This window comes from Halomonas litopenaei (assembly GCF_003045775.1).
GTDB lineage: Bacteria > Pseudomonadota > Gammaproteobacteria > Pseudomonadales > Halomonadaceae > Halomonas > Halomonas litopenaei.
The window spans coordinates 284596-515281 of sequence record NZ_PXNS01000004.1; the positions used below are offsets into that span (position 1 = coordinate 284596).

A 230686-nucleotide genomic window follows, 5' to 3' on the forward strand; every position below is an offset into this window, starting at 1 on the left:
TGAGCGGCCTGAATGCCGCCCAGAACGCCCTGACCACCACCAGCAACAACATCAGCAACGTCTATACACCGGGCTACAACCGCGAGATCACGGTGCTGGGCGAGGGCAGCGGCGGGACCCAGGGCGTCCAGGTCAACGACATCGAGCGTCAGTTCAACCAGTACGTGGCCGACCAGCTCAATGGTGCGGTGAGCTCAAGCTCGGCGCTGGACGCCTACCAGACCCAGATCAACCAGATCGACAGCCTGCTGGCCGATCAGGACGCCGGTCTGGCACCGCTGATGCAGAACTTCTTCTCGTCGTTGGAAGACCTGGCCTCGGCCCCCTCGGACCCTGCCGCCCGTCAGGGCGTGCTGGGCGCGGCGGACACCCTGAGCGCCCAGTTCCGCGCCTTCGACAGCTACCTGCAGGACATGCAGGACGGTATCAACAGCCAGATCCGCGACGAGATCACCCAGATCAACAACCAGAGCGAGCAGCTGGCCTCGCTCAACCGCGAGATTTCCCTGGCCAAGGCCAAGACCGGCGAGGCCCCCAACGCGCTGCTCAACCAGCGTGACCAGCTGGTCACCGAGATGAGCGAGCGTATCGGGGTGGAATTGACGGTGCAGGACGGTTCCTCCTATCGGGTCAGCCTGCCCGGCGGACAGCCGCTGGTGGCCGGCACCGAGTCCTACCAGTTGAAGGCGGTGGCCTCGGCCAGCGATCCCCAGCGGGTGGTGGTGGGCTACCAGGACCCCGGCGGCGGCCTGCAGCGACTCGATGAGGACAGCTTGCAGGGCGGCTCGCTCGGCGGGCTGATCCAGTTCCGCTCCGAGACCCTGGATCGCACCCAGAACCAGATCGGCCAGCTGGCGGTGTCCATGGCGGTGGCCTTCAATAAACAGCACGCCGATGGCTACGATCTGGATGGCAATAGCGGTGGCGACATGTTCGACATCGGCGAACCGCGGGTCTTTGCCAACGACGCCAACAGCGGCGGCGCCACGGTCACCGCGAGCTTCAACATCGACAAGATCGAAGACCTCGAGGCGGCCGACTACGAGGTCAAGGTCAGCGACGCTTCGGCCTCGCCGCCGACCTTCGAGGTCACCCGCAAGGACACCGGCGAGGCGGTGGACGCGAGCTTCGACGCCACCGAGAACACCCTGACCTTTGGCGGCGTGACGCTCGGCATCGATGACCCCAGCGCCTTGGCCGACGGCGATCGCTTCGAGGTGCAGCCGGTGCGCCGCGCCGCGGGTGGCTTCGATACCGCCATCAGCGATCCCGACAAGATCGCCGCCGCCGGGGAAACCGGCGCTAGCGGCGACAACGAGAACGCCCTGGCCCTGCAGGGGCTGCAGGACGAGATGAGCGTGGGCGGCAGTGCCACCCTGAGCCAGGCCTACGCCTCGCTGGTCGGAGACGTGGGTAACCGTACCAACGTGGTGCAGGTCAATCTGGCGGCCCAGCAGGGGCTGACCGAGCAGTTGAGCGCGGTGAAGCTGTCCGAGTCCGGGGTCAACCTGGATGAAGAGGCGGCCAATCTGATCCGCTACCAGCAGTACTACCAGGCCAACGCCAAGGTCATCGACACCGCCACCTCGGTGGTCGACACCATCCTCGGACTGCGCGGCTAAGGAGAGCAGAGCATGCGTATCAGCACCGTCACCATGTACGACCAGAGCGTCAGCTCGCTTAACCGTCAGCAGTCCGAGTTCCTTCACCTGAGCCAGCAGCTCGCCAGCGGCAAGCGGGTGGTCAATCCCTCCGATGACCCCCAGGCGGCGTCCCGGGCGGTGGCGGTCAGCCAGGCCCAGGCGGTGACCCAGCAGTACACCGACGCCCGGGTCAGCGCGCGCAACGCCCTGTCCCAGGAAGAAAGCGTGCTCAACAGCGCAAGCGACGCACTGGCCAGCGCCAAGGCGCTGGTGATCCAGGCCTCCAACGACACCCTGAGCGATGCCGACCGGCAGTCCATCGCCAGTGAACTGCGCGGCGTCTACGAGACGCTGATCGGTCAGGCCAACGCCACCGACGGCAACGGTCGCTACCTGTTCGGTGGCTACGCCGATGGCGCCGAGCCCTTCACCGACAGCGGCAACGGCATCGAGTACGTGGGCGCCGACAAGGTCCGCGAGCAGCAGGTGGACGCCTCGCGACTGATGTCGGTGGGGGATACCGGCGCCGACATCTTCACCAGCGTGCCCAGCGGCGCGGGCTACGTGGCCGAGCAGGGTGACAACAGCGGCAGGCTGACCTTTGCCGGCCCCGATGTGGTCGACAACAGCGACGCCGGCTACGGCAAGCGCTACCAGGTGGAGTTCGGTGGTACCGACGACGCTCCCACCTACAGCGTCATGGTCGAGGACGACAGCGGCAATTGGGTCAGCGCCGGTGCGGCCCTGGAAGATCAGCCCTACGACCCCGAAGGCACCAGCGTCGAGGTGGGTGGCCTGCGCCTGGAGCTTGAAGGCGCGCCTGCGACCGATGACAGCGTGACCTTCGGCCCCGCCGACACCATGAACACCAACGTCTTCACCACCTTCGAGAAGGTGCTGGCGGTGCTGGAAGCCCCCGCCGACACCCCCGCAAAGCAGGCGACGCTGCATAACACCCTGAACGGCGCCATGCGCGAGCTGGACGCCAGCCTCGACAACGTGTTGACCAAGCGGGCCTCGGTCGGCGCGCGGCTCAACGAGCTGGACGTCATCGACTCGGTCAGCGGCAACCGCGAACTCAACTACGCCCAGACCATGTCGGACCTGGTCGACCTGGACTACAACCAGGCGATCTCCGAGTACAGCATGCGTCAGGTGGGCATGCAGGCCGCCCAGCAGGCCTTTATCGGCATTCGCGACCTGTCGCTGTTCAACTATATGTAGGGTCGATGTAGCGCTGGTATAGCGTGCAGGTAGCACGACTCGATCGTCGTCGTGTGACAGCCCCCTCAACCAAAAAGCGGCGCGTCCTTGCTGGACGTCGCCGCTTTGTCGTTCTTGGCCAGGGTGACGGCAAGTGAGATGCCCTGGATCAAGAAGTACTTGACCCGCACATCAATATGTCCATAATTCCGGACATATGGACAAAGACGATCTGCAACCGACCCTCGACACCTTCGCTGCACTGTCTCAGCCTACCCGGCTCGCTGCCTTTCGCCTGCTGGTGCGCCACGAGCCCGAAGGCCTGCCTGCCGGCGAGCTGGCCCGCCGCCTGGAGGTGCCCCACAACACCCTGTCGGCCCACCTTGGCGTGCTCAGCCGGGCGGGGCTGGTCAGCCAGCGCCGGGAAAGCCGCTCCATCGTCTATCGGGCGGACCTGGCGCACATGGTGGCCACCCTCGACTTTCTGGTGCGCGACTGCTGCGCCAGCCGGCCGGAGGTGTGCAACCCCCTGGCCGACCTGCTGGGCCCCGGCACCGGTGACGACACCAGGACCTGCTGAGCCACGACAGCCACGACAGCCAAGAGCGCCTCCCGGAGCCCCCATGACGCTGATCTACCACAACCCGGCCTGCGGCACCTCGCGCAACGTGCTGGCCATGCTCGAGGCCTCTGGCGAATCGCCCGAGGTCATCGAATACCTGAAGACACCGCCCAGCCGCGAGCGGCTGGTCGAGCTGATCGAGGCCATGGGCATCACGCCCAGGGCACTGCTGCGCCAGAAGGGCACGCCCTACGATGAGCTGGGCCTCGACGATGACCGCCTCGACGACGAGGCATTGATCGACGCCATGATGGCTCACCCCATCCTGATCAACCGACCCATCGTGGTGACCGCCAGGGGAGCGGCGCTGTGTCGTCCCTCCGAGCGGGTACTGGCGCTGGTCGAGGCGCCGCTGTCGGCCATCGAGGGCGACAGCTTCACCAAGGAAGACGGCGAAACCGTCACGCTGGAGGCAAACCGCACATGACCCCCGATACCCTGCTCAAGGACCTGCCCAACATCGACCCGGAGCTGTGGCGGCCCATCGCCGTGGACGAGCTGGCCCCGCCCAGCGCGCCACGCCATGCACCTCGCATCCTGGTGCTGTACGGCTCGCTGCGCGAGCGCTCTTACTCGCGGCTGCTGGCCGAGGAGGCCGGGTGCTTGCTCGCGGCCTTCGGCGCCGAGGTGCGTACCTTCTCGCCCCAGGGGCTGCCGCTGCCCGATGGCGCCGAGGCCGACCACCCCAAGGTCGCCGAGCTGCGCGATCTGGCGAGCTGGGCCGAGGGCATGCTGTGGGTCAGCCCCGAGCGCCACGGTGCGATGACGGCGGTGATGAAGGCCCAGATCGACTGGATTCCGCTGTCACTCGGCGGGGTTCGCCCGACCCAGGGCAAGACCCTGGCGCTGATGCAGGTGTGTGGTGGCAGCCAGAGCTTCAATACGGTGAACCAGATGCGCCAGCTGGGACGCTGGATGCGCATGTTGACCATCCCCAATCAATCGTCGGTGCCCAAGGCCTTCAACGAGTTCAACGAGGCGGGCCGGATGCGCTTGTCCCCGCTGTATCTGCGCGTGGTCGACGTGTGCGAGGAGCTGATGAAGTTCACCTGGCTCAACCGTGGCCGTGACGGTTACCTGACCCAGCGTTACTCCGAGCGGGTCGAAAGCGCCGAGCAGGTGTCTTCGCGGGTCAATCAGGACAGTCTCTGACAGGGAGTTTTCCATGCTGGCATTCGCCATCTTCGTCGTGACCCTGGTGCTGGTGATCTGGCAGCCAAAGGGCCTCGGTATCGGTACCAGCGCCCTGGGGGGCGCCGCGGTGGCCCTGGCCGTCGGGGTGGTGCAATTGCCCGATGTGCTGGTGGTGTGGGACATCGTTTGGGACGCGACCTTCACCTTCGTCGCCCTGATCCTGATCTCCTTGATCCTCGACGAGGCCGGGTTCTTCTCCTGGGCGGCGCTGCACGTGGCGCGCTGGGGCGGTGGCAACGGACGTCGCCTGTTTCCGCTGATCGTGCTGCTGGGGGCGGTGATCGCGGCCTTCTTCGCCAATGACGGGGCCGCGCTGCTGCTGACTCCCATCGTCATGGCGATCCTGCTGCGCCTGAAGTTCTCGCCTCAGTCGTCGCTGGCCTTCATCATCGCCACCGGCTTCGTTGCCGACTCCACCAGTCTGCCGCTGATCATCTCCAACCTGGTCAATATCGTCAGCGCCAACTTCTTCGATATCTCGTTCAACCACTACGCCATGGTGATGGTGCCGGTGGATCTGGTCTCGCTGGCGGCGACCCTCTTGGTGCTGACCTGGATGTTTCGCAGCGATATACCGGAGCAGTACGACGTCGAACGCCTCGAGGCGCCGAGCCATGCCATCCGCGACCCGTTGGTGTTCCGCGCCGCCTTCCCGGTGCTGGCGACGCTGCTGGTAGCGTTCTTCGTCACCGCGCCGCTGGGCGTGCCGGTGGCGCTGGTGACCGGCAGCGCGGCGCTGGTGCTGGTCGCCCTGGCCGGTCGCTGGCACCAGGCCGGGGGCAGCACGGTGATCTCGCTGTCGCGGGTGTTCAAGGGCGCGCCCTGGCAGATCGTGCTGTTCTCGGTAGGCATGTATCTGGTGGTCTACGGGCTCGGCAACGCCTGGCTGACCGAGGATGCCAGCGCCCTGCTGACCTGGCTCGGCCAGCAGGGCACCCTGGTGGCGACGCTGGGTACCGGGGTGGCCTCGGCGCTGCTGGCCTCGATCATGAACAATATGCCCTCCACCCTGGTGGGGGCACTCGCCATCGACCAGGCCCAGGTCGGCGACCTGACCCGGGAGCTGATGATCTACGCCAACGTCATCGGCAACGACCTCGGGCCCAAGTTCACCCCCATCGGTAGCCTGGCCACCCTGCTGTGGTTGCACGTGCTGGCGGAAAAGGGCACCCACATCAGCTGGGGCCAGTACATGAAGGTCGGGCTCAAGTTGACCCCGCCGGTACTGCTGGCCGCGCTGCTGGCGCTATGGTTGTGGCTGCCGCTGGTATCGTCCTGAGGGTGCGGCGTCGGACCCGTGCCGATCCGCTTGCAGCCCTGCGCTCGATACGCCACTCACGCTAAGCTTGGCACCATCGATTTCCGGGAAGACCTGGCCTTCCCGGTACTGTGTATCGGCCCGTCGTGTCGACTCCGATCGGGCCTTATATCAAGGAGTCTTGCGTGCCCGTTTCTCTGAGCAGTGAACACAAGGATGCCCTGGTCGCCGGCGTGGAAGAGGCCGGTCGACTGGTGCTCGAGATCTATCAGCGCGACTTCGAGGTCGAGCACAAGGACGACAATAGCCCATTGACCGAGGCCGATCTGGCCGCCCACCACGCCCTGGTGGCGCTGCTGGGACGACTGACGCCGGAGTTGCCGGTGCTGTCCGAGGAATCCGGCGAGATCGCGACCGAGACACGTCTTGGCTGGTCGTGCTATTGGCTGGTGGACCCGCTGGATGGCACCAAGGAGTTCGTCAATCGCAACGGTGAATTCACCCTCAATGTGGCGCTGATCGAGCATGGCGTCCCGGTGCTCGGGGTGGTCCACGCGCCGGTGCTGGGGGTGACCTGGTTCGGTGAACAGGACAATGGCGCCTGGCGATCCGAGGGCGAGTCGCGCCAGCCGATCCATGCGCGTGAACTGCCGGACCCTGCCGAGGCCCCCTGGGTGGTGGTGGGTAGCCGCCGCCACGGTGCCGAGGCCTTCGAGGCTTTCTGTGCACGCTTGCCGGCCACCGAGTGCACCTCGATGGGTAGCTCGCTGAAGCTGTGCCTGGTGGCGGAGGGCAAGGCCGATCTCTACCCGCGCCTGGCACCGACCTGTGAATGGGACACCGCCGCTGCCCAGGCGGTGGTCACCGCCGCCGGTGGACAGGTGCTGGACGCAGAGACCCTTGAGCCGCTGCGCTGCAATCGTGGTGAGTCGTTGCTCAATCCGTTCTTTGTCGTGTGTGGCCAGCGCGACGCGCGCTGGGAGCAGGCATTGGTTGCTGCCCTGGCACAGTAGTGTTTGTGATCTAGAATTTTATGCCGATCCGGGCCGTGGCTCGGATCGGCCTTTTTTGCCACATAGGGCGTTTTCTTTCTGTGGCTTCAGGTGTCCCGAGGGCTGTGGCCCTTGGCGGTACGCTATCCCTGGCTGTCCTGGCCCCATAGGTTTCTCACTCATTTTTCTGAGTTTTTGCTTGCTGGAGGCGCGGCCGTTGGCCCGCCTGAAGGTAGGCTCTGGCGTGGCTATGCTTGAGAAGTGACGAGGAATCAGGCAATTGTCGCAAGGCGCGTTGAGAGATCGCTTGCTGCGGTAGCGGCACAAAAGTGGTAGTAATATGCCTCTTTGGTCGACATGTGCTTCTTTGGTTGAAGCGTCTTTCCCGCATTCTCTCTTGCCGGTGCCGTGACGGACCAGGCATGGGAGATGCGTGCCTTGGCTCGTTGGAGACGGAAGATGAGTGCCTCGGACGATATCCAGGATTTCCTGCGCAAGACCGGTTCCGATACCGCAGGCTACCAGGCGTTTGGTCGCACCAATGAGGAGGCGGGGCAGCCACGCTGGGGGCTGCTTGGCCAGCTCTCGGGCCACGACGTCGATCCTGGTGACAGGCCGTCACGCGCCGAGCCAGGTGCTCGCCTAGAGCCCTTGCAAACGGCAGCCGAGGTGGCCCCTGCGCGCAAGGGGAAGGCCTGGGCGACGCTGGAAAAGCTTCCCGCAGCCCCGGCACCTGAGCCTGCCTCTGGTCCTGCCGCCCGGCCCGCCCCCTCGGCCGTCGCTGAGCGCAGCGAACCACCCGCTGGGCGGCGGGTCGAGCACCAGGCGCCTGCCACCAACGCCTTGAGCGTGGGTGAGGCCTCGCCTCCGGGGGAGGCACGTGTGCCGCCTGCCGGGCGCTTTGGCCATCTGTTTCGCAGTGCCCCGGACAAGGCGTCGTCCGAGGCCGCTATCGGCAAGGAAACGCCGCTGAAACCTCTGCTCAAACGAATCTCTCAATGAATCTGGTTTCCCTGTCGTCGCCCAAGGGCGGCGTCGGCAAGACAACGCTGACCGCCAATCTGGCTCACGCCCTCAAGCGCCTCGGGCACCGGGTGGTGGTCATCGACTTCGACGTGCAGAACGCTCTGCGATTGCACTTCGGGCTGGGATTCGGCGAGGGGCGAGGTTTTGTCGCCCAGGCCGTGGAGATCGATGACTGGCGACGCCTGCTGGTGCCCAGTGCCAGCGGTATCGAGCTGTTGCCCTATGGCGAGGTCAGCGACGCCCAGCGCCTGGCGTTCGAGTCCTGGCTCAGCGCGCACCCCGAAGCGGTGGCCCAGCGTCTGGGGCCTCTGCTGAACGAGCCACGCTGTGTGGTGCTGGCGGATCTACCGCCTGGGCCGTCGCCGAGCCTAACCGCCATGGGCGCTGCCGATGCCATCCAGGTGGCGGTGCTGCTGGCCGACAGTGCCTCGCTGTCGGTGTTGCCGCGTATCGAAGGCGGCGACTTCATGGGGCCTGGTGTCAGACCCTATTACATCATCAATCAGGTGGATCGACGCCGCAGGCTTTCCAGCGACGTGGCCGACTTCCTGCAGGATCGTCTGGGCAGTCCGTTGCTCGGCAACGTGCATCGTGACGAGGCGATTCCCGAGGCGCTGGCCTGTGAGCAGTCGATCTTCGACTACGCGCCAGCCTCGGCGGCGGCCCACGATATCGACACCCTGGCCCGCAGCGTCAGTCGTCTGCTCCCCTCACTCCAGTCCCATGGGGTGGTCGCCCCGGCGCTATAGGATGCCCATGAACGTCTCTTCCTCTGCGTCACTGGGCGCGCGTCTGCTGGCGCTGATCCTGGGGGCGCCCCTGGCTGCTCTGCTTGTCACCACGCCGTTGACCCTGGAGCGCCAGCTGGTGTTCGCCGGTGTCGGCATGCTGGCGTTGCTGGTGCTGGCTCGCCTTCGTGGTGGCTGGGTACGCCAGGCGATGATGCTGCTGTCGGTGCTGGTCTCTACCCGCTACCTGTATTGGCGTCTGAGCGAGACGCTGGTGTTCGATACCCAGGTCGAGGCGGTGTTCGGCTACGGTCTGCTGGCCGCCGAGTGCTACGCCTGGGTGATCCTGGTGCTGGGGTACTTCCAGATCGCCTGGCCGCTGGAGCGGGCGATCCGGCCGATGCCGCCGGATGCGACGCGCTGGCCGACGGTGGACATCTACATCCCCACCTATAACGAGAGTCTCGAGGTGGTGCGGGACACGGTGCTGGCCGCCCAGAACATCGATTACCCGGCGGATCGCATGCGTATCTATGTGCTGGACGATGGCAAGCGACCCGAGTTCGGCGCCTTCGCCGCGGCGGTGGGGGTCGGCTACATCACCCGGGAAGACAACAGTCACGCCAAGGCGGGTAACCTCAATCACGCCATGGGGCTGACTGACGGCGAGCTGATCTGCGTATTCGACTGCGACCATGTGGCGACCCGGGCCTTTCTGCAGGCCACGGTGGGGGAGTTTGTCGCCGACGAGCGGTTGGCACTGCTACAGACGCCTCACCACTTCTATTCCCCGGATCCGTTCGAGCGCAATCTCGTCGCCGGGGCGGACATCCCCAACGAAGGGGAGCTGTTCTATGGGCCGGTGCAGAAGGGCAATGACTACTGGAATGCGGCCTTCTTCTGCGGTTCCTGTGCACTGATGCGGCGTAGCGCGCTGGAAGAGATCGGCGGCTTCGCGGTGGAAACCGTGACCGAGGATGCCCATACCGCCCTCAAGCTGCAGCGGCGTGGCTGGAACACGGCCTTCCTGGGGGTGCGCCTGGCCGCTGGCCTGGCCACCGAGCGGCTGTCTCTGCACATCGGCCAGCGGGCCCGCTGGGCCAGGGGCATGACCCAGATCTTCCGGCTGGACAATCCGCTGTGGGGGCGTGGTCTGCGCCTGCCGCAGCGGCTTTGCTACCTCAACGCCATGCTGCATTTCCAGTTCGCCATGCCTCGCCTGGTGTTCCTGACCGCACCCCTGGCCTACCTGTTGTTTGATCTGCACGTCATTGCCTCGTCGCCGCAGATGATCGCCGTCTACGCTTTGCCGCATCTGTTTCACGCGATCTACACCAACTCGCGGCTGGTGGGGCGCTTCCGCTACTCCTTCTGGGGCGAGATCTACGAAAGCGTGCTGGCCTTTCACTTGCTCAAGCCGACCCTGGTGACTCTGCTCAGCCCGCGTCGGGGCAAGTTCAATGTCACCGAAAAGGGCGGACTGCTGGAGGAGGGCTACTTCGACGGTGAGGCGGTGCGTCCCCATCTGTTCGTGCTTGGCCTGTTGGTGGCGGCGGTGGTGTGGGGGCTGGTGCGGGTCTTCTGGAATGATCTGTTCGATGTCCAGACCAGCGTCATGCTGTTCAACGTGATGTGGGCCTCCGTCAGCATTCTGGTGCTGCTGGCGGCCATCGCGGTGGCGCGGGAAACGCGCCAGCTGCGGCGCTCGGTGCGGGTCGAGGCGCGTCTTCCGGTGGTGTTGCACCTGGCCAGTGGCCATGCGGTGCAGAGCTGGACCGCCAACCTGTCCATGGGGGGCGCCCTGGTGGAGGGCAGGCGCTCGGCCCTGGGCAGCGAGGTGGAGTGCCTGGAGATCACCTTCAATCGACGGGGGCTGATGTTCCCCGTGTGTTCGGTCAATGCTTCCGGTGCCGATGACTCACTGCGCTTTCGTTTTGATGAGTTGCCACTGCGCCAGCGCAGAGAACTGGTGCGGGTGGTCATGGGGCGTGCCGACGCCTGGATTCCCGAGGCACCGCATCCCCAGGACCGGCCATTGGCGTCACTGTGGCATGTGGTGCGCTCGGTGGTGGGACTGTTCTTCCACCAGTGGCAGCAGAAGGGGCTGCACTTCCGTAGCCCGGTGCGGGGGCTGACCCAGGGGCGCTTTAGCCGAGGTTGGCTGGCGCCGGTGATGCTGGTGGCCACCATCGTGCTCGGGGTATTGATGGTCTCGCACCGGGTCTGGGCCCAGGTCCCGGCGCCGACGATCGGCGTGACGGACGAGGCCGGCGGTTTTGGTGACGTGCCGGGTGACACCCCGGTACCGGGCGAGACGTTGCCTCCGCTGCGTTTTGGCGAGGATGGCCGGCTGGATCTGGACAGCGTCAGCCAGCCGCTGCAGCCGACCCGGCGCGAGCTGTCGATCCCGCTGCTGGCCTCCGATCAGACCTTGCGACTGACCCCGAACACCCGGCTTTCGGGCACTGCATTCTCGCTGCGCGACGATGAGGTGGCGGTGGCTGCGTCGCTGTCGCTGTCGTTGTCACACAGTGACCTGCCGGCCGACAGCCAACTCGGGGTGCTGCTCAACGGCGAGACGCTTCAGACCATCGACCTTGACCAGTTCAACGCCGGCGGCATGACCCAGCGCCTGGATATCCCTTCGGCCCTGATCCTGCCCTTCAATCGTCTGGAGTTTCGCCTGCTGGGGCAGGCGACCCAGCAGTGCCACGGTGATGACCAGGCCGTCGGCAGGGTGGAGATCGCCCCCGAATCCAGGCTGGCCTTGACCCTGCAGCGGCTGCCGACCCTCGACGAGCTGGCCCGCCTGCCGAGGCCCTTCATCGATGTCGCGACGGCGGATGTCAGTCGGGTGGCGATGGTGATGGCCCGCGATGCGTCTGAGGCCCAGTTGCGCGGGGCGGCCATCATTGCCTCGCACTTCGGACGCTACGCCGAGGCCGGGCAGCTACAGGTCGAGGCGCTTTACGATCGCCTGCCGCTGGACAACGCCGTGGTGATCGGGCGCTCGGGACAGCGCCTGGCGGGATTGACCCTGCCGCAGGTCGAGGGGCCGACCCTGATGATGCGTCCCAATCCGCGCAACCCGCTGTTCAAGCTGCTGCTGGTGGTGGGCAACAGTGACGTCGAGGTGGCCCGGGCCGCACGCGGCCTGGCGCTGTCGGGACTCGGGGAGAGTCTCGATAGCGCAGCGCCGGTGACGTTGAGCGGCGAACGGCTGCGCCTGGATGACGAACGACTGAGCCCGCCAGCCCCTCGCGAGCCCTATGACGCGCCGCGCTGGGTCGATGTCGAAACCCCGGCCAGCCTGGCCACATTGGGCGAACCCGAGGGCTTCGTGGCACGCGGGCTGTCCGCCCGGGAGCACGCCCTGAGCCTGAGGGTGCCGCCGGATCTGTTTCTGTGGCCCGGTCAGAACTATCGGCTGAGGGTCGACTACCGTTTTCCCGACGAGCCCTGGCTCGATCCCATCGCCTCGAGCCTCGATGTCAGCCTCAACGGCGAATATCTCGCGGCCTTGCCGGTGGAGTCGGGCAAGGCGCTGGAGCGGCTGTGGCAACGTCTGGTCGGCGCCGGCCGGGAGCAGAGCGCCGAGGTCCTGCTGCCCAGGGACCTGCTCTACGGCAACAATCGCCTGCAGTTCTACTTTCACCTGGCGGTGGCAGACGGGGTCGACTGCGCGCCGGGGCTGGGTGATGACGCCATCAGTCGAATCCTGCCCACCACCACGCTGGATCTGCGTCGGGCAGAGCACTTCAGCGTCATGCCGTCGCTGTCGTCCTTCGTCAGCGCGGGGTTTCCGTTCTCGCGTCAGGCGGATCTTGGCGCCAGCGTGGCGCTGGTGCCCGAGGCCGCCGACGAGAGCGAGCTGTCGGCGCTGTTGACCAGCGTGGGCCGTATCGCCGGCGCTACTGGCTATCCCGCCCTTGGCATCGAGGTGCGTCGAGGGCTTTCCCTCACCGGCGATCTGGTCGACAAGGATCTGCTGGTGGTCGCCGACCTCGCCAGTCTGGCGCAGACGTCGCTGTTCGACGCCGGCGTGTACCGGGCCGACGAGGGGCGTCTGGCGGTGGCCGAGGTGCCCTGGATGGAGCGCTGGCGCTATTGGCTCCTGGGTGACTGGCGGCCGCTGTGGCGCGAGGTCGCCCAGGCGCTGCAGGACAGCGAGGTGTCCCAGGGGCTGGTCAGCCTGCCGTCACCCTTGAACCGTTCGCGCTTCGTGGTCGCGGCGGTCGCTGACGACGCCGAGGCGCTGCCGTCGCTGGTGGCGCGACTGGGCGACGATGAGGTAAGCCGCTCGGTGTATGGCGATATGGCGCTGATTCCTGTCGAGGGCAGTGCCGAGAGCTTTCGCGCAGGGCCGCGTCAGGGCGTCGGTGAGATGCCCTGGCACATGAGGTTGCGATGGATGCTGGGCCAGAACCTGGTGGCCATGGCGGTTCTGCTGCTGGTAGTGGTGACACTGCTGGGGCTGGTCTGCCACCGAGGACTGGCTCGCCGTGCTGCACGGCGCCTGCAGGGGGGCCAGGCCGACGCTCCTGAAGCCCAGGCCGACGCTCCTGGAGGCCGCGTCGACAACTCGGTGGCCGACGGCAAGGGACAGAGTGACAACACCAGGGGAGCGTCACGCCGATGAAACGCTTGCGTTTGTTAAAGGCTCGCCGCGCCGGTGCGGCAGGACTGCTGTCGTGCTCCCTGCTGTCATTGACGCTGTCTTCCCTTCCGGTGCTGGCGCAGGACCAGAGTCCGGCCCAGGCCCAGGGGACCGATCAGGCCCTGGCGCCGCTGTTCGAGCAGGCTCGCTTCTGGCGGGATCGGCAGCGCGCCGATCTGGCCGAGCAGTCCCTCGAGCGGGTGCTCGATGCCGACCCGGGCAACCGGCGTGCCCTCTACCTGCTGGCGGAATATGCGCTGACCGATGGCGATATGGAAAAGGCCAGCCGCTGGCAGGCACGGTTGGCCGAGGTGGCTCCGGAGGATGACCGGGTCGAGGCGCTGGCGCAGGAACAGAAACTGCGGCGTGCCGACGGCCAGCGGCTGGCCGAGGCCCGCTCCCAGGCGGCGGCGGGCGACTACGCCGAGGCCATGGCCAGCTATCGGGCGGTGCTCGAGGGCGACGCGGTTCCGCCGAGGCTGGCGCCGGAGGTCTACCTGACCCTGGCCGGCACCGATAATGGCTGGAGCGAGGCTCGCGAGCGCCTGGCGGCGATGGCGCGTGAACATCCCGACGAGCCGGCGTTGGCCACCGCGCTGGGCCAGGTGCTGAGCTATCGTGAAGCCACGCGTCGCCAGGGTATCGAGCGCCTGGCCGAGCGCGCTGCGACCGGCGATGCGGCCGCCGATCGCGCCTGGCGTCAGGCGCTGGAGTGGCTCGAGGCGACCCCCGCAGACGAGCACCTGTATGCCGCCTATCAGCAGGCGCATCCTGAGGATAGCCAGATCGCCGAGCTGTTCGCCGACAAGATGACCCTGCCGCCGGAACGTGAGGCGGCCCAGGCCAGGGCTCAGGGGTACGACAGCCTGGAGCAGCAGCGGCTGGACCAGGCCGAGGCGCAGTTCCAGCAGGTGCTCGAGCAGACCCCGGACGACGCCGATGCCCAGGGCGGGCTGGGGCTGACCCTGCTGCGTCAGCAACGTTTCGCCGAGGCGCGAGACGCGCTGGAGCAGGCGATCCGGCTGGCACCCGAGCGACGCGACCAATGGCAGGCCGCCTACGAAAGCGCGGCCTTCTATGCTCGACTGGGGGAGGCGCGGGCCCAGGCTAGGGCGGGACGACTGGATCGTGCGCTCGAACTGGTGACGCCGCTGACCCGTGGTGGCGGCGACGGGGCGCGGGCGGCGACCTTGCTGCAGGCCGATCTGCTCAAGCGCCAGGGACGTCTCGATCAGGCCGAACAACGTTATCTCAGCCTGGGCAATGACACCTCGGCACGGCTCGGTCTGGTCGACGTCTATCGACGCCAGCAGCGCTGGTCCGAGGCCGAGGCGCTGGCCGCCAGTCTGCCGGCCAGCGCTCGTGCCCAGCTTGGCGACCTGGGCGCCGCCCGGGCCCAGGCGCTGCGGCAGCAGGCCGCCGGTCAGAGCGCCAGCGAGGCGGAAGCGACCCTTCGCGAAGCGTTGGCGCTGGCACCCGCGGATCCCTGGGTACGTCTGGATCTGGCCCGGCTGCTGGACCGCCAGGGGCGCGTCGAAGAGGCTGGCCACCTGGTTCGCCCGCTCAACCTGAGCGAGGCCAGCGCGCCCCAGCTTCAGGCCGCGGCGCTGTATGCCAGTGAACAGGGCGACTGGGACCAGACCCGACGGTATCTGGCGGCGATCCCGCTGGCACTGCGCGACGAGGACATCCAGCGACTGGCCGATCAGGCCGAGGCTCAGTCGGCATTGGCGGCCGCCGAAGCGGCCTGGAACCGGGGGGATCGCGCCTCGGCGCTGGAGCGTCTCGATGAGGTACTGACCAGCACCAGCGATCCGGGAGTCCGCGCCCAGGTGGCCCAGCGCTATCAGCAGATGGGCCTGACCAGCCGGGCCCTCGAGCTGGTCGAGGCAGATACCGCCGGCGAGCTGGACGCGCCGGTGGAAGCCTACACAGGCTACGTGGCGGTGCTGGCGAGCGCCGGCCGTGACCACCAGGCCAAGGCGCTGGTGCAGCGACTCGAGGCGCGCGACGACTTTGGCCTGGCGGCGCGTGCGGCGCTGGACGAAGCGATGATCGGCGCCCGGGTCGCCCAGGCGGACCGGCTGCGCCAGCAGGGCCAGCTGGCCAGCGCCTATGATGTGCTGGCCAGCGCCCTGCGCGAACGCCCCGAGGATCAGGCGCTGCTGTTGGCGATGGCGCGGCTGTATCAGGATGGGGGGCGCCAGCGTCAGGCGGGGCAGCTCTACGACTACACGCTGAGCCGTTTTCCCGAGAGCGATGACGCCCGCCTGGGGGCCGCCGACGCGGCCCTGGCCCAGGGCGATAGCGTGCGAGCGTCGCGGCTTTTGGTGGCACCGCCGGCCAACGCTCAGGATCGACCTCGCTGGCTGCTGTCGCGGGCGGGGCTGGCCCGGGCCCAGGGACAGGACCGCCAGGCCCTGGCGCTATTGCGTGAGGCGCGCAGCGAGCTGCGCGCCGATCCGCAGCAGTCGCTGGCGCTGGCCACGACCACCGGCGACAACCCCTTCGAGAACGCCAGTGGTGGCGCTGGTGGCGGACGACCCGCCTGGCTGCCTGGCGGCTCGTTGTCCGCGGGCGCTGGCTCAGTGACGGGATCAGGGGCTGGTGCCTCGGCCGATGAGGCAGCTCCCCAGGCCTCGCCGCTGATCGACGAGGTCGAGCGGATGATGGCCGAGGTGCGCCGCGCGGTGTCGCCCAAGGCACAGGGCGGGCTTGCCCTGGTGGTGCGCAGTGGCGAGGAAGGCCTGAGCCAGTTCGATCGGGTGGAAACGCCCACCACCTTCACCTCCGGCGATTTTTCATCGGTCTTTGGTCGCTCCCGCGCTGAGCTGACGCTGACCCCGGCCTACGGTTCCGCCGGTACGCCCTCCGGCGACGCCGAGCGCCGCTTCGGCCGCATGGCGATCGTCGAGGCCATCGGTGAGCTGGCAAGCGATGACGATGTCAGCGCCGCGGTCACCGGCGACTACCTGTCCCGGCTGGGGCAGGTGGGGGGCGACGGCCTGGACGTGTCGGCGGATTCCCAGAGCGACGCCGGGGTGGGGCTGTCGCTGGGCTTTCGCAGCGATCTGCTGGACGTGGACGTCGGTACCACGCCACTGGGCTTCGACCAGTCCCAGCTGGTCGGGGGCCTGCGCCTGCATCCGAAGGCAGGCGATTACGGGGAGTTCACCCTGACCGCGGAACGCCGCGCGGTGAAGGATAGCCTGTTGTCCTACGCCGGCACCCGTGATCCGGTCAGCGGCGAGCACTGGGGCGGCGTGGTCAAGACCGGTGGGGCGCTGGGCTACAGCTTCGACAATGGCGACAGTGGTGCCTACGCCAGTCTGGGCGGCTATCGCTACACCGGTGACAACGTGGCCGATAACGACTCGCTGGAGGCGGGCATGGGTGCCTATCTTCGGCCGATCAACGAGCGGGACCGCGAGCTCAAGGCCGGGGTGCACGTCAACTACCTCAACTTCGATCGCAACCTGAGCCGCTACTCGTTCGGGCACGGGGGCTACTTCAGCCCGCAGGACCATATCAGCGTGGCCTTCCCGGTCAGCTTCAGCGAACAGCGTGGGCGTTGGTCCTACTCCGCCAGGGTGTCGCCGGGCTTCCAGAGCTACTCCGAGGCGGCGGAGGACTTCTTCCCCACCGACGGCGAATCCCAGGCGCTGCTCGATGACCTGGCCGATGCCGACGCGGCGGTGGAGTCGCGCTACAGCGCCTCCAGCGAAAGCGGCTTTGGCCTGACCCTGGGAGGCGACGCCTCCTACCAGCTGACCAATGACATGAAGGTGGGCGGACGCCTGGGCTACGACACCTTCGGCGTCTACGACGAGACCTCGGCATGGCTGTACCTGGACTACACCCTTGGGGGAGCAGATGAGTGACCTTGACGCGGCCCGGCGCCGTTCGCTTGCGTACTTCGACAGCACCCACTGTGCGTCACAGTGGAACGATGTGCTGCGCTTCCTGCTGGAAGAGCTGTATGTCTCCGGCGGCGAGCAGGATGCAGGCGCTTTTCTGCGCCATATCGGGGCCAGAATGGCCAGTGAACTGACGCTGCCCGACCAGCAGACCCTGGAGGGGCTCGAGCGCACCCTCAACGAGCTTTGGCGTGCGCGCGATTGGGGCTGGGTGTCATTGACCGCCGGGGAAACTCGGCTGACCATCGAGCATGGTGCCTACCCCGTTGCCGGTCATAGCGAGGCCGAGCGAGCCCGCGGCGCCCGTGCCGCCAGTGCTCTGCTGGCCGGGGCCTATGGTGTATGGCTGGAACGCCAGGGGGGCGATAGCTCGGTGCCCCTTCGGGTGGTGACGGCAGAGGCGGGAAAACCTCTGGAGTTCGTCTATGCAAGGGAAGAAGTTGCCGGCCACTGAAGCCGGCCTGTGCTGGCGCCGATTGACGGCGATGTTGCTGGTCGCCGTGGCCTCCTTGACCTTTGCCCTCGCGGCGCCGGCCGACGAGAGCTGGGAGCGTTACAAGAGCCGCTTCATGAGCGCCGACGGTCGCATTCTCGACAGCGGCAACGGCGACGTTAGCCACTCGGAGGGGCAGGGCTTCGGCATGCTGCTGGCGGAGGCCCAGGGCGATCGCGAGGCCTTCGATCGGCTGTGGCAGTGGACCCGACTGCATCTGGCGCGGACCGATGTGGCGCTGTTTTCCTGGCGCTACGACCCCACCAACGTGCCGCCGGTGGCGGACCCCAACAATGCCAGTGATGGCGACATCCTGATCGCCTGGGCGCTGCAGCGCGCCGCCAGTCGTTGGCAGGAACCCCGCTACGCCCAGGCGGCCGCGATGATCCGCGAGGCCATCGCCGAGTATCTGGTGGTGCAGCGCGGCGGCTACCGGGTGCTGCTGCCGGGGGTGCAGGGGTTTCGTGGCGAGGATTACGTCGACCTCAACCTGTCCTACTGGGTGATGCCGGCGTTGCTCGAGTTTGCGCAGGCGGAGCCGGACGGCGGCTGGGAAACGCTGGTGGAAGACGGTCTGAGGTTGCTCGAGCAAGGCCGCTTCGGTCGCTATCGATTGCCCACCGACTGGCTGCGGCTTGACGCCGACGGCAGCCTGGCTCCGGCGCCGGGCTGGCCGCCCCGCTTCGGCTTTGATGCGGTGCGTATCCCGCTCTACCTGGCCTGGGCAGACCAGCTCGATCGTCCGGGTGTCTCGCCGATCCTGGCCTTGTGGAACGATCCCGCTCGCCAGCCACCGCCAGCCTGGATCGACGTCTACAGCGAGGCCCGGGCGGAGTACGCCGCCTCCCGCGGGGTGCTGGCGATTCGCGCGCTGGCCGGTCGCGACCGCCGGGCGATGCCTGCGGGCCTGGCACCCGGCGACGACTACTATTCGGCCTCGCTGCTGCTGCTGGCGCGACTGGCCCAGCGCGAGTCCGCCCCTGGACCGGACTAGTCTGAATACTCGGGCCTACGCCTCGTGCGCCAGGCTGTCCTGGAAGGCCTAGAAGTCGTAGGACAGCGAGGCGCTGATCACGTCGTATTCGGTAGCGCTGCTGCCCAGTGTCGTCTGGCCTGCGAGGGTAAAACCCACGCCGGGGCCGAGTCGCTGGGTGGCACCGAGCTCCAGCACGGTACGATCGTCATCGCTCCCTTCGAGAAAGTCGGCGTCGTCATCCACGTCGCTGGACACGTCGTAGTGGTAGAGCAGGCCGGCGAACAGGCGGCCGGTGAAGACGTCGGCACCCAGTCGAACTCCGGCAAAGACTTCGCCGGTTTCTTCGCCGTAGTCGGTTTCCGCCTGCAGGTAGTCGCCATCCACATCGTCATCCAGATAGGTCCCACCCAGGGTCAGGCTTGAGTCGATCCGGTGCTGGCTCGTCAGCTGATAGCTCGGCAGGTGGTAGGTGGCGGCGCCGCGCGCGCCCCAGCGATCGCCGTCGAGATCGATGCCCTCGACCAGATAGTCGCGTCGTGCGCTGCCGTCCAGGTCCTGAAACAGCAAGGTAGCGTCCAGCACCAGGCGGTCGTTCAGCAGGGCGATGGCGGCGTAGGGCGCGACCATCTCGCCGCCCAGGTCGGTGTGGCCACCACTTTTTCCATCCAGGTACATCTCGCTCTTGCCGGCGGCCACGCCGACCAGCAGGTTGCGGTAGCGGTAGTCGATGCCCAGCAGGGCGACCTTGCCATCGCCGGAGTAGTCCGAACTTCGGGTGTCGCCGTCGAGATCGCCGATCTCGGCGGTGCTCCAGACACTTATCCCCGGCGGACGCTGATAGGGGCCGTCGCCGAGTGGCGCCATGGTGGCGTCGATGCGCTGGGTGACCGGCCGGAAGTTCTGGGCCATAGCCTGTTTCTGTGCGCCGTACAGGGTCTGGTCGAGTTCCAGCAGGCCCAGTGCATCGGCCAGGGCGAGGGTGCGATCACGGCCGAGCGCATCGAGGCGCCCGGCGAGCAGCACCTTGCCTTCGCCGTCGCTGAGCACCACCGGGGTCTGACCATCGACCTCTGCCAGGGTGATGCCCGCAGGTAGCCTCAGGGTGACGGGTCTGTCATTGATGCTCACGAACACGCGGCTTCCTCCTGTCACCGCCTGCTGACCGAGCAACTCCAGGGTCAGGGGGCGATCTTCCAGGGTGCCAACGAAGGTGGTGGGGTTCTGGTCGAGTGGCGCGAGGTCGACGTCAAGTGCAAGGGCACTCGACGAGGCGCTGCCAAGGATCAGGGCGAGGGGAAGGGATCGCCAGGCACACAGCCTCGAGGCGGCATGGCAGGGAGTCCTGCGGGGCGGGGAGAACTGTGGCTTGTGCATGGGATCATCCTTGATGGGCGAAGCCGGCTTCCTGCCAGGATGTCTGGCGTAGCGTCTGATGCTGGCGGGGCGATCGTGCAGATCAGCGGTCGATGACGTCGACTTCAGGAGTTGGCATGAGTGACGGCCATTGTTAAGCATCAAGGGGCGTGGCGTGCGAAATCCTGTGCAGATAATGCCTGTGCGAGGGAAAGTTGGCGTTTTATCGGCAAGTTTTGGTGGCAAGACCGACGTGATTGATGAAATTCGGGCATCAGCAGCAGGGGCTTATGTGGCCACTGCTTCCCTGGTGCCTAGTGCCGACGACATCAGGGCACGCCGTAGCCGAACCATCGCATCAAGGCCTGTGCCAGCCTCGGCGGCAACAGGGTCAGTCCCTGGGTGGCGAGGCACAGTGGCAGCGGGAAGCTGACCCTGGGACGATTGGCGTCGATGGCCCTGGCGATGCGCCGAGCCGCCCTTTCGGGGGAACACATGAATGGCTTGGGGCCGGGCATCGCCCGGGCCATGGCCGAATCCACGTAGCCTGGCATCACCAGGGTGACGCCGACGCCATCGCTGGCGAGCCCTCCGCGCAGAGCCTCGGCGTAGGCCTTGATGCCAGCCTTGCTGGCGCTGTAGCTGGGGGTGACCGGCAGCCCGTGCCAGGCGGCCAGCGAGCTGATGAAGACCAGCTGGCCACGGCCTCGACGCTGCATGGCAGGGGCAAGCTGGCGCGCCATTTCCATCGGCACGCGTAGATTGATCTCCATCAGCTGACGTCCCGCCTGAAGCGATTCGCCGTCGCGACGATCGACCACGCCGGTGTTGATGCCGGCGCACATGATCACGATATCCGGTGTCCGTGACAGCCCCCCAAGCCAGGCCTGTCGGGCGTCGTTGTCTTCCAGGGGGCCGCTCGCCAGGCTGACCTCGGCGCCTTGGTCGCGACAGCGCTGCCCTATCTCTGCCAGCGTGTCCTGGCGACGCCCATGAAGCACCAGATGATGCCCTGGCCTGGCGTAGTGGCGCGCCAGGGCGCCGCCGATGGCGCCGGTGGCACCGGTAATCAGGATCAGGCGCTGGGGGGCCGTCATCTGTCGTGTTCTCCTGTGGTGGAAAAGGGGCAAGGGGCAAGGGGCAAGGGGCAAGGGGCAAGGGGCAAGGACTGGCGCGCCGTCTCAATAGCGCCCGTACAGATAGCGCCGGACGTGTCGGTAGAGGCGTTGCCACAGCCTCAGCCTTGGCCCTTGCTGGCGTTGGCGTTCGAGCAAGGTGATCGCGGTCTCGACGTTGATCGGCTGGCGGGTAGCGGGGTCCACGTACCCGGGGTAGTGGATCAGTGCCGCTGCGACCAGTACTTCCAGGGTGGCGCGCCGACATCGCCGAGGGGGCGTCGCTGCCTTATCCCGGGTCAGTCCCCAGCCGGCGTAGAAAGGCAGGCCATAGGTAATCACCGGGCGATTGCGGAGTAGCGCCTCGAAGCCCGCCAGGGAGGTCAGGGTGTGAACCTCGTCGACCTGATCGATCAGGGCAGTGATGTTGCCCTCTGCTGCCAGCACATCGTAGGCCTCGGCGGGAACCTGCTCGCCCTGGCGTACGCCGGCGACCACGTCCGGATGGGGACGATAGAGCAGGAAGGCGTTGGGGTGGCGGCGGCGCACCTCTGCAAGCAGGGCGCGATTGGTGCGGATCTCGCAGGCACCGTGACGTACCGAAGCGTCACTTTCCACCTGGCCGATCACCAGCAGCCGGGGACGATCGCTGGGCAGCGCCGGCAAACCGGGCTTGGGCGAGGCGTCGTGGCCGTCGTTGTACTTGGACAGACCCCGTTGTACCAGCCGCGAGATCAGCCTGCGTGCGCGCAGGTGGTCCCGCGGGTTGAACTCGCCATTCTCGATCAGTTCCTCGAGCTCGCTGGGACGGGTGGGGTCGTAGTGGATGCCGGCCCCGTCGATGACCAGCGACAGCGGCCGAGTGAGATCGATGCCGAGGCCCACCGAGCGCAGGAAACCGTCTTCCATGCGATGGACATCGTCTCTTCGGGGATATTGGCTGCCCCACACCAGATGATTCACTGGCGTGGGTGCTGGGTCGGATGCCGTTTCAGACGATGAATCGGTCGATTTCAGCGAGCTCAGTGGCAGCTGTTCGACCTGCGACAGGGGGCCGAGGAAGTCCGTCACGAAGCCGCGCTTCCATCGCGACAGACCGTAGCATCGCCAGTGCCCGGCACCGCGCTGTATCTGACGGCGCTGATCCTCCAGCAGGTCCAGGGTGTCGTCCAGCGTCGCTGGCTCGCCGGTATAGGGGTTGGCGTAGCGTGTGTAGCGCAGGTAGGCGGCGGCGAATACCCGGGCCAGGGATGCCGGTCGCTGACGCCGCGCACAGCGTTGTCGGTCCTGGGTGAGGCCCCAGCCGGCATAGAACGGCAGGCCGTGACAGGTGACCGGCAGGCCCGCCAGCAGCGCCTCGAAGCCGAGTTGACTGGTGACCACATGGACCGCCTCGACCACGTCGAACAGGGCCCAGGGATTGATGTCGTCGGTGATCAGGCGGCAGCGGGGACGGCCGGCGGCCCCCAGCAGGTGGCCCTGGCGTCGCCCGGCGATCACCTCGGGATGGACCTTTACCAGGATTTCGGCCTCGGGATGGCTTTCCAGGGCCTGTTCAAGCATATCAACAAAGGTGGCCTCCGAGGCCCCGCCGCCAACAATGGAAGCGTCGTCCCGGGTCTGGTCCACCAGCAGCACCCTGGGCCGGGATGATTCGGACAGGCGGATGTCAGGGGCGTGGTTGTACTTGGATAGTCGGGCGAGCCGCAGGCGCGCCATCAAGGCGTTGGCCCGTACCTCTTCGGTGGCGTCGATGTCGGCGTGGTTGATCAGGGTCTCGAGATCGGAGGGCCGGGAGGCGTCGTAGTGGATGCCGCTATGATCCACCACCAGGGAGAGGCTGGCGAAGCCTTCATCGGCGGGCCCCCAGGAGCGCAGGAAACCGTCTTCCAGGGCGACGAAGGGCAGACCCTTGTCCGTCGCCAGGCGCCTGGCGCGACGGGTGGTCCCCCGGTTGCCCCAGCCGAGCACCGCCGCGGGGCGGCAACGGTGGCGCTGACGCCAGGGCCGTATGCGGGAAAATTCCGGCAGGCAGGGGGCGAGTATCGGCAGCCGGGCCAGCGCATCGGTCGCCGTCAGGGCCTGGTTGTCTGTGGGGGCCTGGTTGTCTGTCAGGGCCTGGTTGTCTGTCGAGGCATAGTTCGTCGTCAGGGCGGTGGGCTGCCTGTCCTGCTCGTCCGTGTGTGGTGAAGCGCCCATGCGTGCCTGCATTCGCCGATGATCGGGGGTCCATCGTATCAGCGTGGCGCTAGCCGCCCTGGTCTCGGGTGTGCCGCTGCCAGCAGCCCGGTGAGTCTCGGCTTGATCGGGGTCGTTCGCGAGTCTTATATCGCGCCTGGCTGCAGGTCGCTTCCCGTCGCTTCCAATCGCTTCCGGCAGCGTCAGCTTGCCAGGGGCGCCAGGGTGTCGAGCAGCGACTGCAGGAAATCCAGACCCTGGTGGAAGTGGCGCTGCAGAAAGCGACCGAGGTCGGTCATCAGGACCATCAGCAGTGCCAGGCCGACGCTGAGAGAAGTGGGGAAGCCGATATTGAATACGGTCAGCTGGGGCGCGGCGCGATTGAGGATGCCGAGTGCCAGGTTGATGGTCAGCAGCGGGGCGACCAGCGGCAGCGCCAGCAGCAGGCCGGTGGCAAAGATGGTGCCGCCGTAGCGGGCCAGCAGGATGAAGGCTTCAGGGTTGAAGCGCTGGATGCCGATGGGCAGGGTCTCGAAGCTGGTGATCAACAGTTCCAGCACGATCAGGTGGCCATTCACCGCCAGGAACATCAGTAGCGTGATCATGTACAGAAAGCGCGAGATCACGACCATGTTGGTACCGCTGGAAGGATCGAAGAAGGTGGCGAAGGCCAGGCCCATCTGCAGTCCGATAAATTCACCGGTGGCCTGTACCACCACCAGGATGACCCGCACGCACAGGCCCATGGCCACGCCTATGATCAGCTGTTCGACCACCAGGCCGAAGCCCGCCCAGGAGGCCACCGGGACATCGGGCAGCGGTGGCAGCATCGGCGAGATGACCACACTGATGGCACCGGCCAGCCCGATCTTGGCCTGGGTAGGCACCGCGCTGTGGCCCCACAGGGGGGCGCTCAGCATCAGCGCGGTGATGCGCATGAACGGCCACAGGAACAGGCTGAGCCAGGCATGCAGCTGGGTGAAGGTGATCTCGACCATCAGGACGCGGGCGCCTCGGGGATAGGGCCGGTGGCTTCAGCGCAGGTGGCCCGGCTCAGGACACCAGCGCCGGGATACTGGTAAACAGCTCCCGGGTGAAGGTGATGATCAGCTGCAGCAGCCAGGGACCGGCCAGCACCAGCACGGCAAACACGGCCAGGATCTTGGGAATGAACGACAGCGTCATCTCGTTGATCTGGGTAGCGGCCTGGAACAGGCTGACCAGCAGGCCGGTGAACAGCGCGGTAAGCAGCAGCGGCGCACCCAGCAGCAGGGTCACGCGCATGCCCTGGTAGGCCAAACTCATGACGGTTTCGGGATGCATGACGAGTCTCCTTGCTGGCGCCGCCTTGTCTGGGCCCGTAGGCCTGTGCCGGGGCCCTGTCGTCGGGGGCCTATAAATAGAAGCTTTCCGCCATCGAGCCGATGATCAGCTGCCAGCCGTCCACCAGCACGAACAGCATCAGCTTGAACGGCATCGAAATGGTCACCGGCGGGACCATCATCATGCCCAGTGACATCAGCACGCTGGCGACCACCAGGTCGATGATCAAAAAGGGGATGAAGATGGTGAAGCCGATCTGGAAGGCGGTCTTCAGTTCGCTGGTGACGAAGGCCGGTACCAGCACCTGCAACGGCACGTCCTCGGGACCGGCCAGGGGGCCGACCTCGGACAGGCGGGCAAACATGGCGAGGTCCGGCTCTCGGGTCTGGCCCAGCATGAACTCGCGAAAGGGCTGCTGGGCGAGCTCGATGAACTGGCCAAAATCGATGGCGTCGGTGGACAGTGGCAGCCAGGCGTCCTGGTATACGTCGCTGAGCACCGGCGACATGATGAAGGCGGTCAGAAACAGCGCGAGGCCCAGCAGCACCTGGTTGGGCGGCGTCGAGGCGGTGCCCATGGCGGTACGCAGCAGGCTCAGCACGATGATGATGCGGGTAAAGCTGGTCATCATCAGCAGCGCCGTGGGCAGAAAGGCCATGGCGCTGAGCAGCAGCAGGGTCTGCAGCGACAGCGACCATTTCTGCCCGCCGTCGGCCATGGGTTCACTGATCAGGCCCGGGATCTGCTGGGCCTGGGCCGGGCCGGCAGCCAGCAGACAGACAACCAGGGCCAGTCCGAGGCTGGCCACAAGTGGCGTCCAGGGACGGGAGGAGAGGTTGCGCTGAAGAAGTATCAACTGTCGCATCACCGCTCTCGCCGACCAAGGTTGGCCTTGAGAGCCTGGCCCAGGCGCTCGCCAAAGCTGTCACCCTGCGGCGCGTCCGGCTGGGCGGGCGTCGCCTCGTCGGTCGGAGCGGGCAGGCTGTCCAGCCGATTGACCTGACCGCCGCCGACGCCGAGCACCAGCCAGCGATCCTGGACCTGGACCACCACCACGCGCTCGCGCTGACCGACGGCGGTGGAGCCGACCACCTTGAGTCGGGACTGCTGGCCGTGAAAGCCGCCGCCCCGCCGCTTCAGCCAGGCGGAAAGCCCCAGCAGGATGGCGATGATCAGTGCCAGGGCGGCGGCGGTCTTGCCCAGCATGGCCAGCCCCAGCAGGCTGTCGCCTCCCTGGGCCAGTCCGTCGACGGCGGCGCTGGAGGTGGTCTCGTTCATCGGTTGAGCTTCTGCACCCGCTCTGAGGGGGTGATGATCTCGGTGATACGGATGCCGTAGCGGTCTTCGACCACCACGACTTCGCCCTGGGCGATCAGGTAGCCGTTGATCAGGATGTCCATCGGCTCACCGGCCAGCCCCTCCAGTTCCACCACCGAGCCTTGGGCCAGTTCCAGCAACTGCTTGATGGTCAGGCGGGTGCGACCAAGCTCCACGGTCAGCTTGACCGGGATATCCATGATCATGTCGAGCTCGCGGGCAGCGCTGGAGGAGGTGCTTTCACCGAGCGGGCGGAACACGCTGTCTCCTGCGGCGCGCGCTGCGGCAGGGGTATCGCTTGAGGCCTGCTCGCCCGGGTTCTCCTCGGCGGCCTGCTGTTCGGCCATGGCATCGGCCCAGGGGTCGTCCTCGCCAGCACCATCGCTGGTGGCATCGTCCTGTTGTTCGGACATGGCGGCGGCCCAGTCGTCGTCGCCGACAGGGGAGTCGGGTTTATTGGGGTCAGTCATGGTGCGATTCCTTGGAAGGAGGCCGAGAGCCTTTGACGAAGGCGTTGCTGGGCTGGTGACCGGCGGCGTGGTCGAACATCCGCAGGACTCGGAGGGCGCGCTGGTCGCGCTGGCTGCCGTATTCGCATTCCATCACCGGCACCTCGTCGACCTGGGCGGTGACGGTATCGGGCAGTTCGAGCGGCAGGATGTCACCGACCTTCAGCGCCATCACCTCGGCGATGCGCGAGTCGATGGTGGCGAAGTTGGCCACCAGCTCTACCTCTGGATGACGCAGCTCGCCGGCCATGCGCCGGTGGAAGGCGCCGTCCTTGTCGCGACTGTTCTCGCTCAACGGGTTGGTCAGCAGGTCCTTGAGCGGTTCGATCATGCTGTAGGGCATGCAGATCTGGAAGCTGGACGAGAGGTTGCCGACCTCCAGATGAAAGCTGGTGCTGACCACGATCTCGTTGGGCGAGTTGGTGATGTTGGCGAACTTGGACTGCATCTCCGAGCGCAGGTAGCTGATGTCCAGCGGGTAGACGGACTTCCAGGCCTCGCTGTAGCCATCGATGGCCATGTTCAGCACGCGCTGGATGATGCGCTGTTCGGTATTGGTGAACTCGCGCCCTTCGGACTTGGTGACGAAGCGGCCGTCACCGCCGAACAGGTTGTCCACCACCATGAACACCAGGCTCGGGGGAAACACGATCAGGGCCGAGCCCTTGAGCGGTTTCATGGCGATGATGTTGATGTTGGTGGGCACCGGCACGTTGCGCGAGAACTCGCTGTAGCTGAGGTAGCGCACGGCGTCGACGCTGATGTCGGCGCTGCGCCGCAGCAGGTTGAACATGCCGGTGCGGAAGTGACGGGCGAAGCGCTCGTTGATGATGTCCAGGGCCTGCAGACGCTCGCGGATGATGCGCTGCTGATTGGCCGGATCGAAGGGGCGCAAGCGCCCTCGAGCTGCGTTGTCTTCGCCCTCGGCATCGTCGTCGCCGCTGACGCCCTTGAGCAGTGCGTCGATTTCTTCCTGGGACAGGAGATCGTCTTGAGACATGGGGGCGACCTATTGGACGATGAACTCGGTGAACAGCACATCATCGATATGGATGCGCGGACGCTCGGGGCCGAGCACGTCTTCCAGGGTGGCGACGATATCCTCGGCCAGGGCCTTCTTGCCCGATGCGCTGACCAGTGTCTCGGCCTCGCGGTCCGACAGCAGCAACAACAGCTGGTTACGCACCTGGGGACGGTGCTGTTCCAGCGTCTCGAGGCTAGCGTCATCGCTGAGCTTGAGGGTCAGGCCGGCGTACAACAGGCGCGGTCCGGCGTTGTCTTCGGCCAGGTTGACGGTGAAGGGCTCCAGCTTCAGGTAGATGGGCGCCGTATCTTCGACCGCGCCGGTGCTGGCCTGGGCCATGTGCTCGCCGAAGGTGTCTGCTGATTCTGCGTGCGCCTTTTCCTGGTACAGCAGGTAGAACCCGGCCGCGGCACCGAAGGATGCGAGGATGACCAGGATCACCAGACACCAGATGAGCCGTCGAGATTTCGCCATGTCCTGAAGTCCTGAGCCTGTGGCCCCTCGAGGGGCGGTAATGTACTAGCGTGCGGGCGTGTCACATCTTTAGTATGCCGTCAGGCATCGGCGATCGATGGCGAGAACAGGCACCGAGTTCGTGCCTATCTTGGGTATTTGTGAGGGAGAGCCCCGCCGCTCACGCTGTGTAGCGGCAGGGGGTGCCTGGAAGGGCGTGGGTCAGGCGCAGGCCAGGCGCGTACCCAGCCCTATGCGTCAGGCGTAGATGTCCACGCGGCCATCGTCTGAGTCGTGGCGCTGGTCAGGGGCAGAGCTTGCCGTGGTGGCCGGCTCCATCGACTCGCCCTTGCCCTGGCCGGAGGCTGCCAGCGATGGCTGGCCGCGAGAGTCCGAGGGTTGCTGGCCGCCAAACTGTGCGCCCTGGTCGCTCACCGAGGCGTCACCGAGCTGGATGCCCTGTTCGGCCAGGGCTTCGCGAAGCTGGGGAATGGCCTGCTCAAGGGCCTGGCGCACCTGGGCGTGGGCCGAGAAGAACTGGGCCTGGGCACCGTGCTCGCCCAGCTTGAGGGTCACCCCCAGCGAGCCGAGTTCGGCAGGGTGCAGGCGTAACTCGACCTGCTGTTCGCCCGCACCGCCCTGACTGGTCAGTCTTGCCAGGGTCTGGCCGAGCTGCTGCGGCCAGGCGGCCTGGTTGAATGACAGTGAGGCATTGGTACCCGGGGGCATGGCGGCGGCCAGGGAGGAGCCAAAGGGCGACGCGCCCCGTGCCTGTGAGGCGGTGGGCGAGAGCACGGCATCCAGCGAAGCGTCGGCCTCGCCCCGGGCAGCGCCAGCAAGGATCTCGCCGGGACGCAGTTCCGCAGCGCCTGACCCTGTGCCCTGGGCCATCCAGCCGGCCGTGTCTGGAGCCAGGGCGCCGGGTGCGAGGCCCGCCGGGGCAACGGGTGCCTGTCCTTGTAAATTACCCTGCGCATTGCTGCCGGCGGCCATGGCTGCCTGCTGCGCCGCCGAGGGAGCGCGATCCACCGGATGCTCGGCCCTGGGGAGTCGATGCAGCGCCGGGAGCGCGTCCTGTGCCAGGCGAGCCTGGGCGGGCGCCTTTTCCGTGGCGGCGGTGGCGTCGAGGGCGGCGCTCTGCAGTGCTGGGGCCTGATTCTGGACCTGAACCTGGGACTGGGCCCGAACCTGGGGCGAAAGCTGAGACTGCGCCGACGGCCCTGATAGCGGAGACGTCGAGAGCGCCGGTGTGGCCTGGGCTGCGACGTCCAGCGGCAGTGCCTGCTGACTTGCGGCGCCGCCTTGTGTCAGCAGTGCATGCGCCCCGCCGGGCAGCTGCCCGGCAAGCGCTGCGCCTGTAGCGTCCCGCGGTGCGCCGTTCAAGCCTGGTGCGCCGAGTCCTGATGACGCCAGCTGGTCTGCGCCAGCAGCGGGCTGCCCGTGGGGGCCCGGGGCCGATGAGGCAACGGCCAGCAGTGCCAGTGTCCAGTCCTGGGGCTCGCTATGGTCCTGATCACTGAACGCCTTGTCGCTGGCCTGGCCATTGGCGGGACGCCCGGTATTGTCGAGGGGGGCCGCCTGGCCGCCGAGTGCGGCCAGGCGCTGGGCGAAGTCGCCACCGACCGGTGCGGCGGCGCCCTTGCTGCCACTGGCCTGGGAAGAAACGGGGCCTGCCAGGCCCAACAGGGTGAGGTCCATGGTGAGTTCCTTTAAGGTCAGTAGCCGCCGGGCATGGCGCTGCCGCGCTGCAGTCGGCTGTTGATCAGGTCGTCGCTGGAGCGCTGTTCCTGGCGGGCCTGCAGGCGCAGGCCTTCCTGGGCACGGCGTTCGGCCAGGGTGTCGTAGGCGCTGAGGCGCTGCTGTTCGTGTTGCCACTCGCGCTGGCTGTCGCTGACCTTCTGGCGCTGTTGCTGGAGCGCTCGTCGTGCGGTGGCCAGGGCATCGTCAAGCGACAGCAGGAAGCGCTGAGTATTGTGCAGGGTGGCCGGATCGATGCCACTGCGCATGTTCTGGTGCAGACGCTCGGCGTATTCCTGTCGGTAGTGTTCCAGCGACGACAGCTGATCGGCGACCTGACGCTCGTCTCGGCGGGCGCTGGCAAGGTGCTGCATCGCCTGGTCGCGGGCGTCCCGGGCCAGCTCTGTCAAGGTGTCCAGAGGGGTTCTCATGGGGTTCCTCCCAGGGTGGACGAGAGCGCCTGACGCGAGGCCTCGAGGGTGGCGCATTCGTCGATTCGCTGTTGCAGAAAGGCTTCCAGATCCGGATAGCGGCGCACGGCTTCGTCCAGGCGAGGGTCGTGGCCGGGCTGGTAGGCGCCCACGCTGATCAGGTCACGGTTGCGCTGGTAGCGCGAGAACATGGCCTTGAATCCCTGGGCCTGGCGGCGCTGGCCGTCGTCGACGATGGCGTTCATGGCTCGGCTGATCGAGGCTTCGATGTCGATGGCGGGGTAGTGGCCGGATTCCGCCAGGCTGCGCGACAGCACCACGTGGCCATCGAGGATGGCGCGGGCGGAGTCGGCGATGGGGTCCTGCTGGTCGTCGCCTTCGGTCAGCACGGTATAGAAGGCGGTAATCGATCCCCCACCGGGCTCGGCGTTGCCGGCGCGCTCCACCAGCCCCGGCAGTTTGGCGAACACCGAGGGCGGATAGCCCTTGGTCGCCGGAGGTTCGCCGATGGCCAGGGCGATCTCGCGCTGGGCCATGGCGTAGCGGGTCAGGGAGTCCATGATCAGCAGCACGTTCTTGCCGTCGTCGCGAAAGCCTTCGGCCAGGCGGGTGGCATAGGCGGCGCCCTTGAGTCGTTGCAGTGGCGAGGTGTCGGCGGGGGCCGCCACTACCACAGCACGGCGCCGGCCCTCGGGCCCGAGGATGTTGTCGATGAAGTCCTGGACCTCGCGGCCACGTTCGCCGATCAGTCCGACCACGATGACGTCGGCTCGGGTGTAGCGCGCCATCATGCCGAGCAGCACCGACTTGCCGACGCCGGAGCCGGCGAACAGGCCCATGCGCTGGCCGCGGCCGACGCTGAGCAGGGCGTTGATGGCGCGGATGCCGACGTCGATTTGTTCCTCGATGGGAGCACGAGACAGGGGGTTGAGCGGTGGTGTGGCCAGTGGCGCCCGGGGGGCGTCATCCAGTTCACCGAGACCGTCCAGCGGAGCCCCGGTGCCGTCAACGACCCTGCCCAGCAGGCTCTCGCCCAGCGGAAAGCGCCGCGAGGCATTGACGCTACCGTCGCCCAGGGGCAGCACCCGAGCGCCGGGCATCAGTCCACTGATCTCGCCAAGCGGCATCAGGAACAGGCGATCGCCGGCGAAGCCGACGACCTCGGCCTCGGCGTAGTCGTGCGCTGAGCCGGCAGCGGTATGATCTGCCGTGCCGGGGAGCTCGATGCGACAGCTGTCACCCAGCGCCACCTGCAGGCCGACGGCTTCGATGACCATGCCGGTGGCGCGCACCACGCGGCCTGTGGCCCTGGTCATGGGCAGCGGCTCGACGCGATGGGCGACGGCCTTGAGGGCGTGCTGCCAGCGCTGCTGGTGGATCTGGGGGCCGTTCATGGCGCATCGTCCTCGTGGGCGGCGCCATGATCTTCTGGTTCGGGGGTGTGGCGCGGGGCCCTTCTGCGCACCTGGCGATTCACCGCCTGCCAGCGACGCTCCCAGGTGGCGTCGATATCGCCCTGTTCGCCGCTGACCCGGCAGCCGCCACGGTGCAGACGCTCGTCGGCGCGCAGGGTCCAGCCGGCGGCCTCGAGCTGCTCGCCCAGGTGGCGCTCCACCAGGCGCAGATCGAGCGGGTGCAGCCACAGGCGCTGGCGTCCCACCAGTGGCGGATCGGTGTGCAAAAGCCGTTGGACCAGCTCCACCACCTGGCGTGGCCGGGCCTTGAGGGCGTCATCCGCCAGCTGCCGGCCGGTGGCCAGGGCCAGATCGGTCAGATCCTCGGCCACCGCATCGTCCAGCTCGGACAGTGCCGTGCGGAACTCGTCGACGAGTCGGCCAAGCGGTGCCAGGGCCTCTTCACAGCGTCTGTCCAGGGCGTCGGCGATTTCCTGCTCGGCGCGGGCGCGGCCCTCGGCCAGGCCCTGCTCGAGGCCCTGGGCCAGTCCTTTCTGGTAGCCCTCGTCGTAGCCCTTCTGGTGGCCCTGGGCATGGCCCTCGCGGTGGCCCGTCTCGCGGGCCCGGCGGCGTTCGTCATCGAGTTCCTGGCGAGTGGGCGGGCGCGGGGTCGCTGCGGCCTCGGTGGTGCCGTCGTCGCCTTCCTCGGGCAGCTCGCCCATGTTCCAGCGGCGCCATTGGCTCATGCCGAGACCCTCCTCGCCGGCGTGCCAGGTTCACTGAATCGAGGTGTCCTAGACATAGGCTTCGTCGCCTCCGCTGAGCACGATTTCGCCGTTGTCGGCCAGGCGACGCACCACCTGCAGGATGGCCTTCTGCTCGGTCTCCACCTGGGAGATACGAATGGGCCCTCTGGCGTCCATGTCTTCCTGCAGCAGGTCGGCGGCGCGCTGGGACATGTTGACCAGGAACTTGGCCTTGAGCGTTTCCGGGGCTCCCTTGAGCGCAATGACCAGGCTGTTGGTCTCGATCTCCTTGAGCAACAGCTGGATGCTGCGGTCGTCCAGGTCGCCGATGTTCTCGAACAGGAACATCTCGTCGATGATCTTCTGAGCCAGGTCCTCGCTGTGGGCGCGCACGGTGTCGATGGCGGCCTCTTCCTGGGTGGTGTTCATCAGGTTGAGGATCTCCGCCGCGGTACGTACACCGCCCATCTTGCTGCGCTTGAGGTTTTGGCCGTCGAGCATGCTGGTGAGCACTTCGGTGAGTTCCTGCAGTGCCGCCGGCTGGACGCCGCTGAAGGTGGCGATGCGCAGTACCACGTCGTTGCGCTGCTTGTCGTCGAACAGCTCGAGCACGTCGGCTGCCTGGTGGCGCTCGAGGTGCACAAGCACGGTGGCGATGATCTGTGGATGCTCGTCACGGATCAGCTCCGCCACCATGGACGGCTCCATCAGGTTGAGGGCATCGATGCCGCTGCTGGTGCCGGCGGTTTCGAGGACGTCCTCGATCAGGCTGGAGGCACGTTCGGTGCCGAGCGCCTTGGTCAACACCGAGCGGATGTGCTCGCTGGAGTTCATGTTGAGACCGATGAATTCCTCGGTCTCGGTGTGGAAGTCTTGCAGCACGCGGCGCATCTCTTCGTGGGAGATCTGCCCGAGCTGGGTCATCTCCCTCGATAGCTGCTGGATTTCCTTGGCGTTGAGAAACTTGAACACTTCCGCCGCGCTGTCCTCGTCCAGGGCCAGCAGCAGTACGGCGCTGCGGCGGATGCCGCTCGAGGCTTCGATGTTAGTCATTGGCGTTCATCCAGCTGCGTACGATCATGGCGACCATGCGGGGATCTTCCTGGGCCAGCTCGCGCAGGTCGTTGAGGTTCTGTTCGTAGGCGCTGGCCTTGCGCCGGCGGCGGTTGTCGCGGCCGTAGGTGGCGTCCTCACCGTCGGTCGTCTCGCTGTCACCCTCGGACGCCTCTTCGTCGTCGCTCTCGTCGTCGCCGACCCGTGCCGAGAAGGCGCTGGGCATGGGGGCCGGGGCCACCGGAGCCTCGGTATAACGACGGATCAGCGGACGCAGCACGAGCAGGTAGAGCAGAGCGACGGCCAGGATGATCAGCAGATAGCGACCGAGTTCCTTGGCCAGTTGATGGACCATCGGGTCCTGCCACCAGGTGGGGGCTGCGACCTCGGGTGCCTGGGCGAATGCACTGTTGACCACCGACAGGGCGTCGCCGCGGCTTTCCGAGAAGCCCATGGCCTGACGCACCAGTGCCTCGATCTCGGCGAGTTGTTCCGCTGACAGGGGGGTGAGAGTGGCTTCGCCTTCCTCATCGACGCCGTCCTGGTAGTTCACCACCACCGCGGCGGACAGGCGTTCGATGCCTCCCTTCTGGTACTGTACATGCGATACCTGTCGATCCAGCTCGTAGTTGGTGACGTCATCGCGCCGCAGGCGTTGCGGTGACGCCTCTTCCTGTTCGGCGGTATCGGCGGCGGCCTCGTCGTTGTCCTGCTGCGCGGCATCACCGTTGTCGATGGGTGACGCGGCGGTACCTGGCGCGGTGTTGCTCAGGGCGCCGGGAATGCCGCTGGCCAGGTCACCCTGGCCATTGATGTCCAGGCTGGTCTGGCGACTGCGGACCGCCGCCTGTGCGGGCGGCTGGTTCGGGGTGTAGCGCTCCTGGGTCTCTTCACGCTGGGAGAAGTCGATCTGGGCGGTGACCTGGGCACGCACGTTGGCATGGCCTACCAGCGGCGCCAGGATGTCCTCGATGCGCCGCTGGTAGGAACGCTCGATCTCGGCGACGTAGTCCAGCTGCGAGCCGTCCAGCCCCAGCCCACCCGCGTCGGCCGATGACAGCAGGCGCCCGTTCTGGTCGATCACGGTGACGTCTTCACCGGCCAGGTCGGGCACGCTGGAAGAGACCAGGTGGACCATGGCAGCCACCTGGCCCTCGCCGACACGTCGGCCAGGCTCGAGTGTCAGCACCACCGAGGCCTTGGCCGGCTGACGCTCGCGTACGAACACCGAGTCCTTGGCCAGGGCCAGATGGACACGGGCGTTGGCCACCGGGCCCAACGAGGCGATGGATCTGGCCAGCTCGCCTTCCAGGCCGCGCTGGTAGTTGATCTGCTCGGCGAACTGACTGATACCGAAGGCCTGATCCTGCATCAGTTCGAGGCCGACGTTGCCGCCGTGGGGCAGGCCCTGTTCGGCAAGCTGCAGGCGCAGGGTGTGCAGCTGGTCGTCCGGCACCATCAAGGCGTGGCCGCCGGCGGAAAAGCGATAAGGCACCCCGCGGCTATCGAGTTCAGTGATGATGGCGCCGCCGTCGGCTTCGCTGAGATTGCTGAACAGGACTCGGTACTGTGGGCGCGAAGCCCACATCACCAGGGCGATGATCAGAGCAATCGCGGCGGCGCCCCCGATCATCAAGGGAATCAGGGGTTTGCCGCGTAAGCGGGACGTCAGCCCGGACAGGGGGCCGGAGCTTGAGGCGGAGGCCGCTGAGCTCATGGACGACTCCCGTCGGGGGACGGCAAATGGGGGCTGTTCATTGGCATGACCGGTGGTCCGTGGGTCGGGTGGCCGCGGGCGGTGCCCGGTTCTGTGTTGATGCCCATTATCCCGGGGCTGTGGCCAGCCAATGATCGAAATAGCCCATGTTTTGACGGCCATTTGCTTCGATGACGGTGCGCTCGCTCTTGTTAGGCTTGCTGTCGTGGAGGCGATGCGCCTCCGTCACCGGCCAACGAGACACAGGACCCGTCATGTCGACTCCCGCGATGCAATCGGCCCTTGCCCAGATGACCACCATGGCCCGCGAGGCCAGCCAGGTGTCGTCCCCGACACTGGGGGGCAACACCGAGGCGGCCCAGGCCGACGCCGGCTTCGCCGACGCCTTGAAGTCGTCGATCCAGCGCATCAATGAGCTCAAGGCCACCGCCGATTCGCAGGCCAAGGCCTTCCAGGCTGGGGTGCCGGGGGTCGAGCTCAACGACGTCATGGTCGACATGCAGAAGGCCAGCGTGGCCTTTCAGATGGGCCAGCAGGTTCGCAATCGCCTGGTATCGGCCTACAGGGATGTGATGAACATGCAGGTGTAGGTGCCGCGCTCGGCGACCCCCTCGGCGACCCCCCATCGTCTGCCGACATCTTTATGTAATGTTTTGCTGATATTCCTTCGGCACCCGCTCGCCCGAGAAGCGGGGCAACCAGGGATATTCGCTCCATGACGTCTTTTCGAACGCTCTCCATACGTGCCAGCGGGCTGCTGGCGTTGTCACTCTTCCTGCTATTGATGGTCGGACTGGGTGGGCTGGGCCTTTACGCCAATCAGCAGGGACGAGAGGCTTTCGATGTGATGCGCGACGAGCACGTCGGTCAGTTCCGTCTGCTCAATCTTGCCCAGACCAGGGTCTTTCGTTCACGCGTCGAGATGGATCGGGCGGCCAGGCTGACGCGGGTGCCGTCCTTCGATCGACCGGGTCCGGTGATCGCTTCTGCCGAGACGCTGCTGAGCGAGGCCAGGGAGGCCTTCGAGGCCTTCATGGCGATCGATGTCGGCGAGGCCCAGGCAGACAACAAGGCGACGCTCGAGCGCCACTTCCGCTCGCTGGTATCCACCGGCCTGGAGCTGCAGCTGATGTTGCTCAAGGAGGGAGATCTTGGCGCCTATGATTCGGGCCAGGCTCGACTGACCAGCATGAGCCAGGCCTTTGTCGATAGCGTGGAGGCCTTTTCCACCCTGGCGCTGGAGCAGGAAGAGGGACTGGCTGCCGGCTTCAGGCACCTGGCAGACAGCATGAACCTCGCCCTGGCGGCGGCGCTCACCCTGGCTCTGGTGCTGGCCATGGCAATGGCTCTGACGGTTCGACGCTACCTGCTGGTCCCGTTGAAGCAGCTGCTGGAACACTTCGAGGCGATGGCCCAGGGCCGACTCGAGCGTCGCCTGCCCGATATGGGCAGCAGCGAAGTGGGCCAGCTGTATCGGGGCGTGGAGTCACTGCGACGGGCGTTGGTGAAGAATATTCGCGGGATTCGCGAGACCAGCGATGACCTGCGTCACAATGCCGAACGCATGCTCGATGATGGTCGCGAACTGGCCACCCGTACCCAGCGCCAGGCATCGGCCCTGGAGCAGACGGTCGCCAGCCTCGAGCAATTGACGGCGACGGTGGCCCAGACGGTGCAGCATCTGGGGGACGCCAACCGCCTGGCGGGCGATGTGGGCAAGCGTGCCAGCAAGGGCAGCGAGGGCGTCGCAGCGGTGGCGGCGGCCATGGACGAGATCCAGCGCCATGCCGACCAGGTGCAGGCGATGGTCAAGCTGATCGACGATATTGCCTTTCAGACCAACCTGCTGGCCCTCAATGCCTCGGTGGAGGCTGCCCGTGCCGGCGAGCACGGCAGAGGCTTCGCGGTGGTAGCGGCGGAGGTGCGCGGCCTGGCGGCGCGCAGCGCCGAAGCGGCCGGCGAGATTCGCAGCCTGACCGGTGCTTCCAGCAAGAGCGTGGCCGATGGCGCGAGGCAGTCCCGCGCCGCCGATCTGTCGATCCAGGGGATAGCGGCGGCAGTCGGGCAGTTGGGGGGCCGAATCGCAGAACTGGAACAGGCCGCCGGAGAGCAGCATCAGGGCCTCGATCAGATTCATCGGGCGATGGCCGAGATCGATGCTGTTACCCAGCGCAACGCCCAGATGGTCGAGCGCTCACGGGAGGAAGCCGAACGTCTGACTGGCACCGCCCTGGCGCTGGGGCAATCCAGTGCGCACATGCAGCTGTCCGACGAAGACGACGACACCTGCATCGGCGAGATGACGCTAAAAACGCGGCGCTCGTGGTGGCGGGGGCTGCAGGCCTGGCGCGAGCGCCGGCAGGCCAGACGATTCGCGCAGGGTGTCAGCGCCTGACGGGCGCGGCCCGTTTCCTTTTTCGTCGAGGAGTCGCTCGGGAGCCATTCGGGAGGCGAAAGGGGGTAATCGTCAAACTTGGGCTAAAGAGGCATTCTCGATGGCCGATAGTCGCTTGTGTCGACCTTGCAGCCGCAAGGCGTAACCCTTGACAGAGAGCGACATGATTCATTCCTTGAGATTTCGGCTCCTGCTGACCACCGTGGCCGTCATAGTGGTGGCCCTGGCCATCAATGGAGCGGTCAACCTCAGCATTCTGCATCACCATCAGGAGCGCCAGGATGCGCAGCAGCTGGCCTCGGTCGCCGAAGGCAATCGGGTGGCCATCGATGAGTGGGTGTCGAGCCACGCACGCCAGCTCGAGGCACTGGCGCCGGCAGTGTCCGATGCCGATCCCCTGGCGGCGCTGCTGCAGTTGCAGGCCGGTGGCGGCTTTCTCACCACGTATCTGGCCGAGGCCGCGAGCGGAGATGTGATCTTCTCCGACGGCTGGGACGCCCCCGCAGAATATGATCCGCGTCAGCGCCCCTGGTATCAGCAGGCCGTTGAGGCTGAAGCGACCGTGGTGACCCCTCCCTACAAGGATGCCAACACAGGGGGGCTGGTGGTGACCTTCGCCACACCCTTCTTTAATGAGGGCAGGCTCGAGGCGGTGGCGGGTGGCGATATCACCATCGACGGTGTGATCGATGTGGTGGCCGACATCGCGCCGACGCCGAGCAGTTTTGCCTTCCTTGTCGATGGTGAGGGAGCCCTGGTGGCGCATCCTGATGCCACGCTGAGCCTGGCGCCGGCGACCGAGCTGTCTGCGCGTCTGACGCCGGATTTCCTGACGCAGCTGGGTGACCAGGCACGCCCTGTCACCGTAGACATCGGCGGACGGCAGCGCGAGCTTCTCGCCACGCCCATCAGCGGTACCGACTGGCGACTGGTGATTGCCCTGGACAGCCGGGAGGCCGGTGCCAGCCTTCAGCAGGTGACACAGGCAGCGCTCTGGACCCTGGTGATCGTCGGCCTGGTGGCACTGCTGCTGCTGAGCGTGCTGCTGACCCTCGCGCTCAAGCGACTGTCGATTGCGCGGGATGCCATGGCCGACGTCGCCAGCGGCAACGGAGACCTGACCCGCCGCCTGCCGGAGGACGGCAAGGATGAGGTGGCCCAGATCGCGAGTGCGTTCAATCGCTTCGTGTCGCGCATGGAGGCGGTGATGATCACCATCCGGGACAGCAGCGAGTCGGTGCGGGTCGCCGCCGGCGAGATCGCACTGGGAGGGCAGGACCTGTCGCGACGCAGCGAAACGACCGCATCGAGCCTGCAGCAGACCTCGGCATCGATCGAGGAGATCACCAGCACCGTGGCGCATACGGCGGCGGCCTCGCGCGATGCCAGGCGGCAGTCGGGGGAGGCCACCGACGTCGCCGAGCGAGGCGGTGAGGTGGTGGACCAGGTGGTGGACACCATGGAGTCGATCACCGAGTCCTCTGTGCAGATCGGCGCCATCGTCAAGGTGATGGATGGTATCGCCTTCCAGACCAACCTGTTGGCGCTCAATGCTTCGGTGGAGGCGGCCCGGGCCGGGGAGCATGGCCGTGGCTTCGCCGTGGTGGCCAGTGAGGTACGCCAACTGGCCACCCGGTCCGCCGAGGCTTCCCGAGAAATTCGTAGCTTGATCGAGACCTCCGGCGAGCGCGTGGCCAGCGGTACCGAGCTGGTGCGCCGGGCGGGCGAGACCATGGGCGAGATCGTTCAACAGGTCGGGCGCGTCACGTTGAGCCTGGACGAGATCAGCGTGGCGGCGGAAGAGCAGAGCGAAGGTATCGCACAGGTTAATATCGCGGTGGCGGAGCTGGACCGCATGTCGCAGCAGAACGCGAGTCTGGTCGAAGAGTCCTCTGCTGCCACCGAGCACCTGCTGGAACAGGCCGACCGACTGGGGCGGATGGTGGCAGGATTTACCCTGAGTGAGGCTGCCAGCTCTGCCTCAGTGCAGGCCAATCACCCCGAGCGGGTTGCCGCGCCAACCCCCGCCTGATGCCCTGTTCGTGGGTCGGGGGCCGGGTCTTTCCGGCCCCCGCTTCAACCCTCCACTTCAACCCTCCAGTTCCAGCCCAGGTTCTGCCCCCTGGCGGCGCAGAGCCTGAGTGGTTGCCCCGCCATGCTTGTTACCCCAGGCCAGCACGCCTCTCCATCTTGGGGCTTCTCGACGTGGGATGCCGGGGAGCGCGGTTTCCCTTGGTGGTCTCTCCCATGACCGGCCCCCCGCTATCTACTTTCTACCTTTCTCTGCCTCTACCTTTCTCTGTCCCTCTGTCCCTCTGTCCCTCTGTCCCTCTGTCCCTCTGTCCCTCTGTCCCTTTGGCCCTCCTGCCACTTTGGCCCTCTCTGCCTCTCTGTCCCTCTGTCCCTCCCTCTGTCCCTCTCTGCCTCCTGATTCTTGTGTTCCTCCGCGCCCTGCAGGGCGCCCGTCACCACGTGCCCGGTGACGGCGGAACGTCGATTGGGGGCCAGGAGGGCCTCCTTGAGAAGGATCAGACTGGAGGAAGCGCGCGCCTGGAGCGGCCTGGGAGCTAAAGTTCGGCACAGTTAGTTGCCCTGCTCAATGGCGACTCCCTCATAAAAGCGGCCCTCCGGGCGCCCCCTCATGGCCTTGGCGCCGAGGCGGGGCGTTAGAAGATTACATTTGTTGGATGCTGGCACTTCTGACGATCAAGAAATGTTCTTCGCCAAGATGGTGAAGTTTTAATGAAAAACAATACCGTCGCAGTTAATTATTAAAGTTCTATGCCGGTCGTGACTCACGCCTAACCTAAATTATCCAATACTTGCTTTAATTATTGTACCGAAGAACTAGGCACGAAGCTTTTAAATGTGCCGTAACGACATTATTGCAATGAGCATGCTTTTTCTGGTCTTTGTTTTTTTGTTATGCCTTTGATTTTTTTGATCTTTTGCTGATTTTTTTGGCGTGTGTGGATTATGGCCTTTTAGATATTTTTTTGTATTGCAGCATAGTTAAAGGGAGGCGGATTACTCTCTATGCAGTAACCGTTTATTGCCCGCCAATAACCTCGCCCGTGTCTGGATGGAGAAGTACAAAAACATTAGTATCGATGATTGTGATCAAGTGTTAATGAACCGTTATCAATGTTACTCGTCTGTTTGCTACCACGGTCGAGGGCAAAATTCGTTGAAGCAGGGCATGGGAAGGCGTCCGTGACATCCCGGGGCGGTAGCGTGCTTCATCGCCATCAGGTCCAGTGCCCCTCTCCTGCACCAACTCGCGGATCACATGCCGCGCCCACTCTCCGGTGCCTGGAGCCTTGGTGCTGCTGTGGGCTATTCGGGCCAACGGCTGCGGCTACGTCACGCGGGTCGAGTCGGCCGAGTCCACGCATTCCGCCGGCGAGTGTTTCCCTTTCCGAGGACTTCGATCCGTCATGGAACTACTACCCGATCGCCAGACACACCTCCGACAGCTGGAGGCCGAATCGATCCATATCATCAGAGAAGTCGCAGCCGAGTTCCGTTCTCCGGTCATGATGTACTCGATCGGCAAAGATTCATCGGTGATGCTGCATCTGGCGCGCAAGGCTTTCTTTCCCGGCACGCCCCCCTTTCCGTTGATGCACGTGAACACCACCTGGAAGTTCCGCGAGATGATCGCCTTTCGCGATCTCATGGCGAAGCAGTCCGGCATGGAGCTGATCGAGCATATCAATCAGGAGGGGGTCGCGGCCGATATCAATCCCTTTGATCACGGTAGCGCCAAGTATACCGACGTGATGAAGACCGCCGCTCTCAAGCAGGCACTTGATCACCATGGATTCGACGCAGCCTTTGGGGGTGCCCGCAGGGATGAGGAGGCGAGTCGTGCCAAGGAGCGCATCTTCTCCTTCCGTGACAGGCATCATCGGTGGGAGCCGAAGAGCCAGCGTCCCGAGTTGTGGAGCCTGTATAACGCCAAGGTGAACAAGGGGGAGTCGATTCGCGTCTTTCCTCTCTCCAACTGGACGGAACTGGATATCTGGCAATACATCTATCTCGAGGGAATCCCCATTGTGCCGTTGTACTACGCCGCACCGCGGCCAGTGGTGGAGCGGGATGGCATGACGATCATGGTCGACGACGACCGACTACCGCTGCGGAAGGGCGAGACGCCCCAGGAACGCTGGGTAAGATTCCGTACCCTCGGCTGTTATCCCCTGACCGGTGCGGTGGAATCTCGAGCCGCGACTCTCCCCGAAATCATCCAGGAAATGCTGCTGACGCGGACCAGCGAGCGCAGCGGTCGAGCCATCGATCATGATCAGGCGGGGTCGATGGAAAAGAAGAAGCGCGAGGGGTATTTCTAAATTAGTTGGAATGAATGTTCGCCTGCCGTCTTGTACTGAATTCGCGGATTGCCGATGGGGGTGTTCCCGGGAAGGCGGCTACACCCATCGCTTCACCAGACGGCAAAGGCCGCGACCGCGTGGCTCGCCGCATTCCTCCACGCTCCGCTCTTCCAGTCTCCAGATTGCACTCCGGTTCAGCCCTAGTCTCCTCGGCATCCTTGTCCGGGTGCTGTGGCTTGCGCCTCTACCAGGAATTCGTCATGTCCCATCAATCCGAGCTGATCGCCAGCGACATCGAACGCTACCTGAAGGAACACGAGAACAAGGACCTGCTGCGCTTTATTACCTGCGGCAGTGTCGATGATGGCAAGTCCACTCTGATCGGGCGCCTGCTGCATGACTCCAAGATGATCTACGAGGATCAGCTGGCCGCCATCACCCAGGCATCTCGCACCAGCGGCACCACCGGTGACGAGGTGGATCTCGCGCTACTGGTGGATGGCCTGCAATCAGAGCGTGAGCAGGGGATCACCATCGATGTGGCCTATCGGTTCTTCTCCACCGAGAGACGCAAGTTCATCATTGCCGACACGCCGGGGCATGAGCAGTACACCCGCAACATGGCGACCGGCGCTTCCACGGCCAGTCTTGCGATCATACTGATTGATGCTCGACACGGTGTGCAGACCCAGACGCGTCGCCATAGCTTCATCTGCGACCTGCTGGGCATAGAGCACCTTGTGGTAGCGGTCAACAAGATGGATCTCGTGGCGTATGACGAAGATCGTTATCTGCAGATCGTCGACGAGTATCGGCTCGTCATGGATCGACTCGAAGCCCGGGATATACATTTTGTCCCGCTGTCTGCGCTGAAAGGCGACAACGTGGTCGAGCCCAGCAGCGAGATGCCCTGGTATGACGGCCCCAGCCTGCTCACGCTGCTGGAAGAGGTCGAGATCAGGCACGACCAGAATCTGCGAGATGTGCGCTTGCCGGTTCAGTTCGTCAACCGCCCCAATCTGGATTTCCGGGGATACGCGGGCACCCTCAGCTCCGGTGTCTTGACTCCCGGACTGGCGGTCAAGGTGCTGCCGAGCGGTACCACCAGTCAGGTGAAGCGCATCGTTACCATGGATGGTGATCTCGATGCGGCATTTCCCGGACAAGCGGTGACCATCACCTTGTGCGACGAGATCGATGCATCGCGCGGAGACTGGATCGTAGGGGTCGATGATCAGGTGCCGCTTCGGTCGGAATTCGTGGCCGATATTGTGTGGATGCACGAGTCCCCGTTGGAACCCGGGAAATTGTATGACATCAAGCTGGCCACTCGGGACCTTGCGGGAAAGGTTGTCGCCATCGACTACCTGGTGGACGTCAACACCCTGGAGCAACGGCATGGGGAGCAGCTGGATCTTAATGCTATCGCGCGTTGCCGTGTCGAGCTCACCACCGCGATACCTGTCGACGACTATCGTACCCACCCTGGCACGGGCTGCTTCATTCTGATCGACCGACTTAGCAACCTTACCGTCGGTGCCGGGATGATCCACAGTCCGTCGGATGCGGAGCTGCCCTACGAATTCCGCAAACACGACAGCAAGGCCAGCGTGGTGTGGAACCGCACCACGGTAACCCAGACCATGCGAGAGAGGATCAATGGCCACCGTGGCTGCTGCGTCTGGTTTACCGGGTTATCGGGCTCCGGCAAGTCGACCCTCGCCAATGCTCTGGAGGTGGAGCTCAATCGACGCGGGCATCACACCATGCTGCTGGATGGCGACAATGTCCGGCATGGGCTATGCAAGGACCTTGGCATGGGGGAGCAGGACAGGGCGGAGAATATTCGGCGAGTCGGTGAGGTTGCTCGGCTGTTCGCAGAGGCTGGGGTGATCGTTATTACCGCATTTATTTCGCCGTTTCGAGCAGATAGGGAGGCGGCCAGGGCGCTCTTTCTTAGCGATGATTTTGTCGAGGTGTTTGTCGATACGCCTCTGGATGTCTGTGAAGAGAGAGACCCTAAGGGACTGTATCAGAAGGCGAGGGAAGGAAAAATTCTGGATTTTACTGGCATCAATAGTCCTTATGAGGCGCCTGTAAAGCCAGAGGTTTCCGTCAATACAGAGATAATGAGCGAGCAAGATATTATTGCGAAATTGCTAAAACATCTGTAACAGTTATTCGTCGTTTATCGCATGACGACGTCGGGAATTTCGCTATGATTATGCTTCGATATTGCACGTTTTTAAGGTCGATTTCAGCCGATGGAAGGGCGCCTGAAAGGGCCTCGGGTCTTTCGAGGAAAAGCGTCTTTCGCCGGGGTGCCACGGTCACGCTTCTTCTTGCTACGGTGCTGATCACCGGCTGTGTTCAGCGTCCGCTTACCCAGCCGAACAGTGCCCAGGGGATCATGAGCGAGCCTTCCGGGATCCCTGCCTCCAGCGACTTGTCGCGGTTTCTTGCCCAAACCCCCGCCGGGAGCGCCACCACACTATCGAGTAGCCCCTGGGGAGCGAATGTGGAGGTGGTGGCTGACTCCCCCTACTTCTCTGCCAGCAGGCGCATATGTCGTCACTTGACAGTGACTCGCCGGAGCAACGGGGATCGACTGGCGGCCGTTGCCTGCAAGTCGGGAGAAGGCGCCTGGTTTACCAGTCGCCTGGTAACGGCGCTGTACAACGGAGCGGAGACCTGGTGATGACGATCATGGATAAACGGCTCGGCAGGGCGGTGCTGTATCTGGCAAGACGGCTGGCGTTGCCTGTGTTGTTGCTGATGGTGAGCTGGTCGATGGCGAACTCGGTCGCTGCGCAGGGTATTGCTCTGCCGGACGATATCTTGCCTCAGGCTCGGGAGCAGACGGATGAAGGGACGATCAATGACTCGCCTCGCGCCAACTGGAGCAACGATCGCTACGGGCCGCCCTCGATACCGTCACCGATCGATGTGGAACTGCTTCCTCCCTTTGGCGCCAACCTCTTTACCGGTGGGTTTCGAGGCACCATGGCAGATGGGCTCAACCGTGACTATCGCATCAAACCTGGTGATCAGGTCACCCTGAGAGCATGGGGGGCGGTGGAATTCGATCGAGTGGTGCCCGTGGATGCCCAAGGCAATATCTTTCTCCCGTCGATCGGCCCCCTCGCCGTGCAGGGAATGAGTCATGGCCAGTTGGATGCTCGGGTTCGAGAAGCGATCCAGAGCATCTATCCCGAGAACGTGCAGGTGTACACCAACCTGCAAGGCGTTCAGCCCGTCGGTGTCTATGTCACCGGCTATGTGCACAGCCCTGGACGTTACGCGGGCACCCCCTCGGATTCGATTCTGTACTTTCTCGATCAGGCCGGGGGGATCGACAACGCCCTTGGCAGCTATCGCAGCATCAGCCTGATGCGTCAGGGGCAACGCCTGGCCAGCTTCGATCTCTACGACTTTTTGCTGGATGGCAGGATCGCTCGGCCTCAGTTGCGCGACGGCGATACTATCGTGGTGGGTGAACGAGGCCCCTCCATCGCGGTGACCGGTGATGTGGAACGCGCCTACCGATACGAACTACAGTCTGGCCAGTTGAGTGGCAGCGATCTGGTAAGCCTGGCCCGCCTGAAGAGTGGTGTGTCTCACGTATTGCTGCGCGGAGAGCGTGCAACAGGCCCGGTTGCCACCTACCTGACGCTCGACGAATTTCTCGCGCGCCAGGTCCAGCCTGGTGATGAGGTGATCTTCAATGCAGATCATCAGGAAGGCACCATCGTGGTTGCCCTCGAGGGGAGTTTTCTGGGCCCGTCGAGGTTTGCCCTGCCGCGGGATGCCCGGCTCGGAGAGTTGCTGGACGCCGTCGCCATCCTGTCCGACATGTCGGCCAGCCACAATGTGTCGATTCGCCGAGAAAGCGTAGCACGGCAGCAGAAAGAGGCGCTCGAGGATAGTCTCCGTCGTCTGGAAACGACCTATCTGGGAACATCGTCATCCACCGATGAGGAGGCCAGAATCAGGATTCGCGAGGCCGAGCTGATTCAGATGTTTGTGGCGCGGGCGCGACAGCTCGAACCCAGCGGTCGACTGGTGGTCGCCAGTGATCAAGGGGTTGCCGACATTCGGTTGCAGGACGGTGACGTCATCACGTTGCCGGAGGCCATGGATTCGGTGCTCATCAGCGGAGAGGTGGTCGTGCCACAGGCGGTGGTCTATCAGCCGGGTTCTGGTCTCGACCACTATCTTGATGCCGCAGGTGGTCTTACCCAGCGTGGCGATGAGGACAACATATTGGTGGTTCGCCAGAACGGCGCGGTGCGGAATGCCGACGATATCACCCTGCGTGCAGGAGACGAGATTCTGGTGATGCCGGCTGTCCCCACCAAGAATCTTCAGTTGGCAACCAGCCTGACCCAGATCCTTTATCAGATTGCCGTGGCCACCAAGGTGGCGATCGATCTCTAGAGGGGGGCAGCATGTCGATGATTGGCAACTCCGTGCAACGCCACCCTTGGGTGGTGACGCGTAGCGTCTGGTACGCCATGTTCCTGCGAGAGGCCATTGCGCGCACCATGTCGGATCGCCTGGGCTGGTTCTGGATGATCGCGGAACCTGTGTTCTTCACACTGATCATGGTGGCCATCCGCAGTCTCATCCGCGGAGACGCCCTTATCGTGGGAGCCCCTTTCATCCCATGGATGGTGGTCGGACTGATGGGATTTTTTCTGGTTCGCGAAGGGATGATTAGAGGGCTGGGAGCCATCAAGGCCAACCAGGCGCTGTTCGCCTATCGGCAGGTCAGGCCCGTGGACCCGGTGTTGGTGCGCAACGCCCTGGAGGGGCTTCTGCGATCACTGATATTTCTCTTGTTCATCTTCGGCGGCATGTTGCTCAAGGTCGAGGCGCTGGCACCTGACGACGCCCTGTTGGCACTGGCGTGGTGGCTCTCGCTCTGGCTGCTGGGCCTGGCGCTTGGGCTAATTGTCTCCGTGCTTGCCACCCTCATCGCCGAGGTGGCGATCGTGCTACGGATGATGATCATGCCATTGTTGATCCTATCCGGTGTCATTTTCCCGATCCATCACATGCCCCACTGGATGCGTGAGTACCTGTTGCTCAACCCGATTGTTCATGGTCTGGAGCGACTACGTGGCGGTTTTTTTGAAGGGTATTGGCAGGTCCCTGGTACCAGTGCCCCCTATTACTGGATGGTGACGCTGGCACTGCTGTCACTAGGATTGATGCTACACCTTCGGTTTCGACATCGGCTGATGGCGCAATGATCCAGATAGAACACCTCTACAAGCGCTATCACCATCACAAGGTCAGGGACTGGGTGTTGAAGGATATCAACCTGACCATCCCCCACGGCGTAAGCGTTGGAGTGTTGGGGAGAAATGGCGCGGGAAAGTCGACCCTGCTGCGATTGATTGCCGGCATGGATACGGCTGAAAGGGGCTCTATCCGGCGCGATGCTCGGGTCTCCTGGCCGATGGGACTGGCCGGAGGTTTTCAGGGGGCCTTGAGTGGCCGTCAGAACGTCAAGTTTGTTGCCCGTGTCCATGGTGGTGGTCGTGACGTCGGAGCCATCATCGACAAGGTGCAGGAATTTGCAGAGCTCGGGCCGGCCTTCGATGACCCGATTCGTACTTACTCCTCCGGGATGCGTGCGCGACTCAATTTTGGTCTGTCGCTGGCGTTTGATTTCGATGTCTATCTGTCTGACGAGGCGACCTCGGTGGGCGATCGGGTATTCAAGGCCAAGGCGACCCGTGCCTTCAAGGACAGGGTCAATCGCGCAAGCCTGGTCATGGTCTCCCACAGCGAAGGCATACTGCGCGAACTGTGCCAGGCAGGCATCTATCTGAAGCATGGCGAGGCGTTCTGGTTTGACGATATCAGAGACGCCATTCGCAGCTATCACCAGGACAGTGACAGCAAGGCCAAGGCCAAGGCCACCGGCGGCCCCGGCAATGGGCCACGCCACGATGGCGAGCCGCAAGCACCCCGGTATCCGTCACCTGCGCCGACACCGGGTATCGACACAATGTCCCTGGATACGCTCAAGGCATTGCTGGGCAAGCGCAGACAGCAGCTGGAGCGTATCCAGAAGCGCCTCGATGCTCTGGAGATGGGGCGTGAGAACGCAGACGAACTGGTCGACCCGAGGGTCCGTCAGGAGCTCATTGCTCGCCTTCACCTGGCGAAGCAGCGCTTGCATGAGGTTCGTCGCGCGGTACAGACGAAAAAGCGAGCCACACCCGCCAGTGGCAAGGACGATTCGGGGAAGGATTCGCGGAAGGAGTCGGAGAAGGGTTTCGAGAAGAAAGAACGGTAGCCACCAGGCGATGGCAAGGCGTCGCTCACTGAGGACTAGATCCCGACGGTGGTGCTCGCATTCAGAGGCGTCCGGATGCCCCGCGACGTCGCTCCAGCAAGGAAGCCAAGATAATGTTGCGATGGATTGCTCGGCAGCCCCATTGGGCATTTGCCTGCCTGTCGATATTGGCCATGTCCTTCTACTGGCTAGTCTGGGCCGAGGATCGGTACGTATCCGAGGCCGTCGTGGTACTGGAAAGCCCACAGATCGCTGCCCCAACCTTCGACTTCTCGAGCCTGCTTTCCGGTGCCAGCGTCGATAGCGATATGTTGCTTTTGCGGGAGTATCTGCTTTCTGTGGATATGCTCAAGAAGGCTGATGAACGGCTCGACCTGAGGTCTCATTACAGTGAGAACGGTGACTTTCCTGCTCGTCTGTGGGACGCCGAGGCTCCCATCGAAGACCTTCATGAGTATTACCTGAGTCGCGTAGAGGTAACGCTCGATGACTACGCAGGGGTCCTGAAGCTGGAGGTCCAGGGCTTCTCTCCCGAGTTTGCCCAGCAACTGACCTCGCTTTTACTGGCGGAAGGTGAAGCGCACATGAATGCCATGGGGCAGCGCCTGGCTCAGGATCAGGTACGGTTCCTCGAGCTTCAGGTAGAGCGCCTGTCCGATCGGTTGGATCAGACGCGCACGGATCTCCTGGACTATCAGAACGAGCATGGTCTGGTGTCTCCTACCTCGACGGTGGACAGCCTCAACCAGGTGGTGGCCAGTCTGGAAGGTGAGCTGGCAAGACTGGAAGCCCGGCGTAGCGCCTTGGCCAGCTTTTCCAGCCAGCGTTCATCGGACATGGTGAGAGTCGAGAGCGAAATCACTGCGTTGCGTCGTCAGATCGATCAGGAGCGTGAGCGACTGGCAAAGGCCACAGGAGACTCCCTCAACCGCCTGTCCTCCGAGTATCAGCGGCTCGAGCTGCGGGCTCGCTTTGCCCAGGAGACCTATGCCAGCGCTCTCGGTGCATTGGAGGGCACGCGCATCGAGGCTGCTCGCAAGCTTAAGCAGATCAGTATCTTGCAGAGCCCTCTATTGCCCGAGTACGCCACGCGTCCAGAGCGCCTCTACAACCTGACCATCTTTGTGATCGTCACTCTGTTCCTTGCCTTCATTGCCAGCATGCTGTGGCTGATCGTCCAGGACCACAGAGACTGACGCTCTTCCTGATGCAACTACCGATAGCTGTCGTCGGACGGCTGCCGCAATGAAGCCCTTCATGTTGAAGAGCTCAGGGCTCACGCTTCCTGTCATCCTCTCTTCCTTCCCGCCCGTATGCCATTTCTAGCGTCCTCCCTGGCGGGGCGGGCAGAATTTCCAGTCCTCTCGGGGTTCTTTCATGATCAAGACGTTTCTCGTGACCGGTGGTGCCGGTTTTATCGGCTCGGCCGTGGTGAGGGAGTTGATTACCCACACCCCTCATCGTGTCGTCAATGTGGACAAGCTGACCTATGCCGGCAATCTGGCATCCGTAGCGTCTGTCGCCTCCGATCCTCGCTATATCTTCGAGAGAGCGGACATCTGTGATGGCGCGGCAATGAGCAGAATTCTGGACAGGTACCGCCCCGATGTGGTGATGCATCTGGCCGCTGAAAGCCACGTTGATCGCTCCATCGACGGGCCTCGCGCCTTTATTCAGACCAATGTGGTGGGCACTCTGGTATTGCTCGAGGCGGTACGCGGGTACTGGGAAGGAATCAGGCAACAGGACAGCGACAAGGCCGATGGTTTTCGGTTTCACCACATCTCCACCGACGAAGTCTACGGAGACCTCGAGAATGATGGCAGCCTGTTCACCGAACAGACCCCCTACGCGCCTAGTTCGCCCTACTCGGCCAGCAAGGCGGGATCGGATCACCTGGTGCGGGCGTGGACGCGCACCTATGGCTTGCCTTGCCTGGTGACCAATTGTTCAAACAACTATGGTCCGTTTCACTTTCCTGAAAAACTGATTCCTCTGATGATCCTCAATGCGCTGCATGGAGAGGCTCTTCCTGTCTACGGTGATGGTGGACAGGTACGAGACTGGCTCTACGTCGAGGACCATGCGCGCGCCCTGGTGCTGGTTGCCAGTGAGGGAAAGGGTGGAGATACCTACAACATTGGTGGCCATAACGAGAAAACCAACCTCGAAGTGGTACACACAATCTGTGACCTGTTGACGGAAATGGCTCCGGACAAGGGCGAATATCGTGATCTGATCACCTACGTCACCGACAGGCCTGGACACGACCGGCGCTATGCCATCGATGCATCCTACATTCAGCACACGTTGGCCTGGGAGCCACGAGAGACTTTCGAGTCTGGCCTTCGCAAGACAGTGTCCTGGTATCTGGCCAACGAGTCGTGGTGGAAGGCGGTGCAGGATGGTAGCTACCGGGCCGAGCGCCTGGGGGTGTTGTCATGAGTGGGCTCTTGCTTGGTGCCTCGGGCCAGGTGGGCCATGAGCTTCACAAGGCGCTAGCCATCCATCTGGATCTTCATGCGCCTGACCGCAGGACCCTGGATCTGACCGACCTTGATGCGGTGAAACGCTGTCTGGACCACTATCGCCCCCAGTGGGTGATCAATGCTGCTGCCTACACCGCGGTGGACCAGGCAGAGACCGATACGGCGACTGCCTTTCGACTCAATGCAGAGCTGCCTGGCTGTCTCGCACGCTATTGTGCCGATCACGGGGCACTGTTGACGCACTATTCCAGCGACTACGTCTATCCAGGCGATGGCATTCGGCCCTGGACGGAAGATAGTCCAACCGACCCTTTATCTTGCTACGGCCAGTCCAAGCTTGCCGGCGACGAGGCGGTGCTCGCCAGTAGATGCGACGCACAAATCTTCCGGACAAGTTGGGTTTACAGTGCCAGGGGCAACAACTTCATGAAGACCATGCTGCGTCTGGGGCGGGAGCGGGCGTCCCTGGCAATTGTCGACGACCAGGTGGGGGCCCCTACGCCCGCACGCCTGATTGCTGACGTGACCTTGCATGCGTGGCAAGTCTACCGCTCTCGTCCCGAACTGACCGGGCTCTACCATCTGGCACCACGGGGTTTCGTGTCCTGGTATGACTTTGCCCGAGAGATTTTTCGTCTCGCCCGTCTGCACGGCCTTCCTCTCATGCTCTGCGACGACCAGCTGTCTCGTCTGGCGACGAAGGACTATCCCACACCAGCAAAGCGTCCACCCAACTCCCGGCTGTCGGTCTCTCGTCTTGAGAACGCCTTCGACATCTCGCTCCCTGACTGGAGGAGACAGTTGTCTCTCACCATGAAGGACTACCTAAGGTAGGCCTGCCGCCGCAAGGCGTTGTCCGAAAACTAGAGGTTACCGCCATGAATCGGAAGGGAATCATCCTTGCCGGAGGCTCCGGTACGAGACTTCACCCCATTACCCATGGGGTCTCAAAACAGCTTCTCCCTGTCTACGACAAGCCGATGATCTACTATCCGCTCTCGGTGCTAATGTTGGCAGGAATAAGAGAAATACTGGTGATATCTACACCGGATGATCTACCGGTCTACCGTCAGTTGCTCGGTACCGGTGACCAATTTGGTGTTTCCTTGTCCTACGCAGAGCAGCCAAAGCCAGAGGGACTGGCCCAGGCTTTTATTATCGGCGAGAAGTTTATTGGTGATTCTCCTGTCTGTCTCGTCCTTGGCGATAATATCTTCCACGGACAACACTTTTCCGAGCAACTTCTGAGAGCCTCCGACCAGGCTCGAGGTGCCACAGTGTTCGGCTATTTCGTCAAAGACCCGGAACGCTTTGGTGTTGTCGAGTTTGATGAGAAAGGGCGTGCGGTCTCTATTGAGGAAAAGCCCAAAAAACCAAAGTCATCCTATGCGGTGACGGGCTTGTATTTTTATGACAACTCCGTGGTGGACATCGCGCGGAGCGTCAAGCCATCGGCTCGGGGAGAGTTGGAGATAACCTCGATCAACAATGAATATCTACACCGTGGTGAACTTCACGTAGAGCGTTTGGGGAGAGGATTTGCCTGGTTGGATACAGGTACTCATGACAGTTTACTTGAGGCAGCGCAGTACGTGCAGACAGTCGAACATCGACAGGGGCTGAAGATAGCCTGTCTGGAAGAGATTGCCTGGACTCAAGGCTGGATCAGTGACGAGTTCCTGCTTTCACAGGCAAACAGCCTTTCCAAGACAGGATACGGGGAATACCTGCTACAGCTTCTGGCCGCGAAGGCTGTTGGTCAGTGACAAGGCTACCTGATGGTGGAGGTGACGTGCATGAAAGTTGAAAGGCTGGCTATTCCTGATGTCGTGCTATTTACGCCAAAAGTGTTCGGTGACGAAAGAGGTTTCTTTATGGAAACCTTTCGCCAGGAAACATTTGATGAAGTCTGTGGTGAACACAAGTTTGTTCAGGACAACCATAGTAGGTCGAGTCGCTCGATACTCAGGGGACTGCATTATCAGCTGAAGCATCCCCAGGGAAAGCTGGTGAGAGTAGTCAGGGGAGAGGTGTTCGACGTAGCCGTTGATATGCGAACGTCCAGTGCCACCTATGGTAAGTGGGTAGGCGTTTTCTTGAACGAAGACAACCGGCAGATGCTCTGGGTACCACCTGGATTTGCACATGGTTTCTACGTTACCAGTGACGATGCCGAGTTTGTATACAAGTGTACTGACTATTACGCGCCTTCAGACGAAATGTCGGTGCACTGGGCAGATACTATCCTGTCAATCGACTGGCCATTGGACAACATTGAGCCACGAGTTTCCGATAAGGATGCTCGAGGGATGTCGTTTGTCGAGGCTCCTGGCTACTAGTAATTGCCTGAGGAAGTAGACGTGGTAGAACATGAACCAAGAAGTGGCCCTCCCTCTTCGCAATCACCACACTTGGCTACACTGGCGTTGTCGGCACGCCTGAGGCGAATGCAGACTTCCTTCAGTTGGCGAGCGACCAAACCGCTGAGAGATCTCGGTGGGTTGTATCACAAGTACATCAAAAAATGCTCCCGCATGGACTTGCTGCCGATCCATGAACTGGAGCTGATGACCCGCAATAACAAGGTGGTCTGGGTATCTCGCGGAGGAGATCCACAGTTCCTGCTCACCCCGATCAATCCCGCTGTGCTTCGCCAAGGTGGATGGTTCAGTCTCGAATACGACTTTTCGGCGACTCAGGCAGTGGATCAGTGTCTCTATATTGATTATGGCGATGGTTTCCAGGCAGATATCGTGTGGGCCCGTCATGTGGAAAAGAGCGGCCACCAGAGCCTGGTCATTTACTTGCCGATGGGAACACAGGCATTGCGGCTGGACCCGATGACTCGACCTGGAGAGTTCCGGTTGGAGGATCCGGTGCTGAAAAAGATCGAGACGCCACAGATCCCGCACCCCTGGTCGGGGCTGGATGGATATCTGAAGTGCTGCGAAGGCTGTGAATTTACGCTTGCCGCTGCCCAGCAGCTCGAGCGCCGCCTGGAAGGGGAGTTCCATTGGCGTTCCCACGGTACCGATCCGGCCTTCGTCGTTCGTCATCGCCGAGGTCGAGTCATCGAGCCTGGGTGGTGTCGTATCGAATTCGTTCTCAGTGGCGAATATCAGCAGCAGGTCGCCAAGCTATATATCGATCATGGAGAGGGCTTCAGTGAAACCCACGCCTATCCCATACCCTTCCAGTCAGGGAAACTGGCGACAAGGGTGATTCAGCTTGAGCGAAGTATTGTCAACATACGCTTTGACCCATGGGAGCGGGAAGGAAGCTTCCGTCTGGAGCGACTATGCATCGACAATGTCGATGCTGAAGAGGCTTGGGATGCGATTGCCGGGCGTCTTGTCGAGACTGCTCCTGAGTACACGAACTTGAAAAAGGCCGAGGTCCTTGCGGGAGTGGGTAGGTCTGCTCCGGAAACGGATGAAGGCGACGGGACGGCAAAGAAAGCCGAGTTGGCGGATGCCGAGGACGAGGCCGCACGCGAGACCCGTCTTCTCGAAGAGTACGCGGAAACCTTTATCGTCAACGAGGCCGAACTGTCCTACCAGAAATGGATAGATGAGGTAGAAGTCAATGGCCTGCCGAGCTCTGAAACCATCCGCGGCTATCTTGAGGGCCTTGAGAGTCCTGCAATAATTTCGGTGTTGGTGCCGGTTTACAATACCGATGAAACGCTTCTGAAAGCTTGCATCGACTCGGTCATCGCACAGTCTTATCCCCACTGGGAGCTTTGCCTTGTGGATGATGCCTCTCCATCACCACATGTCGAAAAAGTCCTTAGGCACTATGCCAGCAAGGATAAACGCGTAAAAATACATTTTCGGCCGGATAATGGGCATATTTCCAAGACAACTAATGACGCCCTGTCGATGGCCACTGGTGACTATCTGGCATTGCTCGATCACGATGATGAATTGACCAAAGATGCGTTGTACTTTATTGCAAAAGAGCTGGAAAAGAATCCCGATGCCCAGTTGATCTACAGTGATGAAGACAAGATCGATGTTCAGGGCATGCGCTGCGAGCCTCACTTCAAGCCAGACTGGAACATCGACCTTCTCTATTCGCAAAACTATGTTTCTCATCTTGGCGTATACCGACGTTCGTTGATCGAGAAAATTGGGGGTTTTCGAGTCGGGGTAGAGGGATCGCAAGACTATGATCTGGTGCTGCGTTGCATACCACACCTGACCGCTGGCTCAATTTCCCACGTTCCCAGAGTTCTCTATCACTGGCGCGCTATCGAGGGTTCGACAGCACTGGCTGAAGAGGGCAAGGATTATACGACCTCAGCTGGTGTAAAGGCGCTGAAAGACCATATTGAAGGAATAGCAGATGGGCGTGCGATCGTAGAGCAGGGTATTGTGGGAAATACCTATCGTGTGCGTTGGCCTATTCCTGAGCCGGCACCGTTGGTGAGCATGTTGATTCCTACGAGAGACAAGAAGGACGTCACAGAGCTGGCAGTGCGCAGCATCCTGGAGAAGTCACGTTATACAGATTACGAAATTATTCTCCTTGATAATGGCAGTGTCGAGCCTGAGACGCATGAATTTTTTGAAAAAATTCAGGCTGAAGACTCCAGGGTAAGCGTTCTCAGGTACGACCACCCCTTCAACTACTCAGCTATCAATAATTTTGGTGCAGAGCATGCCAAGGGAAGCATCATTGGTTTGGTAAATAATGATGTTGAAGTGATCAATGGAGACTGGCTCGGGGAGATGGTTTCTCATGCCTGTCGCGAGGATGTCGGCTGTGTCGGCGCAAAACTATACTATGGGAATGACACCATTCAGCACGCAGGCGTCATCGTGGGGCTTGGCGGAGTTGCAGGGCACTCTCACAAGCACTTTCCTCGAGCGTCCGGCGGTTATTTCAACCGTTTGAAGGTGGTCCAGTCTGTATCTGCCGTGACAGCGGCGTGTCTGCTCGTGAGAAAGTCGGTGTATGAGGAAGTCGGAGGCCTGAACGAACAGGACCTCAAGGTCGCTTTCAACGACGTGGATTTCTGCCTGAAGGTTCTCGATGCCGGGTACCGTAATATCTGGACCCCATACGCTGAGTTGTATCACCACGAATCCATCAGTCGTGGAGCAGAAGATAATCCAGAAAAAGTTGCCAGATTCAACACCGAGATAGACTACATGCAGAAGGCCTGGGGAAAAATAATCGAACACGACCCCAGCTACAGCCCTTGCCTCACAAGAAGCCGAGAAGACTTCTCCATCGGAGGTCGTTGATGGCTTTCTTGATGGGTCGTCGTATTCGGAGAAATTACGTATCCCAGGAGGGGACATGCCCAAGAATGATGCCTTGATCAACAAGGGAGTCGTGGTCATAGGGGACCAGGATGACAAGATACCATCTCCTATCATCGTCATTGGAACCGCGCGAGGCGGGACCTCGATGGTCGCTGGCGTGTTGGCCAAGCTTGGCGTCTTCATGGGCGACCGTGCCTCACACCCTGTGTACGAAGACGTCAGACTTTCCGAGGCTTTCGAAAAGCAGGACATGGCTCAGACAGCTTTGATTGTGAAGGAGTACCAGACCAGGTACGCCCGCTGGGGCTGGAAGCGACCTTCCATCATCGATCATCTGGATGAAGTAGACGCTCTATTGCCGAATGCCAGGTATGTGTTTATCTACAAGGATATTCTTTCAATAGCGCAGCGGAATTCTATTTCCATGTTGGCCGAAATTACCGAGGGCATGGACAGAGCGCTGTCACAATATAGAAAGACGCTTCGCTTTGTCAGGCAGAAGTCTCCGCGTGCCATGCTCGTCTCCTACGAAAAGGCCAGTGCTTATCCCGAAGCCTTTCTTTCCACTCTCGAGTCCTTTTGCGGAATTTCTCCCTCGCAGGAGGAACACCAGACGGCACTGGCCTTTATCGATCCTGAACCAGAAGACTATATAGAGGCAACCCGGATCACCAAGTCACAGGGAAAGCTTCTTTCATGTGATTCACGACGTGTCAGCGGTTGGGCGCGCTATGTACACAAGAAACAGCATGCTGAGGTAGAAGTTTTTGTTGATGACCGGTCCGTGGGTGTGGTGGTGGCGAACGAACCGAGCCCCGGTGGCGGTGCTCCCGCGAACGAGCCATGTGGCTTCACCTTCACCCTTCCTGCCGGTGAAAGCTTGAGCGAGGACGCCAGTGTCAGAGCCAGAGTGGTGAACGACGTTGTCGATCTTGGCAACTCTCCGGTCAGGGTGGGCTAGAGATGGCGAAGTTCTGTGTTGCCGGTATCGTCCGCAACGAGGTGGATTACCTTGTTGAGTGGGTAGCTTGGCATCGGCTTGCCGGGTTTGGGCATGTCATTCTGGCCGACAACGGTTCCGACGACGGCACCCGCTCTTTGCTCGAAGCGCTGGCAGATCTGGGAGAGGTCAGCCTGCTGTACCAGCCGGTGCTTGAGCGCAGGTCGCAGCAGTTGGCCTATCGTCGCATCCTTGGGCTGGCTCTGGGAAAGCATGACTACGTCATGTTTCTCGATGCCGATGAGTTTCTTGTGCACGAAAGCCAGCGTCACGGTGAGGAATGTCGCGAGTTGGAAAGGCTGGTGGCGTCGGGTGATGTGGGAAGCGTCAGTGTGAACTGGAAATGCTTCGGCTCCTCGGGGCTTGAAGAGGCGGGATCTGAACCGGTACTGCAACGTTTCACCCGTTGTGGCACTGCACCAGGCGCGAGCGCAGATTGTCACACCAAGAGCCTGGTACGCGTCGACCATGTCAAGGCGCCCTATTGTCATTCCTCTACCCTGGTATCGGCCTGGAAATATGTCGATGCCACTGGGGACGTGATCGAGGACTTCGTTGGCTCGCCGGACGGCAGTGGTGAGTCGGACCCACGTGGTGGGCGTACGCGGTCGATCCATCAGGGACCGCTTCGGGTTCACCATTACGCGGTGAAGTCGCGTGAGGAGTTCTCGCGCAAGCGATTGAGGGGGAGTGCTACGCGAGGCGCCAACTTCGACAAGGGCGAGGCATATTTCGGACGTTACGACATCAACGACGTTGCTCATGAGTTCCAGGCCGGCAAGCTTGCCCGCCTGGCTCGGGAGATGTCGGCGCTGAAACAGCGTCTGGCAGAGCACACCGTGCTAGATCGCCCTTTGGTGGGAGCCATCGATCATTTTGACGCCAACGCAGTCTGTGGTTGGGTGACGGACCGCAACGGCAAGGCCAGTGGTCTGGCAGTGAACATCTTCGTCAATGGTGTTCACGCGGGGCGTGCAAGGGTGGGGTTCTATCGACCCGATCTACGACGTTCCGGCAAATCCGTGGATGGTTATTGCGGGTTTCGCTGGCTGCATCCGGCGCCTTTGAAAGAAGGCGATCATGTGACCGTTTCTCTCCATGCCAATGCTTCAGTGCTGGTGGGGGGGAGTGATCTTGTTGTCGGCACATCGTGACGCGTCTGGAGTGTGGAGGTGGCTCCGCCACCGGATCCCGTGTCGTCTTCCCCTATCCCTTTTGCCACGCCGCGCCGCAGGACTGATTCCTGCGGCGCTTTTGTCAGGAGACTCCACCATGAAACCCTTGTTTTTCGTACATATACCCAAGACGGCGGGAACCAGTTTTCGTCACGGTGCTGAGCGCGCCTTTGGCTTCGACAAGATCGTCTATGACTACGGCCAGGATGCATCTCAGACCAGCGTCCTGACACGCGAGTGCATGTATGGCGAGTCCCCCGATCCTTGGCGCCTGTATCGCAGGAGCCTGGACAATCAGGCGATGATGCTGGCAGGACACGTCACCGCGGCCAAGTATGTCCCGCTGTGTGGCGTCGATCGCGCGGTGACCTTTGTTCGCGAACCGTTGCAGCGGGCGGCTTCCGAGTATTCGCACTTTCAGCGGATTCATCAGTACAAGGGCAGCTTCCGCGACTTCATGAAGATTCCTCTGATGCTTGATCGCCAGTCGAGCATCTTCAAGGGGGTCGATGTCGAGGCGATCGGGATGGTCGGCTTGACCGAACGTTACTCGGAGAGCCTGGAGTTGATCAATGCTCGCTTTGGCATCGATATCGCCCAGCGTGAGGACAACCGGGGGAAGCCGCAGGTGGGCGAATTGCATGACATCGCGCCGGAGGATGAACAGGAGTTCCGCAAACTCAACCCGCTGGATCTGGCGCTCTACGAGCGTTGTCGCAAGCTATTCGAATCGCGCATCCAGCTCTATCGCGACAATCTCCCCTTTGCTCACGCTCGACTGACGCAGTTCGATGCCGAGCGGGTGGGTGGGTGGGCCTGGTGGGAAGGTGGTGCTGATACCCCGGTGGACGTCGAAGTCTGGGTCAATGACGAACATCGCGACACTGTGTCGGCCACCCAGCTCCGTCCGTCCATGGCTCGCTTGAAGCTTCCCCGTGGTGGCTATGTCGGCTTCCAGCTGAAGGTGAATCTGTCTGCGGGTGACAGGGTCCAGTGTCGTGTTGCCGAGACCGGACAATGGTTCCCGCCGGGGCCGCGTCGAGTCGCTGTGGCCAGCAACTGAGCGGCGGGTATGGAAGGTGCCAATCGAGCTGGCGGAACACGGTCGTGGCTGAAAGGTCTTCTCGATCTGTGCCACCTGGTCGTTCAGCCGCAGCGACACTGGCAGCCTCATCATGGCCTGAGACAGCAGGCGAGTGGAGGGGACTGGGAGTGGGAGTCGCTGGATGAAGACCCCCAGTTCCTGCTGTGTCGGCACCTACCGTTGCCTGGCTGGCATATGGTGGAGCTGGACCTGGACCACGACCAGCATAGCGTTGCTGTCAGGCTTTACTTCGATACGGGGGAAGGCTTCAGTGAAGACGAGTCGTTGACCCTTCCGCTCAAGGGTGGACGTATTACCAAGCGGTTGATCTACGTGAAGCGGCGACTGCGCCGGTTGAGATTCGACCCGATGGAGTCGCCGGGATACTTTGCGATCCGCCACTTTCGCGTCGTCTGGCTCTCCCCCTGGTTCGCGCATGATCGCCTGAGCCAGCGTCTGGTCAATATGCACCATCGCTGGCGTGATGTGTCGAAGCAGGAAGTGTTGGGAGTGCTTCGCCACCGCGCCCTCCAGGACGGCACCTGTTGGCGCGACCTTGCCCTGTCGGATTACGAGGAAACGTTCGAACGATTCTGCTCGGGTCGAAGCTATGTGCAATGGCTGCGTGAGCGCGGATGGGATAAGAATTCGGATAGCAGTTCAGATAGTAGTTCGGATAGTAGTTCGGATAGTAGTTCGGATGATTGCGACAAGACCTCTATGGTCTCGGCGCTCGAAGGTGGGTGGCGTTCCAGGAATAGAAGAGCTGAGCTGGACGAGATTCGTGGTGGGCTTGACGGGTGGCGGGGCAAGGATGAACGCCGCCGTAGCCTGGCGCTCGAGCGTCGTTGTGCTGCTGCCGAGCGAGCTGCGCAGTCATGTGTGGACACCGCAGTTGAAGCCAGGACGAATACGTTCAGGCCGATTGTGTCGATCTTGCTGCCGGTACATGATCCTGCGCCGGAACATCTGAAAGACTGTCTCGAGTCTGTGCTTCGCCAGGACTATGATCATTGGCAACTCTGTATCGTTGATGACGCCTCCAGAAACCGCGAAGTCATAGCGTTGCTGGAGCAATTTGAGGGTCGCGATTCTCGAATAGTTCTGCGTCGCCAGAAAACTAATGGCCATGTCTGTGAGGCCTCCAACGCGGCCTTGAGCATGGCCGCTGGACCCTACGTGGCGCTACTGGACCATGATGACCTGCTGACTCCGTGTGCCTTGAGCTATGTCGCCGAGGCGCTGAGTCGCTCACCACGACCGGTGCTGGTGTACAGCGACGAAGACAAGGTGGATCAGCGTGGTGTGCGCTGCGAACCTCACTTCAAGCCCTGCTTCAATCCTGATCTGCTGCTGGCCCAGAACTACATGGCGCACTTGAGTGTCTTCGACACCGCGCTGGTACGGCAACTGGGAGGTTTCCGCAAGGGGCTGGAGGGCAGCCAGGACCATGATCTGGCCCTGAGAGTCTGTGCCCACACAGAGCCTGATCGCATCGTCCATATTCCCAGGATTCTCTATCATTGGCGTGCCAGTCCCGGCTCCACGGCGATGACCAGCAACGCCAAGGATTATACGTCCCGTACAGGGCTGCGAGCGGTCGCCGACCATCTGGCACGAAGCAGCCCCGGCGCCACCGTCGAGCTTGGGCGCCTGCCCAATACCTATCGTGTCCGCTGGCCTCTGCCGGATCCGCTCCCGCTGGTCAGCCTGATGATCCCTACGCGTGATCGTGTCGATCTGTTGGCACCATGCGTCGATGCGATCCTGTCTCGTACCCGCTATTCCAGGCTTGAGGTGCTGATCCTCGACAACGGGACGCGATGCGAAGAGACACTGGCTTATCTGGCCGAGATCGGCAAGGGAGACCCCCGGGTCAGGATTCTGGCCTGGAACCATCGCTTCAACTATTCCGGCATCAACAATTTCGGAGCGTATCACGCACGTGGTGATGTGCTCGGACTTATCAATAACGATATTGAACCCATCAACGAAGAGTGGCTCGAGGAAATGGTGCGGCACGTCGTGCGGCCGGACATCGGTTGTGTCGGCGCCAAGCTCTATTATCCCAACGATACCATCCAGCACGCCGGTGTCGTGTTGGGTATCGGAGGCGTTGCGGGCCACGCTCACAAGTACTTCAGCCGCCATGCCAACGGGTATTTTTCTCGCCTGGCGCTAGCGCAGAATTACTCTGCGGTGACCGGTGCCTGCTTGTTGATCCGCAAGGCGCTCTATCGGCAGGTGGGCGGCCTCAACGCGCGAGATTTGCCGATCGCTTTCAATGATGTGGACCTGTGTCTAAAGGTTCGGGAGGCGGGTTATCGAAATGTATGGACGCCCGACGCCGAACTCTATCACCACGAATCCGAGTCGCGTGGTGCCGATGACAATGCCAGCAAGCGTGCCAGGGCCATCGGAGAGGTACTCTACATGCGCCACACCTGGGGTGAGCAGCTTGATCGGGATCCGGCCTACAACCCCAATCTGACGCTGGTTCACGAGGATTTTTCTCTGCGTTGAGAGGCGTTCACCATGGCCCGGGGTTCTGGCATTTGTGGTTCTCGCTGGCTGTTGCTGAGTGATGGGGCTCTGCCCACCGAGGACATCTACTTCATGGCGACGGCTGCGCCCTGGCTTCGCTATGCAGGTGCGACAGTGACTCGCCTTGATACCCGTCGGTGGGCGTCTCCTCTGCTGTGCTGGCCCTGGCTGGATCGCACCTTGGCAGGGGCACAGATCATCGTTTGTCGAAGCTTGTCCGAAGCCTGGATCGATCTGCTGGAGACGCGCCGAGCTCAGGTCGCCAGCGTGCATTACCTGCTGGATGATGATCTTGATGCTGCCGCCAGGGACCCTGGCTTACCGACGGGCTATCGTGAGCGTATGGGGTGGGTGTCGCGCCGGATTATGCCCAGGCTGCTGGCGCTGGCCGACGAAGTCGTCGTACCAAACGAGGAGCTGGCGGCACGAATCAGGCCGCGCCACTCCCGGGTGGTGACGCTGGCCCCTGCGCTGCTTTTTTCCCCGGAGATGGCCACCCCCGAGGCAACATCGAAGGGATGGCGATTGGGTTACCACGGTACGCGGGCCCACCGGCGGGATCTGGAGCAAATCAGCTCGGCACTGGTCAGCGTTCTCGAGGCCCACTCTGGTTTGATGCTGGAAGTGGCAATGGGGCGCTACACTCCGCAATCCTTGCGTGAGCATGATCGTGTGGGCGCGCTCGCCCCCATGGCCTGGCATACCTATCTGAGGCACTTGAAAGGATCGCGGTTACACCTGGGGCTGGCTCCCTTGTGGCCGACAACGTTCAACACTGCCAAGTCCCATATCAAGTTTCTGGAGATTGCCGCCATGGGTGGTGTGGGCCTCTTCAGCAGGCGTGCCCCCTACAGCAATATCGTGAGCGACGGGGAAGATGGACTGCTGGTCGATGATGATCCCGCGGATTGGCAGCGCTGCCTCGTCCGGTTGCTGGAGTCTCCACGGGAAACCCATCGCATGGCCCAACGGGCGTTGGAAAAGGCCCGGGATATCGGCAGTGCGGCCCACCACCATGCCTTCTGGGGTGAGCGTCAGTGCTGAAACAGACAACAGTGATTGGTACTTTCTTCTCTCCTTCCTCCCCCTTCCTTTCTAACCTCCTTCCTTCCTAACTTCCTTCCTTTCTTACTCTCTCTTCCTTATCTTGCCCTGCTTCCTGTTATTTCATTGAAGCTTGGTACCTATCCCTATCCCTATCCCTATCCCTATTCCCTCTCCCCATCCTTGGCCGCCGCTCGCTATCTGTCTTGGTGGCTGGGCTGCCTGCAAGGGGCTCTGCATCAGTCGGTATTGGTCAGTCTTTCAAGGGCCGACAGGGTCTGATCGATCTGGTCCGGCTGGTGCTCGCAGCTGACAAAGAAGCGCAGCCGAGCGCTACGTTCTGGCACTGCAGGGTGCAGGATGGGTTGCACATTGATACCCGCCGCCAGCAACGCATGGGACAGCTTGGCTGCCCTGGCGGAGCTGCCGAGAATAAGTGGCACGATGGCATGTCCCTCGCTGCTGCCGGTATTCAGCCCCAGGGACTGGATACCGTCCAGCAGACGTCGAGCGTTCTGCGTCAGTCTGGCGGTTCGCCAGGGCTCTTCCTGCAGCACTTGCAGAGCGCGGCGTGCTGGTGCGGCCAGTTGCGGTGCCAGCCCGACGCTGTAGAGAAACCCTGGCGCAAGGTAGCGCAGCGTATCCACCAGTGCTTGGCACCCGGCGATATAGCCTCCGCAGGAGGCAAGGGATTTGCTCAGGGTGCCCATCCAGATGTCCACATCTCCCGGAGCCACTCGGCAATGCTGGTGAAGACCTAACCCGGTTGCCCCCAACACGCCAAGCGAGTGGGCTTCATCCACCATCAGCCAGCAGTGGTGCCTGCGCTTCACCTCAACGAAACGTGCCAGGTCCGGGGTGTCACCGTCCATGCTGTAGTGGCCTTCGATTACCACCAGTACGCGCTCGAAGCGATCGCGATGGTCGAACAGCAGACGATCCAGGGCTTGGGCATCGTTGTGGGGGAAACTCATGCGAGTGGCGCCGGATACGCTGGCGCCCACCACCACACTGTTGTGGATCAGGCTGTCGTGGATGATCAGGTCTCTGGTGCCCACCAGCATGGCGATGGTGGAGACATTGGTAGCGTGGCCGCTGACGAAGGCGAGCGCATCGTCACTTTGGTAGCAGTGCGCCAGCTCACGCTCCAGGGCCCCGTGGAAGGGGCGTTCGCCGGCGACAATGCGACTGGCCGATACCGAGGTGCCGTAGTACTCGATCGCCTGATGGGTGGCGTCCAGGACACGTCGATCGCCGGCCAGGCCGAGATAGTCGTAGTTTGCAAAGTTGATGACGTCCTGATCGCCGAGTCGGCTGCTAGCCCCCGCCCTACGCTGATGACAGCGAAAGAAGGGGCTGGTGATACCGAGGGAGTCCCCTAGCGTCCTCATCATGGCGATGCGGCGATAGCCTTCGAGGCTGCGGAAGTCGGTGGTTGTGACGAGTGTTTCGGTCAGCGGGTAGTGCTCTGACGTTGAAACAGCGCGGTCGATGGGCGTTGCCTGGGCATGACGAGCGCTGTCGATCGCCCTGGCCTGGTTGAGCAGGCGGTCTTTCAATGCCTTCCGGTCGTCGGGATTCATGTCACCTCCCGTGCAGGAGCAGGAGGGGAGACTGCGTGGCGGTAGGCCAGCGCAGCGTGTTCGTCGGTTGCATCGAGCTCGGGGCTTTCCAGCAGGTCGCAGATCAACTGGGTGGTGCGATGCAGGGTCGCGGCGTCGGCGAGGGCCAATGCGGACACCTTCACGCCAAGCCGGGTCTCGATGGCCGATACCAGCTCGACGGCCATCAGCGAATCGAAGCCGAACTCGGAGAGCCGGCGCCCGCTGTCGATGCGTTCAGGGTCCAGCATCAGGATGCTCGCCAACTGTCGACGCAGGATGGCTTCGACGGCCTTGCGGCGGGACGATTCATCGAGCGCCGATAGATCGAGGTCGTCGTTGCTACTTGCCTGTCGGTCCGCTTCACCGGAGTTCTGGCGCAACTCGATAAAGCGCCGCTGGATGAAGCCATGGTCGATGGCACCGATGACGGCGGCGTCGCTGACGCCTGTCTCGAGTGCCTGCTCCAGCGCGTCCAGCGCCTGCTCTGCGCTCAGCTGCCCACCCCCCATACGCTGGGACAGGGCCTGACGCCTGGTCTGATGACGAGCCAGAAAGCCGGTGTCCTCGATGATGCCAAGGCTCAGGCAGGTGGCGGGTTTCCCCGCCTGACGGCGCCGCACGGCCAGCGCTTCCAGGCCCAGGTTGGCCGCCACATAGGCGGACTGCCCGGGGCTTCCGAACAGGGTGGTGGCCGAGGAGTAGAGCACAAAGTGCTGCAGGTCGTGATGGCGGGTCAGGCGGTCCAGCAGGATGGCGCCTAACAGCTTGGGGCCCAGTACCGCGTCCAGCTGCTCGCGAGTCAGCTGTCGTGCGAGGCCGTCTTCGATGACGGCGGCGGCGTGAATGACGCCACGCAGCGGTGGGCGCCGGGAACCGCACTCCTCGATCAGTCCAGCCAGCGCCTGCTCATCGGTGACGTCCAGCGCTGGGGCTTCTACCGTGACGCCCTGTCTTTCCATGGCGGCGATAGCGGCACTGGCCTCCGGGCTGCTGACGCCCGAGCGACTCAGCAGCAGCAGATGGCGAGCGCCGCGCCTCACCAGTCGCTCTGCACTGGCCAGGCCCAGGCCGGACAACCCACCGCTCACCAGGTAACAGCCTTCGGTATCCAGCGCCATGCAAGCCGGATTGGTAGAGCTATTGGTGGTGTTTCTCGGACCGCCATGCGGGTGCATGGTGGTCTTGGAGGCTGAGCCTGTGCGGGGTGTGTCAGGAGACGGACTGGCAGCGGCTGAAGGGTGCGTCACGATGATCTTGCCGATATGCCGCGCCTGCTGCATATGGCGGAAGGCCTCGACCACTCTGGTGGTCGTGAAGGTGGTATAGGGCAGGGCGCTGAAGGCGCCCTCGGCAAAACGGTCCATGACCTGTCGGAACAGTTGGCGGGCGAGCGCGGGACGATGTGACAGCAGTTGATCGGAGTCGATGCCGAAGTAGCTCAGGTTGTGACGGAAGGGGCGCAGCCCCATCGGGGTATCCTGGTAGAAGTCTCGTTTGCCAAGCTCGAGAAAGCGCCCGAAAGGCGCCAGCACACGCAGGTTCTGGTGGATGGCGTCGCCGGACAGGGAGTTGAGCACCACATCGACACCCTGGCCATCGGTGTCTGCGAGGATCTGTTCGGCGAAGGCCAGGCTGCGTGAGTCGTAGCAGCGCTCGGCACCCAGCAGGGTCAGCAGATCACGCTTGTGCGGGCTGCCGGCGGTGGCCAGCACTTCAGCGCCTCGCCACCGGGCCAACTGTACGGCAGCCAGACCGACACCGCCGGCAGCGCCGTGTATCAGCACCCGTTCCCCGGGCGATAGCCGAGCCAGATGCTCGAGGCTGTACCAGGCGGTGAGAAACGCCGTGGGCAACCCGGCAGCGGCCACCGGGTCGAGACCTGTCGGCACCCTGGCCAGCGAGTCGGCGTCGACCTCCAGGTGGTTCGAGAAACAGGCCGACCCCAGCCCGACCACCGGGTCACCAATATCGAACTGGGTGACCCCTTCGCCCAGCGCCTCGACGATACCGGAGAACTCGAGCCCCAGGGTGGCGCCGGAAAAGCCCTGCTCGAGCGCCTCATCGGTGAGCACGCCGAGAGCATACATGACGTCACGGAAGTTCAGACCCGTGGCCAGGACCTTTACTCGGACCTGGTCCTTGGCGAGCGACGACCGTGCCGGGTGGGCTCGCCACTGCAGGCGCGAGAGCTGACCGGGATGAGCGATTTCCAGGGTCACCCTGGACGCTACTCGGTCTGGCGTGGGGGGTGGTGTGAGCGCTGGCGGTGTGTCGGCGACAGGACGCACGCGCAGTGCCCGGCGATGTCCGTGGTGGTCGATGACCACCTCATCCTCGCCATCGTCGTGATGCAGATCCTGCGCCAAGGCCACCAACGCCGCTTCTCCCGAGGCCAGGTCGACCAGCCGTACGCGGGTGTTCGGCAGTTCGTTGTCGAGGGAGCGACAGCCCCCCCACAAGCCAGCCTGGTACAGGTCGATCTCGGGGGTATCAGCGCCGAACAGCGCGGCGACATCGCGAGTCACCACGACCAGCGTCCCGTGGCGATCCGCCAATGTCCTTGCCCAGTCACCCAGTCGCTCAAGGGCGTCCAGGCCCGCCTGGTGGGTCTCGAGGTCACCGCCTGTCTGCCGAGACGGTACGGCGGCTCGCAGGTCGACAACTTGCGGGGCGACGACTTTCCGGGCGCTCGGCGCTTGCTGAGCGTTCGAGGCGCGCGCTGAGGTGACCTCCGCAAACGAGGACGGGGCGGCAAGCGTCAACTCGAGATCATCGTATGTTACGCAGCGGGCAGCACCCGATGGCATGTGTTGCACAAGCCGCTCACCCAGAGCACGACTGGCAGCATCCACCACCAGCAAGGTGGCTGCGTCGCGCTGTGCAAGAGGCTCGGCCGAACCTGTCTCGGTGGTGGGGCGAGCGCTTGCCGAGGGCACGGCACTCAGCAGAGTCGGAAGATGGGAGACCTCTGTCGGGGGGCGCGCCTCGACGCTGAACCCGGCCTGGCTCAGGTGGCGGCAGATCGCCTCGACAGTGGCTGGTCTGGCGTCGGGACGCAGGGAGCCCAGCGCTTGCCACCACCCTGTAGGGGGCAGGGCGAGTATCAGCAGTTGCCCGTGCGGTGCCAGGCGCGCCGTGGCCTTGTCGATTGCCTCGATGCTGACCTCGAGATCCGTCGGTGTGCTCACCACCCAGGCCAGCTGGGCGCCGGGGGCGGTATGGAAGGGGGGTAGCGATGCGGCACCGTTGGACGCTTCGATCAGCGGTTGGGCGCGTTGGTGGGAGCCATCATCTGGGGGCAGGATGTCCACCATGAGGCGATCGGGGTCCAGTGTCTGGCTCAACGCCTCGCCCAACCGAGGCGCCGCGCATCCCGCCTCGACCAGGTGCAGCCGTTGTGCCGAGGGTAGCGTCGACAGGATCCGGGAAACGCTGGCGAGAACCTCGTCGTGCAGGGCCTGCCACAACGCTTCCGGGATCAGCGAAGCGGCGTCGAGGGTCAGCCCTTCGATGTGCTCGACCGAGCCCTCCAGCAGGCCGGGAAGATGCAGGCCAAAACGCCCGAGTGAGCCAAGCAGAGGGAACTGCCGAGGGTACTCCGCCAGCAGCAGGCGCCAGATATCGACCGCCGCAGGAGACGCTTGCACCTCCGAGGAGGTCTCTGTCGCGCCTGTCGGGTACTGAGCCAGAAGTCGACGGTAGAGTTCATTGTTGCCCCGGCCGTCGCCTTCGATATCGGGCCGAGCGGCGACGAAGGCCTCCTCGAGCCAGGCAACGTTGAGACGCTCGAACAGCAGGCTGAGCTCCTCGAGGTCGCGCCCCACTGGGCCTGACACGATGCCGGCAAGGGCATTGGCCAGTCGCCTGCCTTCTTCGGCCAAGGGGGTAGGTAGCAGTGGCGCCGGGGTCAGGCGGGTGGTCAGCCACTCGGTGGACGAGGAGGTTGGCAGGGCCAGTGGCGTTGTCGCGAAGCGGACTTCCTCGAGGGCAGCAACGCAACGATGTTTGCGGTACAGCCAAAGGTCCGCGGTGAAGGAGTGTGGCGAGCGTCGCGTAATGACGGCGCGGGCGTGGGTCGGTCGACCGGCGTCCTTGTCGAACTGCATGCGCGACAGGCGCACGGGCAGGTAGCCCTGCGTCGGCGGCGTCTGAGCGTTGTTCATCAGTGGCAGGCACAGTTGCAGGGCGCCATCCAGCAGACCGGGTGGCAACCACCAGCAAGGAGTGTCTTCACTGACGGTGAACTCGCCGATGGCTTCATCGTCCTGGCACCAGATCCGGCCCAGGCTACGGTACTCGCCGCGGTAGTCGAGCCCCATCGACCTGGCGAGCGCCAGGTGGGCGTCGCTGTTTATGCAGGCCTTGTTGTCCAGCCAGGTCTCGCCATCCAGGTGCTCCTCACTGGCCGGCACAAGCGGAGGGGCCGAACGCAGCAGACTGCCCTGGCAGGCAGGGGCCAGGCGGGCGCTGAGGTGTAACTGCCAGGCGGCTGCGGGGTCGAGGTCGCGTACCGTCAACTGGACGCGCCCTTGGTCGGCCAGGGTGAGCCGCGCCAGCTTGCCCACAGAGGCGTCCAGTACCAACGGCGCCAGGATCTCAAGGTCGTTGATTTCGAAAATGGTGTCTGGCGACGAAGCAATAGCGGCGGCCAGTACCATCTCGACCTGCGCCGCTGCGGCCAGCACCGGGGTCTCCCCGACCCGGTGATCCGCGAGAGTGGGCTGCGTTGCAACACTCAGGCGCTGGATCCACGTCGACTCGTCCGGGGCCTGGCGAGCCCCCAGCAGGGGATGTTCGTCACGCTGCTCCAGCGGGTTGTGACCCAGGCCACTCGGGCGGGTCCAGTGGTGGCGACGTTGCCAGGGGTAGGCGGGGAGTTCGATGGGGGCAAGGGGCCGCTCGAACCAGGGGGAAAAGCCATCCAGCGCTCCACTGAGCCACAGGCGTGCCCGTGCTTCGGAGAGTTCGTCCAGGGCCCGGCCCTGGCGTGTCAGGGTAGCGATATGCAGGACCTGATGCCCCCGCAGGCGACACTGCTCCTCGATGTATCGCTTCAACAATGGATGGGCGCCGATTTCCACCAGCACCGAGTCACCGCGATCGATCAGCGACTCGATGGCCTGGCGAAAGCGCACAGGCGCCCGCAGGTTTTGCCACCAGTAGTCAGCGCCGAGGGGGCGGTGGGTCTCGCTACCCTCGACGGTGGAGATCATCGGCAAGCGTGGAATTGATCCGTCCAGATCGGCAAGCGCCTCGAGCAGCGGGGTCTTCAAGCCATCCAGCAGTGGGCTGTGGAATGGGTAGTCCAACGCCAGGCGAAGGTATCGATGGCCCGCGGCCCGCAAGGCGTCTTCCAGTTCGGCCAGCGCCGGCAACGGTCCCGCCAGCGTGACATTCCCTTCGCTGTTGTCCCCGGCCAGGGAAATCTCGGCGAAGCGTGGCTGTGCGAGCCAGGTGGCGATGGTGTCAGCGGAGCAGGACACCGCGGTCATGCCTCCCTGATGACGGATCTTGCCCTGCAGGCGGCTGCGGTGGGCAATCACGGTCACCGCCTCAGCCAGTGACAGTGCGCCGCAGGCCCAGCCCGCCGCGACCTCACCGACGCTGTGACCGACCACCGCAGTGGGGGTGACCCCTGCCTCGTCAAGCCAGGCAGTGATCCCGACCTGAATCGCAAATAGCGCCGGTTGGGCCACCACGGTGTCTTCGAGCAGGGCCGGATCATCGCTGCGGGCCAGTACGTCGAGCAACGAGAAGCCGGCGATGGGCAGGAAGTGCTCATCCACCCGCGCGACGGTATTGGCGAAGGTGGGACTGGTCGAGAGCAGGTCACGCCCCATGCCAAACCATTGGCATCCATTGCCGGTGTAGACGAATACCGGTCCCTGGGGCGCATCCAGGCGTTGCTGGCGCCACACCCTGGGGGCGCTGCTGTGGGGAGCGGTCGTCGTGTCCTTCAGCGAGTCCAGGGCCGCCTTGGCCTCGTCATGGTCCCGCACCAGGGTCAGCGCCTGTTCGTTTAGGCGCTCGCGGTGGTGAACCAGGGTCCAGGTCAGGGCATCGAGGGCTGGCTGGTGAGTCTCGAGGTAGTCGCTTAGCCGACTTGCCAGTGCTGCCAGCGCTTCCTCGTCGTGGGCCGAGACAAGCAGCGGTAGCGGCTGCTCGAAAGAGACTCGTGGCGTCGGTCGCGATCGCACCAGTGACGGTGGTGGCGGCGTGGTCAGCACTACGTGGGCGTTGGCCCCCCCGAAACCGAAGCTGTTGATACCGACGGTCAAGGGGCCGCTTTCGGGAAGCGTCCGCGGTGTCAGCACCACGTCCACATTGGCCTCGTCGAGGTGCAGCTCAGGGTTGAGGCGGTCGAAACCGATGGTGGCGGGGACGAAGCGCTGGGTCAGGCAACCCAGCGCCTTGTAGAGTCCGGCGATGCCGGCCGCTGTCTCCAGGTGGCCGATGTTGCTCTTGACCGAGCCGATCGGCAATGGGTGGTGACGATGTCGCCCAAGGGCCTGGCCGATGGCGGTGACTTCGATGGGATCTCCGACGGCGGTGCCGGTCCCATGGGCTTCCAGGTAGTCCAGTCCGTCGGGATCGATCCCCGCCCGGGCGTAGACCTCGGTCAACAGTTGGGCCTGAGCCTGAGCGCTGGGTACCGTGAGTCCTGACTTGTGTCCGTCGGTATTGGTGCCGCTGGCGGCGACTTCGGCGAGGATGGGGTCGCCGTCCGCGAGCGCCTGATCGAGCGCCTTGAGCACGAAGATGCCGGCCCCTTCCGAGCGCACGTAGCCGTCCGCGTCTTCGCTGAACACGCGACAACGGCCTCGCGGCGACAGCATGCCGGCCTTGGAGAAGGCGACGAAGCCGAAGGGATGCAGGTGCAGGCTGACGCCGCCGGTCAGGGCGGTGTCGCATTCACCGGCGCGAATGGCCTGACAGGCCTGATGAAAGGCTACCAGGGAAGACGAGCAGGCCGTGTCGATGGCCATGCTGGGTCCCTTGAGATCGAACACGTAAGACAACCGATTGGCGGCGATGCTGAAGGTGTTGCCGGTGGCGAACAGATTGCCCAGAGAGGCCAGGTCGGCGGTATGCCGATAGGCGAAGTCAGGACTGGAGATGCCGATATAGACCCCGCAGCGGCTGCCGCGCAGGCGCGAGGGGGGGACGCCCGCGTGCTCGAGCGCTTCCCAGGTCAGCTCCAGCAGCAGGCGCTGCTGGGGATCCATGGTCGCCGCTTCCCTGGGAGAAATTCCGAAGAAGTCGGCGTCGAAGCCGCCGATGTCGCCGAGTGATCCGGCGGCGAAGGTCACGCTGGTACCGGGCGAACGACGGTCGGGATGATAGAACCGGCGCCAGTCCCAGCGCGATGCATGCACCTCTGTGACCAGATCCCGCCCCGCCAGCAGGCTCTGCCACAGGGTTTCTCCGGGGACTCCAGGAAAGCGGGTAGCGTTTCCGATGATGGCGACGCGCCTGGTCATAGCGGTTCCTTGCAATGGCGGTGGAGGGAGCGTCCGAGGAAGCCTGTGGCGACGGTCGTGGTCTGGCACCCGATGGAGTGGAGCAGTGCTTCGGCCAGTTGCGACAGGTCGGACGGTGGCTCCGGCCGTCGTGTGGTCTGGGGTCGGTTGCTCCAGATCATGAAAGGCGTTGTTCCATCGGGCTCTCCGTGCCAGCGATAGCTGGGAGACAGGATAGGGACGTGGTCGCCATAGGCGCACAACAGGCCCGGGCGCGATTGCCTGGTGAGGGTCGCCGCCAGGGCGCCGAGCATGGCGTCGGTATTGGCCAGGTGATGGAGATAGATATCGAGTTCGTGGGTCACGGCCATGGGGCGCGAGGCGTCGGCAGCGAGCCAGCGCAGTGGATCGGGCGCTGGCTCCAGCAGAAAGGGGCCATGGCTTTCCATGGTGATCACGAACACCATCAGTGGGCGCGGGTCTGGATCATCCAGGGCTTGTGTGACCCGCCTGGCGAGCTCGACGTCGGCGATGAAGGGGCCATCTCGACGGCAATGCCTGAAGCTTTCGATGTCCTCGAATGCCTGAAATCCCAGCCGAGGCATGACCTGGTCGCGCTGGTAGAAGTCACCGGGGTAGGGATGCAGCACCAGTGTGCGGTAACCCATGTGGGCGCAGGCGCTGGCCAGGCTGGGAACCGGCTGGCGGGACAGTTGGCGATAGGGGTTGAAGCGATGCATGCCCAGGGCATCCTCGTCCAGCCCGCACAGAAAGGCCGTTTCGCTGCGTATGGTGTTGGCGCCCCAGGCTGGCACCTTGAGGTAGCCGTGGGTGATGGACTGCTCGTTCAGGCGATCCCAGTGGGCGAGCACATCCCGGGGTATCTGGTCGTACCAGGGGCGTGGATCGAAGAACGACTCGCCCTGGACAATCACCAGGTGTGGCAGTGACTCCTGGGCGACTGGTGATGGCGGTTGGCGCAGGAGCGCTGGAGCCTGGGTGGTGTCGATGGGGGTATCGGGGAAGCGAGCGTAGGCCCAGAAGCAGCTCCACAGTCCCAGGTGGTGGTGGTCTCGGCACGGAACCAGGGAGGCCGCCGGGAGTCGCCGCAGGCCAAGCCCCAGAGCAATGGCTGGCCCCAGTGCCAGGCCGCCCAGCAGCAGCGCCATGGAGGATAGGGAGAGCTGATCCAGCAGCCAGGGTTCGAGGAAGACGAAGGCCGACACCGCCATCAGGGCGGCGAGGCTGGCACTTAGGGCCAGGCCGATACCGAAGAACGGCAGGTAGAGCCTTGGATGTCGGATGGCATCGAGGAAGTACTCGAAGTCCTGCACCAGGAAGGGCTCCTTCAGGCTCTGCCACTTCGCCTGATGGCTGCGCTGTACCACCCATTGCAGGGTAAGCACCGTGGCCAGGGCCAGCGCACCTCGTTGCAGCACCGCTACGGCTAGTACGTAGCACAGCCCCCAGGTGCCTGCATGGACCAGCCAGGGGGCCAGAGGGCGGTCGCGCCAGTTGCCCAAGCCTCGACAGCCTATGGCGTCCATGGCGAGGCTTAGTCCCGTGCCGAGGGGGAGTCCCAGTACGCACAGGATGAACGCCAGGTCTCGGGACGCGATCCACGTCAGCATCGGCGGTCAGAAAGAAGCGGGCCAGCGAGCCGAGCAGCTACGACGTGCCGCGAGTCGGCCCCTGAAACCGCCAAAGCCGTATCTGGCACAGGGAACATAAGGGTCAGGCGGCGGCGGGCAGGCATGACAATAACTCCTCCAGGGGAGAGCGTTCGGCGACGAGTCGCCTGGCGCTGTGGTGCACACCGAGACGAATACCGAGGCGGCAGTAGAAGCTGCCGTTGAGCTGAACGGTTCGCAGCAGGGTGGTCCTGAGCGCCTGATACAGGGCGGCGTTCGGTGCCGGTGGAGCGTGCCAGAAGCCCGCGGGGACCCGTTGCCGGCCTGTCGCCAGTCCGGGCATGGTGTAAATGGCTTCGCCCAGGGTCAGCAACGGACAGCCGTGCTCCAGGGCCACGAAACCGGAAGTACTGTTGACGGTGATGGCGCCAGTGGCGCTCGGCAGGAGGTGATTGAGGTCACCGCCCTCGATGAACAGTACCCGCCGGTCGATACCCAATTCCCGAGCCAGTCGGCGAGCGCGACGATGGTGTGCGCTGAGGCCGGGGTCGAGAGGGTGGTTCTTGATCAACAGACGTGTCCGGGCCGGCGCGTCGCGAGCAAAGGACGTCATGGTTTCTTCGAGTACCCGGGCCATGTCGGGAAAGGGCGAGTGGCAGCGGATCTGGGCGTCGCTGTCCAGTTGCAGCAACAACACGAAGTAGGGCGCTGGCGCCGAAAGAAATTCCTTGATGAGGTTAGCTTCAAGGCCAGCCAGCAGGCGTTTGCGCGTCAGTTGCTGCGCATAGGCGGCGTACTCCCGGGGAGCGCTGACCGGGGCGTGGCCGCGATAGCCCGGGAACAGCAGAGGGTTAAGGACGCCTGCCAGATGGTAGATCACGTCGTGGGTGGCACGGGTCAAGAAGGGACTGATGCAAGGAACGGGAGGCTCTGCCGGCCCAAGACAATGGGCGGCCTCGAAGACCCTGGCCGGGTCCCTGGGAAAACGGGAACATCCGTTGACACCCTGGGGCTCCAGGGTGATCCAGTGGGGACGCAGGTAGCCTTCCTCGAATACATGGACCCGCAGCCGTTGACGCTCTGCGGCCTGAACAGCGAGCCGATGCAGAGGGCGCTGGTCGCCGAAGACCACCAGGTCGGAGATACCCCGTTGACCGAGAAAGTCATCGATCAGTTCGCCAAAGCTGGCGGCGTCGCCACGGTAGCGTTGGCCCCCGAGGCGCCAACGATAGAGCAGGTCTCCACCACACAGGTCGAGCACATGAACACCGTGTCCCTGGTCAGCAAGGGTGCGAGCCAGTTGCGTGAAGAAGGGAGAGCATGGCCCCTGAAGCAGCAGAAACTGACGCGCCTTGAACGGGCCCATGTTCAGACCTCGCGCTCATGCACAAGAGACGCCGGGCGTCGACTCAGGAAAAGAAATGAAGATGCCATCATGCGGACGGGTGGGCTCCTGTGGCAATGAGGAGCATGGGGAATGATCGTTCTCAAGCACCGCTCAAGATCATTTGCCAAGCATTAGTTGAATGGGTCTTTCAGAGGTTACGAGGAACATAGCACGTGCCCCGCCGAGTCCGGCTGACGAACTTCGCAGCGTCGAGCCGGGGAAATGGAAAACTTGCCCACAGTCATTACAGGTGGCATGTAGCGGCACAGCGCCACGGTTCATGGGGGGAGCGGCGGCTTGTCAAGAGCCTATCCACAGCGGGTGGAGAACTTTTCCACCGAGTTGTTCACAGCCCTGACAGGGGCGGCTGCAAGAGAGGGGCTGCGAGCGGTGATCAGCGAGCGAAGATCAGCGGCCGGACATCTGCCGGTGCCAGCGGTGGTTGGCTTCGATGCTCACTCAATGGACTTCCGCTGGCTGCGGTCAGCAGGATCTGCAGGGGGTCACCATGGCCGACCAGCAGGATGGTGGCATCGTCGAAGCGCTGTTCCAGCGAGATGATCAGGTCGATGAGTCGGCGGGAGACGTCGCCGACGCTTTCGACGCCGTGGGTGCGGTGTTCGGCATTCTCGCTATCCATTGCCCAGACGTCCGCGTAGGCCGGGTCCGGCCCCTGGTCGTAGTCACCGAAGAAGCGCTCTCGCAGGCGCGGTTCAGGGTGTGGGGTGACGTTGAAGTGTTGCCCGACCAGTGCTGCGGTTTCGGTGGTGCGCAGAAAGTCCGAATGGAAGACCTGGTCAGGCGCGGCCAGGTGCCAGCCGGTCAGCCGTTCGTGCAGCTGTTCCTGCCCCTTGGGCGAAAGACCGTAGCCCTCGAGTCCCTGCTCGGGGGAGGAAACGATCAGGCCCATGGCATTGGCCTGGCTATGGCCGTGGCGCATCAGCAGGTAGTGATTGCGGCAGCGTGGAAAGTCGTTGGCCTCAACGTTTGACATAAAAGTGTCACCTCCTAGATTGAACTCAACGATGTTTGTTTTCGAACATCGCTGCGTCGCTGGCGCTCGTCTTCGCACTTGGCAGAGCCTTCAGCCCATGTGGTAGAGCCTTCAGCGTAACGAGTGAAGCCTTCAGCCCATCTGACAGAGCCTTCCCCAAGTCGCCAGTCGTCGACCGCCAGGCTGTCCGCTGCCGCCGGGACCCGCGATGTCGGCGCGAGAGGCCGGGGTCGATTCCCACCCTATAACAAGACTCAGCATAGGTGAGCCACGCCATGACACAACGCTCAAGCCGGGGACGTCAGGTCCTCAACGCAGGTCTCCTGCTCACTTTCGGCGCTGTTGCATCCGTCGCTGTCGCCGAGGATTGCCCCCGAGGTGATCTGGATGCGCTCTACTGCGACCGCAATGGCGATCTGGTGGCCGACCCGCCCGCCAATCAGGACGAACTGGTCGACCCCGACACCCTCATCTTCGCCTACACCCCGGTGGAAGACCCCGCCATCTATGCCGATATCTGGGAGCCCTTCATCGATCACCTCCGGGAGGTGACCGGCAAGGACGTTCGTTTCTTCGCGGTCCAGTCGAACTCGGCCCAGGTCGAGGCCATGCGCAGCGGGCGTTTGCATATTGCAGGTTTTTCCACCGGACCCACGCCCTTCGCCGTCAACCTGGCCGGCGCCGTTCCCTTTGCCTTGATGGGCTCCGACGACGGACGCTTCGGCTATACCCTGCAGGTCTACACCCAGGCCGATTCGGATATCCAGTCGCTGTCCGACCTGGCCGGCAAGCGGGTCGCCCACACCTCACCCACCTCGAACTCGGGCAATCAGGCGCCGCGTGCGCTGTTCCCCGAGGAAGGCGTGGTGCCGGACGAGGACTACGAGGTGGTGTATTCCGGCAGTCACGACCAGTCGATGCTGGGCGTGGTAGCGGGTGACTACGACGCTGCACCGGTGGCGTCCGAGGTGGTGGAGCGCATGGCCGCACGGGGGCTGTATGACGAAGACAGCGTGCGCATGATCTTCGAGTCCCAGCCCTTCCCCACCACCTCCTATACCTACGCCCATGACCTGGCGCCGGATCTGGTCGAGCGCATCGAGGAAGCCTTCTTCAGCTTCGATTTCGCCGGTACCGCGCTGGGTGAGGAATTCGAAGGCGTCGAGAAGTTCATCCCGATCACCTACCAGGACCAGTGGGAGGTCATTCGCACCATCCAGGCCTCGAACGGCGTCAGCTACACCGCCGACAATCTGGAGTGACGACAGGGTATCCCAGGGACAGGAGGGCCGGCGCACGGCGCTCGGCCTTCCCGGGGAACGAGGATGTGCAATGCTCGAGATTAGCCAGCTGGTCAAGCGCTATGGCCACGATGACCCCGTGCTCAAGGGGCTGGATCTGCGCGTGGAAGGCAACTCCGTGGTGTCCATCGTGGGGGCGTCCGGGGCGGGCAAGAGCACCTTGCTCCGCTGCATCAATCGGCTGATCGAACCCACCTCGGGGTCGATCAGGCTCAACGGCCAGGAGCTGTCCAGCCTCAAGGGCGCACCACTGCGCCAGGCCAGGCGGCGCATCGGCATGGTCTTCCAGGGCTTCAACCTGATCGACCGCTTGACGGTGATGGAGAACGTGCTGGCCGGTCGGCTTGGCTACGTCGGCTTCTTTCAGGCATGGCGGCGGCGCTTCCCGCCGGAGGATATCGAACGCGCCTTCCACCTGATGGAGCGAGTGGGCATCGCCCAGTACGCCAACAAGCGCGCGGACGAACTGTCCGGCGGCGAACGCCAGCGCGTCGGGGTCGTCCGAGCCTTGATGCAGGAGCCGGACATTCTGCTGGCCGACGAGCCGACCGCCTCGCTGGACCCCGTCACCAGCGAGCAGATCATGAAGCTGATGAGAGCCCTGGCCAGCGAGCTGTCATTGCCGGTGCTGATCAACATTCACAATGTGGCCCAGGCCAGGGCCTACACCGAGCGTATCGTCGGCTTGCGCCACGGTCGCATGATCTTCGATGGCACGCCGGAGCGCTTTGATGCCGCAGCGCTGGAGGAGATCTACGGTGGCATCGAGGCCCCGGACGAGACCTCCGCATCGACCGTCGCGGAAGGGGAACGCTGATGGTCAACGACAAGGCTCGGACCTGGCGCAAGCCGCCCTTTATCGCCAGTCCTGTGGTGCGCCTGCTGCTGGCGCTGGGCGTGTTGGGTTACCTGGGCTGGGCGCTGGCCACCCTGCCGTTCGACTGGGAGCGGATCAGCGATGGGCTGCCGCGGGCCGCGCGCATCTTCGGCGGCGGCTTTCCGCCCAGTTTCGAGCGCTTCGAACTGCTGCTGACCGGCTTCAAGGAAAGCTTCCAGATTGCCCTGCTGGCGACCCTGCTGGGGGTGGCACTGTCGATCCCCTTTGCGGTGATGGCGGCGCGCAATATCGCCCCGCGTCCGGTCTATCTGGTGGGGCGAGCGGTGATCATCGTGTCGCGCAGTTTTCACCCGGTCATCGTGGCGATCCTGTTCGTCAAGGCGGTGGGGTTCGGACCCCTGGCCGGGATCCTGACCCTGACGCTTTATTCCATCGGCTTTGTCGGAAAACTGCTGGCCGAAGAGATCGAGGAGATCGACTGGGGACAGGTGGAGGCCATGCGGTCGGTCGGTGCAGGGTTCATGTCCACGTTGCTGTACGCCGTCTTCCCCCAGATCCTGCCACGCCAGCTGGGGCTTTCCATGTACCAGCTGGACAGCAATCTGCGCGCCTCGGCGGTGGTCGGTATCGTCGGCGCCGGTGGTATCGGTGGCACCCTGATGAACGCCTTCGGGCGCTACGACTATGACTTTGCCTTCGCGATCCTGCTGGTGATCATCGCGGTGATTCTGGTCAGTGAGGGCATCAGTGGCTGGGTCAGGAGACGACTATGGTAGCGACGCCGACAGAACAACGGGTATGGCAGCGCTACAGCCGACGGGAGCGCTGGACGCGCTTCGTGCTGCTGTTGCTGGTCGTGGCGGTGTTGAGCTGGGCGGCCAGGGATGTCGATATCTTCTGGCCCTGGGTGTGGGATGCGCCTGCCCAGATCTACAGCCTGGCCGACCGCATGTGGCCACCTGACCCGCGGCGCCTCGGCGAGATTGTCGAGGCATTGGTCGAGACCGTCCATATCGCCACCCTGGCCACGTTCTCGACAATCTTTGTGGCCCTGCCCATCGCCTACCTGGCGGCCCAGAACACCACGCCCAATCGTGCCTGCCTGTGGTTTGCCCGTTTCGTGCTGGTGGCCAGTCGTTCGGTCAATACCATCATCTGGGCGCTGCTGTTCGTGGCGATCTTCGGCCCCGGCGTGCTGGCGGGCATCCTCGCTATCATGTGTCGCTCCATCGGTTTCGTCGGCAAGCTGATGGGCGAGGCCATCGAGGAAATCGACCGACGGCCGGTCGAAGCGATGGAAGCGGTGGGCGCCAGTCGGCCCAAGGTCATCCTCTACGCGGTGGTGCCTCAGGTCGTTCCGGCTTTCTTTGCCGTGATCATCCTGCGCTGGGACATCAATATTCGCGAGTCCACCGTGCTGGGGCTGGTCGGGGCCGGCGGTATCGGCGTCATCCTCCAGGGGGCCATCGATACCTTTGCCTGGCCGACGGTGGCCACCATTCTCTGTGGCATCGTCATTCTGGTGTTGCTGGGAGAGGTGTTGACCGGATGGTTGAGAAGCCGAGTGCTTTAGGCTCGTACGACGGAAGGATGTACGAATCTGTGCGATTACCGGCATGAACCGTTGATGCTTGCGACTTAGTACTAACGTTCTGTTTTCTGGGACAGTTGTCTCGGAGATGTCGCCGTTTGCTGGTGCAAGATGATGTCTGGCTCTGGGAGAAACGGCACAGAATGCCAGGACGAGGCGGCGGGGTGCCCCGAAGTTAAGCTATCCTCGATACCATTGATTACCTTATTCAGTGGATCGTCGCCCGGCCTATGAAGATGGATGCCCGCAGAGCCTTTCAAAGCCTAGCCGACAGCCTGTCGCGGGATATCGGTGATGACTTCTTCATGCACCTGGTCGATCGGCTGGCGGTAATCCTCAATGCTGACGCCATGATGATAGCGACCCCTGTCGCGGACGGCTCACGCCTGCGGTCCATGGTGCTGATGGCAGATGGCAAGCATCAGCCAGACGTCGAGTACGAGACTGCCGGCACCCCCTGTCGCGATGCCCTGGACGGCGGAGCCTGCATCTATCCGGAGAACGTCTGCAGTGCCTTTCCGGACGACGTCCTGCTGCGAGATTTTGGTGCAGAAGCCTATGCCGGAGTGGCGATGCGAGGGCCCGAAGGTGAGTTGCATGGTGTTCTGGTTGCCTTGCACCGCCATCGACTGCACCAGCGTCGCCTGGTCGAGGAGGTGCTGAGAATTGCCGCGGCGCGCTGCGGGGCCGAACTGTCCAATCGGCGCACCGAGCAGGCGCTGGAGAAGACCGCCACTCAGCTGGACACGACCAACCGACAGCTCAAGCGCGCCCACCGCGCCTTGACTCTGCTACGACTGGTCAACCGTGCGGTGATTCGGCTCTCCGACGAGATGGCAATCTTCCAGGAGGCCTGTCGGCTCGCGGTGGAGCAGGGCGGCTACCGCTACGCCTGGGCGGGGCTGGCCCAGGACGACCCCGAGCGCAGCATCCTGCCGCTGGTCAGCGCCGGTGGCGCCGATGAATTGTTGCGTCACGCGCGTTTCAGTTGGGATGTGACCACGCCTGAGGGCCAGGGCCCCAGCGGGCAAGCGGTGCATGAAGGCAAGGAGCAACGGGTAGCCGACTACACGACAGGTACGGTAGCGCCTCCGCCCTGGGCCGAGCGATTCGGGGTCGTGGCGGAGGTGGCCTTGCCGCTGAGTCTAGGAAGCGAGCGACGGGGCGTGCTGGTGCTGTTGATGGATCAGCCCTACCACGCTGGCGCCGACGAACTGGCGCTGCTGAGGGAGCTTGCGGATAACCTGTCGTTTGGCTTGCAGGCCATGCGCGCCCACCAGCATCAGCAGAACACCCAGCAGGCGGTGCTGGACATGGCCGAACTGGTGACGGCGCGCAGCGACGACGCCTTCTTTACCCTGCTGGTGCGACGTCTGACCGACGCCCTAGGCGCGGACGCCGTGTTCGTGTCACGCGTCGAGGAAAGCGTCCCGTTGCAGGCGACGCTGATCGCCGGCCTGGTATCGGGCCAGCCGGTGGAGCCCTTTCACTACAGTTTCGAAGGGCTACCCTGCGAGAGCTCCTTTCGCGACAGCGAGCATGTGATTGCTCGAGGCATGAGCCAACGCTATCCCCGCGCCGAGGAGATGGTCGGCTTCGCCGTGGAAGCCTACGTCGGCCGACGCCTGGAAGACGCCAACGGCGACGCCGTCGGTATCCTGTTTGCGCTGTATCGCCAGCCGCTGCATGATCCTGAACCCATCTGTCATCTGTTGCGGATCTTTGCCGCAGGCGCCTCGGCGGAGCTCGAACGGCGCCGCAGCGACGCCCATATACGGCATCTGGCCTTCTTCGATCCCGGGACCGGTCTACCCAACCGGGTCCACTTCATGGAGCGTCTGCAGGCGGCCATTGTCCGGGCTCGCACCGAGCAATATCGGGTGGCACTGATGTTCCTCGACCTCAACCGCTTCAAGGAGATTAACGACGGTCAGGGCCACGACGTCGGTGATCAAGTGCTCAAGGAGGTGGCCGCTCGCTTCAGCGGTTGCCTTGGCAGGCTCGAAAGCCTGGCGCGGATGGGGGGCGATGAGTTCGTCGTCATGGTGGAGCAGACCGACGAGATCGGAGCCGCCCAGGTCGTGGGGCGTCTGCTCAGCGCCTTGAATGATCCAGTGGTGCATGAGGGGCATCGATTCAACGTCGACGTCAGCATCGGCGTCGCCTTCTTCCCCGACGATGGCGATAGTTCCCGGGAACTGCTCAAGCACACCGACATCGCCATGTACCATGCCAAGGAAAGCCGCAGCGGCTATCGCTTCTACGCACCTGAGATGGGACGTGATCTGCGGCGCCGACTGGTGCTTGCCTCTCGTCTGGGTGAGGCGCTGGACACGAAACGTCTCGAGCTCCGCTTTCAACCTTGCGTCGACCTCAAGAGCGGGGACCTGATTGGCGCCGAGGTTCTGTGTCGTTGGCACGACACAGAACTGGGATGGATAAGCCCGATGGAATTTGTCGCCGTGGCCGAGGAACAGGGGATGATCGAGGCCCTCGGCAGTTGGGTCATGGAGCAGACCTGTCGCCAGCTTAAACAGTGGCAGCAGGCATCGCTGGACCGGCTCCCCGAGCGACTCTACGTCAATCTGGCGGCGGCCCAGTTCGAGGATCCCGAGCTGGCAATCAAGCTTTGCGAGATCGCCGCCCGGGCTGGCGTTTCCCCCTCGCTGCTGGGGCTGGAAATCACCGAAAGCGGCTTCATGAAAGACCCAGAGCAGGCGATACGCATCACCGACACCCTGCGCCAGCAGGGATTCGCCCTGGCCATCGACGATTTCGGGACCGGCTATTCCTCGCTGGCCTACCTCAAGCGCTTTTCCGTACAGGCGGTCAAGATCGATATGTCCTTCGTCAGCGACATGCTGACCGACAGCAACGATCACGCCATCGTCGCCACCATCATCGCCATGGCCGATCGTCTGGGACTGACGGTGGTGGCGGAGGGCATCGAGACACCGGCGCAGTTCGAGGCACTACGTGCCCTGGGTTGCGATCTTGGCCAGGGGTATCTGCTGTCACGGCCCTTGAGCGGTGATGACTTCGCGCGGCGCTGGTTGAGTCGCGATGGGCAGCGGCAAGATGGTCTGGGAGATACCTTGCAGGCGATGGAGCGGCCCGCCTGAGCGGCTTCAGGGGACCTATTCGGGGAAGGTCCCCGAAGAAGGTCCCCGAAGCAGGCGCGCCGCTAGCCCTCGCAGGGATCATGACGCCCGCACCTCTATATGGCCTCTGGAATTGCTGCCGGATCAGGAAGCCCTGCACAGGGTCTGCATCCGCTGCCATGCCGTAAAGGCGCCATTCAGTGAAAAGCTCATGAACCAGTAGTCGCTGGTATCGGGCGTCATGCGCAGGCGCAGATGCAGCTGCTCACCGGTGGCGAGACGCGAGGCCAGCAGGTCCATATCGATGCCATTCACGCGCACGTAGAGGCCGTCGTCACCGCGTTGGGTGGACAGCACCGCCGTGCCGGTCTGGGCACGTTGCTCGTCTACCAGCAGGTCGATGGGAACGCGATTGACCACTTCGCTCACGGCCTGGCGCTGGCCAAGGTCACTTCTGACCTCGATCCAGGGCGTGCGGCAATGCCCTGGCGTGGCGTTGACGCTGAGCATGGCGTCGCTGTAGCTGGTCCTTTGGACCGCTCGCACATGGGACTCGTCGCCGAGGGTCGCGATCAAGGTCTGCCAGTCCTGGTGGGTCTGGTGGGCCGAGGTGTCGAAATCCACCGCCATGGCTTGGCTGCTGACGCCTGTCAGGCCGAGTACGGAGACCAGTGCGGCGGCGACACTCAGGCGAAGAAGGCGGGCGCGGCGAGGTGAAAACAATGGCGCAATCGGCATGCTGGCTCCTGACGACCGAGAGAACTCAGAGGTCAGGAGGCTAGCATTCTCGGAGTACGCTGTCGTGGCGTTATCCTGTCTTGCCTCGTCGCGTCAGGCGGGCTCGGCTTCAGGCTCCGGCTCGAGCTCGATCAGCTTGAGGGTGTGCAGGCGCTGGCGGCACTGAGGGGTCATCAGGTCATCCAGGGTGTAGCGATCCAGGACCTCCAGAAATGCGGTCAACCCTTCGTTGGCGATCTGCTTGAAGCGGCAGATGGGCGCGATGTAGCAGGCGCTGTCGTCCCCTTCGCACTCCACCAGGGCGAGGCTATGTTCGGTATCCCTGACCAGGGCGCCGAGGTGGATGCTGCCCGGCGCCTGCTTGAGCGACAGTCCCCCGTGCTTGCCACGGACGGCGGAGACATAGCCAAGGCGACTGAGCTCCTGAACCACCTTCATCAGATGGTTGCGTGAGACCTCGAAGCGTGAGGCGATCTCGGCGATCGTGGTGCGTTCGTTGCCGGATTCGGCAAGGTACATCAGAACGCGCAATGAGTAGTCGGTAAATCGTGTCAGATGCATTGGTCGTGCCCCGGCGCCCCTTGGGCGACTTGGTAAAGAGAAGGGAGGCTTTCGCTCATGCTTTCGACTCTAGCAAGGGACGAGAAATCTCACGCAGGCTTGGCGCATTAAAGCGTAGCGATGTGCGATTATTCCTACGCCAGATGACCTATATCAATGAGATAACATGCGCGGTTTAACTCCTTGTCATGGATGTTCCATCCATCTTATTGTCTCTTGAATGTAGCATGGGAAATCCATAAATTTAGCAATTTTTTTGGTCGGCTTTTGTCGCTGCATATTTGCGGGATTTTCTATACCTATTCAAGGGTGGTTTGCTCGGCTCATATGGGTTAACTGGTCGATGTCTAGCTCATCAAAGCCCTCGATGATGCCGCCATGTTCGCGCTGAAAAGCCTCCGCATCGCTTCTTGTGGCAAAGGTCGCCAGCGGATGTCCCATGCCGCCGGGCCGCGAATGACCAGATACGTACCAGGCCTCCTGTGCACTGATAAAGGCATCGTTTCCGGGGTGGTCCCAGTCGGTGCGAGCCATGTCATGAACCCACGCATGAGAAAGGCGTTCGACGTTTTCCGGTTGAAGAAGAAAGACCAGCATTTCCGCCGCCGAGCAGAACTTGGTGACCTCGCTGTCACCATCGAGCACCAGCTCTCCCTTGGGACCTGGCATGGCCTCGATCAACATCCCGCATACATGGCAGATGTCGTCATCACCGATGGGGGCGGGGCCGATAGTCGTGTCAGAGGTGCCGTCGTTGCAGCCGATCAACAACAGCATCAGGCCACCGATGGCAAAGCGTTGCAGCATAGAAGGAAGGGACATGGGAGTTCTCCAGGCGAGCGTCCTGGCGGACGGAGTGGGGGGACCGCTGGCAGCAAAAGCCAGCAGCAATAACCCGCAGTAATGGCTGGCAGGCAGCGCCGGCTTTCCGATGAGCTAGGCGCGCGGGTTACAGCGCTCGATGCTCGAATCGCCTGATCGCCAGACCCAGGGGTAGCAGCACCCAGACGACCTGCAGCAGCGCCAGCAGCAAGGACGACCTGGGGGTGGCGCTGGCCAGGGCGGTGATCGCGGAGGCCTGATGAGGCTCGACCGCCGAGAGCACCAGCAGTCGGAAGCACTCGGCCGGGTTGGCCAGCATCAGCCAGGGCAGCCAGGCCCCTCCCTGGCGCACGCCTACCAGCAGGGCGAGCAGCGCTAGGTCCAGTACCAGCACGAAAACGAACCAGGTGATCAGGGCCTGGCTGGCAGCAGCCTGCTTGCTGCCGGCACGGGCGCTGATCCAGTACGCCAGGGCCAGAAACGACCAGCCCAGCAGCACGCTGGAGACGATAAGGGTAGTGAGCCCCGCGGCGACCTCGGCCAGCGCGGCTTCAGGTGTGGCGAAAGCGATGACCACGCCAGCGACCGCAAAGCCGCACAGGGTGGCCAGGCCCAGCACCCAGGCGTGGCCCATGAACTTGCCGAGCAGCCAGGTACGTCGCGACATCGGGTAGGTGGCGAGCAGCAGCAGGGTGCCGCCCTCGTCTTCGCCGACGATGGCGTCGTAGGCCAGCATCAGGGCGATCAGCGGGATCAGCAGCATGGACAGCGTCGACAGGCTGATCAGGGTGGTGGACAGGCCGGTAAAGCCGGTACCACCACTGGCGGCGGCACCGAAGGCGGCGATACCCAGCGCCAGTACCCCCAGCAGCACGGCGATCCCGAGCACCCAGCGGTGGCGCAGGCCGTCACGGAATTCCTTGTGGGCGATGGTCAGTAGAAGGCGCATCAGGGCGTGTCCTCGGCGGATGGTGAGACGGTGGTGTGGTCGGACTCGTCGATCACCTGGTAGCGGTCGCTAGCGTCGCTCTCGCTGCTCCCTTCATTGCCATTGCCTGGATCGCGGCCGCTGGGGGCCTGGACACGTCGGTACAGTGCCTCGAGGCTGGGGGGGCGAATTTCCAGGTCCTTGAGCCCCTGAAAGGCAGTGCACAGCCTCAAGGCGTTCATGCGGTGCTCCGGGGCCACTTCCAGTCGCAGCCGACCACCGTCCGCCAACGAAGAGCGGGCGGGGATGCCCTCGCGAATCAGCCTTAGTGCCAGATCCTGGGGAGCACCCCGCATCTCGATCACGTAGGGCAGCGCAAAGCGTTCACGCAGGCTCGCCAGGTCGCCCAGCGCCAGGCACTTGCCCTCGCCGAGGATCAGTGCACGATCGATCACCGGCTCGACCCCCGGCAACAGGTGGGAAGACAGCACCACCGTCACGCCACGCGCCTTCAGCATTCCGATGGTGGCGTAGACCGCCTCGGTGGCGGCGGGGTCGAGCCCGCTGGTGGGCTCGTCGAGCAGCAGCAGCCGAGGCTCGCCAAGCAACGCCTGGGCCAGCCCCAGGCGCTGGCGCATGCCCTTGGACCAGGTCGCCAGACGACGGTCGGCGGCCCCACCAAGCCCCACCTGCACCAGCAGCTCGTCCACCTCTGCCGTGGGCCGACCCTTGAGTCGGGCCAGGTAGGTGAGGGTCTCTCGCCCGCTCAGGTTGGGGTAGAAGCGAACATTTTCGGGCAGGTAGCCCAGGTGCTGGCGGAAGGCACGGTCGCCGGCTCGGTCCGGCCGTTGCCCAAGCACGCTGAGACTTCCCTGGGTGGGCGACAGCAGTCCCAACATCAGCTTCATGCTGGTGGTCTTGCCGGCGCCGTTGTGGCCGAGCAGGCCGAGCACCTCGCCCCTGTTCACCTCGAGGCTGAGATGCGACAGGCGGGTCACGCCGCCGTGTTTCAGGCTGACGTCGTCAAAGACGATGGCGCTGGTCGTGGCGCAGGTCGTGGCGCGGGTCATGGATAGGATGTCCGTGTGGCGGAACGAGGTCTCGAAGGCGTCATCAGGGGGGCGCTGTCGCTGACGCCGGCGGGACGAAATACCGGAAAGGCGCGCTGTACCCAACGCAGCGCCAGCACCGCCGGGCTCGACATCAGTACCTTGGCCTCCGGGTGTCGCCACAGCAGCTGGTCCATGGCGTCATTGGGCTGGTAGCGGGTGTCGCCGATGCCGTCCTCGTCCAGGTCCCAGCCCAGGTAGTCGCTCCAGTAGTTGCCGCGACCGTGCTCGGACCACTCCTGCTGTCGAGTGGCCACGTACTTCACCTGGCGGCGATTGTGGATCAGGGCGTTGCCGCTGATGCGGTTGTCCTCGGAGCCGGCGGTGAGGTGAAGCCCGATGTCGCTGTCCTCGAGGCGGTTGCCGCGAATCTCGTTGAACTGGGCGTTGTAGACGAAGATGGCCTTGCCATCGCCACCGCTGACCAGGCCCCGGTCATGGGCGTCGCGTGCCTGACGCACGCCGATGATGTCGTTGTCGATGATCCGGCTATCGGTGATGTTGTTCATCAGGATGCCGTAGTTGCGATCCTCGATGGAGCGATTGGCCCTCACCGTCAGTCCACGGGACTGCATCAGGGCGTAGCCGGTGCGGGTGTGACGGGTCAGGTTGTTGGTCACGCTGTTGTCGTGGGCGTACATGTAGTGGACGCCGTAGCGAAGGTCTTCGAGCAGATTGCCGTCGATCACGCTGTCGCTGCTGGTGTCGATATAGACGCCGTCGCGCACCTGGCGGATATCGTTGCCGGAGACCAGCGCCCGACGCGCATTGAACAGCTGCACGCCGTTGCCGCGGTCCTGGGAGCGTACCCGGGTATCGCCGCGAATCTGATTGTCGAGGACCCGGGCGTCATCGACGCCATCGAGCCAGATACCGAAGCCAGGGCCGGACAGCCGGCAGCGCTCGATGCTGGCGCCATGGGCGGTCCTTTCCACGTGAACGCCCGCATCCATGGCGGTCAGGTCCGCACCCCAGTGCTGAAGGGTCAGCCCGGACAGGGAAATGCCAGGTGAGCGCAAGGTCAGCAGGGTCCCGCTGCCGCCGCCATCGATCACCACACCGGCACCGTCGGCGACCAGGCTGAGCGGTTTGTCGATGATCACCGGGCCTGTCGCGTAGTGGCCCGGTGCGAGCCGCAAGGTATCGTTGGGCTCGGCCTGCTCGACCCAGCGCTTGAGCGGTGTGCCCGCGGTCACCTTCAGCTCAGCGGCCAGCACCTCGCTGGAACTCAGTATCGCCAGTAGCGCCAGCCCTGCGGTCAGGGCCAGCGCCATCGGTGTCACTCGGCCAGGTGCCGAACGGCCTGCGAGAAAGGAGGGAACTTGGAACATGGTGATGTCGCCTGGGGCCGTGCCGAGCGCCACCGGCGCTCGGCACGGCCGCTCCTCAGGCCTTCTCCACCAGCATGCGACCGAACATTTCCATGTGCATCGCGTGGCAGAACCAGTTGCAGTAGTACCAGTGCACACCGGCGCGTTCGGCGGTGAAGGTGACGCTGGACGTCTGCTGCGGACCGATCTCCATGGACACGCCATGGTTGACCATGCAGAAGCCGTGGGTCAGGTCTTCGACGGTATCCAGGTTGGTGATCACCACCGTGACCTCGTCACCCTGCTTCACCTTGAATTCGGTGATGCCGTACTGGGGCGCGACAGAGGTCATGTAGACGCGCACCTTGTTGCCGTCGCGGATGACCTTGTTGTCGCTCTCCAGGGTGATGCCGTCGGCCTCGGCCATGGCGCGGGTGGGTGCGAAGAACGGGTCCTGGCGGTCCCACACCTGGATCGGGTTGAGCTGGTCGGCGCGCATCATGATGGCGTCATGGGGCTCGGCGTAGGTCGGGCCGTCATGCACCAGCTTCATGGTGTCGCCGGAGATGTCGATCAGCTGATCGTTTTCCGGGTGCAGCGGTCCCACCGGCAGGAAGCGGTCCTTGGAGAACTTGCACAGCACCACCAGCCACTTGCCGTCGGCATCGCGTGTCTCGCACAGGCTGGCGTGGTTGTGGCCCGGCTGATAGTGCACGTCGAGCTTCTGGTGGATGTAGTTGACGTCCTCGCCGTTGTAGGCGCGGATCGCCTCCTCGATGTTCCACTTGGCCACCTGGCTGTCGATGAACAGGGTGGTGTAGGCGAAGCCGCGACCGTCGAAGGTGGTATGCAGCGGCCCCAGGCCCAGCTCCGGCTCGGCGACCACGCTGTCGCGGGGCTCGATCTCGTCGGCGAACAGCGCCGGCAGCTTGTCGATGGCGATGATCGACACCGTCGGCGACAGCTTGCCGTTGGCGATGAAGTACTTGCCGTCGGGTGAGGTATTCAGGCCGTGGGGATTCTTGGGCACCGGAATGTAGCGCGTCAGCGGTGAGCCCTTGCGTCCGTCCAGCACCGGCACCGGGGAGTCGCCCAGGGTCTCGAACTGGCCCTTCTCGACGGCGGCCTCGATGGCTTCGACGTCGTACACCACCACCCAGTCACGCTCGGCACGCATGCTGTCGGCCAGGGTCATGCCCTTCTCGGAGTTGTAGCAGGTCGAGGCAACGAAGCGGCCAGTGTAGTCGGCGTCGGTGTTGTCCAGGTTGCCATCGACGATCACCTGCCAGGCCACCTCCATGGTCTCGGCGTCGATGGCGTTGAACATGGTGTAGTAGTTCGCAGGATTCTCCAGATCACGACCGTCGTTGATCTGGGGGATCGGGAACTCGGCGTTGGCGAAGACGTACTTGGTGTAGGGCACCTTCTGCAGGCGCAGGCCATGGATGGCCTGGACGTTGGGAATAGTGGTGACCTTGTCGGTCTTCATGATGTCGAGGCGGATCCGTGCCACCCGGGTATTGGCCTTGTCGTTGATGAACAAGTACTTGCCGTCATAACGACCGTCGGTGAGCGAGGCGTGGGGGTGGTGGGCGTCGCCGTTGTGGAAACGCGCGGACTCGCCGAGGATGTGCTTGGACTCGTTGGTGATGCCCCAGCCGGTGGCGCTCTCGGTGTTGAACACCGGAATGCGCATCAACTCGCGCATGGAGGGGATGCCCAGCACCCTCACTTCGCCGGAGTGGCCGCCGCTCCAGAAGCCGTAGTATTCGTCGAGTTCACCGGGGGCCACCATGGCATCGCCTTCACTGGCGCGGGCGCTGCGGCTGCCGAGCAGGGCGCTGGTGCCAACACCGCCGACCACTCCGCTGGCAAGGCCGGCGCCGGCGACGCCGGTCACCGCACTGTTGCGTAGAAAGTGGCGTCGGGCCAGATTCTGGATACTGCGGGAATCGTCACTCACTTCAGTTCTCCTCAAGGCAGGGTATACGCCGCGGGTCGCCGTCCTGGCTTGATCCGCGGGGTTCTGCGTCACCCACGTCGCCGTGCGTCCTCGCCGCATTCCGTTCCAGGCGCTTTCTGCGCTTGACCCGGGGCGGACAGCGACGGTCGTCGTCGTAGGTGATCTGGCAGTCCAGGCAGTAGTGGCACTCCGAGGCCTCGATGCGACCGTCGGGATGGATGGCTACCAGCTCGCAGTCGTTGGCGCAGATCTGGCAGGGGGTGCCGCACTGGCCACGGTGCCGCCTGAGCCAGTCGAAAAGGCGCAGGCGACCGGCGATGGCCAGGCTCGCGCCCAGCGGGCAGACGTAGCGGCAGTAGGCCTTGTGCATGAAGGCCGAGCTTGCGATCAGTGCCACGGCGTAGAGCACATAGCCCCAGTCGCGCAGGAAGTGCAGGGTGATGGCGGTCTTGAACGGCTCGACCTCGGCCAGCCGCTCCGCCTGTCCCAGGTCGTAGAAGGACACCCCGACCAGGCCAAACAGGATCAGATACTTCACCACCCACAGCCGCCGGTGCACGGCGAAGGGCAGCGTCAGTTGCGGCACCTTCAGGTGACGGGCGAGCTGGTTGACCAGGTCCTGCAGCGCACCGAAGGGGCACAGCCAGCCGCAGAAGATGCTGCGGCCCCACAGCACCAGAGTGACCGCCACGAAGACCCACAGCACGAACATCAGCGGATCGATCAGGAAGGCCGACCAGCTGAAGCCATGGATGACGGAATGGATCAGCGCCAGCACATTGACCACCGAGAGCTGGGCCAGCGAGACCCAGCCGATATAGACCAGGGTGTAGAGCAGGAAGGCCTTGCGCAGCGGGCGCAGCAGGCGCGGACGACGCGCCAGGGCGTCCTGGAACGCCAGGATCAGTGACAGCGTCACCAGTCCAGCACCAAGCCCGATCAGCTCTAGCCGACTCTGCTGCCACATCTCGAGCCACAGCGGGGCGGGCTCCACCGGCTCGGGACGCTCGATAAAGGCCTCGGGCAGCGCCTGGTCGAGATGAAAGCGGGTGAACTCCTGGGTCAGCGGCCCCGAGGCCCGGCGCACCAGCAGGTTCAGCCGCCAGGGCGTGCCCGGGTCGAAGTGGGCGTCCTCGTGGATCACGAAGATGTCGCGTTCGCCGAGTGCGGGGGCTCCGTCGATGGCCAGACGCGGCAGGCGGCGCTGGTCGCTGTCGTGGAAGCTGATCGAGGCGTTGCCCTGGACCAGCTCGATACGATCGAAGATGCCGCCGCGCACGTAGCCCGACCCCTTGTAGGAAAAGCTGCCATCGGCGAGCAGGGCAACGGCGTGTTCGCCGGGGGCGAGGCTCGCCATCAACTGGTCGTAGCCGCGCTCGCCGAGCAGATTGCGGCCAACGCTCGGCGCATTGAGGTAGCCCAGGTAAAGATCGATGAAGGTGGCGTCGCGGGGCGGACGCTGGCCGCTCAGGTAGTGCTCCGCCGGGGTGCCGACGAAGGCGTCGTCGACCTCTCCCTGGCGCAGGGTCAGGTGACCCAGTGCCCCCTGGTCGAGCAAGCCCTGCCAGTCGGCGGGCGCGTAGATCTCGTCGCGCACGCGGGCGATTGGCGCTGCCGCGGGGTCCTCGATCAGCCCCAGGGCGGCGGCGACCAGGCGTCCTGCCCGCATGATGGTGTCGTTGACCACGATGACGGTCACGGTGGCGCCGGAGATGGCGTCGACGTCCTCTCCCACCTCCAGGCGCGACGTCACCGAGGTACCTAGGTGCTGGCCGGCGAAGTCGTCCAGGCGCTCTGACGGGATACCGACCAGCATGATCGGCTCGGAATGATTGAGCACCTTGGCCAGGCGCAGGCTGGCGGAAGGATCGATGGCGATCAGCAGGTTGACCGGCTTGCCCGAGTAGGCGGGGATCGGCGCGACCTCGGCGCTCTCGAAGGCGTAGCCGACCAGCTCGTCGCCTCGGTAGAGCGCATTGACCGGCCACGGCAGGTCGGCCACCGGCTCTATTCTGTCGGTGCCGGGAAAGGCCTGCTGAAACAGGGCGAGGTCACCCTTGGCGCTGCCAAGGTCACCGGGATACTGATCGAATTCCAGCGCCAGGGCGGGCAGGCTCAACCACATCGCCAACAGCACGACAAGCAGGCGCAGGGGAGAAGACCAGTGGCGGGGAAAATGGCGGGGGGCTTGGGTCATGGCATGACCTCGAGGCGCAAAGCGCCCCGAGGACGCTTCGCGCACCAGGGTGGGATCAGGGCGTCAGCGACGAGAAGTAGGCGGCGATGTCGGCGATATCCTGATCCGACAGGGCCGCCGCCTGGGGCGCCATGATGGCGGACATGCCACCACCGCGCTGACCCTCGCGGTAGGCCTTGAGCGCGCTTTCCAGGTACGGAGCGTTCTGACCCGCCAGGTTGGGATAGATCGGTCCGGTGGCCTTGCCGTCAGTGCCATGGCAGGCGGCGCAGGCGCCGATCTTGGTTTCACCGGCGGCGGCGTCGCCGGCGGCCTGGGCGTTGAGACTGAACAGACAGGCGGCGCCAAGCGCGGCCAGGGGGATCCATTTCATGATGAGCGCTCCTCGGTCTTGGGGCGTGATACCTGACGCAAGCGGCGTGCGGCTTGGGTCAGGCATCACGGTTTGTGCGGGATGTCCCTTGGGACTCTCGAGTATTGGAGCGCTCAGCGACAATACCCTATGACGTTGGTCAACTTTAGGCGGGGAGAGGTACGTCTTCCGTACTATGCTTGATCGGGATCACTGGGATGGCAGGGGCATCATTGCGGTTGGCTCTCGTTTGCACTACCTCGGGCGAGAACACGCCACAGGGGCAAGCGCCGTGATGCCGCTGCCGTGATTTGATGCAGATCATGTCTGGCTTCGTCTTGCCGGGACGGGCGGATTCGACGTGCGACAATGCCGACAGATGCCGCCGTCGGGCGGTCGTGTCACGAGGGGCCTTGTCGATGTCATCCGATGTTTTGCCGTTTCAGCGTGCGCTGGTCGAGAAGTACGACCGTCCAGGGCCGCGCTACACCTCCTATCCCACCGCGCCGCACTTCCACGACGGTTTCGGTGTCGCCGACTATCGCCAGGCGGTCGAGCGCAGCCAGCAGGGGGAGCCGAAGCCGCTGTCGGTCTACGTCCATGTGCCCTTCTGCGAAAGCCTCTGCTACTACTGTGCCTGCTCCAAGATCATTACGCACAATCGCGAGCGTGCCGCCGACTACCTGGCGCTGCTCAAGCGCGAGATCGCCCTGCAGGCGGCGCTGTTCGACGAGACCCGGGAGCTCAACCAGCTGCACCTGGGTGGGGGCACCCCGACCTTTCTGTCCAATGACCAGCTCAAGGGGCTGATCGACGCCCTGGCGCGCCACTTCCGGTTCGCCCCGGAGCAGCGCCGGGAATTCTCGCTGGAGGTGGATCCGCGTACGGTGACCCCCGCCCAGATCCATGAACTGCGCGAGATGGGCTTCAATCGTCTGAGCTTCGGCGTCCAGGACTTCGATCCGCTGGTGCAGAAGGCGGTCAACCGCGTGCAGAGCGAGGCCCAGGTGGCGGCCCTGGTGGACGCCGCCCGGGACGCCGGCTTCGCCTCGGTGTCGGTGGACCTGATCTATGGGCTGCCGCTGCAGACCCGCGACAGCTTCGACGCCACCCTGGCCAAGGTGGTGGCGCTGAGACCCGACCGCATCGCCGCCTACAGCTACGCCCACCTGCCGTCGCTGTTCAAGGCCCAGCGGCTGATCCGCGACGAGGACATGCCGCCGCCCGGGCGCAAGCTCGAGTTGCTCGAGCTGACCATCGAGCGGCTGACCCAGGCGGGCTACGTCTATATCGGCATGGACCACTTCGCCCTGCCCGAGGACGAACTCAGCAGAGCCCGTCACGACGGTACCCTGCAGCGCAATTTCCAGGGCTACTCGACCCACGCTCAGTGCGACATGATCGGGCTCGGGGTCACCTCCATCGGCAAGGTCGGCGACGCCTACAGCCAGAACGTCAAGACCACCGCCGAGTACGCCGAGCACCTCGAGGCCGGGCGGCTGCCGGTGTTGCGGGGCTATCGGTTGAGCGACGAAGACCAGCTGCGTGCCGAACTGATCACCTCGCTGATGTGTCACGGCGAGGTGCGCTTCGCCGAGTTCGAAGCCCGTCACGCTATCGACTTTCGCACGCATTTCGCCAGCGCCCTCGACCAGCTCGACGAGATGCAGGCCGACGGCTTGATCGAGATCAAGCAGCAAGCGCTCAGGGTACTGCCGGCAGGACGCCTGATGATGCGCAACGTGGCCATGGCCTTCGATGCCTACCTGGTCCCCGGCAGCGGGCGCTTCTCGCGCACCGTCTAGCCGGCTCTATCGCGGCTGCCCCGGGGCGAGACGCCCGGGGTAGGCCGCGCTACCTTTCATGCGCCAAAGCCGAATTAACGATCGGGTCTTCCATGGCCCGATTTTTCGTTTATATTGTGCCGCCGGTCGAAAATTTTACTATATCTGGTAGGGTGCCCGAGCTTATCCGGAGCGCGCATCCGCCCCTTTACGACCCCGTTTATTTGCCGGTAACTTCATCGGAGACAAGCTTTCATGACCACATCCGCCAAGGCCGCCGCCCTGTCGCAGGAGGTTCCCATGCAGGGCCCCTCGTATGACATCTGGGACGCCAAGTATCGCTTGAAGGACCGTCACGGCCAGCCCGTCGACGCCGACCTTCAGGCCACCTGGGACCGTGTGGCCAAGGCGCTGGCCGCCGTCGAGGGCGACGCCGCCGACAAATGGCTGCCGAAGTTTCGCTGGGCGCTGGAACACGGCGCCGTGCCGGCAGGCCGGATCACCTCCAACGCCGGGGCCGAGGGCTACAAGCCTGCGGTCAGCCTGATCAACTGCACGGTATCGCGGACCATCCGCGACTCCATGCACGACATCCTCGACAGCGTGGTGGACGCGGGCATGACCCTCAAGGCCGGCTGCGGCATCGGCTACGAGTTCTCCACCCTGCGCCACAAGGGTGCCTTCGTGTTCGGCGCCGGTGCCGGCACCAACGGCCCCCTGGCGTTCATGGATATCTACGACAAGATGTGCTTTACGGTGGCCTCCGCCGGCGGCCGTCGTGGCGCCCAGATGGGCACCTTCGACGTCGGTCATCCCGACGTGCGCGACTTTATCGAGGCCAAGCGTGAGGCCGGTCGCCTGCGCCAGTTCAACCTGAGCCTGCTGATCACCGACGAGTTCATGGAAGCGGTGAAGCAGGACGCCGACTGGCCGCTGGCCTTCCCGCTGCACGAGGGCGAGAAGGGCGACGTCGACGACAGCGAGCTGATCTACCGCGACTGGCCGGTGATCGAGGACGGTTACACCCAGGACGCCGAAGGTCGCGTGGCCTGCCGCGTGGTCGAGGTGATCAAGGCCCGCGAGCTGTGGGACACCATCATGCGGTCCACCTATGACTACGCCGAGCCCGGGTTCATCCTGATCGACCAGGTCAACCGCATGAACAACAACTGGTTCTGCGAAGAGATCCGCGCCACCAATCCCTGCGGCGAGCAGCCGCTGCCGCCGGAGGGCGCCTGCCTGCTGGGGTCGGTCAACCTGACCCGCTTCGTGATCGATCCGTTCGGCGACAAGCCGCGCTTCGACTGGGACAAGTACCGCGAAGTAGTGGCGATCTTCACCCGCATGCTCGACAACGTGGTCGAGATCAGCGGCCTGCCGCTGTCCGGCCAGCGCCGCGAGATCGAGGCCAAACGTCGCCACGGCATGGGGTTCCTGGGCCTCGGCTCGACCATGACCATGCTCAAGATGCCCTACGGCTCGGCCGAGTCGCTGGGCTTCACCGAGGAAGTCAGCCGAGTGCTGGCCGTGCAGGGTTGGAAGCAGGCGCTGGAGCTGTCCCGCGAGAAAGGCATGGCCCCGATCCTCGAGCAGGAGTTCGAGCTGACGCCGAAGATGCTGCGCGAGCGTCCCGAGCTCGGCCGCGACGGCTACGAGGTCGGCGACAAGGTGCCCGGGCGCATCCTGCACGCCCGCTACAGCCGCTACATGCAGAAGATCGCCGAGGTCGAGCCGCAGCTGGTGGCGGAGCTGGCCGAGCACGGCGCGCGCTTCACCCACCACTCGTCGATTGCCCCCACCGGGACGATCAGCCTGTCGCTGGGCAACAACGCTTCCAACGGCATCGAGCCGTCGTTCTCCCATCGCTACTTCCGCAACGTGATCCAGGCCGGCAAGAAGACCAAGGAGCAGGTCGAGGTGGTGTCCTTCGAGCTCGCCGCCTATCGTCACTTCATGCACGCCGACGCGGTGGAAAGCGACCTGCCCGACTACTTCATCACCGCCGACGCGGTGACCCCCAAGCAGCACGTGGCGGTGCAGGCCGCGGCCCAGGCCTGGGTCGACTCGGCGATCTCCAAGACCGTCAACGTGCCCACCGACTTTGCCTTCGAGGCGTTCAAGGACCTGTACCTGGACGCCTACCAGAGCCGCCTCAAGGGCTGCACCACCTTCCGCTTCAACCCGGAGGCCTTCCAGGGCGTGCTGGTGCGCGAGGATGACCTCAAGAACACTACTTATATCTTCGAGCTGGAGAACGGCGAGACCCTCGAACTCAAGGGCGACGAGACGGTGATCTACGACGGCGAGGAACACAACGCCGCCAACCTCTACGACGGCTTGAAGGAGGGGACCTATGGCAAGTGGTAATCGGACCAGCGGCGGGCCAGTCGGCCAGCCGCAATATCATGCCTGGGTCGTGAGCGTGTCACGCCCGCATCATCTTTCTGGAGGAGCCCGCTGATGGCTGTCGAAATCAATTCCAAGATCGTGGGCTACCGCGTCAAGAGCGAAGAGGCCGCCCCCGCGCCGGCCCCGCTGCCCGAGGAAAACCCGCTGACCATGCGCATCCCCTCGCGCCCCGAGGGAACGCTGGAGGCGGTATCCGAGAAGATCTCCTACGTCGGCGCCGAAGGCCGCAAGAAGGTCTACCTGCTGGTGTCCTTCATGCCGGTGGAAGGCGTGCTCAACGGCCAGCGGGTGATCATCGAGCGCCCGGTGGAGTTCTTCTTCCCCTCCGGCCAGCTGTCCAGCGAACACCAGTGGATCACCGCCACCATGCGCAGCCTGTCGCTGGCCGCCCGCGGCGGCTACGTCACCCAGGCGGTGGCGGATCTGCGCAAGGTGGCCTGGGACAAGGGCCTGGTGCGCTGCGGCATGAACCGCTGGAACAAGCCGATGTTCCACGACTCCGAGGTCGCCGCCATCGCCTGGTCGATCCAGCAGATCCTCTATCGTCGCGGCTTCCTCGACATCGACGGCAACCAGATTCCGGTGGAGGAGCTGGTCAGCCGCTACGCCCGGCGCCAGGCCTCCGGCCACGGCTGGTATCCCGCCGAGGTCGAGGACGAGACCCCGAGCGGCGCGGTCGAGCCGCTGGATGGCAAGCCCGCCGAGTCCGCCGCCGAAGGCGCCGGCCCCGCCGTGGTCGGCAACTGCCCCGAGTGTCGCGGCGAGCTGATCATGATGGACGGCTGCCCCACCTGCTACGCCGGCTGCGGCTGGTCGAAGTGTGGCTAGTCGACGTTTGGTTGGAAAGCACGACTAGAATACGTGGCTAGAAAGCACGGCTGGCGCGCGAATAGGCCAGCGTCACAACGATGGGCCCTTCGGGGCCCATCGTTGTGTCTGGAGGGGGGTGTCGTTCAGCCAGCGTCGTGACAGCAGGCGCTATGACGCCCCAGGCGGCTGAGCCTGGCCGGAGCGGGTGATGTTGTAGACGGGGTGGCCGCAGGGGCAGTGGTGGTTGATGAACCGGCTGCGGAAAAAACGGATGTCGAACTCCCGGACGTAGCTGGTCTTGTGGGCGGCCAGCACGATGTCAAAGGCGTAGTCGCGGTGGGCCTCGCCCCGACTCTGGGCGTCCAGGTAGGGCGTGTAGTCGGTGGTGATATGCAACTGGAGATGGGCTTCGCACAGGTGCCCGGTGAAGTAGGGCAACACACGTATCTGGCTTTCCTCCTTGGGCGCCGAGGGTTCGGGCATGCCAGTCACGTTGCCGATGATCACCTTGCGAGAATCCAGCACGAACATGCAGAGGCCGCTGCCGGTGCCAAGCAGGCTGCCAAGGTAGAGGGTTTCGGCATGGTCACCCTCTATCAGCTTGCGCATGGCGTGGACGGTGAAGCGATAGCTCTGCCAGTGGCACCACTGTGCTGCTCGTTGCAGTCGGTGATAGACACTAGCCCCGACGCTGCGACGCGCAAACCCGGCCAGGCGCTGGCGCAGACGGGATTGGCCCAGATAGAAGGCATAGTACCAGGCCACCAGTTTCGTAAACGCCAGGCAGATGATCGCAATGGTAAGGGTAACCAGCGACGTCTGAAGGAAGGGCTCGCCGAAGGGCTCGCCTTGGGTGTCTGGGTTGGCGTAAGGAGAAGCGGAGGGGGCAGAGAAAGCGTGCAGGAGGTAGAGCACAGCGAAGACCGGGAGGGCGGCCCCAAAGCCGGCGATGGCGCTGCGCAATGTCAGCTGTTGTCCGTTGGCACGAATGACGTAGCGTCGCCAGGAAGGGATCGAATGGCATAGCAGAAAGCCGGCCACCAGCAGGACGAAAGGTGGCAGCAGCTTGATGCCGCTCATTCCGGCTTGCTGTCCCTGCGATCGAGGCTGCGGCGAAGGGCTCTGACGTTGCTCTTGACCTTGCGCGACCGCACCAGCTCGGCGCTGTCCACGGAGACGGCGCCGCGATGCGATATCTTCATGCTACGCAGGTGGCCACCCTCTTTGGCCTTGAGGTAGCCTTCGAAGCTGGTTTCGATGGACATCGTTGCTCCTTTTCCGCTTGTGAACTTGATGCTCTGCGGAACCTGGGTGAAGCCAAGGGGCCGAACCCTATGATGTCCGCAGTGTAGCAGAGTTCCCATTTCGACCCCGGCATTCGGCTGTGTCAGAGCGTTCAACGAGCGCTACGCCAGAGGGCTTGATGGGCGTCATGAACCGAGGGCGACGGGATCGCTAGCATGACCCGGCGGCGTCGTGCCGCTTGACCAGGAACCCGTCATGTCGCTGTCACCGCTCGGCTCGCTGTCGTTGCCTTCTCTTGCCCTTCCTGCCTTGCCCACCCTTCCTTCGCTGTCGTCGTCGTTGACGTCCGGCGCCTTGACCCGGGTGCCCCATCGTCTGCATCTGTCACTGATGCGCCGTCTCGGCCCGCTGCCCCTGCCGCTGTTGCGCACGAGTCTCGAGCCCTGGCTCAACCGCACCCTGGCAGAGCCGCTGGCCGACGGTGAGTTCGACGTGCTTGAAGGGCGCCGTGTATGTCTGTCCATCGACGATCTGGCGCTGGCGGTCACCCTGACGCTTACGCACGGGCGCCTGCAGGTCACCGACGCGCCCTGGGAGGTGAAGGTGGCGGGGGGCTGGCGCGAGTTCGCCTGCCTGGCCAGCCGTGAGGAGGACCCGGACAGCCTGTTCTTCCAGCGCCGGCTGTGCCTGGAGGGTGATACCGAACTGGGGCTGACGGTGAAGAACCTGCTGGATGGCCAGGAAATGGAACTGCTGCATCCCTACCTGCTCGAGGTGCTGGGGCAGCTGCAGCGCTGGCTGCCCCGCCAGGCCTAGGCTCCTTGCTGACGGGTAGCGGAGGAGGCCGGCGAACCGGCCTCCTGAGTGAGGTGGCGTGGGAGGGAAGGGGCTTTCAGTCTTCCAGCACCGGCGCCAGATCCATCCCTGCCTGGCCGTGCCAGTAGCCGTTGCACAGCTCGGCGTCGACCAGCGCCAGCGGCGAGGGCGCCGGGTAGCGTCCCTGGCGGGCCAGGTCGAAGTCCGCCACCACCTCATCCATCCCCTCTGAACGCGGACTTAGCCGGGCCGTGGTGACGCCCATTGTGGCCATCTCGGCAAGCTCGTGGCGCAGGTCCTGACAGGCCCCGGACAGGGTCTGGATACCGTTCAGGGTGAACAGTCGACGGCTGTCGTCCTGGGTGGTCAGCGACAGCCCTTCCGGATAGTCCTGGCAGACGAACTGGCAGCGATCCTTGGGGTGCTGATGGTGACGCGCGGTAAAGCAGCGCGACGACCAGGCCAGCGGCAGGTGGCCGTAGGCCAGCACCTCGCAGTCCAGCGCCAGCCCCGCCTCGCGGGCGTCAGACAGCAGCCGGGCCAGGTCGGCGCCGGGCAACTCCACCGGGGCGACGAAGCGGAACATGCCGGCGCGCTTGAGGATCTCCAGGGTCGGCACATTGTAGAGGTTGAGCGCCGGGCCGCCGACGAAGGGCAGGCCCGCCTCGGACAGCCGGTGCACCGCGCTCATGTCGTTGGCCTCGACCAGGAAGTCGCCGTTGTCGCACAGCCTGGTCAGGTCGCGCAGGTCGGCGTTGGACTCGATCAGGGTCTGCGAACCGAGGATCACCTGCTTGCCGGCGGCGGCCAGCTGGTGGCCGATCTCCAGCCAGTCGGCGAGCTTCATGTCGCGCCGCCGGGAGCACACGGTCTCGCCTAGGGTGACGCTGGCCAGCGGCCAGTGGCAGGCCTGTTCATAGAAGGCGAAGTAGCGCTCGCGGGTCCAGTAGAAGGACACCGGGCCAAGGCTCAATTCCAGTGAAGCAGCGGTCATCTCGCCTCCTGTCATTTCCAGTCGCGCTCGTAGGCGCCGAGAGTATGGGTGGAGCCTTCGGCCAGCGGCGCCAGGGCGGCGCTCCAGTCGGCCTGGGGGCGATAGTCGTCGCCGGCCCGGTCCAGATGGTCCAGTGCCTGGCGCCACACGCGGGTGACGCTGGCCACATAGGCCGGACTGCGCTGACGACCCTCGATCTTGATCGCCTTGATGCCCAGCGCCGCCAGCTGGGGCAGCAGGTCCAGGGTGCTGAGGCTGGTCGGCGCCTCGATGGCGTGGCCGACGTCGCCCTCGACGTTGAAGCGTCCCTTGCACAGGGTCGGGTAGCCGGCCTGTTCGTCGGCGCGGTAGCGATCGATCAAGACGCCGTTCAGGCGCGATTCGCGTCCGCTGGCGGTCTCTTCCCAGCGCACGTGGGCCGCCGGCGAGCACACGCCGTGGGTGTTGGGCGACTCGCCGGTCAGGTAGGACGACAGATAGCAGCGGCCCTCGGCCATGATGCACAGGCTGCCGAAGGCGAACACCTCGAGCTCCACCGGGCTGTGGCGGGCCAGGTCGCGCACCTGGTGGATCGACAGCACCCTGGGCAGCACCGCACGGCGGATGCCGAACTCGCGGTGGTAGAAGGCCAGCGCCTCGTGGCTGGTGGCGGAGCCTTGCACCGACAGGTGGCGGGGGATGTCCGGGTGGCGTTCGGCGGCGTAGGCCAAAAGGCCCGGATCGGCCAGGATCAGGGCGTCGACCTGAAGCGAAGCCGCCTGGTCCACCGCCGCGCGCCACTGGGCCAGGCTCGACTGCTGCGGGTAGGTATTGATCGCGCAGAACACCCGGCAGCCCCGGGCGTGGGCGTAGTCGATACCTTCCCGGGCGCGCTTGTCGGTGAAGTTCAGCCCGGCGAACTGGCGGGCGTTGGTGGCGTTCTGAAAGCCGAAGTAGACCGCGTTGGCGCCCTCGTCCACGGCGCGCTTCAAAGCGGGCAGGCTACCCGCGGGACAGACCAGTTCCATGTCGATCTCCGAGCGAAGAGAGGCGCCATGCTAGCCCCACGCGGACACCGCCGGCTTGATGCGTATCAGTGTCCGCCAATGAAGTGAGGGATGGAGCGAAGGGATGACGCGCTGCACCGGGGCCGGGTGTGGACAACCTGGCGATGGTGGGAATCCGACTTGCGGGTCAGGCGTGCAGATAAAGGTGGCGATGAGCTTGTGAGTCGTTCTGTGGATAACCCTGTGTGGCACCTTGTGAAAAGCGGTGGGCAGGCGGTGCAGGGGCTGTGGGCAGCGGTGTATAAGTCGCCTGTCAGTGGTGGATCAGCGGCTCGCTCGCTGTGGTAAACGAAAACGGGCCCCGCAGGGCCCGTGGTCTTCTTGCCGGAGCCTACTGACCGCCGGAGGGGAAGTGGAACTCCGCCTGGGTGGTCTCGAAGGGCGAGGGCCAGCGCTGTGACACCGCCTTGCGACGGGTGTAGAAGCGCACAGCGTCAGGGCCGTAGGCGTGCAGGTCGCCGAACAGCGAACGCTTCCAGCCGCCGAAGCTGTGGCTGGCCACCGGCACCGGCAGCGGCACGTTGATACCCACCATGCCGACCTCGATGGCGTCGGTGAAGCGACGCGCCGCCTCGCCGTCACGGGTGAACAGGCAGGTGCCGTTGCCGTACTCGTGGGCGTTGGTCAGGGCGATGGCCTCGTCGAGGCTGTCGACACGCACCACGCACAGCACCGGGCCGAAGATCTCCTCGCGGTAGATGGTCATCTCCGGGGTGACCCGGTCGAACAGGCAGCCGCCGACGAAGAAGCCGTTCTCGTGGCCCGGGACCACCAGCTCGCGGCCGTCGGCCACCAGGGTGGCCCCTTCCTGCACGCCCTTCTCGATATAGCCGAGCACCTTGTCGCGATGCTGGGCGGTGACCAGGGCGCCCATGTCCAGGCCCTTGTCGGTGCCGGGGCCGATCTTCAGCGCGGCGATCTTGGGGCCCATGGCCTCGATCAGGCGGTCGGCGGTGTCATCGCCGACGCACACCGCCACCGAGATCGCCATGCAGCGCTCGCCGGCGCTGCCGTAGGCGGCCCCCATCAGGGTGTTGGCGGCGTTGTCGATATCGGCGTCGGCCAGCACCACGGCGTGGTTCTTGGCGCCACCGAGGGCCTGCACCCGCTTGCCACTCTCGGCGCCACGCCGGTAGATGGTTTCGGCGATGGGGGTCGAGCCGACGAAGGACACGGCCTTGACCTCGGGGGCGTCGAGCAGCGCCTCGACGGTCTCGCGGCCGCCCTGAACCACGTTCATGATGCCCTGGGGCAGGCCGGCTTCCTCGAGCAGGCGGGCGACCGCCAGGGCGGCGGACGGGTCCTTCTCGGAGGGCTTGAGCACGAAGGCGTTGCCGCAGGCGATGGCCATCGGGTACATCCACAGCGGCACCATCGCCGGGAAGTTGAACGGGGTGATGCCGGCCACCACGCCCAGCGGCTGAAAGTTGGAGAAGGCGTCGATGGACGGCCCCACGTTGTGGGAGTACTCGCCCTTGAGCAGCTCCGGCACGCCGCAGGCGTACTCGACGTTCTCGATGCCGCGCTTGAGCTCGCCCATGGCGTCCTCGAGGGTCTTGCCGTGCTCCTCGCTGATCAGTTGCACCAGGCGATCGGCGTCACGCTCCAGCAGCGCCTTGAAGCGGTACATCACCTGGGCGCGCTTGGCCGGCGGGGTGTCGCGCCAGGCCGGGAAGGCCGCCTGGGCGGCGTCGATGGCGGCCTTGACGGTGTCGGCGTCGCCGTCGGCGACCTGGCGAATGGTCTCGCCGGTGGCCGGGTTGGTGACCGGCAGGTGGCGGCCGGCCTCGAGATCCTGGCCGTTGATCCAGTGATTGACGTTGTCCATCGAGGGTCCTCAAGTGTCGAAAGGGCGGACGGGCATGGCCCGTCCGCGCTGTGGATAACGCTGTGAACAGTGGGTGTAAAGGTTGTCCACAGGCTGTCGGTTTCAGGTGGATAAGCCGGGCGCTCGGTACCGGCAAGCGGCCTCAGTCGAGCGGCCCCGGGCGAGCGGCCCCGGGCGAGCGGACTTAGTCGAGCGGCCTCAGTCGAGCCGGTCGAGGGTCTCGGCGACGGCGCCGAACAGGCGCTCGAGCTCGGCCTCGGTGGTGGCGAAGGGAGGGCCGAACTGCAGGGTGTCGCCGCCGAAGCGCACATAGAAGCCGGCCTCCCACAGCGCCAGGTGGGCGTCGCGCGGGCGGATGGCCGGATCGCCGTCGCGCGGGGCCAGCTGGATCGCCCCGGCCAGGCCGAAGTTGCGGATGTCGACCACATGGGAGCGGCCCTTCAAGGCGTGCAGGCGATCCTCGAAGGCCGGGGCGATGGCCCTGACCTGGGCCGGGAAGTCCTCGCGCTCGAGCAGGTCCAGCGCGGCCAGGGCGGCGGCGCAGGCCACCGGATGTCCGCTGTAGGTGTAGCCGTGGGGGAATTCGATGGCGTGCCCCGGGCCGCCGGCGTGCATGAAGGTGTCATGGATCTCGCCAGAGGCGATCACCGCACCCATCGGCACGCAGCCGTTGGTGATCTGCTTGGCCACCGTCATCAGATCCGGGGTGACGCCGAAGGCCTCGGCACCGGTGCGCGCGCCGCTGCGACCGAAGGCGGTGATCACTTCATCGAAGATCAACAGGATGTCGTGGGCCGAGCAGATCTCGCGCAGCCGCTCGAGGTAGCCCTTGGGCGGCACGATGACCCCGGCGGAGCCGGACATCGGCTCGACAATCACCGCAGCGATGTTGGAGGCGTCGTGCAGCGCGATCTGCTCGAGCAGCGCATCGGCAAGCTCGGCCCCCGTCTCCGCCTGGCCCCGGGTGAAGGCCTGGTTCGGCTGCAGGGTGTGGGGCAGGTGGCTCGAGTCCAGCAACTGGCCGAAGTGCTTGCGGTTGCCGCCGATGCCGCCAAGGCTGGTGCCGCCGATGTTGACCCCGTGGTAGCCCTTGGCGCGGCCGATCATGCGGGTCTTTTCCGGGCGGCCCTTGAGCCGCCAGTAGGCCTTGGCCATCTTCAGCGCGGTATCGGCGGACTCGGAGCCGGAATCGGTGAAGAACACATGGTCGAGCCCGGCCGGAGTCAGGCTCGCGACCTTCTCGGCCAGCTTGAAGGCCAGCGGATGGGACACCTGAAAGCTCGGCGCGAAGTCGAGACTGCCTAGCTGGTGGGCCACCGCCTCGCGGATCTCTTCACGGTTGTGGCCGGCGCCGCTGGTCCACAGACCCGACAGCGAATCGAACACCCGGCGGCCGCGGTCGTCGATGAAGTAGCGGCCCTCGGCGCCCTGGATCATCCGCGGGTGCTGGTGGAAGTCCTGGTGGGCGGTGAACGGCATCCAGTAGTGATGGTTGAGCCCGGCCCCCGCAGGTCGCTCGGCGTGGGCGTCGGGATGGGTATCGAGGGTGTCGAAGGTCAGCATGGCGAGTCTCCTGTCAGGGGCCGCAGGGCGGGCATGGACTCAGCATGGACAGGGCTTCAGGTTTGTAAAATCACTCTTTGTTGTCGTTCACGTGAGTAAAGATAAACGTTTAGTGTCGGCGATTTCTTTTCTTGACCAATTCACGCAACGGGTCTAATCCTTATATTTATTCGAATAAATGACCGAGGCGATCCGTGCCGACTTCCTTTCCCCAGCGCCGACAGAAGCTCGCGGACCTGATCTGCGAGGACATCAAGCAGAAGATCGTGATGGAGAACCTGTCGCCGGGTGACCGCCTGCCCAACGAGAAGGCCCTGATGGAGCGCTATGAATGCGCCAAGGGCACCATTCGCGAGGCGCTGCGGGTGCTCGAGGTGGAAGGCCTGGTCGCGCTCAAGACCGGCCCCGGTGGCGGCGCCATCATCCGCGAGGTGACCGTCGATCCGGCCTGCCGCGCGCTGCGCAATTTTCTGCACTTCCAGCACGTGGACGGTAGCCAGGTCTATCAGCTGCGGCGGATGGTGGAGGTCGAGGTGGCGGTCTCGGCCATGGACCGGCTCGATGCGGCGGGGCTGACCCGGCTGCGGGACAACATCGATCAGTGCCAGCGCCCCCATGAGGACGAACTCAGCCAGCGCCAGCACCGCATGCTGGAACTCGAGTTTCACAACATCCTGGCCGAGTACTGCCCCAATCCGCTGCTGCGCTTCATGAGCACCTTCCTCAACGACCTGCTGCGCGACCTGGTCGTCATCAAGAAGGCCTACAAGCCGGAGCGCCACGCCTTCGACGAATCGAACATCCGCTATCACATCGCCCTGCTGGAGGCCTTCGAGGCCAGCGACCGCGAGGCGGTGCGCCGCCTGATGTACGAGCACATGTGTGACGCCGAGCACCATATGTCGGCACTGGAGGGCGAGATGGCCAAGCAGTTCCTGGTCTCACCTGACGCCCTCGGCGAGGCGGGCGGCTAGCCTCCTGGCCCCCGACCTGCGGCAAACCAACCAACAATGACAACAACTGCCACCCCACGCCAGCGACCCCTCATCCACTCCGATGACGTCGAAAAAAGAGGAACAACAATGACTGTGCGCAAGACCTCCCTGATGCTTTCCGCCCTGGCCCTTGGCCTGGCGACCCAGCCGCTGCTGGCCCAGGATCAACAGCCGCTCACCTTCTATGGGGTGAAGTCCCTCTCCGGTGCCTTCGCCAGCTACGGCAAATACGCCGAGATGGGCTCCCGGCTGGCGGTGGAAGAGGCCCGAGAAACCCTCGGCCGCGATATCGAGTACGTCAGCCTGGACACCGAGGGCAACGCCGGCCGCGCCATCCGCAAGGTGCAGGAAGCGATCAACCAGGACGGCGGGCGACTGTTCAACGGTGCCACGCTGTCATCCACGGCGCTGGCGGTGGGCAAGGAAGTGGCCGGCGTCGAGGGCGTGTTCATGACCCCCGCCGGCGCCGACGAGCTGACCGGCAGCGAGTGCAACGCCTCCACCTTCCGCTGGTCGGTGCCGACCTACGGGGCCATCCGCGAGACCCTGGTGCCGCTGATCGAGGCGTTACCCGAGGCCAAGCGCTTCTACACCATCACCCCCGAGTACGTGTTCGGCGAGGCGCTGCTGGACAACGCCAAGGCGGTGTTCGAGGAGTACGGCGTCGAGCACGTCGGCAACAGCTATCACTCGCTGCAGGAGCAGGAGTTTTCCGGCTACCTGACCAACGCCATGTCGGCGGCGCCGGACGTGCTGGTGCTGTTGAACTTCGGCTCCCAGTCCTCCAACGCCCTGCGCCAGGCGCGCAACTTCGGCCTCAACGAGCAGATGGACATCCTGATGGTGTGGTCGGCGGGCCTCGACCAGTTCGAGGAACTCGGCGCAGCCAACGTCGACGGCATCTACTTCGGCGCCCAGTACTGGCACGAGGTCGACACCCCCTTCAACCAGCAGCTGGTGGCCTCGGTGCGCGAGGCCTACGACATCACTCCGACCTATCCCCTGGCTGCCGACTACACCATGACCCGCGTGATGCTTGAAGTGGCCGACGCCAGCGGGGCCAGCGAAGGTCCGACGCTGATCGAGGCGCTGGAAGGCTACACCTACCAGGGCCCCACCGGTGAGGAGACCATCCGCGCCTCCGACCATCAGGTGATCAAGGACTACTACCTGCTCAAGGGCAAGGCCGAGGGCGAGATGGAAGACCCCGACGACTACGCCGACGTGATCAGCGCCGGGCGCTCCTTCGTCACCCCTGAGGACTCGCCCTGCCAGCTGTAAGGCTGTCAGCTTGCCAATCTGCCGGGGACGGCGTCCCCGGCACGACAGGAGTCGGGACCATGCTTAACGTCTATCTGTTCCAGATCCTCAACGGTCTGGGGCTCGGGATGATCTATTTCCTGATTTCGGTGGGATTGACGCTGATCTTCGGACTGTTGAACTTCGTCAACTTCGCCCACGGGGCCTTCTTTCTGGTGGGCTCCTACCTCTGCTACACCCTGGTCAGCCTGACCGGCAACTTCTGGCTGGCGCTGATCGCAGGCCCCTTGCTGGTGGCGCTGCTGGCCTGGGCGCTGGAGCGCAGCCTGATCCAGCGCATCTACCACCTGCCGCATACCTTCCAGATTCTGGTCACCCTGGGTATCGCGCTGATCATCCAGGAGCTGTCAATCATGATCTGGGGCCCGGTGGGCAAGAGCATCCCCACCCCGGAGGCACTGCAGGGCGTGGTACGCATCGGCAACTTCGCCTACCCCTACTACCGGCTGTTTCTGATCGGCTTCAGCGCCCTGGTGGCGGTGGTGCTGTGGCTGCTGCTCGAACGCACCCGCTTCGGCGCGCTGGTGCGCGCCGGCAGCGAGTCCACCGAGATGGTATCGCTGCTGGGTTCCAACATCTTTCGCCTGTTCTCCATCACCTTCGCCCTCGGGGTGGGCCTGGCCGGGCTTGCCGGGGTGCTGTCGGCGCCGCTGCGCGGGGCGCACCCCTTCATCGGGCCGGAGGTGCTGGGCCTGGCCTTCGTGGTGGTGGTGATCGGTGGCATGGGGTCCTTCACCGGCGCCCTGGTGGCGGGGCTGATCGTCGGCGTAGTGCAGAGCCTGATGACCTCGCTGTGGCCCCAGGGCGCCAGCCTGATGATCTACGCCGCCATGGCGGTGGTGATCCTGCTGCGTCCCCACGGACTGTTCGGGAGAGCATGAGATGATGACCAAGACACTCGATACCGCCGCTGCCAACCCAGGCCGGCGCCGCTTCAAGGGGCGTCTCGGCGCCGGCACCACCCTGGCGATGCTGGCGGTGATGGTGCTGCTGCCGCTGGTGCTGCCCTCCGCCACCCTGGCCACCGAGATCCTGATCTTTGCCATGGCCGCACTGGCCTGCAATCTGCTGCTCGGCTTCACCGGACTTCTGTCCTTCGGCCAGGCGATCTTCTTCGGCGCCGGTGCCTACATCAGCGCGCTGGCGATGATCCACCTCGACGCAGGACTGATCGGCGCGCTGCTGATCGCCGTGGTGGCGGGCTGTGTGCTGGCACTCGGCGTGGGCATGCTGTGCATCCGGCGCAAGGGCATCTACTTCGTGATGCTGACCCTGGCGCTGACCCAGATGGCCTACTTCCTGGCCTACACCCTGAGCGACTGGACCGGCGGCGACAATGGCCTGCTCGACGTGCCGCGCCCGCCGCTGGCGGTGGGCGAGACGACCCTGATCAGCTTCGCCTCGCCGCTGGCCTTCTATGCCCTGGTTGCCACGCTGTTCGCACTGATCTACGTGGTGGCCCGGCGCATCACCGACTCGCCGTTCGGCAGCACCCTGCTGGCGATCCGCGAAAACGAGCAGCGCGCCTCGGCGCTGGGCTACGACACCCGTCTGTTCAAGATCATGGTGTTCGTGCTGTCCGGCGGCATCACCGCCCTGGCCGGGGCGCTCTACGGCATGCTGCTGAACTTTGTGCCGCTGTCCAATATCGAGCTGTTGATGTCCGAGCAGATCCTGATCATGACCATCATCGGCGGGACCGGCTCGCTGTTCGGTTCGCTGCTGGGCGCCGGCGCCATCGTGCTGCTGGGCGACCTGCTGTCGTCGATCTGGCCGCGCTGGATGCTGCTGCTGGGCGTGGCGCTGATCGCGGTGGTGATCTTCATGCGCGGCGGTCTGTGGGGCGGGCTGTCGAGCCTGCTGGAGCGACGCCGTGGCAACCACGCCGAACCGCACAAGGAGGCCAGCCATGACTGACGTACTGCTGGAAACCCGCGACCTGGCCCTGGCCTACGGTGCCTTTCGGGCGGTGGACGGAGTCAGCCTGCGCATCGCCCGCGGCAGCATCCATACCGTGATCGGACCCAACGGCGCCGGCAAGACCAGCCTGTTCCATTGCCTCACCGGTGAGCGTCGGCCCACCGCCGGGCGCATCCTGCTCGATGGCCGCGAGATCACCAGGGAGCCGCCCCACGGCCGGGTCGGCCTGGGCATGTCGCGCTCTTTCCAGGTCACCAGCCTGTTCCAGGAGCTCAGCGTCCACGAAAACCTGCGCCTGGCCGCCCAGGGCATCGACGGCTGGCGTGCGCTCAACTTCTGGCAACGCCTGAACAAGCGCCGCGAGCATCTGGCTCGGGCCGACGAGATCCTCGAGCGCATCGGTCTTGCCGAGCGCGCCGGGGTGGCGGCAGGGGAGCTGTCCCACGGCCAGCAGCGCATCCTCGAGGTGGGCATGGCGATCTGCCCGCGGCCCAAGCTGCTGCTGCTGGACGAGCCCACCTCGGGCATGGGCATCGACGATATCCCCAGCATGACCTCGCTGATCGGCGAGCTGGGCAAGGACCACAGCATCCTGCTGATCGAGCACAACATGAGCATCGTGATGTCGATCAGCGACACCATCACCGTGATGAACCGCGGGCAGGTACTGGTCGAGGGCGACCCCGAGACCGTGCGCAGCGATGCCCGCGTGCGTGACGCCTATCTGGGGGAGGCCGCCTGATGCTCGAGATCAAGGATATCCACAGCTACTACGGCAAGAGCCATGTGCTCGAAGGCGTCTCTTTGACGGTGGGCGAGGGCGAGCTGGTGACCCTGCTGGGGCGCAACGGTGCCGGCAAGACCACCACCCTGAAGAGCATCATGGGGCTGGTCGACACCCCCGCCGGCAGCATCGAGCTCAACGGCCAGTCGCTGCTTGGCCAACCGCCGTTTCGCATCGCCCGCCAGGGCGTGGCGCTGGTGCCGGAGCACCGCGGCATCTTCAGCATCCTCAGCGTGGAGGAAAACCTGCAGATCGCGGTACGCGCCGGCAGTCGCTGGCAGATGGCCGACATCTATCGCTGGTTTCCGCGCCTCGAGGAGCGCCGCCGCAACCGCGGCAACGCCCTGTCCGGGGGCGAGCAGCAGATGCTGGCGATCGCCCGGGCGCTGCTCAACGATCCGCGGATCCTGCTGCTCGACGAGCCCACCGAGGGCCTGGCCCCGGTCATCGTCGACGAGATCGTCAAGATCTTGAAGGCGATCCGCGAGGAGGGCCTGTCGGTGCTGCTGGTCGAGCAGAACCTGCGGGTCTGCGAGGCGGTGGCCGACCGCCACTACATCCTCGAGCAGGGCCAGATCGTCTACACCGGCAGCGCCGACGACTTCCGTGACGATCCCGGCGTGCGTGATCGCTACCTGGCCCTGAGCGCCTGAGACCACTCTTTTGCAAGGACGATACCCATGACCGTTTCCGTGACCCCATCCGAGGCTGCCGGCGCCGTGCTCAAGAGCGACGGCGAGCGCCTGTGGCAATCCTTGATGACCCTGGCCGAGCTGGGCGCGACCCCCAAGGGGGGCGTCAATCGCCAGGCGCTGACCGAACTCGACCGTCAGGCCCGTGACCTGTTCATCGACTGGTGCCGGGCCGAGGGCTGCCAGATCCGCATCGACGCCATCGGCAACATCTTCGCCCGACGGGCGGGCAGCGAGCCCGGCATGCCGGCGGTGATGACCGGCAGTCATATCGACACTCAGCCCACCGGCGGCAAGTACGACGGTTGCTTCGGCGTGCTGGCCGGGCTCGAGGTCATCCGCACCCTCAACCAGCACGCCATCACCACCCGGGCTCCGGTCGAGGTGGTGGCCTGGACCAACGAGGAAGGCTGCCGTTTTCCGCCCTGCATGATGGGCTCCGGGGTGTTCACCGGCGAGCTTGGCCTCGATGAGATGCTGGCCCGTTGCGACGACCAAGGGGTCAGTGTCGGCGAGGCGCTGGACGCCATCGGCTATCGCGGCAGCGACCGTGTGGACCTCGACGAGGTGAAGGCCTACTTCGAGGCCCATATCGAGCAGGGGCCGCTGCTCGAGGATACCGCCACCACCCTGGGCGTGGTGATCGGCGCGCTGGGGCAGAAGTGGTTCGATGTCACCCTGACCGGCGTCGAGGCCCACGCAGGCCCCACTCCCATGCACCTGCGCAAGGACGCCCTGGTCGGCGCCGCCGAGATCACCCTGGCGGTCAACCGTATGGCCAACGAGGCGGCGCCCCACGGGCGCGGCACCGTCGGCGTACTGACGCCCCACCCGGGCTCGCGCAATGTGATTCCCGGCCAGGTGCGGATGACCGTCGACCTGCGCCATCTGGAATCGGACGCCCTCGAGGACATGGCCACCCGGCTCGCCGAGGTGGTGGCCGAGGTCAGCCAGCGCCACGGTCTGCGGGCGGAACTCACGCCCACCGCGGACTTCCCGCCGGAGGCCTTCGACGAGACCTGCGTCAAGGCGGTGCGTGCCGGCGCCGAGGCCCATGGCCTGTCGCACATGGACATCGTCAGTGGTGCCGGTCACGACGCCATCTTCCTTGGCCGGGTGGCGCCCACCGCCATGATCTTCGTGCCCTGTGAAGGCGGCATCAGTCACAACGAGATCGAGTACGCCACGCCGGAGGACCTGCACGCCGGCTGCAACGTGCTGCTCCACGCGGTGCTGGACAGCGCCGGCGTCGCCGCTCGGGCCGAGGGAGGGCAGCGATGAGTCAGGCAACGCTCCCCCCCGAGCGTCAGGCCAGCGATGAGCCGGCCCTGGCCGAGCTGGGCGCCTGCCAGGCGCTCGAGGCCTTTCGTCAGCGGCGATTGACCCCGAGCCAGGTGATCGAGGACTGCCTTGCGCGGATCGCCCGGGACAACCCAAGGGTCAACGCCTTCGCCCATGTCGCCGGCGACGAGGCGCTGCGTGCCGCCGAGGCCTCCACCCGGCGCTGGCGCGAGGGCACGCCATGCGGCCCGCTGGATGGCATCCCGGTCACCATCAAGGATTTGACGCTGACCCGTGGCATGCCGACCCGCATGGGCTCGCGCACCAGCGACCCGGACGCCGCGATGGAGGTGGACGCCCCGGTCAGCGGCTTTCTGCGGCAGGCCGGAGCGATCATCGTCGGCAAGACCCTGTCGCCGGAGTTTGGCTGGAAGGGGGTGACCGACAATCCGCTCCACGGCATCGCCCGCAATCCCTGGAATCCTGCGCTGACCCCGGGGGGCTCCTCCGGGGGCGCCGGGGCGGCGGCGGCGCTCAACCTCGGCATGCTGCACCAGGGCAGCGACGCCGGCGGTTCCATCCGCATCCCCTGCAGCTTCACCGGCACCTTCGGTATCAAGCCGACCTTCGGCTGGGTGCCCCAGTGGCCGGCCAGCGCCATGAGCACCCTGTCGCATCTGGGACCGATGACCCGCAGTGTCGAGGACAGCGCCCTGATGATGAGCCTGCTGGCGCAGCCGGACGCTCGCGACGGCTACCTTGGCGGCCCCTGTCCCATCGACTGGCGCACGCCGCCGCCGCAGGACCTGCGTGGCTGGCGCGTCGCGCTGAGCCTGGATCTGGGCTACGTTCAGGTGGCGCCGGATATCCGCGCCCGGGTGGAGCAGGCCGCCAGTGAACTCGAGGCGCTGGGGGCTCGGGTCGAGCGCCTCGACCCGGGCTTCGAGGATCCCATCGACACCTTCAATACGCTGTGGTTCTCCGGCGCCTCCCAGGCGCTTTCGAGGCTGTCGCCACAGCAGCAGGCGCTGCTGGACCCCGGCTTTCTCGAGATCGCCCGTCGCGGCGCCGATATTCCCCTGGCCGAGTACCTCGACGCCCGCCGCCGACGCGCCGAGCTGACCGCTTGCATGGCCGACTTTCATCGGCGCTTCGATCTGCTGGTGACCCCGACGATGCCGATCTCGCCCTTCGCGGCCGGTCATAACGTGCCGCCGGGCGGCCCCTACCGGGAATGGATGGACTGGACTCCCTTCACCTATCCGTTCAACTTGACCCAGCAGCCGGCGGCGTCGCTGCCCTGCGGGCTGGACGACCAGGGCCTGCCGGTGGGGCTGCATCTGGTGGGGCCGAAGTTCCGCGATGACAGGGTCATGCAGGCGGCCGCGCTGCTGCAGGCGCGCCTGCCTCGGCTGAACCCGCCGGGGCTCGGTTAAAGCGCTCCGTCCTTCAAGGCGGATACAGCGGACGATGCGGCGAGGGTGATAGAGAGTCGACCGCAAACGACAGCGGGGCCGATCGGCCCCCCTGTCGTTTTTCATGGTGCCCGATTCATGCCGCGCCGTCTTGTGGCGCCCAGTTGATGAAGCGTCTTCTTATGGCGCCCGGGGCTGCGCCTTCTTGTGGCGCCCGGGGGCCGCGCCTTCTTGTGGCGCCCGGGGGCCGCGCCTTCTTATGGCGCCCGATGCCGCGCCGACAGACGGATATCCCTCACTAAAGTCGCATTTCGCCGTCGTCATGCTCTGGCTATCTTGGGTACACGAATACTTTGTATGATGTAATACCTTAAGTGCAAAAGCCGAAGTAGTCGTCACAAGAGCAGCAACCACAAGAGCAGCAGTCCCCACAGGAACGGCCACACCGCGTTGCGTCGGCCGTCCCCGCAAGCCAACAACAAGCACTGCCCTGACGGTGGCAAGGAGTGGAAGAGATGCGCAAGTCGATGAGCATGACCCTGGGTGGCCTGGCGCTGGTCGTCAGTGCCTCGGTCGCGGCGGACTATCCGGAGCGCGACGTTCGCATGATCGTGCCCTGGGGCGCCGGCGGCGGTACCGACGGTATCGTGCGCAAGATCTCCAACCTGGCCGAGGAGCCGCTGGGGGGCACCGTCTACGTCGAGAACATCGAAGGCGGCATGAGCGCCAACGGCCTGGTGCAGGCGCTGGGTGCGCGCCCCGATGGCTACACCCTGATCGCGCTGACCTACGATAGCGTCGTCACCATCCCGTGGCAGGGGATGCTGGCCGGCTACGATATCGACAAGCTGGATCTGATCGCGCGGATCACCAGCGAGCCGGACGCCGTCGTGGTGCCGGAGGATTCGCGCTTCGATAGCCTCGAGGCATTGATCGAGGCGGCCAAGGCCGCGCCGGGGGAGATCCGCGCCGGTATCCAGAACATGGGCTCGCGGACCCACCTGACGTTGCTGCAGCTGCAGGACCAGGCCGAGGTGGAGTTCAAGATCGTCTCCTATCCCGGTGGTGCGGCGCCCCAGAAGGAGGCTCTGCTCAATGGAGAGGTGGACCTGGCGCTGACCAGCCTCGGTGACTTCGAATCGCTGATCTCGGCGGGTGACGCCCGTGGCCTGGTGGAGTTCACCGACGTCCAGAGCGAGAGCTTCCCCGACGTGCCCCCGGCAACCGAGCTGGGCTACGACATCCAGATGGGCAGTTTCGTGATCCTGGCGGCGCCTGCCAATACGCCGGACGACGCCGTGACGGCCCTCGAGGCGGCCTATCAGCAGGCCTACGACAGCGAGGAATTCCAGAACTGGCTGGTCGACGTCGGTGTCACCCCCAACTGGCTGGGCACCGATGAGGTCGAGGACTGGGCCGAACAGACCCAGGGTGAGCTGTTCGCGCGCATGGATGAGCTGAAGGAAGCCGGCCTGATCGGCCAGTAAGCCCGCGCCGCCACCGCGGTGGCGGCTCTTTTCCGGAGGACTCCCGATGAAATCGCTCTCCCGCCTGGGGACCTGGCTGACGGGGCCGACAGGTGTCGTCGTCTGCCTGTTGGCCCTGACCCTGATCTATCTGCTCGAGGCGTTCAAGATCGCGCCGCCCATCAAGAACGGGGCCCTGACCGCCTCCTTCTTCCCGGTGGCGCTCGCCGTGGTCATGCTGCTGGCGCTGGGTGGCGTGATCCTCGCCGATCGACGCGAGGCGGCCGGTGGCGAGGCTGGTGGTGAGGCCGGCGCCGGGGAAAGCGACGAGGGCGGCGACAACCGTGGCGATGCAAAGGTGGCGGCGTGGCGAGGGCCGGTGGCGGTCACCCTGCTCACCGCCGTCTATATCGCCCTGTTTGCCCACCTTGGCTACTTCATCGCCACCTTCCTCTACGCCTTCAGCATGACGCTGGCCTTCGCCATCGGGCGGCCCTCGCCGCAGGCGCTGGCGTTCAAGGCGCTGGTGGCCGGCGTGATCACCCTGCTGGGATATGGGCTCTTCGAGCTGGTGTTCCAGGTTCGCCTGCCGACGCCTTGGATCTGACCCATGGACTATCTGATCGAACTCTCCAAGGGCCTTGCCGTGCTGATGCAGCCCGACATCCTGCCCTACCTGATCGGCGGCTACCTGATCGGCACCTTCTTTGGCGCCGTGCCGGGGCTCACCTCGATGCTGGCCATCGCCCTGCTGCTGCCGTTGACCTACAGCCTCGACATCACCGCGGCGCTGGTCGCCTGCGCCGCCATCTTCATGGCCGGCATGTGCAGTGGCAGCATCACCGCTACCACCATCAATATTCCCGGTGCCCCGGCCTCGATGATGACCGCCATCGAGGGCTACCCCATGCAGCAGCGGGGCGAGGGCGCCAAGGCGCTGGGCCACGCCGCCCTGGCGTCGATGATCGGCGGTGCCCTGGGCGCCATCATGCTGATGGTGATGGCGCCGCTGGCCACCGAGGCGGCGCTGCTGATTCGCACGCCGGGCAAGTTCTCGCTGATCGCCTTCGCCCTGATCGTGATCGTCATCTCCCAGCGTGGGGCCATCTCCAAGGGCCTGGTCGCCACCACCCTGGGGGTGATGGTGGCCACCGTCGGTATCGATGTGATGCAGCCGGTCACCCGCTTCACCTTCGGCACCGGCGTGCTGATGCAGGGCATCGACATCATGCCGCTGGTCATCGGCGCCTTCGCCGTCAGTGAGCTGCTGGTGCAGTCGCAGAACCGCGCCTCGCGCACCGTCGAGGTCGACGCCATCAAGGCCAGCGTCATTCGCCGCCGGGACTTTATTCCACCCTGGCACGAGGTGCGTGAAATCGGCGTCTATCGCTACGTCAAGACCGCCATCATCGGCTACAGCGTCGGCGTGCTGCCGGGCGCCGGAGGCTCCATGGCGGCCTTTGTCGCCTACGCCGAGTCCATGCGCAGCTCACGCCACCCGGAGAAGTACGGCAAGGGTTCGGTGGAAGGCATCGCGGCGGCGGAGGGCGCCAACAACGCCATGTGCAGCGGCGCCTTCGTGCCGATGCTGTCGTTCGGCATTCCCGGCGATCCCACCACCGCCATCGTGCTGGGCGTGCTGGTGATCAACGGTCTGCAGCCCGGGCCGCAGTTCCTCGACAGTCAGCTTGCGCTGGTGGCACCGATGTTCATGGCGCTGCTGGTGGCGGCCCTGGTGATGGTGCCGCTGACGCTCTACGTGCTGGGGCCCTGGTTCGTGCGGATCGTCTCGATCCGCCGCGATGTGCTCTACGCCAGCATCGCGGTGATCGCGCTGGTCGGCTGCTACGTGGCTACCTACTCGATCTTCCAGATGGGACTGGCGCTGGTGTTCGGGGTGCTCGCCTTCCTGCTGAGGCGTCAGGGCTATCCGGTGGCCTGCCTGCTGCTCGGCTTCGTGCTCGGCCCGAGCCTGGAGGAATACTGCCGACGCTCGCTGTCGCTGTCCGACGGCAACCCGCTGATCTTCCTCACCAGTCCCGACAGCCTGTTCTTCCTGGCGCTGACCGGGGTGTTCTACTACTTCATGGTGGTGAGAAAGCCCGAGGCGCGACAGCACGCCTGAAACTCAGGTTGGTGAGTGATGGCTGGGAGACACGACAAGGCCGCGCCCTCGGGCGCGGCCTTGTCGTGGTGGGCTGAGTGGAACGCGACGGTCAGACGTGCTTGTCAGGCGGCGCTCTTGGTAGGTTCAAGCGGACGCGAGGGACCGAAGTGCTCGTAGTGACGGCGCTGCTCGGGGATACCCAGTTCTGCCAGATGACTGTCGATGGCGCTCATGAAGGGCGGCGGGCCGACGAAGTAGCACTGGGCGTCGCCGCCGGGCAGCAGGCGGGCCAGCAGCTCACGCTCGAGGCGGCCCTTGATGTCGCCGCCGTCGCCTTCCTCGTAGGCGCAGACCCGGGTCAGCAGCTGCGGATACTCCTGGGCAAGGGCGTCGACCTCACCACGGAAGGCGTGGTGGTCGATGTTCCGGGCCGCGTGGATGTAGCAGACCCGGCGTCCCTGGGCCAGGGCCTGGCGTGCCAGCGGCAGCATCGGGGTCTGGCCGACGCCGCCGCTGATCAGCATCACCGGCGCGTCGCCATCGTCCAGGGTCAGCTCACCGGCGGGGGGCAGCAGTTCCAGGGTGTCGCCGACGCGCATCTGCTGGTGCAGGAAGTTGCTGACCAGGCCGCCCGGCTCCTGTTTCACCGAGATACGATAGCTACGACCGTTGGGGCTGCCGGACAGGCTGTAGTGGCGATGCACGATTGCCTCGTCCACCGCCAGACGCAGGCCAATGTACTGGCCGGGCTCGGCGTCGGCCACGGGCTGGCCGTCGACCGGCTCCAGGGTGAAGGAGCGAATCACCTCGCACTCGCGCTGGATCTGGGCGACACGAAACTCGCGCAGTCCACGCCAGCCGCCGGGGCGATCGGCGAAGGCCTGGTAGCGCTCGGCTTCGGCGGCGATCAGCAGCGCGGCCAGGTCGTTGTACAGGGCCGCCCAGGCGTCGGCGATCTCCGGCGTCACCACCTCGCCCAGCACTTCGCCGATGGCGGCCATCAGGCATTCTCCGACGATGGGGTACTGCTCGGGCTGGATGCCCAGCGAGACGTGCTTGCTGATCACCGTCTGCATCGAGTCGATGACCTCCTGGGGCTGGCGGCGCAGGCCGACATAGGCCAGCACCCCTCGCGCCAGCGCCTTCGGCTGGCCACCGTCGGCCTGGTGGGCCTGGTTGAACACCGCCTTGACCTCCGGGTAGCGCTCGAACATCAGCGGATAGAAACGGGCGGTGATGGCGTCGAGGTGTTCGGCGACCAGAGGGGCGGTGGCATCGATGATGGCGTCTTGGGCAGCGGTGGTCATGGCGTCTCCTGTCAGGGATATGGCGCAGCGCGCTCCCACTGTGGCAAAAAACCTTCACCGCGTCGGAGGCCTGGCTCGTTTGGGCCTACTTTTTCTCTACAGCTTGTGAACAGAGCATCGGTTGATATGCCTCGACACCTGCGGTGCTTCCACGGGGTCGGGGCGTATCGCTCGTCGCCTTTCTGTACCCTGTATGGAGCAAGCGATATGCCGCTTCGCTTGAGGTGCGCCAACTTGCCACAGTGTGGGTGATCCAGAGCGGGTAATGAGCGGGCAGTGTGGATCCACAGGGCGCTTGTCGAGAGCGCTGGTCACGCTACCCGGCTCCTTTTTTCTGGCCCGGTTCCCGGCCACGTTTCCGATCCGATTCTGTCCCGGTATTCGCCCAGGGCAGCGGTACCTCTTGTGAACGAGATCGTGGTTGCATGTCGATCTGACACTACAAGTGCTATCGTTTTGACACTATTGATAGTCAAAAGGACATTCAAAGGTGGTCAGCTTTCTACGACGCCTGCGTGCCCTGCTGCAGCGACTGGGCGATGAGCAGGGCCCCGAGCTCGCCGAGGCCTGGCAGGGCGTGCTCGAATCACTGGTGGCCCCCACCGCGGCGGATGCCAGCGCGCTGCTGGTGGCGCAGGGCTCCGGTCTCAGGCCGGTGGCCACCATCGGCCTGCCCGAGGGCGTGGCCGGCAGGACCTTCGCCTTGAGCGAGCATCCTCGCCTCGCCGCCATCGCCGAGGCGCCGGGGGTCTGCCGCTTTGCCGCGGACTCGCCCCTTCCTGATCCCTACGACGGGCTGCTGGATGACGGTCTTAGCCCTGTCCATGACTGCCTGGGGGTGGCGTTGCGCGACGGTGATGAGCTGATCGGCATGGTCACCCTGGACGCCCTGACCCCGGGGGCGCTGGCCGAGCTGGATGACCAGGGCCTGCTGGCGGCGGCCGAGTTGCTGGGCACCTGCCTGCGGCTGTCCCGGCGCCTGGACGGCGCCCGCCTGCAGCTCGCCCTGCAGCGCGATGACCACGGCCAGTTGCCACGTCGGCTGACCGGCTGGCGCAGTGGCGCCATGCGCAAGCTGATGGCCTCGGTGGAACTGGTCGCCGCCACCGACATGAGCGTGCTGGTGCTGGGCGAGACCGGCGTCGGCAAGGAGCGCATCGCCCATGCCCTCCATCACGGCTCGCGACGTGCCGATGGGCCCCTGGTGGTGGTGAACTGCGCCGCGCTGCCGGCCTCGTTGATCGAGAGCGCCCTGTTCGGCCATCGGCGCGGCGCGTTCTCCGGGGCAACCAGCGACCATCGCGGGCACTTCCAGATGGCCGACGGCGGCACCCTGGTGCTGGACGAGGTAGGGGAGTTGCCGCTGGAGCTGCAGCCAAAGCTGCTGCGGGTACTGCAGGAAGGCGAGGTCCAGCCGCTGGGCAGCGATCGGCTCCAGCATGTCGACGTTCGGGTGGTCGCGGTGACCAACCGGGATCTTGCCCTGGAGGTCGCCCAGGGGCGCTTTCGCGAGGATCTCTATCATCGGCTCAGCGCCTTTCCGCTGGAGGTTCCACCGCTGCGCCAGCGTCCCGAGGACCTGGCGCTGTTGGTTGGACACTTCCTGGAGCAGAACCGGGTGCGTCTCGGCGTCGGCAACCTGCGCCTGAGCGAGGCCGCGCGGGTGTCGCTGGCGGGCTGGCACTGGCCAGGCAATGTGCGCGAGCTGGAGTCGCTGCTGGCACGAGCCTCGCTGCTGGCATTGGCCTCGGTGGACGTGCTGGGGACACCCGATGCTCGCCGTCGTAGCGTACGTATCGAGGTCGAACACCTGGGGCTGGCGCCGGCGACAGCCCGGGCCACCGACGCGCCCGCGGCGCAAGGCGACACGTCTCGAAGCGCCGTGTCGCCGGCCGATCGGCCAGCGGGCGAGGCGCCGGGTCGAGAGCCCTCGCTGCGAGACGGCAAGCAGCGCGATACCATGCCGCCAGAGCCCTCGCTGCGGGAGGCCACCGAGGCCTTTCAGCGCGAGCGCATCCGGCAGGCCCTGGACACTGCAGGTAACTGGGCAGGGGCGGCTCGCCGGCTGGGGCTGGACCCCGGCAATCTGCATCGCCTGGCGCGGCGGCTGGGGCTAAAGGCCTGATTCTGGCCTGGTCATCGCCAAGGGCGTGCGAGGCTGTCGCGGGGTTGGGGCTGGGTTGGGGGATGCAGGGCTTGCCAGCGTGAGTCAGGTTTGCGGCATCGGCAGTGCCTTTGATGTGCATCATGGTGATGTTGTCCAAAGCGGGCCAGACTTCACAAGACCAAGTGAATTACTCAGGTACTCGCCATGTCATCCGTCGCCGCTCGTCTGCCTCTTGTGCGCCTCGCCTTTCGTCCCTTCTTCCTGCTGGCGGCGGCCTTCAGCGTGGTGGCCCTGCTGGTGTGGCTCGCTTTCTGGCACGGCATCTTCGTGCTGTCGCCCCGGGCGGGCATGCTGTGGTGGCACCAGCACGAGATGCTGTTCGGTGTGGTGGGGGCGGTGGTTTCGGGGTTCTTGCTGACCGCGGTGCAGACCTGGACCGGCCTCAGGGGGCTCCATGGCGCCCCGCTGCTGGGGCTCGTCGCACTGTGGCTGGCGGCCAGGCTGGGGCTGGCCTTTCCCGTCTTGCCACAGGCGCTGGTGATGGCGCTGGACGTCGGCTTTCTGCTGATCGTCTGCGCCGTGATGGCGGTGATGGTGATCCGGGCGAAGCGCTGGCGCAACCTGATCTTCGTGCCGGTGCTGGCGATCCTCGCCGGTGCCAACCTGGGCAGCCACCTGGGCGTGCTCCAGGGTGACCCTGAGCTGGTGCGCCAGTCGTCCTACCTGGCGGTGCTGCTGGTGACGCTGATCATGGGGGTGCTGGGCGGTCGGGTGATCCCGATGTTCACCGCCAACCGGCTGGGCCTGAAGCGCCGCCCGGCGCTGCCCTGGCTCGAGGGGCTGGCGCTCGGCAGCCTGGCGCTGGCGGTGGTGCTGCAGCTTACACGCACCCTGGGGGCCGATCTGCCCGACAGCGTACTGGCGCTGGCGCTGCTGGCGGCGGCGCTGGCCCACCCGCTGCGCCTGATACGCTGGCAAGGCCGTGCCACCGGACGTGAACCCCTGCTGTGGAGCCTTCACCTGAGCTACGCCTTCGTGCCGCTGGGGCTTTTGCTGTGGGCCCTGGGGCTGTGGGGCGTCGGCCGGGCAGAGCTGGGTGTCCACGCCATCACCGTGGGTGCCATGGGCACCATGATGCTGTCGATGATGTCGCGGGTGTCGCTGGGCCATACCGGCCGCCCCATGCGCTGTCTGCCGGGCATCGGCGTGGCTCTGGGCCTGCTGGTGGCGGCGGGACTTTCGCGCTCGCTGGTGCTGGCGCTGTGGCCCTCGGTCACCCACTGGGTCTACAGCCTGAGCATCCTCCTGTGGTGTCTCGGCTACGCCATCTTTCTGGCCCACTACGTGCCGATTCTCGGCAGTTCGCGTGTCGACGGTCAGGACGGCTAGGCTCAGATGTTACCGCTCTACCTCACCCTCAAGTCCCTGCATGTGTCGCTGGCGCTGGTCAGCGGTGCCCTCTTCGCCCTGCGCGCCCTGTGGTCGGTGACCGAGTCGCCCTGGCTCGAACGCTCCTGGGTGCGTGTCCTTCCCCATCTGCTCGACACCCTGCTGCTGGCGGCGGGGCTGTCGCTGATGGTGCTCACCGCCCAGTGGCCTCACCAGACGCCATGGCTTGCCGCCAAGCTGACCGCCCTGCTGGCCTACATCGGCTTCGGCACACTGGCGATACGGCGAGCAGCCAGCGTTCGAACGCGGGCGCTGTCGGCCTGCCTGGCGCTGCTGATCTTCGTCTATATGCTTGGCGCCGCGCACCGACACAGCGTCCTGTCCTGGCTGGGATAGCCTCTTTATTGCAATGCATTGATTTACCTCAATGGCGTTGATTTTTTCTCCTGATAGCGGCGACATTGTCGTCATCTTGTCTCATCAATTTCATCGTTTATCGCCGATAGTTCAGGCGACTGTTTAAGTGGTTGATGGGGCGAATCAATCAAGAATTTTGGTGATGCATGTCATATTCCGAGTGTTTAACTCAGGTATAGAAGAGCGCTCCTCAATACAATGGTCAACGGGGCCAGGGAGGTCTGACTCTCCGGCACCATGGGCCAAACAATGAGGAGACGTGGTCATGGCCGAGGGTCTGACAAAATCCGCAGCACGCAACATCTTCTACGGGGGCTCACTGTTCTTTTTCCTGATCTTTGTAGCGCTGACTGCTCACAGTCACTGGTACATCGTGACGGAGTCCACCAGCGCACTTCCGCTGACCGATTCGGTACGCGAAGGCAAGCATGTGTGGGAAAAGAACATGTGTATCAACTGTCACAGCATCATGGGCGAGGGGGCCTATTTTGCGCCTGAACTGTCCAATGTCTGGACCCGCTATCACGGGCGCGAAAATCCCGAGGCGGCAAGGGCGGGACTGGCGGCCTGGATGCGCGCTCAGCCGCTGGCCGTACCAGGGCGGCGCAAGATGCCGCAGTTCGATCTGAGCGACGAGGAAATGACCTCGCTGATCGATTTCCTCGAGTGGACCGACGCTATCGATGATCAGAACTGGCCGCCCCACGTATCGGGATAGGTCGGTGGGTTCGCGTGACATATCGACAAGATCGCAATGGCGTACGCGTCGCGTGAGGGGAAACCGTGGAGGAACATGAAAAATGAAATATGAAACACAGAAGGTGGCCTACGCCTTCTTCCTGGTGGCGATGGGGCTTTTTGCCCTTCAGCTGGTGTTTGGCATCATGGCGGCGCTGGTCTACGTCTTTCCAGACTTCCTGGCCCAGTTGATGCCGTTCAACATTATCCGCGTCAGCCATACCAATCTGCTGATCGTGTGGCTATTGATCGGCTTCATGGGCTGCACCTACTACCTGATGCCGGAAGAGGCCGAACGGGAGATTCATAGCCCGATGCTGGCCTATCTGCAGCTGGGCATCTTTGTGGTGGCCGGGGTCGCCGCCCTGGTGTGCTATCAGCTTGGCATCCACGAGGGACGTGAATTCCTCGAGCAGCCCTTCTTCGTCAAGGTGCTGATCACGGTGTCCTTCCTGATCTTCCTCTACAACACCAGCATGACCCTGCTCAAGGGCCGCAAGACCACCATCAACCTGGTGCTGATGCTGGGCCTGTGGCTGGCGGCGGTGTTCTGGCTGTTTGCCTTCTACAATCCCGGCAACCTGGCGGTGGACAAGGTCTACTGGTGGTGGGTCGTTCACCTCTGGGTGGAAGGCGTGTGGGAGCTGATCATGGCGTCGCTGCTCGGCTATCTGCTGATCAAGATGTCCGGCGTCGACCGCGAAGTGATCGAGAAGTGGCTCTACGTCATCGTCGGCCTGTCGCTGTTCTCCGGGCTGCTGGGCACCGGCCACCACTACTACTGGATCGGTACGCCGGGTTACTGGCAGGCCATCGGCAGCATCTTCTCTACCCTTGAGGTGATTCCGTTCTTCGCCATGGTGGTGTTCGCCTTCGTGATGTTCTGGAAGGGGTCGCGTAACCATCCCAACAAGGCCGCGATGCTGTGGACCATGGGCTGCCCGACGGTCGCCTTCTTCGGCGCCGGCGTGTGGGGCTTCATGCACACCCTGTCGTTCATCAACTACTACTCCCACGGCACCCAGGTCACCGCCGCCCATGGCCACCTGGCGTTCTACGGTGCCTACGTGATGCTGATCCTCGGCGTGATCACCTACGCCATGCCGCAGCTGCGTCGGAGCCAGCCGTTCAACCAGGTGCTCAACATGTGGGGCTTCTGGATCCTGACCTCGGCCATGTGCTTCATGACCTTCACCCTGACCTTTGCCGGTGCGGTGCAGACCCATCTGCAGCGGGTGCTGGGGATGAACTACATGGAGGTGCAGGATCAGCTCGGCCTGTTCTACACCATGCGCCTGGGCACTGGCATCGCGGTGACGGTGGGCGCGGTGCTGCTGCTCTACGCGCTGTTCGGTCCGGCCCGTCGGTCGGCCTCTGGCCAGCCGGCGATGTCCGCCAGCTGAACCCGATCGAGGCCGCCGTCAGGCGGCCTCGATGGTCTCGAGGACCCTGTTCATGACCCAATCAACCCTGTCTCGGTGCGCCTTGCACCAGGACCCTGTGCGTGACGACATCCCCTTCTACCAGCCGACCGGCCAGGAGGTCGCGCTGTTCGAGCACGCCTACCGCCAGCGCCTGCCGCTGCTGCTGAAGGGGCCGACGGGCTGCGGCAAGACCCGTTTCGTGCGCCATATGGCGGCACGTCTCGGGCTGCCGTTGCACACCGTGGCCTGCCACGACGACCTGACCGCCTCCGATCTGACCGGACGCTATCTGTTGAAGGGCGGTGACACCGCCTGGTCCGACGGCCCCCTGACCCGGGCCGTGCGCGAAGGCGGCATCTGCTACCTCGACGAGGTGGTGGAGGCGCGCAAGGATGTGACCGTGGTACTGCACCCGCTGACCGACGATCGTCGTCTGCTGCCGCTGGAACGTACCGGCGAGCGACTCGAAGCGCCGGACGACTTCATGCTGGTGGTGTCCTACAACCCCGGCTATCAGCACATTCTCAAGACCTTGAAGCCGAGCACCCGCCAGCGCTTCGTGGCGATCTCGCTGGACTTCCCCGATGCCGACACAGAGGTCGACATCGTCGCCCATGAAAGCGGCCTTTCACGCGGGCGCTGCGAGGCCCTGGTCAACCTGGCGGCACGCCTGAGGGCGATGAAGGGCCAGGACCTGGAAGAGGGGGTGTCCACTCGCCTGCTGATCTACTGCGCCAGCCTGATCCAGGCCGGCATGCCGGTGCTCGACGCCGCCCGGGCGGCCCTGCTCGAGCCTCTCAGTGACGATCCCGACGTGCTCAAGGGCATCGAGGACGTCGTCACCGCCACCTTCGGATAGCCACGACCATGCGGGAGTTTCTCGAGGTCGAGGAGTTCGTCGGCCGTCACTGGCACCGCTGGGCGTCACGCGCCGCCAGTTATCCTGAATATCCCGAGGCGGCGGTGACCCTCGATGAGGTGTCGCGCTCGCTGGGGGTGCTGTTTCGTGCCAGCGGCGGAGACCCCGGCGTCACCCTGGATGCGATCGGCAAGCGCGCCTCGCGCCATCGCCTGTCACTGCGTCAGCGCCTGGGCTTCGACGAGGAGGCGCTGGAGGTCTCGCGGCGTGACGACGAGCACCTGCTGCTGCCGCAGCGACTGGCGCTGCTGCCTGAGGTTGAGCTCAATCGCGATCTATATCGCTGGCTGGCCATGTCGCTGGCCGAGCGCCGTCCCGTGGCGCATCGTGACGATCCACTCGAACAGGATCTGGTGCGCCTGGCCGAGGCCCGGCGCTCAACCGAGGTGACGCTTGCGCGCTATCCCGGCTTCGTCCGGCGCCATGCCCGGCTGTGCCAGGCGCTGCTCGCCGTGCGTCCTCGGCGTCGCGGCCTGCCTCCGCAAGAAGCTGCGGTCGAGACACTGGTCCGGCGCCTGCTGGGCGATAACCGATCCTTCGATAGCGAGGCCCAGACGCAAGACAGTCCCGAAGGCGACGCACGCCAGTGGTGGTCCTGGCTGCAGGCGGCGGATGGCCAAGGGCGCCCGTCGGTGCGCGCGCCACGGGGGTATCGGCCCTTTCTGCCGGTGCCGCTATGGGGCGAGGCGTCGACGCTCGAGTGCGTCTCGAGGTCGACCGATGAGGATGACGAGGACGAAGACGAAGAGACGGCTCCGCCCCAGGCCGCCGAGGTGGAAGGTGCCCGGCGCAAGGCCGAGCGTCGCTACCAGGATCAGGCCGAGCGGGACGACCCGCTGATGCTCAATGCCTCGGAAAAGATGCTGTCCTGGGCGGAGATGGTTAACGTCAACCGCCACCTGGATGACGAGGAGGAAGACGCCGCGCGCGAGGCGGCCGACCAGATCGACGAGATCACCTTGAGCCGCAACCGGCGACGCGCCGCCTCACGGCTGAAGATGTCGCTGGACCTGGCGCCCGACGCCGCCTGTGGCGAGTCGCTGGCCGCTGGTTCCAGCGTCGAGCACCTCTATCCTGAGTGGAACTACCGCAAGAGCCGGCTGTTGCCGGCCCACTGCCGGGTGATCGCCGAACCTGCCATCGAGGAGGGCGAGCCCTGGCAGGGCGACGAGGCGGCGACGCGGCGGGTACGCCGGGTGCGCCGCCAGTTCGAGGCCCTGCGGCCTCGGCGAGAGTGGCTGCGGGGCCAGGCGGACGGTGACGAGCTGGACCTGGACGCCCTGGTCCGCAGTCGCTGCGACCTGGCCGCCGGCGGTCAGGCCAGCGACCGCCTGTTCGTCGACGCCAGGCCCCAGGGGCGTGATCTGGCGGTGTCCATCCTGATCGACGTGTCGCTGTCCACCGATGCCTGGCTGGAAAGTCGCCGCGTGCTCGACGTGGCCCAGGAAGCGCTGATGGTACTGGGCCACGGCATCGCCGGCTGCGGTGACGACGTCAGCATCCACAGCTTTACCTCCCAGCGTCGGCATCGGGTCTGGGTCAGGCAGTTGAAGGCCTTCGACGAGGCCATGGGCGAGCGGGTGGAACGACGCATTTCGGCGCTGACGCCGGGGCATTACACCCGCATGGGACCGGCCATTCGCCACCTGGCCAGGGAGCTGGGCCAACACCCCAGAAGACATCGGCTGCTGCTGGTGCTGACCGACGGCAAGCCCAACGACACCGACTACTACGAGGGGCGCTACGCCATCGAGGACACCCGCCACGCGGTGCGCGAGGCGGCGCGAGAAGACGTGCGGGTATTCGGGGTGACCATCGATCGCGAGGCCAGTCGCTATCTCGGTCGCATCTTCGGTCGAGGAGGCTACGCCATCGTGCCACGCCCGGAGCATCTCGCCCTGGCGCTGCCGGGCATCTACCGACAGCTGGTGGCCCAATGAACGTCATGTCTTCGTCACAGACTCGCTGGCGCCAGCGGCTGGCGCTCGCCACCGCCGGCCTTGCGGCGCTGATACTGTTCACGCCGCTGGCCTGGCTGATCCATCACCGTGACTGGGGCATCGTGTTGATGGCGCTGGTGCCCCTTGCGGTCTGGCTCACCCTGCGGCTCTGGCGCCGGCTCGAACGCTGGGCGCTGCGGGGCTGAGTGGTCGCTCGCCGTTGGTGGCCGTCAGTCGCGAGCCGTTCAGCGCACCAGGTCGTTGATGCCGGTGATCTCGTAGCAGAAACGGGCGCTGCCGGTGCGGTAGGTGTCGACGCGATAGACGCGCTGGCCAAGGGCCACGGCGGGGGATGAGAAGTTCAGCGCACTCTCGGTGCAGTCACCGTAGCCCCAGCGGATCTGGTAGTGATCATCGCCCGCTCGATCCAGCACGAAGGGGTAGGTCACCAGTTCCTCTTCCGCGCGGTCGCGGGCGAAGCCGTAGACCTGAGTCGAGGTCAGGTCGCCTCGGTCGTTGACCACCGCCACCAGGCGAATGGTCTCGCCGGGGTCTTCCTCGAAGGTCATGTCGATTTCCACGGCCTTGTTCATCTGGGCTCCTGTGCCTGTCGTTCGTTGTGTCGTTCAGTGTGTCTATCGCTGCGTCGATCAGTGGTGTTATTCGTTGTGGTGCTGTGGATCGAGACCGGGATGGCGGTCGCACCGGAGGTCGCACCAGGAGCCTCGATCCAGCGAGGCAGCAGTCCAGCAGCCGCCAGCCCAAGCCCCATCACCCCGACCAGTACCAAGAGTCCCCCTCGCCAGGAGGCGGGGGCAATACGCAGGTTGAGGTAGATGGAGAGAATCTGTTGCGCCTTGACCAGGCTGGCAACGAGCACCAGCGCCAGGGCCCAGAGCGCCAGCGGGCCGCGATGCAGCGCGCCGCTGGCCATGGCGATGAGGGTCATGCCCATCAACAGGGCCCAGGTGCGCCACAGGCGTCTGCGCTGAGTATCCGTGTCATGCATTGTCGTCACCGCACCAGATAGAGCAGGGGATACAGCAGTACCCAGATCAGATCGACCATGTGCCAGAAAGCGCAGACGGTCTCCACGGTGTCCGCTCGCGGGCGCCATATCGCGACGCCCAGCAGGCACAGGCCAAAGATGACGTGGGCGGCGTGGAAGCCGGTCAGGCCGATGTAGAAGGTGAAGAAGTTGCCGCTGTCCGGCAGTGGGCCGGTGAAGAACTCGAGGTGATACTCGACGGCCTTGATCAGACAGAAGGCCACGCCCAGCACCGCGGCCAGCGCCAGCCACTGGCGTATCCGGCGCTCGCGCAGGGCGTGGGGTGGACACTGGGACTGCGTGACCGCCATCGCCGCGGCAAGGCCACTGGTGAGCAGCACCAGGGTATTGAGGCCGCCAAGCAGCGGCTCGAGATGGCGTTGCCCGGCGAGAAAGCCCTCGGGGTCGAGTACCCGCTGCCAGGCAAAGACGCCAAAGAAGGCGGCAAACACCAGCAGCTCACTGATGATCAGCACCCAGATCAGCGGGTTGCCCGGCAGCCCCGACAGCGGCCCCCAGCCAGGATTGGGCAAGCCAGAGCCCGGCAGCTCGCAAGCGCCGCGATCGAGGTTCACCGGTCGGCGTCCGTAAAGCGCACGCGGCAGCCACCCAGCAGCGGGGACAGGGGGCGCGGGACGGGCAGGTGGTGCAACAGCCGGCGGATACCCAGGGCGCAGCGTCCCACCATCCAGATGAGCGCCAGGGTGAAGCCCAGATAGCCGTAGGCCCAGCCGGTGAGGCCCGGCAGGTCGATGTGGCCGATCAGCCCCCACAGGCCAAGGCCGATCGCCCCGGCCAGCACGCCGTACCAGAAGGTCGCAAGCTGAAAGCGCAGGTGGCTCACCAGCACCGCATCGGTGGGTCTTCTGATGGCCAGCCAAAGATGAGCGACGAGTGCACTGACGGGGGCGGTCACCACCGCCATGACGCTGCCCAGCATCAGGGCGTAGAGCAGCAGCACCTTGCGCTGCCCGGAAGGCGTCGTGACGACGATTGTCTGTTGTGATTGCGACTGGCGAGTTTCCAGCGAAGCAGGGTGCATGGCGTTCTCCCGAGGCCTACAGGCCGATGCGATGGGCTCGATCGGTGAAGAAGATGCCACTGGGCGACTCGGCCTCCAGGGTCGCCAGGCGCTCGAAGGTGGCGGTGTCGTAGACCACCACCTGGTCGGAGTCCCGCGCCGAGATCCAGACCTCTTCGCCGCGCGGGCTGAACTCCATGTGCAGTACCGCCTGGCCGGGGGTCAGGGTGCGGATGATCTCGCCGCTTTCACTGTCGATGACCTGGACCACATCGTTGTCGGGGTGGGCGAAGTTGACCCACAGCTGGCGCTGGTCCGGCCGGCTCATCACGAACACCGGCTGCCCGTGCACCGCAATCCGTCGCTCCAGGCGCCAGTCGTCGAGGTTCGCCATCAGCACCTCGTGGCGACCCACCGCCGGCCACCAGGCGTGGTCGTTGGCGATGGTCCAGCCCTCCAGGTGGGGCATCTTGTACACCGGCAGCTTGTCGTCGCCCTGGCGATAGCCGGACAGGACCGGCTCGACCCCGTTCTCCGGGTGCCACAGATCGAGCCGCGCCAGGTGGTCCTCGCCGAACAGGCCGGCCACGTAGAAGCGCCCGATGGGATCGATCAGGGCGTCGTAGGGCTTCTCGCCGATATCGGAAAAGCGGGTGATAGGAGGAAGCTCATTCGAGCCCTGTTCGTCCGCGATGAGCGTCGAGGCGTCGAGCACCTGGATCTCGTTGGCGTCCCACAGGCTGTAGACGAAGCGGTTGCCTGGGGCGTCGACCAGGCCGACCACCTTGGACAGCGCCTGACTGCCGTCATCCCGGGTGTAGCGCGCCGGTACCTCGGCCAACAGCTCGAGGCTGTCGGCGTCGAACAGCTTCACGCCGCCCGGCTCGTAGTTGGCCACCGCGATGATGCGGCCGCCCTGGGAGATGGCCCCGCCGATGCTGTTGCCGGACTGCAGCACCCTGGCGTCGATGGTGGCGCACACCAGATCCACCTTGGTCAGACCGCCGTCGCGGCCGAACACATAGGCGAAGCGCTCGTCGCTGGAGAACTTCACCGAAGCGTGGGACAGATCACCCAGCCCCTCGACACGAGTGATGACGCGATGCTGGCGGCGGTCGACCAGGGCCAGGCGGCCATCGGCGCGTTCGACCACGACCCCGAGTCCGCCGGTGGCGAGGTTGGCGCAGCTAGCCTCCGGCGTGCCGGCGTCGGTGCTGTGGGCAACGGCGGCTGAGCCGTGCGGGCTCTGGCCCCAGGCGATCAGGCCGCAGGCCAGTGCCAGGCCAAGCACGAAGCCCGGGGCGTGAAAGCGCCGAAGACCCTTGGCGGCGGGGGGATGGGGCAATGCAGAACGGTGCCTCATGGGAGCTCCTGAGCGTCGGTGTGCTTGAGCGTCTCGGCGATCCAGCGGGCCTCTTCGGCGCTCAGCAGATCGCGCCAGGGCGGCATGGCGGTGCCGGGCAGGCCTTCGAGGATGATGGTGGTCAGGGTGTCGACGTCGTAGACCGCCAGACGCTCCTGGGTGAGAGCAGGGCCGAGCCCCCCCTTGAGGGTCATGCCGTGACAGGAACCGCAGTCCTGGAGGAGCAGGTTGCCGAGCGCCTCCGGGTCCACTGCTGCGCCGTTCGAACCTGTCGCTGAAGCGCTGGTCGTTTGCGTCGCCGAGGCGCTGGTCTTGTGTGTCGCCGAGGCGCTGGGCGCTGGCGCCGCCGATGTATCGGCAGCCCATGCTCCCATCAGCAGAAGGCAGGCGAGGGCGGCACGCCATCGTGGCAAAAGCACTGAGCACGCATGGCACCTGAAAGGGTGCTGGGAAATAGGTGTTGCCATCGACAAGTGTCCCCCGGCGAAGGTCCCTGTAGGACCCGACAGTGTCCTTGATTCATCGAAAATGTTTATTGATATGGGTCGTCGTTTTATCCCGAAGGTATTGGTGTTTCTTGAAGTGGCAAGCAGTAGTCGAGTTTCGTCCTGCTGTCGATAGCGGCTGGAGCCATTGGATGATGCGCGTCAACGTCTTGATCAAAAAGTACTGAAATGCTCCTTTCGAGGTAGCTCCGAAAGTCTTATTTGGTCATTAAGCTTAAGAAATTAAAGGGGAAAAATTTCTATTGGTGCGCGGGGGAGTGATTGTTGATAGGGGTCAAGAGTCGGCAAGAGACCCAGTGAAATCGTCGGGAATGCGCGCTTCCATGGTAGGCAGGGCAAACGCGAAGAGAGCGGGCGTCTTCGCCGCCTTCATCTGGAAGGAAGATGTGTCGCTTATCCAGGGAAGGGATTGCCGTACCAAGGGAAATAACTCGCTCAAGAGAAAGCGGAAAACCTGGCGACATTTTCATCTTGTGGCACGACATTGGCGACAGGATGAAAGACACGTGGATCATGACTCGAGGTGAAAAGATGACCAGAAGCGTCACGACTCTCAAGCCCCTTGCCGCAGCGATAGCCATCGTGATTGCAGGCCTGGGAAGCGCCCATGGCGCCGAGAAGAACCTGTCTCCGGAAGAGGCGGCCTACCAGAGCAATCCGTCCGGCGTCGACCCGGCGGCGGTGATGATGCCCGATGAAGAGGGCGCCCCTGCGATGACGCGGGAAGAGTTCGATCACGCCAAGGAGATCTACTTCGAACGCTGTGCCGGCTGTCATGGCGTGCTGCGCAAGGGGGCCACCGGCAAGCCGCTGACCACCGACATCACCCGTGAACGCGGCATGGACTATCTCAAGACCTTCATCACCTACGGCTCACCGGCGGGCATGCCCAACTGGGGTACCTCCGGCCAGCTGACCGATGACGAGATCGAGATGATGGCGAACTACGTCATGCATGAGCCACCGGTACCCCCGGAGTTCGGCCTTGCCGACATGAAGGACAGCTGGACCGTGTTCGTGGCGCCGGAAGATCGCCCCACCGAGCAGATGAACGACCTGAACCTGGAGAACCTGTTCTCGGTGACCCTGCGTGACGCCGGCCAGATCGCTCTGGTCGACGGCGACAGCAAGGAGATCGTCAAGATCATCGATACCGGTTACGCGGTGCACATCTCGCGGATGTCCGCTTCCGGGCGCTACCTGTTCGTCATCGGTCGCGACGCCAAGGTCGACATGATCGACCTGTGGATGGAAGAGCCGACCACCGTGGCCGAGATCAAGGTCGGTCTCGAGGCGCGTTCGGTGGAGACCTCCAAGTTCGAGGGCTACGAGGACACCTACGCGGTCGCCGGCACCTACTGGCCGCCGCAGTTCGTGATCATGGACGGCGAGACCCTGGAGCCGAAGAAGATCGTCAGCACCCGCGGCATGACGGTGGGCACCCAGGAGTACCATCCGGAGCCCCGTGTGGCGGCCATCGTGGCGTCCCATCAGCACCCGGAGTTCATCGTCAACGTCAAGGAAACCGGCAAGGTCCGTCTGGTCAACTACGAGAACCTGGACGCCCTGTCCAGCGTCGAGATCGACACCTCCCGCTTCCTGCACGACGGTGGCTGGGACAGCAGCGGTCGCTACTTCATGACCGCCGCCAACCAGTCCAACCAGATCGTCGTCATCGATGCCAAGGAGCGTGAGCTCGAGGCGATCATCGACGTGGGCAAGACCCCGCACCCGGGACGTGGCGCCAACTTCGTCGACCCCGAGTTCGGGCCGGTGTGGGCTACCAGCCATCTGGGCGACAACACCATCTCGCTGATCGGTACCGACCCGGAAGGTCATCCGGACCAGGCCTGGACGGTGGTGCGCACCCTGGAAGGTCAGGGCGGCGGCTCGCTGTTCATCAAGACCCACCCCGAGTCCGAGCACCTCTACGTGGACACCGCGCTGAACCCCGACGAGGCCATCAGCCAGAGCGTTGCCGTGTATGACGTCAACGACCTGGAAGAGGGCTTCCAGGTGCTGCCGATCGCTGACTGGGCGGATCTTGGCGAAGGGCCCAAGCGGGTGGTGCAGCCGGAGTACAACCGTGCCGGCGACGAGGTCTGGTTCTCGGTGTGGAACACCGCCGATCAGTCTTCCGCGCTGGTGGTGGTCGACGACGAGACGCTGCAGCTGGAAGCGGTGATCAAGGACGAGCGACTGGTCACGCCGACCGGCAAGTTCAACGTCTACAACACCCAGCACGACGTCTACTGACGTCCTCGCGGGCCGCTCGCACGGGCGGCCCGCCCCAATTTTTCGCTTTTCGGGAGATGGCCATGGCAACCGACAAGGTGGTCGACGACCTGGACCGTATCGACCGGCGTCTGATCGATCGCTATCAGCGATCGCTGCCGTTGGTCGAGCGTCCCTTTGCGGCCATGGCCGAAGAGCTCGGACTGGATGAACAGGCGTTGATCGAGCGCCTGCAGCGTCTGTGTGACCTGGGCGTGGTGGGCCGTGTCGGCGCGGTGTTCGATCACCGCCAGGCCGGCGCCAGCGAGCTGGTGGCGGTGGCCGTGCCGGACCATCGCCGGGAGGCGGTGGCACAGATCATCAACGCCTGCCCCGGGGTCAACCACAACTACTGGCGCGAGCACCGCTACAACCTGTGGTTCGTGGTGACGGCGCCGGACAGCACCAGCCTGGAACTGCGCCTGACGCGGCTGGAGGCCGAACTGGCCACCCCGTTGCTGCGCCTGCCCATGGTCCAGAGCTATCACATCGACCTGGCCTTCGCCCTGCCCTGGGCGGAGCTGGAGGAAGCATGATCGAGGCCGTCACGTCTACCGCTGAGCGCCGTCCGGCGAGCCCGCTGCAGGCCCAGGATCGCCGCCTTATCAGGCTGAGGGCCTGTCTGGAACAAGGGCTGCCGCTGGTGCCTGAGCCGTTCAAGGTGCTGGCCGAGCAGACCGGCCTGAGCGTCGAGGAGGTCCGCACCTGGATCGGGCACTGGCAGCACAGCGGTTTCATCAAACGCTTCGGCCTGGTGGTCCGCCATCGCCGCCTGGGCCTCGCCGCCAACGCCATGGTGGTATGGAACCTGCCCGATGATCGCGTCGACGAGGTAGGCCGGCGTCTGGCCGCTGAGCCCGAGGTCACCCTGTGCTACCAGCGGGTGCGTCGCCTCGGCTGGCCCTACAACCTGTTCTGCATGATCCACGGCGTCCGGCGAGTGCGTGTCGAGGCCCAGATCCGTGCGCTGATCCAGCGCCATGGCCTCGAAGACGTCGACCACCAGGTGCTGTTCAGCCGCCAGGCCTATCGCCAGCGCGGCGGACGCTACACGCCCGAGGAACCATGACACCCCCGGAGGAGCCATGAGCTCAGAAACACCGTCCCGGGGTTTTCCCGGCGACCCCGACCGCCATCCACACGACGCTGCCACCGCTCGCCATGACGCGGTGGCTGCGCTGTCTGAGGTAGAGCGTCGGATCATCAACCGTCTGCAATTGGGTGTGCCCTTGACCCCGGACCCCTACGGCGACCTGGCCTTGGAGCTGGGGCTCTGGGTGCGCGAGTTGCTCGACGCCCTGTCGTCGCTGCTCGATCGAGGGATCCTCAGTCGCTTTGGCCCGATGTTCCAGGCCGAGCGTCTCGGCGGTGCCCTGACGCTGGCCGCCCTGGCGGTGCCGGAAGCCGACTTCGAGCGCGTCGCCGAGGTCGTCAACGCCTTCCCCGAGGTGGCCCACAACTATCGCCGCGAGCACCACTACAACATGTGGTTCGTCATCGCCTGTGATCGCCCCGGCCGTGTCGCCTCGGTGATCGAGGCCATCACCGAGGCCACCGGGCTTGAGGTGATCAACCTGCCCAAGGAGGAGGAGTTCCATGTCCATCTCCACCTGCCCGTCTAGGGACCGCGACGACATCTCTGTGCTGGACGACGGCGACCGCGCCCTGATCGAGGCCACCCAGGCGGGGCTGCCGCTGGTGGCCGACCCCTGGGCTGCGGTGGGCGCGGCCATCGGCATGAGCGGCGAAGAGGTGCTGGCACGCTTTCAGCGCCTGCGCCTGACCGGCGTCGTGCGCCGCATCGCCGTGGTACCCAACCACTACCGCCTGGGCTACCTGGCCAACGGCATGACCGTGTGGGACGTCGATGATCAGCGTATCGATGAACTCGGCCGGCAGCTGGCCGACTGGCCGGGCGTCAGTCACTGCTACCGGCGGCCTCGCCGCTTGCCGGACTGGCCCTACAACCTGTTCGTGATGCTGCATGGCCATCACCGTGACGAGGTCGAAGCCCAGGCCGAGCGGCTGCGTGAATGGCTGGGCGACGCCTGCCGCGACCACCGTATTCTCTACAGCAGCCGCATCCTCAAGAAGACCGGGCTACGGCTCGCCACCGCCAAGGGAGCCTCGCCATGTTCCGAGTGACCCGCTACATCGACAGCCTGCTCGAGCCGACGCCACTGGCGCCTGCCCGCACCCCGCCAGGCCCGGTGGTGATCTGGAATCTGATTCGCCGCTGCAACCTGACCTGTCGGCACTGCTACACGGTGTCGGCCGACGTCGACTTCGCCGGTGAGCTGTCCACCGAGGAGGCGCTGAGGGTGCTCGAGGACCTCAAGGCCTTCCGGGTGCCGGCGCTGATCCTGTCCGGTGGCGAGCCGCTGATGCGGCCCGACATCTTCGAACTGTCGCACCGGGCCAAGGAACTCGGGCTGTACACCGGGCTTTCCACCAACGGCACCCTGATCACCGAGGACAACATCGACGCCATCGCCGATGCCGGTTACGACTACGTCGGCATCAGCATCGACGGCCTCGAGGAGACCCATGACCAGATCCGCCAGCGTCGTGGCGCCTTTCGCGAGTCCATGGCCGCAGTCCGGCTGTGCAAGGAGCGGGGCATCAAGGTAGGGCTGCGGTTCACCCTGACCCGGGACAACTACGCCCAGTTCGACGACATCCTGGCGCTGACCGCCGAGCACGACGTCGACAAGTTCTACCTGTCACACCTCAACTATGGCGGACGCGGTCATCGTCACCGTAAGCACGACGCCTGGCACGAGATGACCCGCGACGCCATGACCCGACTGTTCGACCGCTGTCGCGCCGAGCTCGAGGCGGGTATCCGGCGCGAGTACGTCACCGGCAACAACGACGCCGACGGCCCCTTCCTGCTGCACTGGGCCAGGCGCCACTTCCCCGAGCGGGTCGCCGATCTCGAGGCGCGTCTGCTCGCCTGGGGCGGCAACGCCAGCGGCGAGTACATCGCCAATATCGACAACCTGGGCAATGTCCACCCGGACTCCTTCTGGTGGGACCACCACCTCGGCAATGTGCGTGAGCGGCCCTTCTCGGAGATCTGGTGCGAGGCCGACGACGATCTGATGCAGGGCTTTCGCAGTCGTCCGCGGCCGCTCAAGGGACGCTGCGGCGCCTGTCGTTACCTGCCGATCTGCAACGGCAATACCCGGGTGCGTGCCTTCAAGACCCTGGGCGATCCCTGGGCCGAGGACCCGGGCTGCTACCTCGACGATGACGAGATCGGCCTGACCGAAGCCGTCTCGCCCAAGATGATTCTGACGACCGGTTGAACGGGAGATCACCATGTCCTTGCAAGCCCTCTACGACCAGCTCGGCGAAGCGCCGCTCGCCTCCGGCGAGGTGGCCATCGTCGGCGCCGGCCCCGGTGACCCCGGCCTTCTGACCCTGCGCGCGCTGTACCTGCTCAGCCAGGCGGACTGCCTGGTCTATGATCGCCTGGTGTCACCGGAGGTGCTCGCGCTGGCGCCCAAGGCGGCCCAGCGTTTCTACGTGGGCAAGGCGGCGCGCTGCCACGCCCTGACCCAGGAGGAAACCAACCAGTTGCTGGTACGCCTGGCGGTGACCGGCAAGCGGGTGGTGCGCCTTAAGGGCGGCGACCCCTTCATCTTCGGGCGCGGCGGCGAAGAGGCCGAGATGCTGGTGGACAACCAGGTGCCCTTTCGCGTGGTGCCGGGAATCACCTCGGCCCAGGGCTGCAGCGCCTACGCCGGCTTTCCGCTGACCCATCGCGACCACGCCCAAGGGGTGACCTTCGTCACCGGCCACGCCCGCGCCGACGGCAGCCTCGATCTCGACTGGCGCTCGCTGGCCAGTCGCCGTCACACCCTGGTGTTCTACATGGGGCTGACCAACGCCGAGCTGATTCGCCGCGAACTGCTCGCCAACGGCCTGCCCGCCGACCAGCCGGTGGCGCTGATCGAACGCGGCACCACCCGGGAACAGCGCCGGGTGATCACCCGGCTGGGCCAGTTGCCGGAGACCATCCAGGCCGAGGGGCTCAAGCCGCCGACGCTGATCGTGGTGGGCGAGGTGGTGTCCCTGGCCGGGCGACTCGATATGGACGCGGTGGCGGAGGCGGTGGCATGAACACGGCAAGACTGCTGGGCGCGGCCCTGATCGGGCTTATGCCAGTCCTGATGCCAGCCTTGATACCAGAGCTGGCTGGGGCTCAGGAAGAGGCGATAACGGCAAATTCGGCGCCGCCGCAGCTCTACCAGGATCACTGTGCCAGCTGCCACGGCGCCGACCGTCTGGGCGCCATGGGACCGGCGCTGCTGCCCCAAAACCTGGGGCGCATCAAGCCCGAAGAGGTTCGTCGGGTGATCGCCGATGGCCGCCCCGCGACCCAGATGCCCGGCTTTACCGACACGCTGACCGGGCCCGAGGTCGATGCCCTGAGCGACTGGGTGCTGAGTGACCCGCCGGTGACCCCCGACTGGACGCTAGACGATATCCGCGCAAGCCAGGTGGTGTCGCATCCCCCCGGCAGCCTTGGCGACACGCCCGAGTTCGACGCCGATCCGCAGAATCTGTTCGTGGTGGTAGAGACCGGCGATCACCACGCCAGCGTGCTCGACGGCGACACCTTCGAGCGCCTTGCGCGCTTCCCCACCCGCTTTGCCCTGCATGGTGGGCCCAAGTACAGCCCGGATGGCCGCTACGTCTATTTCGGCTCCCGCGACGGCTGGATCACCAAGTTCGATCTCTATCACTTCGCCGTGGTGGCCGAGGTCCGCGCCGGCATCAATATGCGCAACATCGCGGTGTCCGCCGATGGCCGCTACGTGATGGCCGCCAACACCCTGCCAGGCAACCTGGTGCTGTTCGACGCCCACCGGCTCGATCCCATGCGGGTCTATCCCGCCGCCGACGCCGAAGGTAACGGCTCCCGGGTCAGCGCCGTCTACGCCGCGCCGCCGCGCTCGAGCTTTATCGCCGCGCTCAAGGACGTCAAGGAGCTGTGGGAGATCCCCTGGCCGGTGACGCCTGAAGCGGTGGTGGCCACGGGGCATATGGACGAGCCGCTGGATCCCGCGCGCAAGGCTCTGGAGGCCAGGGGCGAGAGCTTCGAGGTCCGGCGTCTGCCGGTGCCGGACTACCTCGACGACTTCTTCTTCGACCCCGAGTACCGCCGCGTCATCGGCGCCTCCCGCGGTGGCGATGGGGCCATGGTCATCGACCTGGACAGCGGCGACAAGCTGGCCGACCTGCCGTTGTCGGGCATGCCCCATCTGGGTTCCGGCATCACCTGGGAGACCGGCGGACGTCGGGTGATGGCGATTCCCCACCTGGCCAAGCCCGAAGTCTCGATCATCGACATGGACGACTATTCGCTGATCAAGACGCTGCATACCGACGGACCGGGCTTCTTCATGCGCAGCCACGAAAACTCCCGCTTCGCCTGGACCGACGTGTTCTTCGGGCCCAACCGTGATCGTGTCCACGTGATCGACAAGGACAGCCTCGAGATCGTGCGCACCCTGGTCCCGGAGCCGGGCAAGACGTCTGCCCACGTGGAGTTCGACCGCGACGGCGAGACCCTGCTGCTGAGCCTGTGGGAGCGCGACGGCGCGGTGATCGCCTACGACGCCGATAGCCTCGAGGAGATCACCCGGGTGCCGATGGACAAGCCGTCAGGCAAGTACAACGTGTGGAACAAGACCCACTATGAAGAAGGCACCTCGCACTAGAGGCCTATGTGAAAGGCGCCTGCGCTCGGCGTCTTTACGGACAACGCCTAAGGACGTGGCGCTGTCCTGATACAAGGCGCGCCTGGTGCAGGAGAAGAGTACTTCTTGCCCGGAGGGGGCGTGCCAGCGGGTACGCTCCTCCCGGGCCTCTTTTCGATGGGGGCTGCCATCGACCTTCAATCCATCGTTTAAAACAAACGTCGACATCAGGATTGACCACGCCGGCCGAGGCTCGGATAGTGAATGGGCGTACAACGCTCATCCATTACTGGAGTTGAATCCATGCGACACAATAACAAGACGTTGCTGACCCTCTCCCTCGCCGCGCTATCCACAGCGGCGCTGGGCGTGACGAGCAGTGCTTCGGCCGCCACCCTGGACGAAGTCACCTCCCGCGGCGAACTCCAATGCGGTGTCAACGTCGGCCTGTCCGGTTTTTCCTCGCCGGACGAGAACGGCAACTGGCAGGGACTCGATGTGGAAACCTGTCGCGCCATCTCGGCGGCGATCTTCGGTGACGCCGACAAGGTGGTGTTCACCCCGCTGACCGCCAAGGAGCGCTTTACCGCGCTGCAGTCCGGTGAGATCGACGTGCTCTCGCGCAACACCACCTGGACCGCCACCCGGGACAATTCCCTGGGCCTCAATTTCACGACGACCACCTTCTACGATGGTCAGGGCTTCATGGTGGCCAAGGATCTCGGCATCGAAAGCCTCGAGGACCTGAACGGTGCCTCCATCTGTATCCAGTCCGGCACCACCCACGAGCTCAACCTGGCGGACTACTTCCCGGCCAAGGGCATCGACATCAACACCGTGACCTTCGATACCCCGGACCAGACCGCCTCGGGCTTCGCCAGCGGGCGCTGTGACGTGCTCACCTCGGACACCTCCCAGCTCAGCGCCCTGCGCCTGCAGCTGCCGGAACCGGACAGCGTCGAGATCCTCACCGAGCTGATCTCCAAGGAGCCGCTGGGCCCGGTGGTTGCCCAGGGTGACGACCAGTGGTTCGACATCGTCAAGTGGACGGTCTTCGCCATGGTCAATGCCGAGGAACTGGGCATCACCAGCGACAACGCCGAGCAGATGAAGAATGATCCGCCCAATCCCCAGGTGGCGCGCCTTTTGGGTGTCGACGGCACCTACGGCGAGCAGCTCGGTCTGACCAACGACTGGGCCTACAACATCGTCTCCCAGGTGGGCAACTACGGTGAGGTGTTCGCCGATACCGTGGGCGAAAACTCACCGCTGGGCATCAGCCGTGGCATGAACGCCCTGTGGAACGAAGGCGGCATCCTCTACGCCCCGCCGATCCGCTGATACTGTCCGCTGCGACCCCGGCCATGGCCGGGGTCGTCCGACCCATGACGGATAGAGCGACGACGTCGCGCGCCGGCCCCCTCGCCGTTCGCGGGTGAATACCCACGGCCGCGAGACGGGCCGGAGGCAAGCGTCGTCCAGCAAGAGGCTCGCCCATGTCCACGCCCCCTATCGAACGGACGCCGCTATGGCGGCGTCCTGCCTTTCGTGCGCTGATCATCCAGGCGCTGCTGCTGGCAGGCCTCGCCGCGCTGATCGCGATGATGATCGGCAATGCCCTGACCAATCTCGAGGCCAGGGGCATCACCACCGGTTTCGACTTCCTCGGTGAGCGCGCCGGGTTCTCGATCCCCCAGACCCTGATCGACTACTCCGGCGACAGCAGCTACGCCCGCACCTTCGTGGTGGGGCTGCTCAATACCCTGCTGGTGTCCGGGCTCGGCATTCTGGCCGCCACCCTGATCGGCTTCGCCGTGGGTATCGCCCGGCTGTCGCCCAACTGGCTGCTGGCTCGCCTGGCGGCGGCCTTCGTCGAGACCTTCCGCAATATTCCGCTGCTGGTGCAGATCCTGTTCTGGTACTTCGCCGTGCTCCAGGCCCTGCCCAGTCCGCGCCAGAGCATGTCGCTGCTCGAGGCGTTCTTTCTCAACGTGCGCGGGCTGATCGTGCCGGCGCCGGTGCCCGAGCCAGGCTTCGGCCTGACCCAGCTGGCGCTGGTGGTAGCGATCCTGGCGGTGGTGGCCCTTGGTATCTACGCCAGACGGCTGCAGCAGCGTACCGGCAAGGCGCTGCCGGTGTACTGGCTCGGCAGCGCCCTGATCATCGGCCTGCCGTTGCTGGTGTTCGTGGCCAGCGGCATCCCGCTTGCCTGGGACGTGCCGTCGCTCAAGGGCTTCAACTTCTCCGGCGGTATCACCGTGATCCCGGAGCTGATGGCACTGTGGCTGGCGCTGTCGATCTACACCGCCTCCTTTATCGCCGAGATCGTGCGTTCAGGGATCCAGTCGGTACCCAAGGGGCAGATCGAGGCGTCCCGGGCGATCGGCCTGCCGGGCAACATCACTTTGCGCAAGGTGGTCATCCCCCAGGCGATGCGAGTGATCGTGCCGCAGCTCACCAGTCAGTACCTGAACCTGATCAAGAACTCGTCGCTGGCGACCGCCATCGGCTATCCCGACCTGGTGGCGGTGTTCGCCGGTACCAGCCTCAACCAGACCGGCCAGGCGATAGAGATCATCGCCATGACCATGGCGGTCTACCTGACCATCAGTCTGGTGGTGTCGGCGTTGATGAACGTCTACAACGCCCGGACCCTGCTCAAGGAGCGCTGAGATGAATACGCCAACCATGCGCTCTGCCATGAGCCGCTTGCCTGTCTTCGTTGGAGGACTGCTGCCATGACCGAGCGTCCCACACCTCCTTCCCAGTCCCCGGTGCACCCCCCGAGTGAGCCCGAGGTGGCGCCGGCTGCCGCGTCCACCGAGCATTCGATGATCGCCGCCCGGCCGGCGCCGGTGGCGCGCCATGGTGTCACCGGCTGGCTGCGCAGCCGGCTGTTCTCGACCCCGCTCAATTCGGTGGTCTCGCTGATCACCCTGGCGGTGCTGGTATGGGCGCTGTCCCCGCTGGTGCAGTGGGCGCTGATCGACGCCGACTGGATCGGCACCACCCGCGAAGCCTGTACCGGCGAGGGCGCCTGCTGGGTGTTCATCAGCGCCCGCTTCGAGACCATCGTCTACGGCTTCTACCCCGAGACCGAGCGCTACCGCGTCGATATCACCCTGGCGCTGCTGGTGGCCACCATCGCCTGGCTGATGATTCCCCGACTGCCGGCCAAGCGCTGGGTGGTGATCTTCGCCCTGGTCGGCTTTCCGGTGATCGCCTGGCTGTTGCTGCTGGGAGGCCACTTCGGCCTGCCGGCGGTGCCCACCCGTGAGTGGGGCGGGCTGATGCTGACCCTGACCGTGGCCATCGTCGGTATCGTCGGCTCGCTGCCGCTGGGGGTGATCCTGGCGCTGGGCCGGCGCTCGCAGATGCCACTGGTGCGCAGCCTGTCGGTGGTGTTCATCGAGTTCTGGCGCGGCGTGCCCTTGATCACGGTGCTGTTCATGGCCTCGGTGATGCTGCCGCTGTTCGTGCCCAGCGAGGTCGAGTTCGACAAGCTGCTGCGCGCACTGATCGGCATCATGTTCTTCTGGAGCGCCTATATGGCCGAGGTGGTGCGTGGCGGCCTGCAGGCGATCCCCAGAGGCCAGGAAGAGGCCGCCAAGGCGCTGGGCCTGGGCTACTGGCGGCGGATGGGCCTGATCATCCTGCCCCAGGCGCTCAAGCTGGTGATCCCGGGCATCGTCAACACCTTCATCGCGCTGTTCAAGGACACCTCACTGGTGCTGATCATCGGCCTGTTCGACCTGCTGGCGATCATCCGTGCCGGGCTCACCGACACCAACTGGCTGGGCTTCGCCACCGAGGGCTACGTGTTCGCCGCGCTGATGTTCTGGATCTTCTGCTTCGGCATGTCACGTTACAGCCAATATATCGAACGGCGTCTACATACCGGCCATTGACGGCCCACAACAACAAATTTGATCGGGAGGCAGCCATGTCTGCTCAAGCGGCGACCACGGCGGATTCGAACACGCCGATGATCGAGATCGACGGCCTCAACAAGTGGTACGGGGACTTCCACGTGCTGCGCGACATCGACCTGACCGTGCAGCCAGGGGAGCGCATCGTGGTGTGCGGGCCCTCGGGGTCCGGCAAATCCACCCTGATCCGCTGCATCAATCACCTGGAGGAACACCAGCAGGGCCGCATCACCGTGGGCGGGGTGCACATGACCCAGGACGTCAAGCGCATCGAACAGATCCGCCGGCACGTCGGCATGGTGTTCCAGCACTTCAATCTGTTCCCTCACCTGTCGGTGCTCGACAACTGCTGCATCGCCCAGACCTGGGTACAGAAGAAACCCCGGCGCGAGGCCGAGGCCACCGCCATGGAGTTTCTCGAGCGGGTGCAGATCGCCGACCAGGCCCACAAGTACCCGGGCCAGCTGTCCGGCGGCCAGCAGCAGCGCGTGGCCATCGCGCGCGCGCTGTGTCTGCGCCCGGAGGTGATGCTGTTCGACGAGCCCACCTCGGCGCTGGACCCGGAGATGATCAAGGAGGTGCTGGACGTGATGATCGAGCTGGCCCGGGAAGGCATGACCATGCTCTGCGTGACCCACGAGATGGGCTTCGCCAAGACCGTGGCCGACCGGGTGATCTTCATGGATCAGGGCCAGATCATCGAGCAGGCGCCGCCCCAGGAGTTCTTCAACAACCCGCGCTCGGAGCGTACCCAGCTGTTCCTGAGTCAGATCCTGGGGCACTGAGGCGCCCTGGCCGCGCGCTTGCTCGCGCAGAGCGCGGCAAGGCGGACGGGGGCGACAGCAGCGGGGCACATAAGCTGGAGGACTGGTAGCGCGGGGTGGCTCCCATGGCGTCGCTGCGAGAAAGACTGCGCCGATAAAGGCGCGGAGTGTCGAGAGTGATGGCGGCGACCACCGCCGTGGCATTCCTTGAAGGAATACAACCAGCGATAATTTTCGTTTGTCGCCGCCTCCCCGCTCTGGTCTTATCGGTGGCATCACCGCCTGCCAACCGATAGGAGCCCGGATGTCTTCCGACTTTGTGACCGCCGACGAGATTCGTGACCGCTTTGCCTCTGCCATGTCGGCCATGTACCAGGCCGAGGTGCCCCAGTACGGCACCCTGCTGTCACTGGTCGAGCAGGTGAATCGGCAGACCCTCGAGGCTGATCCGGCGCTGGCCGAGCGGCTCGAGGCCAGCGGCGAGCACGCTCGCCTGGGCGTCGAGCGTCACGGTGCGATCCGGGTGGGCACGGCCGAGGAACTCGCCACCCTGAGGCGCCTGTTTGCGGTGATGGGGATGTTCCCTGTGGGCTACTACGACCTGTCCGAGGCCGGGGTGCCGGTGCACTCCACCGCCTTTCGCCCGGTCACCGACGAGGCCCTGGCACGCAATCCCTTCCGCCTGTTTACCTCGCTGCTGCGCCTCGAGCTGATCGAGGACGTCGAGCTGCGCACCCTGGCCAGCGAGATCCTGGCCAAGCGCGACATCTTCACTCCGGGGGTGCGTGAACTGATCGCCACCTTCGAGCAGCAGGGTGGCCTCACCGAGGAACAGGCCGAGCGCTTCGTCGCCGAAGCCCTGGAGACCTTCCGCTGGCACCAGGACGCCACCGTGGACCGCGCCACCTACGAGCGGCTGCACTCGGCCCACCGTTTGATCGCCGATGTGGTCTGCTTCCGTGGCCCGCACATCAACCATCTGACCCCGCGTACCCTGGACATCGACGAGGCCCAGCGCCGGATGCCCGAGCATGGCATGACGCCCAAGGCGGTGATCGAGGGCCCGCCCCGGCGCGCCTGTCCGATCCTGCTGCGTCAGACCAGCTTCAAGGCGCTGGAAGAGACCACCCGTTTCGTCGGTGACGCCGAGGGTAGCCATACCGCCCGCTTCGGCGAGATCGAGCAGCGTGGTGTAGCCCTGACCCCCAAGGGCCGTGCGCTCTATGACCGCTTGCTGGGCGAGGCCCGCAAGGCGACCCAGGGGCTGGACAACGCCGCCCATCAGGCACGCCTGGCCGAGGTCTTCACCGACTTCCCCGATGACGAGACCACCCTGCGCCGCGAGGGTCTGGCCTACTTCGTCTACCGTGCGGTAGACGAGTTCGACGGTGACGCCTCTGTGGAGGCACAGATCGCCGCCGGCAAGGTGGTGGCCGAGCCGCTGACCTACGAGGACTTCCTGCCGGTGTCGGCGGCGGGCATCTTCCAGTCCAACCTGGGCGGTGAGGAGAGTGCGGTGGGGCAGGGCAACGCCAACCGTGACGCCTTCGAGGCGGCGCTGGGGGCCTCGGTGCGCGATGAACTCGAGCTCTACGCCCGCCGCGAGCGCGAATCCCTGGCGGCGCTTGGCCTGAAACGCTGATCCTGATGATTGGCCTGAGCCTCTTCTCTGTATCAGCCGCTGAATGTGCCCATCGCTGATCCTGTCGTCACGGCTCTTGCCTTCACGGAAAGTACCCGCGCCGATCGATCTTCCGCCCGGAAGATCGATCGGCGTTGGCGTTGGCGTTGGCGTTGGCGTTGCGGGTAGCGAGGCGATGTTGGCGGGCGGGTCGTCAGCGAGTGCGAGCCGTGGCACACAAAGGTAAGCTTCTGGCTTTTCTTGTCTCAGGAGTTTGTCGCCATGGAGTGGCTCGCCGCTATCTCGCCGCTGTCCCCCGTCGTCAGTCTCGGCCTGATCCTGCTGTCCGGTGTCACCTCGATGATCAGCGCGTCGCTGGGCGTGGGCGGCGGCACCCTGTTGATCATGACCATGGCCCAGGTGATGCCGGCGGCGGCACTGATCCCGGTGCATGGCATGGTCCAGCTGGGCTCCAACGGCGGACGCCTGGCCATGAGCTGGCGACACGTTCACTGGCCGCTGCTGGCGACCTTTGTCCCCGGTGCCCTGGTCGGCGCCCTGGTGGCCGGCTGGCTGCTGATCCGCCTGCCCAGCGGGGTGCTGGAACTGTCGATTGCCGCCTTCGTGCTCTATACCCTGTGGGGGCCGGGGCTGCCCAAGCGCGCCCTGGGCCGACTGGGCACCCTGATCGCCGGCGCCGTCACCACCCTGTTGTCCAGCTTTGTCGGCGCCAGTGGGCCCATGGTGGCAGCCTTCGTCAAGCAGCACGGCAACTCCCGCCAGGGCACGGTGGCCACCTTCGCCGCCTGCATGACCTTCCAGCACCTGACCAAGGCCTTCGTCTTCGGCGTCGCCGGTTTTCTGTTCGCCGACTGGCTGTGGTTGATCCTGCTGATGATCGGCGTCGGGGTGCTGGGCACCTGGCTTGGACTGCGCCTGTTGCATCACGTGTCGGAGCGGCGTTTCGACACCGGATTCCGGGTGGTGTTGACCGCGCTGTCGCTGCGTCTGGTGTGGCTGGGCATGACGCGGCTGCTGACCTGAACGTCTGGGCAGGCACGGCCGCCATGGGCGAGGGGCAAGACGAAAGATGTGGGCGAAGTAGTGCATAGGGGGTAGTTGCCCCCCGCTCCAGAGCGGCTGAATTGGCATAGAGTGATAGGTAGTCGTCACTGCTGGTCGACTGCCACCCTCGAGTCCTTCAATGCCTCTATTTGCCCGCCGTGAACTCCCGATCCAATGGCTTATCGCTGCCTCCATCGTCGGCATGACGCTGATGATGGCCGGTCTGCTGCTGTGGCAGTCGTGGGATCAGGCTCGGGACTCGCTGGTCGAGGCGCTGCAGCGATCCAGCCAGCAGCTGTCGGCGACGGTGGAGGTCAAGACCCGCTCGCTGATCGAACCTTCCAGGGCGATGCTCGGTGTGCTGAGCAGAGAAACGAGCATCGAGAACTTCGACAGTGCCCGAAGCGATCATCTACTGCCCATGCTGGCGGCGGTGGTCGACGCCCAGGAGGTGCTGGGAGGCGCCTACATCGGCTCCGACAACGGCGACTTTCTGATGGTTCGCTCCATCGAGCGACTGTCGCCCGGGGCAGTATCCGACTCATTGAATCTGGCCGGTGGCACTTACCTGGCGCTGATCCTGCACGGCGACAGGCGGCAAGGCATGGCTGGCTACTGGCAGGTACTCGACGATGAGGCGAGGGAGCTACGTCGCATCGCCATCGAGAGCCACGGCCTGGACCCGCGCGATCGACCCTGGTTTCGTCAGGCGCTGGACGAGCACGGCCCGCAGCTATCGGCGCCCTATACCTTCTTCACCAACGGTGAGCAGGGCGTCACCCTGTCCCAGCGATCCCGTGATGGACGCGCCGTGCTTGGCATCGACATGACCTCCGCGGATCTCGGTAAGGAAATCCATGCGTTTGCCACCACCCAGGGGTCACTGCTGGCCATCACTACCCCCGAGGGCGATGTGCTCGCCCACAACGCGGACAAGGATGCGGCGCTGTTGCCGGGGACCTCGCTGGAGGATCTGGGCGAGGCGCCGTTGATCGAGCTCAAGGATCAGGGGGTGCTGGCGACGCCGGTCCGCTACTTCTGTGGTGAGCAGTACTGGTGGGGGCTGGCGCTGCCCTTCGACATGCTCGGCAGTCGACTGGCCTGGCTGCTGGTGGCCATGCCGGAGCGGGAGCTGATGGCGAGCCTGCGTGAATCCCTGTGGCACCGTCTGTTGCTGTCGCTGGGGCTGGTGACGCTGATGGTGCCACTCGGCATCCTGCTGGGTCGCCGACTCGGGCGCCCACTGCGCGAACTGGGTGAGCAGGTACGGACCATCTCCGAGTTCGACCTCGATGCCTATCGCGGGGTCGACTCCCGGGTGCGCGAGGTGGCTCACCTGTCCGGTGCGCTGGACACTCTGGTGCACCGCGTCGGCGAGTTTCGGCGCATCAATCGCATGCTGGGACGCGAGCGCCGACTCGACGTGATGCTCGACGGCATCCTCGATGAGCTGTTGAACGTCACCGGCAGCCACCACGGGGTCATCTATCTGGCCAACGAGGACAGTTCTGTCCGCCTGTCGCCGGTCGCCGAGGCGGGGCAGGGGTGGGGCGATGCCCCTTTGCCGGCGACGCTCGAGGTCGACCAGGACTCGGGCCCTCTGCTGGAGGTGCGGCGGGCGCTGGAGGCGCAAGGGTATCTGGTGCAGTCGCTGCGCGACCGCGCCGGCAAGCGTCTCGGGATTCTGTTGCTGGCGCACCGGGACGGTGGTCAGGATGATGACCAGTGGCGCACCTTCGTCGCCGAGGTGTCATCGGTGGCGGCGGTGGCCATCGACATGCGCCGCCTGCTCGAGGGCGAGGCGCGTCTGCTGGACGCCATGATTCAGCTAGTCGCCAGGGCCACCGATGCCAAGTCACCCCACACCGGGGGACACTGTACCCGGGTACCGCAACTGGCGGAGATGCTGATCGACGAAGTGGACCGGGCGCGCCAGGGCCCTTTTGCTGCGGTTCACCTCAGCGAGGAAGAGCGCGCCACCTTCCACCTGGCGGCCTGGCTGCACGACTGCGGCAAGCTGACCACCCCAGACCACATCATGGAGAAGGCCACCAAGCTCGAGACCCGTTACAACCGGATCCATGAGATCCGGACCCGCTTCGAGGTGCTGTGGCGAGACGCCGAACTCGATTACTGGCGCGCCATCGCCCAGGGGGGCGAAGCAACAAAGCTTGACCAGGTACTGCAGCGTCGGCGCCAGGAGCTGCAGGAGGCCTTCGCCTGCGTCGCCGAGGCCAACCATGGCCGCGAGGCGATGGGCGAGGCCGACTGCCAGCGCTTGAAGACCATCGGCGAGTGGCGCTGGCTGCGTTACTTCGATGACCGCCTGGGGCTGTCACGGGCCGAACTGGACAACATGGCCGAAGAACCCCGTCGCGCCTTGCCTGCAGAAGAGCGTCTGCTTGCCGATCTGCCCCGTCATCGCATTGCCTGGCAGCGTCCGTGCCCCCCGGTGCATCCCGAGGACCCCGACAATCACTGGGGCTTTTCGATGGAGCCGCCGTCCCTGGCGGAGCATCAGGGGGAGCTCTACAACCTGTGCATCGCCCGAGGCACGCTCAACGACGTCGAACGCTTCCGCATGCAGGAGCACGTGATCCAGACCATCATCATGCTCGAGTCTCTGCCCTGGCCCGCTCACCTGAAGCGAGTGCCGGAGATCGCCGGCAATCACCATGAGCGCATGGACGGACAGGGGTATCCGCGGCGGCTGCGACTCGGCGAGGCCAGCCTGGAAGAGCGGATCATGGCGCTGGCGGATGTGTTCGAGGCGCTGACCGCCTCCGATCGTCCCTACAAGAATGGCCTGCCGCTGTCCCGCGCGCTGGAGATCCTGGCTGACATGGTCAAGGACGGCCACCTGGACCCGGCGGTCTTCGAGTTGCTGCTGGATAGCGGCGTGTGGCGGCGCTACGCCGATACCTTTGTGGCCGACCGACAGATCGACCAGGTCGATATCGATGCCATCCGGGCCCGAGCTCGGCGTTGACCTAACGTGGAGCCTGCCGCTGTGTTCGGGATACGCGTCTACAGATCTGCACATATAGTGGAGAGAGCGCTACCCCTTTCGGCTTAGGGCGTTTCGTCACGCTTGAAAGTCCCTTTTGCCTCGTCACGAGAGGTCCGACCATGTACCGCCATCGTCTCGTCATTCCGGTGCAGTGGCTGATCGGTATCGTTATCGTCGGGGTGATGGTGGTGATGGCGGTGGCGCTGCTGGGGTTCTCCTGGCACCAGTCCCAGCGCACGCTGGGGGCGACCCTGGAAGAGACCTCGGCTCAGCTGGTCGACACCCTGGAGGCGCGCACCCAAGCGCTGGTGAGGCCGGCACGGGTGGCCATCGACATGCTGGCCAACGGGGCCCCGGGCGAGGCCGACGACTGGGACGGCCGGCTGGCAGCGTTGCCGCTGATGAGGGCGGCGCTGGAAGCCCATCGACTGGTCGACGCCGTCTACATCGGCTATGGCAGCGGCGACTTCCTGATGTTTCGCGCGGTGGATCGCATGCTCGAGAGCAAGCGCCCCGGCATCGTCAACAACGGCGGCCAGGACGCGGCCTACCTGGCGCTGGTGGTGGATGCCCGCCCTGGCCAGCCACCGCAGAGTGAATGGCATCTGTTCGATCCATCGCTTGCTCCGCTCGGGCGCGAGCGACTCGACCAGTACTTCTTCGATCCGCGCAGCCGTCCCTGGTTTCAGCAGGCACCCGAGGGTGACGCTCCTTTCCTGACCGCTCCCTATGTGTTTTTCAACACCGGCGAAATCGGCATCAGCATGGCGCGCCGCAGCGGTGACGCTGTGGTCGGCCTGGATGTCGCCTCGCGGGACCTTGGCATCGGCCTGGATGACCTGCGGTTGACGCCGCAGACGCGCATGGCGGTAGTCACCGCCTCTGGCCAGGCGCTGGCGACTACCCTGGACGCCACACTGGATCCTGGGCCCGGCAACGCCCGCCAATTGTCCTCTTTCGAGGATCTGGCCATGCCGGTGCTGGCGCAATTGTTGACCACGAACGTCGACCAGCCACCGCGGCGGTTGTCCCATGACGGTCGCCAGTGGTGGGGGCTGGTGCTGCCCTTTGTCACCCTGGGGGGCGAGGCCACGCGGCTGATTGCAGCCGTCCCGGAAGACGAGCTGACCTCCGATGTGCGCCAGATGATGCTGGAGAGTTCGTTGCTGGCGGGGGCCGTGACACTGGCCTTGTTGCCGCTGGGGGTGCTGCTGGGACGACGGCTGGGGCGTCCATTGCGGGAGTTGTCCGGACAGGTTGAGGCGCTCGGGCGCTACGATTTTTCCGCCTGCGACGGTGTCGGCTCCCGGGTGACCGAGGTGCGCGGGCTCAGCGTGGCACTGCGCCGGCTGGCGCGTGGTATCGAGGGCTTTGGACGCATCACCCGGGTGCTCAACAGCGAGCCACGCCTGGATCGCATGCTGACCAGCATTCTCGAGGATCTGCTGCGCGGCACCGGCAGTCGCGCCGGGGCCATCTACCTGGCCGATGAACAGGACGAGGGACGCTTCGCTCGGATCGCCAGGGAGGGGGAGGCGAGGGACCCCGATGCGGACCCACGGAGTCGGGAGCTGCGACTGCAGGAAGGCTCCGAGGCCGAGCTCGAGGCGCTGATCGAGCGCTTTGAGGCGGCCGGCTATCTGTTGCAGCCGCTGCGTAACCGGGAGGGAGCGACGCTGGGTCTGCTGGCGTTGGCGCGGCGCTCGCTGGACGATGACGACGCTCACTGGCGTGCCTTCGTCGCCGAAGTGTCGGCGGCGGCAGCGGTGGCCATCGACCTGAGGCGACTGCTGCGCGGTGAGGCGCGTCTACTGGAGGGCATCGTCCAGCTGGTGGCCCATGCCATCGACGCCAAGTCGCCGCATACCGGAAGCCACTGCTCGCGAGTGCCGGTACTGGCGGAGATGATCGTCGAGGGCATCGATCGCAGCGAGCACGGGGTATACGCCGAGACTCACTTCGACGCGACCCGCCGCAGCGCCTTCCATCTGGCGGCCTGGCTGCATGACTGCGGCAAGCTGGCGATCCCCGACGAGGTAATGGAAAAGGCCACCAAGCTCGAGGCCCGCTACGACCGTATCCATGAGATTCGCACCCGCTTCGAGGTGCTGTGGCGCGATGCCGACGTGGCCTACTGGCAGGGGCGCGCCCACGGTGGCGATCCGGTGACGCTGGAGCGACGGCGCCATGCGCGACAGCAGGAGCTGATCGCAGCCTTTGAATGCGTGGCCGAGGCCAATCGGGGGGGCGAGGCCATCAGCGATGAGCTGCTGGAGCGCCTGAACGTCATCGCCGAGTGGCGCTGGTGGCGGCACTTCGATGATCGGCTTGGGGTATCGCGAGATGAGCTCAAACGCATGTCCCGCGAACCTCTGCGCAGGCTGCCCGCGGAGGAGCGCCTGCTGGCCGACCTGCCACGCCACGAGATCCCCTGGCACCGCTCTCGCCCGGCGGTGGCGCCGGACGACCCCGACAATGTCTGGCGTTTCGACATGCGGCCCAGTGAATTGGCCGGCCATCAGGGCGAGCTTTTCAATCTCAGGGTGTCCCGCGGCACCCTCAACGAGGTCGAGCGATTCCGCATCCAGGAGCACGTGGTCCAGACCATCATGATGCTCGAGGCGCTGCCCTGGCCCGCGCACCTGCGTCGGGTCCCGGCCATCGCCGGCAATCATCACGAGCGCATGGACGGTACCGGTTATCCACGCAGACTGGCGATGAAGGACGCCAGCCTCGAGGAGCGGGTCATGGTGATGGCGGACGTGTTCGAGGCCTTGACCGCCGCGGACCGCCCCTACAAGTCGGCCATGACCCTTTCCCGGGCACTGGCGACGCTGGCCGACATGGTGCGGGAGGGCCATCTGGACCCCGAGATCTTCCGGCTGATGCTGGAGCAGCGGATCTACAGCGACTACGCCGAACGCTTCTTGACGCCGGCCCAGCGTGATAGCGTTGATACCGAGGCGCTGCTGGCCCGTGCGGGAGTTTGACCTGACGCAAGCGCGCAGGAGTAGGCCCGCCCCGGCTTTTGCCCAAGTGGACGACGACAAAGGCGCCTGCATGAACGGCTGGTTCGCCCGAAATGGTCTATATAATGCCGAGAATGATGGTGAACGCTCGCCAATTTGGCCTGTACAGGCCGGTTAAGTGGGTCATAATGCCGTCAGTGCAGTCTGGAAATCGCAGGGGTTTGGATAAATGGTGACCACAAGGAATTCCGGGTGGCGTTCGCTGACGATGCTGGTCGCGCTGGTGGTGACCTGTCTGATGGTGGTGCAGTCCGCCCAGGCAGGCAATCCGCGCTACGCAGGCATCGTGGTGGACGCCGAGAGTCATGAGATCCTGTACGCGGAAAACGCCGATGAGCGCCGCTATCCGGCCTCACTGACCAAGATGATGACCCTTTATATGCTGTTCGAGGCTCTGGACGGTCGTACCATGAGTCTGGGCCAGCCGTTGCCGGTCTCTTCCCATGCGGCCTCGATGCCGGCGACCAAGCTGTGGCTCAAGCCCGGTGACAGCATCCCGGTGGAGAAGGCCATCCAGGCGTTGGTCGTGCGCTCCGCCAATGACGTGGCGGTGGTGGTGGCCGAGTCCCTGGGCGGTTCCGAGTCGCACTTCGCCGACATGATGACCCGCAAGGCGCGCAGCCTGGGCATGAACAACACCACCTTCCGCAACGCCTCGGGCCTGCCCAACTCCGGCCAGGTCACCACGGCGCGGGACATGGTCATCCTGGCGCGTCGTCTGATGCTGGACTTCCCCCAGTATTACCCCTACTTCTCTCTTACCGAGTTTACCTGGCGTGGCACTCGCCATACCGGTCACAACCGTCTGCTGACCAAGTACCCGGGTACCGATGGTCTCAAGACCGGCTTCATTCGCGCCTCCGGTTTCAATGTGGCGACCTCGGCCACGCGCAATGGGCGGCGCATGGTGGCGGTGGTCATGGGCGGCTACACCGCCGCTTCCCGTGATGAGCAGATGATGAGCCTGCTCGACCGCGGCTTCCTGCGGGCTTCGCTGGTCGACGGTCGTGGTTTCCTTGCCAATACCGACGTCTCCGGTGGCGAACTGATGGCGCCCCGCCAGCGTGGGTTGATCTCTGCGCCGACGCCGAGCCGTGTCGCTCAGGTGCCATCGACTGCGGTGCGACCGTCACGGGTCGAGACCGTGGTTCGTCCGGCCACGCCGACACTGGCCAGCCGCCAGTCGGCGACAGCGCCGGTGCGCTTCGAGTCCGCCGCCCCGATCATTTCCGATTCGCGTCGTTCTTCGTCCGGTCCCGACCCGCTGCGCAACCTGATCGACCTGCCGAGTGCCTCGGCACCCGCCCTGGCATCGATTCCGGTGGCGGCCTCGGTGCCCGACGCGGCAGCGGCGAGGCCTGAGCCCAGCCCTGTGTCGAGTGCCGTGTCGAGCGCGCCGTCCAGCGCGGCCAGCACGAACACCACCAGCGCGAATGCGAACAGCACCATCGCGCAGACCGGCGACTGGGGGGTCCAGGTGGGGGCGTTCAGCGACATGGACAGCGCGCGCAGCCAGGCCAGCCAGGCGGCCGATCGTCTGGCAGGCGAGATGGCCCACGCCCGGGTAGCGGTGGCGCGAGCCGACAATGCCAACATCTACCGTGCCCGCGTGGTGGACCTGCAGGAAGGCCAGGCCCGTTCGGCCTGTCGGCGACTGCTGCAGCAGGGCATGGACTGCATGGTCGTTCAGGCCAGCCTCTAAGCGTCAGTTCGCGCCGGCTTCACGTCGTTCTCCGACAAGGCCCGCCTCCGGCGGGCCTTTTGCTGTATGGCATACACCAGTGCACAGTTCTGGTGCGTCTGTTCTTGCCAGCGAAGCGTTCGCCCCCTAACGTTGTCCCTGTTACCCCCGTCGGCCCCGTGCCGGCGGGGTTCGTTTTTGGGTCAGGTAAGTGGTGGTCGTGAGCCACTTGCCATCAGCGCTGCGGACAGGGAGGAGAGCATGGGGTCATCGTTCAAGGGTATCGGGTTCATGTGTCTTGGCGTGCTGTGCCTGGCGCTCGGTGACGCCATTTCCAAGTGGCTCGGCGAGGTGCATTCGCCGTTGCAGATCATCTTCTTTCGCACCCTGGTGTCGTTGCCGTTGATCATGCTGCTGGCACACCAGGGGGGCGGCCTGCGCACCCTGTCGACCCGACGCCCGGGGGTGCATCTGATCCGTGGTCTCATCTATACCGGCACCATGGGTTGCTTCGTGCTGGGGTTGACGATGATGCCGCTCGCCGAGGGCACCGCCATCGCCTTTGCCGCGCCGCTGTTTGTCAGCCTGCTGTCGGTCCCGCTGCTGGGCGAGCGGGTGAGCGTGCCGGTGGTGCTGGCGTCGCTGGTGGGCTTTGCCGGTGTATTGGTGATCGTGCGTCCAGGCAGTGAAGGCATCTCGCTGGGTGCCCTGTCGATGCTCGGGGCGGCGGTGTTCTATGCCTTGATGATGATCACCGCTCGGCGCTACGGCGCCCGCGAGCACCTGTGGGCGATGGTGTTCTACATGACCCTGGTACCCTTTGTGGTGACCGGCGTCGCCCTGCCGCTGGTATGGCAGGCGCCGGCGCTGGAGCATTGGCCGGCCTTTCTCATGTCCGGGGTGCTCGGGGTCGGCGCCACCGCCTTTATTACCCTGGCCTTTCGTCACGCTCCGGCCGCTATCGCCGCCCCCTTCGACTATACCGCCATGCTGTGGGCGGTCCTGCTCGGCTGGATGATCTGGGACGAGGTGCCGGATCTCGGGGTGCTGATCGGCGGCACCCTGATCATCGCCAGCGGCCTGGCGATCGCCTACCAGGAGGGGCGCACCAGCCTCAAGCGGCGCCCTTCGGCCTGAGCTGGGCGCTTGATCGGATGGAAGGACCAGGAGGTTGACCGACATCACGTCGCCTTGGGGGGAGGCGCTTGCCGTCCTAGGGCTTGTCTGAAAAGTGCCTGCGCTCGTCGACTTTTCGGACAGCGCCTAAGCTTGCCTTAAGTTGCTGCCGTCAGGCTGCCTGTTACGCGACAAGGCGTATCACCTTCAGGGAGCAGGACGATGGCATCGATTCCGTCACATTCAAAAGGCCGGCAGATCAAGGTGTGGGACCCGTTGGTCCGCGTCTTTCACTGGGCGCTGGTGCTGGGGTTTGCCCTCAATTACGCCGAAATTGGCCCACATCGTTATATCGGCTACACCCTGATGGGGCTGATAGGGCTGCGTGTCGTCTGGGGGCTGGTGGGGCCCTGGCCGGTGCGCTGGTCGAGCTTCTGGCCGACAGCGACCCGGCTTGGAGCGGCGCTCAAGAGACAGGCCGCAGCACAGGAAGAGTGTTCGTCTCAGCGCATCACCCATACCCCGCTGGGGGCGGTGATGATGTTGCTGATGCTGGCCTTGCTGGTGGGGCTCGGTACCACCGGCATCTTGATGGTGCACTCCGAGCGTTTCCACGATGTGCACTGGATGGAGGAGCTGCACGAGGGCCTCGCCACGGCGGTACTGTGTCTGGTGCCGTTGCACGTGGGCGGTGCCATCCTGGAGGGGCGACGACTGGGCGACAACCTGATCGCCGCAATGGTCCATGGGCGTCGAAGGGTCAGGCCTCGCGTCTGAGGGTCGCGTTCGGCGGTGGGCTGCCTGGCCGGGCTCCCAGGCAGGTTCAGCCTTTCCAGGCCGTCAGCAGGTCCCGCGCGGCGCACGCCGGGTCCGCCTGGCCGCAGATGGCGGAGACCACGGCCATGCCATCGGCGCCGCTTTGACGCACCGCCGAGGCGTGCTCGCGCTTGAGCCCGCCGATGGCCACGCTGGGCAGCGGGCTCGCCGCCACCAACGAGGCGAGACCATCGAAGCCCAGCGGCGTGGCGTGGTCGCTCTTGGTCGGCGTGGCGAATACCGGTCCGAGTCCCAGGTAGTCCAGTGCCTGGACATCCAGGCGTGACAGCTGGTCGGGGTGCTGCACCGACAGGCCGATGATCGCCGTCTCGCCAAGCAGGCGGCGGGCTTCGCCCACATCGCCGTCGTCCTGCCCCAGATGCACGCCGTCGACCTGTGCCTTTAGCGCGACCTGGACGCGGTCATTGATGACCAGAGGAACCCCGTGTTCGGCCAGCGCCGGTTTCAGTCGGCGCGCCAGTTGCACCAGTTCGTCATCGCTGGCGGTCTTGTCACGTAGCTGCACCAGGCTGACTCCGCCGCGTACCGCCGCCTCCACCGTCGCTTCAATCCCCATGGATGCGCATAGCCCGGGGTCGGTGACCAGATAGAGGCGAAGGCTGCGGGGGTCGAACGGGCGCGCATCAAGGCGTCGAGGAGAGTGGGTCACGAGGGGCTCCTGGTACATGAATCGGGTAGGGCGGTCGGGTCAGTCGAGAGACTCGATGGCGAGAGGTTCTCGCCGTAACAGCGTCTCGGGATTGAGCTGATGCAAGGCGTCGACAAAGGCGACGGCGAAGCTGCCAGGACCCTGGGCGGTGCGGCCGGCGCGACTGCCGGCTTCGCCATAGCAGGCCAGGGCCGCGCAGGTGGCGACCAGCGGATCCTGATCGGCGGCGAGAAAGGCCGCGACCACACCGGACAGGGCGCAGCCCAGCGCCGTCACGCGGGGCATCAGCGGGTGTCCACCGGGCACGCGCACCAGCCGCCGGCCGTCGGTGACCAGATCGACCTCATCGGTTACCGCTACCACCGCCTCCTGGCGCCGGGCCAGGGCGACGGCCGCCTGCACGGCGTCGTCGCTGGCGGCAGTGGAGTCGACGCCGCGCCCGCCAAGACCGTCCTCGGCCAGGGCGATGATCTCCGAGGCGTTGCCGCGAATGACGCTGGGCCTCAAGTCCAGCAGCCTGGCGGCAGACTCTCGCCGATAGGCGGTGGCGCCAACGGCGACGGGGTCGAGCACCCAGGGGGTCTGGTGCTCGCCGGCACTGGTGGCAGCCTCGACCATGGCCTCGACCCAGTGAGGCGAGAGCGTACCGATATTGATCAGCACAGCGTCGGCCAATGCCGCGAACTCGGCCGCTTCCTCACGCGCATGGACCATGGCCGGTGAAGCGCCCACGGCCAGCAGCACATTGGCGGCGCTGTTCATGGCCACGTAGTTGGTCAGGCTATGGACCAGCGGCGCCGCCTGGCGCAGCCGGGTCAGCCGTGCGCCGATGTCGGCACCGGTGAGTGTCGTCGTCATGACAGGCCTCCCTGGCGTTGGACGAAGGCGGCGAGGGTCGCCTTGCAGGGAGTCATGATCCGGTCACTGCGCGCCGCTGTAAAGCGGCGATGGCCTGAGATATCCCCCTTGAGCCGGGAGACGGTGAACCGCGACAGCTCGCCGGGCGTCAGCCCAGCAGTTGCAGTGCGATCAATACCCCCAGGGCGGCGAGGGCGAGCTCGCGAACCGGTACGCCGTTGCCGCTGTCTGTGGCGTCGTCTCGACGCTCCGAGCTTGCGGTTCGGGGCCACAGGGCGAGGCCACCGAGAATCAGGCTGAGGCTGCCGAGGGGCAGGCTGATGGACGACCAGAAGGCCATCAGGGCGAGGCCGCCGACCAGGGCCAGAGAGATACGAAGAAGCCCCTTGGTGGCGAAGCGGGGGCGAGTACGGTAGACCTGCTGTAGGAAGGGCATGTTCGGAATTCCTTGTCGGTGCAGGGGGCGGGCCAGAAGACATCTACTGACACCATCGCTAGAGCTGCAGCGTAACGGCTTTGCCTTAACGCGCGCTTAAGCTTTATTGAAAGATTTGTGACAAGGTCTGATGCGCGAATCTGCAAAATGTTCAGTCGGCGAGCTGCGACATTGGTCGAACGCCATTGGCAGAGCATGGGAATCGTGGGGGGCAGAGGGCGCGTCTCGCCTGGCTCCGTTCTCGCCTTCAAGGGCGACCTGCAAGGGCGACCTGCAAGGGCGACCTGCAAGGGCGACCGCAATGGCCTCCTGCCAAGGCGGTCTGTCTGGACGTGGATCAAACGCGTGCGTCAGGCGCGGATATAGGCCCAGCCCTGGCGCTGGCCCTCGGCCAGGGTGAGTACCGCTGCCTCGACGATGGCCAGTCCCCGGGTGTCGACGATGCCCTGGGCGTCGAGACTGTTGCGACACAGTTTTAACCATGCGTCGGTGTCGTCCGGGGTGGCGACGGCGGCCGCCGCGCCGCCGGCATTGGTGATGATCAGCACCTCGGCCTCGGGGCTGGCGGCCTTGAGGTTGCGGGCATTGCGCCTGGCGCGGGCAAGGCTCTCGGCGCAGGGAGCGTGAAGCATCACCTTCAAGCGTGAATCACCCGCTTCGCGGGGGGGCAGGCCGGTATCGCTCATGACGCCTCCGGGACGGCGCCGATCAATGTTTCCAGATGATGGACCTGGGCGCCGAAGTCGGCATGCTCACGGCGATTGTCGGTGGGCAGCGTGATCTCGAGGGTATCGATGACCCGCGCCGGGGCCCCGCCCTGATGTCCACCGAGCACCATCACCCGGTCGGCCAGCAGTACAGCCTCTTCGATGTCGTGGGTAACGAAGACGATGGCGGCCTCGGTGCGCTGGCGCAGGTCGATCAACTCGTTCTGCAGGCGACGGCGAGTGATCGCATCCAGCGCCGAGAAGGGCTCGTCCATGAACAGCACCCGGGGCTTTACCGCCAGCGCCCGGGCAATGCCGACACGCTGTTGCTGGCCGCCGGACAGGGTGGAAGGAAAGCGCTCGGGCATGTCGCCCAGGCCGACCAGCTCCAGCGGCGCAAGGGCGCGGCGCTGGCGCTCCTCCCGGGACAGCCCCAGTCCCTCGAGCCCGAGCGCCACATTGGCGCGGATGCGTCGCCAGGGAAACAGCCGCGGCGCCTGGAAGACCATCGACCAGGGCCGCGCTCCATCACGTGGGCTCTCGTCCAGCCAGCGCTCGCCTGCCACCGCCGGCAGCAGGCCGCAGAGTGCCCGCAGCAGTGTCGACTTGCCGACCCCGGAGGCACCGACGATGGCGATGAACTCCCGTGGAGCCAGGCGCAGGTCGACATGTTCGAGCACGCGCTGGCCGCCGAAGCCCAGGGCCAGGTCATGGGCCTTGAGCACGCAGGCGTCGGCGTTGCGTTCGGCTGTCAGGGTGTCCATATCAGCAGCCTTTTTTGCAGATGCAGGAAGCCCAGGTCGAACAGGGCGTAGAGCGCGGCAATGGTCAGCATGTAGACCACCACGATATCGGTGGCCAGCAGGCCCGAGGCCTCCATCATGCGCTGGCCGATGCCGGGAATGCCGAACAGTTCGGCCGCGACCACGGTCATCCAGCCCTGGCCGAGGCCGGCGCGCAGGCCACCGAGGATGCCGGGGGCCGCCGCGGGCAGGCTGACCTTGGTCAGGCGGGCCAGCAGCGAACCCTGGCCGAAGGCCCTAGCTACCTCGTCATAGCCGGGGTCCACCGCACGCACCGCGCTGTAGCTGGCGAAGTAGTTGATCCAGAACACCCCGATACTGATGATGAAGGCCGCCGCCGATGGTGTGATCCCGAACCAGATGATGGCAAAGGGGATCCAGGCCAGTGGCGGGATCGGGCGAAGCAGGCGCGCCAGCCAGGCGTGCAGGGCGTCGAACACCGGCAGCAGGGCCGCCGCTACGCCCATGGCGATGCCTGCCAGCGAGCCGATGGCCACCCCTACGCTGTAGTGAGACAGGCTCGAGCTGACGACTTCCCACCAGATGCCGTCGACCACCTCGCCCCAGAAGACCGTCGGGATCGCAGAGGGCAGCGGGACCAGATTGCCGGGCAGCAGCCCCAGGCGCAGTGAGATCTCCCAGAGTGCCACAAAGGCGACGAGCCCCAGCGCACCGAGGCCGGTGCGCCGGCTACGAGATACCGACTTCATGGGCTCGTGTCGCCTTCTTCGGCGTCTGCGTCAGCGCTTGCGGTCAGGTCGTCGTACCAGCGGGTGTCGAACAGAGTGTCGATGTCGAGGCCCTGCTTGAGGGTGCCGTTGGCCAGCTGGAAGTCATGCATGGTGCGGGTGCCCTCGACGATCGCGTGGGGATCGGCGCCGTAGTTGGCGAAGGGCGACGACAGTGCAGCCTCTACGGTTTCCAGCGGCACCAGACGCTTGCCGACGAACTCGCGCACCGAGGGGGCGACCTGCTGTGGCGTATCGACCAGGGCGTGGGTCGCTCGCAGGTGAAGTTCGAGCAAGGTGCTGACGGCATCGGGGCGCTGTTCGAGCAGGCTTTCGCGTGCAGCCAGCACCGCGCCGGGTTGACCCGGCAACATGTCCGAGGCGTGGGCCACGATCTGGGCGTCGTCGAGGCGTTCGGTCACGGTGGAGAGTATCGGCTCCAGGGTCGAGGCGGCGTCCACTGCACCGGCCAGCAGCGCCTGCTGGACACGATCGGCGCCCATGGCGACGATCTCGACGGCGTCGCTGCCGATGCCCAGGCGTTCGTCCAGCCAGTAGCGCAATACCGTGTCGGGTACCGAGCCCTTGGGGAAGGTGGCGATCTTGGGCCGACGGCCTTCGCGCTCGGTAAAGTCGGCGATGGCCTGGGCCGGGTCGGCGTCGGCCATCAGGCTGGCCAGTTCGCCGCGGGCGACCAGGCCGATCTGCTCCTGGATGGCGGCCGCCAGTACCTTGATCGGTACCCCGTTGGCGCGAGCCACCATGGCCGGGCCGATACCGAAGTACATGACGTCGAGATCACCCGAGGCCAGCGCCTGGACCATCGCCGGCCCGCTGGAAAAGCGTGTCAGCTCAAGTTCCAGACCGGCCTCTTCGGTCCAGCCTTCGCCCTCCATCACGAATAGCTGAGCCACCGGCAGGATCGGCATATAACCAACCTCCAGCGGACCTTCGTCGGCGGCGATGGCGGTACCAGGCAGAAGCAGGGCGGCGGCGGTCAGCCAGCGGTAAAGGAGCTGGGGCATGGAGCCCTCCTGGAGCAATGAAGTTAATGATCAGCATGATAACGATCGGGGGACGAGGGCGACACGCAGGCGTGCGATCAATCCGTTATATGCTTATTAGGCGCCGGAAGGCGCCGACACGACAATGGCCGCCCGGGGGCGGCCATCGCTGAGGGGACAGGCTGTCTGACGTAGCGGTAGATAGAGAGGGGGCGCTGCTCGTCCCTCCCTCGGACACTTCTGTCCTTACGTCTTGCCTGCTCCGTCCTTACTTCTTGCCGGGCTGTTTGACAAAACGCAGGTACGGACGCTGTTCGTCCCAGCCCTCAGGGAACAGGGTCTTGGCCTCGTCGTTGGAGACGGCGGGCACGATGATGCAACGGTCGCCATGGTTCCAGTTCACCGGGGTCGCCACCTTGTAGCCGTCGGTCAGCTGCAGGCTGTCCAGCACCCTCAGGATCTCGTCGAAGTTGCGTCCGGTGCTGGCCGGGTAGGTCAGCGTCAGGCGCACCTTCTTGGCCGGATCGATGATGAATACGCTTCGCACCGTCAGGGTGTCGTTGGCGTTGGGGTGGATCATGTCGTAGAGGTCACTGACCTTGCGATCGGCGTCGGCGAGCAGCGGGAAGTTGAGCCCGTGGCCCTGGGTGTCCTCGATATCGCCGGCCCAGGCGTGGTGATCCTCGATGGGGTCCACCGACAGGCCGATGGCCTTGGCGTTGCGTTTGTCGAATTCACCCTTGAGGCGCGACACTTCCCCGAGTTCGGTGGTGCACACCGGGGTGAAGTCCTTGGGGTGAGAGAACAGGATGACCCAGCTGTCACCGGCCCACTCATGAAAGTGAATGGTGCCGGCGGTGCTTTCCTGTGTGAAGTCCGGTGCGGTATCACCCAGTCGTAGCGTCATGGTCGTCTCCTTGGCGGTTGATGGCGACGGGCCCGGACGGACCCGTCGGGTCGATCGGTGAGACCGGGGCGCGGCCTCGTGGCAGCGAGCGTCAGGGCGCTGGCGCGGCCGCCCCGACGAAGCGATCCTGCCAATAGTCTATGGACAGCGAGGTGGTGGTGACCGTTCGCCCGCGTCCGGGCGCATGGATCATCACATCGTCGCCGGCGTAGATGCCGACATGGCTGACCCCGGGACCCTTGCCGGTAGCGAAGAACAGAAGATCACCCGGCCGTGCCTCGTCGATGGGCGGCAGGCGCCGGTATTGCTCCCGGGATGAGCGCGGCAAGGGGATACCCGCCCGGGAATACGTCATCTGGGCCAGGCCGGAACAGTCCAGCCCGCGCGGATCGTTGCCGCCGAACCGGTAGGGGGTGCCGACGGCGCTGCGCGCCTCGGACAGGATCAGGGCACGTTCCATGGACAGTCCCTGGCCGCTGTCATCGGTGCTCAGCGGGGCCGAGGCACAGCCCCCCAGAAGTACCAGCAGCAGTGCCATCAGGGCTGTCCAAGAGGACCTGGTGTACCACGGCATCGAAGTGGTCATTGCGGCTTTCCCTGCACAGACGAGGCGCCCTCTACGGTACTCTGCCCTACCAGGCAGGCCAAGGGGGGCCGAGGCGTAATGTGTCGCTGGCGCCGCAGGCGTAGCGACAACGACAAGGCGACCAGGGGCGGACGCTACCGACAGGCCGATGCCCCCTAACGAAAGGAGATACGTGTGCCCTAACGAAAGGAGATGCGTGTGCCGTTGGCCAGCATCTCGTCGGGGGTCATGGCCTTGCCCTCCACGCCGATCATCTCGTCACCGCACTGATCGGTCCAGGTCAGGACGCCATGGGTCAGGCCGACGCCGCCGAGCAACTCGCGGATCTCGCCGGTGCCGAGAAAGGTGCGGGTTCGCCCCTTGTCGTCGGCAAGCTCTGTGGTGCCGTTGGCGTGATGAAAGCGCACCGTGTAGATGCCATCCATCGACTCCACCTCGACGATGGGCGAAAACCCGCGGGACAAGGCCTTGGCGAGTGCCTTGAGGGTAATCTGGCGCTCCAGGGTGTAGTCGATGTCAGCCATCTTGGTGTTTCCTCCGGCGAAACGGGCCTCTTAAGACTGGTCCAGCAAAGGACTTCTGGCAAACAGGTAAGTGCGGTGCCGTGACCCAGTCGTTGAAGGCGCGTTCTTGAGGCGGTGTGCCGAGCCGGTATGGTTGATGGCTTCTACAGCTATCGACAGGTGAACCATGCGACACCATTCCATGCCCTTGGCCCTGGCGGCCTCGATTGCGCTCGCGGCTTCCTTCGGCGCCCATGCTCAGGACCAGGAAGATGCCCAGGTTCGTTTTTCCGTGCCCGCCTGGCCCGGTGTAACGGTCAAGACGGCCCTGGCATCCACCCTGCTCGAGACCCTGGGTTATGAGCCGGTCCAGGAAGAGCTGGGCTCCACCATCACCTATCAGGCCCTGCGCCAGGGAGAGCTCGACGCCTTTCTGGCGGCCTGGTTGCCGGCCCAGCAGGGCATGTACGACGCCAGCTTCGAGGATGGCGAGTCCAAGCTCGAGGACCTTGGCAACAACGTCGACGGTGCGCGCCTCGGCTTTGCCGTACCCACCTACGTCTACGAAGCCGGCGTGAAAACGGCGGAGGATCTGGACAAGGAAGAGTTTGCCGACAAGCTGGACCGCACCATCTATTCCATCGAGGTGGGCTCCGGCATGAGCGACTCGCTCAACAGCGCGGTGGATGAGGACACCTACGGTCTGGGTGACTGGAACCTGTCCGAGACCTCGACGCCAGGCATGCTGAGCGCCGTGGACGCGGCGATCGATCGTGAAGAGTGGATCGTGTTCGCCGCCTGGACCCCGCACTGGATGAACATCGAGTTCGACGTGCGTTATCTGGATGACCCCGAGGACATGTGGGGCCCGGAAGGCGGCCGCAGCGACGTGCGCACCCTGGTGCGCAGCGAGTTCGCCGAGAGCCACCCCAATGCCACCCGTCTGCTCGATCAGCTGGTGTTTACCGCCGATGACCAGAGCGCCATGATCCGTGGCTTCAGCTACGAAGAGCGCGAGCCGGAGGCGGTCGCCGTCGATTGGCTGCGTGAACACCCCGAGGAGACCAAGGGCTTCCTCGAGGGGGTCACCACGCGCGACGGCGAGGAGGCCTGGCCCGTGGTGCGCGATGCACTGGAGATCCCCGAAGCCTGATGTCGGTTGCCTCAAGCGTCGACTGAAGACCGCCGTTTGGAGCGAAAGACGAAAGGACCGCCCCAGGGCGGTCCTTTGTTTTCTGCAGGTCGACAGGACGGCGTGTGGTGTCCACTCGAATTGTCGAGCGAGCGGGTCGTGATGACAGGATCAGTGGTCGTGGTCGTGGTCGTGGTCGTGGTCGTTGTGGCTATCGTGGTCGTCGTGGCTATCGTGGTGGTCATGGCTATCGTCATGGTCATGACCCTCGGCATCGACCAACCCCTGATGCAGCACCTCGGCATTGTGCAGGATCATTCCCAGGTAGTGAGACGTCATCCCTTCTTCGGACAGGGCGCCGTTGTAGAGTGAGCCGGCGATGGGCACGCCGGTTTCCTCGGACAGTTGTTCCATCAGCGCCGGGCTGGACATGTTCTCGACAAACAGCGCCGGAATCTGGCGTTCACGGATGACGTCCACCATGCGCGCGATATCTGCCGCTGACGGTTCCGCTTCGGTGGACAGACCGACCGGCGACAGGAAGTCGATGCCGTAGGCCCGAGAGAAGTGGCCGAAAGCGTCGTGGCCGACGATGACCTGGGCGTGTTCCGGCAGGTCGTCGAGCAGCGCGAGCACCTGGTCGTGGGCCGCCTGGATATCCTCCATGTAGCTGTCGGCCCTGGACGCGTAGTGCTCGCTGTTGTCAGGGTCGACGGCGATCAGTCCGTCGCGGATATTGGCGACATAGATCAGTCCTGCCGACAGGTCGAGCCAGGCATGGGGGTCGTACTCGCCATGGTCGTGGCTGTCGTGATCATCGTGGCCGTCGTGATCTTCATGGTCTTCATGGCTGTCGTGATCACCGTGTCCGCCGTGCTCTTCATGGCCGTCGTGCTCTTCATGGCTGTCGTGCTCTTCATGATCGTGCTCTTTATGGTCGTGTTCGGCCCCTTCCTCTTTCTGGCGATGCAGCGATTGGCCGCCATAGGCCAGCAGCGGCACTCCGTCCGTGGCGACAACGGTCTTGCCCTGATAGCCGCTGGCGTCGAGCAGGCGCGTCATCCAGCCCTCGAACTGCAGGCCGTTGAGCACCACCAGGTCTGCCTCGGCCAGGGCCCTGGCGTCGGTCGGGCGAGGGGAGTAGACGTGGGGGTCGCTGTCGGGGCCGACCAGTGAGGTGACCTCGACCCTGTCGCCGCCGACGTTGCGTACCATGTCGGCCAATACACTGAAGCTGGCGACCACCTGGGTGGGCTCGTCTGCCACGGCCTGGGGGCCAAGGGCGAGTCCCGTCAGGGCAATCCAGGCGTGGCGTTTGACGAAGGCATGAGGCAGTGACAGTGGCATGGACGTTGATCTCCGGTTGGTCAGGGGACGGCGGGGCGCGTCAGGCGTGGTCGTCGGCGCGCAGCGGTGTGGCGCGACGACGAAGGCGAGCAGAAAGACTGTGCTGGCGGCCAAACAGCGCCGACAGCAGATAGGCCACACCGGCCAGCAGGATGATGGCCGGTCCAGAGGGCAGGCTCAGGTGGTAGGAAATCAGCAGGCCACCGAGGCTGGCGCCCAGCGCGATCACCACCGACAGCACTATCAGGCCCTCGAGGCGCGTGCTCCAGAAGCGAGCGGTGGTGGCCGGCAGCATCATCAGACCGACCGCCATCAGCGTGCCTAGGGTCTGAAACCCGGCGGTAAGGTTGAGCACGACGAGCCCCAGGAAGACACCGTGGACCAGACCGCTTCTGGTGCCTTGGCTGCGCAGAAACAGCGGGTCGAGGCATTCCACCACCAGGGCGCGGAAGATCACCGCCAGGGTGATGACGATCAGGCTACTGATGCCGGTGATCAGCACCAGGGCGGTGGTGTCCACCGCCAGAATGGAGCCGAACAGCACATGGGTCAGATCGACACTGCTGCCGCCCAGGGCGACTAGCATCACACCGGCCGCCAGCGAGATCAGGAAGAAGCTCGCCATGGCCGAGTCTTCCCGGTGGCCGGTGAGCTGGGACACGCTGCCGGCCAACAGCGCGATCAATAGCCCTGACAGCATGCCGCCAAGGCTCATGATGGGCAGCGAGAAACCGGCCATCAGAAAACCCAGCGCAACGCCGGGCAGGATGGCGTGGGACATGGCGTCACCGATCAGGCTCATGCCGCGCAGCATCAGGAAGACCCCCAGCGGCGGCGCCGCCAGCGACAGCGCCAGGCTGGCCAGCAGTGCACGGCTCATGAAGGCATAGTCGAAAGGGGCGATCAGCCACAGGTACAGGGTGGAAAGCAGCGAGTCGAGCATTCAGACAGATCCAGGAAAGGTCAGCGGCAGTCGAGGTGGGCGGGTCAATTGACCGGTGTGACGCTCCACCAGCGCATCCGGCGTGGCCCAGCGGCCGTGGCCCTGGGACAGGATCAGGACGTCATCGGCCAGGCGTGCCAGTTGCTCCATGTCGTGCAGCACGATGATCAGGGTCGCCCCCTGTTCGGCCATCTCGCGCAGCACGTCCATCAGCATCTCGACGGTATCGACGTCGACGTTGGCAAAGGGTTCATCGAGCAGCAGCAGTTCGGCTTCCTGCATCAGCGTCCGGCCGATCAGGGCTCGCTGGCGCTGGCCTCCGGACAGCTCGCCCAGCGGGCGGTGGGCCAGCCGCGAGATGCCCAGACGTTCCATGATCTCGCGCCCACGGCGATAGTGAGCGGCGCAGTAACCCTTGAAGGCACCGTGGCTCGGCCAGGTGCCGGTCATGATCAGTTCCTCGACGCTCATCGGGAAGCTCAGGTCCAGCGCCAGCTGCTGCGGCAGCCAGGCGCGGCGCGCCGCCGGAACGGCGCATTCGACGCGGCCCGCGACCGGCGTCAAGTTGCCCATGATGGCCTGGATCAGGGTGCTCTTGCCGGCGCCGTTGGCGCCGATGAGCGCGGTGATGGCGCCATCCTGAAAGCGCCCCTCGAGATGTTCGAGCACGGTGCGCCCGCCGCGTGCCAACTGCAGATCATGCAAGACGAGGCGTGACATCAGTGCCACCATCCGGCGGACCAGGACACCGCCAGCCACAGTGGCAGCAGGGGAATCAGCACCAGCATCAGTCGGCGCCGCATGGACAGGGACATCAGCGAGAAGTGGCAAGGCCCTTCGGGGCGGTGACGATGGGTCATGCAGGATAGCTCCGGGGCAAATCGGTCGAGCAAAATGGTTGAAAGTTATAACATAACAATATCTGGGATTCCACGACTTCCCTCCCTCGGGCCATCCACTTGAGGTAGCCGCCAGAGCGTTCGAGGCAGGCGTGGAACTTTCCTACAATCGGTACTGCAAAGAATGTCTTCCCACGATAGACTGAAATAAAGTGTCAGGTGTGCCTGGTCTCGCACAACAGGACAACGTTTCTACGGAGTTTTCAGGATGTCACGGATATTGCGGCGGATGGCGCTGGTCGGGGCGGCCCTTGGGCTGGCCCTGCTGACGTCGACCCACTGCGTGGCGGGCGGCAGTACCGGCTTGTACGTCGGTGTCGGCGCCGGCCAGATGCAGGGCGATGACGACTTTGACGACGAGGCGTCGGCGGCCAAGGTCTTTGCCGGCTACAACTTCGGCTGGCTGCCCTTCCTCGACCTGGGGGCGGAGCTGTCCTACCTCAACGGCGGTGAGCTCGACGGTGAGGTCGACGGCACCTCGGCACGGCTCGAGGTGGAGAGCCTGCAGGCCATGGGCATCGCCGGCTTCAGCTTTGGCCCCTTCGGCGTCTACGGCAAGGCCGGCATGGCGGACTGGGACGCCGACCGCAGCGGCAATGGCCTGAACAAGGACTATTCCGGCACCGACCCGGTATTCGGGCTGGGCGCCCGGGTGCAGCTGTTCGATGTGACCGGGCGTCTGGAGGTCGAGCGCATCGATGCCGACGAGATCGGGCACGTCGATAGCCTGACCGGCAGCGTGGTCTATACCTTCTAGCCTGGCTGATGCGACTCAGGTACCGGTTTCCATCTGGTGCGTTCTACTCCGCAGGGCCGACGCAAAAGCGTCGGCCCTGCGCTGTTTTGGCGTCACGTATCGGCCGTTGGTACTAGTCGATTGACGATTTTTCGTCGGTTCAGAGGACGGATTGCGCAAAACGTGATGTAGGTCATGCTGATTGTGTTGTAAGTGATTACGCACACAAAGGTCAGTCAAAGGGGGTAGGGGAGGAGCAGTATAGAGTATGAATATCTTCCTGCTCGGTGCTCCCCATGCTCACGCTGCCCCACCGGTTCCCACAGCTGCCCGCCCTGTCGACGGAACCTCGCCGCATTTGTCGATGGATGGCGCTTCTCGTGCTGGCCCTGCTGGCGCTGGTCAGCTTGGTGCCCCATGGCGTGCCCGTCGACCTGGCTATCTGGGCCGGGGTACTCAATGCCATGCTGTTGCCGAGCATGGATCTGGTGCTGGGTGTATTGCTCGAGGGGCTTCGCCCGCTGCTGACCTCCCTTGAGCGTCCATGGACGCGCCTCCTGCTTGTCGTCTTGGTTGCCGCCGCGATGTGGTGCTTCGCCATATTTCTGCTGCCGCTGGCGCTGGCCTGCCGTCATCTGCGCGGCCATGGAGCAGCGCAAGACTACTGAGATGGCCGTCAGACCGTTACCATGATGGCAACGCATCGACGCCATCGAGGAATCCCATGACGACAACGCCCTTCGACCAGGCCCAGGCAAGGCTCGACGCCCTGCATGCCGAGGACCCTCGCCGCGTGGAGGTGGACGGGGCATCACAGCCCCAGGAGCTGTGGCACGCCGGGCGCATGAGCGCCTGGCTCGAGCGTCTCGATCCCGACGCAGCGGAGCTGGTGCAGCTTGCCGTGCACAACCAGCACCTGAAACGCTGGGAGGTGCCGCGCAGTGACTATGAAGAGGGCCGCATCGGCTATTTGACCTGGCGACGTGACCAGGGCAAGCGCGCCGGCCAACTGGCGGCGGAGGTGATGCGCGCCTGCGGCTACAGCGACGCCGACGCCGACGAGGTGGCGCGGATGATCCGCAAGCAGGGACTGGGACGCGACCCCGGCACCCAGGCGGTGGAAGACTGCGCTTGCCTGGTGTTCCTCGAGAACTACTTCGCCGACTTCTCGCGTCAGGTCGATCACGACCACCTGATCCGCATCGTCCAGATGACCTGGAAGAAGATGTCCCCCGCCGCCCACCAGCTCGCATTGGGCCTGCCCATGAGCGACGAGGCCCGCGCCATCGTCGAGGAAGCGCTGGGGTAGGCAGGGTTGCAAGTGGGCTGCTCAAGCAGCCGGGGGGCGCGAAAGCCTGGGAAGGGCGCCAGTACCAGGGGCTTACCGATTGAATGGGCGCCTGGCTGTCTGGAGGCCGCGACTCTGTTGATATGGCTGATGTGTTGTCGCCAGAATCCACGAGGCGAGAGGTGGCCGAGGGCTCTGTGAGCGTGAAGGAAGGTCGGGGGCTAGCGGTATCGCCAGCGAATCAGTAGCAAGCTCACGCCGAAAACGACGGCGGGCATGAGCCCCAGGACAATGATGGCGGCATTGTGACTCATGAGCTGCCTCCTTTGTCGGCATCTTCGGCCGCGCGTAGATGACCGAGGTAAGTGGCAATCCCCGCCAGGGTCACTGTGGCCAAGCCTATAGCCAATAGTAACAGGCCCACCGGGGCGTGCCTGTTGATATCACCAAAATCAAGGGGTGTCGGTCGAGTTACGGATGCCTGCGCAGGTCCTGAAGGCGCATGATCAGCATGCCGACCAGATAGACCAGTGCAGGCGACAGGCCGATGGCGGCGCCAAGCAGGAGTTCGTTGAGTGTCATGCCTTACCCTCCTCTGTCGCGTCCTCATTGGCTCGAAGGGAGCCTAGCCGGTACGCGATCAGTGCCATCAGCAGCATGCCAAGCCCAATGGCGACCAGGGAAGTGGCCATCTGGGCCCTGGGGTTGATCAGGGCGCCAATGGTAGAGCCAATGATGACCCCTGTGGTGACCTTTTCAGATGCCTCCAGCAGTGCCTTCTCCCGATGATGTCTGACATTCATTGTAGCTCCATGGGGTCCTGGTCTCCACGAGGGGCCGTCGGCCCGCAGGAGTCGCCTGAGGACGCAAGCGCCGAGCACAACATGGTTGAGCGTAGCAGCCATGGTGCCAGTCCTCAGGTTCTCTGCTGGATGTTGCCTAGACACCATCTCTCCTAATCGGCCACAAACATCACATCAGGCGGTTTGTAGCCGATTCTTGCCTTGTCTAACCATCGATCGTCGACTTTTTGTATGAAGCCTAGAACCCCTTGGCCTGCCCTCTGGGCCTGGCCGGGGTGGGCTTGTCGCAGCGCAGGAACTGGCCGTCACCGGCTTGGCCGCAGGGCTTGCCATCGCGGGCGACGACCTGGCCTCGGCACAGCGCCATGACCACCCGCCCGGTCAGCTCCAGGCCCTCGTAAGGGGTGTAGTCCACCGCGTGGTGCAGATCATCGTTGCGCACCGTGACCCGGGCCTCCGGGTCCCACAGGGTCAGGTCGGCGTCGCTGCCCACGGCGATGGTGCCCTTGCGCGGATAAAGGCCGTAGATCTTGGCCGGGTTGGTGGCGGTCAGCGCGACGAAGCGGGTGGCGTCGATGCGCTGCTTGACCACGCCCTCCGAGAACAGGATCGCCAGGCGCGTCTCGAGCCCCGGAATACCGTTGGGGATGCAGGAAAAACTCGCCTCCTCGCCATGCAGCTTCTTGCCCTTGTCGTCCTCGTAGCGGAAGGGCGCATGGTCCGACGAGAACACCTGGAAAACACCGCTTTCCAGCGCCTCCCACACCGCCTGCTGGGCCGCCGGGTCTCGGGGCGGCGGGCTGCACACGCACTTGGCGCCTTCGAAGCCGTCCTGGTCCAGGTCATCGGCGGTCAGCATCAGGTACTGGGGGCAGGTCTCGCCGTAGACCCGAAGGCCACGGCTCTGGGCCCAGCGGATCTGTTCGATCGCCTGGGGGCCGGAAACGTGGACGATCAGCAGCGGTACGTCGATCAACTCGGCCAGCGAGATCGCGCGGTGGGTCGCCTCGCGCTCAGCGATGGAGGAGTGGGCCTCGGCGTGGTAGCGCGGGGCGGTGTGGCCCTGGGCCTCCAGCAGTTCGGTCAGGTAGGCGATGCAGTCGGCGTTTTCGGCGTGGACCATCACCATGGCGCCCTCGCGCCGGGCCAGCGCCAGCACCTCGAGCACCTCGCGGTCGTTGAGCTTCAGGTCGTCGTAGGTCAGGTAGATCTTGAACGAGCTGTAACCCTCCTCGATCAGCGCCGGCAGCTCCTCGCGAAGCACCGTCTGGTTGGGGTCGGTGACGATCATGTGAAAGGCGTAGTCGATCATCGCCTTGCCGTCGCTCTCGCGGTGGTAGTCCTCCACCGCCGCGCGCAGCGACTGTCCCTTGAACTGGGCGGCGAAGGGAATCACCGTGGTGGTGCCACCGGCCGCCGCCGAGCGGGTACCGCTGGCGAAGTCATCTGCCATCACCGCGCCGTCACCCAGCGGCTGGGCCAGGTGGCAGTGGGCGTCGATGCCGCCGGGCATCACCCACAGGCCGCTGGCGTCGATGGTCTCGCCGACTGGGCCTGCACCCTCGGCGAGTCCTTCGCCGAGGGCGACGATACGCCCGTCGCGAATGCCGATATCGGCGACAAAGCGGTCGGCGGCGGTGATCACGGTGGCGTTGGTGATCAGAGTATCGAGGCGTTGCATCTTGCTCTCCAGAGACCGGCTCGCGCCGGAGTTATTCATTGTTGTTCAGGTGCTTGGTGCCAAGGCGTGGCGGATATCGCCGATCATCCCATCACCCCCGGCAGCCACAGCACGATGGCCGGCCATGCGGTGATCAGGGCGACGAAGGCGAGCATCACCGCGAGGAAGGGCAGGCTGCCGATCATCACGTCGACGATCGAGCCGCGTCCGCGCACCCCCTGCACCACGTAGAGGTTCATGCCGATGGGCGGGGTGATCAACGAGATTTCCATCATGATCACCAGAAATACGCCGAACCACACCGGATCGAAGCCGAACTGCACCACCATGGGCACCACGATGGGTACGGTGGCGATCATCATCGACAGGGTCTCGAGAAAGCAGCCCAGCACCAGGTAGAACACCACCAGCGCCAGGATCAGCCCCAGCGGCGACAGTCCCAGTTCCGAGACCCACTGGGTCAGGGCGAAGGGGATGCCGAGGATGCCGACGATATAGTTGAGAAAGAACGCCGCAGAGATGATCAGCATGATCATGGCGGTGGTGCGTGCCATGGACAGAAAGCACTCGTGAAGCATGGCGATGGTCAGCTTGCGGTTGAGCGCCGCGAGCAGTAGTGCTGCCACCACCCCCAGGGCGGCGGCCTCGGTGGGGGTCGCCCAGCCGCTGTAGATGCTGCCGATGACGATGGCGAAGACGAACGCCGGCGGCAGCAGATCGACCAGCGAGCGCAGACGTTGGGCCAGCGGCACCCGCGGCTCGCGCTCGCCGGCGACCCCGGGGCGCAGCAGGCTCATGCCCATGATTACCAGCATGAAGGTGGCCGCCAGGGCAAGCCCGGGCACGATACCGGCGATAAACAGGGCGCCGATGGAGGTGTTGGTGATCGCCCCGTAGATGATCATGTTGATGCTGGGCGGAATCAGGATGCCGAGCGTCGCCCCGGCGGCCAGGGTGCCCAGCGCCAGGCGCTCGCTGTAGCCGCGCTCGGCGAAGGCCGGCAGGGCCACTGTGCCGATGGTGGCGGCGGTGGCCACCGACGAGCCGGACATGGCGGCGAACACCGATGAGGCGCCGATGTTTGTGTGCAGCAGACCGCCAGGCAGGCGGTTGAGCCACACCGACAGCGCCGAGTACATGCGCTCGGTGATGCCGGCCCGCAGCAGCAGCTCGCCGAGCAGGATAAACAGCGGAATGGCGGTCAGGATGAAGTCGTTGAGGGTGCCCCACAACAGGTCGCCGAAGGAGAACAGCAGCGGGGTGCCCAGGTAGAGCATGGCGCCGAGGGCGGCGGTGGTGAAGATGGCCACCGCCACATGGATGCCCAGCGCCATCATGGAAATCATCAGGCCAAAGCCCAGCAGTACCTCGGTGACGGAAATCATGGTGTCTTCTCCCGGCCGGCTATCTGGCCATCCGCCGAATGGCCAGGCGTGGCAGCCTCCGCTGCAACATAGTGGCGGCGTGCCTCGTCGAGCTCGTCATCGGCGCTGAGCGGGTCGCAGCCGGCGTTGAGCGCGCCGATCTGGCCGCGTGCCAGCTGGACACCGGCCCGGGCGGCGGCGCGCAGGGTGACGATGGCGAACACCGAAAGCCCGATCAGCCACAGCGACTGGGGGATCCACAGCGGCGTCTGCAGCGGGGTGCTGGCCAGGCTGGAGAATTCCAGGGTCTCGCCCAGGGTCGCGCCCGCCCGCCACAACATAAACAGCGAAAACACGCACAACAGCACCAACGCCACCAGGTTGAGCAGGGCGCGCAGCCGGGGCGGCAGTCGCGTCAGCAGGACGTCGACCCGGGTATGGGCGCGCTGGGTCAGGGCGAAGGCGAAGCTGAAGGCGACACCGATGGCCAGCACGTAGCCACCGATCTCGTCGACCCCCTGCAGCGAGAAGGCGAAGAACTTGCGCGCCAGCACCTCGAAGGTGATCAGCGCAGACAGCAACAGCGCGCCGTAGCCGGCGGCCAGAGCGGCACCGCGGGACAGACGGGTAAGTCCCCGGTCGAGCCGGGAGTCCGGGGATACAGCCATCGATGCGGCACCGGATGCAGCGCCGGGCGATCTGGCGTCGGGTGGCGGATGCGCACCGGAGGGACGGGAATCGGACATCGGGATGCTCCTGGGGACGGGGCCGCCGCATGGGCGGCCCCTGGTCGTGGGCGACAGGGTCGATCAGCCGCCGCTCAGGGCGCGCTGGCGCTCAGGCCGGTGACCTCGCCGACGCTTGCGTTCCACAGCGCGGTGCACTCGGGGTAGCGGGCGTCGCAGGTCTCCGCCCACACCGGCAGCACCGCCTCGGAGGTGATCTGCTCGATGCGCGCGCGGGAGTCCTCGTCGATGTCCACCAGGGTCATGTCGTAGGCGGTGTGGTTCTCGCAGCTCGGCTGACCGGTATTGCAGGCGATGGCATCGTCGTTGACGGTGTAGGCCAGGTCCCACATCTGGTCCTCGAGGCGGGCGAAGGCCTCGCTCAGCGACGCCTGCTGCTCGGCGTCGAAGCCGTTCCAGGTGTCCAGGTTCATGAAGTGGCCCTGCACCGAGTAGGACAGCGGCAGCGGCACGAAGTGATCGGTCACCTCCGGCCACTTGCCGTTACTACCGGCCGACGGTGCGGTCACTCCGCAGTCGGCGACGCCGCGCTGCAGCGCCAGGTAGACCTCGCTGAACTGCAGCGTCACCGGCACCGCGCCGAGCCCTTCCACCAGCCGTGACATCGATGGCGTGAACACCCGCACCTTCTTGCCAGCCAGGTCGTCGGCACCGTTGATGTCACCGTTGCAGAACATCATCTGCGGGCCGAATGGCCACAGCGTCATCAGCTTGGCGTTGAAGCGTTCCTGCAGGCGGGCGTCGAAGTCGGCACGGAAGGCGTCCACCGCCTCGCGCTGCTGGTCCAGGTCGGCGGTGACCCCGGCCAGATCGATGCCCTCGAAGAACGGCTCGTCGCGGGAGGCCATACCGATCTGCACCGACATCACGTCGAAGGCACCGGAGCGTATGTTGCGCAGGGCGTCCGCGGCTTCCACGCCGATGGCGTCCATCGGGTTGTAGCTCACCGCCAGGTCGTCACGGGCATCGAGCTCGGCGAAGAAGGGCCGCTCCACGTTGTCCACGTGCAGCTTGTTGCCGGAGAAATTGCCGGCTACTCGCAGCAGGGTTTCGGCCTGGGCCTGGCTGGTGGCCACCAGTAGGGGGGCGGCGATCAGGGCGCCAAGGGTAAGCCGGCGGGTCGCCGTCACGAGGGTGGGAGTCGTCATGGGAGAACCTCATCTTGTTGTTGGTGGTTGTTGCAGGTGCTGATGTTGCTGTTGCTGTTGCTGTTGCTGTTGCTGTTGCTGTCGAGAGGGGCAGGGGGTGTCAGCCGAGCCGAGGGTCGTGAAACAGCTGGCCCCAGCCGTTGATGGCGCTCGGGTCCTGGCCTGCCAGCAGCAGGCTCTTCCACACGGTGACGCTGACCGAGTCGTAGATGGGGATGCCGAGCTCTCGCTCCAGCTCCTCGACGATGCCGGCCCCGCGCAGGTTGGTGCACAGGATGGTGATCGCCTCCGGCTCGGCTCGGGCGACCTCGCGGACCATCTCGGCCAGGGTCTGCTCATCGTATTCGGAGAACGAGAAGTTGCCGCGGTCGTTGAGGTGGCGCTCGGCCACCACCTCGACTCCTTCACGCCGGTAGTTGTCGACGATGGCGGTCTGGATGTCGTCAAGGTATGGGGTGACCAGCCCTAGACGCTTGACCCCGGTGCGCTCGAGCACCTCGTTGAGCGCCAGCACGCTGCTGGTCGCCGGTATGCCGGTGGCTTCGGTGATGGCGGCGCACAGGCGGCGGTCGGCGTCGAACCCGAGCCAGCTCGAGGAGGTGCCATTCCAGGCGATCACGTCCATGCGGGCATCGCTGAGCAGGCGGGCGGCGTCAAGCTGTGGTGCGGGGTCGAACTGGGCCAGGGCCGCCTCGCTCAGCGAGATTTCCTTGACCGTGAAGCGCTGAAAGTGGGCACTGACCGCTGGCATGAGGTCCCGCAGGATGGCGCTGGTGTAGGGCTCCAGCACGGTGTTCGACGAGGGTGTCAGCATTCCGAGAAGGGTGCGTTGCATGGGCGTGGCGATCCTGTGCAAGGTCGTGTTGTTGTGTGTGGCGCGCCCCGGAGGCGGATCGGCGGTGGCCGGTCTTGCCTGTGGCGCGCTACACTGAATCTTGAAAGAAATTCGGAATTCCAAATTTCTACGACCTTTTCAGCATTGCATAACGTCGAGTTTTTGCAAGTACACTGCATCAATCGCCATGACATCTTGCTGTGAAGGCGGCAGTGAACACCTGGCGACCGTCGTGGAATCCGCGCCTTGGGATCTTCGATGGAGTGTGGAAACAACTTTGATTTCAGCGCTTTGTTGAGTGCTGGCGGTCGACGGTCGGCGTGCTGAGCACTGGGTGCCCGCTCCAGGGCGCTGTGGGCTGAAGCGACGCCCCAGTCCTCCGCAAGCAGCCAGCATGAGCACCCAGGAGCACCGAGGAGCAAAAGGAGCCGCCATGAACGAGTCCCTGGATCAGGACGTGCTGTCACCGCCTCGCCCGGCGCCGCTCAAGCGCTCGAGCCTTTACGAGGCGGTGGCCGAGCGCCTGCGCGAAATGGTACTGGAAGGAGAGCTGGCCCCCGGCAGCCGGATCGCGGAAAAACCGCTGTGCGAGGCCTTTGGGGTGTCGCCGACGCCCCTGCGCCAGGCGCTCAAGGTGCTGGCCAGCGAAGGCCTGGTCGAGATGCTGCCCCATCGTGGAGCCCGGGTGACCAGGGTGGATCGTGACGAGGTGCGTGATCTGTTCGAGGTCATGGCGGCACTGGAATCGCTGGCGGGCAACCTGCTGGCGGTGCGCGCCTCCGATGCCGACATCGCCGAGATCCGCCGGCTCCATGACGAGATGATGGGTTATTTCGCGGACAATCAGCGCAAGCGCTACTTTGCCCTCAATCAACGCATTCACCAGCGTCTGGCGGACCTGTCCGGCAATCGGGTGCTGAAGGACCTGGAGCAATCGCTGACGTTGCGTATCACCCGGGCGCGCTACATGGCCAACCTGGACGCCAGTCGCTGGGAGGAGTCCGCTCGCGAGCACAGCTACTTCGTCGAGGCGCTTGAGGCGCGGGACGCCCAGGCGCTGTCCGAGGCCCTGAGCCTGCATATGCGCAAGACCGGCCAGGCCGTGCTGCAGGGGCTGCCCGACAACGCTGGCGACGACTGACCGCGAGCGTTGCCTGGCGCGGGGCCGCAGGTGCTGGCCGCGCCGTCCCCCGAACCCTTTCTGCCGAACCTTTTCTCCCGAACGCTTTCTCCCAAACCTTTGCCCTCGAGCCCCTTTTCCCTGGGCTCTTTTCCCTTCGAGCCTCCCCTCAAGCCCTGCACCAAGGGGCTTGGGCCCACTGCTCCTTGCTACCGGACACTCCCCGCCGTGCACGGCTTGCCACCCATGGTTCGCCACCCACGGCTCGGCGCCCGGAAGATCTCCTGCCGCATGGCCTCCGCATGTCATAAGTCGCTTCTTGCTGAATTTGAAAACAATAACTATCTGATAAATAAAGTGTTTAAAAAAAATAGTATTCAAGATTTGGAATTCTTGAGTGTGTTCGACTAAGGTCAAAGCAGGTGGGCTCGCTTGAGCGTTCCATCACCGATTCCTTACCCAATACCAACAACAAGGATTGCGACATGACGACTCCCTCCCGTCTTTCCCTGCTGGGTGCCGGCGCGCTGGCCCTGGGTCTTTGCACACCGCTGCTGGCCCAGGCAGAAGACCTGCGCTTTGGCGGCAACTTCACCGATGATCACTCCAGCAGTCGCGCCATGGCGCGCTTCGCCGAGACCCTGGCGGAGCAGAGCGATGGCGATCTGACAGCCCAGCTGTTCCCCAACATGCAGCTTGGCGGTGCCGGCGAGAATCTCGATCAGGTCAGTTCCGGCGCCATCATGGGCAGCTGGATCGGCATCTCCTACCTGTCGCGTACCGTGCCGGAACTCGAGGCGCTGAGCCTGCCGTTCGCCTTCGACAGCCGCGAGGACGCCTTTGCGCTGATCGACGGCGAGGTCGGCGAGCTGCTCGACGAGAAGCTCGCCGAGGCCGGGTTCGTGGCGCTGGGCTACATGGAACTCGGCTTCCGCCACGTCACCAACGCCGAGCGGCCGCTTGAGTCGATCGAGGACTTTCAGGACCTGAAGATCCGCCTTCAGCCCAACCAGACCCACCTGGACACCTTCCGCGCCATCGGTGCCAATCCGGTGTCGATGGACATCAAAGAGGTCTACGGCGCGCTGCAGCAGGGGGTACTCGATGGTCAGGAGAACCCCTACAGCATCATCGAGACCAAGCGTCTGGACGAGGTGCAGCCGTACCTGTCCGATACCGGCCACTTCTACGACTACATCGTGGTGGTCGCCAATCGCGACAAGTTCGAGGACCTGAGCGACGACCAGCGTGCCACCCTGATGGCGGCCATGGACGAGGCGGTGGCCTGGCAGCGTGAGACCGCGGCGGCCGAGGATACCCAGGCCCGCGATACCCTGATCGAGCGCGGCATGCAGTTCACCCCGATCAGCGACGAGACCCGCGCGGCCCTGCGCGAGGCCAGCCAGAGCGTAGTGGATGATCTGCGCGAAAAGCTCGGCGCTGAGCTGGTCGACAAGGTGCTCGAGGAGCTGGGGGCATGACACGGGCCTGGCAACGCCTGGAGGCCCACGCGGGCCATCCGGTTCGGCGCCATTTCCTGCATCTGCTGGCGTGGCTGGACCGAGGCTCCTACTACGCCATCCTGCTGGCCATGGGCCTGATGACGGTGCTGGTGTGCGCCCAGGTGGTGGCACGCTACCTGCTCGGCACCAGTATCGACTCCGCCGATGAGCTGTCCCGGTTGTGCTTTGTATGGGCGATCTTTCTGGCCATTCCCCACGGTATCAAGAGTGGCATCCACGTCGGTATCGATGCCCTTGTCAGCCACTTGCCCGCCGGCGCCCAGCGCCGGCTGGCCCAGCTGATGGCGGCGTTGGGGGTGGTACTGATGGTGATCCTGGGGGTGGTGGGAACCGGTGCGGTGATCGACAAGTGGCCGCAGCTGATGCCAACCATGCCGATCACCGCGGCGGTGTTCTATATCGCGGTGCTGATCTCGGCGATCCACTGTGCGCTGCATCTGATCGCCCAGTGCCTGGAGCTTGAGCCGCTGCCTTCCGCCCCGGCTGGACCCGACTCAGGCCATGACCGCGGTGAGGAGGTGCGCCCATGACCCTGGCGATTATTCTGAGCTTTGCGGTACTGGCGCTTCTGCGTATGCCGCTGGCCTTTGCCCTGGGCCTTGCCTCGCTGGTGGGGCTGGTCGTTGGCGGCATGGACCTGGCGGTGCTGCCACAGCGCATGATGCACTCGGTGGACAGCTTTCCGCTGATGGCGATTCCGCTGTTCATGCTGGCCGGCGAGTTGATGGTGGCGGCAGGGATCCTTCAGCGCCTGGTCGATTTCGCCAACTCGTTGATCGGCCGCGTCCACGGTGGGCTCGCCCACGTGGCGATCGTCGCCGGCATGGTGCTGGCGGCGGTCAGCGGGGCGGCGGTGGCCAGTGCCAGCGCCCTGGGCAGTTCGCTGGTGCCGTCCATGCGTCAGCAGTACGACACCGGCTACAGCAGCGCGGTGGTCGCTTCGGCGGCCAACCTGGGGGCGATCATCCCGCCCAGCAACGCGATGATCGTCTACGCCTTGATGGCCGGCTCCAGCGTCTCGGTAGGCGGGCTGTTCATGGCGGGTATCGTGCCGGGACTGGTGCTGGCGCTGGGCTTCATGGGCCTGGCCAGCTTCCTGTCGATGCGCCGTGGCTATCCGCTGGCCGGCGGAGTCATCGGGCTGCGCCACGTGCTGGTGCAGACCTGGCGGGCGCTGCCGATTCTGCTGATGCCGATCGTCGTGGTCGGCGGCATCGTCGCCGGTGCCTTCACCCCCACGGAGGGGGCCGGCATCGCCGTGCTCTACGCGCTGGTGATCGGCTTCTTCGTCACCCGCCAGCTACGCCTGTCGCACCTGCCGCGGGCGATGTTCAACGCCGCGGTCACCGCCGCCATGGTGGGGGCGCTGATCGCCTTCGCCTCGACCATGACCTTTGCCTTCACCATCGATCTGGTGCCGATGCGTCTGACCAGCGCCCTGCAGGGGCTGACCAGCGACCCGCTGATGTTCCTGCTGCTGGTGATGGGGCTGTTGATCCTGGTCGGCATGTTCGTCGAGTCCAACGCCGCCTACATCATGCTGGTGCCTCTGTTGGCGCCGATCGCGCTGTCCTACGGCATCGATCCGCTGCTGTTCGGCTTTCTGTTCGTGATGAACCTGGTGGTGGGCATGATGACGCCGCCGGTGGGGGTGCTGCTGTTCGTGATGTGCGGCATCTCCAATATCAGCCTGAACGAGCTGATGAAGAGCGCCTGGCCCTTCATCGTCTTCCAGTACGTGGTGCTGGTGGCGTGTATCGCCTTCCCCTCGCTGGTCACCTGGCTGCCGCGGGCACTGGGGTACTGAATGATCGAGGTACTGACGTCTGAGGTACTGACGACTGAAGTACGGCATCGACCGAACGACAAGCTACGAAAAGGCCGAGGTGTCGCATCCGGCGCCTCGAACCGGCCCACTACAAAGAGACTGCCATGAAGCTTCTGGTCATCAATCCCAATATTTCAGACGACGTCAGCGCGCTGATCGAGCGTGAAGCACGGGCGAGCCTGCGCCCCGGCAGTGAACTGAGCATCGCCACCGCGCCCTTCGGTGTGGCCTACATCGAGACCCGCGCCGAGGCGCTGATCGGCGGCTATGCGACCCTGGGTCTCGCCGCCGAGCGCTACCCCGGTCACGACGCCGTGGTGGTGGCCGCCTTCGGCGATCCCGGCCTGCCCGCGTTGCGCGAGGCCCTGCCGATCCCGGTGGTGGGGCTGACCGAAGCGGCGCTGATGAGCGCCTGTCAGTACGGTGGGCGTTTCTCGATCATCGCCATCTCCCAGCGCATCCAGGCCTGGTACCGCGAAACCGTGGACAGCTACGGCCTGGGCTCGCGGCTGGCCAGTATCCGCGCCCTGGATGAACCTCTGGCGGCCATCGGTAGCGTGCAGCAGGACCAGGGCGGGCGCCTGATCGAGCTGGCCGAACAGGCGGTCAGAGAGGACGGCGCCGACGTGCTGATCCTGGCCGGGGCCCCGCTGGCGGGGTTGGCCCGCCAGGTCGCCGCCGAGCTGCCGGTGCCGGCGCTGGACGGCGTGACCTGCGCCATCACCCAGGCCCAGGCGCTGGTCGATCTCGGTCGCGCCAAGGCCACCGTCGGCAGCTACGCCGCGCCCCCCGACAAGCCGCACAAGGGCCTGAGCAGGGAGCTGGCAACGCTGATCGGCCGGCGCTGACCCTCCGCCACTGTCACCCTGGCAGGCATCACCACAACAAGTACAACAACGAGGTATCACCATGCACCTTCAATTTCCTGCATCTGTTTCCAGATTTGCCCACGGTCGTCGTTCCCTCACAGGACTCGTCGCCGCCACCCTGCTGTGCGGTTCACTCGGTGCCACTGCGAACGCCAGTGACCTGCCAAGTGCCGCACCCAGCGAAGTGGGAGTGGATGCGGCCCCGCTGAGCGAGCTGTCGTCGTGGCTCGACGCCCAGGGCTACGACGTGCGCAGCCTGATGGTGGTCAAGGACGGCCAGGTCATCATGGAACGCTATACCCAGGATCTCGGCAGGCAGCACAACTATGAGCTCTACTCGGTGACCAAGACGGTGACCGCGCTGCTGGCGGGTCTGCTGATCGAGGAGGGCAAGATCACCCTGGACGCCAGGGTGGCCGATGTCATCGCTACCCTGCGCCCCGATCTGGCCGAGCGTGTCGCCGACAAGGAGGAGGTCACTCTGGCGCACCTGCTGTCGATGTCCTCTGGGCTTGCTTATGACTTCGATCCGGAAGGTGACCCCATCTACTACGGGGCTGAGGATCGCCTGGCGTTGATCGCCGACACCCCGGTTGCGTGGGAACCCGGCAGCGCTTTCGACTACACCGACGTCAATCCGGTATTCGCCGCCGCCATGCTCGAGGCCGCTGCCGGTGAGCCTCTTGCCGAATACGCCGAGCGACGGCTGTTCGAGCCCCTTGGTATGGAGAACGCGAGCTGGCAGCGAGCCGATGACAAGGGACTGGTGTCGGCAGGCTGGGGGTTGAGGCTCATATCCATGGATCTGGCCAAGCTGGGCCAATTGCTGATCGACCAGGGGCGCTTTGATGGCGAGCAGATCGTGCCTGAGGGCTGGATCGCACAGATGACGACTCCTCGCGCCGCGCGAGACTTTGGCTACTACCTGTGGCTTGGCCATATCGTCGATACCACGCCGAGCTTCGACATGATGGGATTCAAGGGCCAGTTCGTGACGGCGCTGCCAGAGCGTGACGCTGTGGTCGTGATGACCGCGATGCTGCCGATCGACGGTGGGCTGCGCCATTCGAAGAACGTGCGCATCTTCCGTAACGTGGTCAATGACTATGTGTTGCCGGCGCTGGACGGTGAAGGCTCCGCCGAAGCCGACGCAGCACTCGAGGACGAGGTGGCGGCGCGTGCCTCGAGTACCCCGACGCCGGGTGTGTTCGTCGACCCGACCGACGAACCGCAGTCCTGAAGGGGATGTCGGGCCCGGGGCAGGCGATATACTCTGGGCCCTTCTCTCCTTCAATTTTCCAGGGTCCATGCCCATGACGTCGACAACCGACGACGCCACCGTCGCTTCACCCTCCGATAGAGGCGCGCGTCAGCGAGCGCCTCACCGCCGCCGTATCCAGGCGCCGTCCCTGGCCGATGAAGCCTACGACTTGCTCAAGGGGCTGATCGTCCACGGTGAGCTGGCCCCGGGGGAGCGTCTGCTGGAGCCGGCTCTGTGTCGGCGTCTGGGCATCTCGCGCACACCCCTGCGCGATGCCTTGAACCAGCTGGCGGGCGAAGGCCTGGTGACCCTGCGGCGCAATCGCAACGCCCTGGTCACCCTGCTTGATGGTGACGAGCTGCGTCATCTGTTCGAGGTCGAGGCCGGGCTCGAGGCCATGGCGGTGGAACTGGCGGCCGGGCGCATGACAGAGACCGAGCTCAAGAGGCTGGCCTCACTGCAGACTCGCCTGGAAAAGCAGCACGCCAAGGGCGATCGCGACGGCTACTTCGCCACCAATACCCGTATCCACGCGCTGCTGGTCGAGGCGGCGCGCAATCCGGTGCTGGTGGAAACCCACCAGCGCCTGCTGGGTCGGTTGGAGCGGGCGCGCTATCTGGCGCTGAATCGCCTCGGCCGCTGGCAGGAGTCCACCGATGAGCATCGCGCCATCCTCGATGCCTTGATCGCCAGGGACGCCGACCTTGCCCGCCGCCACATGCACGAACACGTCATGCACACCGGTGTCGCCATCAGCGCCTTGCTGACACGCTGAGTCCTGCGACAGACACGGCGACGGTCGCCTGCTTCTTCTGGTCGCTGAACAGCGATGATCAGGACGAGCCTTGACAGGCCATCCAAACACGACCATATTGCAAACGTAAATGATTCTCATTGTTTTGGGCTATCAGCGTCTGCAGGAGGTCGTCATGTCCTATCGCATCAAGACCGCGCTTCACGGAGCCAACCCGACCCTCGAGATCTTCGACGTCAGCTCGGGCTCCATGCGCATGGCGTGGGAGTACCCGAAGGAGGTGGGCAGCGAAGAGAAGGATCCCGAACTCGCCTCGCTGCGCCGAGAGGAGGCGATCCACGAGCTGTTTCGGCGGCTGTTTCTGCTGACCACCGAACAGTATCTGAAAGGCGAACTCGGCAGGGACGGAAGCGAGGCGTCAGGGTCACACGGCGGTGGGCACAAGGCGCATTGAGTGGGTGGTCTGGCAGGGCTTGCCGTGGCGTAGCCACAGCACCTTGTCGGTCAGGTCCATGACCACGCTGAACAGCGTTTCCATCCGCTCGGCTTCAGCGACGCTCGGGTCGAAGTGACGACACAGGCTGTCCTCGCCGGGGGAGTGGTCGCCGAGCAGGTCGAACAACCGCTCGGCGTCGAGGGTGGCGCTCTCGTTGGGGGCTGTGCTTGCTGTACCCCGTTCGTCCGCAGCCAATTCATCCGCACCCGAGCCATCCATGCCCAGGCCGTCGAGCAGTTGCCCGACCAGCGCGTCGAGGCGACTCAGGCGGGACCAGGAGTCCGGCTTGGGGAAGTCCTCGACCCAGTGGGTGGCGGTGTCACTGACCAGGTGATTGGTATGGGTGACGACCCCGCGAGCCGGTGCGATGGTTCCCGGTTGCCCGGGGTGAACCTCGAGCCCTTCCGCCTGGCCGCTGCCGTCGGCCAGCAGGAAGTGGGCGGGTGCACAGACACCGTCGTGGGCGATCTGCCGGGCGGCGTCGAGGGTCTCGCACTCGAGCATGGCGCGCAGGGCGATATGGATCGGCAGACCCTCGCCGCAGGTCGCCGAGCGGATGGCATTGAGTCCGACTCCGACACCATTGGCGTTGAGTCCGATCTTGCCGACCATGCCGGCCTCGCCCACGCTGATCAACGGCGGCGCGCCGGGAGCCTGGATCTCGAGGATCACCAGATGGTCGAGTTGGTCGGCGCGCCAGTCCCAGTTCTGGGCGAGCCACTGGCGGCCGGCGTGATAGAGCGAAAAGGCCGAGCAGCCACCGCCGGCGCGGGTCAGCGACACCTCGCTGCGACAGTTGAGGGTAAGCACGTCGGCCAGATCACCGCCGATGCCCTGGGCGATGCCGTCGAGCTCCTCGAGGATGGCCGGGTAGCGCCGCTCGATCATCGGCAGGAAGCGTTCGGCGTCGCGTCGCGCCTCGTGCCAGCGCAGGCCCGCCAGGTCATGAAACAGTCGGTCGTAGACGTCGATGCTGGCAAGAATCGCCCCACGGTGCTGGCTGCCGTGGGCACGGCCGATGTCGAGGCGGCTGCCGGAGAGCCTGGTGGGTGTCAACGACGAGCAGGAGGGGGTGGGAGAGGACGTGGAGGGGGTCATGAAGTGCTCCCTGCGATCGAAGCGGCTGGCGCCGGGTCGCTGACATGGGTGGATATCCCCTCAGCGTAGCAGTTCTGCGCTTGGCATGGCGTCGTAGAGGTGGCCGTCGAGGTGTCTTGGATGAATTTTAATATATTGATATCGTTCAGTTTTTACACGATTCGCTACCCTTCTCGACAATTCCTGGCGAGACTCCCACAGAGCGTTTCACTTTATTAGTCTGCGAAGTTGTATGCTGCCAGAGAGCCTTACCGGCCATCTCAGGAGACACAACATGAAGACCAGAAACGCGCTGCTCGTATTGGCCCTCTTGGCCCTGCCGCTGTCCGCTCAGGCAGGTGTTGTCGACGGCAAGATTGCCAAGCTGGCTGAGCCGCTGGCCCCTGCAGAAGGGCCTTGCGCCAATCATCACACCACCTACTGCGCGGCTGAACACGCTGGTGCCACGCAGGATGCCGACTTCGACGCCCGCGAGACGGCAAGCCAGGAGCAACAGGGCCACAGCTGAAAGCGATGATGCTGGCGGAACCCTGAACGACAATGCCCCGGCCAACTGGCCGGGGCATTGTCGTCTGGCAGGGGCTCGGGGTGCTGGTCAGGTCTTGTTGGCGGCGTTGTAGACGTTCTCGTCGAGTTCGCCTTCGCTCTTGCCGACCAGGGTGGTGACCATCAGGTCTCCGGCCACGTTGACGCTGGTACGGGCCATGTCGAGGATGCGATCGACGCCGGCGACCACCGCCAGGGCTTCCAGCGGCAGGCCGATCTGGGCCATGACGATGGACAGCATCACCAGGCCGGCGCCCGGGACACCGGCGGTGCCGATGGAAGCCAGGGTGCCGGTGACGATGATCATGCCGTAGTCGGCCAGGCTCAGGTCGACGCCGATCAACTGGGCGATGAATACCGCCACCACCCCCTGATAGATGGCGGTGCCGTCCATGTTGATGGTGGCGCCCACCGGCAGCACGAAGCCGGCGACCCCCTCGGACACGCCGAGGTTCTTCGTCGCGCAGCGCAGCGAGACCGGCAGGGTGCCGGACGAGGACGCCGACGAATAGGCCACCACCAGGGCATCGAGGATGCCCTGCAGGTAGCGCACCGGATTGAGACGACCGAGCAGCGACAGCAGACCGGAGTAGACCACCAGCACGTGGACGACGCTGGCCAGGTAGGCCACGCCGATCACCTTGACCAGGGGCAGCAGCACCTCGGCGCCGTAGCTGCCGGCGACGTGGGCGATCAGACCGAACACGCCGAAGGGCGCCAGCGCCATCACCAGGCTGGTCAGCTTGACCATGGCCTCGGCGAAGCTTTCGAACACCTTGACCACCGGCTCGCCCTTCTCGCCGATCAGGGTCAGCGAGACACCGAGGCCAATGGCGAACACGATGATCTGCAGGATATTGCCGCTGGCCAGGGCGTCCACCGGGTTCTGGGGCACCAGGCCGACCACGATCTGCACTAGGCTTGGGGCTTCCTTGGCCGCGTCTGGGTTGGCCTCGAAGGTCATGTCGAGGCCAACGCCAGGCTGAAACAGCCAGGAGGCGGCCAGGCCGATGGCGATGGCGAAGGCGGTGGTCACCAGATACAGCGCGATGGTCCGCGCGCCGATGCGGCCCATCTTCTGGGGGTCACGCATGGCGGTGATACCGACCACCAGGGTAGAGAACACCAGCGGCACGATCAGCATCTTGATGGCGCTGATGAAGATGTCACCGATGGGCTTGAACACGCTGGCGCTTTCGCCCATCAGGGTGCCGACGAGGACACCCAGGGCGAGGCCGACCAGGATCTTCTGCCATAGCGGGATACGGCGCCACAGGCCGGGGGAACGATCGGGGGTGGACATGGGGAGGCTCCAGAAGGACAGGGTGGATGGCCTGCCGTGCAAGGTGGGAAGACGCGACACCCATCGATAGTCAGCAAAATGTTCTCGTTGGCTGCTATCGAATGGGCGATCGGCACGATGGAGGCGGATTCTACCGAATAATCTGCCTCGGTGTTTTCATCCGTTGCACACCTTCTGGTGCTCAGAGGCCACCTGGGAGCGGCTTCCAGGTGGCCGGGCTGTTGACGACGCTAGCGGTTCAGCCCTGATCCTGCTGTTCCAGGGCGCGCCGCAGCAGCTGGTGGAAGGCCGCCCAGGAGGCCTGGTCGGCCCGAGCCTGGTAGCGATCGCTGCCGAATACCGTGAAGGCGTGGGGAGCACCGGAGTAGACCTGGATCTCGTAGGGGGCGCCAGCCGCCTCCAGCTCCTCGGACAGCGCCGCCACCTGGTCCATGCCGATGGAGGCGTCGGCACCACCGTGGGCGACCAGGATCGGTGGCGTATCGGCGGAGTAGCCCTGGCCTTCCGGTGTGCCGAGGCCGCCGTGGAAGGTAGCGAAACCACGCACACCTTCGTCGGCGTTGGCGCGGGCCATCTCCAGCACCACGGCGCCACCGAAGCAGTAGCCCATCACCACGGTGTCTTCGCCGGCGCCCTGTTCACGGGCCTGGGTCAGCCCCGCCAGGGTCAGCCGGCGCATGCGTTCACGGTCATCGTAGAGCACCGCCATCTCGGCCTTGCGCGCGTCGATCTCCTCGGGGCGGTTGCCGGCGCCGTAGAGGTCCACGGCGAAGGCGTCGTAGCCCGCCTCGGCGAGCATGTCGGCACGCTTTCTTTCATAGTCGGTGAGGCCATCCCAGTCGTGGATGATCAGCACGCTGCCCTTGGAAGAGGACGTGGCGGGGGCGAAATAGCCCTGGAAGGCTTCACCGTCCACCTGGTAGTCAACGTTTTGTCCGGCCATGGCGCCGGCGCTGGCGAGAACAGAGCCGAGACCGATCAGGGCAGGGGCGAGCAGGGCGCAACGAGACATGGTGTGCTCCTTGGCGAGTGAGGGGCGTTGGCCCCGCCAGATGGCAGGGCCTGTGCTGAGTATAGAAGCCTGGCCACAGACGCCAGTCCTGAACCCCGTCTTGTTGCATCCAGCCGGCCTAGCGTTGGCGGCGGGGACTTGAGTTTTCCCCGGCGGCCTTCCAGATTGGGGGTATGAAGATCGAGTGGGCGAGCCGCGGCTGACCGCGCTCGTCTCGGCTTCATCTCAGGACAACCAGAGCGAGACCAACAATCATGAAAAAGCGCGTACTGGCGACCGCCGTGGCTGCAACCACCCTGGCGGTCGGCTCCATGGCCCACGCAGAGGTCAAGATCGGATTTCTCGGCGGCTTCACCGGGGGGATCGAGAGCCTGACGCCGCCGATCTACGACGGCGCCCAGCTGGCGGTTGACCATATCAACAACCAGGGTGGCATCCTCGATGGCCAGGACGTGGTGATGCCGACCGGCGACACCACCTGCGGCGACGCTTCGGCGGCGTCCAACGCGGCTGACCGCATGGTCAACACCGAGCAGGTCACCGCCATCGTTGGCGCGCTGTGTACCGGTGCCACCATCGCCGCGGCCAACAACGCGGCGATTCCGGGTGGCGTGACCATGGTGTCTCCGGCCTCCACGGCGCCGGCGGTCACCGACCTCGACGACAATGACCTGGTGTTCCGCACCGTGCCCTCCGATGCCTTCCAGGGCGAGATGCTGGCCAAGTTGCTGATCGACAAGGGCATCGAGGAAGTCGCCGTCACCTACGTCAACAACGACTACGGACGCGGCCTGTCCGACGCCTTCAGCTCGGCCTTCGAGGACGGCGGCGGCAGCGTGCTGGAAAACCTCGCCCACGAGGACAACCGCGCCGACTACCGCAGCGAACTCGGCACCCTGTCGGCCACCGGCGCCCAGACCCTGGTGGTACTCGCCTACGCCGATACCTCCGGCCAGACGGTGGTGCGCCAGGCCTACGAGAGCGGCATGTTCACCCAGTACGTGGGGGCCGATGGCATGGTCGGCGACAGCCTGGTCGAGGCCATCGGCGCCGACGTGCTCGACGGCATGATCGCCACCCGTCCGGGCAGCCCGGACCTTCCCGGCACCGAGATCTTCACTGAACTTGCCAACAACGCCGACATCGACCCCACCGCCGTATTCGCCGCCCAGGCCTACGATGCGGCCTTCCTGCTGGGGCTGGCCATCCAGCAGAACGGCAGTGCCGAGCGCGAGGGTGTGTCTGAGGCGCTGCGCAGCGTGTCCTCTCCCCCCGGTGAGGTCATCCTGCCCGGTGAGTGGGAGAAGGCGGTGGAGCTGATCGCAGCGGGGACCGAGATCAACTATGAAGGCGCCTCCGGTACCCAGGACTTCGACGACAACGGCGATGTGCCTGGTGTGGTACAGGAAATGGCCGTGGAAAACGGCACTTTTACCGGCAAGGGCTTTGTTGAATAGCCGCCATGACGTAAAGTAAGGCGAGTCGTCGACGGACGACAACGCATCCGGGCGGTCGCCTCCGCCCAATGACCGCGCCAATGCTCGCAACAGAGGCGCTCAAGGAAAGCCCCCGGCCATCTGGCTGGGGGCTTTATCGTTGGTAGGGGCCTGTCATTGGCGTCGAGCTGGCGATGTCGTGCGAGATGGCCAGTGATGGGGCAAGAGGCGTGAGAGGCGGGCCCTGGCGACCCTGGGCCGCCAGGATGAGACCATCAGTGACGACGACCGGCGTCAGGCACTGTCCGCAGTAGCGGTGTCGACGGACACGCCTCAGTCATGGTGCTTGACCTTCTCCGGCAGCAGCCCTTTGGGGGCGACGCGCAGCACCACCGTGATCAACAGCCCGATGACGAATACCCTGGCCTGCAGGGCTCGGCTTTCCAGGTTGCTGGGTAGCTCCCAGCCGAAGCTGGCCTGGCCGAAGTGGGCGATCAACTCCATCACGTAGAGCGCCAGCGGCTCTGACATGATCCAGATGATGTACACCGCCACCGCGCCGAACAGGGTACCGAGATTGTTGCCCGGCCCACCCAGGATGACCATCACCAGCACCAGGAAGGTGTGGTTGAGCGGCAGGTAGCCGTTGGGGTCGAAGATGCTGTTGAAGCTGCCGAGTGCCGCGCCGCCGAGGCCCATCAGCACGCAGCCCAGCACGAAGATCTCGAGCCGGCGGCGATTGATGTCCTTGCCCATGGCGGCAGATGACACCTCGTTGTCGCGAATCGCCCGGATCATGCGGCCCCAGGGGGCGTTGTAGGCTCGGTTGAGCAAAAAGAAGATGCCCAGGATCATCACCGCCGTCACCGACAGATAGAGCGCCCGCGCCAGGGTGAAGCCGACCTCGCCGGGATCGGGTACCGGCCACGGCAGCGGCGACACGGTAGCGGTGCCACGGGTCAGCCAGTCAGAGTTCTTGAGAAAGGCCTTGATGATCTCGGCGATGCCCAGGGTGGCGATGGCCAGATAGTCGCTGCGAAGCCCCAGGCAGACGTGGCCGATAAAGTAGCCGATACCGCCGGCCAGCGCTCCGCCGACCACCCAGCCGACCCACACCGGCAGGCCGAACCCACCGATGAAGCCCATCTGGCTTTCGATGGCGTCGGTGACCTCGCGCAGCTCGCTGATCACCACCATGTAGACGACGAGGCCGATCACCACGGTGATCAGGGTGCGCAGCCAGGACGGCACGCCCAGGCGAGTCATGCGCGACAGCGCGAATACCAGCGCGATACCGACGGCCAGATACCCCAGTACCTTGGCCAGCTCACCGGGCAGCGGGCTATCCCAGAAGGCCGGATTGACCGGCACGCTGAAGGTCATGGCGCAGAAGCCGCCGAGGGCGACGAAGCCCATGACGCCTGCGTTGAACTGGCCGGCGTAGCCCCACTGGATGGTCAGGCCCAGGGCCAGGATGGCGTAGCAGCTGGCTTCCACCAGCATGCGTGTCGAATAGGCCGAACCCATGGCCAGGTAGACCGCGCCGACGGCGACGGCGAGGACCACCAAGAGGCTGAGTTCGCGCACCGGAAAGCGGCTCTGGGGCGCGGTGTTGGCGTCGTCGCGGCGATGAAAGTTGTTGGTCGTCATCAGATCACCTTGCCCTTGAAGATGCCGGTGGGGCGCCACACCAGGATGGCGACGAGGATGAAGAAGGGCACCACGATCTTGTACTCGGTGCCGACGAAGGCCAGGTTACTGGGCAGCGCGAGCCACTCGGGCAGGCTGTCGCTGAAGGGCCGCAGCAGCACCCGCCAGTTGAACACCGCCAGGGTCTCGGCGAAGCCCACCACGAAGCCGCCGGCGATGGCGCCGAAGGGGTGGCCGACACCGCCGACGATGGCGGCGGCGAAGATCGGCAGCAGCAGGTGGAAGCTCAAGTCCGGCTTGAACGTCACGTCCATCGACAGCAGGGTGCCAGCGATGGCGGCCAGGCCACCGACGATCACCCAGGTCACGGCGACGATGGTGTTGGTGTTGATGCCCGACGCCCGGGCCAGGTCTGGGTTGTCGGACATGGCGCGCATGGCCTTGCCGAGCCGGGTACGCGACAGAAACAGCTGCAGCCCGATCACCGCCACCAGGGTCAGCACGAACAGATAGATCTGCGGCTCGGTGATCACCACCGGCACCCGGGCGCCCTCGAAGGGCAGCGCCAGGCGGAAGATCTCCTTGCGGTCATCGACGTACAGGCTCTGGCCGCCGGTGCCCGAGAACAGCCGGATCAGGCCCTGCAGCATCAGGGTCACGCCGAGGGAGCCGATGACCATCACGATCGGCTTGACGCCGTGGGCACGCAGCGGCTTGTAGAAGGCCTTGTCGATGCCCACCGCCAGCGCCGCCGTCAGCACCATGGCCAGCGGCAGCATGACGATGGCGGTGGGCACACCGATGACGTCGCCGGCATGGGGGAACAGCGTCGCCAGCAGCAGCACCATGAAGGCGCCGAAGGTCATCATGTCGGCGTGGGCGAAGTGGGCAAAGCGCATGATGCTGAAGACCAGCGTCACGCCCACCGCGCCGATGGCATAGATCGACCCGGTGACGCTGCCGGCGATCAGCACGTTGTTGATGAAGAACACGAATTCGTTCAAGGCGATATCTCCGCGCTAGGACTCGGCGTCAGCCGCCGAGGAAGCTCTTGGCCACGTCAGGATCGGCAAGCAGCGCCTGCCCCGTGTCGGTGAAGCGGTTCTGGCCGGCGGCCAGCACGAAGCCCTTGTCGGCGATGGCCAGGGCCTGCTTGGCGTTCTGCTCCACCATCAGGATGCCGACGCCGGCGGCGTTGACCTCCTTGACCCGGTCGAAGATCTCGTACATGTACTTGGGCGACAGCCCTGCAGTCGGCTCGTCGAGCAGCAGTAGTTCGGGTTCGGCCATCAACGCCCGGCCCATGGCCACCATCTGGCGCTGGCCACCGGACAGCTCGCCGGCGGGCTGATGACGCTTTTCGTGAAGGGGCGGGAAGAATTCGTAGACCTTGGACAGCATGCGTTTCACGTTGCCCGGCTTGAGGAAGGCCCCCATCTCGAGGTTTTCCTTGACCGTCAGGCTGGGAAAGACGTTGTGCTCCTGGGGCACGAAGCCCATGCCCAGTTCTACCAGGCGGTTGGTGGGTAGGTTCTGGATCGGTTCACCGCGCAGCAGGATATCGCCCTGGGTCACGTTCAACTGGCCGAAGATGGCCTTGAGCATGGTCGACTTGCCGGCGCCGTTGGGGCCGACGATGACGCCGATCTGGTCGGCCTCGATGGCCATGTCCACCCCGTTGAGGATGTTCATGCCGCCATAGCCGCCGTGCACCTCGCGTGCATCGAGTAGAGGCATAGTCCTGTTCTCTGCATAAGAGCGCCTGTCGCGCCCTGGTTGTTGTTATCGCCGCGCCTGCAACGGGAGGGGCCCCCGGGTGGCGCGGTGTCTGTTGCCGGGCCGCTGTCAGGCCGCGCCGGCGCCGAAATAGGCTTCGATGACCTCGGGGTTGTTCTGGATCTCCTCGATGGAGCCCTCGACCATCACCGAGCCCTGGGCCAGCACGATCACCGGATCGCACAGCCTGGCGATCATGTCCATGTCGTGCTCGATGACCAGGAAGGTGTAGCCGAACTCGCGGTTCATCCGTTCGATATTGCCGATCAGGTCTCCCAGCAGGGTGCGGTTGACCCCGGCGGCGATCTCGTCGAGCAGCACCACCCGAGCGTCGGTCATCATGGTGCGGCCGAGCTCCAGAAGCTTCTTCTGGCCACCGGAGAGGTTGCCTGCCAGCTCGTTGCGCACATGATTGAGCCCGATGAACTCGATCACCTCCTGGGCCCGGCGCTTGACCTCGGCCTCCTGTGCTCGCACCGCCTTCGGCGCGAACCAGGCCTTGGCCAGGGACTCCCCGGGCTGGTCCGGGGGCACCATCATCAGGTTTTCCAGGGCGGTGAGCTGGGAGAACTCGTGGGCGATCTGGAAGGTGCGCAACAGGCCCTTGTGAAACAGCTCGTTGGCCGGACGATTGGTGATGTCCTCGCCGTCCAGCAGGATCTGCCCGGAATCCAGCGGCAGGGCGCCTGCGATGATGTTGAACAGGGTCGACTTGCCCGCACCGTTGGGGCCGATCAGACCGGTGACGGAGCCTTCCTCGACCTGAATCGAACAGTCGTTGATGACGTGAAGGCCGCCGAAGGCCTTGTTGACGTGTCGTACATCGATGATGGCTGACATCTTGGGTCCCGCCGTGTTGTCTATTGTCGTTGTTGCGTTGTTGCGTTGTTGCGTTGGTGTTGTTGGTGTCGTTGCGGTCTTGATTGTCGGGCTTCCCGACGTCCCTCAGCCGCTGGCGGCGTGCTGCTCGGCCATCAGCCGGTAGGCGGCGAAGGCGCCTACCAGTACGCAGGCACCGATGGTCGGCAGCCAGTAGCCCTGGACATAGGGCAGGGCACGCAGAAAGACGAAGGCGACCCCGGTCGGCGCGATGAAGCGCACCAGAAACCGCCACAGCCTGAGCCAGCTGGAGCGGGTGTGCATTTCCTTCATCGATTCGGACTGGGTCAGCGACCAGCCGGCGAACAGCGCCACCAGCAGACCGCACAGGGGCAGCGTGATGTGGGTCACCAGTTCCAGCACGGCGAAGGCGCTGCGACCGAACACGTCATGCACGGGGCTGGCCTCGGCCCAGACGTTGAAACTTGCCACCGTGGCGAGCCCCAGCCCCCAGGCCAGCACCGACACCAGGGCCACCGCCAGTACGCGACTGAGGTCGAAGCGCTCGACCAGATAGGCCGCGACCGGCTCGATCAGCGAGATCGCCGAGCTGATCGCGGCCCCCAGTACCAGCACGAAGAAGATGGCGCCGACCAGCGAGCCTGAAGGCATCACCGAGAATGCCAGCGGCAGTGACACGAACATCAGCCCCGGCCCTTCGTCGGCGGCAAGTCCTGCGCCGAACACCAGGGCGAAGATCGCCAGCCCCGCGATTACCGCCACCAGGGTGTCGATCAGGGCGATGGCGAAGGCGGTCAGCGTCAGCGAGGTCTCGCTGGGCATGTAGGCGCCATAGGCCATGATCGCGCCCATCCCCAGACTCAGCGTGAAGAACGACTGCCCCATCGCCTCGAGCCAGCCTTCCAGGCTCAACTCGGACAGCGAGAAGGACAGCATGAAGCGACTGGCTGCCGCCATGTCGCCGCTGGTCGCGGCGTAGAACAGCACCACCAGCAGAATGACCAGCAGGGTCGGCATCAGGATGCGCAGGGCGCTCTCCAGCCCACGATGGACACCCCGGGCGACGATGTAGGCGCAGATGGCGAGAAACAGCGTGTGGTAGAGCGTCAGCTTCAGCGGCGAGGCGATCAGGTTGGCAAAGTTGTCGGCCAGCATGGCGGCGTCGGCGTCGCGCAGTGACCCGGTCAGCATCTCGCCAAGATAGTGCAGCGCCCAGCCGCTGATCACCGAGTAGAAGCTCAGGATCAGCAGCGCGGACAGGCCACCGAGCCAGCCGATGGTCTCCCAGGCGCGGGAGGTGCGATGACAACGGGTGAGAAAGCGCATGCCCATGATCGGGCAGCGCCGGCTGTTGCGCCCAAGCATGATCTCGGCGATCAAAATCGGGATGCCGACGGCAAAGACGCACAGCACGTAGACCAGCAGAAAGGCGCCACCACCGTGCTCGCCGGCCAGGTAGGGAAAGCGCCAGAGGTTACCCAGGCCCACCGCCGAGCCGACCGCGGCCAGCAGGAAGGTGCCTTTGTGGGTCCAGATGTTATCGCTGCTCATGGGGCTTCCGTCGACATGTCGGCGTCGAGACGCGGTAATGGCTGACCGGGCCGAGGCCCGGTCTGACATGTCAACTTTGCGATACAACCATGGCGCCTGACTAGGGGCGATGCGTTTAGCAGGCGTTGGCGGGACGGGTTTCCGTCACTGGCGGGTTCTGGAACTCGTCGTCAGCTGCTGGTGTGGGGAGCCAGGGCGCGGTGATCGTCGCCAAGACGCACGGTATCGCCGATCGACAGGTCGCCGATGTTCTTGGTGCGCTCGCCTGTGCGCACGGAGATCAGGGCGACCACGTCGCCGATGCTGGCGGTGTCGTCGTCGACCCTGGCTTCCACCCTGACCCTGACCGAATAGCCATGGTAGCGGCCGGCGATGATACTGCCGACGTGGGCGGTGGGGTATTCGTCGGGCTTGTCGGCGAAGTAGCGCTGAACGCTGTCAGCGCCGGGATCATCCCATTCGACGTGCTTGTGCATTCGCGTATCTCCTTGTTCGCGAAGGATGACGGTGCCCCATTAGCATAGACTGCAACTAGGGCGGTCGCCGTCTTCACCCCTAACGGTTATCAGTCTGCATCAATTGTGGCAGCGCTCGGCCCGGAAAGTTCCACTGAAGTCGCGCCATGGCCGCGCCTGGGCCTCGCCAAGCAGACGACAATGCCCGACGGCCACAAACGACGACGCCCGCCATGAAGAGCCGGGCATCGCTAGAGAGGCCGCAAACAACGATGTCCGCCATGAAGAGCCGGGCATCGATATTGTCTATACCGCAAAACAACGATGCCCACCAGGAGGCGGGCATCGATGAAGCGAGAAACGCAGCGCTTACTTCTTGGTGGCGCGCTTGCGCTCGTTCTCGGTCAGGAACTTCTTGCGCAGACGGATATGGTTCGGGGTGATCTCGACCAGCTCGTCGTCATCGAGGAACTCGATGGCCTGTTCCAGGGTGAAGCGTACCGGCGGGGTCAGCACGATGTTCTCGTCGTTGCCGGAGGCGCGCATGTTGTCGAGCTTCTTGCCCTTGGTGGGGTTGACCACCATGTCGTTGGCGCGGTTGTTGATGCCGACCAGCATGCCTTCGTAGACCTCGGTGCCGTGGTCGATGATCAGCTTGCCGCGCTCCTGCAGGGCGTACAGGGCGTAGGCCAGGGCCTTGCCCGGAACCATCGACACCAGCACGCCGTTGCGACGCTCGATGGAGGCGTCGGGCTTGAGCGGGCCGTAGTGGTCGAAGCGGCTGGTCAGGATGCCGGTACCGGAGGTCAGGGTCAGGAACTGACCACGGAAGCCGATCAGGCCGCGCGCCGGGATGATGAAGTCCAGGCGGACCCGGCCCTTACCGTCCGGGTTCATGTTCTTGAGCTCGCCCTTGCGGTAGCCGAGCTCTTCCATGATGGCGCCCTGGTGCTGCTCTTCGCAGTCGATGATGACTTCTTCGTAGGGCTCCTGCTTCTCGCCGTCGATCTCACGGATGATGACCTCGGGACGACCCACGGCCAGCTCGAAGCCTTCACGACGCATGCTCTCGATCAGCACCGACAGGTGCAGCTCGCCGCGGCCGGAGACGATGAACTTCTCCGGGGACTCGCCCTGCTCGACACGCAGCGCCACGTTGTGGATCAGCTCCTGGTCGAGACGATCGCGAATGTTGCGGCTGGTGACGAACTTGCCGTCCTTGCCGGCAAACGGTGAGTCGTTGACCTGGAAGGTCATGGACACGGTGGGCTCGTCGACGGTCAGTGCCGGCAGCGCCTCGACGGCGGCCGGATCACAGATGGTGTCGGAGATCGCCAGGTCGTCGATGCCGGTGATGCAGACGATGTCCCCGGCGGTGGCCTGCTCGGTCTGTACCCGCTCGAGACCCAGGTGGGTCATGACCTGGCCGACCTTGCCCTTGCGGGTCTGGCCTTCCTTGTTGATGACCACCACCTGCTGGTTGGGCGAGATGGCGCCGCGGGTGATGCGGCCAAGGCCAATGACGCCGACGTAGCTGGAGTAGTCGAGTGCCGAGATCTGCATCTGCAGCGGGCCGTCGAGTTCCACCTTGGGCGGCTCGACGATGTCGACGATGGACTGGAACATCGGCGTCATGTCGTCAGACAGCTGGTCAGGCTCGGGACCGGCGATGCCGTTGAGGGCGGAGCAGTAGATGATCGGGAAGTCGAGCTGCTCGTCGCTGGCGCCGAGGTTGTCGAACAGATCGAAGATCTGGTCGATGACCCAGTCCGGGCGTGCGCCGGGGCGATCGATCTTGTTGACCACCACGATCGGCTTGAGGCCCTGATCGAAGGCCTTCTGGGTGACGAAGCGGGTCTGCGGCATGGGGCCGTCGACGGCGTCGACCAGCAGCAGTACCGAGTCCACCATCGACATCACGCGCTCGACCTCGCCGCCGAAGTCGGCGTGTCCAGGGGTGTCGACGATGTTGATGTGGTAGTCCTGTCCCTCGGGAGAATTCCAGCGGATCGCCGTGTTCTTCGCCAGGATGGTGATACCGCGTTCCTTCTCCTGGTCATTGGAGTCCATGATGCGCTCCTGACCCTCGGCCTTGCGGTCCAGAGTGCCAGACTGACTCAACAGCTTGTCGACCAGGGTGGTTTTGCCGTGGTCGACGTGAGCGATGATGGCGATGTTGCGAAGATTCTCGATCACGACGGGATCCTGCTGGAAAAAGTGGGGCAGCATTATAGGGCCTGGGCGATGACAACGACCAGCCTTGTTGGCGCCAATCTCGGCATCGATCCTCAAGATGCTGAACTATCAAGCACCTGCGAGGCGAAAAAAGTAGGCGAAATCGGCAGAAAGGACGATCTGACGCTCAGGCGCGCTGCACGACCATCTTGGCGCGACAGGCCTTGAGGCGAGTGGCGAGGTCCTCTACCGCGCTCAAGTCCAGCGACGGGTCGAAGCCTCCCAGTCGATCGAACCAGGTACGTTCGACGCCCAGGGCCCGGGTCGGAGTACGTCGCAGCAGGCTGAGCAGCGATAGCGGACAGGGACGAGCGGGTCGTACCACCGGGCGCGAATCATCGCAGGCGGCTGCCATCATTCGCTCGACCCAGTGGGTGTCCAGAGGGCCGAGGCAGAAGCCGAGCATGCGTCCGTTGCTGTGGGAGGCGGCCAGGTTGAGGCGCCGCCCCATGGGCGCGGGCCGGCTGCGCACCTGGCGATAGCCGACGACGGCGTGTTCGCCCGGTTCGCCCAGTAGTGGTGGCGCCATATCGCCATCGTCGATGACGAGGATCTCGCCTCTTCCCTGGAAGAGGGCGACCTGCTGGCGTGCTTCCGCGAGCCGGCGAGGCAGTTCCTTGCCGGTAAGTCGGACATCAATGATCAAGCTGATTTTCACGACGACACTCCGAGGAGGGTGACGCCGGCCGGCAGGGGAGGCGGTCGGAGTCGAACGTAATAAAGTGTATCTTTGCGTTGCGAAAGGTTCCAGCGCCCACTGACACCTCACGATCGGCCCGGCAGAGTTTATAGATCCTGTCACAAAGGTCCAAAGTGGTGCATCGCAGCCTTTGTTGCACTCTTGTGGTGCATTAGGCGGCGACTCCTGTAGACGGTGGGCCTTTGTGCCCTAAGCTGGCGCAAAGGGCCTGTTTGGATAAAAAAGATGTGAAACAATGGGTTGAGATTTTTTTGGTCGATGCTGGTGCAATGCTGGCACGCAATCTGCATTGTGGTTGGCAGTGTCATCGTGTCGCGCACGTTGCCATGGGCAGTGTCCCGGGAGCGTGCTACAAAGGATCCCGGTACCCCTTTTGTTCCCTGGATCATCCCCCGTTTCAAACCGGTGACATGGGATTGGCGCCGTTGCGCAACGCTCGAGTCACGAGACAAGTTCCACTCTGGAGGACCACATGTCAGACAAGACCCTCGCCCTGATCAACGAACATGATGTGAAGTGGGTTGACCTGCGCTTCACCGATACCCGCGGTAAAGAGCAGCACGTCACCATTCCGGCCGCCGAGGTCGACGAAGAGTTCTTCGAGAATGGCCAGATGTTCGATGGTTCCTCCATCAACGGCTGGAAGGGCATCAACGAGTCCGACATGATCCTGCGTCCGGAGGACGGCACCGGCTTCCTCGACCCCTTCACCGAAGACGCGACCCTGATCCTGCGTTGCGACATCATCGAGCCGGCCACCATGCAGGGCTACGAGCGGGATCCGCGCTCCATCGCCAAGCGCGCCGAGGCCTTCCTGCAGTCCTCTGGCCTGGGCGACACCGCCTTCTTCGGCCCCGAGCCCGAGTTCTTCATCTTCGACGAGGTGCACTGGAAGGCCGATATCGAAGGCGCCATGTACAAGATCAGCTCCGAAGAGGGTGCCTGGTCCACCGACCGCGCCGTCGAAGGTGGCAACCTCGGTCACCGTCCGCGGGTCAAGGGCGGCTACTTCCCGGTTCCGCCGGTGGACAGCTTCCATGACATGCGCGGTGCCATGTGCAACACCCTCGAGGCCATCGGTCAGAAGGTCGAGGTGCACCACCACGAGGTGTCCAACGCCGGCCAGAACGAGATCGGTGTTGCCTTCAACACCCTGGTCAAGAAGGCCGACGAAGTTCAGGAAATGAAGTACGTGATCCACAATGTGGCTCACGCCTACGGCAAGACCGCCACCTTCATGCCCAAGCCGCTGGTCGGCGACAACGGCAGCGGCATGCACGTCCACCAGTCATTCTGGAAGGACGGCCAGAACCAGTTTGCCGGTGACGAGTACGCCGGTCTGTCTGAAATGGCGCTTTACTACATCGGCGGTATCATCAAGCACGCCCGCGCCCTGAACGCCTTCACCAACGCTTCTACCAACTCCTACAAGCGTCTGGTGCCGGGCTTCGAAGCGCCGGTCATGCTGGCCTACAGCGCCCGTAACCGTTCTGCTTCCATCCGTATCCCGTACACCGCAAGCCCGAAGGGCAAGCGTGTCGAGGCGCGTTTCCCCGACCCGACCGCCAACCCCTACCTGTGCTTCGCGGCGATGCTGATGGCCGGTATCGACGGCATCAAGAACAAGATCCACCCCGGCGACGCCATGGACAAGAACCTCTATGACCTGCCGCCGGAAGAAGGCAAGGCCATCCCGACCGTGGCCGAGAGCCTCGACCAGGCGCTGGCAGCCCTCGACGAGGACCGCAGCTTCCTGACCGAAGGTGGCGTCTTCACCGACGACATGATCGACGCTTACATCGAGCTCAAGAACGAGGACGTCGAGCGCCTGCGCATGGCGACCCACCCGATCGAGTTCGACATGTACTACAGCTGCTGATCGGCATAGCGCCTCGTGCGTTCCGTCGGCCCCGCGATGATCGCGGGGCCGATTTTTTTTGCGCGGGCCTTGCGCCTGGGCAAGGGATCCCCTTGGCGCGGGTCGTGGCTGACGTCATCCTCGTCAGGGGAAGGTCGGCGAGGGCAATCACGATGATGCAGCGGTGGACGCGCAGGGCAGGCCGGGAGAGGGGCGAGAGCGCTCCCTCGTCGCCGAGTCGACCGTCACTGATGGCCATTGCCTTGCTGGCAGCGTCCGGGCTGGCGTTGCCGGTGGCAGAAACCGTGCCGGCGAGCACCATCTATCGCAGTGTCGGTCCCGACGGCGTCGTGCGCTACAGCGATACGCCCTCGGTCGGCGCCCGCGCGCTGGCACCGCCGCCGTTGTCCAGCGCCCCTGCGCTGGATGTGGCGGCGCCCTCCAGGCCGACGGCGCCTTCAGTAGCAGGCCCGGATAGCGACGCCGATGTCTTCCAGCCCCACGATGTCCTGGCCATCGCCTCTCCGGCGGATGGCAGCGTGTTGCCCACGGGGGCCGGGGGAAGATTGAAGGTGCTGGCCGCGATCAGCCCGCCTCCGGCGACGGGGGATCGCCTCGGCCTGGAGGTCGACGGTGTGCTCGCCACCAGCGTCACCGGCATCGGCCCACTGTGGCTCACCAATCTGGAGCGTGGCGAGCATCGCCTGGGCCTGGTGGTGCTGGCCCCGTCGGGAGAGGTGCGTCAACGCAGTGCCGATATCGTCATCCACGTACAGCGCGCAAGCCGCCTGCTTCCCGCCAACCCCCTTCGTCCTGCGCCGCCTTGACCCGCGATCTGCGGGCCTTGTGCGGACAGTGATCCAGGCGAGACTGCCCTGCACCAGGTTGGTGCACTAAAATGGTGCGTAGGTGCGCCGACGGTGACCCGCCTCCTCGACAAAAGCACCGTCCTGGCGCCTGCGCGGCGGGAGTGTGCCACTGGCACCAAGGCTGGCCCGCTTCTTGCTTTGAATGTTGTTGTCTGACGCCTGCTCGAGGCCGAGACCTGGACCGCCACCATGGAATGCCGGCTTGGCGCCGTGGCGGCCTCTATCGAGTGGGCGCTTTGCCCCATCAGGATGGACCCATGACGCCTGGCATCATCGAACACCTCACAACTGCGGTCATGCTGCTCGACGGCGAGCTGCGACCGACCTGGATGAACCCGGCGGCCGAGACCCTGCTGGCGGTCAGCGCCAGTCGGGTTGCCGGCGTGGCGCTGACCGACTGGCTCAGCGGCGAGGATGATATCGCCGAGGTGCTGATACGTGCCCGGGATGGGCAGCATCCCTATACCCAGCGGGAGGCGCGGCTGGTCCTCGCCGGTGGAGACCCCCTGACGGTGGACTACACCGTGACGCCGCTGTCGCCTGACGAGCTGCTGCTGGAGATGGAACCACGGGATCGGCTGTTGCGAATTTCCCGCGAGGAAGCGCTGCAGTCGCGCCAGGAAACCATGAAGGTGCTGGCGCGGGGGCTGGCCCACGAGGTCAAGAACCCCCTGGGGGGGATTCGTGGCGCGGCGCAATTGCTCGAGCGTGACCTGGAGCAGACGCCGGCGCTCAAGGAGTACACCCGGATCATCATCGAAGAGGTGGATCGGCTCCGGGATCTGGTCGATTCCATGCTCGGGCCCAACCGGGTGAGTCGGCGAGAGCCGCTGAACATCCACCGGGTGCTGGAGCGGGTACGCGCGCTGCTATTGGTCGAGCAGCCGCGGGTGAGCATCGAGCGCGACTATGATCCCAGCCTGCCAGAGTTGACCGGCGATGAAGCCCAGTTGATCCAGGCGGTGCTCAATGTGGCCCGCAACGCCGTCCAGGCGCTGGTCGAGTCCGAGACGCCGAACCCGGTGATGACCCTGAGGACTCGCGCACGCCGCCAGTTCACCCTGGGCGCCCAGCGCCATCGTCTGGTCTGCGACGTCAGCGTGATCGACAACGGCCCGGGCGTCCCCGAGACGCTGCGCGAGACCCTGTTCTATCCGATGGTGTCCGGTCGTGCCGAGGGCAGCGGCCTGGGGCTGTCGATCGCCCAGTCGGTGCTGCACCAGCACGAAGGGCTGATCGAATGCGAGTCCGAGCCCGGACGCACCGAATTCCGTCTGTTGATTCCCCTGGAGATGAGTCATGACTGATACCGCTCGTGTAATGATCGTCGACGACGACCGGGCCATACGCTGGGTGCTCGAGCGCGCCCTGGCGCAGCCGGACCTTGAGGTCGAGGCGGTCGAGCGGGCCGACGGTATCCTCGATCGACTGCTGGCCGAGCCGCCCGACGTGCTGGTCACCGATATCCGCATGCCAGGTATCGACGGACTCGATCTGATGGCCAAGGTGCGCCAGGTGCACCCGGACCTGCCGGTCATCGTGATGACCGCCCATTCCGACCTGGACAGTGCGGTGGCTTCCTATCAGGGCGGAGCCTTCGAGTACCTGCCCAAGCCGTTCGACGTGGACGAGGCGCTGGCCCTGGTGCGCCGCGCGGTGGCCCACGTGCGCGAGCGCCAGCGGCCGGTCAGCGTGCCTGAAGGACTCGACGCCGAGATCATCGGTGAGGCGCCGGCGATGCAGGAGGTGTTCCGGGCCATCGGGCGCCTGGCGCACTCGCATATCACGGTGTTGATCAACGGTGAGTCCGGGACCGGCAAGGAGCGCGTGGCGCGTGCGCTTCATCAGCACAGTCCCCGCGCCGCCAATCCCTTTATTGCCCTCAACATGGCGGCGATCCCGCGGGATCTGATCGAGTCGGAGCTGTTTGGCCACGAGAAGGGCGCCTTCACCGGCGCCAGCGCCAGTCGCCAGGGGCGCTTCGAGCAGGCCAACGGCGGCACCCTGTTCCTCGACGAGATCGGTGACATGCCGTCGGAGACCCAGACCCGGCTGTTGCGGGTGCTGGCCGACGGCGAGTTCTATCGGGTCGGTGGTCATACGCCGGTCAAGGTGGACGTGCGCATCATCGCCGCGACCCACCAGGACCTCGAGACGCTGGTCGCCGATGGCCGCTTTCGTGAGGACCTGTTCCACCGCCTCAACGTCATCCGCGTGCACCTGCCAAGGCTGTCCCAGCGGCGTGAGGATATTCCCCGGCTGGCGCGGCACTTCCTGGTCGAGGCGGCCAAGGAGCTGTCCACCGACGTCAAGGTGCTGACCCGCGAAGCCGAGGAGTTCCTGACCCGGGTGGACTGGCCGGGCAACGTGCGTCAGCTCGAGAACACCTGTCGCTGGCTGACGGTGATGGCCTCAGGGCGCGAGATCCTGGTCGAGGACCTGCCGCCGGAGCTGCGCGGCGGTGATGACAGCGCCGCCGGCGGGGACTGGCGTGAAGCCTTCCGCGCCTGGGCCGACAGCGCCCTGGCCTCGGGCCACACCCACCTGCTCGAGGAGGCGGTGCCGGACTTCGAGCGCATCCTTATCGAGACCGCGCTCAAGCACACCGCCGGGCGCAAGGGTGAGGCTGCCGAGCTGCTGGGCTGGGGGCGCAATACCTTGACCCGCAAGCTGAAGGTGCTGCTGCCGTCGCTGGCGGAAGACCAGGAGGTCTGAGCGGGCCGGGGCGGCGAGTCCGGGGGGCACTGGTTTAACCAGCCTGCCCGGACCGGCCTACCCCAAGGGGCATATCATCAGCCTGTTATCGGTGGCCTAGAGTGGTGGCGACGTTGCACCGCTACTCTCGGCGTCGGGGGTAGCGTCACGATTCTGAGGCCTACCCCATGAACCTTTCACGCTCTCGTCGGCTTGGCCTGGTGGCCATGTCGCTGGTTTTCATCTCGAGCCTCTCGCTTGCCCAGGAGCGGTCCTCGCCACGCACCGTACCGGCCAACAGTGAGCCCGCTGCCAGCAGCGAGGATCTTGCTGCCATCGCCAAGGAAACTACCAACCCGGTGGGATCGGCCTGGATGCTGTGGATGCAGAACGACTATACCCACCTGGACGGCGACGACTTCGACGGTCGCTGGTCCAATTCCTTCAAGTTCCAGCCGGTCATGTCCTTCCCCTTCGAGATGGCAGACGACAACTGGAACCTGGTGGTGCGCCCGGTGTTCCAGTACAACTCGAGCCCGATGGACGAGAGCTTCGGTACCCTGGCCCGGGGCGGCAGCCCGCTGGACATCGATCCCGACGAGTGGAGCCGCAATGCCCCCCATCGCGGGCGTACCGAGGGCCTGGGTGACACCGCCCTGGTGACCCTGGCTGGTCCGGCCCGCGCCGACGGCGTCATCTGGGGCCTGGGGCTGACCCAGATCTTCCCCACCGCCGAGCATGACGTGCTGGGCCAGGGCAAGTTCCAGGCCGGCCCGGCGGCTCTGATCGCGCGCCTGGCGCCCAATCCCGGTGGCTGGAACATGGGCCTGCTGGCTCAGCACTGGTGGTCCTACGCCGGAGAAGATGACCGCGAGCACACCAGCCAGACCGATCTGCAGTACTTCCTCAACTACCGGCTCAGCGGCACCGAACTGGTGGGCATGACACCCAACGTGCGCATCAACTGGGAGGCCGACAGCGGCGAGAAGGTCAACTTCCCGATCGGCCTGGGCTATTCCAACGTGGTCCGCATGGGCAGCACCCCGGTTCGCCTGGCCGCCGAGATCCAGCACAGCGTGATCCGCGGTGATGAGTGGGATGCGGACTGGAACTTCCGCTTGATGTTCATCCCGGTGGTCAAGAACCCGTTCATGTAACGGCGCTGGCAGCCTACGCAAAGGGGCCCCGCCATGGCGGGGCCCCTGTGCATCTGCGGCCGACCAGCAGGCCCGCTATCAGGCAAGCGTCAGCGGTTCGGTGCGGGCTTCGAGCCAGGCCAGCGCCTGGCCGTCGAGCCTCGGCGCCAGCCGGCGGCGGACCTCGTCGTGGTAGGCGTTGAGCCAGTCAATCTCGGCCTGATCCAGGGTGAACAGGTTCAGGCAGCGGGTGTCGATGGGACACAGGGTCAGGGTCTCGAACTCGAGGAAGTCGCCGAAGTCGCTGGGGGCCGCGGCGCGGTTGGCCACCAGGTTCTCGATGCGCACCCCCCACTGGCCGGGACGGTACACCCCAGGCTCGTTGGAGGTGATCATGCCTTCGCGCATGGCGGTATGTTCGGCGACGGAAGCGCCCGAGCTGATCACCTGAGGACCTTCGTGGACGTTGAGGAAGTAGCCCACGCCGTGGCCGGTACCGTGACCGTAGTCGCGGCCGGTGGCCCACAGCGGCGCCCGCGCCAGAGCGTCCAGCCGCGAGGCGGCGATGCCCTCGGGGAAGCGTGCCCGCGACAGTGCGATCATGCCCTTGAGCACCAGGGTGCAGTCTTCGCGCTGAGCCTCACTGACGGTGCCGACCGGGACCATGCGGGTGATATCGGTGGTGCCACCGCGGTACTGGCCGCCGGAGTCGATCAGCAACAGGCCGTCGCCCTCGATCACCGAATGGGCCTCCTGGGTCGCGCGGTAGTGGGGCAGGGCACCGTTGGCGTTGAAGGCGGCGATGGTATTGAAGCTCTCGCAGACGAAGTCCTCGTCCTTGGCGCGTTCCTCGTACAGGCGGGCCTCGACGTCCAGCTCGGTGACCCGTTCGCCGGCGGCGAAGGCGGCCTCCAGCCAGGCGAAGAAGCGACACAGGGCCGCGCCGTCGGCTTCCATGGCCTGACGCACGAAGCCGAGCTCGTGGGCTGTCTTGATGCCCTTGGCCAGGGTGCTGGGCTGGAAGGCTTCGACCACGGTCATCTCGTCCGGCAGGGCCTGGCGGGTCCCCAGCGTCAGCCGGGCCGGATCGATCAGTACCCGTTCGTCCCGCGGCAGGGCGGACAGCCGCGCCGCCCAGTCGGCGTAGTCGGCCACCTCGACACCATCGGCCTTGAGCGCATCGACCAGTTCAGGAGCGAGCTTGCCCGGTGCCACGAACAGGGTGGCGGTGGCGCGACCGATCAGCAGGTGGGACAGGAACACCGGATTGAAGCCCACGTCGGCACCGCGCAGGGTGGTCAGCCAGGCGATGTCGTCCAGCGTCGACACCAGATGCCAGTCGGCGTGGTGCTCGGCCATGGCCGTGCGTACCCGGTCCAGACGCTGGCGCCGGGTCTCGTCCAGATAGCGGCCGGCGTGGGGTTCGATGGCCCCGCTAGGCAGGCTCGGGCGATCGCGCCAGATCTCGTCAAGCAGGTCGCTGTCGCCGCGCAGGACGACGCCCCGTTCACCCAGGATGTCCTCGAACTGGCGGCCGTGGGCCAGGGACACCACCTGGGCGTCGTAGCCCAGGGTGTCGCCGGCCTCGAGACGCTCGGCCAGCCACTGCATCGGTGCGCTGGCCTGGCCCTGGGTCAGCTTCATCATGCTGATGCCGGTGCCGGCGAGTTGTGCCTCGGCCTGCACGAAGTAGCGGCTGTCGACCCACAGGCCGGCCTCGTCCTGGGTCACCACCAGGGTACCCACCGAGCCGTCGAAGCCGGACAGCCACTCGCGACCGGCCCAGTGCTCGGGCAGGTATTCGCTGTTGTGCGGATCGCTGGACGGTAACCACCAGGCATCGATGGCGTGGCGGCGCATCGCCTCGCGCAGATCGCTCAAGCGTTGGCGAGCGGTATCGGCACTGGCTGAGGTCATGCTCAGACTCCTGTTCTGACAATGGCTTCGGCGTCCGCGCGGTGGGCGGCCGCCGGATCGATAAGACGGTGATGCTTCAGCATGCGCTTGAACACCGGCACGAGCAACAGCAGCACCCCGGCGAAGATCACCAGGGCGATGGCCGACCGTCCGAACAGTTCCGGCAACTGCTGAAGCTCCTCGGCGTTGACGTGACCGCCGATCAGGCCCGCCACCAGGTTGCCGAGGGCGGCACCGGTGAACCACAGGCCCATCAACTGGCCCTGGGTGCGACGTGGCGACAGCCCCGACATGGTGGACAGCCCCACCGGCGACAGGCACAGCTCGCCCAGGGTCAACAGCAGCATGCTGCCGACGATCCACCAGGGTGACACCAGCCCTGTGCCTGTCAGTACCTGTTGCGCCGCCAGCACCATCAGGCCGAAGCCGCCGGCCGCCAGCAACAGGCCGAGGACGAACTTCATCGGGCTGCCCGGTTCCAGTCGGCGCCGACCGAGCGCCGGCCACAGCCAGCCGAACAGCGGGCCCAGCAGCACGATGAACACCGGGTTCAATGACTGGAACCACAGGGTGGGGACCTCCCAGCCCATCACGTTGCGGTCGGTGTAGTTGGCCGCGAACAGGTTATAGGAGGTGGGCTGCTGCTCGAAGGCGGCCCAGAAGAAGGCGGCGGCGACGATCAGCACAAAGCAGATGGTGACGCGAATACGCTCGTCACCGCTGAGTCCGGAGAACAGCATCAGGTAGGCAAAGAAGCCCAGCGAGGCGACGATCAGCACGCTGGTCATGGCCTCGGCCACCGCGCGGGCGTCGATGGTCACCACGCCGGTAGCGACCAGCGCCACCAGGGCGGCGATCAGCGCCAGGCACAGCGACACGACGGGGCCGACGTGACGACGGCGCTGGGCCGGGGCGTCCCAGGTGGAGGCGCGGCCGCGCTCGGCGTCGGCGCGCTGCATGGCGGGCACCGCCCACAGGCGAAACAGCAGCAGTGCGATCAGCATGCCAAGGCCGCCCATGGCGAAGCCCCAGTGCCAGCCCAGCGAGTCCATCAGCAGCCCGGTGAACAACGGCGCGAACAGGCTGCCGATGTTGATGCCCATGTAGAAGATGGCGAAGCCGCCGTCGCGGCGCACGTCGCTTTCGTCATACAGGCTGCCGACCATCACCGAGATGCAGGTCTTGAATAACCCGGTGCCGAGCACGATGAAGATCAGCCCGACAAAGAAGGCGACGGCACCGAGCAGGGCCGACAGCGCGATGGACAGGTGACCGAAGGCGATCAGGATGGAGCCGTACCACACCGCCCGGCGCTGGCCGAGCCAGTTGTCGGCAAGCCAGCCGCCGGGCAGCGCGGCCAGGTAGATGGCGCCACCGTAGATGCCGACGATGGCGGCGGCGGTCTTGGGGTCGAAGCCGAGCCCGCCGTCGAACAGCGAGGCGGCGATGAACAGCACCAGCATGGGGCGAATGCCGTAGAACGAAAAACGCTCCCACATCTCGGTGAAGAACAGTGGCCCCAGGGCGCGGGGGTGACCAAAGAAGCCCTTGTCGGCGGCCGAGCCGTCGGAGGAAGTGGATTGCATGAAACCAGGCCTTTTCAGGGTGGGAAGGCGAACGTCGACGCCTCTACATCAAGCGCCCCGGGACGGAGGCGGCATGCGAACAGAAAAACGTGTGAAGAACACGATAATGTGCGAGTCCGCAACAAAAATTGCTGTGGATCACGATTTGGGTGGTGAATTCTATGGAAATCACCGGTCAAGGGGAATACCTCTGCGGTCTGGCACCGTCAGCGTACGGACGTCTCAGCGAAAAGGCGTATGTCCAACATGAGCCAATAGCCTCTATATTGGTGAAATATCGACTTTTAGGGACTTCTTCGCCATGACGTCATCGCCGCCCCAGCGAGCACCTGCCAGAATCGAACTGACCGAAGTGGGGCTTCGTGATGGCCTGCAGAACGAGGCACGGGTGCTGTCCACCGAGCACAAGCTCGAATTGCTGCACGGGCTTCACCGGGCCGGACTCAGGCGCTTCGAGCTGACGTCTTTCGTCAGTCCCCGGGCGGTACCGGCGCTGGCCGACGCCGCGGAACTGGTGGCCGCCGCCAAGGGGCTGGCGGATGCCCGCTTCAGCGCCCTGGTGCCCAATCTGCGCGGTGCCGAGCGCGCGCTGGAGGTGGGCATCGATCGTGTGGTGCTGTTCGTGTCCGCTTCCGAGACCCACAACGCGCGTAACGTCAATCGCTCGATCGACGCCTCCCTGGCCGGTTTCGCCGATATCGTCGAGCGTCTGTCCGGCAGCGGTATCGAGGTACAGGGCGCCATCGCCACGGCCTTCGGCTGTCCCTTCGAGGGTGACCTGCCGGCCGGGCGCATCGGTGAGCTGGCGCGTCGCCTCGGCGAACTGGGTATCGATGACCTCACCCTTGGCGATACCACCGGCATGGCCACGCCGGCCGTGGTCTCGCGGGTGGTGGGTGAGATCGCCGAACAGGCCCCAGCGGCGCGGCCGATCCTGCACTTTCACAATACCCGGGGCCTGGCGTTGGCCAACGTCATGCAGGGGCTGTCGCTTGGCGTCACGCGCTACGAAAGTGCGGTCGGTGGTCTTGGAGGCTGTCCCTTCGCCCCCGGTGCCAGCGGCAATCTGGCCACTGAGGAGCTGATCTACCTGCTCGAGGAGCTGGGATATGACACCGGCGTCTCGCTGGAGTCCTTGATCGAGGTGGCGGGGCTTGCCGCGCGGCGACTGGAACGTGCGCCGGGCTCCCAGCTGGCCCGGGCCGGCACTCGGCTCAGGCTGCATCGGCCCGATGCGGTGCCCACCGCGAAGGGCTGAGTCAGATCCCTGAACCTGGCAAGACCAGACGACACCACCACAGACATACCGACGGATACGCAAACCTATGGATGCTAGCCCCGGCAGGGATGACAGCGACGACCCGCGGCCATCGACCCAGGACGCCACCGGCCTTGCCCCGGGCAGCCTGGCCGGCATACGTGTGATCGATCTGACCCGGGTGATCTCCGGCCCCTTCGCCAGCCAGATGCTGGGGGATCACGGCGCCGAGGTGATCAAGATCGAGACCCCGGGGGAGGGCGACGTGGTCCGCCGCCAGGGCAATATGGTCAACGGCTTCAGCGCCTATTTTGCCCAGTTCAACCGCAACAAGCGCTCGATCACCCTCAATCTGCGCGAGCCCGAGGGACGCCAGATCCTGAACCGCCTGCTCGAGGACGCCGACGTGCTGGTGGAGAACTTCCGCCCCGGGGTGCTGGCCAAGATGGGACTCGACGACGACACCCTGAGGCAGCGCTTCCCGCGCCTGGTGGTGGGGCGGATCAACGGCTTCGGATCCACCGGGCCCTACCGCGACCGACCCGCCTACGATTTTGTCGCCCAGGCCATGAGCGGCTTCATGGGCGTCAACGGGGTCGAGGGGGGCGAGCCGATGCGCGCCGCGCCACCGATCAGCGACATGGTGGCGAGCCTCAACCTGGCCTTCGGGGTCAGCGCGGCACTGGTGCGCCGCGAGCGTACCGGCCAGGGCGAGATTCTCGAGACCGCCCTGACCAACGGTCTGGTGGTGATGCTGGGCTATCTGGCGGCGGAGTACTTCGCCACCGGCGAGGTCCCCCGACGTACCGGCAATGATCATCCCATGCTCTACCCCTACGGCCTGTTCGAGGCCAGCGATGGCGAGGTCGCCATCGCCCCCAGCAGCGAGACCATGGTGCGTCGTCTGCTGGAGGCGCTGGGTCGTGTCGATCTGCTCGAGCAGCCGCGCTTCGCCGACAACGCCCAGCGCATGGCGCACCGCGAGGCGCTGCGCGAGATCCTCAACGAGGTGACGCGCCGGCGCAGTGTGGACGACTGGATCGAACACCTGAACACCGCCGGCGTGCCCTGTGGCCGAGTGCAGGATCTGCGCGAGACCTTCGATGACCCCCAGATCATCGACCAGCGCATGCGCCTGACCCTGGATCAGGGCGAGGCCGGACAGATCGCCACCACCGGCTTTCCGGTGAAGATGCGCGAGGCCCCGGCGATGATCCAGCGACCGGCGCCACAGCTTGGCGAGCATACCGACGAGGTACTGGCCGAACTCGGCTTCGGTGCCGACGAGTGTCGGGCGCTGCGCCAGCGCGGGATCGTCTAGGCTGGGTGGCGGTCCCCGCCGGACAACGCCAGGCGAGTGGCCGCGCAAGATGGCGACTCGACAACCGCCAGGCAATCCGCCGGATGGCCGGTGCCGGCTGGTGACAACGATGCAGGACCGCAGGACCACAACACCCACAACGAAAACGCCAACAACGAAAAACAAGGAGCCTTCCATGCCCTCGCCTCTGACCACTCGCCTTGGCCTGCCGCTGCTCGCGCTCGGCCTCGGTGTCTCGACCTCGGCCAGCGCCCTGCCCATCGACGAGTGCATCGCCCCGGCCGACCCCGGTGGCGGCTGGGACTTCACCTGCCGCAGCGTCGGCAAGCTGCTCACCGACCTGGAACTGACCGACGGCTCGGTGCAGGTCACCAACATGCCCGGCGGTGTCGGCGCGGTGGCCTTCTCCAACGTGGCCTCCAAGCGTGCCGATGACAGCAACCTGATCGTCGCCACCAGCACCGTGGGCATGACCCAGATTGCCCAGGGTCGCTATCCCGGGGGTGCCGAGACCATGCGCTGGCTGGGCATGCTCGGTACCGACGTCGGCGTCATCCTGGTCGACGACGAGAGCGAGTACGAGTCCCTCGAGCAACTGCTGGAGGCCATCGTCGCCGATCCGACCTCGGTGGCCATGGCCGGCTCCAGCGGTGCCGGTGGCTGGGATCACATTCGGGCATTGATGCTGGCCAAGGCCGCGGGCCTGCCCGGCGACCAGGTCGGCGCCCTGCGCTGGGTGCAGTTCGACGGCGGCGGCCCCGCGGTAACCCAGATGATGGGCAACCACGTGGACGTGGTTTCCACCGACCTGGGCGAGGTCGCCGGCTTCATCGAGTCCGGTGACGTGCGGGTGCTGGCGGTGATGTCGGATGATCCGCTGCCCGAGCCCTTCGACGAGCTGCCCACCGCGGTCAGCCAGGGCTATGACGTCACCGGCTACAACTGGCGCGGCTTCTACACCGGCGGCGAGGTCTCCGACGAGGACTACGCCAGCATGGTCGAAGACCTCGAGAACCTTTACGCCAGCGAGGAGTGGAAGGACGTGGCAGCCCAGAATGGCCTGGTGCCGCTGTGGCGTGGCGGTGACGACTTCTCGAGCTTCGTCGAGGAATCCATCCAGCGCGTCGAGGCCATCTCGCGCGAGATCGGGGTTATTCAATGAGTCAGATGAGCGACCTCGACGCTCACCAGCATCGCCGGCCGGCCCAGGTCGGCGATCGCCTGGCCGGCGCGGTGCTGCTGGTGCTGGCGCTGGGGGCCTGGTGGCATTCTCATAGCTTCGTCACCGGCTTCATGCAGCCGGTGGGGCCGGGGGCTTTCCCCCGGCTGGTCAGCCTGCCGCTGGCGGCGCTGTCGGCCTACCTGATCCTGCGCCCGGGCTTCAACGAGCGCTGGCCGGATCGTGCCGGCCTGGCCCGACAGCTGGCGGTGCTGCTGCTGCTGGCGGCCTACGCTGGCATGCTCGAGCCGCTGGGGTTTGTTCCCGCCACCCTGGCCTGCGCCATCGTACTGACGCGGCTGTTCGGCGCGGCCTGGGGCCAGGCGCTGATCGCCGGCACAGGACTGGCGCTGGGGCTGTACGCACTGTTCGAGTTTGCCCTCGGCATGCCCTTGCCGGACGTGCCCTGGTGGGGAGGGGGACACTGATCATGGAAACGCTTGCCTTTCTTGCCCAGGGCTTCGCCGTGGCGACCCAGCCGGAATTTCTGCTGCTGGCGCTGATCGGCTGCGCCGTGGGAACCCTGATCGGGGCGCTGCCAGGGCTCGGCCCGGTCAACGGGGTGGCGCTGATGATCCCGCTGGCCTTCAACTTCGGCCTGGATCCCACCGCCGCGCTGATCCTGCTGGTCAGCGTCTACTATGGCTGCATGTACGGTGGGCGGATCAGTTCCATCGTGCTCAATATCCCCGGCGACGAGCCGGCGATGATGACCACTCTGGACGGCTACCCGATGGCCCTCAAGGGGCGCGGCGGCGAGGCCCTGGGGCTGTCGGCGGTGGCTTCCTTCGTCGGCGCCACCATCGCCACCATCGGGCTTACGCTGTTCGCGCCGCTGTTGGTGGACCTGGCGATCAAGTTCGGTCCGGCCGAGTACTTCGCGCTGTTCCTGCTGGCCTTTGCCACCATCGGCGGGGTGACCAGCGGCAGCTTTACCAAGAGTTTCATCGCCGCCTGTCTGGGCCTGCTGCTGGGGACCGTGGGCATCGACCCGGTGTCCAGCGTCGCGCGCTACACCTTCGGCACCTTCGAGCTCTATGACGGCATCGACTTTATCGTGGCCCTGGTGGGACTGTTCGCCATCTCCGAATGCCTGGTGTTTCTCGAACAGCGCCACGGCGCCGACAAGCCGCATATCAAGCTGGGCTCGGCCTGGCCGGGGATGAAGGCGTCGCTGTCCTGCAAGGGCACCATCGGTCGTGGCTCGCTGATCGGCTTCGTCTCCGGGGTGCTGCCCGGCGCTGGCGCCTCGCTCGGCAGCTTCCTGTCCTACATGCTTGAAAAGCGCTGGCTGGGAGCCAAGGGCGACTTCGGCAACGGCGACCCGCGCGGCGTGGCCGCGCCCGAGGCGGGCAACAACGCCGCCGCCGGTGGTGCGCTGATTCCGATGCTGTCGCTGGGCATTCCCGGCAGCGGCACCACCGCGATTCTGCTGGCCCTGCTGCTGTCGATGAACATCACCCCGGGGCCGCTGCTGTTCGCCCAGCAGCCCGAGATGGTGTGGGGGCTGGTGGCGGCGCTGTTTATCGGCAACATCATGCTGCTGGTGCTCAACGTACCGCTGGTGGGACTGTTCGCTCGGGTGCTGCAGGCCCCCAGCTGGCTGCTGATGCCGATGGTGGTTCTGATCGCCTTTGTCGGGGTCTATTCGCTCAACAACAGTCCCTTCGATCTGTACATGATGCTGGCCTTCGGGGTGCTCGGCTATGTGCTCAGAAAACTCGAGATTCCCACCGTGCCGGTGGTGCTCGGCCTGCTGCTGGGCGGGCAGATGGAGTTCAATCTGCGCCGGGCGATGTCGATCAGCGGTGGTGACTGGAGCATCCTGGTCAACAGCGGGATCTCGATCGGGATCTACGCCTTCGCCGCCACCCTGATCGTGGCCGGAGCGGTCTACGCCATGATGCTCAAGCGTCGGCTGGCGTAGAGAAGCGTCGCTAAAGAAAGAGGGCCCGGTGGAGGTGTATCCACCGGGCCTTTCCATCGACTTTCCATCGATGCGCCTAGGGCCTGTCATGAGGGTCCTGGCGACCTCGCGGTCGTGGCCTTGCAGGTGTCGTCCCGGGTGTCAGAATGGAGGGCCACAAGGAGGGGCCATCGATGAAGACCATGAACTGGGAACGACTGCTCGATCCGGGCCGACTGCACGATCCGCGTGGCGGGACTCGTGACGAGGTGGGACGCAGTCCCTTCCACAAGGATCACGATCGCATCGTCTTCGCCGGCTCCTTTCGCCGCCTGGGACGCAAGACCCAGGTGCATCCCCTCACCGACAACGACCATATCCACACCCGCCTGACCCACTCGCTTGAAGTGGGCTGCGTCGGCCGCTCCCTGGGCATGAGCGTGGGCGAGCTGCTGCGTGACCGCCTGCCCGATTGGATCACTCCGGCGGATCTGGGGGTAATCATCCAGGCGGCCTGTCTGGGGCACGACATCGGCAACCCACCTTTTGGCCATGCCGGTGAATACGCCATCCGCGACTGGTTCAAGTGCGCCGAGGTCAACGGCAGCGGGCTGCTCGATGGACTGTCGCCGCTGGAGCGCGAGGACCTGCTGACCTACGAAGGCAACGCCCAGGGCTTTCGTATCGTCACCCAGATCGAGTACAACCAGTTTCGCGGCGGCATGCGCCTGACCGCAGCGACCCTCGGTACCCTGCTCAAGTATCCGTGGACGGTGACCCACGGTGGCAAGGCCGGCAAGTTCGGCTGCTATCAGAGCGAACTCGGTGCACTTGAGCAGGTGGCCGACCATCTGGGACTGATTCCCCAGGGCGAGCACCGCTGGTGTCGCCATCCGCTGGCCTGGCTGGTGGAGGCCGCCGATGACATCTGCTACGCCCTGCTCGACCTCGAGGACGGGGTGGAGATGGATATCCTGGCCTTCGACGAGGTGGCCGAGATCCTGACCCAGATCGCCGGTGGCGAGCCGTCGGACTACGCCGAGATGAACCGTACCGGTGTGTCTCAACGCCGGCGTATCGCGGCGCTGCGAGGGGCGGCCATGGAGCGAGCGGTCACTGACGTGGGCCAGGTGTTCGTCGAGCATGAGCAGGAGCTGCTTTCCGGGACGCTTCAGGATGACCTGCTGGAGCTGTGCCACCCGGATCTGGACTGGGGGGTCAAGCTGGCCAAGCAGCTGGCGCGCAAGCGCATCTTCCGCAATACCCGCAAGGCCAAGCTGGAGATCGGTGCCTACACCACCCTCGGCATTCTGCTCGAGGCCTTTATCGGCGCGGCCCACGAGTTGCACCACACCGGCCATTCAAGCTTCAAGCACCAACGGGTGCTGGCGCTGATCGGCGAGAACACCCCGCTGCCGTCCTGGTCCCTGTACGACAGCTATCGACGCATGCTCGACTTTATCGGTGGGATGACGGACCACTACGCGGTCGACCTGGCCCAGGAGATGGGCGGAAAGCTACGCGGTGATTGAACGGTTGTAGGCGAGCCGCTCGAGCGCGACCGGTACATGCTTGAGCGTAACGGCGGGATGACGGACCGCGACTCTCTTGCCGTCGACCTGGCCCAGGAGATGGGCGGCAAGCTGCGGGGTGATTGAAGAATTGAGTGTGTTCAGGCGGTAAGCTCGCGGTGAGTGAACCAGGGCGTTCCGGCCAAGGGAGTCCAGCGGCGGACGATAGGGCGTTTGTCGCTGCCCGGCCTAAGTCAATGGATGACGTTTGATGCAGCAAGACTGCGTATACTGGGGAAAACGATAACAAGGTATGGTCCGTGAAAAGGAAATCCTCCCCCGCCTCTTCCGATCAAGGCTTTGATGCGATCGACAAGCCCACCTTCTTCGGTTCGCTGTTTCTCCTCCTTGCTGTCACTCTGCCTCTGGTGGTGTTCCCCGAACAGGGGGCAACCTGGGTCATCGCGGCCAAGAACTTCATTACCAATGAACTTGGTGTGCTGTATCTGGCCCTGGGGCTCGGGGCCAGCGGCTTCATGCTGTTCATCGTGTTCAGCGATATCGGCCAGATCAAGCTGGGTGACCCCGAGGAACAGCCGGAGTTCTCGACCCTGTCCTGGGCGGCGATGCTGTTCTGCGCCGGTATCGGCGCCTCGATCCTCTACTGGTCGATGATCGAGTGGATCTACTACTACCAGGCGCCACCCTTCCATGTGGAACCTCAGTCGCCGGATGCGGCGCGCTGGGCGGCGGCCTACGGTATCTTCCACTGGGGGCCGGTGGCCTGGTCGATCTATCTGATCCCGGCGATTCCCATTGCCTACTTCTACTACGTGCGCAATCACAGCGTGCTCAAGATCAGCGAGGCGCTGATGCCGGTGCTGGGCGAGAGCCGTGCCCACCGCTGGCCGGGCAAGCTGATCGACGTGCTGTTCGTGTTCGGTATGCTGGGCGGCGGTGCCACCACCCTGGGACTGGCGGCGCCCTTGATCAACGAGGGGCTGCATGAGCTGTTCGGTTTTCCGAAGACCCTGGCGACGCGCATCTTCGTGCTGATGCTGTGTACCGTTGTCTTCGGCTACAGCGCCTTCGTCGGCCTCAAGAAGGGCATCAAGGTGCTGTCGGACATCAACTTCTGGCTGGCGGTGTCGCTGCTGACCTTCGTCTTCATCGTCGGGCCGACCCAGTTCATGGCCAGCACCGGCCTGGATGCCCTTGGCAGGGTGCTCAGCAATCTGGTGCACATGGGTACCTGGACCGAGCCCTTCGCCCGCTTCGAGAATTTCCAGGACACCCACTTCCCTCAGGACTGGACCATCTTCTACTGGGCCTGGTGGCTGGTGTTCGCCCCCAGCGTCGGCCTGTTCATCGCGCGCATCTCCCGCGGCCGCACCATCCGCTCCATGGTCGCGGGCTCGATCTTCTTCGGTACCCTGGGCTGCGCCCTTTTCTTCATCATCCTCGGCAACTACGGTCTCTACCTGCAGCTGTCCGGCACCCTGGATCTGGTCACCATTCTCAATGAGCAGAGCCCCACGGCGGCGATCTTCGCCACCCTGTCGACCCTGCCGCTGAGCTACCTGGTGATCTTCGCCTTCACCCTGCTGGCGCTGATCTTCACCGCCACCACCTTCGACTCCATCTCCTACATCCTGGCGGCGGTGGTGCAGAAGGAGGTCGACGAGGAACCGATGCGCTGGAATCGACTGTTCTGGGCCTTTGCGCTGTCGTTCATGCCGGCGGTGCTGATGTTCATCGGTGGGCTCGAGACCCTGCAGACGGCCTCGGTGGTAGGGGGTGTGCCCTTGCTGCTGGTGGCGCTGTTGTTGTGCATCTCGACCGTCCGGGCGGCCCACTACGATCTGCGCTATCAGCCGGACTACACCGACAAGGAAATCTATATCGAGGAATTCCCCGAGGACGACCCCTGGACCGAGGATGGCACCTGGGAGTTGCCGGAAGGGGAGCACCACGGTGTCGATCATGACGACAAGCCCCACCAGGAGGGCGACCCGGCGAGCCATCCTTCACGGCTGTAATCAGCGCTCAGCGCCGACTGCTCGGGCCACCGTCATTGCGACGGTGGCCCGTTTTCTTGTGGTCGATCTTGTGAAGGGGGATAGCTCCGAGAGCGGCGACCAGCAAGGCTCAAGGATCAGGCCGCCTGGCGCCAGCTATCCTGCTCGAGGTGTTCGAGGATCGCCTCTCCCACGCTGGTCTCGGGGGAGTCGATGCCCTGGTTGCCGAACAGGCGGTTGAACTCCAGCACCATCGGGGCGTTGTCGACCATGGCGATGTCGAAGCCGGCATGATCGATGCCCAGGCGCTGGGCCAGGGTGGTGGCAAGCTCGATGGCGGAGGCCGGCACCGGGTCGTGGCGGATCTCGCCGCCGCGTGCCACATTGGTGCGAAAGTCGCCCAGCGGGCTCTCGCGCCAGTAGGCGGCCAGCACCCTGCGCCCGACCACCACGATGCGCAGGTCGCGTTCGATGGGCAGGTAGCGCTGGGCGTAGAGCAGATTCTCGCTGGACAGGTGATCGATCAGCGCCTCGCGGGAGCGAATCAGGCGCACGCCCTCGCCCATGGAGCTGCGCACCCGCTTGACCACGAACGGGTAGCCGAAGCGCGCCTCCACCTGGTGGATGGCGTCTGAATTGACCCCGAGGATGGCGGTATCGGGCGTTGCCTCGGGGCAGCAGGCCTGGAAGGCGCGGGTCTGTTCGATCTTGTCGTGACCCAGGTGATAGCTGGGTAGACTGGGAAAGACGCGCGGATTGAGGCCGTAGGCCAGGGCATTGATCTGCCAGTATTCGGGGAACAGCAGGGCGTCGGCATCGGCCAGGGCCTGGCGATGGTCATTCATGTGCTCAGGCTTGATGTATCGCGCCCCCGGGACCCCCAGACTCCGTAACGGATCGAAGGTGATCAGGTTCATGAGACAGTCATCCGAGAAAGACGAAAGAGGATTGAAGCGAGGCGGCGCACCTTGCCAACTGTGGTCGCCGATTGCAAGGCGACAGGGGGACCGGGGAGCCCGTCGACGGCAACCATGGCGTGCGCTGGCTGCGGTGCTGCTGGCCCTCACCATGATCGCTGGCGTCCAGGCCCACGAGCCGCAGGAGCAGCGTGAGGCACTGGAGGATCTCGAGCGAGAGCATTTCGATCATTATGTGCTGGCGCTGACCTGGCATCCCGGGTTCTGCGCCAGCCGCCGTCAGCCGCCACGAGAGTGCCGAGATCCATCGCTGATGGTCGGGGCCGACGATGGCTTCGTGATCCACGGGCTGTGGCCGTCACGCCCCGTCAGGCTGACCTCACAGGGCGTCAGTGTCAGCGAGTGGCGCCGCCAGGGCTGCTTTCTTGAACGTCCGAGGCCAGCGGGCGACTTCTGCCAGGCAGGGCCTGCCATCGATATCGGCTCATCGCTTGAACAGGAGCTCGACGACGCCATGCCCGGCAGGGCCAGCTGTCTCGACCGTTACGAGTACGCCAAGCACGGTGCCTGCCTGTCGATCAGCGATGATGACTTCTTCGACGGTGCCCTGGCGCTGACCGAGATCGTCAACGCCGGGGCCCTGGGGGACTTCATGCGCGACAATCGAGGCTCGACGGTCAGGCGCAATGCGCTGATCGCGGCCTTCGAGGAGGCTTTCGGCCGGGGTACCGGCAGCTCCCTGTCGCTGCAGTGCGGGGGCTCGGGCAACCGACTGCTCACCGAGGTGCGCATCGGCCTGGAGGCGGAGCATATCGATGACTTTCCGGCCAGAAAGAGTTTCGCACCGGTGGATCATGGACGCTGCCCCAGCCGGATCGAGCTGCGCCGCTTCTAGGGCTCGTCCGAAAAGTGCCTGCGCTCGGTAATACTGCGTTAAAAATCGGATCAAAATGCTCATTTACACCCCGTAAACTGCGCTTTCTCACCGATTTTTGCCTTGTCTAACCTTCGCTCGTCGACTTTTCGGACAGAGCCTAGATGGACGGGCCTTCCAGGTGGCCAAGCTCCCGCGTCAGTGTTCGCCGGTTCAAGGCCTCGATGACCCGGTCGTGCAGCATCGGATCCATCGGCGCGATACCAGGGCAGGCGTCGGTCAGATGGGCGGCCAGGCCTTCGCCGCTGACCACGGCAAGATCGTCGTCGGGGACCTCACGTTCGATCTTCCAGCCGGGCAGGGCAAGGATGCCCTTGACCGGCACCGGCTGTCCCAGTTCGCGACATAGCCAGGAGGCGACCCAGCGGGTGGCCTGGCGGGCCTTGCGCTGGGGGCGTCGCTCCATCCAGCCGGGAAAGCGCAGGCGCTCGTGTTCGACCACCACGGTGTCCTCGGTCTCGCCGGCGGGACTGATGGCCGGGGTGCGGGCCCGGGTCTCGATGACGAAGACGGCGTGGGGGGTGATCGCCACGTGGTCGATCACGAAGGTGTCGGCGGGTACGTCGTGGAACACGAAGTAGGGATGAGCCTCGGGGCGAATCAGGCGTTCGAGCTCCTGGCCCACGGCCAGTTCGCAGGCGAGCCCCAGCTTCAGTCGACGGATACGCTGGTAGTCACGCATCAGTCGGAAGCTGACCACGATCGCCAGCAGTGTGCACAGCACACCGTAGAGCGCCCATTCGATCCAGTTCTGGTGGCGCGAGAACAGCATCCTGCCCATGCCGTAGACCAGTGGGGTCAGCACCAGTACGGGGCCGAGGGCGGCGTTGAGGAACAGGGTGGCGAAGGCGCGATCCAGCCGATCGCGCAGGGCCTGCCCAGGCTCACGCAGTGGATGGGCGTCGAACGGCGAGCGTACTCGCGCGTCGTGCAGGCTTCGGAGTGCCACCACCACCGTGGCGGCCGCCGCGAGGGGGAACAGAAAGAACAGCGGCAGCAGGTAGTCCAGCCAGGCCATCGGCACTCCTTGCCCGTGAAGAATCCCGTCCATTGTAGACAACGACGTGCCTGTTGGGCCATGGCGCCCTTGGTCTTATCGATCGCCCGGGGGTAGTCTTGGCCTTGGGGGCTGGGCTGACGGGCCTGCCCCGGGTGTTGGTGCGCGGTCACAAGGGGAGGAGCAATGACGAATGTCGGCGGCGGTAGCGAGGCTCGAACTTGCGTCAACCGAGACGCGTCAGCGTCGGCGATGGATGCGCTGTACGCTCTCGTCTGTCGTCACCGGCGCATCGCGGTGCTTAGTGGCGCCGGCATCAGCACCGCCAGCGGTATCCCCGACTATCGCGACGCCCAGGGCGAGTGGAAGCGTTCGCCGCCGATCGACCATCGCGACTTCATGTCTCGCCACGCCTCGCGTCAGCGCTACTGGGCGCGGGCGATGATCGGCTTTCGTGTGCTCAATGAGGCCAGCCCCAACGCGGCGCACCGGGCCATCGCCGAGCTCGAACTGCGCGGCAAGGTCTCCGGGGTGATCACCCAGAACGTCGATGGTCTGCACCAGCGCGCGGGGACCCGGCGGGTCATCGATCTGCACGGCAGGGCGGATCTGGTGGTGTGCATGAGCTGCGGTGCGCGCCAGATGCGCCATGCCCTGCACGATGAGCTGGCACGCTGCAATCCGCAGTGGGTGGCGCAAACGTCTCCGGTGCGGCCTGCGCCGGATGGCGATGCGGACCTGGAGGCGGACTTCTCGAGCTTTCGGGTGCCCTCCTGTGGCCGCTGTGGCGACGGTATCTGGAAGCCCGATGTGGTGTTCTTCGGCGACAACGTGCCAGCGGCGACGCTGGCCAGCGCCCGAGGGCTGCTCGAGGACAGCGACGCCCTGCTGGTGGTCGGCAGTTCGCTGATGGTCTATTCCGGCTTTCGCTTCGTGCGCGAAAGCGTGAAGGCGGGACGCCCGGTGGCCTGCATCAATCTGGGGCGCACCCGCGCCGATGAACTGTTCGACGTCAAGCTCGAGGCCCCGGCGGATCAGGCGCTGGAAGCGCTGGTCCAGGATCTGGGCTAGGCGCCGCCCCAGCCACTTCTTAGACGAGCCAGAGCTCAGCCTCCGGCCAGCTTGACCCTGTAGCCTTTCTTCTCCAGGGCGTCTTTCAACACCTGGCGGTGGTCGCCCTGGATCTCGATGACGCCATCCTTCAGCGCGCCACCGGTGCCGCAGCGTTTCTTCAGCTCCTTGGCCAGGGCTTTCAACTCCTTGTCGGCAAGCGGCACGCCGTCGATGGTGGTGACACCCTTGCCCTTGCGTCCGCTGGTTTCCCGGCGGATTCGCACCACCCCATCCAGGCTGGCCAGGCGCGCCTGGTCCTGGATCTCGTCGCAGCGGCAGGCGTCCTTCGGTTCACGGCAGTCCGGGCAGATGTCGCCGTGTTCGGTGGAGTAGACCAGCGAGCCGAGTTGTTCCTTCAGCGATGCCATGGTGGTGCGCTCCTGTCGGGTGGTGCGATGGTGCGGTCGAATCAGGCCAGCTGGACCGGGATGGCGTTGCTGGTGTGGCTGATCTCGTTGCCTTCCTGGAGGTAGACCAGGGAGGGCTTGTGCTGGTCGAGTTCGCTGTCGCTGTAGTGGGCGTAGCTGCAGATGATCACGCGCTGGCCTTCGCTCGCCAGGTGGGCAGCGGCGCCGTTGACCGAAATCACCTTGGAGCCTTCCTCGGCACGGATGGCATAGGTGGTGAAGCGTTGGCCGTTCTCGACGTTGTAGATCTGGATCTGTTCGTTTTCGCGGATACCGGCGAGGTCGAGCAGTTCACCGTCGATGGCGCAGGAGCCTTCGTAGTTGAGCACGGCGTGGGTCACGCGAGCCATGTGCAGCTTGGCCTTGAGCATGATGGTGTACATCTAGGGGGCTCCTATCGAGGTAGCGTCACAGTGAGGTTGTCGATCAGTCGCGTGGCGCCGAGACGGGCGGCCACCAGCAGGATGGCGTCACGGGTGGTGGCGGTCACCGCGCCGAGGTCGCGGGCGCGCAGCTCCAGATAGTCGGGAGCAAAGCCGTGGGAGGCCAGACGCGCGCGTCCCTCTTTAAGGGTGGCGTCGATGTCGGCGCCGGCCTCGAGGCTGCGCGCAAGCGTCACCAGGGTGGCCTGCAGTTCGGCGGCGGTGGCGTGCTCGGCCTCGCTCAGGTAGCCGTTGCGCGACGATAGCGCCAGTCCCGAGGCCTCGCGCACCGTGGGCACCCCGACGATCTCGATCGGCATGTGCATGTCGTGGACCATGCGGCGAATGACCGCCAGTTGCTGGTAGTCCTTTTCGCCGAAGCAGGCGAGGTCAGGCTGGACGATATGGAACAGCATGCTGACCACGGTCGAGACGCCGTCGAAGTGGCCGGGTCGGGCGCCGCCACACAGGCCTTCGCTGACCTCGGGTACCCGCACCAGGGTCTGGCCGTCGAGGCCGTCGGGGTACATGGTCGCCGGGGTCGGGGTGAACACCATGTCGCAGCCAGCGGCCTCGAGCTTGGCCAGGTCCGCCTCGAGGGTGCGCGGATAGTTGTCCAGGTCTTCGCTGGGGCCGAACTGCAGCGGATTGACAAAGATCGAGGCGACCACCAGGTCACAGCGCTCGCGGGCCGCTTCCACCAGCGCCAGGTGGCCCTGGTGAAGGTTGCCCATGGTCGGCACCAGGCCGATGCGGGCACCTTTGCGGCGGTGAGGCGCGAGCGCTTCGCGAAGCTTGGCGATGGCGGAATGGACGTGCATCGCAGACCTCCTAGAAGCAGTGCTCGGCAGCCGGGAACTCCCGCGCCAGCACCGCTTCGTGGTAGCGACGGAAGGCGCCTTCGATGTCCTCGGCTTCGGCCAGGAAGTTCTTGACGAAGCGCGGGGTCCGCCCGTGGGTCACGCCGAGCACGTCGTGCATCACCAGGATCTGGCCGTCGGTGTCGGGGCCGGCGCCGATACCGATCACCGGCACTTCCAGAGCTTCACTGACGGCACGACCGAGACTCGCCGGCACGCACTCCAGCAGGATCACCGAGGCGCCGGCCTCGACCAGCGCTCGGGCGTCCTCGAGGATACGGCTGGCGGCTTCGGCCTCGCGTCCCTGGACCTTGTAGCCGCCGAGCTGATGCACGGTCTGGGGGGTCAGCCCCAGATGGGCGCAGACGGGCACCCCGCGACGGGTGAGTTCACGGATGTCATCGGCCATCCAGCCCTCACCCTCGACCTTGACCAGCTCGGCGCCGGCCCTCATCAGCGCGGCGGCGTTGTCCAGCAGGCGCTCGCGACTGGGATTGCCCATGAATGGCAGATCGACCATCAGCAGGCTGTCGCCCTTGCCGCGTGCCACGCAGCGGGTGTGGTAGAGGATGTCGTCCATGGTGACCGGCAGGGTGCTGTCGTGCCCCTGCAGGACCATGCCAAGGGAATCCCCGACCAGCAGCACGTCGATGCCGGCGCGCCCGGCGGCGGCGGCAAAGGAGGCGTCATAGGCGGTCAGGCAGCTGAAGGGTTCACCGGCGCGCTTGCGAGCCTTCAGCGAGCTCAGGGTGACGGAAGTCATGGCGTGTTCTCGTGTTGGCGGTGGGGCGACTTCTATGACCGCCCCAGAGTGATCACCGCGGATTGTTACCGATGGGTGAATCTGTGTCGATAGGTAACGTTGACCAAGGCAGAGCAGGGTTCAAGGTAACAGCGACCAAAGTGGTAGAGGTCGATCGGCGTCTAGTGAGTGCCTGGAGGCTTCGGGCCACCTGGGCTCCAGGTGCTCAGCGAACGGCCTCGGTGGCGTTCAATGGGGATAGATCACCCGAGGTGAGGGCGCCGTTCCAGCGCTCGGCCAGCGATGCCAGGGTCTGACCGTCGGGCAATCTGAGGTCTGTGGCGATCTCGGCCAGCGGCAGTACCACGAAGGCGCGGTTCGCCAATTCCGGGTGTGGCAGCGTGAGGCGCGGGTGGCGCCACTCGGCGGCATCCATCCACAACAGGTCGAGATCCAGGGTGCGGGGCCCCCAGTGGCGCCGGCGTACGCGTCGATGACGCTGCTCCAGCGCCTGCAGTTGGTCGAGCAGGGCCAGCGGCGACAGCCGGGTGTGGAGTTCGGCCACGGCGTTGACGTAGTCGGGCTGGTCCTGGGGACCGACCGGGCGGCTGGCGTACAGCCGAGAGGCCGCGACTCGACGCGTCAACGGCAGCCGGTCGAGCTCCTCGAGAGCCTGCTCGACCTGACGACGGGGGGCGTCGAGATTGCTGCCGAGGCCGATAAAGGCCTGGGTATGGCGCCCCACCTGGTTCACTCGTCCGACTGCGGCGGTTGTTGCGGGCGCGGCTTGCGCCGCCGGCGACGGCGCTTGCGCGGGGCGGCGGTGCCGGCAGGGTCGGCGCCTACCTTGCCCAGCAGACGGCGCTGTTCGTGCTCGTCGGCTTCCTGAAAGGCGGTCCACCAGTCACCCAGTCCCGGTTCGAGTTCGCCGGCGGCCTCGCGCAGCAGCAGGAAGTCGTAGGCGGCACGGAAGCGCGGATGGTCACGGGTCTGGAAGGCACGCTTGCCACGACGTAGCGGCAGACGCTGCTGTAGGTCCCAGATGTCTCGCATCGGCATGCTGAAGCGCTTGGGCAGTGATACGTGCTGCAGCTCGCGGCTGATGACCTGCTGGGCGGCGGTCTGCAGGGCCGGAACGGGAGGCATGCCGTCGGCCTCGAGATCACGCTGGCGCAGCTGCACCGGCCCCCACATGAAGGCGGCCAGCAGGAAGGCGGGCGTGACCGGGCGATCCTCGCGAATGCGACGGTCGGTGCTTTCCAGTGCCTGCTCGATCAGCGGCTCGGCCCAGGGTAGCTCGGCCATGCACTCGTCGGCTTCGGGGAACAGCATCGCGAACAGGCCATAGTCCCGCAGCAGACGGAAGGTGGTCAGACCCTCGCCGGACAGGAACAGCTTGAGGATCTCGTCGAATAGCCGCGCCGGAGGAATCTGCAACAGCAGCGGCGCCATCTCGGCGATCGGCGCCTCGGTATCCGGGGCGATATCGAAGTCGAGCTTGGCGGCGAAGCGGATGGCCCTGAGCATGCGCACCGGGTCCTCGCGGTAGCGGGTCTCCGGGTCGCCGATCAGGCGCAGGGTACGCGACTCGATGTCGTCGACCCCGCCGGCGAAGTCATGCAGGCTGAAGTCGGCAATGCTGTAGTACAGGGCGTTGACGGTGAAGTCGCGACGCAGCGCGTCTTCCTCGATATTGCCCCAGACGTTGTCGCGCAGCAGCAGGCCGTCATCGGACTGGGAGGCGACATGCTCGCCGTGGTCGTCACGGGGCTTGCCACGGAAGGTGGTGACCTCGATGACCTCGCGGCCGAAACGCACGTGCACGATACGGAAGCGACGGCCGATGATGCGTGAATTGCGAAACAGCTGCTTGACCTGCTCCGGCGTGGCGTCGGTGGCCACGTCGAAATCCTTGGGAGCGATCCCGAGCAGGGAGTCACGCAGGCAGCCTCCGACCAGATAGGCTTCGTAGCCGGCGTTGTGCAGGCGGTAGAGCACCTTGAGGGAGGCTTCGCTGAACTGGCGACGGGACACGGGGTGTTCGTCGCGTGTGAGTACGCGGGGCATCGGCGGTCCTGCGGCGGCTTCCTGAGCGCCGAACAGCGACTTCAAGTGCTCGCCTGGGCTCTGTAGAAAGCGGGTAAATCCTTTGATCATGCGGCGATTTGGACTCGCGGGGTACGGAAAGGTGATGAGTGTAGCGGACGCTCCCGGCCTTGCAAAGCGCAGTGGACAAAGCCGCTCGGGTGTCAAGGGCGACAGTCGGCGCAGTGTTCGAGCTGCGAAGAGGCGCAAAAGGTCCGGTTGCCCATGGCGATTGAGCCCTTGGGGGCTGTCTCGTCTGGCGGGGCAACGACTGGCTTGACGCTCGGAGGCCAGACAGCAGAAGGGGAGGCCAAGGGCCTCCCCATCAAAGCAGGATGCAGCGTCCGTGCTGCTAATTTTTCTTCGTGATGGCGCATCGCCTTGAATACGCACCACAGTCACCAAGGAGTTTCAGGCAAGCAATGATGTTGTTGTTATTGGCGCTCCTGACGGCGACCGTCTCGTATTCAAAACAATAGTCCAACCACGACGGCATGGGATCATGCCTCCTCCCGGATTATTGGCATTGTTGCCGGGAGTGCGCTCTGACGACCCTGTTGTTCTTGTTGGTCGGTCATCGTTGGCGCGTCGCGTCCTGGTACTCCGGGCCTCGTCGTCTTGTTGTTGTTCGACGAGTGATAGCTCCGCAGGTCCGTATTGTTGTTGTCAAGGCTGCGGTGCCTAGTGCCCAATCCGCCTGCTTCACCTGGAAGCGTTGTTGTTGTTGGGGCGGCGGATTCGATCGTGGCGGTGCAGGTTATTGTTGTTGGCTGCCCACGATCGCCGGAATTTGTTGTTCTTGCCCAGACTTACTGCAGTTGTCGTGCCTACTTTGATTTTTTTCTTTTTTATCAGCCGCTTGCTTCATTGTCGTTGGTTCGAAGCAAGCCGCCGGGTCATTTGTGTTACCTCGGGCTACCCATTTTGGCGCACTCCCCTGTGTGGGATGGTAACAACCGGTGCATCAAGAGGTAGCTGGCGTGCAGGGCCTACAATGCCTGTATTGATCGCTACAGACACTTGCACCATGGTCGAATGAACCAAAGCAGGGGGCATGGCAGGAAGCGGCAGGCAAGGGCGAGCCGAGGGGTGAGTCGAAGGGGGGCAAGGTGAGTGGCCCAAGGGAGGCCGGGGCGAAGCGCGGGGCCAGGGCCCCAGGGTGTCGAGCCTGTGGTCTCGCGTCAGTGGCGCCGCGCCGCCTTCTTGCGCGGGATACCCAGACGCTGGCGGCGTTCCCACAGGCACTTGCGTGAAATTCCCAGCTTGTTGGCCAGCTCCGTCTCGCTCATCTGGTCCTGATGTTCGAGTACGAAGTGCTGGAAGTAGTCTTCCAGCGACAGGTCGTCCTCGGTAGCCGTGTCGGATCTTTCGGGGGCGGGCGCCTCCAGTGACGTGGCCGCCTCCTTGGGGGGACTGGGCGGTCGCGTTACCGGCACGGTTGCCAGGCCCAGGTCGTCCGGATGGATCAACTGGCCTTCGGCGAGGATCACGCCACGCTCCAGGGCATTTTCCAGCTCCCTGACGTTGCCTGGCCAGGGGTAGTCGGCGATGTCCCGCCGTGCGGCGCGAGACAGGTGCAGACCGTCGCGGGCGTGGCGCTTGCAGGCCTTGGCCAGCAGCACGTCGGCAATCTCGAGAATGTCGTCCTCGCGCTCGCGCAGCGGAGGCAGGTCGATCTGCATGACGTTCAAGCGGTAGTAGAGATCGAGACGGAAGTCTCCGCTGCGTGACAGGGCGCGCAGGTCACGGTGGGTGGCAGCGATCAGCCGAACGTCGACGTGGCGCGTTTCCACCGAACCGATGCGGCGTATCTCGCCTTCCTGCAGCACCCGCAGCAATCGGGCCTGGGCGTCCAGCGGCAATTCACCGATCTCGTCGAGGAACAGGGTGCCGCCGTCGGCGGCCTCGACCAGCCCGGTACGCATGGCGCTGGCCCCGGTAAAGGCGCCCTTCTCATGACCGAACAGCTCAGATTCGATCAGCGTCTCGGGGATGGCTGCACAGTTGACGCAGACCAGCGGCGCCTCGGCACGGCGGCTCTGCTGGTGCAGGGCCTTGGCCACCAGCTCCTTGCCGGTACCGGATTCACCCTGAATCAGTACCGTCACGTCTGCCGGGGCGGTCTTGCGGATACGGGTGTAGACCGCCTGCATCGCCGGGCAGTTGCCGATCATGGTGTGGCGCCGTCCACCCTCGTCGGCGATGGCGGGCGGCGTGCTGCGCTGACTCGCCTGGCGGTGCAGTACTCGAGCCACGGTTTCCAGCAGTTCATCATGATCAAACGGCTTGGCGACGTAGTCCACCGCGCCGAGTTTCAGCGCATCCACCGCCGAGCGCATGCTGGCGTAGCTGGTCATGATCAGTACCGGGCAGGGGGCGGCGGCCTTGATCAGGTCGGTGCCGGGTGCACCGGGCAGGCGCAGGTCGCTGATGATCAGGTCGTACTCGCCAAAGCCCTGCCCGCATGCCTGCTCCACCGACTCGCATTCGCACACGCGGTGGTCGTGGCGTTCGAGCAGGCGGCGCAGGGCGCTGCGGATGATGGCTTCGTCTTCAACGATCAGGATTCGGCTCATGGATCGGCATATCCCCGGCAGGTCGATGGACATCGGGAGAAGGTAACCATACCTGAATTCTGGTGCCACCGGCCTGCCCCGGCAGGGGCGACTCCACCTCGACCTTGCCCTGGTGCTCGGCCACGATGCTTACCACCAGGGCGAGACCAAGACCGGTACCTTGGCTTGGCGGCTTGGTGGTGGTGAAGGGCTCGAACAGGTTTTCGCGCACGCTGGGATCGATGCCGGGCCCCTGGTCGGTGACCGACAGCCAGTGACGCTCACCCTCCTCGCCGGCGTCGATGACCACGAGGCCGTTAGCCGGGCTGGCGTCACGAGCATTGCTCAGCAGGTTGATCAATACCTGCAGCAGGCGCTGCTCGTCTCCCGTGATGTCGAGCCGCGCCGGACAGCGATTGTCGTAGCGAACATCGTCGCTCTTGCGGGCCAGCTTGAGCAAGTGCAGCGCCTGGTCGGCCAGATGCCTGGCCGATACCGGCGCGAAGTCGCTGCCGGTGACGTGGCGACCGCCGTGGGCAAAGCCCACCAGTGAGCCAACGATACGCGACACGCGCTTGGTCAGTGTCTGGATCTGTTCGGCGGTCTCGAGCACGTGGGGATCCGTGGTGTCATAGCGCAGGTTCTGGGCCAGCGATGAGATGCCGGTGATGGGGTTGCCAATCTCGTGGGCCACGCCGGCGGACATCTGGCCGATGGAGGCGAGGCGAGCCGCGTGGATGAGTTCGTTCTCCAGCCATTTCATCTCGCTGTGGTCCTCGACCAGGATGACCGTGCCACCAGCGGCGTCTGCCGCAGGCTCGTCCACCAGGCTGGCCTTGAGCAGGCTGACGTAACGCAACCCCCGGGGCAGCTCCACGGCTTCCTGGTAGAGGTGGTCCTTGTCGCTTTCCAGAATGGTCCCGAGCAGCTCGGCCCAGGGCGCAGGCAGGGCCTGCCGATGGGCGCCAATGATCTCCTCGCCGGAAATCTCGCTGAGCTCGGCCAGGGCGTCGTTCCACATCAGTACCTCGCCGTCGTCACCGAAGGCACACAGCCCGACAGGCAGTCGCGTCAGCATGCGGCGATGGTGACGTCGCAGCTCGTCGAGTTCCCGCGCGAGGCCAGTGAGGCGAGATCGGTAGGCCTCCAGGCGGCTTTCGACGAAGTGGATATCTTCCTTCGGCGCTCGCCCATCGCGCCGATAGGGCAGGTAGTGATCGACGATGTCCTGGGCGACCGATGGGCCCATCAGGCCGGACAGGTTGGCCTGGATACGGTCGCGCAGACGTCGCAGCGCGTAGGGCCTGGCATCCTTGGCAGATTGATGGAGGCTTGCCAGCGCCCGGGTCACTTCGCGCTCGGCGACCTCGTCGCCGAGCGCCATGGCCAGGCGCCGCCTGACGTCATCACTGTCGGCCAGATTCAGCGGCAGGCGCTTGGGGCGGATGACCGCATCCACCGAGCAGGCCTCGGCGGCCGCTCGTTCTCCGGCGGAGGTGGGGGTGATCAACGACACCAGA

194 protein-coding genes (2 of these 194 running past the window's edge) are annotated in these 230686 nt (G+C 65.0%); 108 read left to right on the plus strand and 86 right to left on the minus strand.

The features are described 5' to 3' along the window. The 13 genes from flgK to C6W88_RS07880 form a co-directional block, all read left to right on the plus strand. Positions 1-1622 carry the 3' portion of a flagellar hook-associated protein FlgK gene (flgK, locus tag C6W88_RS07820; RefSeq protein ID WP_108132055.1) on the plus strand. Its footprint begins 22 nt before the window's first position, so 1622 of the gene's 1644 nt are visible here — the last part of the coding sequence; its start codon lies beyond the left edge, outside the window; the stop codon is at positions 1620-1622. 12 nt (positions 1623-1634) lie between these two features. Beyond that, positions 1635-2867 carry a flagellar hook-associated protein FlgL gene (gene flgL / locus C6W88_RS07825; protein ID WP_108132056.1) on the plus strand — a complete coding sequence of 411 codons (1233 nt, stop codon included), beginning with the start codon at positions 1635-1637 and terminating at the stop codon, positions 2865-2867. 196 nt (positions 2868-3063) lie between these two features. Further along, positions 3064-3426 (plus strand): ArsR/SmtB family transcription factor, encoded by a 363-nt coding sequence (locus C6W88_RS07830; protein WP_108132057.1) that lies wholly within the window; start codon positions 3064-3066, stop codon positions 3424-3426. 43 nt (positions 3427-3469) lie between these two features. Next, entirely contained in the window at positions 3470-3895 is a 426-nt protein-coding gene (gene arsC / locus C6W88_RS07835; protein WP_108132058.1) for an arsenate reductase (glutaredoxin), read from the plus strand. Then, a complete protein-coding gene (gene arsH / locus C6W88_RS07840) occupies positions 3892-4620 on the plus strand; it encodes an arsenical resistance protein ArsH (protein WP_108132059.1) in 729 nt (242 codons plus the stop codon). The genes arsC and arsH overlap by 4 nt, the downstream gene beginning before the upstream one ends. A gap of 13 nt (positions 4621-4633) precedes the next feature. After that, a complete protein-coding gene (locus tag C6W88_RS07845; RefSeq protein ID WP_108132060.1) occupies positions 4634-5941 on the plus strand; it encodes an arsenic transporter in 1308 nt (435 codons plus the stop codon). 164 nt (positions 5942-6105) lie between these two features. Continuing rightward, positions 6106-6933 (plus strand): 3'(2'),5'-bisphosphate nucleotidase CysQ, encoded by an 828-nt coding sequence (gene cysQ / locus C6W88_RS07850; protein ID WP_231498576.1) that lies wholly within the window; start codon positions 6106-6108, stop codon positions 6931-6933. Positions 6934-7371: 438 nt separating this feature from the next. After that, positions 7372-7914 (plus strand): cellulose biosynthesis protein BcsO, encoded by a 543-nt coding sequence (locus C6W88_RS07855; protein ID WP_108132061.1) that lies wholly within the window; start codon positions 7372-7374, stop codon positions 7912-7914. Beyond that, positions 7911-8687 carry a cellulose biosynthesis protein BcsQ gene (gene bcsQ, locus C6W88_RS07860; RefSeq protein ID WP_045994298.1) on the plus strand — a complete coding sequence of 259 codons (777 nt, stop codon included), beginning with the start codon at positions 7911-7913 and terminating at the stop codon, positions 8685-8687. The genes C6W88_RS07855 and bcsQ overlap by 4 nt, the downstream gene beginning before the upstream one ends. A 7-nt stretch (positions 8688-8694) precedes the next feature. Further along, positions 8695-13305 carry a UDP-forming cellulose synthase catalytic subunit gene (gene bcsA, locus C6W88_RS07865; RefSeq protein ID WP_197037087.1) on the plus strand — a complete coding sequence of 1537 codons (4611 nt, stop codon included), beginning with the start codon at positions 8695-8697 and terminating at the stop codon, positions 13303-13305. Beyond that, positions 13302-17204, plus strand: a complete 3903-nt coding sequence (locus C6W88_RS07870; protein ID WP_108132063.1) for a cellulose biosynthesis protein BcsC — start codon at positions 13302-13304, stop codon at positions 17202-17204. Before bcsA ends, C6W88_RS07870 begins: the two co-directional genes overlap by 4 nt. Beyond that, positions 17197-17694 carry a cellulose biosynthesis protein BcsD gene (gene bcsD, locus C6W88_RS07875; protein WP_108132064.1) on the plus strand — a complete coding sequence of 166 codons (498 nt, stop codon included), beginning with the start codon at positions 17197-17199 and terminating at the stop codon, positions 17692-17694. The genes C6W88_RS07870 and bcsD overlap by 8 nt, the downstream gene beginning before the upstream one ends. Beyond that, positions 17666-18727: a family 8 glycosyl hydrolase gene (locus C6W88_RS07880; RefSeq protein ID WP_197037088.1), complete on the plus strand. Its 1062-nt coding sequence runs from the start codon at positions 17666-17668 to the stop codon at positions 18725-18727. The genes bcsD and C6W88_RS07880 overlap by 29 nt, the downstream gene beginning before the upstream one ends. A 48-nt stretch (positions 18728-18775) precedes the next feature. On the opposite strand, the gene C6W88_RS07885 is transcribed toward C6W88_RS07880, so the two are convergent. The 16 genes from C6W88_RS07885 to fliF form a co-directional block, all read right to left on the minus strand. Then, entirely contained in the window at positions 18776-20083 is a 1308-nt protein-coding gene (locus tag C6W88_RS07885; protein WP_108132065.1) for an autotransporter outer membrane beta-barrel domain-containing protein, read from the minus strand. 308 nt (positions 20084-20391) lie between these two features. After that, positions 20392-21159, minus strand: a complete 768-nt coding sequence (locus C6W88_RS07890; protein ID WP_108132066.1) for an SDR family NAD(P)-dependent oxidoreductase — start codon at positions 21157-21159, stop codon at positions 20392-20394. 84 nt (positions 21160-21243) lie between these two features. Then, positions 21244-23376: a capsule polysaccharide biogenesis protein gene (locus tag C6W88_RS07895; protein WP_108132203.1), complete on the minus strand. Its 2133-nt coding sequence runs from the start codon at positions 23374-23376 to the stop codon at positions 21244-21246. A 182-nt stretch (positions 23377-23558) separates the two neighbouring features. Continuing rightward, entirely contained in the window at positions 23559-24353 is a 795-nt protein-coding gene (gene fliR, locus C6W88_RS07900) for a flagellar biosynthetic protein FliR (protein ID WP_108132067.1), read from the minus strand. Positions 24354-24408: 55 nt separating this feature from the next. Further along, entirely contained in the window at positions 24409-24678 is a 270-nt protein-coding gene (gene fliQ / locus C6W88_RS07905) for a flagellar biosynthesis protein FliQ (protein WP_045992443.1), read from the minus strand. A gap of 70 nt (positions 24679-24748) precedes the next feature. Continuing rightward, a complete protein-coding gene (gene fliP / locus C6W88_RS07910; RefSeq protein WP_108132068.1) occupies positions 24749-25543 on the minus strand; it encodes a flagellar type III secretion system pore protein FliP in 795 nt (264 codons plus the stop codon). After that, positions 25543-25956, minus strand: coding sequence for a flagellar biosynthetic protein FliO (fliO, locus tag C6W88_RS07915; protein ID WP_045992441.1), 414 nt, complete (start codon positions 25954-25956; stop codon positions 25543-25545). The genes fliP and fliO overlap by 1 nt, the downstream gene beginning before the upstream one ends. Next, positions 25953-26465 carry a flagellar motor switch protein FliN gene (gene fliN / locus C6W88_RS07920; protein ID WP_108132069.1) on the minus strand — a complete coding sequence of 171 codons (513 nt, stop codon included), beginning with the start codon at positions 26463-26465 and terminating at the stop codon, positions 25953-25955. Before fliN ends, fliO begins: the two co-directional genes overlap by 4 nt. Next, the gene (fliM, locus tag C6W88_RS07925) at positions 26458-27504 is read right to left on the minus strand and encodes a flagellar motor switch protein FliM (protein WP_045992439.1); all 1047 of its coding nucleotides are present in this window, start codon (positions 27502-27504) and stop codon (positions 26458-26460) included. The genes fliN and fliM overlap by 8 nt, the downstream gene beginning before the upstream one ends. A gap of 9 nt (positions 27505-27513) precedes the next feature. Beyond that, positions 27514-28002, minus strand: coding sequence for a flagellar basal body-associated protein FliL (gene fliL, locus C6W88_RS07930; protein WP_045992438.1), 489 nt, complete (start codon positions 28000-28002; stop codon positions 27514-27516). Between the two features lie 237 nt (positions 28003-28239). Continuing rightward, positions 28240-29679 (minus strand): flagellar hook-length control protein FliK, encoded by a 1440-nt coding sequence (locus C6W88_RS07935; protein WP_108132070.1) that lies wholly within the window; start codon positions 29677-29679, stop codon positions 28240-28242. A gap of 17 nt (positions 29680-29696) precedes the next feature. Then, positions 29697-30149 (minus strand): flagellar export protein FliJ, encoded by a 453-nt coding sequence (fliJ, locus tag C6W88_RS07940; protein ID WP_108132071.1) that lies wholly within the window; start codon positions 30147-30149, stop codon positions 29697-29699. Beyond that, positions 30146-31543, minus strand: a complete 1398-nt coding sequence (gene fliI / locus C6W88_RS07945) for a flagellar protein export ATPase FliI (RefSeq protein WP_045992436.1) — start codon at positions 31541-31543, stop codon at positions 30146-30148. Before fliI ends, fliJ begins: the two co-directional genes overlap by 4 nt. Then, a complete protein-coding gene (fliH, locus tag C6W88_RS07950; protein WP_108132072.1) occupies positions 31540-32289 on the minus strand; it encodes a flagellar assembly protein FliH in 750 nt (249 codons plus the stop codon). The genes fliI and fliH overlap by 4 nt, the downstream gene beginning before the upstream one ends. Before the next feature lie 48 nt (positions 32290-32337). Then, positions 32338-33342 carry a flagellar motor switch protein FliG gene (fliG, locus tag C6W88_RS07955; RefSeq protein ID WP_108132073.1) on the minus strand — a complete coding sequence of 335 codons (1005 nt, stop codon included), beginning with the start codon at positions 33340-33342 and terminating at the stop codon, positions 32338-32340. Next, complete coding sequence (gene fliF / locus C6W88_RS07960; protein WP_108132074.1) at positions 33335-35059, minus strand: flagellar basal-body MS-ring/collar protein FliF; 1725 nt, start codon at positions 35057-35059, stop codon at positions 33335-33337. Before fliF ends, fliG begins: the two co-directional genes overlap by 8 nt. Before the next feature lie 254 nt (positions 35060-35313). On the opposite strand from fliF, the gene fliE reads away from it, so the two are divergent. From fliE to C6W88_RS08065, 20 genes are all read left to right on the plus strand, one after another. After that, positions 35314-35649, plus strand: a complete 336-nt coding sequence (gene fliE, locus C6W88_RS07965; RefSeq protein WP_045992432.1) for a flagellar hook-basal body complex protein FliE — start codon at positions 35314-35316, stop codon at positions 35647-35649. 125 nt (positions 35650-35774) lie between these two features. Continuing rightward, positions 35775-37454 carry a methyl-accepting chemotaxis protein gene (locus C6W88_RS07970; RefSeq protein WP_108132075.1) on the plus strand — a complete coding sequence of 560 codons (1680 nt, stop codon included), beginning with the start codon at positions 35775-35777 and terminating at the stop codon, positions 37452-37454. Between the two features lie 163 nt (positions 37455-37617). Continuing rightward, positions 37618-39486 carry a methyl-accepting chemotaxis protein gene (locus C6W88_RS07975; protein WP_108132076.1) on the plus strand — a complete coding sequence of 623 codons (1869 nt, stop codon included), beginning with the start codon at positions 37618-37620 and terminating at the stop codon, positions 39484-39486. A 1405-nt stretch (positions 39487-40891) separates the two neighbouring features. Then, positions 40892-41806, plus strand: coding sequence for a sulfate adenylyltransferase subunit CysD (gene cysD / locus C6W88_RS07985; protein WP_045992429.1), 915 nt, complete (start codon positions 40892-40894; stop codon positions 41804-41806). Between the two features lie 242 nt (positions 41807-42048). Further along, positions 42049-43962 (plus strand): sulfate adenylyltransferase subunit CysN, encoded by a 1914-nt coding sequence (gene cysN / locus C6W88_RS07990; protein WP_108132077.1) that lies wholly within the window; start codon positions 42049-42051, stop codon positions 43960-43962. Between the two features lie 236 nt (positions 43963-44198). Next, complete coding sequence (locus C6W88_RS22065; RefSeq protein ID WP_221621186.1) at positions 44199-44486, plus strand: RT0821/Lpp0805 family surface protein; 288 nt, start codon at positions 44199-44201, stop codon at positions 44484-44486. A gap of 92 nt (positions 44487-44578) precedes the next feature. Continuing rightward, on the plus strand, positions 44579-46225 hold the full coding sequence (locus tag C6W88_RS08000) for a polysaccharide biosynthesis/export family protein (protein WP_375038063.1): 1647 nt from the start codon (positions 44579-44581) through the stop codon (positions 46223-46225). 11 nt (positions 46226-46236) lie between these two features. After that, positions 46237-47043, plus strand: coding sequence for an ABC transporter permease (locus C6W88_RS08005; RefSeq protein WP_108132080.1), 807 nt, complete (start codon positions 46237-46239; stop codon positions 47041-47043). Continuing rightward, entirely contained in the window at positions 47040-48098 is a 1059-nt protein-coding gene (locus C6W88_RS08010; RefSeq protein WP_108132081.1) for an ABC transporter ATP-binding protein, read from the plus strand. Before C6W88_RS08005 ends, C6W88_RS08010 begins: the two co-directional genes overlap by 4 nt. Positions 48099-48271: 173 nt before the next feature. Beyond that, positions 48272-49294 (plus strand): KpsE/RkpR family capsule polysaccharide export protein, encoded by a 1023-nt coding sequence (locus tag C6W88_RS08015; RefSeq protein ID WP_231498577.1) that lies wholly within the window; start codon positions 48272-48274, stop codon positions 49292-49294. A 181-nt stretch (positions 49295-49475) separates the two neighbouring features. Next, entirely contained in the window at positions 49476-50543 is a 1068-nt protein-coding gene (gene rfbB, locus C6W88_RS08020; RefSeq protein ID WP_108132082.1) for a dTDP-glucose 4,6-dehydratase, read from the plus strand. Then, positions 50540-51421, plus strand: coding sequence for a dTDP-4-dehydrorhamnose reductase (gene rfbD / locus C6W88_RS08025; RefSeq protein ID WP_108132083.1), 882 nt, complete (start codon positions 50540-50542; stop codon positions 51419-51421). The genes rfbB and rfbD overlap by 4 nt, the downstream gene beginning before the upstream one ends. A 44-nt stretch (positions 51422-51465) precedes the next feature. Continuing rightward, the gene (gene rfbA / locus C6W88_RS08030) at positions 51466-52353 is read left to right on the plus strand and encodes a glucose-1-phosphate thymidylyltransferase RfbA (RefSeq protein ID WP_108132084.1); all 888 of its coding nucleotides are present in this window, start codon (positions 51466-51468) and stop codon (positions 52351-52353) included. 30 nt (positions 52354-52383) lie between these two features. Beyond that, positions 52384-52926, plus strand: coding sequence for a dTDP-4-dehydrorhamnose 3,5-epimerase (gene rfbC / locus C6W88_RS08035; protein WP_108132204.1), 543 nt, complete (start codon positions 52384-52386; stop codon positions 52924-52926). Positions 52927-53034: 108 nt separating this feature from the next. Further along, on the plus strand, positions 53035-55839 hold the full coding sequence (locus C6W88_RS08040; protein WP_108132085.1) for a glycosyltransferase family 2 protein: 2805 nt from the start codon (positions 53035-53037) through the stop codon (positions 55837-55839). Between the two features lie 55 nt (positions 55840-55894). Continuing rightward, positions 55895-56821, plus strand: a complete 927-nt coding sequence (locus C6W88_RS08045; protein ID WP_108132086.1) for a sulfotransferase — start codon at positions 55895-55897, stop codon at positions 56819-56821. A 2-nt stretch (positions 56822-56823) separates the two neighbouring features. Then, on the plus strand, positions 56824-58014 hold the full coding sequence (locus C6W88_RS08050; protein ID WP_045992419.1) for a glycosyltransferase family 2 protein: 1191 nt from the start codon (positions 56824-56826) through the stop codon (positions 58012-58014). 118 nt (positions 58015-58132) lie between these two features. Further along, entirely contained in the window at positions 58133-59098 is a 966-nt protein-coding gene (locus C6W88_RS08055; RefSeq protein ID WP_045992418.1) for a sulfotransferase family 2 domain-containing protein, read from the plus strand. 9 nt (positions 59099-59107) lie between these two features. Next, positions 59108-61642 carry a glycosyltransferase family 2 protein gene (locus tag C6W88_RS08060; protein WP_197037089.1) on the plus strand — a complete coding sequence of 845 codons (2535 nt, stop codon included), beginning with the start codon at positions 59108-59110 and terminating at the stop codon, positions 61640-61642. 12 nt (positions 61643-61654) lie between these two features. Beyond that, entirely contained in the window at positions 61655-62707 is a 1053-nt protein-coding gene (locus C6W88_RS08065) for a glycosyltransferase family protein (RefSeq protein WP_108132088.1), read from the plus strand. A gap of 239 nt (positions 62708-62946) precedes the next feature. On the opposite strand, the gene C6W88_RS08070 is transcribed toward C6W88_RS08065, so the two are convergent. From C6W88_RS08070 to C6W88_RS08090, 5 genes are all read right to left on the minus strand, one after another. Next, positions 62947-64290: an aminotransferase class I/II-fold pyridoxal phosphate-dependent enzyme gene (locus C6W88_RS08070; protein WP_108132089.1), complete on the minus strand. Its 1344-nt coding sequence runs from the start codon at positions 64288-64290 to the stop codon at positions 62947-62949. Then, positions 64287-71792, minus strand: a complete 7506-nt coding sequence (locus C6W88_RS08075; protein WP_108132090.1) for a type I polyketide synthase — start codon at positions 71790-71792, stop codon at positions 64287-64289. The genes C6W88_RS08070 and C6W88_RS08075 overlap by 4 nt, the downstream gene beginning before the upstream one ends. Then, complete coding sequence (locus C6W88_RS08080) at positions 71789-73402, minus strand: LTA synthase family protein (protein ID WP_108132091.1); 1614 nt, start codon at positions 73400-73402, stop codon at positions 71789-71791. Before C6W88_RS08080 ends, C6W88_RS08075 begins: the two co-directional genes overlap by 4 nt. A 103-nt stretch (positions 73403-73505) precedes the next feature. After that, positions 73506-74768 carry a capsule polysaccharide biogenesis protein gene (locus C6W88_RS08085; protein WP_108132092.1) on the minus strand — a complete coding sequence of 421 codons (1263 nt, stop codon included), beginning with the start codon at positions 74766-74768 and terminating at the stop codon, positions 73506-73508. 415 nt (positions 74769-75183) lie between these two features. Next, on the minus strand, positions 75184-75783 hold the full coding sequence (locus C6W88_RS08090; protein ID WP_231498578.1) for a histidine phosphatase family protein: 600 nt from the start codon (positions 75781-75783) through the stop codon (positions 75184-75186). A 275-nt stretch (positions 75784-76058) separates the two neighbouring features. Between C6W88_RS08090 and phnD the strand changes: the two genes are divergently transcribed. The 5 genes from phnD (at position 76059) to C6W88_RS08115 (ending at position 82635) form a co-directional block, all read left to right on the plus strand. Next, on the plus strand, positions 76059-77045 hold the full coding sequence (gene phnD, locus C6W88_RS08095; protein ID WP_083970649.1) for a phosphate/phosphite/phosphonate ABC transporter substrate-binding protein: 987 nt from the start codon (positions 76059-76061) through the stop codon (positions 77043-77045). Positions 77046-77115: 70 nt separating this feature from the next. Beyond that, complete coding sequence (phnC, locus tag C6W88_RS08100) at positions 77116-77901, plus strand: phosphonate ABC transporter ATP-binding protein (RefSeq protein ID WP_045994840.1); 786 nt, start codon at positions 77116-77118, stop codon at positions 77899-77901. Continuing rightward, positions 77901-78698 carry a phosphonate ABC transporter, permease protein PhnE gene (gene phnE / locus C6W88_RS08105; RefSeq protein ID WP_045994839.1) on the plus strand — a complete coding sequence of 266 codons (798 nt, stop codon included), beginning with the start codon at positions 77901-77903 and terminating at the stop codon, positions 78696-78698. Before phnC ends, phnE (C6W88_RS08105) begins: the two co-directional genes overlap by 1 nt. Further along, positions 78692-79495 (plus strand): phosphonate ABC transporter, permease protein PhnE, encoded by an 804-nt coding sequence (phnE, locus tag C6W88_RS08110; protein ID WP_108132093.1) that lies wholly within the window; start codon positions 78692-78694, stop codon positions 79493-79495. Before phnE (C6W88_RS08105) ends, phnE (C6W88_RS08110) begins: the two co-directional genes overlap by 7 nt. A 254-nt stretch (positions 79496-79749) precedes the next feature. After that, the gene (locus tag C6W88_RS08115; RefSeq protein ID WP_181248610.1) at positions 79750-82635 is read left to right on the plus strand and encodes a bifunctional diguanylate cyclase/phosphodiesterase; all 2886 of its coding nucleotides are present in this window, start codon (positions 79750-79752) and stop codon (positions 82633-82635) included. A gap of 123 nt (positions 82636-82758) precedes the next feature. Here the strand turns inward: C6W88_RS08115 and C6W88_RS08120 are convergent, their stop codons facing one another. The 9 genes from C6W88_RS08120 to C6W88_RS08160 all read right to left on the minus strand — a co-directional run bounded on the left by C6W88_RS08120 (position 82759) and on the right by C6W88_RS08160 (position 92615). Then, positions 82759-83352 (minus strand): hypothetical protein, encoded by a 594-nt coding sequence (locus C6W88_RS08120; protein ID WP_108132095.1) that lies wholly within the window; start codon positions 83350-83352, stop codon positions 82759-82761. A 93-nt stretch (positions 83353-83445) separates the two neighbouring features. Continuing rightward, on the minus strand, positions 83446-83913 hold the full coding sequence (locus tag C6W88_RS08125; RefSeq protein ID WP_108132096.1) for an Rrf2 family transcriptional regulator: 468 nt from the start codon (positions 83911-83913) through the stop codon (positions 83446-83448). 303 nt (positions 83914-84216) lie between these two features. After that, complete coding sequence (locus tag C6W88_RS08130) at positions 84217-84735, minus strand: nitrous oxide reductase accessory protein NosL (protein ID WP_108132097.1); 519 nt, start codon at positions 84733-84735, stop codon at positions 84217-84219. 127 nt (positions 84736-84862) lie between these two features. Then, positions 84863-85684 carry an ABC transporter permease gene (locus tag C6W88_RS08135; protein WP_108132098.1) on the minus strand — a complete coding sequence of 274 codons (822 nt, stop codon included), beginning with the start codon at positions 85682-85684 and terminating at the stop codon, positions 84863-84865. Further along, positions 85684-86733 carry an ABC transporter ATP-binding protein gene (locus C6W88_RS08140; RefSeq protein ID WP_108132099.1) on the minus strand — a complete coding sequence of 350 codons (1050 nt, stop codon included), beginning with the start codon at positions 86731-86733 and terminating at the stop codon, positions 85684-85686. The genes C6W88_RS08135 and C6W88_RS08140 overlap by 1 nt, the downstream gene beginning before the upstream one ends. Continuing rightward, positions 86730-88103: a nitrous oxide reductase family maturation protein NosD gene (locus C6W88_RS08145; RefSeq protein WP_231498579.1), complete on the minus strand. Its 1374-nt coding sequence runs from the start codon at positions 88101-88103 to the stop codon at positions 86730-86732. Before C6W88_RS08145 ends, C6W88_RS08140 begins: the two co-directional genes overlap by 4 nt. A 55-nt stretch (positions 88104-88158) precedes the next feature. Next, entirely contained in the window at positions 88159-90045 is a 1887-nt protein-coding gene (gene nosZ / locus C6W88_RS08150) for a TAT-dependent nitrous-oxide reductase (protein WP_231498580.1), read from the minus strand. A gap of 1 nt (position 90046) precedes the next feature. Then, positions 90047-92242: a NosR/NirI family protein gene (locus C6W88_RS08155; protein WP_108132102.1), complete on the minus strand. Its 2196-nt coding sequence runs from the start codon at positions 92240-92242 to the stop codon at positions 90047-90049. A gap of 55 nt (positions 92243-92297) precedes the next feature. Continuing rightward, complete coding sequence (locus C6W88_RS08160; protein ID WP_045993538.1) at positions 92298-92615, minus strand: c-type cytochrome; 318 nt, start codon at positions 92613-92615, stop codon at positions 92298-92300. 398 nt (positions 92616-93013) lie between these two features. On the opposite strand from C6W88_RS08160, the gene hemN reads away from it, so the two are divergent. The 3 genes from hemN to C6W88_RS08175 all read left to right on the plus strand — a co-directional run bounded on the left by hemN (position 93014) and on the right by C6W88_RS08175 (position 97615). Then, complete coding sequence (gene hemN / locus C6W88_RS08165) at positions 93014-94399, plus strand: oxygen-independent coproporphyrinogen III oxidase (RefSeq protein ID WP_108132103.1); 1386 nt, start codon at positions 93014-93016, stop codon at positions 94397-94399. Between the two features lie 234 nt (positions 94400-94633). Next, positions 94634-96745, plus strand: coding sequence for an adenosylcobalamin-dependent ribonucleoside-diphosphate reductase (locus C6W88_RS08170; RefSeq protein WP_108132104.1), 2112 nt, complete (start codon positions 94634-94636; stop codon positions 96743-96745). Between the two features lie 93 nt (positions 96746-96838). After that, positions 96839-97615 carry a ribonucleoside-diphosphate reductase gene (locus tag C6W88_RS08175; protein ID WP_108132105.1) on the plus strand — a complete coding sequence of 259 codons (777 nt, stop codon included), beginning with the start codon at positions 96839-96841 and terminating at the stop codon, positions 97613-97615. 150 nt (positions 97616-97765) lie between these two features. Here the strand turns inward: C6W88_RS08175 and C6W88_RS08180 are convergent, their stop codons facing one another. After that, positions 97766-98677: a hypothetical protein gene (locus C6W88_RS08180; protein WP_108132106.1), complete on the minus strand. Its 912-nt coding sequence runs from the start codon at positions 98675-98677 to the stop codon at positions 97766-97768. Beyond that, the gene (locus C6W88_RS08185) at positions 98674-98862 is read right to left on the minus strand and encodes a hypothetical protein (protein WP_045993533.1); all 189 of its coding nucleotides are present in this window, start codon (positions 98860-98862) and stop codon (positions 98674-98676) included. Before C6W88_RS08185 ends, C6W88_RS08180 begins: the two co-directional genes overlap by 4 nt. A gap of 235 nt (positions 98863-99097) precedes the next feature. On the opposite strand from C6W88_RS08185, the gene ubiT reads away from it, so the two are divergent. After that, on the plus strand, positions 99098-99658 hold the full coding sequence (gene ubiT / locus C6W88_RS08190; protein ID WP_231498581.1) for a ubiquinone anaerobic biosynthesis accessory factor UbiT: 561 nt from the start codon (positions 99098-99100) through the stop codon (positions 99656-99658). Positions 99659-99734: 76 nt separating this feature from the next. Here the strand turns inward: ubiT and C6W88_RS08195 are convergent, their stop codons facing one another. From C6W88_RS08195 to C6W88_RS08210, 4 genes are all read right to left on the minus strand, one after another. Next, positions 99735-100652 carry a U32 family peptidase gene (locus C6W88_RS08195; protein ID WP_108132107.1) on the minus strand — a complete coding sequence of 306 codons (918 nt, stop codon included), beginning with the start codon at positions 100650-100652 and terminating at the stop codon, positions 99735-99737. 11 nt (positions 100653-100663) lie between these two features. Continuing rightward, positions 100664-101659 carry a ubiquinone anaerobic biosynthesis protein UbiU gene (gene ubiU, locus C6W88_RS08200; protein WP_108132108.1) on the minus strand — a complete coding sequence of 332 codons (996 nt, stop codon included), beginning with the start codon at positions 101657-101659 and terminating at the stop codon, positions 100664-100666. A 370-nt stretch (positions 101660-102029) separates the two neighbouring features. After that, positions 102030-103526: a CoA-acylating methylmalonate-semialdehyde dehydrogenase gene (locus tag C6W88_RS08205; RefSeq protein ID WP_108132109.1), complete on the minus strand. Its 1497-nt coding sequence runs from the start codon at positions 103524-103526 to the stop codon at positions 102030-102032. Positions 103527-103724: 198 nt separating this feature from the next. After that, positions 103725-105005, minus strand: a complete 1281-nt coding sequence (locus C6W88_RS08210; protein ID WP_231498591.1) for an omega-aminotransferase AptA — start codon at positions 105003-105005, stop codon at positions 103725-103727. Positions 105006-105283: 278 nt separating this feature from the next. Here C6W88_RS08210 and C6W88_RS08215 point away from each other — a divergent pair, with 278 nt between their 5' ends. From C6W88_RS08215 to C6W88_RS08265, 11 genes are all read left to right on the plus strand, one after another. Beyond that, the gene (locus C6W88_RS08215; RefSeq protein ID WP_231498582.1) at positions 105284-106063 is read left to right on the plus strand and encodes a FadR/GntR family transcriptional regulator; all 780 of its coding nucleotides are present in this window, start codon (positions 105284-105286) and stop codon (positions 106061-106063) included. Between the two features lie 108 nt (positions 106064-106171). Further along, complete coding sequence (locus C6W88_RS08220; protein ID WP_108132111.1) at positions 106172-107365, plus strand: ABC transporter substrate-binding protein; 1194 nt, start codon at positions 106172-106174, stop codon at positions 107363-107365. 59 nt (positions 107366-107424) lie between these two features. After that, positions 107425-108285: a branched-chain amino acid ABC transporter permease gene (locus C6W88_RS08225; protein WP_108132112.1), complete on the plus strand. Its 861-nt coding sequence runs from the start codon at positions 107425-107427 to the stop codon at positions 108283-108285. Position 108286: 1 nt separating this feature from the next. Beyond that, positions 108287-109321, plus strand: coding sequence for a branched-chain amino acid ABC transporter permease (locus C6W88_RS08230; protein ID WP_231498583.1), 1035 nt, complete (start codon positions 108287-108289; stop codon positions 109319-109321). Beyond that, positions 109314-110066 carry an ABC transporter ATP-binding protein gene (locus C6W88_RS08235; protein ID WP_108132113.1) on the plus strand — a complete coding sequence of 251 codons (753 nt, stop codon included), beginning with the start codon at positions 109314-109316 and terminating at the stop codon, positions 110064-110066. Before C6W88_RS08230 ends, C6W88_RS08235 begins: the two co-directional genes overlap by 8 nt. After that, positions 110066-110761, plus strand: coding sequence for an ABC transporter ATP-binding protein (locus C6W88_RS08240; RefSeq protein WP_108132114.1), 696 nt, complete (start codon positions 110066-110068; stop codon positions 110759-110761). Before C6W88_RS08235 ends, C6W88_RS08240 begins: the two co-directional genes overlap by 1 nt. A 27-nt stretch (positions 110762-110788) precedes the next feature. Beyond that, positions 110789-112081 (plus strand): Zn-dependent hydrolase, encoded by a 1293-nt coding sequence (locus C6W88_RS08245; RefSeq protein ID WP_108132115.1) that lies wholly within the window; start codon positions 110789-110791, stop codon positions 112079-112081. Continuing rightward, complete coding sequence (locus tag C6W88_RS08250) at positions 112078-113517, plus strand: amidase (protein ID WP_108132116.1); 1440 nt, start codon at positions 112078-112080, stop codon at positions 113515-113517. The genes C6W88_RS08245 and C6W88_RS08250 overlap by 4 nt, the downstream gene beginning before the upstream one ends. Positions 113518-114011: 494 nt before the next feature. After that, positions 114012-114983, plus strand: a complete 972-nt coding sequence (locus C6W88_RS08255; protein ID WP_197037090.1) for a Bug family tripartite tricarboxylate transporter substrate binding protein — start codon at positions 114012-114014, stop codon at positions 114981-114983. Between the two features lie 46 nt (positions 114984-115029). Next, positions 115030-115569, plus strand: a complete 540-nt coding sequence (locus C6W88_RS08260) for a tripartite tricarboxylate transporter TctB family protein (RefSeq protein WP_108132117.1) — start codon at positions 115030-115032, stop codon at positions 115567-115569. A gap of 3 nt (positions 115570-115572) precedes the next feature. Then, the gene (locus tag C6W88_RS08265) at positions 115573-117087 is read left to right on the plus strand and encodes a tripartite tricarboxylate transporter permease (protein ID WP_045993526.1); all 1515 of its coding nucleotides are present in this window, start codon (positions 115573-115575) and stop codon (positions 117085-117087) included. Positions 117088-117191: 104 nt separating this feature from the next. Here C6W88_RS08265 and hmpA read toward each other — a convergent pair whose 3' ends face one another. Then, a complete protein-coding gene (gene hmpA, locus C6W88_RS08270) occupies positions 117192-118376 on the minus strand; it encodes an NO-inducible flavohemoprotein (protein WP_108132118.1) in 1185 nt (394 codons plus the stop codon). Between the two features lie 490 nt (positions 118377-118866). Here hmpA and norR point away from each other — a divergent pair, with 490 nt between their 5' ends. From norR to C6W88_RS08310, 8 genes are all read left to right on the plus strand, one after another. Next, the gene (gene norR / locus C6W88_RS08275) at positions 118867-120501 is read left to right on the plus strand and encodes a nitric oxide reductase transcriptional regulator NorR (protein ID WP_108132119.1); all 1635 of its coding nucleotides are present in this window, start codon (positions 118867-118869) and stop codon (positions 120499-120501) included. Positions 120502-120687: 186 nt separating this feature from the next. Beyond that, positions 120688-121872 carry an NnrS family protein gene (locus C6W88_RS08280; RefSeq protein ID WP_108132120.1) on the plus strand — a complete coding sequence of 395 codons (1185 nt, stop codon included), beginning with the start codon at positions 120688-120690 and terminating at the stop codon, positions 121870-121872. 6 nt (positions 121873-121878) lie between these two features. After that, positions 121879-122268 carry a SirB2 family protein gene (locus C6W88_RS08285; protein ID WP_108132121.1) on the plus strand — a complete coding sequence of 130 codons (390 nt, stop codon included), beginning with the start codon at positions 121879-121881 and terminating at the stop codon, positions 122266-122268. Positions 122269-122554: 286 nt separating this feature from the next. Beyond that, complete coding sequence (locus C6W88_RS08290) at positions 122555-123007, plus strand: c-type cytochrome (RefSeq protein ID WP_045993522.1); 453 nt, start codon at positions 122555-122557, stop codon at positions 123005-123007. 82 nt (positions 123008-123089) lie between these two features. Beyond that, on the plus strand, positions 123090-124430 hold the full coding sequence (locus C6W88_RS08295; RefSeq protein WP_108132122.1) for a cbb3-type cytochrome c oxidase subunit I: 1341 nt from the start codon (positions 123090-123092) through the stop codon (positions 124428-124430). A 52-nt stretch (positions 124431-124482) separates the two neighbouring features. Then, a complete protein-coding gene (locus C6W88_RS08300; protein ID WP_108132211.1) occupies positions 124483-125310 on the plus strand; it encodes a CbbQ/NirQ/NorQ/GpvN family protein in 828 nt (275 codons plus the stop codon). 8 nt (positions 125311-125318) lie between these two features. Then, positions 125319-127310, plus strand: coding sequence for a nitric oxide reductase activation protein NorD (locus tag C6W88_RS08305; protein WP_108132123.1), 1992 nt, complete (start codon positions 125319-125321; stop codon positions 127308-127310). Between the two features lie 5 nt (positions 127311-127315). Beyond that, positions 127316-127516 carry a hypothetical protein gene (locus C6W88_RS08310; RefSeq protein ID WP_108132212.1) on the plus strand — a complete coding sequence of 67 codons (201 nt, stop codon included), beginning with the start codon at positions 127316-127318 and terminating at the stop codon, positions 127514-127516. A gap of 39 nt (positions 127517-127555) precedes the next feature. On the opposite strand, the gene C6W88_RS08315 is transcribed toward C6W88_RS08310, so the two are convergent. From C6W88_RS08315 to C6W88_RS08340, 6 genes are read right to left on the minus strand one after another with little or no spacing between them, the layout of a single operon-like run. Beyond that, entirely contained in the window at positions 127556-127903 is a 348-nt protein-coding gene (locus C6W88_RS08315; RefSeq protein WP_108132124.1) for a hypothetical protein, read from the minus strand. Beyond that, positions 127900-128319 carry a hypothetical protein gene (locus C6W88_RS08320; protein ID WP_108132125.1) on the minus strand — a complete coding sequence of 140 codons (420 nt, stop codon included), beginning with the start codon at positions 128317-128319 and terminating at the stop codon, positions 127900-127902. The genes C6W88_RS08315 and C6W88_RS08320 overlap by 4 nt, the downstream gene beginning before the upstream one ends. Positions 128320-128324: 5 nt before the next feature. Continuing rightward, positions 128325-128933 carry a cytochrome c oxidase subunit 3 gene (locus C6W88_RS08325; RefSeq protein WP_231498584.1) on the minus strand — a complete coding sequence of 203 codons (609 nt, stop codon included), beginning with the start codon at positions 128931-128933 and terminating at the stop codon, positions 128325-128327. Beyond that, entirely contained in the window at positions 128930-129400 is a 471-nt protein-coding gene (locus C6W88_RS08330) for a hypothetical protein (protein WP_108132126.1), read from the minus strand. Before C6W88_RS08330 ends, C6W88_RS08325 begins: the two co-directional genes overlap by 4 nt. Before the next feature lie 16 nt (positions 129401-129416). Continuing rightward, complete coding sequence (locus C6W88_RS08335; protein ID WP_108132127.1) at positions 129417-130742, minus strand: cytochrome D1 domain-containing protein; 1326 nt, start codon at positions 130740-130742, stop codon at positions 129417-129419. Further along, complete coding sequence (locus C6W88_RS08340) at positions 130739-130993, minus strand: c-type cytochrome (RefSeq protein WP_231498585.1); 255 nt, start codon at positions 130991-130993, stop codon at positions 130739-130741. Before C6W88_RS08340 ends, C6W88_RS08335 begins: the two co-directional genes overlap by 4 nt. A gap of 786 nt (positions 130994-131779) precedes the next feature. Between C6W88_RS08340 and C6W88_RS08345 the strand changes: the two genes are divergently transcribed. The 19 genes from C6W88_RS08345 to C6W88_RS08435 all read left to right on the plus strand — a co-directional run bounded on the left by C6W88_RS08345 (position 131780) and on the right by C6W88_RS08435 (position 156225). Next, positions 131780-133504 carry a nitrite reductase gene (locus C6W88_RS08345; RefSeq protein WP_108132129.1) on the plus strand — a complete coding sequence of 575 codons (1725 nt, stop codon included), beginning with the start codon at positions 131780-131782 and terminating at the stop codon, positions 133502-133504. 62 nt (positions 133505-133566) lie between these two features. Then, positions 133567-134058, plus strand: a complete 492-nt coding sequence (locus C6W88_RS08350; protein ID WP_045993516.1) for an Lrp/AsnC family transcriptional regulator — start codon at positions 133567-133569, stop codon at positions 134056-134058. Beyond that, the gene (gene ahbB, locus C6W88_RS08355) at positions 134055-134591 is read left to right on the plus strand and encodes a siroheme decarboxylase subunit beta (RefSeq protein WP_045993515.1); all 537 of its coding nucleotides are present in this window, start codon (positions 134055-134057) and stop codon (positions 134589-134591) included. The genes C6W88_RS08350 and ahbB (C6W88_RS08355) overlap by 4 nt, the downstream gene beginning before the upstream one ends. A 16-nt stretch (positions 134592-134607) precedes the next feature. Next, positions 134608-135144 carry an Lrp/AsnC family transcriptional regulator gene (locus C6W88_RS08360; protein ID WP_197037091.1) on the plus strand — a complete coding sequence of 179 codons (537 nt, stop codon included), beginning with the start codon at positions 134608-134610 and terminating at the stop codon, positions 135142-135144. Further along, entirely contained in the window at positions 135119-135667 is a 549-nt protein-coding gene (gene ahbB, locus C6W88_RS08365) for a siroheme decarboxylase subunit beta (RefSeq protein ID WP_108132130.1), read from the plus strand. Before C6W88_RS08360 ends, ahbB (C6W88_RS08365) begins: the two co-directional genes overlap by 26 nt. Continuing rightward, positions 135655-136833 (plus strand): heme d1 biosynthesis radical SAM protein NirJ, encoded by a 1179-nt coding sequence (gene nirJ, locus C6W88_RS08370; protein ID WP_108132131.1) that lies wholly within the window; start codon positions 135655-135657, stop codon positions 136831-136833. The genes ahbB (C6W88_RS08365) and nirJ overlap by 13 nt, the downstream gene beginning before the upstream one ends. Before the next feature lie 13 nt (positions 136834-136846). Next, positions 136847-137650 carry a uroporphyrinogen-III C-methyltransferase gene (gene cobA / locus C6W88_RS08375; RefSeq protein WP_108132132.1) on the plus strand — a complete coding sequence of 268 codons (804 nt, stop codon included), beginning with the start codon at positions 136847-136849 and terminating at the stop codon, positions 137648-137650. Continuing rightward, positions 137647-139254, plus strand: coding sequence for a nitrite reductase (locus C6W88_RS08380; protein WP_269320706.1), 1608 nt, complete (start codon positions 137647-137649; stop codon positions 139252-139254). The genes cobA and C6W88_RS08380 overlap by 4 nt, the downstream gene beginning before the upstream one ends. 282 nt (positions 139255-139536) lie before the next feature. Beyond that, positions 139537-140574, plus strand: coding sequence for an amino acid ABC transporter substrate-binding protein (locus C6W88_RS08385; RefSeq protein ID WP_045993511.1), 1038 nt, complete (start codon positions 139537-139539; stop codon positions 140572-140574). Between the two features lie 155 nt (positions 140575-140729). Beyond that, entirely contained in the window at positions 140730-141905 is a 1176-nt protein-coding gene (locus C6W88_RS08390) for an amino acid ABC transporter permease (protein ID WP_108132133.1), read from the plus strand. Positions 141906-142064: 159 nt separating this feature from the next. Further along, positions 142065-143141 carry an amino acid ABC transporter permease gene (locus C6W88_RS08395; protein WP_045993550.1) on the plus strand — a complete coding sequence of 359 codons (1077 nt, stop codon included), beginning with the start codon at positions 142065-142067 and terminating at the stop codon, positions 143139-143141. 77 nt (positions 143142-143218) lie between these two features. After that, positions 143219-143947, plus strand: coding sequence for an amino acid ABC transporter ATP-binding protein (locus tag C6W88_RS08400; protein WP_045993549.1), 729 nt, complete (start codon positions 143219-143221; stop codon positions 143945-143947). 283 nt (positions 143948-144230) lie between these two features. Next, complete coding sequence (gene hglS, locus C6W88_RS08405; RefSeq protein WP_108132134.1) at positions 144231-145568, plus strand: 2-oxoadipate dioxygenase/decarboxylase HglS; 1338 nt, start codon at positions 144231-144233, stop codon at positions 145566-145568. Positions 145569-145829: 261 nt separating this feature from the next. Continuing rightward, positions 145830-146591, plus strand: coding sequence for a sulfite exporter TauE/SafE family protein (locus C6W88_RS08410; RefSeq protein ID WP_045993508.1), 762 nt, complete (start codon positions 145830-145832; stop codon positions 146589-146591). A 160-nt stretch (positions 146592-146751) separates the two neighbouring features. Then, entirely contained in the window at positions 146752-149601 is a 2850-nt protein-coding gene (locus tag C6W88_RS08415) for an HD domain-containing phosphohydrolase (RefSeq protein ID WP_108132135.1), read from the plus strand. Between the two features lie 140 nt (positions 149602-149741). After that, positions 149742-152612, plus strand: coding sequence for an HD domain-containing phosphohydrolase (locus tag C6W88_RS21870; protein WP_108132136.1), 2871 nt, complete (start codon positions 149742-149744; stop codon positions 152610-152612). A 208-nt stretch (positions 152613-152820) separates the two neighbouring features. Next, on the plus strand, positions 152821-154353 hold the full coding sequence (locus C6W88_RS08425; RefSeq protein WP_108132137.1) for a D-alanyl-D-alanine carboxypeptidase: 1533 nt from the start codon (positions 152821-152823) through the stop codon (positions 154351-154353). A 240-nt stretch (positions 154354-154593) separates the two neighbouring features. Then, positions 154594-155469: a DMT family transporter gene (locus C6W88_RS08430; RefSeq protein WP_045993504.1), complete on the plus strand. Its 876-nt coding sequence runs from the start codon at positions 154594-154596 to the stop codon at positions 155467-155469. 201 nt (positions 155470-155670) lie between these two features. Further along, positions 155671-156225, plus strand: a complete 555-nt coding sequence (locus tag C6W88_RS08435; RefSeq protein ID WP_108132138.1) for a cytochrome b/b6 domain-containing protein — start codon at positions 155671-155673, stop codon at positions 156223-156225. A 46-nt stretch (positions 156226-156271) separates the two neighbouring features. On the opposite strand, the gene thiE is transcribed toward C6W88_RS08435, so the two are convergent. The 10 genes from thiE to C6W88_RS08485 form a co-directional block, all read right to left on the minus strand. Beyond that, positions 156272-156934: a thiamine phosphate synthase gene (thiE, locus tag C6W88_RS08440; protein ID WP_258183924.1), complete on the minus strand. Its 663-nt coding sequence runs from the start codon at positions 156932-156934 to the stop codon at positions 156272-156274. Between the two features lie 39 nt (positions 156935-156973). Beyond that, complete coding sequence (thiM, locus tag C6W88_RS08445) at positions 156974-157792, minus strand: hydroxyethylthiazole kinase (protein WP_108132140.1); 819 nt, start codon at positions 157790-157792, stop codon at positions 156974-156976. A 148-nt stretch (positions 157793-157940) separates the two neighbouring features. Beyond that, positions 157941-158228, minus strand: a complete 288-nt coding sequence (locus tag C6W88_RS08450) for a hypothetical protein (protein ID WP_108132141.1) — start codon at positions 158226-158228, stop codon at positions 157941-157943. A 350-nt stretch (positions 158229-158578) separates the two neighbouring features. Further along, positions 158579-158914: a hypothetical protein gene (locus C6W88_RS08455; RefSeq protein WP_108132142.1), complete on the minus strand. Its 336-nt coding sequence runs from the start codon at positions 158912-158914 to the stop codon at positions 158579-158581. Next, complete coding sequence (locus C6W88_RS08460) at positions 158911-159699, minus strand: ABC transporter ATP-binding protein (protein ID WP_108132143.1); 789 nt, start codon at positions 159697-159699, stop codon at positions 158911-158913. The genes C6W88_RS08455 and C6W88_RS08460 overlap by 4 nt, the downstream gene beginning before the upstream one ends. Further along, complete coding sequence (locus tag C6W88_RS08465; protein WP_108132144.1) at positions 159687-160448, minus strand: ABC transporter permease; 762 nt, start codon at positions 160446-160448, stop codon at positions 159687-159689. The genes C6W88_RS08460 and C6W88_RS08465 overlap by 13 nt, the downstream gene beginning before the upstream one ends. Beyond that, on the minus strand, positions 160445-161491 hold the full coding sequence (locus tag C6W88_RS08470) for an ABC transporter substrate-binding protein (protein WP_045993498.1): 1047 nt from the start codon (positions 161489-161491) through the stop codon (positions 160445-160447). The genes C6W88_RS08465 and C6W88_RS08470 overlap by 4 nt, the downstream gene beginning before the upstream one ends. Positions 161492-161738: 247 nt before the next feature. Beyond that, positions 161739-162377: a peroxiredoxin gene (locus tag C6W88_RS08475; RefSeq protein WP_108132145.1), complete on the minus strand. Its 639-nt coding sequence runs from the start codon at positions 162375-162377 to the stop codon at positions 161739-161741. A 91-nt stretch (positions 162378-162468) separates the two neighbouring features. Then, positions 162469-162915, minus strand: coding sequence for a C40 family peptidase (locus C6W88_RS08480; RefSeq protein WP_231498586.1), 447 nt, complete (start codon positions 162913-162915; stop codon positions 162469-162471). A gap of 227 nt (positions 162916-163142) precedes the next feature. Beyond that, a complete protein-coding gene (locus C6W88_RS08485; protein ID WP_045993496.1) occupies positions 163143-163487 on the minus strand; it encodes a hypothetical protein in 345 nt (114 codons plus the stop codon). A 166-nt stretch (positions 163488-163653) separates the two neighbouring features. Between C6W88_RS08485 and C6W88_RS08490 the strand changes: the two genes are divergently transcribed. Continuing rightward, a complete protein-coding gene (locus C6W88_RS08490) occupies positions 163654-164619 on the plus strand; it encodes an ABC transporter substrate-binding protein (RefSeq protein WP_108132146.1) in 966 nt (321 codons plus the stop codon). Between the two features lie 150 nt (positions 164620-164769). On the opposite strand, the gene C6W88_RS08495 is transcribed toward C6W88_RS08490, so the two are convergent. From C6W88_RS08495 to C6W88_RS21635, 4 genes are read right to left on the minus strand one after another with little or no spacing between them, the layout of a single operon-like run. Further along, entirely contained in the window at positions 164770-165945 is a 1176-nt protein-coding gene (locus C6W88_RS08495) for a metal ABC transporter solute-binding protein, Zn/Mn family (protein WP_108132147.1), read from the minus strand. 40 nt (positions 165946-165985) lie between these two features. After that, positions 165986-166888, minus strand: coding sequence for a metal ABC transporter permease (locus C6W88_RS08500; RefSeq protein ID WP_108132148.1), 903 nt, complete (start codon positions 166886-166888; stop codon positions 165986-165988). After that, positions 166889-167608, minus strand: a complete 720-nt coding sequence (locus tag C6W88_RS08505) for a metal ABC transporter ATP-binding protein (protein ID WP_045993493.1) — start codon at positions 167606-167608, stop codon at positions 166889-166891. After that, positions 167608-167748, minus strand: a complete 141-nt coding sequence (locus C6W88_RS21635) for a hypothetical protein (RefSeq protein WP_181248609.1) — start codon at positions 167746-167748, stop codon at positions 167608-167610. Before C6W88_RS21635 ends, C6W88_RS08505 begins: the two co-directional genes overlap by 1 nt. A gap of 247 nt (positions 167749-167995) precedes the next feature. Between C6W88_RS21635 and C6W88_RS08510 the strand changes: the two genes are divergently transcribed. From C6W88_RS08510 to C6W88_RS08520, 3 genes are all read left to right on the plus strand, one after another. After that, on the plus strand, positions 167996-168544 hold the full coding sequence (locus C6W88_RS08510; RefSeq protein WP_052704403.1) for an outer membrane beta-barrel protein: 549 nt from the start codon (positions 167996-167998) through the stop codon (positions 168542-168544). Positions 168545-168819: 275 nt separating this feature from the next. Continuing rightward, complete coding sequence (locus C6W88_RS08515) at positions 168820-169191, plus strand: hypothetical protein (protein WP_146164643.1); 372 nt, start codon at positions 168820-168822, stop codon at positions 169189-169191. A 56-nt stretch (positions 169192-169247) separates the two neighbouring features. Continuing rightward, a complete protein-coding gene (locus C6W88_RS08520; protein WP_108132149.1) occupies positions 169248-169832 on the plus strand; it encodes a DUF4202 domain-containing protein in 585 nt (194 codons plus the stop codon). A gap of 557 nt (positions 169833-170389) precedes the next feature. On the opposite strand, the gene C6W88_RS08525 is transcribed toward C6W88_RS08520, so the two are convergent. The 6 genes from C6W88_RS08525 to C6W88_RS08550 all read right to left on the minus strand — a co-directional run bounded on the left by C6W88_RS08525 (position 170390) and on the right by C6W88_RS08550 (position 176388). Next, positions 170390-170614 carry a hypothetical protein gene (locus tag C6W88_RS08525; protein ID WP_108132150.1) on the minus strand — a complete coding sequence of 75 codons (225 nt, stop codon included), beginning with the start codon at positions 170612-170614 and terminating at the stop codon, positions 170390-170392. Positions 170615-170852: 238 nt separating this feature from the next. Then, positions 170853-172334: a dihydropyrimidinase gene (hydA, locus tag C6W88_RS08530; protein WP_083970361.1), complete on the minus strand. Its 1482-nt coding sequence runs from the start codon at positions 172332-172334 to the stop codon at positions 170853-170855. A 44-nt stretch (positions 172335-172378) separates the two neighbouring features. Beyond that, positions 172379-173680, minus strand: coding sequence for a TRAP transporter large permease (locus C6W88_RS08535; RefSeq protein ID WP_108132151.1), 1302 nt, complete (start codon positions 173678-173680; stop codon positions 172379-172381). Continuing rightward, complete coding sequence (locus C6W88_RS08540; protein ID WP_108132152.1) at positions 173677-174405, minus strand: TRAP transporter small permease subunit; 729 nt, start codon at positions 174403-174405, stop codon at positions 173677-173679. The genes C6W88_RS08535 and C6W88_RS08540 overlap by 4 nt, the downstream gene beginning before the upstream one ends. A 74-nt stretch (positions 174406-174479) precedes the next feature. Next, positions 174480-175553, minus strand: a complete 1074-nt coding sequence (locus C6W88_RS08545) for a TRAP transporter substrate-binding protein (RefSeq protein WP_108132153.1) — start codon at positions 175551-175553, stop codon at positions 174480-174482. A 100-nt stretch (positions 175554-175653) separates the two neighbouring features. Continuing rightward, entirely contained in the window at positions 175654-176388 is a 735-nt protein-coding gene (locus C6W88_RS08550; RefSeq protein WP_108132154.1) for a maleate cis-trans isomerase family protein, read from the minus strand. A gap of 433 nt (positions 176389-176821) precedes the next feature. Between C6W88_RS08550 and C6W88_RS08555 the strand changes: the two genes are divergently transcribed. From C6W88_RS08555 to C6W88_RS08590, 8 genes are all read left to right on the plus strand, one after another. Then, positions 176822-177529: a GntR family transcriptional regulator gene (locus C6W88_RS08555; protein WP_045992404.1), complete on the plus strand. Its 708-nt coding sequence runs from the start codon at positions 176822-176824 to the stop codon at positions 177527-177529. A 464-nt stretch (positions 177530-177993) separates the two neighbouring features. After that, a complete protein-coding gene (locus C6W88_RS08560) occupies positions 177994-178989 on the plus strand; it encodes a TRAP transporter substrate-binding protein (protein WP_052704323.1) in 996 nt (331 codons plus the stop codon). Then, positions 178986-179561: a TRAP transporter small permease gene (locus C6W88_RS08565; RefSeq protein ID WP_052704322.1), complete on the plus strand. Its 576-nt coding sequence runs from the start codon at positions 178986-178988 to the stop codon at positions 179559-179561. Before C6W88_RS08560 ends, C6W88_RS08565 begins: the two co-directional genes overlap by 4 nt. Continuing rightward, on the plus strand, positions 179558-180838 hold the full coding sequence (locus C6W88_RS08570) for a TRAP transporter large permease (protein ID WP_108132155.1): 1281 nt from the start codon (positions 179558-179560) through the stop codon (positions 180836-180838). The genes C6W88_RS08565 and C6W88_RS08570 overlap by 4 nt, the downstream gene beginning before the upstream one ends. A gap of 125 nt (positions 180839-180963) precedes the next feature. Continuing rightward, positions 180964-181707 carry an aspartate/glutamate racemase family protein gene (locus tag C6W88_RS08575; RefSeq protein ID WP_045992402.1) on the plus strand — a complete coding sequence of 248 codons (744 nt, stop codon included), beginning with the start codon at positions 180964-180966 and terminating at the stop codon, positions 181705-181707. Positions 181708-181768: 61 nt separating this feature from the next. Further along, entirely contained in the window at positions 181769-182968 is a 1200-nt protein-coding gene (locus C6W88_RS08580; RefSeq protein WP_197037092.1) for a serine hydrolase domain-containing protein, read from the plus strand. Positions 182969-183041: 73 nt separating this feature from the next. Then, positions 183042-183764: a GntR family transcriptional regulator gene (locus C6W88_RS08585; protein ID WP_108132156.1), complete on the plus strand. Its 723-nt coding sequence runs from the start codon at positions 183042-183044 to the stop codon at positions 183762-183764. 154 nt (positions 183765-183918) lie between these two features. Then, positions 183919-184197: a hypothetical protein gene (locus C6W88_RS08590; RefSeq protein WP_045992400.1), complete on the plus strand. Its 279-nt coding sequence runs from the start codon at positions 183919-183921 to the stop codon at positions 184195-184197. Here C6W88_RS08590 and C6W88_RS08595 read toward each other — a convergent pair. Continuing rightward, the gene (locus tag C6W88_RS08595) at positions 184168-185337 is read right to left on the minus strand and encodes a C45 family autoproteolytic acyltransferase/hydrolase (RefSeq protein WP_108132157.1); all 1170 of its coding nucleotides are present in this window, start codon (positions 185335-185337) and stop codon (positions 184168-184170) included. The two genes, C6W88_RS08590 and C6W88_RS08595, sit on opposite strands and share 30 nt — an antisense overlap. A 274-nt stretch (positions 185338-185611) precedes the next feature. Between C6W88_RS08595 and C6W88_RS08600 the strand changes: the two genes are divergently transcribed. Next, positions 185612-185845, plus strand: coding sequence for a hypothetical protein (locus tag C6W88_RS08600; RefSeq protein ID WP_045992398.1), 234 nt, complete (start codon positions 185612-185614; stop codon positions 185843-185845). Positions 185846-185932: 87 nt separating this feature from the next. Here the strand turns inward: C6W88_RS08600 and C6W88_RS08605 are convergent, their stop codons facing one another. After that, positions 185933-187186: a dicarboxylate/amino acid:cation symporter gene (locus C6W88_RS08605; protein WP_045992397.1), complete on the minus strand. Its 1254-nt coding sequence runs from the start codon at positions 187184-187186 to the stop codon at positions 185933-185935. 238 nt (positions 187187-187424) lie between these two features. Continuing rightward, positions 187425-188198 (minus strand): dienelactone hydrolase family protein, encoded by a 774-nt coding sequence (locus tag C6W88_RS08610; RefSeq protein ID WP_108132158.1) that lies wholly within the window; start codon positions 188196-188198, stop codon positions 187425-187427. Between the two features lie 251 nt (positions 188199-188449). Between C6W88_RS08610 and C6W88_RS08615 the strand changes: the two genes are divergently transcribed. Then, positions 188450-189655, plus strand: coding sequence for an ABC transporter substrate-binding protein (locus C6W88_RS08615; RefSeq protein WP_045992395.1), 1206 nt, complete (start codon positions 188450-188452; stop codon positions 189653-189655). Between the two features lie 312 nt (positions 189656-189967). On the opposite strand, the gene C6W88_RS08620 is transcribed toward C6W88_RS08615, so the two are convergent. From C6W88_RS08620 to C6W88_RS08655, 8 genes are all read right to left on the minus strand, one after another. Next, positions 189968-191284, minus strand: a complete 1317-nt coding sequence (locus C6W88_RS08620; protein WP_108132159.1) for a branched-chain amino acid ABC transporter permease — start codon at positions 191282-191284, stop codon at positions 189968-189970. Continuing rightward, the gene (locus tag C6W88_RS08625) at positions 191284-192288 is read right to left on the minus strand and encodes a branched-chain amino acid ABC transporter permease (RefSeq protein WP_108132160.1); all 1005 of its coding nucleotides are present in this window, start codon (positions 192286-192288) and stop codon (positions 191284-191286) included. The genes C6W88_RS08620 and C6W88_RS08625 overlap by 1 nt, the downstream gene beginning before the upstream one ends. A gap of 28 nt (positions 192289-192316) precedes the next feature. Beyond that, complete coding sequence (locus C6W88_RS08630) at positions 192317-193021, minus strand: ABC transporter ATP-binding protein (RefSeq protein WP_045992392.1); 705 nt, start codon at positions 193019-193021, stop codon at positions 192317-192319. A gap of 108 nt (positions 193022-193129) precedes the next feature. Continuing rightward, positions 193130-193900, minus strand: a complete 771-nt coding sequence (locus C6W88_RS08635; protein WP_045992391.1) for an ABC transporter ATP-binding protein — start codon at positions 193898-193900, stop codon at positions 193130-193132. A gap of 105 nt (positions 193901-194005) precedes the next feature. Continuing rightward, positions 194006-195451, minus strand: coding sequence for a sodium-dependent transporter (locus C6W88_RS08640; protein WP_045992390.1), 1446 nt, complete (start codon positions 195449-195451; stop codon positions 194006-194008). Between the two features lie 170 nt (positions 195452-195621). Beyond that, positions 195622-195927 (minus strand): hypothetical protein, encoded by a 306-nt coding sequence (locus C6W88_RS08645; protein ID WP_108132161.1) that lies wholly within the window; start codon positions 195925-195927, stop codon positions 195622-195624. A gap of 348 nt (positions 195928-196275) precedes the next feature. Next, positions 196276-198102: a translational GTPase TypA gene (gene typA, locus C6W88_RS08650; protein ID WP_197037093.1), complete on the minus strand. Its 1827-nt coding sequence runs from the start codon at positions 198100-198102 to the stop codon at positions 196276-196278. Between the two features lie 166 nt (positions 198103-198268). Then, entirely contained in the window at positions 198269-198799 is a 531-nt protein-coding gene (locus tag C6W88_RS08655) for a glycosyltransferase family 2 protein (protein WP_045992387.1), read from the minus strand. Between the two features lie 514 nt (positions 198800-199313). On the opposite strand from C6W88_RS08655, the gene glnA reads away from it, so the two are divergent. The 5 genes from glnA (at position 199314) to C6W88_RS08680 (ending at position 205419) form a co-directional block, all read left to right on the plus strand. Beyond that, positions 199314-200720: a glutamate--ammonia ligase gene (gene glnA / locus C6W88_RS08660; protein ID WP_108132162.1), complete on the plus strand. Its 1407-nt coding sequence runs from the start codon at positions 199314-199316 to the stop codon at positions 200718-200720. Between the two features lie 230 nt (positions 200721-200950). Continuing rightward, the gene (locus C6W88_RS08665) at positions 200951-201526 is read left to right on the plus strand and encodes a DUF4124 domain-containing protein (RefSeq protein ID WP_181248608.1); all 576 of its coding nucleotides are present in this window, start codon (positions 200951-200953) and stop codon (positions 201524-201526) included. A gap of 299 nt (positions 201527-201825) precedes the next feature. Further along, entirely contained in the window at positions 201826-202875 is a 1050-nt protein-coding gene (gene glnL / locus C6W88_RS08670; protein WP_045992384.1) for a nitrogen regulation protein NR(II), read from the plus strand. Beyond that, on the plus strand, positions 202868-204283 hold the full coding sequence (gene ntrC / locus C6W88_RS08675; protein WP_045992383.1) for a nitrogen regulation protein NR(I): 1416 nt from the start codon (positions 202868-202870) through the stop codon (positions 204281-204283). Before glnL ends, ntrC begins: the two co-directional genes overlap by 8 nt. Before the next feature lie 167 nt (positions 204284-204450). Further along, positions 204451-205419 (plus strand): hypothetical protein, encoded by a 969-nt coding sequence (locus tag C6W88_RS08680; RefSeq protein WP_052704321.1) that lies wholly within the window; start codon positions 204451-204453, stop codon positions 205417-205419. Between the two features lie 78 nt (positions 205420-205497). Here the strand turns inward: C6W88_RS08680 and C6W88_RS08685 are convergent, their stop codons facing one another. Both C6W88_RS08685 and C6W88_RS08690 read right to left on the minus strand, forming a co-directional pair. Next, complete coding sequence (locus C6W88_RS08685) at positions 205498-207315, minus strand: aminopeptidase P family protein (protein ID WP_108132164.1); 1818 nt, start codon at positions 207313-207315, stop codon at positions 205498-205500. A gap of 2 nt (positions 207316-207317) precedes the next feature. After that, a complete protein-coding gene (locus C6W88_RS08690) occupies positions 207318-208901 on the minus strand; it encodes a peptide MFS transporter (protein WP_108132165.1) in 1584 nt (527 codons plus the stop codon). Positions 208902-209202: 301 nt separating this feature from the next. Here C6W88_RS08690 and C6W88_RS08695 point away from each other — a divergent pair, with 301 nt between their 5' ends. The 7 genes from C6W88_RS08695 to C6W88_RS08725 all read left to right on the plus strand — a co-directional run bounded on the left by C6W88_RS08695 (position 209203) and on the right by C6W88_RS08725 (position 218155). Continuing rightward, a complete protein-coding gene (locus C6W88_RS08695) occupies positions 209203-210159 on the plus strand; it encodes a hydroxymethylglutaryl-CoA lyase (protein ID WP_045992380.1) in 957 nt (318 codons plus the stop codon). 67 nt (positions 210160-210226) lie between these two features. Beyond that, complete coding sequence (locus C6W88_RS08700) at positions 210227-211480, plus strand: CaiB/BaiF CoA transferase family protein (protein ID WP_108132166.1); 1254 nt, start codon at positions 210227-210229, stop codon at positions 211478-211480. 175 nt (positions 211481-211655) lie between these two features. Beyond that, the gene (locus C6W88_RS08705; RefSeq protein ID WP_108132167.1) at positions 211656-212642 is read left to right on the plus strand and encodes a Bug family tripartite tricarboxylate transporter substrate binding protein; all 987 of its coding nucleotides are present in this window, start codon (positions 211656-211658) and stop codon (positions 212640-212642) included. Between the two features lie 5 nt (positions 212643-212647). Further along, positions 212648-213127, plus strand: a complete 480-nt coding sequence (locus C6W88_RS08710) for a tripartite tricarboxylate transporter TctB family protein (protein WP_181248607.1) — start codon at positions 212648-212650, stop codon at positions 213125-213127. A 2-nt stretch (positions 213128-213129) separates the two neighbouring features. Beyond that, complete coding sequence (locus tag C6W88_RS08715) at positions 213130-214626, plus strand: tripartite tricarboxylate transporter permease (protein ID WP_108132169.1); 1497 nt, start codon at positions 213130-213132, stop codon at positions 214624-214626. A 173-nt stretch (positions 214627-214799) separates the two neighbouring features. Further along, positions 214800-216137, plus strand: a complete 1338-nt coding sequence (locus C6W88_RS08720; RefSeq protein WP_108132170.1) for a deoxyguanosinetriphosphate triphosphohydrolase — start codon at positions 214800-214802, stop codon at positions 216135-216137. 299 nt (positions 216138-216436) lie between these two features. Then, on the plus strand, positions 216437-218155 hold the full coding sequence (locus C6W88_RS08725; protein ID WP_045992375.1) for a BCCT family transporter: 1719 nt from the start codon (positions 216437-216439) through the stop codon (positions 218153-218155). Between the two features lie 116 nt (positions 218156-218271). Here the strand turns inward: C6W88_RS08725 and C6W88_RS08730 are convergent, their stop codons facing one another. Next, the gene (locus tag C6W88_RS08730; protein ID WP_045992374.1) at positions 218272-219051 is read right to left on the minus strand and encodes an ATP-grasp domain-containing protein; all 780 of its coding nucleotides are present in this window, start codon (positions 219049-219051) and stop codon (positions 218272-218274) included. A gap of 151 nt (positions 219052-219202) precedes the next feature. Between C6W88_RS08730 and C6W88_RS08735 the strand changes: the two genes are divergently transcribed. Continuing rightward, positions 219203-219946, plus strand: a complete 744-nt coding sequence (locus C6W88_RS08735; RefSeq protein WP_108132220.1) for a ribonuclease T2 family protein — start codon at positions 219203-219205, stop codon at positions 219944-219946. 139 nt (positions 219947-220085) lie between these two features. On the opposite strand, the gene C6W88_RS08740 is transcribed toward C6W88_RS08735, so the two are convergent. Continuing rightward, a complete protein-coding gene (locus tag C6W88_RS08740; protein WP_108132171.1) occupies positions 220086-221003 on the minus strand; it encodes a nuclease-related domain-containing protein in 918 nt (305 codons plus the stop codon). Between the two features lie 165 nt (positions 221004-221168). Here C6W88_RS08740 and C6W88_RS08745 point away from each other — a divergent pair, with 165 nt between their 5' ends. Continuing rightward, positions 221169-222053: an NAD-dependent protein deacetylase gene (locus tag C6W88_RS08745; protein ID WP_108132172.1), complete on the plus strand. Its 885-nt coding sequence runs from the start codon at positions 221169-221171 to the stop codon at positions 222051-222053. A gap of 35 nt (positions 222054-222088) precedes the next feature. Here the strand turns inward: C6W88_RS08745 and C6W88_RS08750 are convergent, their stop codons facing one another. From C6W88_RS08750 to C6W88_RS08785, 8 genes are all read right to left on the minus strand, one after another. Then, positions 222089-222463, minus strand: coding sequence for a translation initiation factor Sui1 (locus C6W88_RS08750; RefSeq protein ID WP_045993300.1), 375 nt, complete (start codon positions 222461-222463; stop codon positions 222089-222091). 41 nt (positions 222464-222504) lie between these two features. Further along, positions 222505-222885, minus strand: a complete 381-nt coding sequence (gene panD / locus C6W88_RS08755; RefSeq protein ID WP_045993299.1) for an aspartate 1-decarboxylase — start codon at positions 222883-222885, stop codon at positions 222505-222507. Between the two features lie 11 nt (positions 222886-222896). Continuing rightward, the gene (gene panC / locus C6W88_RS08760) at positions 222897-223745 is read right to left on the minus strand and encodes a pantoate--beta-alanine ligase (protein ID WP_108132173.1); all 849 of its coding nucleotides are present in this window, start codon (positions 223743-223745) and stop codon (positions 222897-222899) included. Positions 223746-223755: 10 nt separating this feature from the next. Beyond that, positions 223756-224547: a 3-methyl-2-oxobutanoate hydroxymethyltransferase gene (gene panB / locus C6W88_RS08765; protein ID WP_045993297.1), complete on the minus strand. Its 792-nt coding sequence runs from the start codon at positions 224545-224547 to the stop codon at positions 223756-223758. A gap of 205 nt (positions 224548-224752) precedes the next feature. After that, entirely contained in the window at positions 224753-225271 is a 519-nt protein-coding gene (folK, locus tag C6W88_RS08770) for a 2-amino-4-hydroxy-6-hydroxymethyldihydropteridine diphosphokinase (protein WP_108132174.1), read from the minus strand. 5 nt (positions 225272-225276) lie between these two features. Further along, a complete protein-coding gene (gene pcnB, locus C6W88_RS08775; RefSeq protein ID WP_045993295.1) occupies positions 225277-226683 on the minus strand; it encodes a polynucleotide adenylyltransferase PcnB in 1407 nt (468 codons plus the stop codon). Positions 226684-227792: 1109 nt separating this feature from the next. Then, positions 227793-229187 carry a sigma-54-dependent transcriptional regulator gene (locus C6W88_RS08780; RefSeq protein ID WP_045993294.1) on the minus strand — a complete coding sequence of 465 codons (1395 nt, stop codon included), beginning with the start codon at positions 229185-229187 and terminating at the stop codon, positions 227793-227795. Continuing rightward, positions 229165-230686, minus strand: the 3' portion of a protein-coding gene (locus tag C6W88_RS08785; RefSeq protein WP_108132175.1) for an ATP-binding protein. It continues 1475 nt past the right edge of the window; only the last 1522 of its 2997 coding nucleotides appear in the window; the start codon falls outside the window, past its right edge — the gene reads right to left on this strand; the stop codon is at positions 229165-229167. Before C6W88_RS08785 ends, C6W88_RS08780 begins: the two co-directional genes overlap by 23 nt.

Bases quoted from the DNA above. Each gene is read 5' to 3' on its own strand.
- flgL (WP_108132056.1), top strand. From the start codon at position 1,635: ATGCGTATCAGCACCGTCACCATGTACGACCAGAGCGTCAGCTCGCTT.
- C6W88_RS07830 (WP_108132057.1), top strand. From the start codon at position 3,064: ATGGACAAAGACGATCTGCAACCGACCCTCGACACCTTCGCTGCACTG.
- arsC (WP_108132058.1), top strand. From the start codon at position 3,470: ATGACGCTGATCTACCACAACCCGGCCTGCGGCACCTCGCGCAACGTG.
- arsH (WP_108132059.1), top strand. From the start codon at position 3,892: ATGACCCCCGATACCCTGCTCAAGGACCTGCCCAACATCGACCCGGAG.
- C6W88_RS07845 (WP_108132060.1), top strand. From the start codon at position 4,634: ATGCTGGCATTCGCCATCTTCGTCGTGACCCTGGTGCTGGTGATCTGG.
- C6W88_RS07855 (WP_108132061.1), top strand. From the start codon at position 7,372: ATGAGTGCCTCGGACGATATCCAGGATTTCCTGCGCAAGACCGGTTCC.
- bcsQ (WP_045994298.1), top strand. From the start codon at position 7,911: ATGAATCTGGTTTCCCTGTCGTCGCCCAAGGGCGGCGTCGGCAAGACA.
- bcsA (WP_197037087.1), top strand. From the start codon at position 8,695: ATGAACGTCTCTTCCTCTGCGTCACTGGGCGCGCGTCTGCTGGCGCTG.
- C6W88_RS07870 (WP_108132063.1), top strand. From the start codon at position 13,302: ATGAAACGCTTGCGTTTGTTAAAGGCTCGCCGCGCCGGTGCGGCAGGA.
- bcsD (WP_108132064.1), top strand. From the start codon at position 17,197: ATGAGTGACCTTGACGCGGCCCGGCGCCGTTCGCTTGCGTACTTCGAC.
- C6W88_RS07880 (WP_197037088.1), top strand. From the start codon at position 17,666: ATGCAAGGGAAGAAGTTGCCGGCCACTGAAGCCGGCCTGTGCTGGCGC.
- C6W88_RS07885 (WP_108132065.1), bottom strand. From the start codon at position 20,083: ATGCACAAGCCACAGTTCTCCCCGCCCCGCAGGACTCCCTGCCATGCC.
- C6W88_RS07890 (WP_108132066.1), bottom strand. From the start codon at position 21,159: ATGACGGCCCCCCAGCGCCTGATCCTGATTACCGGTGCCACCGGCGCC.
- C6W88_RS07895 (WP_108132203.1), bottom strand. From the start codon at position 23,376: ATGGGCGCTTCACCACACACGGACGAGCAGGACAGGCAGCCCACCGCC.
- fliR (WP_108132067.1), bottom strand. From the start codon at position 24,353: ATGGTCGAGATCACCTTCACCCAGCTGCATGCCTGGCTCAGCCTGTTC.
- fliQ (WP_045992443.1), bottom strand. From the start codon at position 24,678: ATGCATCCCGAAACCGTCATGAGTTTGGCCTACCAGGGCATGCGCGTG.
- fliP (WP_108132068.1), bottom strand. From the start codon at position 25,543: ATGCGACAGTTGATACTTCTTCAGCGCAACCTCTCCTCCCGTCCCTGG.
- fliO (WP_045992441.1), bottom strand. From the start codon at position 25,956: ATGAACGAGACCACCTCCAGCGCCGCCGTCGACGGACTGGCCCAGGGA.
- fliN (WP_108132069.1), bottom strand. From the start codon at position 26,465: ATGACTGACCCCAATAAACCCGACTCCCCTGTCGGCGACGACGACTGG.
- fliM (WP_045992439.1), bottom strand. From the start codon at position 27,504: ATGTCTCAAGACGATCTCCTGTCCCAGGAAGAAATCGACGCACTGCTC.
- fliL (WP_045992438.1), bottom strand. From the start codon at position 28,002: ATGGCGAAATCTCGACGGCTCATCTGGTGTCTGGTGATCCTGGTCATC.
- C6W88_RS07935 (WP_108132070.1), bottom strand. From the start codon at position 29,679: ATGGACCTCACCCTGTTGGGCCTGGCAGGCCCCGTTTCTTCCCAGGCC.
- fliJ (WP_108132071.1), bottom strand. From the start codon at position 30,149: ATGAGAACCCCTCTGGACACCTTGACAGAGCTGGCCCGGGACGCCCGC.
- fliI (WP_045992436.1), bottom strand. From the start codon at position 31,543: ATGAACGGCCCCCAGATCCACCAGCAGCGCTGGCAGCACGCCCTCAAG.
- fliH (WP_108132072.1), bottom strand. From the start codon at position 32,289: ATGAGCCAATGGCGCCGCTGGAACATGGGCGAGCTGCCCGAGGAAGGC.
- fliG (WP_108132073.1), bottom strand. From the start codon at position 33,342: ATGACTAACATCGAAGCCTCGAGCGGCATCCGCCGCAGCGCCGTACTG.
- fliF (WP_108132074.1), bottom strand. From the start codon at position 35,059: ATGAGCTCAGCGGCCTCCGCCTCAAGCTCCGGCCCCCTGTCCGGGCTG.
- fliE (WP_045992432.1), top strand. From the start codon at position 35,314: ATGTCGACTCCCGCGATGCAATCGGCCCTTGCCCAGATGACCACCATG.
- C6W88_RS07970 (WP_108132075.1), top strand. From the start codon at position 35,775: ATGACGTCTTTTCGAACGCTCTCCATACGTGCCAGCGGGCTGCTGGCG.
- C6W88_RS07975 (WP_108132076.1), top strand. From the start codon at position 37,618: ATGATTCATTCCTTGAGATTTCGGCTCCTGCTGACCACCGTGGCCGTC.
- cysD (WP_045992429.1), top strand. From the start codon at position 40,892: ATGGAACTACTACCCGATCGCCAGACACACCTCCGACAGCTGGAGGCC.
- cysN (WP_108132077.1), top strand. From the start codon at position 42,049: ATGTCCCATCAATCCGAGCTGATCGCCAGCGACATCGAACGCTACCTG.
- C6W88_RS22065 (WP_221621186.1), top strand. From the start codon at position 44,199: ATGAGCGAGCCTTCCGGGATCCCTGCCTCCAGCGACTTGTCGCGGTTT.
- C6W88_RS08000 (WP_375038063.1), top strand. From the start codon at position 44,579: ATGGCGAACTCGGTCGCTGCGCAGGGTATTGCTCTGCCGGACGATATC.
- C6W88_RS08005 (WP_108132080.1), top strand. From the start codon at position 46,237: ATGTCGATGATTGGCAACTCCGTGCAACGCCACCCTTGGGTGGTGACG.
- C6W88_RS08010 (WP_108132081.1), top strand. From the start codon at position 47,040: ATGATCCAGATAGAACACCTCTACAAGCGCTATCACCATCACAAGGTC.
- C6W88_RS08015 (WP_231498577.1), top strand. From the start codon at position 48,272: ATGTCCTTCTACTGGCTAGTCTGGGCCGAGGATCGGTACGTATCCGAG.
- rfbB (WP_108132082.1), top strand. From the start codon at position 49,476: ATGATCAAGACGTTTCTCGTGACCGGTGGTGCCGGTTTTATCGGCTCG.
- rfbD (WP_108132083.1), top strand. From the start codon at position 50,540: ATGAGTGGGCTCTTGCTTGGTGCCTCGGGCCAGGTGGGCCATGAGCTT.
- rfbA (WP_108132084.1), top strand. From the start codon at position 51,466: ATGAATCGGAAGGGAATCATCCTTGCCGGAGGCTCCGGTACGAGACTT.
- rfbC (WP_108132204.1), top strand. From the start codon at position 52,384: ATGAAAGTTGAAAGGCTGGCTATTCCTGATGTCGTGCTATTTACGCCA.
- C6W88_RS08040 (WP_108132085.1), top strand. From the start codon at position 53,035: ATGCAGACTTCCTTCAGTTGGCGAGCGACCAAACCGCTGAGAGATCTC.
- C6W88_RS08045 (WP_108132086.1), top strand. From the start codon at position 55,895: ATGCCCAAGAATGATGCCTTGATCAACAAGGGAGTCGTGGTCATAGGG.
- C6W88_RS08050 (WP_045992419.1), top strand. From the start codon at position 56,824: ATGGCGAAGTTCTGTGTTGCCGGTATCGTCCGCAACGAGGTGGATTAC.
- C6W88_RS08055 (WP_045992418.1), top strand. From the start codon at position 58,133: ATGAAACCCTTGTTTTTCGTACATATACCCAAGACGGCGGGAACCAGT.
- C6W88_RS08060 (WP_197037089.1), top strand. From the start codon at position 59,108: ATGGAAGGTGCCAATCGAGCTGGCGGAACACGGTCGTGGCTGAAAGGT.
- C6W88_RS08065 (WP_108132088.1), top strand. From the start codon at position 61,655: ATGGCCCGGGGTTCTGGCATTTGTGGTTCTCGCTGGCTGTTGCTGAGT.
- C6W88_RS08070 (WP_108132089.1), bottom strand. From the start codon at position 64,290: ATGAATCCCGACGACCGGAAGGCATTGAAAGACCGCCTGCTCAACCAG.
- C6W88_RS08075 (WP_108132090.1), bottom strand. From the start codon at position 71,792: ATGACCAGGCGCGTCGCCATCATCGGAAACGCTACCCGCTTTCCTGGA.
- C6W88_RS08080 (WP_108132091.1), bottom strand. From the start codon at position 73,402: ATGCTGACGTGGATCGCGTCCCGAGACCTGGCGTTCATCCTGTGCGTA.
- C6W88_RS08085 (WP_108132092.1), bottom strand. From the start codon at position 74,768: ATGGGCCCGTTCAAGGCGCGTCAGTTTCTGCTGCTTCAGGGGCCATGC.
- C6W88_RS08090 (WP_231498578.1), bottom strand. From the start codon at position 75,783: ATGTCAAACGTTGAGGCCAACGACTTTCCACGCTGCCGCAATCACTAC.
- phnD (WP_083970649.1), top strand. From the start codon at position 76,059: ATGACACAACGCTCAAGCCGGGGACGTCAGGTCCTCAACGCAGGTCTC.
- phnC (WP_045994840.1), top strand. From the start codon at position 77,116: ATGCTCGAGATTAGCCAGCTGGTCAAGCGCTATGGCCACGATGACCCC.
- phnE (WP_045994839.1), top strand. From the start codon at position 77,901: ATGGTCAACGACAAGGCTCGGACCTGGCGCAAGCCGCCCTTTATCGCC.
- phnE (WP_108132093.1), top strand. From the start codon at position 78,692: ATGGTAGCGACGCCGACAGAACAACGGGTATGGCAGCGCTACAGCCGA.
- C6W88_RS08115 (WP_181248610.1), top strand. From the start codon at position 79,750: ATGGATGCCCGCAGAGCCTTTCAAAGCCTAGCCGACAGCCTGTCGCGG.
- C6W88_RS08120 (WP_108132095.1), bottom strand. From the start codon at position 83,352: ATGCCGATTGCGCCATTGTTTTCACCTCGCCGCGCCCGCCTTCTTCGC.
- C6W88_RS08125 (WP_108132096.1), bottom strand. From the start codon at position 83,913: ATGCATCTGACACGATTTACCGACTACTCATTGCGCGTTCTGATGTAC.
- C6W88_RS08130 (WP_108132097.1), bottom strand. From the start codon at position 84,735: ATGTCCCTTCCTTCTATGCTGCAACGCTTTGCCATCGGTGGCCTGATG.
- C6W88_RS08135 (WP_108132098.1), bottom strand. From the start codon at position 85,684: ATGCGCCTTCTACTGACCATCGCCCACAAGGAATTCCGTGACGGCCTG.
- C6W88_RS08140 (WP_108132099.1), bottom strand. From the start codon at position 86,733: ATGACCCGCGCCACGACCTGCGCCACGACCAGCGCCATCGTCTTTGAC.
- C6W88_RS08145 (WP_231498579.1), bottom strand. From the start codon at position 88,103: ATGTTCCAAGTTCCCTCCTTTCTCGCAGGCCGTTCGGCACCTGGCCGA.
- C6W88_RS08155 (WP_108132102.1), bottom strand. From the start codon at position 92,242: ATGACCCAAGCCCCCCGCCATTTTCCCCGCCACTGGTCTTCTCCCCTG.
- C6W88_RS08160 (WP_045993538.1), bottom strand. From the start codon at position 92,615: ATGAAATGGATCCCCCTGGCCGCGCTTGGCGCCGCCTGTCTGTTCAGT.
- hemN (WP_108132103.1), top strand. From the start codon at position 93,014: ATGTCATCCGATGTTTTGCCGTTTCAGCGTGCGCTGGTCGAGAAGTAC.
- C6W88_RS08170 (WP_108132104.1), top strand. From the start codon at position 94,634: ATGACCACATCCGCCAAGGCCGCCGCCCTGTCGCAGGAGGTTCCCATG.
- C6W88_RS08175 (WP_108132105.1), top strand. From the start codon at position 96,839: ATGGCTGTCGAAATCAATTCCAAGATCGTGGGCTACCGCGTCAAGAGC.
- C6W88_RS08180 (WP_108132106.1), bottom strand. From the start codon at position 98,677: ATGAGCGGCATCAAGCTGCTGCCACCTTTCGTCCTGCTGGTGGCCGGC.
- C6W88_RS08185 (WP_045993533.1), bottom strand. From the start codon at position 98,862: ATGTCCATCGAAACCAGCTTCGAAGGCTACCTCAAGGCCAAAGAGGGT.
- ubiT (WP_231498581.1), top strand. From the start codon at position 99,098: ATGTCGCTGTCACCGCTCGGCTCGCTGTCGTTGCCTTCTCTTGCCCTT.
- C6W88_RS08195 (WP_108132107.1), bottom strand. From the start codon at position 100,652: ATGACCGCTGCTTCACTGGAATTGAGCCTTGGCCCGGTGTCCTTCTAC.
- ubiU (WP_108132108.1), bottom strand. From the start codon at position 101,659: ATGGAACTGGTCTGTCCCGCGGGTAGCCTGCCCGCTTTGAAGCGCGCC.
- C6W88_RS08205 (WP_108132109.1), bottom strand. From the start codon at position 103,526: ATGGACAACGTCAATCACTGGATCAACGGCCAGGATCTCGAGGCCGGC.
- C6W88_RS08210 (WP_231498591.1), bottom strand. From the start codon at position 105,005: ATGCCGTTCACCGCCCACCAGGACTTCCACCAGCACCCGCGGATGATC.
- C6W88_RS08220 (WP_108132111.1), top strand. From the start codon at position 106,172: ATGACTGTGCGCAAGACCTCCCTGATGCTTTCCGCCCTGGCCCTTGGC.
- C6W88_RS08225 (WP_108132112.1), top strand. From the start codon at position 107,425: ATGCTTAACGTCTATCTGTTCCAGATCCTCAACGGTCTGGGGCTCGGG.
- C6W88_RS08230 (WP_231498583.1), top strand. From the start codon at position 108,287: ATGATGACCAAGACACTCGATACCGCCGCTGCCAACCCAGGCCGGCGC.
- C6W88_RS08235 (WP_108132113.1), top strand. From the start codon at position 109,314: ATGACTGACGTACTGCTGGAAACCCGCGACCTGGCCCTGGCCTACGGT.
- C6W88_RS08240 (WP_108132114.1), top strand. From the start codon at position 110,066: ATGCTCGAGATCAAGGATATCCACAGCTACTACGGCAAGAGCCATGTG.
- C6W88_RS08245 (WP_108132115.1), top strand. From the start codon at position 110,789: ATGACCGTTTCCGTGACCCCATCCGAGGCTGCCGGCGCCGTGCTCAAG.
- C6W88_RS08250 (WP_108132116.1), top strand. From the start codon at position 112,078: ATGAGTCAGGCAACGCTCCCCCCCGAGCGTCAGGCCAGCGATGAGCCG.
- C6W88_RS08255 (WP_197037090.1), top strand. From the start codon at position 114,012: ATGCGCAAGTCGATGAGCATGACCCTGGGTGGCCTGGCGCTGGTCGTC.
- C6W88_RS08260 (WP_108132117.1), top strand. From the start codon at position 115,030: ATGAAATCGCTCTCCCGCCTGGGGACCTGGCTGACGGGGCCGACAGGT.
- C6W88_RS08265 (WP_045993526.1), top strand. From the start codon at position 115,573: ATGGACTATCTGATCGAACTCTCCAAGGGCCTTGCCGTGCTGATGCAG.
- hmpA (WP_108132118.1), bottom strand. From the start codon at position 118,376: ATGACCACCGCTGCCCAAGACGCCATCATCGATGCCACCGCCCCTCTG.
- C6W88_RS08280 (WP_108132120.1), top strand. From the start codon at position 120,688: ATGTCATCCGTCGCCGCTCGTCTGCCTCTTGTGCGCCTCGCCTTTCGT.
- C6W88_RS08285 (WP_108132121.1), top strand. From the start codon at position 121,879: ATGTTACCGCTCTACCTCACCCTCAAGTCCCTGCATGTGTCGCTGGCG.
- C6W88_RS08290 (WP_045993522.1), top strand. From the start codon at position 122,555: ATGGCCGAGGGTCTGACAAAATCCGCAGCACGCAACATCTTCTACGGG.
- C6W88_RS08295 (WP_108132122.1), top strand. From the start codon at position 123,090: ATGAAATATGAAACACAGAAGGTGGCCTACGCCTTCTTCCTGGTGGCG.
- C6W88_RS08300 (WP_108132211.1), top strand. From the start codon at position 124,483: ATGACCCAATCAACCCTGTCTCGGTGCGCCTTGCACCAGGACCCTGTG.
- C6W88_RS08305 (WP_108132123.1), top strand. From the start codon at position 125,319: ATGCGGGAGTTTCTCGAGGTCGAGGAGTTCGTCGGCCGTCACTGGCAC.
- C6W88_RS08310 (WP_108132212.1), top strand. From the start codon at position 127,316: ATGTCTTCGTCACAGACTCGCTGGCGCCAGCGGCTGGCGCTCGCCACC.
- C6W88_RS08315 (WP_108132124.1), bottom strand. From the start codon at position 127,903: ATGAACAAGGCCGTGGAAATCGACATGACCTTCGAGGAAGACCCCGGC.
- C6W88_RS08320 (WP_108132125.1), bottom strand. From the start codon at position 128,319: ATGCATGACACGGATACTCAGCGCAGACGCCTGTGGCGCACCTGGGCC.
- C6W88_RS08330 (WP_108132126.1), bottom strand. From the start codon at position 129,400: ATGCACCCTGCTTCGCTGGAAACTCGCCAGTCGCAATCACAACAGACA.
- C6W88_RS08335 (WP_108132127.1), bottom strand. From the start codon at position 130,742: ATGAGGCACCGTTCTGCATTGCCCCATCCCCCCGCCGCCAAGGGTCTT.
- C6W88_RS08345 (WP_108132129.1), top strand. From the start codon at position 131,780: ATGACCAGAAGCGTCACGACTCTCAAGCCCCTTGCCGCAGCGATAGCC.
- C6W88_RS08350 (WP_045993516.1), top strand. From the start codon at position 133,567: ATGGCAACCGACAAGGTGGTCGACGACCTGGACCGTATCGACCGGCGT.
- ahbB (WP_045993515.1), top strand. From the start codon at position 134,055: ATGATCGAGGCCGTCACGTCTACCGCTGAGCGCCGTCCGGCGAGCCCG.
- C6W88_RS08360 (WP_197037091.1), top strand. From the start codon at position 134,608: ATGAGCTCAGAAACACCGTCCCGGGGTTTTCCCGGCGACCCCGACCGC.
- ahbB (WP_108132130.1), top strand. From the start codon at position 135,119: ATGTCCATCTCCACCTGCCCGTCTAGGGACCGCGACGACATCTCTGTG.
- nirJ (WP_108132131.1), top strand. From the start codon at position 135,655: ATGTTCCGAGTGACCCGCTACATCGACAGCCTGCTCGAGCCGACGCCA.
- cobA (WP_108132132.1), top strand. From the start codon at position 136,847: ATGTCCTTGCAAGCCCTCTACGACCAGCTCGGCGAAGCGCCGCTCGCC.
- C6W88_RS08380 (WP_269320706.1), top strand. From the start codon at position 137,647: ATGAACACGGCAAGACTGCTGGGCGCGGCCCTGATCGGGCTTATGCCA.
- C6W88_RS08385 (WP_045993511.1), top strand. From the start codon at position 139,537: ATGCGACACAATAACAAGACGTTGCTGACCCTCTCCCTCGCCGCGCTA.
- C6W88_RS08390 (WP_108132133.1), top strand. From the start codon at position 140,730: ATGTCCACGCCCCCTATCGAACGGACGCCGCTATGGCGGCGTCCTGCC.
- C6W88_RS08395 (WP_045993550.1), top strand. From the start codon at position 142,065: ATGATCGCCGCCCGGCCGGCGCCGGTGGCGCGCCATGGTGTCACCGGC.
- C6W88_RS08400 (WP_045993549.1), top strand. From the start codon at position 143,219: ATGATCGAGATCGACGGCCTCAACAAGTGGTACGGGGACTTCCACGTG.
- hglS (WP_108132134.1), top strand. From the start codon at position 144,231: ATGTCTTCCGACTTTGTGACCGCCGACGAGATTCGTGACCGCTTTGCC.
- C6W88_RS08410 (WP_045993508.1), top strand. From the start codon at position 145,830: ATGGAGTGGCTCGCCGCTATCTCGCCGCTGTCCCCCGTCGTCAGTCTC.
- C6W88_RS08415 (WP_108132135.1), top strand. From the start codon at position 146,752: ATGCCTCTATTTGCCCGCCGTGAACTCCCGATCCAATGGCTTATCGCT.
- C6W88_RS21870 (WP_108132136.1), top strand. From the start codon at position 149,742: ATGTACCGCCATCGTCTCGTCATTCCGGTGCAGTGGCTGATCGGTATC.
- C6W88_RS08425 (WP_108132137.1), top strand. From the start codon at position 152,821: ATGGTGACCACAAGGAATTCCGGGTGGCGTTCGCTGACGATGCTGGTC.
- C6W88_RS08430 (WP_045993504.1), top strand. From the start codon at position 154,594: ATGGGGTCATCGTTCAAGGGTATCGGGTTCATGTGTCTTGGCGTGCTG.
- C6W88_RS08435 (WP_108132138.1), top strand. From the start codon at position 155,671: ATGGCATCGATTCCGTCACATTCAAAAGGCCGGCAGATCAAGGTGTGG.
- thiM (WP_108132140.1), bottom strand. From the start codon at position 157,792: ATGACGACGACACTCACCGGTGCCGACATCGGCGCACGGCTGACCCGG.
- C6W88_RS08450 (WP_108132141.1), bottom strand. From the start codon at position 158,228: ATGCCCTTCCTACAGCAGGTCTACCGTACTCGCCCCCGCTTCGCCACC.
- C6W88_RS08455 (WP_108132142.1), bottom strand. From the start codon at position 158,914: ATGAGCGATACCGGCCTGCCCCCCCGCGAAGCGGGTGATTCACGCTTG.
- C6W88_RS08460 (WP_108132143.1), bottom strand. From the start codon at position 159,699: ATGGACACCCTGACAGCCGAACGCAACGCCGACGCCTGCGTGCTCAAG.
- C6W88_RS08465 (WP_108132144.1), bottom strand. From the start codon at position 160,448: ATGAAGTCGGTATCTCGTAGCCGGCGCACCGGCCTCGGTGCGCTGGGG.
- C6W88_RS08470 (WP_045993498.1), bottom strand. From the start codon at position 161,491: ATGCCCCAGCTCCTTTACCGCTGGCTGACCGCCGCCGCCCTGCTTCTG.
- C6W88_RS08475 (WP_108132145.1), bottom strand. From the start codon at position 162,377: ATGACGCTACGACTGGGTGATACCGCACCGGACTTCACACAGGAAAGC.
- C6W88_RS08480 (WP_231498586.1), bottom strand. From the start codon at position 162,915: ATGGCACTGCTGCTGGTACTTCTGGGGGGCTGTGCCTCGGCCCCGCTG.
- C6W88_RS08485 (WP_045993496.1), bottom strand. From the start codon at position 163,487: ATGGCTGACATCGACTACACCCTGGAGCGCCAGATTACCCTCAAGGCA.
- C6W88_RS08490 (WP_108132146.1), top strand. From the start codon at position 163,654: ATGCGACACCATTCCATGCCCTTGGCCCTGGCGGCCTCGATTGCGCTC.
- C6W88_RS08495 (WP_108132147.1), bottom strand. From the start codon at position 165,945: ATGCCACTGTCACTGCCTCATGCCTTCGTCAAACGCCACGCCTGGATT.
- C6W88_RS08500 (WP_108132148.1), bottom strand. From the start codon at position 166,888: ATGCTCGACTCGCTGCTTTCCACCCTGTACCTGTGGCTGATCGCCCCT.
- C6W88_RS08505 (WP_045993493.1), bottom strand. From the start codon at position 167,608: ATGTCACGCCTCGTCTTGCATGATCTGCAGTTGGCACGCGGCGGGCGC.
- C6W88_RS21635 (WP_181248609.1), bottom strand. From the start codon at position 167,748: ATGACCCATCGTCACCGCCCCGAAGGGCCTTGCCACTTCTCGCTGATG.
- C6W88_RS08510 (WP_052704403.1), top strand. From the start codon at position 167,996: ATGTCACGGATATTGCGGCGGATGGCGCTGGTCGGGGCGGCCCTTGGG.
- C6W88_RS08515 (WP_146164643.1), top strand. From the start codon at position 168,820: ATGCTCACGCTGCCCCACCGGTTCCCACAGCTGCCCGCCCTGTCGACG.
- C6W88_RS08520 (WP_108132149.1), top strand. From the start codon at position 169,248: ATGACGACAACGCCCTTCGACCAGGCCCAGGCAAGGCTCGACGCCCTG.
- C6W88_RS08525 (WP_108132150.1), bottom strand. From the start codon at position 170,614: ATGAATGTCAGACATCATCGGGAGAAGGCACTGCTGGAGGCATCTGAA.
- hydA (WP_083970361.1), bottom strand. From the start codon at position 172,334: ATGAATAACTCCGGCGCGAGCCGGTCTCTGGAGAGCAAGATGCAACGC.
- C6W88_RS08535 (WP_108132151.1), bottom strand. From the start codon at position 173,680: ATGATTTCCGTCACCGAGGTACTGCTGGGCTTTGGCCTGATGATTTCC.
- C6W88_RS08540 (WP_108132152.1), bottom strand. From the start codon at position 174,405: ATGTCCGATTCCCGTCCCTCCGGTGCGCATCCGCCACCCGACGCCAGA.
- C6W88_RS08545 (WP_108132153.1), bottom strand. From the start codon at position 175,553: ATGACGACTCCCACCCTCGTGACGGCGACCCGCCGGCTTACCCTTGGC.
- C6W88_RS08550 (WP_108132154.1), bottom strand. From the start codon at position 176,388: ATGCAACGCACCCTTCTCGGAATGCTGACACCCTCGTCGAACACCGTG.
- C6W88_RS08555 (WP_045992404.1), top strand. From the start codon at position 176,822: ATGAACGAGTCCCTGGATCAGGACGTGCTGTCACCGCCTCGCCCGGCG.
- C6W88_RS08560 (WP_052704323.1), top strand. From the start codon at position 177,994: ATGACGACTCCCTCCCGTCTTTCCCTGCTGGGTGCCGGCGCGCTGGCC.
- C6W88_RS08565 (WP_052704322.1), top strand. From the start codon at position 178,986: ATGACACGGGCCTGGCAACGCCTGGAGGCCCACGCGGGCCATCCGGTT.
- C6W88_RS08570 (WP_108132155.1), top strand. From the start codon at position 179,558: ATGACCCTGGCGATTATTCTGAGCTTTGCGGTACTGGCGCTTCTGCGT.
- C6W88_RS08575 (WP_045992402.1), top strand. From the start codon at position 180,964: ATGAAGCTTCTGGTCATCAATCCCAATATTTCAGACGACGTCAGCGCG.
- C6W88_RS08580 (WP_197037092.1), top strand. From the start codon at position 181,769: ATGCACCTTCAATTTCCTGCATCTGTTTCCAGATTTGCCCACGGTCGT.
- C6W88_RS08585 (WP_108132156.1), top strand. From the start codon at position 183,042: ATGACGTCGACAACCGACGACGCCACCGTCGCTTCACCCTCCGATAGA.
- C6W88_RS08590 (WP_045992400.1), top strand. From the start codon at position 183,919: ATGTCCTATCGCATCAAGACCGCGCTTCACGGAGCCAACCCGACCCTC.
- C6W88_RS08595 (WP_108132157.1), bottom strand. From the start codon at position 185,337: ATGACCCCCTCCACGTCCTCTCCCACCCCCTCCTGCTCGTCGTTGACA.
- C6W88_RS08600 (WP_045992398.1), top strand. From the start codon at position 185,612: ATGAAGACCAGAAACGCGCTGCTCGTATTGGCCCTCTTGGCCCTGCCG.
- C6W88_RS08605 (WP_045992397.1), bottom strand. From the start codon at position 187,186: ATGTCCACCCCCGATCGTTCCCCCGGCCTGTGGCGCCGTATCCCGCTA.
- C6W88_RS08610 (WP_108132158.1), bottom strand. From the start codon at position 188,198: ATGTCTCGTTGCGCCCTGCTCGCCCCTGCCCTGATCGGTCTCGGCTCT.
- C6W88_RS08620 (WP_108132159.1), bottom strand. From the start codon at position 191,284: ATGACGACCAACAACTTTCATCGCCGCGACGACGCCAACACCGCGCCC.
- C6W88_RS08630 (WP_045992392.1), bottom strand. From the start codon at position 193,021: ATGCCTCTACTCGATGCACGCGAGGTGCACGGCGGCTATGGCGGCATG.
- C6W88_RS08635 (WP_045992391.1), bottom strand. From the start codon at position 193,900: ATGTCAGCCATCATCGATGTACGACACGTCAACAAGGCCTTCGGCGGC.
- C6W88_RS08640 (WP_045992390.1), bottom strand. From the start codon at position 195,451: ATGAGCAGCGATAACATCTGGACCCACAAAGGCACCTTCCTGCTGGCC.
- C6W88_RS08645 (WP_108132161.1), bottom strand. From the start codon at position 195,927: ATGCACAAGCACGTCGAATGGGATGATCCCGGCGCTGACAGCGTTCAG.
- glnA (WP_108132162.1), top strand. From the start codon at position 199,314: ATGTCAGACAAGACCCTCGCCCTGATCAACGAACATGATGTGAAGTGG.
- C6W88_RS08665 (WP_181248608.1), top strand. From the start codon at position 200,951: ATGGCCATTGCCTTGCTGGCAGCGTCCGGGCTGGCGTTGCCGGTGGCA.
- glnL (WP_045992384.1), top strand. From the start codon at position 201,826: ATGACGCCTGGCATCATCGAACACCTCACAACTGCGGTCATGCTGCTC.
- ntrC (WP_045992383.1), top strand. From the start codon at position 202,868: ATGACTGATACCGCTCGTGTAATGATCGTCGACGACGACCGGGCCATA.
- C6W88_RS08680 (WP_052704321.1), top strand. From the start codon at position 204,451: ATGAACCTTTCACGCTCTCGTCGGCTTGGCCTGGTGGCCATGTCGCTG.
- C6W88_RS08685 (WP_108132164.1), bottom strand. From the start codon at position 207,315: ATGACCTCAGCCAGTGCCGATACCGCTCGCCAACGCTTGAGCGATCTG.
- C6W88_RS08690 (WP_108132165.1), bottom strand. From the start codon at position 208,901: ATGCAATCCACTTCCTCCGACGGCTCGGCCGCCGACAAGGGCTTCTTT.
- C6W88_RS08695 (WP_045992380.1), top strand. From the start codon at position 209,203: ATGACGTCATCGCCGCCCCAGCGAGCACCTGCCAGAATCGAACTGACC.
- C6W88_RS08700 (WP_108132166.1), top strand. From the start codon at position 210,227: ATGGATGCTAGCCCCGGCAGGGATGACAGCGACGACCCGCGGCCATCG.
- C6W88_RS08705 (WP_108132167.1), top strand. From the start codon at position 211,656: ATGCCCTCGCCTCTGACCACTCGCCTTGGCCTGCCGCTGCTCGCGCTC.
- C6W88_RS08710 (WP_181248607.1), top strand. From the start codon at position 212,648: ATGAGCGACCTCGACGCTCACCAGCATCGCCGGCCGGCCCAGGTCGGC.
- C6W88_RS08715 (WP_108132169.1), top strand. From the start codon at position 213,130: ATGGAAACGCTTGCCTTTCTTGCCCAGGGCTTCGCCGTGGCGACCCAG.
- C6W88_RS08720 (WP_108132170.1), top strand. From the start codon at position 214,800: ATGAAGACCATGAACTGGGAACGACTGCTCGATCCGGGCCGACTGCAC.
- C6W88_RS08730 (WP_045992374.1), bottom strand. From the start codon at position 219,051: ATGAACCTGATCACCTTCGATCCGTTACGGAGTCTGGGGGTCCCGGGG.
- C6W88_RS08735 (WP_108132220.1), top strand. From the start codon at position 219,203: ATGATCGCTGGCGTCCAGGCCCACGAGCCGCAGGAGCAGCGTGAGGCA.
- C6W88_RS08740 (WP_108132171.1), bottom strand. From the start codon at position 221,003: ATGGCCTGGCTGGACTACCTGCTGCCGCTGTTCTTTCTGTTCCCCCTC.
- C6W88_RS08745 (WP_108132172.1), top strand. From the start codon at position 221,169: ATGACGAATGTCGGCGGCGGTAGCGAGGCTCGAACTTGCGTCAACCGA.
- C6W88_RS08750 (WP_045993300.1), bottom strand. From the start codon at position 222,463: ATGGCATCGCTGAAGGAACAACTCGGCTCGCTGGTCTACTCCACCGAA.
- panD (WP_045993299.1), bottom strand. From the start codon at position 222,885: ATGTACACCATCATGCTCAAGGCCAAGCTGCACATGGCTCGCGTGACC.
- panC (WP_108132173.1), bottom strand. From the start codon at position 223,745: ATGCACGTCCATTCCGCCATCGCCAAGCTTCGCGAAGCGCTCGCGCCT.
- panB (WP_045993297.1), bottom strand. From the start codon at position 224,547: ATGACTTCCGTCACCCTGAGCTCGCTGAAGGCTCGCAAGCGCGCCGGT.
- pcnB (WP_045993295.1), bottom strand. From the start codon at position 226,683: ATGATCAAAGGATTTACCCGCTTTCTACAGAGCCCAGGCGAGCACTTG.
- C6W88_RS08780 (WP_045993294.1), bottom strand. From the start codon at position 229,187: ATGAGCCGAATCCTGATCGTTGAAGACGAAGCCATCATCCGCAGCGCC.